The 230,686-nt window shown below is 71.1% G+C and carries 201 protein-coding genes, 2 tRNA genes and 3 pseudogenes (1 of these 206 cut by a window edge); 96 read left to right on the forward strand and 110 right to left on the reverse strand.

Features of this window, described 5'->3' with window-relative positions:
• The 3 genes and pseudogenes from PUR53_RS43545 to PUR53_RS43555 all read left to right on the forward strand — a co-directional run.
• A pseudogene (locus PUR53_RS43545) lies at positions 1-141 on the forward strand (carbohydrate ABC transporter permease); the annotation flags it as partial.
• Positions 142-167: 26 nt separating this feature from the next.
• Entirely contained in the window at positions 168-1,490 is a 1,323-nt protein-coding gene (locus PUR53_RS43550; protein WP_329912193.1) for a glycoside hydrolase family 36 protein, read from the forward strand.
• The gene (locus tag PUR53_RS43555) at positions 1,487-3,505 is read left to right on the forward strand and encodes a beta-galactosidase (protein ID WP_329912194.1); all 2,019 of its coding nucleotides are present in this window, start codon (positions 1,487-1,489) and stop codon (positions 3,503-3,505) included. The genes PUR53_RS43550 and PUR53_RS43555 overlap by 4 nt, the downstream gene beginning before the upstream one ends.
• Positions 3,506-3,583: 78 nt before the next feature.
• On the opposite strand, the gene PUR53_RS43560 is transcribed toward PUR53_RS43555, so the two are convergent.
• Positions 3,584-4,027, reverse strand: coding sequence for an NUDIX domain-containing protein (locus PUR53_RS43560; protein WP_329897340.1), 444 nt, complete (start codon positions 4,025-4,027; stop codon positions 3,584-3,586).
• A gap of 161 nt (positions 4,028-4,188) precedes the next feature.
• Between PUR53_RS43560 and PUR53_RS43565 the strand changes: the two genes are divergently transcribed.
• Positions 4,189-4,674, forward strand: coding sequence for a GNAT family N-acetyltransferase (locus tag PUR53_RS43565; RefSeq protein ID WP_329897339.1), 486 nt, complete (start codon positions 4,189-4,191; stop codon positions 4,672-4,674).
• A gap of 105 nt (positions 4,675-4,779) precedes the next feature.
• Here the strand turns inward: PUR53_RS43565 and PUR53_RS43570 are convergent, their stop codons facing one another.
• The 4 genes from PUR53_RS43570 to PUR53_RS43585 form a co-directional block, all read right to left on the reverse strand.
• Positions 4,780-6,222 (reverse strand): GH1 family beta-glucosidase, encoded by a 1,443-nt coding sequence (locus PUR53_RS43570; protein WP_329897338.1) that lies wholly within the window; start codon positions 6,220-6,222, stop codon positions 4,780-4,782.
• A gap of 129 nt (positions 6,223-6,351) precedes the next feature.
• Positions 6,352-7,272 carry a carbohydrate ABC transporter permease gene (locus PUR53_RS43575; protein WP_329897337.1) on the reverse strand — a complete coding sequence of 307 codons (921 nt, stop codon included), beginning with the start codon at positions 7,270-7,272 and terminating at the stop codon, positions 6,352-6,354.
• 12 nt (positions 7,273-7,284) lie between these two features.
• Positions 7,285-8,298 carry a carbohydrate ABC transporter permease gene (locus tag PUR53_RS43580; RefSeq protein WP_329912195.1) on the reverse strand — a complete coding sequence of 338 codons (1,014 nt, stop codon included), beginning with the start codon at positions 8,296-8,298 and terminating at the stop codon, positions 7,285-7,287.
• A gap of 5 nt (positions 8,299-8,303) precedes the next feature.
• A complete protein-coding gene (locus tag PUR53_RS43585; RefSeq protein WP_329897335.1) occupies positions 8,304-9,674 on the reverse strand; it encodes an extracellular solute-binding protein in 1,371 nt (456 codons plus the stop codon).
• Between the two features lie 520 nt (positions 9,675-10,194).
• On the opposite strand from PUR53_RS43585, the gene PUR53_RS43590 reads away from it, so the two are divergent.
• The gene (locus tag PUR53_RS43590) at positions 10,195-11,250 is read left to right on the forward strand and encodes a LacI family DNA-binding transcriptional regulator (RefSeq protein WP_329912362.1); all 1,056 of its coding nucleotides are present in this window, start codon (positions 10,195-10,197) and stop codon (positions 11,248-11,250) included.
• A 60-nt stretch (positions 11,251-11,310) separates the two neighbouring features.
• On the opposite strand, the pseudogene PUR53_RS43595 reads toward PUR53_RS43590, so the two are convergent.
• Positions 11,311-12,072: pseudogene (locus PUR53_RS43595) on the reverse strand (metallophosphoesterase family protein).
• Between the two features lie 66 nt (positions 12,073-12,138).
• A complete protein-coding gene (locus PUR53_RS43600; protein ID WP_329912196.1) occupies positions 12,139-12,411 on the reverse strand; it encodes a GntR family transcriptional regulator in 273 nt (90 codons plus the stop codon).
• Positions 12,412-12,675: 264 nt separating this feature from the next.
• On the opposite strand from PUR53_RS43600, the gene PUR53_RS43605 reads away from it, so the two are divergent.
• The 5 genes from PUR53_RS43605 to PUR53_RS43625 all read left to right on the forward strand — a co-directional run bounded on the left by PUR53_RS43605 (position 12,676) and on the right by PUR53_RS43625 (position 14,904).
• Entirely contained in the window at positions 12,676-12,909 is a 234-nt protein-coding gene (locus tag PUR53_RS43605; RefSeq protein WP_329912197.1) for a hypothetical protein, read from the forward strand.
• The gene (locus PUR53_RS43610; protein ID WP_329912198.1) at positions 12,909-13,160 is read left to right on the forward strand and encodes a hypothetical protein; all 252 of its coding nucleotides are present in this window, start codon (positions 12,909-12,911) and stop codon (positions 13,158-13,160) included. The genes PUR53_RS43605 and PUR53_RS43610 overlap by 1 nt, the downstream gene beginning before the upstream one ends.
• A gap of 77 nt (positions 13,161-13,237) precedes the next feature.
• On the forward strand, positions 13,238-13,363 hold the full coding sequence (locus tag PUR53_RS43615; protein WP_329912199.1) for a hypothetical protein: 126 nt from the start codon (positions 13,238-13,240) through the stop codon (positions 13,361-13,363).
• Positions 13,364-13,393: 30 nt separating this feature from the next.
• Positions 13,394-14,080 carry a serine/threonine protein kinase gene (locus tag PUR53_RS43620; protein WP_329912200.1) on the forward strand — a complete coding sequence of 229 codons (687 nt, stop codon included), beginning with the start codon at positions 13,394-13,396 and terminating at the stop codon, positions 14,078-14,080.
• A 341-nt stretch (positions 14,081-14,421) separates the two neighbouring features.
• Positions 14,422-14,904, forward strand: a complete 483-nt coding sequence (locus PUR53_RS43625) for a hypothetical protein (protein ID WP_329912201.1) — start codon at positions 14,422-14,424, stop codon at positions 14,902-14,904.
• 72 nt (positions 14,905-14,976) lie between these two features.
• Here PUR53_RS43625 and PUR53_RS43630 read toward each other — a convergent pair.
• From PUR53_RS43630 to PUR53_RS43645, 4 genes are all read right to left on the reverse strand, one after another.
• A tRNA-His gene (locus PUR53_RS43630) sits at positions 14,977-15,049 on the reverse strand.
• A gap of 126 nt (positions 15,050-15,175) precedes the next feature.
• Positions 15,176-15,778 carry an oligoribonuclease gene (gene orn, locus PUR53_RS43635; RefSeq protein WP_329897329.1) on the reverse strand — a complete coding sequence of 201 codons (603 nt, stop codon included), beginning with the start codon at positions 15,776-15,778 and terminating at the stop codon, positions 15,176-15,178.
• Between the two features lie 103 nt (positions 15,779-15,881).
• Entirely contained in the window at positions 15,882-17,108 is a 1,227-nt protein-coding gene (locus PUR53_RS43640) for a helix-turn-helix domain-containing protein (RefSeq protein WP_329897328.1), read from the reverse strand.
• 378 nt (positions 17,109-17,486) lie between these two features.
• A complete protein-coding gene (locus tag PUR53_RS43645) occupies positions 17,487-17,792 on the reverse strand; it encodes a hypothetical protein (protein WP_329912363.1) in 306 nt (101 codons plus the stop codon).
• 530 nt (positions 17,793-18,322) lie between these two features.
• Between PUR53_RS43645 and PUR53_RS43650 the strand changes: the two genes are divergently transcribed.
• Positions 18,323-18,853, forward strand: coding sequence for a universal stress protein (locus tag PUR53_RS43650; RefSeq protein ID WP_239754616.1), 531 nt, complete (start codon positions 18,323-18,325; stop codon positions 18,851-18,853).
• A gap of 240 nt (positions 18,854-19,093) precedes the next feature.
• Here the strand turns inward: PUR53_RS43650 and glmS are convergent, their stop codons facing one another.
• Both glmS and PUR53_RS43660 read right to left on the reverse strand, forming a co-directional pair.
• A complete protein-coding gene (gene glmS, locus PUR53_RS43655; RefSeq protein ID WP_329897327.1) occupies positions 19,094-20,911 on the reverse strand; it encodes a glutamine--fructose-6-phosphate transaminase (isomerizing) in 1,818 nt (605 codons plus the stop codon).
• Positions 20,912-20,952: 41 nt separating this feature from the next.
• Positions 20,953-21,210 carry a hypothetical protein gene (locus PUR53_RS43660; protein WP_215455650.1) on the reverse strand — a complete coding sequence of 86 codons (258 nt, stop codon included), beginning with the start codon at positions 21,208-21,210 and terminating at the stop codon, positions 20,953-20,955.
• A 186-nt stretch (positions 21,211-21,396) separates the two neighbouring features.
• Between PUR53_RS43660 and PUR53_RS43665 the strand changes: the two genes are divergently transcribed.
• Positions 21,397-22,986: a purple acid phosphatase family protein gene (locus PUR53_RS43665; protein WP_329912364.1), complete on the forward strand. Its 1,590-nt coding sequence runs from the start codon at positions 21,397-21,399 to the stop codon at positions 22,984-22,986.
• A 22-nt stretch (positions 22,987-23,008) separates the two neighbouring features.
• On the opposite strand, the gene PUR53_RS43670 is transcribed toward PUR53_RS43665, so the two are convergent.
• Positions 23,009-23,893, reverse strand: a complete 885-nt coding sequence (locus tag PUR53_RS43670) for a DUF4429 domain-containing protein (RefSeq protein ID WP_329897325.1) — start codon at positions 23,891-23,893, stop codon at positions 23,009-23,011.
• Between the two features lie 105 nt (positions 23,894-23,998).
• On the opposite strand from PUR53_RS43670, the gene PUR53_RS43675 reads away from it, so the two are divergent.
• Both PUR53_RS43675 and PUR53_RS43680 read left to right on the forward strand, forming a co-directional pair.
• A complete protein-coding gene (locus tag PUR53_RS43675; RefSeq protein WP_329897324.1) occupies positions 23,999-25,618 on the forward strand; it encodes a beta-N-acetylhexosaminidase in 1,620 nt (539 codons plus the stop codon).
• 206 nt (positions 25,619-25,824) lie between these two features.
• Complete coding sequence (locus PUR53_RS43680) at positions 25,825-27,579, forward strand: hypothetical protein (RefSeq protein WP_329897323.1); 1,755 nt, start codon at positions 25,825-25,827, stop codon at positions 27,577-27,579.
• A gap of 102 nt (positions 27,580-27,681) precedes the next feature.
• On the opposite strand, the gene PUR53_RS43685 is transcribed toward PUR53_RS43680, so the two are convergent.
• The 10 genes from PUR53_RS43685 to PUR53_RS43730 all read right to left on the reverse strand — a co-directional run bounded on the left by PUR53_RS43685 (position 27,682) and on the right by PUR53_RS43730 (position 41,231).
• A complete protein-coding gene (locus PUR53_RS43685) occupies positions 27,682-29,454 on the reverse strand; it encodes an IucA/IucC family protein (protein WP_329897322.1) in 1,773 nt (590 codons plus the stop codon).
• The gene (locus PUR53_RS43690) at positions 29,451-30,023 is read right to left on the reverse strand and encodes a GNAT family N-acetyltransferase (protein ID WP_329897321.1); all 573 of its coding nucleotides are present in this window, start codon (positions 30,021-30,023) and stop codon (positions 29,451-29,453) included. Before PUR53_RS43690 ends, PUR53_RS43685 begins: the two co-directional genes overlap by 4 nt.
• Entirely contained in the window at positions 30,020-31,345 is a 1,326-nt protein-coding gene (locus tag PUR53_RS43695; RefSeq protein WP_329912202.1) for a lysine N(6)-hydroxylase/L-ornithine N(5)-oxygenase family protein, read from the reverse strand. Before PUR53_RS43695 ends, PUR53_RS43690 begins: the two co-directional genes overlap by 4 nt.
• A complete protein-coding gene (gene desA / locus PUR53_RS43700; protein ID WP_329912203.1) occupies positions 31,299-32,744 on the reverse strand; it encodes a lysine decarboxylase DesA in 1,446 nt (481 codons plus the stop codon). The genes PUR53_RS43695 and desA overlap by 47 nt, the downstream gene beginning before the upstream one ends.
• Before the next feature lie 170 nt (positions 32,745-32,914).
• Complete coding sequence (locus tag PUR53_RS43705) at positions 32,915-33,772, reverse strand: siderophore-interacting protein (RefSeq protein ID WP_329912204.1); 858 nt, start codon at positions 33,770-33,772, stop codon at positions 32,915-32,917.
• A 216-nt stretch (positions 33,773-33,988) separates the two neighbouring features.
• A complete protein-coding gene (locus PUR53_RS43710) occupies positions 33,989-35,041 on the reverse strand; it encodes an ABC transporter substrate-binding protein (RefSeq protein WP_329912205.1) in 1,053 nt (350 codons plus the stop codon).
• Between the two features lie 356 nt (positions 35,042-35,397).
• The gene (locus PUR53_RS43715; protein WP_329897316.1) at positions 35,398-36,558 is read right to left on the reverse strand and encodes an acyl-CoA dehydrogenase family protein; all 1,161 of its coding nucleotides are present in this window, start codon (positions 36,556-36,558) and stop codon (positions 35,398-35,400) included.
• Positions 36,559-36,563: 5 nt separating this feature from the next.
• On the reverse strand, positions 36,564-37,526 hold the full coding sequence (locus PUR53_RS43720; protein ID WP_329912206.1) for a hydroxymethylglutaryl-CoA lyase: 963 nt from the start codon (positions 37,524-37,526) through the stop codon (positions 36,564-36,566).
• Complete coding sequence (locus tag PUR53_RS43725) at positions 37,523-39,595, reverse strand: acetyl/propionyl/methylcrotonyl-CoA carboxylase subunit alpha (RefSeq protein ID WP_329912365.1); 2,073 nt, start codon at positions 39,593-39,595, stop codon at positions 37,523-37,525. The genes PUR53_RS43720 and PUR53_RS43725 overlap by 4 nt, the downstream gene beginning before the upstream one ends.
• 19 nt (positions 39,596-39,614) lie before the next feature.
• Positions 39,615-41,231: a carboxyl transferase domain-containing protein gene (locus tag PUR53_RS43730; protein ID WP_239754594.1), complete on the reverse strand. Its 1,617-nt coding sequence runs from the start codon at positions 41,229-41,231 to the stop codon at positions 39,615-39,617.
• An 86-nt stretch (positions 41,232-41,317) separates the two neighbouring features.
• On the opposite strand from PUR53_RS43730, the gene PUR53_RS43735 reads away from it, so the two are divergent.
• The 3 genes from PUR53_RS43735 (at position 41,318) to PUR53_RS43745 (ending at position 44,180) form a co-directional block, all read left to right on the forward strand.
• On the forward strand, positions 41,318-41,917 hold the full coding sequence (locus tag PUR53_RS43735; RefSeq protein WP_329912207.1) for an SACE_7040 family transcriptional regulator: 600 nt from the start codon (positions 41,318-41,320) through the stop codon (positions 41,915-41,917).
• Between the two features lie 136 nt (positions 41,918-42,053).
• Positions 42,054-43,211, forward strand: a complete 1,158-nt coding sequence (locus PUR53_RS43740; RefSeq protein WP_329897311.1) for an acyl-CoA dehydrogenase family protein — start codon at positions 42,054-42,056, stop codon at positions 43,209-43,211.
• A 51-nt stretch (positions 43,212-43,262) separates the two neighbouring features.
• Positions 43,263-44,180: an acyl-CoA thioesterase gene (locus PUR53_RS43745; protein ID WP_329897310.1), complete on the forward strand. Its 918-nt coding sequence runs from the start codon at positions 43,263-43,265 to the stop codon at positions 44,178-44,180.
• On the opposite strand, the gene PUR53_RS43750 is transcribed toward PUR53_RS43745, so the two are convergent.
• Together PUR53_RS43750 and PUR53_RS43755 are read right to left on the reverse strand one after the other, a co-directional pair.
• A complete protein-coding gene (locus PUR53_RS43750) occupies positions 44,167-44,961 on the reverse strand; it encodes a phosphatase (protein WP_329912208.1) in 795 nt (264 codons plus the stop codon). The two genes, PUR53_RS43745 and PUR53_RS43750, sit on opposite strands and share 14 nt — an antisense overlap.
• A gap of 97 nt (positions 44,962-45,058) precedes the next feature.
• Positions 45,059-46,660, reverse strand: coding sequence for a PucR family transcriptional regulator (locus PUR53_RS43755; RefSeq protein ID WP_329912209.1), 1,602 nt, complete (start codon positions 46,658-46,660; stop codon positions 45,059-45,061).
• A 144-nt stretch (positions 46,661-46,804) separates the two neighbouring features.
• Here PUR53_RS43755 and speB point away from each other — a divergent pair, with 144 nt between their 5' ends.
• Together speB and PUR53_RS43765 are read left to right on the forward strand one after the other, a co-directional pair.
• Positions 46,805-47,806, forward strand: a complete 1,002-nt coding sequence (speB, locus tag PUR53_RS43760; protein ID WP_329912210.1) for an agmatinase — start codon at positions 46,805-46,807, stop codon at positions 47,804-47,806.
• Positions 47,803-49,488 (forward strand): thiamine pyrophosphate-binding protein, encoded by a 1,686-nt coding sequence (locus tag PUR53_RS43765; RefSeq protein ID WP_329912211.1) that lies wholly within the window; start codon positions 47,803-47,805, stop codon positions 49,486-49,488. The genes speB and PUR53_RS43765 overlap by 4 nt, the downstream gene beginning before the upstream one ends.
• A 65-nt stretch (positions 49,489-49,553) precedes the next feature.
• Here PUR53_RS43765 and PUR53_RS43770 read toward each other — a convergent pair whose 3' ends face one another.
• Positions 49,554-50,168: a TetR/AcrR family transcriptional regulator gene (locus tag PUR53_RS43770; protein ID WP_329912212.1), complete on the reverse strand. Its 615-nt coding sequence runs from the start codon at positions 50,166-50,168 to the stop codon at positions 49,554-49,556.
• Positions 50,169-50,272: 104 nt separating this feature from the next.
• Here PUR53_RS43770 and PUR53_RS43775 point away from each other — a divergent pair, with 104 nt between their 5' ends.
• The gene (locus PUR53_RS43775; RefSeq protein ID WP_329912213.1) at positions 50,273-51,184 is read left to right on the forward strand and encodes an alpha/beta fold hydrolase; all 912 of its coding nucleotides are present in this window, start codon (positions 50,273-50,275) and stop codon (positions 51,182-51,184) included.
• A 90-nt stretch (positions 51,185-51,274) separates the two neighbouring features.
• Here PUR53_RS43775 and PUR53_RS43780 read toward each other — a convergent pair whose 3' ends face one another.
• The 3 genes from PUR53_RS43780 to PUR53_RS43790 form a co-directional block, all read right to left on the reverse strand.
• Positions 51,275-52,771, reverse strand: a complete 1,497-nt coding sequence (locus tag PUR53_RS43780) for an FG-GAP-like repeat-containing protein (protein ID WP_329912214.1) — start codon at positions 52,769-52,771, stop codon at positions 51,275-51,277.
• 177 nt (positions 52,772-52,948) lie between these two features.
• Positions 52,949-55,117, reverse strand: a complete 2,169-nt coding sequence (locus PUR53_RS43785; RefSeq protein WP_329912215.1) for an ArnT family glycosyltransferase — start codon at positions 55,115-55,117, stop codon at positions 52,949-52,951.
• A gap of 200 nt (positions 55,118-55,317) precedes the next feature.
• Entirely contained in the window at positions 55,318-56,121 is an 804-nt protein-coding gene (locus tag PUR53_RS43790; protein WP_329897302.1) for an endonuclease I family protein, read from the reverse strand.
• A 535-nt stretch (positions 56,122-56,656) separates the two neighbouring features.
• Between PUR53_RS43790 and PUR53_RS43795 the strand changes: the two genes are divergently transcribed.
• Positions 56,657-58,015, forward strand: a complete 1,359-nt coding sequence (locus PUR53_RS43795) for a phosphatase PAP2 family protein (RefSeq protein WP_329912366.1) — start codon at positions 56,657-56,659, stop codon at positions 58,013-58,015.
• Here the strand turns inward: PUR53_RS43795 and PUR53_RS43800 are convergent.
• Positions 57,920-58,285 (reverse strand): DUF4180 domain-containing protein, encoded by a 366-nt coding sequence (locus tag PUR53_RS43800; RefSeq protein WP_329912216.1) that lies wholly within the window; start codon positions 58,283-58,285, stop codon positions 57,920-57,922. The two genes, PUR53_RS43795 and PUR53_RS43800, sit on opposite strands and share 96 nt — an antisense overlap.
• A 128-nt stretch (positions 58,286-58,413) precedes the next feature.
• Between PUR53_RS43800 and PUR53_RS43805 the strand changes: the two genes are divergently transcribed.
• Together PUR53_RS43805 and PUR53_RS43810 are read left to right on the forward strand one after the other, a co-directional pair.
• Positions 58,414-59,397 (forward strand): serine hydrolase, encoded by a 984-nt coding sequence (locus PUR53_RS43805; protein ID WP_443080435.1) that lies wholly within the window; start codon positions 58,414-58,416, stop codon positions 59,395-59,397.
• A 297-nt stretch (positions 59,398-59,694) separates the two neighbouring features.
• Positions 59,695-60,738: an esterase-like activity of phytase family protein gene (locus PUR53_RS43810; RefSeq protein ID WP_329912217.1), complete on the forward strand. Its 1,044-nt coding sequence runs from the start codon at positions 59,695-59,697 to the stop codon at positions 60,736-60,738.
• 39 nt (positions 60,739-60,777) lie between these two features.
• Here the strand turns inward: PUR53_RS43810 and PUR53_RS43815 are convergent, their stop codons facing one another.
• Entirely contained in the window at positions 60,778-61,797 is a 1,020-nt protein-coding gene (locus PUR53_RS43815; protein ID WP_329912218.1) for a LuxR C-terminal-related transcriptional regulator, read from the reverse strand.
• Positions 61,798-61,937: 140 nt separating this feature from the next.
• On the opposite strand from PUR53_RS43815, the gene PUR53_RS43820 reads away from it, so the two are divergent.
• The 15 genes from PUR53_RS43820 to PUR53_RS43890 all read left to right on the forward strand — a co-directional run bounded on the left by PUR53_RS43820 (position 61,938) and on the right by PUR53_RS43890 (position 80,671).
• Entirely contained in the window at positions 61,938-62,084 is a 147-nt protein-coding gene (locus tag PUR53_RS43820; RefSeq protein ID WP_329912219.1) for a hypothetical protein, read from the forward strand.
• A 314-nt stretch (positions 62,085-62,398) separates the two neighbouring features.
• Entirely contained in the window at positions 62,399-62,587 is a 189-nt protein-coding gene (locus PUR53_RS43825; RefSeq protein WP_239754568.1) for a lysine biosynthesis protein LysW, read from the forward strand.
• A complete protein-coding gene (locus PUR53_RS43830) occupies positions 62,584-63,471 on the forward strand; it encodes a RimK family alpha-L-glutamate ligase (RefSeq protein ID WP_329897296.1) in 888 nt (295 codons plus the stop codon). The genes PUR53_RS43825 and PUR53_RS43830 overlap by 4 nt, the downstream gene beginning before the upstream one ends.
• Before the next feature lie 306 nt (positions 63,472-63,777).
• Entirely contained in the window at positions 63,778-64,449 is a 672-nt protein-coding gene (locus PUR53_RS43835; protein WP_329897295.1) for a DegT/DnrJ/EryC1/StrS family aminotransferase, read from the forward strand.
• Positions 64,446-65,765, forward strand: coding sequence for a DegT/DnrJ/EryC1/StrS family aminotransferase (locus PUR53_RS43840; protein WP_329912220.1), 1,320 nt, complete (start codon positions 64,446-64,448; stop codon positions 65,763-65,765). Before PUR53_RS43835 ends, PUR53_RS43840 begins: the two co-directional genes overlap by 4 nt.
• Positions 65,758-66,831, forward strand: a complete 1,074-nt coding sequence (gene argC / locus PUR53_RS43845) for an N-acetyl-gamma-glutamyl-phosphate reductase (RefSeq protein WP_329912221.1) — start codon at positions 65,758-65,760, stop codon at positions 66,829-66,831. Before PUR53_RS43840 ends, argC begins: the two co-directional genes overlap by 8 nt.
• Positions 66,828-68,819, forward strand: a complete 1,992-nt coding sequence (locus tag PUR53_RS43850) for a M20/M25/M40 family metallo-hydrolase (protein WP_329912222.1) — start codon at positions 66,828-66,830, stop codon at positions 68,817-68,819. The genes argC and PUR53_RS43850 overlap by 4 nt, the downstream gene beginning before the upstream one ends.
• Complete coding sequence (locus PUR53_RS43855; protein ID WP_329912223.1) at positions 68,816-69,658, forward strand: 1-deoxy-D-xylulose-5-phosphate synthase N-terminal domain-containing protein; 843 nt, start codon at positions 68,816-68,818, stop codon at positions 69,656-69,658. Before PUR53_RS43850 ends, PUR53_RS43855 begins: the two co-directional genes overlap by 4 nt.
• Positions 69,655-70,629, forward strand: coding sequence for a transketolase (locus PUR53_RS43860; RefSeq protein WP_329912224.1), 975 nt, complete (start codon positions 69,655-69,657; stop codon positions 70,627-70,629). Before PUR53_RS43855 ends, PUR53_RS43860 begins: the two co-directional genes overlap by 4 nt.
• A gap of 81 nt (positions 70,630-70,710) precedes the next feature.
• On the forward strand, positions 70,711-71,964 hold the full coding sequence (locus PUR53_RS43865) for an ATP-grasp domain-containing protein (protein ID WP_329897289.1): 1,254 nt from the start codon (positions 70,711-70,713) through the stop codon (positions 71,962-71,964).
• On the forward strand, positions 71,961-73,304 hold the full coding sequence (locus PUR53_RS43870) for a hydrolase (protein WP_329912225.1): 1,344 nt from the start codon (positions 71,961-71,963) through the stop codon (positions 73,302-73,304). The genes PUR53_RS43865 and PUR53_RS43870 overlap by 4 nt, the downstream gene beginning before the upstream one ends.
• Complete coding sequence (locus tag PUR53_RS43875) at positions 73,301-74,530, forward strand: MFS transporter (RefSeq protein WP_329912226.1); 1,230 nt, start codon at positions 73,301-73,303, stop codon at positions 74,528-74,530. Before PUR53_RS43870 ends, PUR53_RS43875 begins: the two co-directional genes overlap by 4 nt.
• Positions 74,531-74,845: 315 nt before the next feature.
• Positions 74,846-78,631 (forward strand): ABC transporter ATP-binding protein, encoded by a 3,786-nt coding sequence (locus PUR53_RS43880; RefSeq protein ID WP_329912227.1) that lies wholly within the window; start codon positions 74,846-74,848, stop codon positions 78,629-78,631.
• An 85-nt stretch (positions 78,632-78,716) separates the two neighbouring features.
• Positions 78,717-79,097: a hypothetical protein gene (locus PUR53_RS43885; protein ID WP_329897285.1), complete on the forward strand. Its 381-nt coding sequence runs from the start codon at positions 78,717-78,719 to the stop codon at positions 79,095-79,097.
• 140 nt (positions 79,098-79,237) lie between these two features.
• Positions 79,238-80,671, forward strand: coding sequence for a S28 family serine protease (locus tag PUR53_RS43890; RefSeq protein WP_329897284.1), 1,434 nt, complete (start codon positions 79,238-79,240; stop codon positions 80,669-80,671).
• An 84-nt stretch (positions 80,672-80,755) separates the two neighbouring features.
• Here PUR53_RS43890 and PUR53_RS43895 read toward each other — a convergent pair whose 3' ends face one another.
• Complete coding sequence (locus PUR53_RS43895; RefSeq protein ID WP_443080436.1) at positions 80,756-81,421, reverse strand: hypothetical protein; 666 nt, start codon at positions 81,419-81,421, stop codon at positions 80,756-80,758.
• A 187-nt stretch (positions 81,422-81,608) separates the two neighbouring features.
• Positions 81,609-83,414: a glycoside hydrolase family 3 protein gene (locus PUR53_RS43900; protein WP_329912228.1), complete on the reverse strand. Its 1,806-nt coding sequence runs from the start codon at positions 83,412-83,414 to the stop codon at positions 81,609-81,611.
• Between the two features lie 726 nt (positions 83,415-84,140).
• Here PUR53_RS43900 and aroA point away from each other — a divergent pair.
• From aroA to PUR53_RS43915, 3 genes are read left to right on the forward strand one after another with little or no spacing between them, the layout of a single operon-like run.
• The gene (aroA, locus tag PUR53_RS43905; protein ID WP_329912229.1) at positions 84,141-85,376 is read left to right on the forward strand and encodes a 3-phosphoshikimate 1-carboxyvinyltransferase; all 1,236 of its coding nucleotides are present in this window, start codon (positions 84,141-84,143) and stop codon (positions 85,374-85,376) included.
• Positions 85,373-86,113 (forward strand): peptidase E, encoded by a 741-nt coding sequence (locus PUR53_RS43910; protein ID WP_329897281.1) that lies wholly within the window; start codon positions 85,373-85,375, stop codon positions 86,111-86,113. The genes aroA and PUR53_RS43910 overlap by 4 nt, the downstream gene beginning before the upstream one ends.
• Positions 86,114-86,142: 29 nt before the next feature.
• Positions 86,143-86,736, forward strand: coding sequence for a sugar O-acetyltransferase (locus tag PUR53_RS43915; RefSeq protein WP_329897280.1), 594 nt, complete (start codon positions 86,143-86,145; stop codon positions 86,734-86,736).
• A gap of 9 nt (positions 86,737-86,745) precedes the next feature.
• On the opposite strand, the gene PUR53_RS43920 is transcribed toward PUR53_RS43915, so the two are convergent.
• From PUR53_RS43920 to PUR53_RS43945, 6 genes are all read right to left on the reverse strand, one after another.
• Complete coding sequence (locus PUR53_RS43920) at positions 86,746-87,684, reverse strand: MHYT domain-containing protein (protein WP_329897279.1); 939 nt, start codon at positions 87,682-87,684, stop codon at positions 86,746-86,748.
• Between the two features lie 239 nt (positions 87,685-87,923).
• Positions 87,924-88,730, reverse strand: a complete 807-nt coding sequence (locus PUR53_RS43925; RefSeq protein ID WP_329897278.1) for a sugar phosphate isomerase/epimerase family protein — start codon at positions 88,728-88,730, stop codon at positions 87,924-87,926.
• A 94-nt stretch (positions 88,731-88,824) separates the two neighbouring features.
• Positions 88,825-90,351 (reverse strand): FAD-dependent oxidoreductase, encoded by a 1,527-nt coding sequence (locus tag PUR53_RS43930; protein WP_329912230.1) that lies wholly within the window; start codon positions 90,349-90,351, stop codon positions 88,825-88,827.
• A gap of 15 nt (positions 90,352-90,366) precedes the next feature.
• Positions 90,367-90,645: a CDGSH iron-sulfur domain-containing protein gene (locus PUR53_RS43935; RefSeq protein WP_329897276.1), complete on the reverse strand. Its 279-nt coding sequence runs from the start codon at positions 90,643-90,645 to the stop codon at positions 90,367-90,369.
• A 91-nt stretch (positions 90,646-90,736) separates the two neighbouring features.
• Positions 90,737-91,741 carry an iron-containing redox enzyme family protein gene (locus PUR53_RS43940; RefSeq protein ID WP_329912231.1) on the reverse strand — a complete coding sequence of 335 codons (1,005 nt, stop codon included), beginning with the start codon at positions 91,739-91,741 and terminating at the stop codon, positions 90,737-90,739.
• A gap of 155 nt (positions 91,742-91,896) precedes the next feature.
• Complete coding sequence (locus PUR53_RS43945) at positions 91,897-92,106, reverse strand: CsbD family protein (protein WP_329912232.1); 210 nt, start codon at positions 92,104-92,106, stop codon at positions 91,897-91,899.
• Between the two features lie 194 nt (positions 92,107-92,300).
• Between PUR53_RS43945 and PUR53_RS43950 the strand changes: the two genes are divergently transcribed.
• Positions 92,301-92,456: a hypothetical protein gene (locus tag PUR53_RS43950; protein ID WP_329897273.1), complete on the forward strand. Its 156-nt coding sequence runs from the start codon at positions 92,301-92,303 to the stop codon at positions 92,454-92,456.
• A 10-nt stretch (positions 92,457-92,466) separates the two neighbouring features.
• On the opposite strand, the gene PUR53_RS43955 is transcribed toward PUR53_RS43950, so the two are convergent.
• Positions 92,467-93,240 carry an SAM-dependent methyltransferase gene (locus PUR53_RS43955; RefSeq protein WP_329897346.1) on the reverse strand — a complete coding sequence of 258 codons (774 nt, stop codon included), beginning with the start codon at positions 93,238-93,240 and terminating at the stop codon, positions 92,467-92,469.
• A gap of 245 nt (positions 93,241-93,485) precedes the next feature.
• A complete protein-coding gene (locus PUR53_RS43960; protein WP_239754528.1) occupies positions 93,486-94,529 on the reverse strand; it encodes a LacI family DNA-binding transcriptional regulator in 1,044 nt (347 codons plus the stop codon).
• A gap of 237 nt (positions 94,530-94,766) precedes the next feature.
• On the opposite strand from PUR53_RS43960, the gene PUR53_RS43965 reads away from it, so the two are divergent.
• The 3 genes from PUR53_RS43965 to PUR53_RS43975 are packed head-to-tail and all read left to right on the forward strand — an operon-like array spanning position 94,767 to position 97,911.
• Entirely contained in the window at positions 94,767-95,924 is a 1,158-nt protein-coding gene (locus PUR53_RS43965; protein ID WP_033531296.1) for a Gfo/Idh/MocA family protein, read from the forward strand.
• The gene (locus tag PUR53_RS43970) at positions 95,921-97,075 is read left to right on the forward strand and encodes a dihydrodipicolinate synthase family protein (protein WP_329897272.1); all 1,155 of its coding nucleotides are present in this window, start codon (positions 95,921-95,923) and stop codon (positions 97,073-97,075) included. The genes PUR53_RS43965 and PUR53_RS43970 overlap by 4 nt, the downstream gene beginning before the upstream one ends.
• A 38-nt stretch (positions 97,076-97,113) precedes the next feature.
• On the forward strand, positions 97,114-97,911 hold the full coding sequence (locus tag PUR53_RS43975) for a sugar phosphate isomerase/epimerase family protein (protein WP_443080440.1): 798 nt from the start codon (positions 97,114-97,116) through the stop codon (positions 97,909-97,911).
• Between the two features lie 316 nt (positions 97,912-98,227).
• On the opposite strand, the gene PUR53_RS43980 is transcribed toward PUR53_RS43975, so the two are convergent.
• Both PUR53_RS43980 and PUR53_RS43985 read right to left on the reverse strand, forming a co-directional pair.
• Positions 98,228-99,226 (reverse strand): RNA polymerase subunit sigma-70, encoded by a 999-nt coding sequence (locus PUR53_RS43980; protein WP_329897270.1) that lies wholly within the window; start codon positions 99,224-99,226, stop codon positions 98,228-98,230.
• A gap of 222 nt (positions 99,227-99,448) precedes the next feature.
• Complete coding sequence (locus PUR53_RS43985; RefSeq protein WP_329912234.1) at positions 99,449-100,039, reverse strand: TetR family transcriptional regulator; 591 nt, start codon at positions 100,037-100,039, stop codon at positions 99,449-99,451.
• Positions 100,040-100,188: 149 nt separating this feature from the next.
• Between PUR53_RS43985 and PUR53_RS43990 the strand changes: the two genes are divergently transcribed.
• The gene (locus PUR53_RS43990) at positions 100,189-100,566 is read left to right on the forward strand and encodes a limonene-1,2-epoxide hydrolase family protein (protein WP_329912235.1); all 378 of its coding nucleotides are present in this window, start codon (positions 100,189-100,191) and stop codon (positions 100,564-100,566) included.
• On the opposite strand, the gene PUR53_RS43995 is transcribed toward PUR53_RS43990, so the two are convergent.
• Positions 100,508-100,900 (reverse strand): DUF4158 domain-containing protein, encoded by a 393-nt coding sequence (locus PUR53_RS43995; protein ID WP_329912236.1) that lies wholly within the window; start codon positions 100,898-100,900, stop codon positions 100,508-100,510. The genes PUR53_RS43990 and PUR53_RS43995 overlap by 59 nt on opposite strands.
• A 72-nt stretch (positions 100,901-100,972) precedes the next feature.
• Here PUR53_RS43995 and PUR53_RS44000 point away from each other — a divergent pair, with 72 nt between their 5' ends.
• Complete coding sequence (locus PUR53_RS44000) at positions 100,973-101,254, forward strand: Arc family DNA-binding protein (RefSeq protein ID WP_086799644.1); 282 nt, start codon at positions 100,973-100,975, stop codon at positions 101,252-101,254.
• A complete protein-coding gene (locus PUR53_RS44005) occupies positions 101,251-101,643 on the forward strand; it encodes a hypothetical protein (RefSeq protein WP_329897266.1) in 393 nt (130 codons plus the stop codon). The genes PUR53_RS44000 and PUR53_RS44005 overlap by 4 nt, the downstream gene beginning before the upstream one ends.
• A gap of 37 nt (positions 101,644-101,680) precedes the next feature.
• Here PUR53_RS44005 and PUR53_RS44010 read toward each other — a convergent pair whose 3' ends face one another.
• The 5 genes from PUR53_RS44010 to PUR53_RS44030 all read right to left on the reverse strand — a co-directional run bounded on the left by PUR53_RS44010 (position 101,681) and on the right by PUR53_RS44030 (position 104,155).
• Positions 101,681-101,842 (reverse strand): hypothetical protein, encoded by a 162-nt coding sequence (locus PUR53_RS44010; protein ID WP_329897265.1) that lies wholly within the window; start codon positions 101,840-101,842, stop codon positions 101,681-101,683.
• A gap of 116 nt (positions 101,843-101,958) precedes the next feature.
• Positions 101,959-102,234 carry a hypothetical protein gene (locus PUR53_RS44015; protein WP_329897264.1) on the reverse strand — a complete coding sequence of 92 codons (276 nt, stop codon included), beginning with the start codon at positions 102,232-102,234 and terminating at the stop codon, positions 101,959-101,961.
• A gap of 63 nt (positions 102,235-102,297) precedes the next feature.
• Complete coding sequence (locus PUR53_RS44020) at positions 102,298-102,672, reverse strand: hypothetical protein (protein WP_329897263.1); 375 nt, start codon at positions 102,670-102,672, stop codon at positions 102,298-102,300.
• A gap of 12 nt (positions 102,673-102,684) precedes the next feature.
• Positions 102,685-103,065 (reverse strand): hypothetical protein, encoded by a 381-nt coding sequence (locus PUR53_RS44025; protein WP_329912237.1) that lies wholly within the window; start codon positions 103,063-103,065, stop codon positions 102,685-102,687.
• A 94-nt stretch (positions 103,066-103,159) separates the two neighbouring features.
• On the reverse strand, positions 103,160-104,155 hold the full coding sequence (locus PUR53_RS44030; protein WP_329897261.1) for a helix-turn-helix domain-containing protein: 996 nt from the start codon (positions 104,153-104,155) through the stop codon (positions 103,160-103,162).
• 118 nt (positions 104,156-104,273) lie between these two features.
• On the opposite strand from PUR53_RS44030, the gene PUR53_RS44035 reads away from it, so the two are divergent.
• A complete protein-coding gene (locus tag PUR53_RS44035; protein WP_329897260.1) occupies positions 104,274-104,996 on the forward strand; it encodes a DUF6333 family protein in 723 nt (240 codons plus the stop codon).
• A gap of 290 nt (positions 104,997-105,286) precedes the next feature.
• The gene (locus tag PUR53_RS44040; RefSeq protein ID WP_329912238.1) at positions 105,287-107,773 is read left to right on the forward strand and encodes a hypothetical protein; all 2,487 of its coding nucleotides are present in this window, start codon (positions 105,287-105,289) and stop codon (positions 107,771-107,773) included.
• Here PUR53_RS44040 and PUR53_RS44045 read toward each other — a convergent pair.
• Positions 107,748-107,933, reverse strand: coding sequence for a DUF397 domain-containing protein (locus PUR53_RS44045; protein ID WP_329897258.1), 186 nt, complete (start codon positions 107,931-107,933; stop codon positions 107,748-107,750). The genes PUR53_RS44040 and PUR53_RS44045 overlap by 26 nt on opposite strands.
• Entirely contained in the window at positions 107,930-108,781 is an 852-nt protein-coding gene (locus PUR53_RS44050; RefSeq protein ID WP_329912239.1) for a helix-turn-helix domain-containing protein, read from the reverse strand. The genes PUR53_RS44045 and PUR53_RS44050 overlap by 4 nt, the downstream gene beginning before the upstream one ends.
• Positions 108,782-108,938: 157 nt before the next feature.
• On the opposite strand from PUR53_RS44050, the gene PUR53_RS44055 reads away from it, so the two are divergent.
• Entirely contained in the window at positions 108,939-109,505 is a 567-nt protein-coding gene (locus tag PUR53_RS44055; RefSeq protein WP_329912240.1) for an ATP-binding protein, read from the forward strand.
• Here PUR53_RS44055 and PUR53_RS44060 read toward each other — a convergent pair.
• The gene (locus PUR53_RS44060; protein WP_329912241.1) at positions 109,404-109,994 is read right to left on the reverse strand and encodes a PT domain-containing protein; all 591 of its coding nucleotides are present in this window, start codon (positions 109,992-109,994) and stop codon (positions 109,404-109,406) included. The two genes, PUR53_RS44055 and PUR53_RS44060, sit on opposite strands and share 102 nt — an antisense overlap.
• 37 nt (positions 109,995-110,031) lie before the next feature.
• The gene (locus PUR53_RS44065) at positions 110,032-110,727 is read right to left on the reverse strand and encodes a hypothetical protein (RefSeq protein ID WP_329897254.1); all 696 of its coding nucleotides are present in this window, start codon (positions 110,725-110,727) and stop codon (positions 110,032-110,034) included.
• A 217-nt stretch (positions 110,728-110,944) separates the two neighbouring features.
• Here PUR53_RS44065 and PUR53_RS44070 point away from each other — a divergent pair, with 217 nt between their 5' ends.
• Positions 110,945-112,870: a sensor histidine kinase gene (locus PUR53_RS44070; protein ID WP_329912242.1), complete on the forward strand. Its 1,926-nt coding sequence runs from the start codon at positions 110,945-110,947 to the stop codon at positions 112,868-112,870.
• On the forward strand, positions 112,867-113,559 hold the full coding sequence (locus tag PUR53_RS44075; RefSeq protein ID WP_329912243.1) for a response regulator transcription factor: 693 nt from the start codon (positions 112,867-112,869) through the stop codon (positions 113,557-113,559). Before PUR53_RS44070 ends, PUR53_RS44075 begins: the two co-directional genes overlap by 4 nt.
• Before the next feature lie 21 nt (positions 113,560-113,580).
• Here the strand turns inward: PUR53_RS44075 and PUR53_RS44080 are convergent, their stop codons facing one another.
• From PUR53_RS44080 to eccD, 7 genes are all read right to left on the reverse strand, one after another.
• Positions 113,581-114,708, reverse strand: a complete 1,128-nt coding sequence (locus PUR53_RS44080; RefSeq protein ID WP_239754448.1) for an ABC transporter ATP-binding protein — start codon at positions 114,706-114,708, stop codon at positions 113,581-113,583.
• Complete coding sequence (locus PUR53_RS44085) at positions 114,701-116,473, reverse strand: ABC transporter permease (RefSeq protein ID WP_329912244.1); 1,773 nt, start codon at positions 116,471-116,473, stop codon at positions 114,701-114,703. The genes PUR53_RS44080 and PUR53_RS44085 overlap by 8 nt, the downstream gene beginning before the upstream one ends.
• A gap of 49 nt (positions 116,474-116,522) precedes the next feature.
• The gene (locus tag PUR53_RS44090) at positions 116,523-117,677 is read right to left on the reverse strand and encodes an ABC transporter substrate-binding protein (protein ID WP_329897249.1); all 1,155 of its coding nucleotides are present in this window, start codon (positions 117,675-117,677) and stop codon (positions 116,523-116,525) included.
• Between the two features lie 128 nt (positions 117,678-117,805).
• Positions 117,806-119,275, reverse strand: a complete 1,470-nt coding sequence (locus PUR53_RS44095; protein ID WP_329912245.1) for a DUF6177 family protein — start codon at positions 119,273-119,275, stop codon at positions 117,806-117,808.
• Entirely contained in the window at positions 119,272-123,357 is a 4,086-nt protein-coding gene (gene eccCa / locus PUR53_RS44100) for a type VII secretion protein EccCa (RefSeq protein ID WP_329912246.1), read from the reverse strand. Before eccCa ends, PUR53_RS44095 begins: the two co-directional genes overlap by 4 nt.
• 100 nt (positions 123,358-123,457) lie before the next feature.
• Positions 123,458-124,459 carry a type VII secretion protein gene (locus PUR53_RS44105; RefSeq protein WP_329912247.1) on the reverse strand — a complete coding sequence of 334 codons (1,002 nt, stop codon included), beginning with the start codon at positions 124,457-124,459 and terminating at the stop codon, positions 123,458-123,460.
• 964 nt (positions 124,460-125,423) lie between these two features.
• Complete coding sequence (gene eccD / locus PUR53_RS44110; protein WP_329912248.1) at positions 125,424-126,812, reverse strand: type VII secretion integral membrane protein EccD; 1,389 nt, start codon at positions 126,810-126,812, stop codon at positions 125,424-125,426.
• A gap of 44 nt (positions 126,813-126,856) precedes the next feature.
• On the opposite strand from eccD, the gene PUR53_RS44115 reads away from it, so the two are divergent.
• Positions 126,857-127,156, forward strand: a complete 300-nt coding sequence (locus tag PUR53_RS44115) for a hypothetical protein (RefSeq protein ID WP_329912249.1) — start codon at positions 126,857-126,859, stop codon at positions 127,154-127,156.
• Positions 127,157-127,210: 54 nt separating this feature from the next.
• Here PUR53_RS44115 and PUR53_RS44120 read toward each other — a convergent pair whose 3' ends face one another.
• From PUR53_RS44120 to PUR53_RS44150, 7 genes are all read right to left on the reverse strand, one after another.
• On the reverse strand, positions 127,211-127,522 hold the full coding sequence (locus PUR53_RS44120; protein WP_005486398.1) for a pore-forming ESAT-6 family protein: 312 nt from the start codon (positions 127,520-127,522) through the stop codon (positions 127,211-127,213).
• A 33-nt stretch (positions 127,523-127,555) separates the two neighbouring features.
• Positions 127,556-127,888 (reverse strand): hypothetical protein, encoded by a 333-nt coding sequence (locus PUR53_RS44125; protein WP_184893891.1) that lies wholly within the window; start codon positions 127,886-127,888, stop codon positions 127,556-127,558.
• 326 nt (positions 127,889-128,214) lie between these two features.
• Entirely contained in the window at positions 128,215-128,604 is a 390-nt protein-coding gene (rbsD, locus tag PUR53_RS44130; protein ID WP_329912250.1) for a D-ribose pyranase, read from the reverse strand.
• On the reverse strand, positions 128,601-129,506 hold the full coding sequence (locus PUR53_RS44135) for a ribokinase (protein WP_329897243.1): 906 nt from the start codon (positions 129,504-129,506) through the stop codon (positions 128,601-128,603). The genes rbsD and PUR53_RS44135 overlap by 4 nt, the downstream gene beginning before the upstream one ends.
• Positions 129,507-129,541: 35 nt before the next feature.
• Positions 129,542-131,503 (reverse strand): ABC transporter permease/substrate-binding protein, encoded by a 1,962-nt coding sequence (locus PUR53_RS44140; protein WP_329897242.1) that lies wholly within the window; start codon positions 131,501-131,503, stop codon positions 129,542-129,544.
• The gene (locus PUR53_RS44145) at positions 131,493-133,028 is read right to left on the reverse strand and encodes a sugar ABC transporter ATP-binding protein (RefSeq protein ID WP_329912251.1); all 1,536 of its coding nucleotides are present in this window, start codon (positions 133,026-133,028) and stop codon (positions 131,493-131,495) included. Before PUR53_RS44145 ends, PUR53_RS44140 begins: the two co-directional genes overlap by 11 nt.
• Positions 133,025-134,041: a LacI family DNA-binding transcriptional regulator gene (locus tag PUR53_RS44150; RefSeq protein ID WP_329897240.1), complete on the reverse strand. Its 1,017-nt coding sequence runs from the start codon at positions 134,039-134,041 to the stop codon at positions 133,025-133,027. The genes PUR53_RS44145 and PUR53_RS44150 overlap by 4 nt, the downstream gene beginning before the upstream one ends.
• 220 nt (positions 134,042-134,261) lie before the next feature.
• On the opposite strand from PUR53_RS44150, the gene PUR53_RS44155 reads away from it, so the two are divergent.
• Together PUR53_RS44155 and PUR53_RS44160 are read left to right on the forward strand one after the other, a co-directional pair.
• On the forward strand, positions 134,262-134,540 hold the full coding sequence (locus tag PUR53_RS44155; protein WP_329897239.1) for a hypothetical protein: 279 nt from the start codon (positions 134,262-134,264) through the stop codon (positions 134,538-134,540).
• Complete coding sequence (locus PUR53_RS44160; protein WP_329912252.1) at positions 134,537-134,929, forward strand: type II toxin-antitoxin system VapC family toxin; 393 nt, start codon at positions 134,537-134,539, stop codon at positions 134,927-134,929. Before PUR53_RS44155 ends, PUR53_RS44160 begins: the two co-directional genes overlap by 4 nt.
• A 65-nt stretch (positions 134,930-134,994) precedes the next feature.
• Here PUR53_RS44160 and PUR53_RS44165 read toward each other — a convergent pair whose 3' ends face one another.
• Both PUR53_RS44165 and PUR53_RS44170 read right to left on the reverse strand, forming a co-directional pair.
• Positions 134,995-135,441: a glutaredoxin domain-containing protein gene (locus PUR53_RS44165; protein ID WP_329912253.1), complete on the reverse strand. Its 447-nt coding sequence runs from the start codon at positions 135,439-135,441 to the stop codon at positions 134,995-134,997.
• Between the two features lie 52 nt (positions 135,442-135,493).
• Complete coding sequence (locus PUR53_RS44170) at positions 135,494-135,898, reverse strand: ATP-binding protein (protein ID WP_329897236.1); 405 nt, start codon at positions 135,896-135,898, stop codon at positions 135,494-135,496.
• 180 nt (positions 135,899-136,078) lie between these two features.
• On the opposite strand from PUR53_RS44170, the gene PUR53_RS44175 reads away from it, so the two are divergent.
• From PUR53_RS44175 to PUR53_RS44185, 3 genes are read left to right on the forward strand one after another with little or no spacing between them, the layout of a single operon-like run.
• Positions 136,079-136,915: a helix-turn-helix domain-containing protein gene (locus PUR53_RS44175; RefSeq protein WP_329912254.1), complete on the forward strand. Its 837-nt coding sequence runs from the start codon at positions 136,079-136,081 to the stop codon at positions 136,913-136,915.
• 8 nt (positions 136,916-136,923) lie between these two features.
• Positions 136,924-137,115 (forward strand): DUF397 domain-containing protein, encoded by a 192-nt coding sequence (locus PUR53_RS44180; protein WP_329897234.1) that lies wholly within the window; start codon positions 136,924-136,926, stop codon positions 137,113-137,115.
• 28 nt (positions 137,116-137,143) lie between these two features.
• On the forward strand, positions 137,144-137,569 hold the full coding sequence (locus PUR53_RS44185) for a VOC family protein (protein ID WP_329897233.1): 426 nt from the start codon (positions 137,144-137,146) through the stop codon (positions 137,567-137,569).
• A gap of 37 nt (positions 137,570-137,606) precedes the next feature.
• On the opposite strand, the gene PUR53_RS44190 is transcribed toward PUR53_RS44185, so the two are convergent.
• The 3 genes from PUR53_RS44190 to PUR53_RS44200 form a co-directional block, all read right to left on the reverse strand.
• Complete coding sequence (locus PUR53_RS44190) at positions 137,607-137,753, reverse strand: hypothetical protein (protein ID WP_329912255.1); 147 nt, start codon at positions 137,751-137,753, stop codon at positions 137,607-137,609.
• A gap of 152 nt (positions 137,754-137,905) precedes the next feature.
• Positions 137,906-144,175 carry a DNRLRE domain-containing protein gene (locus PUR53_RS44195; protein ID WP_329912256.1) on the reverse strand — a complete coding sequence of 2,090 codons (6,270 nt, stop codon included), beginning with the start codon at positions 144,173-144,175 and terminating at the stop codon, positions 137,906-137,908.
• 150 nt (positions 144,176-144,325) lie between these two features.
• Positions 144,326-144,886: a hypothetical protein gene (locus PUR53_RS44200; protein ID WP_329912257.1), complete on the reverse strand. Its 561-nt coding sequence runs from the start codon at positions 144,884-144,886 to the stop codon at positions 144,326-144,328.
• Between the two features lie 191 nt (positions 144,887-145,077).
• On the opposite strand from PUR53_RS44200, the gene recD2 reads away from it, so the two are divergent.
• Together recD2 and PUR53_RS44210 are read left to right on the forward strand one after the other, a co-directional pair.
• Positions 145,078-147,339, forward strand: a complete 2,262-nt coding sequence (gene recD2, locus PUR53_RS44205; RefSeq protein ID WP_329912258.1) for an SF1B family DNA helicase RecD2 — start codon at positions 145,078-145,080, stop codon at positions 147,337-147,339.
• 239 nt (positions 147,340-147,578) lie between these two features.
• On the forward strand, positions 147,579-148,868 hold the full coding sequence (locus tag PUR53_RS44210; RefSeq protein ID WP_329897229.1) for a citrate synthase: 1,290 nt from the start codon (positions 147,579-147,581) through the stop codon (positions 148,866-148,868).
• Between the two features lie 774 nt (positions 148,869-149,642).
• On the opposite strand, the gene PUR53_RS44215 is transcribed toward PUR53_RS44210, so the two are convergent.
• From PUR53_RS44215 to PUR53_RS44225, 3 genes are all read right to left on the reverse strand, one after another.
• Positions 149,643-151,946 (reverse strand): heavy metal translocating P-type ATPase, encoded by a 2,304-nt coding sequence (locus PUR53_RS44215; protein ID WP_329912259.1) that lies wholly within the window; start codon positions 151,944-151,946, stop codon positions 149,643-149,645.
• Between the two features lie 25 nt (positions 151,947-151,971).
• Positions 151,972-152,211: a heavy-metal-associated domain-containing protein gene (locus PUR53_RS44220; protein ID WP_239754426.1), complete on the reverse strand. Its 240-nt coding sequence runs from the start codon at positions 152,209-152,211 to the stop codon at positions 151,972-151,974.
• Positions 152,212-152,285: 74 nt separating this feature from the next.
• A complete protein-coding gene (locus PUR53_RS44225) occupies positions 152,286-153,014 on the reverse strand; it encodes a TetR/AcrR family transcriptional regulator (RefSeq protein WP_329912260.1) in 729 nt (242 codons plus the stop codon).
• Positions 153,015-153,185: 171 nt separating this feature from the next.
• Here PUR53_RS44225 and PUR53_RS44230 point away from each other — a divergent pair, with 171 nt between their 5' ends.
• The gene (locus PUR53_RS44230) at positions 153,186-155,414 is read left to right on the forward strand and encodes an MMPL family transporter (protein ID WP_329912261.1); all 2,229 of its coding nucleotides are present in this window, start codon (positions 153,186-153,188) and stop codon (positions 155,412-155,414) included.
• A 208-nt stretch (positions 155,415-155,622) separates the two neighbouring features.
• The gene (locus PUR53_RS44235; protein WP_329912262.1) at positions 155,623-156,666 is read left to right on the forward strand and encodes a zinc-dependent alcohol dehydrogenase family protein; all 1,044 of its coding nucleotides are present in this window, start codon (positions 155,623-155,625) and stop codon (positions 156,664-156,666) included.
• Here PUR53_RS44235 and PUR53_RS44240 read toward each other — a convergent pair.
• From PUR53_RS44240 to PUR53_RS44250, 3 genes are all read right to left on the reverse strand, one after another.
• Positions 156,647-157,237, reverse strand: a complete 591-nt coding sequence (locus PUR53_RS44240) for a GNAT family N-acetyltransferase (RefSeq protein WP_329912263.1) — start codon at positions 157,235-157,237, stop codon at positions 156,647-156,649. The two genes, PUR53_RS44235 and PUR53_RS44240, sit on opposite strands and share 20 nt — an antisense overlap.
• Positions 157,238-157,299: 62 nt before the next feature.
• Positions 157,300-157,503, reverse strand: coding sequence for a helix-turn-helix transcriptional regulator (locus tag PUR53_RS44245; protein ID WP_060884633.1), 204 nt, complete (start codon positions 157,501-157,503; stop codon positions 157,300-157,302).
• A gap of 326 nt (positions 157,504-157,829) precedes the next feature.
• Positions 157,830-158,747 carry a sugar phosphate isomerase/epimerase family protein gene (locus PUR53_RS44250; RefSeq protein ID WP_152168976.1) on the reverse strand — a complete coding sequence of 306 codons (918 nt, stop codon included), beginning with the start codon at positions 158,745-158,747 and terminating at the stop codon, positions 157,830-157,832.
• A 125-nt stretch (positions 158,748-158,872) separates the two neighbouring features.
• Between PUR53_RS44250 and iolC the strand changes: the two genes are divergently transcribed.
• The 6 genes from iolC to PUR53_RS44280 all read left to right on the forward strand — a co-directional run bounded on the left by iolC (position 158,873) and on the right by PUR53_RS44280 (position 166,484).
• On the forward strand, positions 158,873-159,823 hold the full coding sequence (gene iolC / locus PUR53_RS44255) for a 5-dehydro-2-deoxygluconokinase (RefSeq protein WP_329912264.1): 951 nt from the start codon (positions 158,873-158,875) through the stop codon (positions 159,821-159,823).
• 14 nt (positions 159,824-159,837) lie between these two features.
• Complete coding sequence (locus PUR53_RS44260; protein ID WP_329912369.1) at positions 159,838-160,734, forward strand: Cgl0159 family (beta/alpha)8-fold protein; 897 nt, start codon at positions 159,838-159,840, stop codon at positions 160,732-160,734.
• Positions 160,735-160,741: 7 nt separating this feature from the next.
• Positions 160,742-161,590, forward strand: a complete 849-nt coding sequence (gene iolB, locus PUR53_RS44265) for a 5-deoxy-glucuronate isomerase (RefSeq protein WP_329912265.1) — start codon at positions 160,742-160,744, stop codon at positions 161,588-161,590.
• Positions 161,587-163,488: a 3D-(3,5/4)-trihydroxycyclohexane-1,2-dione acylhydrolase (decyclizing) gene (gene iolD, locus PUR53_RS44270; RefSeq protein WP_329912266.1), complete on the forward strand. Its 1,902-nt coding sequence runs from the start codon at positions 161,587-161,589 to the stop codon at positions 163,486-163,488. Before iolB ends, iolD begins: the two co-directional genes overlap by 4 nt.
• Before the next feature lie 16 nt (positions 163,489-163,504).
• Complete coding sequence (mmsA, locus tag PUR53_RS44275) at positions 163,505-165,007, forward strand: CoA-acylating methylmalonate-semialdehyde dehydrogenase (RefSeq protein ID WP_329912267.1); 1,503 nt, start codon at positions 163,505-163,507, stop codon at positions 165,005-165,007.
• A gap of 661 nt (positions 165,008-165,668) precedes the next feature.
• Positions 165,669-166,484: a hypothetical protein gene (locus PUR53_RS44280; protein WP_329912268.1), complete on the forward strand. Its 816-nt coding sequence runs from the start codon at positions 165,669-165,671 to the stop codon at positions 166,482-166,484.
• A 44-nt stretch (positions 166,485-166,528) separates the two neighbouring features.
• Here the strand turns inward: PUR53_RS44280 and PUR53_RS44285 are convergent, their stop codons facing one another.
• Entirely contained in the window at positions 166,529-166,756 is a 228-nt protein-coding gene (locus tag PUR53_RS44285; RefSeq protein ID WP_329912269.1) for a hypothetical protein, read from the reverse strand.
• Between the two features lie 1,120 nt (positions 166,757-167,876).
• Between PUR53_RS44285 and PUR53_RS44290 the strand changes: the two are divergent.
• Positions 167,877-169,111, forward strand: a pseudogene (locus PUR53_RS44290) (IS701 family transposase).
• Between the two features lie 78 nt (positions 169,112-169,189).
• On the opposite strand, the gene PUR53_RS44295 reads toward PUR53_RS44290, so the two are convergent.
• The 3 genes from PUR53_RS44295 to PUR53_RS44305 all read right to left on the reverse strand — a co-directional run bounded on the left by PUR53_RS44295 (position 169,190) and on the right by PUR53_RS44305 (position 170,439).
• Positions 169,190-169,675: a VOC family protein gene (locus tag PUR53_RS44295; protein ID WP_329912270.1), complete on the reverse strand. Its 486-nt coding sequence runs from the start codon at positions 169,673-169,675 to the stop codon at positions 169,190-169,192.
• A 219-nt stretch (positions 169,676-169,894) separates the two neighbouring features.
• The gene (locus tag PUR53_RS44300) at positions 169,895-170,113 is read right to left on the reverse strand and encodes a hypothetical protein (RefSeq protein ID WP_329912271.1); all 219 of its coding nucleotides are present in this window, start codon (positions 170,111-170,113) and stop codon (positions 169,895-169,897) included.
• Positions 170,110-170,439: a hypothetical protein gene (locus tag PUR53_RS44305; RefSeq protein ID WP_329912272.1), complete on the reverse strand. Its 330-nt coding sequence runs from the start codon at positions 170,437-170,439 to the stop codon at positions 170,110-170,112. The genes PUR53_RS44300 and PUR53_RS44305 overlap by 4 nt, the downstream gene beginning before the upstream one ends.
• Before the next feature lie 387 nt (positions 170,440-170,826).
• Between PUR53_RS44305 and PUR53_RS44310 the strand changes: the two genes are divergently transcribed.
• The 4 genes from PUR53_RS44310 (at position 170,827) to PUR53_RS44325 (ending at position 178,224) form a co-directional block, all read left to right on the forward strand.
• Positions 170,827-173,484: an alpha/beta fold hydrolase gene (locus PUR53_RS44310; RefSeq protein WP_329912273.1), complete on the forward strand. Its 2,658-nt coding sequence runs from the start codon at positions 170,827-170,829 to the stop codon at positions 173,482-173,484.
• Entirely contained in the window at positions 173,481-174,377 is an 897-nt protein-coding gene (locus tag PUR53_RS44315) for an ABC transporter permease (RefSeq protein WP_329897211.1), read from the forward strand. The genes PUR53_RS44310 and PUR53_RS44315 overlap by 4 nt, the downstream gene beginning before the upstream one ends.
• A 159-nt stretch (positions 174,378-174,536) precedes the next feature.
• The gene (locus tag PUR53_RS44320) at positions 174,537-176,165 is read left to right on the forward strand and encodes a vWA domain-containing protein (protein WP_329897210.1); all 1,629 of its coding nucleotides are present in this window, start codon (positions 174,537-174,539) and stop codon (positions 176,163-176,165) included.
• Between the two features lie 133 nt (positions 176,166-176,298).
• Positions 176,299-178,224, forward strand: a complete 1,926-nt coding sequence (locus PUR53_RS44325; RefSeq protein ID WP_329897342.1) for an AMP-dependent synthetase/ligase — start codon at positions 176,299-176,301, stop codon at positions 178,222-178,224.
• Positions 178,225-178,313: 89 nt separating this feature from the next.
• Here the strand turns inward: PUR53_RS44325 and PUR53_RS44330 are convergent, their stop codons facing one another.
• Complete coding sequence (locus PUR53_RS44330; protein ID WP_329912274.1) at positions 178,314-178,727, reverse strand: rodlin; 414 nt, start codon at positions 178,725-178,727, stop codon at positions 178,314-178,316.
• Between the two features lie 113 nt (positions 178,728-178,840).
• Positions 178,841-179,251, reverse strand: coding sequence for a rodlin (locus PUR53_RS44335; RefSeq protein WP_329894949.1), 411 nt, complete (start codon positions 179,249-179,251; stop codon positions 178,841-178,843).
• Positions 179,252-179,508: 257 nt separating this feature from the next.
• Between PUR53_RS44335 and PUR53_RS44340 the strand changes: the two genes are divergently transcribed.
• From PUR53_RS44340 to PUR53_RS44350, 3 genes are all read left to right on the forward strand, one after another.
• Entirely contained in the window at positions 179,509-179,919 is a 411-nt protein-coding gene (locus PUR53_RS44340; RefSeq protein ID WP_329899442.1) for a rodlin, read from the forward strand.
• Positions 179,920-180,168: 249 nt separating this feature from the next.
• Positions 180,169-180,426, forward strand: coding sequence for a chaplin (locus PUR53_RS44345; protein ID WP_329899443.1), 258 nt, complete (start codon positions 180,169-180,171; stop codon positions 180,424-180,426).
• A 110-nt stretch (positions 180,427-180,536) separates the two neighbouring features.
• On the forward strand, positions 180,537-181,574 hold the full coding sequence (locus PUR53_RS44350) for a chaplin (RefSeq protein WP_329912275.1): 1,038 nt from the start codon (positions 180,537-180,539) through the stop codon (positions 181,572-181,574).
• Positions 181,575-181,629: 55 nt separating this feature from the next.
• Here the strand turns inward: PUR53_RS44350 and PUR53_RS44355 are convergent, their stop codons facing one another.
• The gene (locus PUR53_RS44355; protein ID WP_329912370.1) at positions 181,630-182,889 is read right to left on the reverse strand and encodes an NAD(P)-binding domain-containing protein; all 1,260 of its coding nucleotides are present in this window, start codon (positions 182,887-182,889) and stop codon (positions 181,630-181,632) included.
• Positions 182,889-184,208, reverse strand: a complete 1,320-nt coding sequence (locus PUR53_RS44360; RefSeq protein WP_443080441.1) for a carboxylate--amine ligase — start codon at positions 184,206-184,208, stop codon at positions 182,889-182,891. Before PUR53_RS44360 ends, PUR53_RS44355 begins: the two co-directional genes overlap by 1 nt.
• 179 nt (positions 184,209-184,387) lie before the next feature.
• Between PUR53_RS44360 and PUR53_RS44365 the strand changes: the two genes are divergently transcribed.
• On the forward strand, positions 184,388-185,812 hold the full coding sequence (locus tag PUR53_RS44365; RefSeq protein WP_329912277.1) for a glycoside hydrolase family 26 protein: 1,425 nt from the start codon (positions 184,388-184,390) through the stop codon (positions 185,810-185,812).
• 22 nt (positions 185,813-185,834) lie between these two features.
• On the opposite strand, the gene PUR53_RS44370 is transcribed toward PUR53_RS44365, so the two are convergent.
• The 9 genes from PUR53_RS44370 to PUR53_RS44410 form a co-directional block, all read right to left on the reverse strand.
• On the reverse strand, positions 185,835-187,001 hold the full coding sequence (locus PUR53_RS44370) for a GNAT family N-acetyltransferase (RefSeq protein WP_329899448.1): 1,167 nt from the start codon (positions 186,999-187,001) through the stop codon (positions 185,835-185,837).
• Positions 186,998-187,666, reverse strand: coding sequence for a lipopolysaccharide biosynthesis protein (locus PUR53_RS44375; RefSeq protein WP_329912278.1), 669 nt, complete (start codon positions 187,664-187,666; stop codon positions 186,998-187,000). Before PUR53_RS44375 ends, PUR53_RS44370 begins: the two co-directional genes overlap by 4 nt.
• Complete coding sequence (locus tag PUR53_RS44380) at positions 187,663-188,811, reverse strand: glycosyltransferase (RefSeq protein ID WP_329899450.1); 1,149 nt, start codon at positions 188,809-188,811, stop codon at positions 187,663-187,665. Before PUR53_RS44380 ends, PUR53_RS44375 begins: the two co-directional genes overlap by 4 nt.
• 7 nt (positions 188,812-188,818) lie before the next feature.
• A complete protein-coding gene (locus tag PUR53_RS44385) occupies positions 188,819-189,511 on the reverse strand; it encodes a polysaccharide deacetylase family protein (RefSeq protein ID WP_329912371.1) in 693 nt (230 codons plus the stop codon).
• Between the two features lie 127 nt (positions 189,512-189,638).
• Entirely contained in the window at positions 189,639-191,729 is a 2,091-nt protein-coding gene (locus tag PUR53_RS44390; RefSeq protein ID WP_329912279.1) for a lipid II flippase MurJ, read from the reverse strand.
• On the reverse strand, positions 191,726-193,186 hold the full coding sequence (locus PUR53_RS44395) for an O-antigen ligase family protein (RefSeq protein ID WP_329912372.1): 1,461 nt from the start codon (positions 193,184-193,186) through the stop codon (positions 191,726-191,728). The genes PUR53_RS44390 and PUR53_RS44395 overlap by 4 nt, the downstream gene beginning before the upstream one ends.
• 11 nt (positions 193,187-193,197) lie before the next feature.
• Positions 193,198-194,652 carry an exopolysaccharide biosynthesis polyprenyl glycosylphosphotransferase gene (locus tag PUR53_RS44400; RefSeq protein ID WP_329912280.1) on the reverse strand — a complete coding sequence of 485 codons (1,455 nt, stop codon included), beginning with the start codon at positions 194,650-194,652 and terminating at the stop codon, positions 193,198-193,200.
• A complete protein-coding gene (locus PUR53_RS44405; protein WP_329912281.1) occupies positions 194,649-195,821 on the reverse strand; it encodes a glycosyltransferase in 1,173 nt (390 codons plus the stop codon). Before PUR53_RS44405 ends, PUR53_RS44400 begins: the two co-directional genes overlap by 4 nt.
• Before the next feature lie 39 nt (positions 195,822-195,860).
• Positions 195,861-197,024: a DUF3344 domain-containing protein gene (locus tag PUR53_RS44410; RefSeq protein WP_329912282.1), complete on the reverse strand. Its 1,164-nt coding sequence runs from the start codon at positions 197,022-197,024 to the stop codon at positions 195,861-195,863.
• A gap of 288 nt (positions 197,025-197,312) precedes the next feature.
• Between PUR53_RS44410 and PUR53_RS44415 the strand changes: the two genes are divergently transcribed.
• From PUR53_RS44415 to PUR53_RS44450, 8 genes are all read left to right on the forward strand, one after another.
• Positions 197,313-197,552, forward strand: a complete 240-nt coding sequence (locus tag PUR53_RS44415; protein WP_239754387.1) for a chaplin — start codon at positions 197,313-197,315, stop codon at positions 197,550-197,552.
• A gap of 240 nt (positions 197,553-197,792) precedes the next feature.
• Positions 197,793-198,614, forward strand: a complete 822-nt coding sequence (locus PUR53_RS44420) for a hypothetical protein (protein ID WP_329899455.1) — start codon at positions 197,793-197,795, stop codon at positions 198,612-198,614.
• A 171-nt stretch (positions 198,615-198,785) separates the two neighbouring features.
• Positions 198,786-199,076, forward strand: coding sequence for a hypothetical protein (locus PUR53_RS44425; RefSeq protein WP_329899456.1), 291 nt, complete (start codon positions 198,786-198,788; stop codon positions 199,074-199,076).
• A 215-nt stretch (positions 199,077-199,291) separates the two neighbouring features.
• Complete coding sequence (locus tag PUR53_RS44430; RefSeq protein ID WP_239754383.1) at positions 199,292-199,789, forward strand: DUF5949 family protein; 498 nt, start codon at positions 199,292-199,294, stop codon at positions 199,787-199,789.
• Positions 199,789-200,403 carry a vitamin K epoxide reductase family protein gene (locus tag PUR53_RS44435; RefSeq protein WP_329899457.1) on the forward strand — a complete coding sequence of 205 codons (615 nt, stop codon included), beginning with the start codon at positions 199,789-199,791 and terminating at the stop codon, positions 200,401-200,403. The genes PUR53_RS44430 and PUR53_RS44435 overlap by 1 nt, the downstream gene beginning before the upstream one ends.
• A 184-nt stretch (positions 200,404-200,587) precedes the next feature.
• Positions 200,588-201,094, forward strand: coding sequence for a hypothetical protein (locus tag PUR53_RS44440; protein WP_329899458.1), 507 nt, complete (start codon positions 200,588-200,590; stop codon positions 201,092-201,094).
• 132 nt (positions 201,095-201,226) lie between these two features.
• Complete coding sequence (locus tag PUR53_RS44445) at positions 201,227-201,667, forward strand: tyrosinase family oxidase copper chaperone (RefSeq protein ID WP_329912283.1); 441 nt, start codon at positions 201,227-201,229, stop codon at positions 201,665-201,667.
• Positions 201,651-202,517, forward strand: a complete 867-nt coding sequence (locus PUR53_RS44450; RefSeq protein ID WP_329912284.1) for a tyrosinase family protein — start codon at positions 201,651-201,653, stop codon at positions 202,515-202,517. The genes PUR53_RS44445 and PUR53_RS44450 overlap by 17 nt, the downstream gene beginning before the upstream one ends.
• Before the next feature lie 136 nt (positions 202,518-202,653).
• Here the strand turns inward: PUR53_RS44450 and PUR53_RS44455 are convergent, their stop codons facing one another.
• Positions 202,654-202,956, reverse strand: a complete 303-nt coding sequence (locus PUR53_RS44455) for a chaplin (protein ID WP_329912285.1) — start codon at positions 202,954-202,956, stop codon at positions 202,654-202,656.
• 250 nt (positions 202,957-203,206) lie between these two features.
• On the opposite strand from PUR53_RS44455, the gene PUR53_RS44460 reads away from it, so the two are divergent.
• Positions 203,207-203,551, forward strand: a complete 345-nt coding sequence (locus PUR53_RS44460; protein WP_443078215.1) for a DUF2087 domain-containing protein — start codon at positions 203,207-203,209, stop codon at positions 203,549-203,551.
• 299 nt (positions 203,552-203,850) lie between these two features.
• Here the strand turns inward: PUR53_RS44460 and PUR53_RS44465 are convergent.
• A tRNA-Arg gene (locus PUR53_RS44465) sits at positions 203,851-203,923 on the reverse strand.
• A gap of 271 nt (positions 203,924-204,194) precedes the next feature.
• On the opposite strand from PUR53_RS44465, the gene PUR53_RS44470 reads away from it, so the two are divergent.
• The 7 genes from PUR53_RS44470 (at position 204,195) to PUR53_RS44500 (ending at position 213,371) form a co-directional block, all read left to right on the forward strand.
• Positions 204,195-205,868, forward strand: coding sequence for a dynamin family protein (locus PUR53_RS44470; protein WP_329899462.1), 1,674 nt, complete (start codon positions 204,195-204,197; stop codon positions 205,866-205,868).
• Between the two features lie 5 nt (positions 205,869-205,873).
• The gene (locus PUR53_RS44475) at positions 205,874-207,991 is read left to right on the forward strand and encodes a GTPase (protein ID WP_443080437.1); all 2,118 of its coding nucleotides are present in this window, start codon (positions 205,874-205,876) and stop codon (positions 207,989-207,991) included.
• A 235-nt stretch (positions 207,992-208,226) separates the two neighbouring features.
• A complete protein-coding gene (locus PUR53_RS44480; RefSeq protein ID WP_329912287.1) occupies positions 208,227-208,706 on the forward strand; it encodes a single-stranded DNA-binding protein in 480 nt (159 codons plus the stop codon).
• 251 nt (positions 208,707-208,957) lie between these two features.
• Positions 208,958-210,391, forward strand: a complete 1,434-nt coding sequence (locus PUR53_RS44485; RefSeq protein WP_329899465.1) for a Cys-Gln thioester bond-forming surface protein — start codon at positions 208,958-208,960, stop codon at positions 210,389-210,391.
• Between the two features lie 212 nt (positions 210,392-210,603).
• On the forward strand, positions 210,604-212,268 hold the full coding sequence (ettA, locus tag PUR53_RS44490) for an energy-dependent translational throttle protein EttA (protein ID WP_078937042.1): 1,665 nt from the start codon (positions 210,604-210,606) through the stop codon (positions 212,266-212,268).
• A gap of 6 nt (positions 212,269-212,274) precedes the next feature.
• Positions 212,275-212,685, forward strand: coding sequence for an acyl-CoA thioesterase (locus PUR53_RS44495; RefSeq protein WP_239754361.1), 411 nt, complete (start codon positions 212,275-212,277; stop codon positions 212,683-212,685).
• Positions 212,682-213,371, forward strand: a complete 690-nt coding sequence (locus PUR53_RS44500) for a hypothetical protein (protein WP_329912288.1) — start codon at positions 212,682-212,684, stop codon at positions 213,369-213,371. The genes PUR53_RS44495 and PUR53_RS44500 overlap by 4 nt, the downstream gene beginning before the upstream one ends.
• 24 nt (positions 213,372-213,395) lie before the next feature.
• Here PUR53_RS44500 and PUR53_RS44505 read toward each other — a convergent pair whose 3' ends face one another.
• The gene (locus PUR53_RS44505; protein ID WP_329912289.1) at positions 213,396-213,809 is read right to left on the reverse strand and encodes a globin; all 414 of its coding nucleotides are present in this window, start codon (positions 213,807-213,809) and stop codon (positions 213,396-213,398) included.
• Between the two features lie 124 nt (positions 213,810-213,933).
• On the opposite strand from PUR53_RS44505, the gene PUR53_RS44510 reads away from it, so the two are divergent.
• Entirely contained in the window at positions 213,934-214,914 is a 981-nt protein-coding gene (locus tag PUR53_RS44510) for a methyltransferase domain-containing protein (RefSeq protein ID WP_329912290.1), read from the forward strand.
• Positions 214,915-215,004: 90 nt separating this feature from the next.
• On the opposite strand, the gene PUR53_RS44515 is transcribed toward PUR53_RS44510, so the two are convergent.
• The 4 genes from PUR53_RS44515 to PUR53_RS44530 form a co-directional block, all read right to left on the reverse strand.
• A complete protein-coding gene (locus tag PUR53_RS44515; RefSeq protein ID WP_329912291.1) occupies positions 215,005-216,783 on the reverse strand; it encodes an FHA domain-containing protein in 1,779 nt (592 codons plus the stop codon).
• A gap of 145 nt (positions 216,784-216,928) precedes the next feature.
• Positions 216,929-218,275, reverse strand: a complete 1,347-nt coding sequence (locus PUR53_RS44520; protein ID WP_329899470.1) for a vWA domain-containing protein — start codon at positions 218,273-218,275, stop codon at positions 216,929-216,931.
• A 181-nt stretch (positions 218,276-218,456) separates the two neighbouring features.
• Positions 218,457-219,773 carry a PP2C family serine/threonine-protein phosphatase gene (locus PUR53_RS44525; protein ID WP_329899471.1) on the reverse strand — a complete coding sequence of 439 codons (1,317 nt, stop codon included), beginning with the start codon at positions 219,771-219,773 and terminating at the stop codon, positions 218,457-218,459.
• 3 nt (positions 219,774-219,776) lie between these two features.
• Positions 219,777-222,044, reverse strand: coding sequence for a tetratricopeptide repeat protein (locus tag PUR53_RS44530; protein WP_443080438.1), 2,268 nt, complete (start codon positions 222,042-222,044; stop codon positions 219,777-219,779).
• On the opposite strand from PUR53_RS44530, the gene PUR53_RS48450 reads away from it, so the two are divergent.
• Positions 222,028-222,315 carry a hypothetical protein gene (locus PUR53_RS48450; protein WP_443078218.1) on the forward strand — a complete coding sequence of 96 codons (288 nt, stop codon included), beginning with the start codon at positions 222,028-222,030 and terminating at the stop codon, positions 222,313-222,315. The two genes, PUR53_RS44530 and PUR53_RS48450, sit on opposite strands and share 17 nt — an antisense overlap.
• Before the next feature lie 49 nt (positions 222,316-222,364).
• On the opposite strand, the gene PUR53_RS44535 is transcribed toward PUR53_RS48450, so the two are convergent.
• The 7 genes from PUR53_RS44535 to PUR53_RS44565 form a co-directional block, all read right to left on the reverse strand.
• Entirely contained in the window at positions 222,365-223,690 is a 1,326-nt protein-coding gene (locus tag PUR53_RS44535) for a hypothetical protein (protein WP_329899473.1), read from the reverse strand.
• Between the two features lie 81 nt (positions 223,691-223,771).
• Positions 223,772-224,803, reverse strand: coding sequence for a glutamate ABC transporter substrate-binding protein (locus PUR53_RS44540; RefSeq protein ID WP_329899474.1), 1,032 nt, complete (start codon positions 224,801-224,803; stop codon positions 223,772-223,774).
• 35 nt (positions 224,804-224,838) lie between these two features.
• Entirely contained in the window at positions 224,839-226,308 is a 1,470-nt protein-coding gene (locus PUR53_RS44545; RefSeq protein ID WP_329899475.1) for a hypothetical protein, read from the reverse strand.
• 276 nt (positions 226,309-226,584) lie between these two features.
• Entirely contained in the window at positions 226,585-227,541 is a 957-nt protein-coding gene (locus tag PUR53_RS44550) for an N-acetylglucosamine kinase (protein ID WP_329912373.1), read from the reverse strand.
• Between the two features lie 110 nt (positions 227,542-227,651).
• On the reverse strand, positions 227,652-228,917 hold the full coding sequence (locus PUR53_RS44555) for a 6-phospho-beta-glucosidase (protein ID WP_329912293.1): 1,266 nt from the start codon (positions 228,915-228,917) through the stop codon (positions 227,652-227,654).
• A 7-nt stretch (positions 228,918-228,924) separates the two neighbouring features.
• Positions 228,925-229,815, reverse strand: coding sequence for a carbohydrate ABC transporter permease (locus tag PUR53_RS44560; protein WP_329899477.1), 891 nt, complete (start codon positions 229,813-229,815; stop codon positions 228,925-228,927).
• Positions 229,815-230,686, reverse strand: the 3' portion of a protein-coding gene (locus tag PUR53_RS44565; protein WP_329912294.1) for a carbohydrate ABC transporter permease. Its footprint extends 70 nt past the window's final position; the window shows 872 of its 942 coding nt (coding positions 71-942); its start codon lies off the right edge, out of view; it ends in the stop codon at positions 229,815-229,817. Before PUR53_RS44565 ends, PUR53_RS44560 begins: the two co-directional genes overlap by 1 nt.

The following is a 230,686-nucleotide window of genomic DNA, read 5'->3' on the forward strand; positions in this document are numbered from 1 at the left end:
AACCTCTCCGGCCAGTACTTCACCGACCCCAACCTCGTCGCCGCCGGAGCCCTGCTCACCGCGATCCCCACGCTGATCGTGTACTTCGCACTCCAGCGCCAGTTCGTCAGCGGCCTCACCCTCGGCGCCAACAAGGGCTGACCGGCCACTTCTGAGAGAGAACCTTCGTGCACCACCCCTTCACCCACGTGGTCTCCGTGCCCGTGGACACCAGTACGGCACGGGTCCACGAGGAGGGCTGGCAGTCCTGGAGCCCCAGCGGCTCCTACGCCCTCGACGCGACCCCGTACCGCCCGACCAACGACAACTGGGCCACGGTCTGCTACCGCCCAGGGGTCACCGTGCCCGCCGGCACCTTCCAGGGCGAGGGCCTGCTGGCCCTCGACCCGGGCGACGGGACGCCGGTCCGCCTGTGGGCCGCCCCCGACCCCGTGCGCGAGGTCCCCTCCGTCCGCCTGGTGGTGCGGGACGGGGTCGCCGAGGTCAGCGCCGACGGCCCGGTGAAGGAGTGGACCGGCACGGACATCCGGGCGGTGCTGGGCGAGTGGGCGGCGGGCCTCGGCCTCGCGGCCCCCCGCCCGGCCCCCACTGTCTGGTGCTCCTGGTACGAGTACTTCACCTCCGTCACCGAGGACGACATCCACGAGAACCTCCGTGCGATGGACACCCTCGACCTCCCCATCGACGTCGTCCAGATCGACGACGGCTACCAGAGCGCCCTGGGCGACTGGCTCACACTCTCCGGCCGCTTCCGCTCCCGCGCGGGCATCGCGGAGGTGATCAGGGCGAGGGGGCGCCGCGCCGGCATCTGGACGGCCCCCTTCCTCGTCGACCCGTCCAGCGTCCTGGCCGCCGAGCACCCCGAGTGGCTGGTGCGCGACGAGACCGGCGGCTTCACCCACGCCGGCCACAACTGGGGCCACGACCTGTATGTCCTCGACACCACCCACCCCGAGGCGGCGGCGTACCTCACCGAGGTCTTCACCACCCTGCGCGCCGAGGGCTACGACTACTTCAAGGTCGACTTCCTGTACGCGGGCGCCCTGGACGGCGTACGCCACGCCTCCGTGGACGCCCTCACGGCGTACCGCCAGGGCATCGAGCTGATCCGCGCCGCCATCGGCCCCGACGCCTACCTGCTGGGCTGCGGCGCGCCGATCCTCCCCTCCATCGGCCTGTTCGACGCGATGCGGGTCAGCCCCGACACGGCCCCGCACCGCCGCCCCGAGGCCGACGACTACAGCCAGCCCGGCCAGGACCCCGCCGAGTTCACCGGCGTGGGCCGCCAGTGGCAGCACGGCCGCCTCTGGGTGAACGACCCCGACTGCCTGATGGCCCGCCCCGCCGTCGAGACCCGCGAGCGCTGGGCGGCCCACGTCGAGGCCACCGGAGGCCTGATGGCCTCCAGCGACCGGCTGCTCTCGCTGGACACCTGGGGCGTGGAGACGACCCGCCGACTGCTGACGAAGGGCCCGGAGGCCTCCGAATGAAGCGCGAACTGAACGTCCCCGGCATCGCCTACGGCGGTGACTACAACCCCGAGCAGTGGCCCGAGGAGGTCTGGGCCGAGGACGTACGCCTCATGCGCGAGGCGGGTGTGAACATGGTCAGCGTCAACATCTTCTCCTGGGCGCTGCTTGAGCCGCGTGAGGGCGAGTACGACTTCTCCCGCCTGGACAAGATCCTCGCGCTGCTGCACGAGAACGGGATCGCCGCCGACCTGGCGACCCCGACGGCGGCCCCGCCGGCCTGGTTCTTCGTCAAGTACCCCGAGGCGCTGCCGGTCGACCGGGACGGCCGCACCCTCTCCTACGGCAGCCGTCAGACGTTCTGCCCGTCGAGCCCGGCCTACCGCGAGGCGGCGCTGCGGATCGCCCGCGTCCTGGGCGAGCGGTACGCCGACCACCCGGCCGTCGTCATGTGGCACGTCCACAACGAGTACGGCTGCCACAACGGCGAGTGCCACTGCGACACCAGCGCGGCCGCCTTCCGCCTCTGGCTCCGCGAGAAGTACGACGACGACCTGGCGGCGCTCAACCACGCCTGGGGCACGACGTTCTGGAGCCAGTGGTACTACGACTGGGACGAGATCATCCCGCCCCGCGCGACGGGCGCGGTCCCGAACCCGACCCACCAGCTGGACTGGCGCCGCTTCTGCAGCGACGCGCTGCTGTCGCTGTGCAAGGCGGAGCGGGAGGTGCTGCTGGAGGCGGCCCCCTCCACGCCCGCCACCACCAACTTCATGGTGATGTACAACTTCGACAAGCTGGACTACTGGCGCTGGGCGCCGGAGCTGGACATCGTCTCCAACGACCACTACCTCCAGTCGACGGACCCCGAGTCGCAGATCGACATCGCGCTCAGCGGCGACCTGGTGCGCTCCCTGGCCGGCGGCAGTCCGTGGCTGCTGATGGAACACTCCACCGGCGCGGTCAACTGGCAGCCCGTCAACCGGGCCAAGACGGCGGGCGAGATGCGCCGCAACGCCCTCGCCCACGTGGCCCGGGGCGCCGACGGCATCGCCTACTTCCAGTGGCGGGCCGCCAAGGCCGGTGCCGAGCAGTGGCACTCGGCGATGCTGCCGCACGCCGGCACCGACAGCCAGATCTGGCGCGACGTGGTGCAACTGGGCGCGGACCTGCGGTCGTTGGCGGAGGTACGGGGCAGCAGGGGCGTCGCCGAGGTCGCCATCGTCTGGGACTGGAACGCCTGGTGGGCGGTGGAACTCCCCTCCCAGCCCAGCGAGAAGCTCCGCTTCCAGGACCTGAGCCGCGCCTGGTACGAGCCGTTGTGGCGGTCCGGTGTGGCGGTGGACTTCGTCCGCCCGGACGCGGACCTGTCCGCGTACAAGCTGGTGCTGGCCCCGAGCCTGTACCTGGTCGACGACCAGGGCGCGGCGAACCTGACGGGCTTCGCGCAGGCAGGCGGCACGCTGGCCGTCGGCTTCCACAGCGGCGCGGTGGACGAGAACTGCCACGTCCGGCTGGGCGGTTACCCGGGCGCCTTCCGCGAGACCCTCGGCGTCCGCACCGACGAACTCTTCCCCCTCCTTCCGGGGGAGACGGTGGGCCTGAGCGACGGCGGTACGGCGTCCCTGTGGTCGGAGCGGGTCGCCCTGGCGGGCGCGGAGGCGGTGACGTCGTACACCTCCGGCCCCCTGACCGGAGTCCCCGCCGTCACCCGCCACACCCACGGCTCCGGCACGGCCTGGTACGTCGCCACCCGCCCGGAGCCGACGACCCTCGCCTCCCTACTGGACCGCATCCGCGAGGAGGCGGGCGTGACATCGGTGCGCCCGACCCCGGAGGGCGTGGAAGCGGCCCTGCGCCGGGGCGCGGACGCGGACTTCCTCTTCCTGATCAACCACGGCGACGCCGACGCCGAGATCGAGGTCGCCGCCGGCTCCGTCGACCTGCTGACGGGCAAGCCCGTCACCACGACCGACGCCCCGGCGACCGTGCTGGTACCGGCCGGGGAGGTGGCGGTCGTCCGCGAACCCCGCTGACACCGATCACGACGGCACAGGGCCGCGGCCCCTTCGGGGGCGCGGCCCTGTGCCGTTCAGAAGGCGCCGTGCACCACGTCACGCCCAGCCGTACTGGGACATCCGGGGACCGTCGGCGAGGTAACCGCGCAACGCGTCGGCGTTGCCCTCCACGAAGTCCTCGGGGAGGGAGTCGGTGGCGAACCAGCGGAGCTGGGAGTGCTTGTGCGGTTCCCGGTTCTCGGGCTCGCCCGTCCACTCGTGGGCGACGAAGACGACGGTGAGGAAGCCGTCCGGCGCCCCGACGCCCCGGGCCGCGTGGACGACGTGCGCGACCTCCAGCGCCTCCGGCTTCACGGTCAGCCCGGTCTCCTCGTACAGCTCGCGCACGGCGGTCCCGGTGACGGGTTCTCCGGGCTCTCTCTTCCCGGCGGGCAGATCCCACCTGCCCCGGGCGAACCTGGCGTGCTCGCCCCGCTGGAGGAGGAGGACCCGGCCCGCGGCCCGGTCGTGGACGATGACGGCGGCGACCAATGGCGTCACGGGCACGTCTCCTTTCCTGGTCGGACAGGCCCTAGCATGGCGTGTATGGAGTGCTTCGCGTCCTGGCGTACCCGCCACTGAGGTCGGCCCACCGACACGTCTCTGTGATCGGCGGGCCAGAGGTGTCCTTTTCCTCCCTCAGGTTCCGAGAGGTCCACTCCATGCTCATTCGCGCATACGCCCGGGACGACCTGGCACGACTGACCGAACTCACCATCGACACGTTCCGGCCGTTCTTCGAGGACTCCGTCGGACCGGTGCTCGACGGGCTCGTCCTCACCACGCTGCACGCCGACTGGCGCGGTGACTACCGCGAACTCGTGCCCACCCTGCACGACCCGGCCGAGCACAGGTACGTCGCGGTGGCCGAGTCCGCCGACGGCGTGCTCGCCGGGTACGTCGCCTGGCAGGCCGACCTGACCCGGCACCACGGCGAGATCATCCTGCTCGCCGTGGCCGAGCGGCACCGCGGCGACGGCACGGGCACCGCCCTGTGCGAGCACGCCTTCGCCGACCTGCGCGGACGCGGCACGAGGCTCGTCGAGATCGGCACCGGCGGCGACGCCTTCCATGCCCCCGCCCGCGCCCTCTACGAGAGCCTCGGCTGCGTCCCGTTCCCCACGGCGCACTACTACCGGCGGCTCTGACCACCGACGTCCGGGGCGCGACGCTCCCCTATGTGCGCCGCGCCCCGGACCCCCGCTCCCCCGTTTCCCCCAGGGGGCTCCCCAGCCCCCGGCCCTGTGGTTCCGTTACGCCGGAGTCGTCGCCAGCGGCGGCAGCGCGCCCGTCTTCGCCGCCTGGCCGTACCAGTACGCGCTCGACTTCGGCGTACGGGTGAGGGTCGCGTAGTCGACGTACACGGCACCGAACCGCTTCCCGTAGCCGTACGCCCACTCGAAGTTGTCCATCAGCGACCAGAGGTAGTAGCCGCGGACGTCCGCCCCCTCGGCGATCGCGCGGCGCACCGCGCGCAGGTGGCCGTGGAGGTAGGCGATGCGCTCGGGGTCGTGGACGCGGCCGTCGGAGTCCATCTTGTCGTCGTACGCGGCCCCGTTCTCCGTCACGTACATCGGCAGCCCCGGAGCCTCCCGCGCGTACCGCATGATCAGCTCGTGCAGGCCCGTCGGGTCGATGGTCCAGCCCATCTCCGTACGGTCGCCCGGCGTCTGGTGGAACAGGACGTCGTCCGCGCCCGGCCACGGCGAGTGCTCGCTCGCCCCGTGCCCGTCGGCCCGGGGGCCCTTCAGGTCGACGTCCGCCGCGCCCACCAGCGTCGGCGTGTAGTAGTTCAACCCCAGTGCGTCCAGCGGCTGGTTGGCCGTCTCCACGTCGCCGTCCTGCACGAACGACCAGTCCGTCAGCGACGACGTCGCGGCGAACAGGGTCTCCGGGTACGCGCCGTGCAGCATCGGACCGTGGAAGACACCGTTGGCCAGGTCGTCGATCTTCCGCGCCGCCGCCACGTCCTCGGGGGAGCTGGTGATCGGCCGGACCACCGACGAGTTCAGGCTCACCGCGATCGCGTTGCGGGCGGGCATCGCCGAGCGGAGCGCCGCGACGCCCAGCCCGTGCGCCACGTTCAGATGGTGGGCCGCCCGCAGCGACGCCACCGGGTCCGTACGGCCCGGCGCGTGCACCCCGGAGCCGTAGCCCAGGAACGCGGTGCACCACGGCTCGTTGAGCGTGATCCACTGCTCGACCCGGTCGCCCAGCGCCTCGCCCACGATCCGCGCGTACTCGGCGAAGCGGTGCACGATGTCCCGCTCGGGCCAGCCGCCCGCGTCCTCCAACTCCTGCGGGAGGTCCCAGTGGTAGAGGGTCACGGCCGGCTTGATGCCCTTGTCCAGCAGCTCGTCGACCAGCCGGCGGTAGAAGTCCAGGCCCTTCTGCACGGCCGGGCCCCGGCCCGTCGGCTGCACCCGCGACCAGGAGATCGAGAAGCGGTACGAGTTGAGGCCCAGGTCGGCCATCATCGCCACGTCGTCGCGGTAGCGGTGGTAGTGGTCGACAGCGATGTCACCGGTCTCACCACCGGCGGTCTTGCCCGGGGTGTGGCTGAAGGTGTCCCAGATGGAGGGCGTACGGCCGTCCTCCCGCACCGCCCCCTCGATCTGGTAGGCGGAGGTGGCCGCGCCCCAGAGGAAGGCGGGAGGAAAGGTCACCGGGGCGACCGGGTTCACGGGTTCAGGCATGGAAGCGCTCCCATAGGTGGTCGTTGCAGACCGACGGAGGTGGGTGGGGGGAAGGAGAACAGCGGGAGGAAAGGGGCCGAGGCGGCGGTGACCCGGCCCCTTTGGAGAACGTACGCACGGCGCGGGCCGTCAGCCCTTGACCGCGCCTTGCATGATGCCGCCCACGATCTGCTTGCCGAAGATCGCGAAGACCAGCAGCAGCGGCAGGGTGCCCAGCAGCGCGCCGGCCATGATCAGGGACTGGTCGGGGGTGTACCCGCGGCCCAGCGCCGCGACCGCGACCTGCACGGTCGGATTGCCGGTCTGGGTCAGGACCAGGAAGGGCCACAGGAAGTCGTTCCAGGTCTGCACGAACACCAGCATGCCGAGCACGGCCATCGCGGGCCGGGCGGCCGGGAACACCACGTGCCACACCACCCGCCAGCTGCTCGCCCCGTCGACCCGGGCGGCCTCGATGATCTCGTCCGGCAGGGCCTGGATCAGGTATTGCCGCATGAAGAACACGCCGAACGCGCTCACCAGCGACGGGAAGATGACCGCCTGCAACTGGTCGGTCCAGTCGAGCTTGGCGACCATCATGTACAGCGGGATCACGCTCAGCTGCGGTGGCACCATCATGGTGCCGATCACGATCAGCATCAGCGCGCCACGGCCCCTGAACCGCAGTTTGGCGAAGGCGAATCCGGCGATGGTCGACAGGAAGACGACGGTCGCCGCCGAAACCCCCGCGACCACCGTGGTGTTGAAGAACGCCTCACCCAGATTCGCGTCCGTCCAGGCCAGTTCGATCTTGTCGAAGAGGCCGCTGCCGAACCAGAACGGTGGTGGCGTCTGTGCCAGCCGGTTGTTGTCGCGGGAGGCGGCGATCGCCGACCACACGAGGGGGAAGATCGAGATGATCGTGAACACGATGAGGATCGCGTAGGCGATCGGGCCGCCGTGCAGCTGCCCACCGGCCCGCGCCGCCTTGGGCAGGCGCGGCCGCCTGGTCCTGTCCGCGGGCTTGGCGTCGTCGGGTTTCGCGTCAGTGGGCGTCACCGTAGTAGTCACGGCCGGAACTCCTTAACTACTGGCGCGCAGCCGGCGCGAGATGACGTAGTTGATGACACCGATGACGATCAGTATCAGGAACATCGCCCAGGCGATCGCCGAGGCACGGCCCAGGTGCTGGGCGACCCAGCCCTGCTCGTACAGATACAGGCCGAGCGTCTGGAACTGGTGCTCCGCACCGCCGGAGGTGCCCTTGTTGGCGTCGAACAGCAGCGGCTCCCCGAAGACCTGGCTCGCCCCGATCGTCGACACCACGCACGTGAACAGGATCGTCGGACGCAGCGCGGGCACGGTCACATGGATGAACTGCTGCCAGCGACTGGCCCCGTCCAGGGCCGCCGACTCGTACAGGTCGTGCGGGATCGCCTGCATCGCGGCGAGATAGATCAGCGCGTTGTAACCGGTCCAGCGCCAGATGATGATCGACGACACGGCGATCTGTGAGGCCCACTTGTCGTTCTGCCAGTCGACCGGGTTGATGCCGACGGCGTCGAGCGCCCAGTTGATCATGCCGTAGTCGCGGCCGAACAGCATGACGAACACCAGCGAGGCGGCGGCGATCGAGGTCGCGTACGGCGCGAGCATCGCGACCCTGAAGAAGGTCGAGGCCCGCAGCTTGTAGTTGAGGATGTGGGCGATGCCCATCGCCATCAACAACTGCGGAACGGTGGAGATGATGCCGATGGTCAGGGTGTTCCGAGCCGCGTTCCAGAAGAACTCGTCGTCGAAGATCCGGGTGTAGTTGCGCAGCCCCACCCAGTTCATGTCGGTCGGCGCGGTCAGCTCCACCTGATGCAGCGAGGCCCAGCCGGTGTAGACCAGCGGGAACAGGCCGAACGCGACGAACAGCAGGAAGAACGGGGAGACGAAGGCGTACGGGCTCCAGCGGATGTCCCGCTGCCAGCGCCGGGACAGCCGCTCCCGTTTCCGCTGCGCCGCGGCGGAGGTGTCGTCACCCGGCGGGCGGCCCGGGGCCGCGCCCCCCTCCTTCAAGGGGGACGCGGCGATGTCGTGACGGGTGGTCATCCGGGTCACTGGTCCAGCTTGTTGTCGATGGACTTGACCGCGGAGTCCCAGGCTTCCTTCGCCGACTTGCCCTTCGTCACCAGGATGACGCCGTTGTCGGACAGGCCCTGCTGGATGATCTGGTCCTTCGGGCCGATCACCTGGACCGGGGCGGACTTGGCGGCTGCGGCGAAGACCGTGCCGATGGGCTGGTCGCCGGTCATCTCGTTCACCGCGCCGGTGACTTCGGGCGAGGTGTACGCGGCCGGGGCGCTCGGGAAGCTGCCCTGCACCTTGAACAGCTTCGCCTGCTGCTCCGGCGCGGTCAGCCAGGCCACGAACTTCTGGGCCTCTTCCACGTTCTTGCCGCTCTTGGGCACGGTCAGGAAGGAGCCGCCCCAGTTACCGCTCTTGGGCGCGGTGGCGACGGCCCACTTGCCCTTCGCCTCCGGCTTCGAGTTGTCCTTCAGCGTGCCGAGCATCCACGGCGGGCAGGAGATCGCGGCGAACTTGTTGTTGGCGATCGTCGAGTTCCAGGAGGGCTGGAACTGCGTCTGCGACTGGACCAGTCCCTTCTCGGCGGCCTCGGCGGTCAGGTCGAAGGCGGCCTTGACGGCAGGGTTCGTCTTGTAGATGACCTCGCCGGAGGAGTCGTAGAACTTCTCCTTCTCGCTGCCGATGATCCCGTTGAGCAGACCGCCGGGGGAGTCCATGAAGAAGGTGCCCTTGGGCGCCTTCTTCTTGTACTGCTCGCCGACGCTGATCAGCTTGGCCCAGTCACCGGCCCACAGCGCGCCCACCTCCGCGGGGTCCGTGGGCAGGCCGGCCTCCTTGAAGAGGTCGGTGCGGTAGCAGATCGCCATCGGGCCCACGTCGGTACCGAGGCCGATCGTCTGGCCGTCCTTGGTCGTGGCCTGCTCCCACTTCCAGTCGAGCCACTTGCTCTTGTCCACTCCCGGGACCTTGGAGAAGTCCGAGAGCTTGTCGGCCTGGGTGTTGACGATCTCGGCGATGTTGGCGACCTCGACGGCCTGGACGTCCAGCAGACCGCTGTTGGTCGTGAGGTGGTTCAGCAGCGGCGGGTAGTAGTTCTCGTTGCGCTGGATGACGTTGTCGGCGATCTTGATCTTGGGGTTGAGCTTCTCGTACTCGGCGTAGAGGCCGGCTTCCTTGAAGCCCATGGTGCCGAAGAGACCCAGAGTGATCGTGGTCTTGCCACCGCTGTCGCCCGAAGAGGACTTGTCGCCGCCGTCATCGCCGTCGTCGGCACAGCCGGCCAGCAGCCCGGCGCCCAGCGCGGCGACGGCCGCGATGGCCACCGTCCTGCGCGTCCTGCGGGCGATACGGGTGCCCCCGCCCGACCGGAGCCGAGAGTGGGGGAGGGTACGTGCTCGCATTGCGTCCTCCTGATGCCCTGACGTGCCGACCCCCCGGCCAACTGCGTTGTTGGGCCCTTTGGTTCATGCTGCGGCTCGGGCGGGGAACGTGCGGGATGTGTAAGTGCCAGGTATCGTGGGAGCGCTCCCACAAGTGATGTGTTGAAGAGTCGTCGGTTCCTGCGGGGGTGTCAAGGGAGCGAGCGCGGAGAGATGTCTTCGGTTATCGGGCTGTTAACTAACCCGGGGGCCGGGTGGTCGGCCATGCCCGGCGGCGACCGGGCGGGGCACGGACGAGGCCCGGGCCGCCCGGGTGCGGACGGGGTGGGCGTGGGGCTTCGCGGGCCGGCGGAACGGGGCCACCGCCGGGCGGGGACCCGGGGCGCGCACCCTGTGGGACCGTGGAAGGACCGTTGGACTCGTGTAACCAACAGGTCTGAGACGGTCGTGCCGAAACCCGGAAGACCACTTCCCGGACGTCGTACGAGGATCAGGACTGTTAGATTCCACGCCAGCGCGGTGTGAACGGGAGGCGACCATGGTGGCAGGCCACGGAGCACGGGGCCGGAGCGGTGGGCGGCCGACGTTGGAAGAGGTCGCCGCACGGGCCGGTGTGGGCCGGGGGACGGTGTCCCGGGTGATCAACGGTTCGCCCCGGGTCAGTGACGCGACCCGCGCGGCGGTCGAGGCGGCCGTCGCGGAGCTCGGCTATGTCCCGAACACGGCGGCCCGTGCCCTGGCGGCGAACCGCACCGATGCGATCGCGATGGTGGTCCCCGAGCCGGAGACCCGCTTCTTCGCCGAGCCGTACTTCTCCGACATCCTCAAGGGCGTGGGCGCCCAGCTGTCCGACACGGAGATGCAGCTCCTGCTGATCTTCGCGGGCAGCGACCGGGAGCGGCGCCGACTGGCCCAGTACCTGGCCGCGCACCGTGTCGACGGGGTCCTCCTGGTCTCGGTCCACGCCGACGACCCGCTCCCGGATTTGCTGTCACAACTGGAGATCCCGGCGGTGATCAGCGGCCCCCGCTCGGAGCGCGAGACGCTCCCCTCCGTCGACTCCGACAACTACGGCGGCGGCCGTTCAGCGGTCGAGCACCTGATCGAACGGGGCCGCGCCCGCATCGCCACGATCACCGGGCGCCTGGACGTCTACGGTGCCCAGCGCCGGGTCGTCGGCTACCGCGAGGCCCTCGTCGACGCCGGCCGCGAGGTCGACGAGCGCCTGATCGTCCCCGGTGACTTCACGGAGGAGGGCGGCCGCCGGGCGATGAAGGAACTGCTGGCCCGCTGCCCCGACCTCGACGCGGTCTTCGTCGAGTCCGACGTCATGGCGTCGGGCGCCCGCCAGGTGCTGCGCGAGGCGGGCCGCCGTATACCGGACGACGTCGCCCTCGTCGGCTACGACGACTCGGCGATCGCCCGCCACATGGACCCGCCCCTCACCAGCGTCCGCCAGCCCATAGTGGAAATGGGCCGGGCCATGATCGACCTCCTCCTGGACGAGATCGCGGACCGCCGCCCGGCGGTGTCGAGGGGGTTGGAACGACGCCAGGTGGTGCTGCCTACGGAGTTGGTGGCGCGGGATTCTTCCTGAGGGTGCTGCTGCCTCTGCCCGGGTCTGCACGTACGTGCGCTGCCGAGAAGGGGCGGCGGGTCATGGCCTGGGGGCGCGTCCGTCGCGGGGGGCGAAGGCTGCGAGGGCCTCGGCGTCGGTCGCGCGAGCGTGCAGGAAGTAGTCGGCCCATTCGGTGATGTCGCGGTAGGACGATTCCTGGCTTAGCTGGGCGGCCGCGGCTTGGACGTCGAAGTGCGTGGTGCGGAGTTCGACGCCTGGGCCCAGGAGGGCCCAGTGTGCTCCGGCTCGTCCGTAGGGCATGCCGATGCTGCCGGGGTTGATCACGAGTCGGCCGTGGGCGATGCGGACGAATGGCATGTGGGTGTGTCCGCAGACCACGGTGCGAATGCCGGTATCGAGTCCGTCGAAGACTTCCTTCCAGCGGTCGAGGCGGGAGTCGACCAGGACAACCTCCTCGTCGTCGCGAGGGGTGGCATGGCAGAACAGCACCTTTCCCAGGCCATTCACGGACAGAGTGTGTGATCGCGGTAGCGAGCCGAGAAGGTCGAGATGGTCCTCACGGAGCTGTGCGGCTGCCCACGGGGCGATCGGATCGGGGATCGTGTCGCGTTGACCCCGGCGCTATTCAAGGAGTTCGCGGTCGGCGTTGCCGCTGATCCAGATGACGCGGTCGCCGAGGCTGGTCAACAGGTCGAGAACCTGGGTCGGTTGCGGACCGGCGGCGATGTCGCCGGTCAGCACTATGCGTTCGGCAGCGCTGACGTCTGGTTCGGCGAGCACTGCCTCCAGGGCTGGCAGGACTCCGTGAATATCGGACAGGACGGCTACTCGGTTCGGCATGGTCACCACAGTGGCGTGAAGGCAGCCGAGTGGTGTGATCTTTCGCCCGGCGCGTAGTGCCGAGTCTCAGTCGGCGGAGTCGCTGTCTTCGGTTGCACCCGGGTTCGTGTGTTCCATGACGAACGACCCTTTCCCGCGCACAGTGACGATGAGGCCGCGCTGACTCAGGAGCTGGAGAGCGGATCGTGCGGTCGGGCGCGAGACGCTGAACTCGTCGCAGATGGCCGCTTCGGACGGGACCCGGCGGCGGGGAGGATATGTGCCGTCCTCGATGCGCGCGCTGAGTATGACGGCGATCTGTTCGTACAGCGGCTCAGGTCCTTCAAGGTCGACAGTCATATATCGACCCTATTTGACCTGCGACGATGCCTATCGATACATGAAGCCATATGACATCACCTGACAACACCTTACAAGTGGCGTAATCTCTCGACATGGAAAGACCCCGGCGAGGTTGTGCGACCTCCCGGGGCATGGCCACCAGCTTCGAAGGAGCTGACGACAGTGAGCATTATCCACGCGTTCCTGCGATGGGCCCTGGGCGTTGTCGCCCCCGGCACCGGCAGGCGACGGGCCGTTTCCCGGCCTGCCGGAGCCCTTGCAGTGCCTCGACCGCATACGTCCCCCACGGCCCCGCGACGCCTCCTGGCCCAGCGGTCCCCGTACGGGCTCCACGGCCCTCTCGACGGCAACGCCACCGCCATGGTCCGGCCGTACGTCGTCGAGTCCGAACGGGAGCAGGATCGGCAGTCCCGGCGGAGGCTCGCCCTGGTGCTCGCGGCGGACTTCGGTATCGATCTCGATGAGCATGTGATCGGCGCGAAGGCGGTGGCGTGATGAGCACCTGCGAACCTCCCCGCCGTCCCGAGCCGCTGCCGGTGAGCCTCGGCGACACCGTTCGGGATGCCGGAACCGGGCGGATCGGCAAGGTGATGGCTTTCGTCGGCCCGTACGTGCAACTGCGGCCGGTCGGTGGCGGGCGGGAGTGGGACGCCCGGCCGGAACGGCTCATGCCGGTGACGCGGTCCGACGCGCTGAGTGAAGGTGTCGCAAGAAGCAACGCGCGGTCGAGAGGGGAGAGGTTGTAGCGGCGGGCCTGACGTCCGGGCACCTGTTGCAGCACGCCCCACCGCCGCTGGGGTGTGCTGCTGGCAGCCTGGCCTCCATGGAGAGCCTTGGTGCGGGACAAAGCGCGGGCAGCCACCCGCTGTTGGGTCTGGAGCGGATCGACGACCAGCCGGCGGCGTATCTGGCTCGGATCGGTGACGTCTTCCGGGTGTTCGAGAAGTAGGACTCGGGGTGTGTCGCGTACGGCGTGCGGTTGCCGGACCGCGGTGAGCGGTGGTTCGTGAAGACGGCGGTCACCGGGGCGGGGCTGCGGTCGCTGGAGCGGGCGTGGCGCTTCCACCGGGCCGTGCGGCATCCGGTGATCGTCCCGCAGGTGCGCCGGATCGTGGTGGGGGACGGGCAGGCCGTGGTCATGCCCTGGCGGGACGGCGAGGTGCTGTACGACCCGGCGGAGCGCTGGCGAGCAGACCGTACGCGCCCCGGCAGCCCCATGGCCCGCTTCCGGGCCCTGCCCGTCCATCGGATCGAGGACGCCTTCGCCCGTGTCCTCGACGCCCACCTCGCCGTCGAGGCCGCCGGGTACGTCGCCGTGGACCTCTACGACGGGGCCCTGCTGTACGACTTCGCGGCGGCGAAGATGCGTCTGATCGACCTCGACGAGTACCGTCCCGGCCCCTTCGTGCTGGACGCCGAGCGGTTGCCGGGCTCCACGCGCTTCATGGCGCCGGAGGAGTTCGAACGCGGTGCGACCATCGACTCCCGCACCACGGTCCACGCGCTGGGCCGCACCGCACGGCTGCTGCTCGACGCGGGCGACGAGGAGAGCGCCTGGCGGGGTACGGCGGCCCAACTGGCTGTCCTGGAGCGGGCCACGCACCCCGACCCGGCCCAACGCTTCGCCGGCGTGCGGGAGTTCAGGGAAGCGTGGCTGCGTAGCTGAGGCCTTCGCTGTGAGCGAGTCGGGGGTCAGGCGCAGCCACATCGTGCCTCGTTCGGCCGGGGCGTCGTGCAGGTAGTGCACGAAGCGCGCGTCCCAGGTGGTTTCGTCGGCCCCCAGTTGGTCGCGAGGCGAGCGGTGAGGGGCTGGCGTAGGAAGTCGTCCACGTCGAAGGCATGAGGGGCCACGGCTCCCATCCTCCGGCACCGTGTGGTTCCCGCCCACCGACCTTGGACCCAGGACCTGGTGCCCGGGGCCCGGGGCCCGGGGCCCAGGCACCGGCGTGCGGTGAACGGTGGCGTGCCAGGATGCCTGTTCGACACACACGTTCTCAGGGGGGAAACATGCGCACCCGTGCCACCGTCTTACTCTTCGCCGCCCTCTTCGCGCTCACCGCGTGCACATCCGACGACGAGCCCGGCGACAACACCGACCGCACACCGTCCGCCGCGGCGAGGCAGCCGAGCGCCACGCCCAGCCGGTCCGCGACCTCGGACGCCGACACCGCCGGCCTCGAAGCGGCGGTCCGTGCCTACAACGCCGCGTACTTCGCGAACGACCCCGACACCACCCACGGCATGCTGTCCGCCCGCTGCCAGAAGCTGATCACACGCGCCGGCATGGCCGTGCTGACCGAACGGGCCGAGCAGACCGAGCGGGCCGTCGGCGACTCCGAGCCGAAGGACGTGAAGCGGTTCGAGGTCGACGAGATATCCACATCCGGCGACGAGGCGCGCGTCTCGTACGGCGTCGGCCTGCCCAAGTTCGACCAGAAGCAGGAGCCGTGGGTCCGCGAGGCCGGGGACTGGCGCTACGACGACTGCTGAGCCCGGCGGCGGGTGACCGACCGCACACGAACAAGCCCCGATCTGTTCCCAGATCGGGGCTTGTTCCTCAAGGGTGAGTGACGGGACTCGAACCCGCGACATCCTGGACCACAACCAGGTGCTCTACCAGCTGAGCTACACCCACCATGACCGGCGGTTCATCCGAAGGTTTCACCGACCGGCCGAGAAAAAGTGTACAGGGTCTGAAGGGGTGCCCGTGCACGCGTTTCGGTGGGGGCGGTTCCGGGGCCGGCGGGCCCCGGGGGCGGGGCTACTGGCCGGGCAGGACGTGCTTCGCGGCGATCGTGCGGGCCGTGTCCGAGTCGGGGCCGGGCTGGGGCACGAAGATCGCCTCGCGGTAGTAGCGGAGTTCGGCGATGGATTCGCGGATGTCGGCGAGGGCCCGGTGGTTGCCGTTCTTCTCCGGGCTGTTGAAGTACGCCCTCGGGTACCAGCGGCGCGCCAGCTCCTTGATCGAGGAGACGTCCACGATGCGGTAGTGCAGGTACTCCTCCAGCGTCGGCATGTCCCGCAGGAGGAAGCCCCGGTCCGTGCCCACCGAGTTGCCGCACAGCGGAGCCTTGCGTGGTTCCTTCACGTGTTCCCGTACGTACGTCAGGACCTGCTCCTCGGCGTCGGCGAGCGTCGTGCCGCCGGCCAGGGCGTCCAGCAGGCCGGACGCGGTGTGCATCTCGCGCACCACCTCCGGCATCGTCTCCAGCGCCGAGTCCGGCGGGCGGACGACGATGTCGACTCCTTCGCCGAGCACGTTCAGCTCGGAGTCGGTGACGAGGGCGGCCACCTCGATGAGCGCGTCGTCCGACAGCGAGAGGCCGGTCATCTCGCAGTCGATCCACACCATGCGATCGTTCATATGTCTCACCTTACGGCCCGTGACAGCCGTACGGCCCGGTCCTGCACCAGGGTGATCACGGGGTGATCAGGTGCGGGACCGGGCCGTCACCCAGTCGTGCGGGCTATGGCGCGCTGCGCTGGCCCGGCAGGCGGCCCGTCGCGTACAGCTCCGGCTTGGCGCCCTCCGTGGACATGGACGCCGACGACGCCAGAGCGCTCGCCGCGGCCGTGCGCCGGGCCTGCAGCGGCACCGGCGCGTGCTCCGGTGCCACCGGGGGCGGCCCCGGGACGCCGTGCGGGCCGTCGTGGTGGTCGCCGGGCTTGTCGCCCTGCGGCCGCCGGGCCCGGTACGCCGCTCGGTACGCCGCCGGCGACGAACCCAGCTGCCGCCGGAAGTGCCCGCGCAACGCCACCGGCGAACGGAAGCCGCAGCGCCCCGCGACCTCGTCCACCGAGTAGTCCGACGTCTCCAGGAGACGCTGCGCCTGCAGGACGCGCTGAGTGATCAGCCACTGCAGGGGAGCGCTCCCGGTGAGCGAGCGGAACCGGCGGTCGAACGTACGACGGCTCATGTACGCCCGTGCCGCGAGCGTCTCCACGTCGAACTGCTCGTGGAGGTGCTCCAGCGCCCAGGCGACGACCTCGGCGAGCGGGTCGGCGCCGATCTCCTCGGGTAAAGACCGATCGAGGTAGCGCTCCTGGCCGCCCGATCGACGTGGTGGGACCACCAGACGACGGGCCAGCGCGCCCGCCGCCTCGTTCCCGTGATCCGTCCGCACGATGTGCAGACAGAGATCGATTCCGGCCGCGGTGCCGGCCGAGGTGAGTACGTCCCCGTCGTCCACGAAGAGTTCTCGTGGGTCGACGTGGACGGACGGATAGCGCTTGGCCAGCGTCGGCGCGTACATCCAGTGCGTCGTCGCGGGCCTGCCGTCCAGCAGGCCGGCGGCGGCCAGCACGAATGCGCCGGTGCACAGCCCGACGATGCGGGCGCCCTCTTCGTGCGCTCGGCGCAGTGCGTCGAGCGCCTCCTCCGGCGGCGGTGAGGTGATCGAACGCCATGCGGGCACGACCACCGTGCCCGCCCGCGAGATCGCCTCCAGGCCGTTCGGTGCGGTGAGTTCCAGGCCCCCTGTGGTCCGCAGCGGGCCTTCCTCGCCCGCGCACACCAGCAGGCGGTAGCGCGGTACGCCGGCGTCCTGGCGGTCGATCCCGAACACCGACAGTGGTATGGAACTCTCGAAGATGGGGCCGCCGCTGAACAGCAGCACCGCGACGATCTCCTTGCGGCGTCGCCCGGACAGTTTCCGGGCCGCGGCTTCCGGCGCGGCGGTGGAGTCGTGGCTCATACTGCTAAGCCCCCCTCGGTGGTCGCGGCTCCTCGGTTGTGTCGCTCCTGCACGTTTCCCCTTGGTCCTGCACGAGTCCCCCGCCATAAGACAGTCATGATCGAATCTACTGTGTCCCGTGGTGCCGGCGTGACCAGATCGCCAACCGGCACATTGTCGACATGGCAACTTGGCGTAAAGCATTCGATCACGAAGCGTTGCACTCGCGGGCCGCGCAGGGAAGTGCGCCTTGTCCCAGTGGCCGGTCCACGTAGGGTGCGCGCGGGCCCTGGACCCCTTTCAGTGCAGGTCGAACGGGGGGTGGAGGGGTGTTCGACCAAGGGATGCGCAGGTGGCCGAAGTTGGCTGAAAAGATACGGGGGTGTGCGCGGAAACCGGTCAGTCGACCGGCGTACTCGTACCGGAGTTCCGTCCGCCCCCGTGCGCCCCGGAGGCAGGGCGTCCGCGTCGGCCGCGTGCGGAGGCGCGATCTTCGGCCATCGAACGGGCGGCGGTGGTGCGGACCGTGCGGGCTCCGCTAGCCGCGCGGGCCACTCCGCGTTCGGACTGGCGGAGGAGGACGCGGCAGACGCCGGTGACCGCGGCGAGGCCGAGGGCCGCGCCGGTGGCGCCGGCGAGTGAGGTGCCGTACCAGACGAGGACGACCGGGACGAGGACGCAGCTGAACGCCGCCCAGCGGACCACGTCCGTGGCCGTGTCGGCGGGAGGCGGGGGTGGGGTCGGCGTCGGGGTGCTGTCGTCGGCTGTGGCCGCGGCTGCGGCCGGGGCTTCGGCTTCCGGGGCGGGGGCGGGGGCGGGGGCGGACCGGGGAGCGGTGCGGGGTGTCGTGCGGGGTGCGGTTCGGTGTGCTGTGCGGTGGGCGGGCACTGCGGGCTCCCTCCTGGCTCCCTCGGGATCGGCTTACGGGGGTTCAACGCGTGTTCGACCCGTCGGTCACTGGTGCCGCTTGATCGGGTGGCCGCGGGGCGCGGGGGCGGCGTTCACCTACCCGCGTAAACCGGCTGTACGTGGCAGCAACCATTGCGTTACGGGGGCGTGCTCGTGCATGCTCCCTGGAACCCCGCGCAGCCGGTGCGGGATCTGGGCGGGGGAGGCGTGCGGTCGTACCCTTGGGGGTATGGGGTTGGGAAGATGTTTCCCGGACACGGCTCCGCCGCGCACCGACGTCCCATCCACGTCGTCCCATCCACGAGGATCCGAACGCCGAGACACCCATGGCCGGTCACGAATTCTTCGACTCCGCGGACCGCAAGCGGCGGCCCGTCGCCGATCACGCGGCGGCAGAGCCTCTCGCGGCGGAAGAGGCACGCCCCTCCTGCGACCCCGCCTTCCAGCACGGCGTCGTCGTCGGCTTCGACGGTTCGACGTCCAGTGAGCGTGCCCTCGCGTACGCCATCGGCATGGCCCGCCGCTCCGGTTCGGGCCTGATCATCGTGCACGTAGCCAACCGGCTGCCCACGACCGTGTGGGCCGGCTGCGAGCCGCCCGTCTTCGTCGACGTCCCCGATCACCGCACCGAGGTCCTCGGGCTGGAGCTCGCCTGCGCGGACTACCTCGTCGAGGTGCCCTGGATCCTCGTCGAGCGCGGTGGCGACATCTGCCACGAACTCGAAGAGGTGGGGCGGGAGTACGAGGCCGACGCGATCGTCGTCGGGTCGACGCACGGCATCGTGGGGCGGATCTTCGGGTCCGTCGCCGGGCGGCTCGCCAAGCGGGCGCAACGTCCCGTCATCGTCATTCCCTGACCCCGACCCTGCCGCGGCCCTGGGGCCCCGCTTTCGAGAACGCGCAAGTCTACTGGCGCGTAGGGGTGTTTGTGTCCTTGTGAAGGGCATAACCCGCGTGATGCCGGACCGAGTGGTGTGACGGCCACGGTAGTTGGCAGCGGCGCTGGGATGTTGGGCGACCCCGGTGTCATGGAACGGACCCCCTTGTGATGGGTGGCATCACGTGGGGGTCCGTCTTCGTTGCGGGGCCTCGAGCCCTTACTCCACCGTCACCGACTTGGCCAGGTTGCGGGGCTTGTCGATGTCCCGGCCGAGGGCCAACGCCGTGTGGTAGGCGAGGAGTTGGAGGGGGATGCCCATCAGGATCGGGTCGAGCTCGTCCTCGTTCTTGGGGACGACGATCGTCTGGTCGGCCTTCTCCTGCTCCTGGTGGGCGACGGCGAGGATCTTGCCGCTGCGGGCCTTGATCTCCTCCAGGGCGGCGCGGTTCTTCTCCAGCAGGTCGTCGTTCGGGACGATCGCGACCGTGGGCAGGGCGGGCTCGATGAGGGCCAGCGGGCCGTGCTTGAGCTCGGAGGCGGGGTAGGCCTCCGCGTGGATGTAGGAGACCTCCTTGAGCTTCAGGGAGGCCTCGCGGGCCACCGGGTAGCCCCGGACGCGGCCGATGAAGAGCATCGAGCGGGCCTCGGCGTAATCCTGGGCCAGCTTCTTGATCTCCTCCTCCTGCTCCAGCATCTCGGAGATCTGGGCGGGGAGCCTGCGCAGGCCCTCGATGATCCGCTTGCCGTCGCGGACGGAGAGGTCACGGGTGCGGCCCAGGTGCAGCGCCAACAGGGCGAAGGCGACGGTGGTGTTGGTGAAGCACTTGGTGGAGACGACGCAGACCTCGGGGCCCGCGTGCACGTAGATGCCGCCGTCCGCCTCGCGGGCGATCGCCGAGCCGACGACGTTCACCACGCCGAGGACGCGGGCGCCCTTGCGCTTCAGCTCCTGGACGGCCGCCAGCACGTCGTAGGTCTCGCCGGACTGGGAGACGGCGATGTAGAGGGTGTCGGGGTCGACGACCGCGTTGCGGTAGCGGAACTCCGAGGCCGGCTCGGCGTCCGCGGGGATGCGGGCCAGCTCCTCGATCATCTGGGCGCCGATCATGCCCGCGTGGTACGAGGTGCCGCAGCCGAGGATCTTGACGCGGCGGATCTGGCGCGCCTCGCGGGCGTCCAGGTTGAGGCCGCCGAGGTGCACGGTGGAGAAGCGGTCGTCGATGCGGCCGCGCAGCACGCGGTCCACGGCGTCGGCCTGCTCGTGGATCTCCTTGTGCATGTACGTGTCGTGGCCGCCCATGTCGTACGAGGCGACCTCCCACTCCACGGTGGTGGGCTCGGCCGTGGTGCGGGTGCCCTCCGTGGTGTAGGTGCGGAAGTCGTCGGCCTTGAGGGTCGCCATCTCGCCGTCGTCGAGGGTGACGATCTGGCGGGTGTGGGCGACCAGAGCGGCTATGTCCGAGGCGACGAACATCTCCTTCTCGCCGATGCCGAGCACGACGGGGGAGCCGTTGCGGGCGACCACGATGCGGTCGTTGAAGTCGGCGTGCATGACGGCGATGCCGTACGTGCCCTCGATGATGCGGACCGCCTGGCGGACCTTCTCCTCCAGGGTGGTGGCCTGGGAGCGGGCGATGAGGTGGGTGAGGACCTCGGTGTCGGTCTCGGAGAGGAACTCGACGCCGTCCGCTTCGAGCTTCTTCCGCAGGTCGGAGGCGTTGTCGATGATGCCGTTGTGGACGACGGCGACCTTGTTGTCGGCCGACATGTGCGGGTGGGCGTTCACGTCGGACGGGGCGCCGTGGGTGGCCCAGCGGGTGTGGGCGATGCCGGTGGTGCCCTTGAAACGCGCGGGGACCTTGGCCTCCAGGTCACGGACGCGGCCCTTGGCCTTGACCATCTTCAGGCCGGCCGTCTTGGGCGACGTGACCACTATGCCCGCCGAGTCGTAGCCCCGGTACTCGAGGCGCTGCAGGCCCTCCAGGAGCAGCGGCGCCACGTCGCGCTTGCCGATGTAACCGACAATCCCGCACATATAAACGTATCCCCTAGCCGTAGGTGTTCAGCCGTAGCTGTTCAGCCGTAGACGATGCGGCGCAGCTGCCTGAGCGTGAGCTCCGGTGGTGCGACCGCCCGGTACTTCAGGTCCGCCTCGATCTGTTCGAAGATCGTCGCGTTGACCAGGCCCTGGGCCTGGAGCTCGCGGTGGCGGCGACGGACGTATTCCTCGGTCGTCTCGTCGAAATAGGCGAGCACGTCCTGGATCACACGCAGCGCCTCGCCCCGGTTGAGGGGCGAGGATCGCGTCAGATGATCGACAAGTTCGTCGTGCACTCGGTAGATCCTGGGGGACGGGAGAGGGTTTCGCAAGAAATCTGCCCGATATCGGGCAGGGTGCAGTTACTGGCCCTTGGGGGAACGTTGAATGTGTTATGAGAGCCTGTTCGTGAGCTGTCCATCCGGCCGCCCGTATCCCGTCGCCTGAGGCGACGAGTTTCGGACGCCATGGACATTCCTCGTATGGGCGTACCCGAGCAGCTGGCCGAGCGCATGAGCATGGCCGAGCAGCACGAGTACCTGCGCTCCACGTTCTCCCGCCGCTCGATGATCAGAGGCGGCGCGGTCACGCTCGGCGCCGTCACGGGCGGCGTGTTCGTCCCGGCCACGGCCGCCCGGGCCGCCACTCCGGCCACGCTCCGCTCCTCCTCCGTCCCGACCCAGGCCCGTACGAGCGCCGAGCGTGTCGACGGCTCCCTCGTCGCTCCCTTCGGCCGCCATCTCGCCTTCGGCAACGACCCGCGCACCGAGGTCACCGTCTCGTGGCAGGTCCCGGTTGCCGTGAAGAAACCGTTCATCCGGATCGGCGCCCACCCGCAGGACCTCTCCCGGCGCCTCGACGCCGAGGTCCGCACCCTCCACACCCCGGCCGGGGTCGGCGCGAGCGGCGACCACACGCAGTACTACGTCCACGCCGAGCTCACCCATCTCAAGCCCGGCCGCACCTACTACTACGGCGTCGGCCACGCCGGCTTCGATCCGGCCGAGCCGCACCTGCTGGGCACCCTCGGCACCTTCACCACCGCCCCCGCCTACAAGGCGCCCTTCACCTTCACCGCCTTCGGCGACGAGGGCGTCGGCTACCACGGCCTCGCCAACAACAGCCTGCTGCTCGGCCAGAACCCGGCCTTCCATCTGCACGCCGGTGACATCGCCTACGCCGACCAGGCCGGCCAGGGCAAGACCGCCGACACCGGCTTCGACTCCCGGGTGTGGGACCAGTTCCTGGCCCAGACCGAGTCCGTCGCCAAGTCCGTGCCGTGGATGCCCGCCTATGGCAACCACGACATGGAGGCCTGGTACTCGCCCAACGGCTACGGCGGCGAGGAGGCCCGCTGGAACCTCCCCGACAACGGCCCCGACAAGAAGAACCTGCCGGGCGTCTACTCCTTCGTCTACGGCAACACGGCCGTCATCTCGCTCGACGCCAACGACATCTCCTTCGAGATCCCGGCCAACCTCGGCATCTCCGGCGGCACCCAGACCACGTGGCTGGAGGCGCAGCTCAAGAGGTTCCGCGCCTCGCGCGACGTCGACTTCGTCGTGATCTTCTTCCACCACTGCGCGTACTGCACCTCCACGGCGCACGCCTCGGAAGGCGGCGTGCGACAGGAGTGGGTGCCGCTGTTCGAGAAGTACTCGGTGGACCTGGTCATCAACGGCCACAACCACCAGTACGAGCGCACCGACGTCATCAAGGGCGGCGCGGTCGTCAAGAAGCTGCCGATCGGTGGCACGGCGTACCCGGAGACCGAGGGCGTGGTGTACGTCACGGCGGGCGCGGCCGGCCGCAGCCTCTACGCCTTCAGCGCTCCGCTGTCGTACGAGGGTCACGAGAACGAGGTCGAGTCGGTCTCCTCCTACATCAACGTGAAGGACGGCAAGCAGAACGAGACCGTCGCCTGGTCGCGGGTGCGGTACCTCGACTACTCCTTCCTACGGGTGGACGTGAAGCCCGCGCCGAAGGGGCACTACGCCACGCTGACCGTGAGCGGCATCGCCGAGACCGGCGCGCGGGTCGACCACTTCACGGTGGCGCGCCGGGCGAAGTAGGCCCAACCGGGGCCCAGTTGGCTCACATCCGTTTCAGAACCGCCTGTTTGGCCCGGGTGAACTCCTCGTCCGTGAGGACACCCGACCGGTGGAGCTCCCCCAGTTCGCGCAGCCGTCGCAGCAGGGCGTCGTGATCGTCCTCGCCCCGGGCGGACGCGAGCTGGGGGACCGGCTCGAACCCGGGCGGCCGGGCGTCCGTGACGGCCGCCGCGGGATGCGGCAGCCGCGCCTGTACGGCCGCCGCGACCAGGGCCATCAGCGGGTCCTTCTTGAAGCCCCACAGCTCCACGGAGTTGGGGTCGTACTTGGGCGGGGCCTTGGTCGGCGCGTTCCGCACGGTGAAGCGGAGGTAGCCGTTCTCCAGGCCGACCGAGGGATGCCACTCGACGCCCGCTATGTCCGTCAGCGACAGCGTCCGCGCCCCGGCCGCGGCCTTCGCGTCCTCCGTCTTCCAGTTCCACTCCAGGCGTACGTGGTCGCCGTCGAAGCTTGCGGTGCCGTCCCCGGCGGAGACGGAGAGCGGGACGGCCGGACCGGCGAGGAGATAGGCGTCGACCGCGTCGGTCGGCACCTCGTCCAGGAGCAGCGCGTTGCGGATCTCGTCCACGAAGTACTCGGCGACGCCGTACCGGTCGGCGTCGACGCTCAGCTGGTACGGGTCGTTGGTGTCGGCGAGCCGGCCGCCGGTCGCCTGGAGGAGCGGGTCGGAGCCGTCGCGCAGCCGTAGCCGCAGCCGTCCCGACTTCCTGCCCTGCTCGAAGGAGATGCCCGCCAACGCGCCCAGCGGGACGGAGAGTTCACCCAGGGTCTTGCGGAGCAGGCTCACGCTCTTGTCGCGGCCGGGGGTCAGCCGCAGTGTGTCGCCGTCGAAGGTCCACGTGCCGTCCCGTTGGAGAATTTCCGCCATGCAGAGGATTGTTCCACCGGCTGCGGGGAGAGATGGTCTAGACCTGGAGGGGGTCGAGGGGCGATGGTGGGGAGCGCACCGTTCGATACGTGGAGGGAGCTCGCCGTGAGATCGCACCACAGATCGACCCGCCTTCTCGGCTCGCTGCTGCTGGTGGTGGCGGCCGGGATCTTCGCCGTGGGAGCCGCACCCGTGTCCGACAACGCCCCTTCCGACACCCCCGCCGACGCCGCCACCGTCCCCCTCGGGCAGGTGATCCCGGCACCCGCCTCCGTCCGGGCCCACGGCTCGCCGTACCGGCTCACGAGCGGTACGCGCATCGTCGTGGACAGCGGGTCCGAGGCTCGCCGCGCGGGGGAGTACCTCGCCGGGATCCTGCGGCCCTCGACCGGTTTCCGGCTGCCGCTGACGGAACGTCAGGAGGCCGGAATCCGCCTTCGGTTGGCCCCTGGAGAGACGGGTCTCGGCCAGGAGGGCTACCGGCTGGAGAGCGGCCGCTCGGGCGTCACCCTCACCGCCCGCGCGCCCGCCGGGCTCTTCCACGCCGTCCAGACCCTGCGTCAACTGCTGCCCGCCGCCGTCGAGAAGGACTCCGTGCAGCCGGGCCCCTGGCTGGTCGCGGGCGGCACGATCAAGGACACCCCGCGCTACGGCTGGCGCGGCGCGATGCTCGACGTCTCCCGCCACTTCTTCACCGTCGGCCAGGTCAAGCGCTACATCGACCAACTGGCGCTCTACAAGTTCAACAAGCTGCATCTGCACCTCTCCGACGACCAGGGCTGGCGCATCGCGATCGACTCCTGGCCGCGTCTCGCCTCGTACGGCGGCTCCACCCAGGTCGGCGGCGGACCCGGCGGCCACTACAGCAAGGCCGACTACCAGGAGATCGTCCGGTACGCGGCCTCGCGCCACCTGGAGGTCGTCCCCGAGATCGACATGCCGGGCCACACCAACGCGGCGCTCGCCTCCTACGCCGAGCTGAACTGCGACGGCGTCGCGCCCCCGCTCTACACCGGCACCGAGGTCGGGTTCAGCTCCCTGTGCGTCGACAAGGACGTGACGTACGACTTCGTGGACGACGTCGTACGGGAGCTGGCCGCGCTCACGCCCGGGCGGTATCTGCACATCGGCGGCGACGAGGCGCACTCCACCAGCCACGAGGACTACGTGAAGTTCATGGACCGGGTGCAGCCGGTCGTCGAGCGGTACGGGAAGACCGTGGTCGGCTGGCACCAGCTGACCGGGGCGACGCCGGCGCGGGGCGCTCTCGCACAGTACTGGGGGCTGGACAGCACGAGTGCGGAGGAGCAGGAGCGGGTCGTCGCGGCGGCGCGCAACGGGACGGGGGTCGTCCTCTCGCCCGCCGACCGGATCTACCTCGACATGAAGTACGACAAGGACACGCCGCTGGGGCTCGACTGGGCGGGATACGTGGATGTGCGGCGGGCGTACGACTGGGATCCGGGGGCGTATCTGGCGGGGGTGCCTGATGCCGCGATCCGGGGGGTCGAGGCGCCGTTGTGGACCGAGACGATCGGTTCCTCGGCGGATGTTGAGTACATGGCGTTCCCGAGGTTGCCGGGGGTTGCCGAGTTGGGGTGGTCGTCCGTGTCCGCGCTCGACTGGGAGGCGTACCGGGTGCGGCTCGGCGCGCAGGGGCCGAGGTGGGAGGCGCTGGGGATCGGGTACTTCCGTGCGCCGGGGGTGCCGTGGCCCGCGCGGTAGGGCTCGGGGCGCTCCTCGGGCGGTGCGGCTGAGGAGGTGAGATGCGACGTCATGGCCCCGGCGATAACATGAACGAAACGGCCGCGCGAGCCCAGTGACCGGTGGCCGAATTCCCGTGCTTCTTCCTCGTTTTCCCCGTGTTCTTTCGCGCGCCTTCGTGTTCTCCGTTCCCTGGGCCCGCACACCGGGAAAAGGAGATGGACAGGATGGGTCAGACGGACACCCTCATCGCCATCGAGAAGACCGAAGTGGGATATCGCGAGGGTTTCTCGAACGGGCACTACAACAACCATCAGAAGTTCTCCCCTGCGGTTCCCGGACTGGAGTGGTCGCAGAACCAGGCATGGTGCCAGACCTTCCAGTCCTGGGCCTTCCAGCAGGCCGGTGTGAAGAGCCTGGCTCCGGTGACCGCCTCCTGCATCGCGGCGGTCAACTGGTACAAGAGCCGCGGCAGGTTCTCGTACTATCCCGCGATCGGGGCGATGGTGTTCTTCGGTCCTTCGGGAGGACGGCACGTCGGACTCGTCCACAAGTACGACGAGGACTACACGTACACCATCGAGGGGAACACCAACGCCCATGGTTCGGCCGAGGGCAACGGTGTCTACCTGAAAAAGCGCGCCCGTCGGGACGCCAATCTCTACGGATACGGGCTGCCGCAATTCGAGGAGGGAGTCGTCACCGCTGATCCGGGGCTGAAGAACAAACCCGGATTCACGTACATGGCCACCGCCGTCTCCCGTGAGTCCGACGGTCTGTTCGTGGCGGAGGCCGACGAGGCGCTGCCCTGGGTGTCCGCGAACCAGATCACCTGGGCGGCCACGCACCCCACCGCCGAGGACCAGATCGAGGGCAACGGCCACGGCGCGACGGCGGACGATGTCGCTCTCGTCCAGGATGCGCTGGAGAAGGTCATGGGCGTCGCCCCGGACGACCCGCACTCCGTGTTCGAGGCGGAGACACAGGAACTCTTCGAGCGGTTCCGCGCGGAGAAACTGGGGCACGCCGGGGCGGACGGCCACGGGGTGCCCCGCACCCGGGAGTTGGTCGAACTGGGCAGGCGGTCGGACCTGTTCAACGTCAGGGCGGGCTCCTCCCCGGCCGCGGAGCAGCCCTGGGTCAGCCTGAACCAGGTGGTCTGGGCCTCGACGCACAGCGCCGAGGACGAGCGGGCCCAACCGGGCGGGGACGCCAGCCCGAAGGCCGATGTGGGGCTGGTGCAGGACGGGCTGGAGAAGGTCATGCACACGGACGCGGCCGACGAACACGGGATCTTCGAGAACGGCACGCAGGCCCTCTACGACGAGTTCCGCCGGACGGTGCTGCACTACTCCGGCAGCGACGCCACCGGGACCCCCGGCATGCAGTCCCTGACGGAACTCGGGGAGCGAGCGGGGCTGTTCCGGGTCCGTGCCGGGTTCCCGGCGGGCGGGCCGCCGAGCGGGGGCGGCATCGAGGAGCTGGGGCAGATCGACCCGAAGCAGGTGACGTTCCACCGGTTCACGGGCGAGGGCACGCTGGAGGACTGGATCGACCAGGCGGCCACGGCGGCCGGAGTCCAGCCGAGCCGCTATTGGGTGCGGGGCTTCATGACGGCGATCCCGCGTGAATCGTCGGGCAACCCCAACGCCTGCAATCTCTGGGACTCCAACGCCAGGACACCGGCCGGTTTCAGCAGGGTCAAGGACTTCGGGGACGGCTACCGCAGCGGTGGGGGGATCGTGCGGCTGAACGGCGCGCTCACGCACTTCCAGTGCTCCCGGGGCATCGTGCAGTGCATCCCGCAGACCTTCGCCCAGCGTCACGCCCCCGGTACCTCGGTGAACATCTACGACCCGGTGGCCTGCATCGCCGCCGCGATGCGCTACGTCCGCAACCGGTACGGCGTCACCATCGACGGGTCCAATCTCGCCAGGAGGGTCCAGCAGTTCGACCCGAACCGTCCTCCCCGCGGGTACTGACGGCTAGGCCTGTCCCGTACGAGGAGCAAGGGAGTACGACGGGCACCTCGGAGGACCGTACTCCGAGGTGCCCGTCTGTTCATGGGGGGCCGTGCCGTTCGGCTACAGGTCCGCGATGGGGTTCTTCAGGGTGCCGATCAGTTGGAGCGCGCCCGCGGGGTCCGCCAGGTCCACCATCTGCTTGTTGTTGCGGAGTTGGAGACGGTTGAGGCAGGACAGCGCGAACTCGGGGGCGAACATGTCGTACTGGGCGAACTTGTCGGCCAGTTCGGGCATCGCGTGCTGGTAGTCGCGGACGGTCTCGGCGACCGTGCGCCAGAAGTCCTCCTCGTCCAGGACGCCTTCCTCGGCGAGGTTCGCGGCCAGGAAGCGGAAGAAGCAGTCGAAGACGTCCGTGAAGATCGAGAGGAGTTTCTTGTCCTCGGGGACGTCCACCCGGAGGCGTTCGACCGTCGGGGGGAGCACCGCGTCCGGGTCCATGACCGCGATCTCCTCGGCGATGTCCTTGTAGATCGCCCGTTCGACCACGCCGTCCTTCAGGACCAGGATCACGTTCTCGCCGTGCGGCATGAAGACCAGGTCGTAGGCGTAGAAGCTGTGGAGGAGGGGGGTGAAGTAGGCCCGCAGGTAGCGGCGCAGCCATTCCGTCGGGGTCAGGCCCGAGCGTTCGATCAGGGCGGCCGCGAAGCCGTTGCCCTCGTGGTCGACGTGGACCAGGGAGGCCATCGTCGCCAGGGACTCGCCCTCCTGGAGGGAGGCCACCGGGCTCTCGCGCCAGAGCGCGGCCAGCATCTTGCGGTACGCGGAGAACTTGTCGGTGGCGGCCTCGTACTCCAGGTGCCGGTAGCCGACGGCCGCGCGCTCGCGGATGATCGACAGGCCGGTCGACTTCAGCACCGGGTCGTTGTCGATGAGCCCGGCCAGCCAGTCGTTGATCGCCGGGGTCGCCTCCATGTACGCCGCCGACAGACCGCGCATGAAGCCCATGTTGAGGACCGAGAGGGCCGTCTTGACGTAGTGCTTCTCGGGGGCGGAGCTGTTGAAGAACGTCCGGATCGACTGCTGGGCCAGGTACTCGTCGTCGCCCTCGCCGAGGCAGACAAGGTGCTGCTGGGCGACCTCGGCGGCGAAGGTGACGGACAGCTTGTTCCACCACTGCCAGGGGTGGACCGGGATGAAGAGGTAGTCGGCCGGGTCCAACTCCTGTTCGGTCAGTACGGAGTTGAAGCGGGCGACCGTCTCCTCGCCCAGCTCGTCCCGCAGGAACGTCTCGTACTCGATGCCCACGCCCGCCGTGAACGCCGCCCGTGAGCGGTGCGCGGCCAGCCAGACCAGGCGGACCGGGCTCGCCGTCTCGGGGGCGTAGGAGAGGTACTCGTGGACGCCGAAGCCGAGCCGGCCGTTGTTGGCGACGAAGCAGGGGTGGCCCTCGGTCATCCCGGTCTCGATGGCCTGGAAGCCGGCGTCCACCAGGTCGGCGACGGGTGTCTGCGGCTTGGTGAGCTTGTAGCAGGTGCCGGAGAGGGTGGAGGAGATCTCCTCGAGGTAGACCGGGAGGATCTCGTCGCTCAGGCCGAGGGACCCCTTCAGCTCGATGAAGAAGTCCAGGGCGGCCAGAGGGAGGTCGACGCCGTCTCGTTGACGGGTGATCGAGTCGGCGTCGACCTGCCAGTGGTCGAGGGCGCGCCGGACGGCGGTGAACCCGTAGTGGGTCGCACCGTCGTCGCTGCGGACCTCGAAGCGGCCGTCGGCGGTCGCCTGCGGCGTGATGAGCCGCTCGTGGGCGAACTCGGCGAGTGCCTTGCGGATGAGCAGGCGGTTGGCCCGTGCCCAGCGGTGGGGGGACAGATGCGCTACGGCGTCGGACAGGGTCATACGGCTACTCCTCGGGCAGCCAGGCTCTGGCTGCGAAAGAACTGCTCTCGCGTGCAGAAGCTCAGCAGGGCACGCTTCTCGGGCTTGTCGATCTCGCGGTCGGGGACGAAACCGACGACTTCGTTGAGGGCGTGGACGGCCTTGTTGGAGACGTCCGGCTCGACGACGACCCGGTGGGTGGCCGGGTCCTCGAAGAGGTGTGCCATCACGGCGGTGATCACGGACCGGGTGAAGCCGTGCACCGGGGTGTCCGTCGGCGGCACCAGGAAGTGCATGCCGACGTCGCCGGGCTCGGGCTCGTACAGGCCGACGAGTTCACGGTGGGCCGGGTCGTACTTCTCCATGAGGAACACGGGTTCGCCGTCGCGCAGCCCCAGCAGGGCGTGGTGGTGCGGGTCGGCCGCGATCTCCATGTACGCCCGCTCGACGTCCTCCAGCCGGGCGTCCTGCATCATCCAGTACGCGGCCTTGGGGTGCGTGACCCAGCCGTGCAGCAGCTCGGCGTCGGTCAGCGGGTCCAGGGGGCGGAAGGTGAAGGGCGTACCGCCGATGTCGCTGACGGGGCTCATACGGCGAACTCCTGGAAGGCGATCGTCTTCTCGACCGGGTAGTACTCGGTGCCGAGCAGTTCGCGGATGATGTACGCGTTGCGGTACGCGCCCATGCCCAGGTCGGGCGAGGTGATGCTGTGGGTGTGGACGCCCGCGTTCTGCAGGAAGACACCGCGGCCGGTGGTGTCGATGGAGTAGTTGCGGGCCACGTCGAAGCGGCCGTGGCCGTCGAAGACGAGCCGGTCGTTGATCGAGGAGAGGAAGGCCGGCGGCCGGTAGTGGTAGCCGGTGGCCAGGACCAGGCCCTCGGTCTCGATCTCGAAGTCCTTGCCCTGCTCGTCCTGGCGCAGGCCGAGCGTGTAGCGCCCGTCCTCGTAGGTGGCGGTGTTCAGGGACGAGTTGGTGAGCAGCCGCGTCGGGACGGGGCGGCCGTGGGCGGTGACGTTCTTCTGGTAGAGCAGGTCGAAGATCGAGTCGATCAGATCCCCGTTGATGCCCTTGAACAGGCCCTTCTGCTGCTTCTCCAGCCGGTAGCGGGTCTCCTCGGGCAGCGCGCGGAAGTAGTCGATGTAGTCCGGGGACGTCATCTCCAGCGTCAGCTTGGTGTATTCGAGGGGGAAGAACCGCGGGGAGCGGGTGACCCAGTTGAGCTGGTAGCCGTGGACGTCGATCTCGGAGAGGAGCTCGTAGTAGATCTCCGCGGCGCTCTGGCCGCTGCCGACGATCGTGATCGACTTCTTCGACCGCAGCTCCGCCTTGCGGTGCATGTACTGCGCGTTGTGGAAGAAGTCGCCGCCCAGGTCCTGGCAGGCCTCGGGGATGTACGGGACGGTGCCGGTGCCGAGGACGAGGCGCCGGGCGCGCAGGACGTCCCCGCCGGTCGTGCGTACGACGTAGACGTCGTCCTCGTACGTCACCTCGCTGACCGTCGTGTTGAAGCGGACGTTGCTCAGCCGGCTCGCGGCCCAGCGGCAGTAGTCGTCGTACTCGACCCGCAGCGGGTAGAAGTTCTCCCGGATGTAGAACGAGTACAGACGGCCCGAGTCCTTCAGGTAGTTCAGGAAGGAGTACGGGGAGGTCGGGTCGGCGAGGGTGACCAGGTCCGACATGAACGGGGTCTGGAGGTGGGCGCCGTCGAGGAACATCCCCGAGTGCCACTCGAAGTGCGGCTTCGAGTCCAGGAAGATCCCGTCGAGTTCGGCGATGGGCTCGGTGAGGCAGGCGAGGCCGAGGTTGAAGGGTCCCAGTCCGATGCCGATGAAGTCGTGGGTTTTCACGGCGTTCTCAGCGGATTCAGGAAGCGACGCGGTCAAGGGATTCTCCCAGGTACTGCTCGGCATGGCCGGCGATCAGATCGAGCACGGTGGCGATGTCCTCGATCGTGGTCTCGGGGTTGAGCAGGGTGAACTTCAGGTAGTGGCGACCGCCGACCTTGGTGCCCGCGACCACGGCGTCGCCCGAGGCGAACAGGGCCTTGCGGGCGTACAGGTTGGCGCGGTCGATCTCCGCCGGGTCGGTGACGGCCTCGGGGATGTAGCGATAGACCAGCGTGGACAGCTGGGGCTCCACGACCACGTCGTAGCGCGGGTCGGCGGCGAGCAGTTTCCAGCCCTCCTGAGCCAGGTCGCAGACCTCGTCGAAGAGCTGGCCGATGCCGTCGGCGCCCATCGTGCGCAGGGTCATCCACAGCTTGAGCGCGTCGAAACGGCGGGTGGTCTGCAGGGACTTGTCGACCTGGTTGGGGATGCGCTCGGTGACCATACGGCGCGGGTTCAAGTACTCCGCGTGGTAGGTGGCGTGGCGCAGGGTGTCACCGTCGCGGACCAGGACGGCGGACGAACTCACCGGCTGGAAGAAGGACTTGTGGTAGTCCACGGTGACGGAGTCGGCGCGCTCGATGCCGTTCAGCAGGTCGCGGCGCTTGCGGGAGACCAGGAGGCCGCAGCCGTAGGCGGCGTCGACGTGCATCCAGGTGTCGTACTGGGCGCAGAGCTCGGCTATCTCGGGCAGCGGGTCTATGGAACCGAAGTCGGTGGTGCCGGAGGTGGCGACGACGGCCATGGGGACGAGACCGTCGTTCTTGCAGCGCTCCAGCTCCCGGGCGAGCGCCATGGTCTGCATGCGCTTGTTGCCGTCGACCGGGATGGAGACGACCGCGTCCTGGTCCAGGCCCAGCAGTTTCGCCGACTTCTTCACGCTGAAGTGGCTGACCTCGGAGGCGAAGATCCGCAGTTTGGCGGTGCTGTCGGTCTTGGCCTCCTCACGGGCGAGGAGCAGCGCCTGGAGGTTGGACTGCGAGCCGCCGGAGGTGAACACCCCGTCGGCGGAGGGGCCGAACCCGATGCGCTCGTTGGTCCAGTCGATCAGTTTGCGCTCGATCAGGGTGCCGCCGGCCGACTGGTCCCAGGTGTCCAGGGAGGAGTTGACGGCGGAGAGCACGGCCTCGCCGAGCACGGCCGGGATGACGACCGGGCAGTTGAGGTGGGCGAGGTAACGCGGGTGGTGGAAGTAGATCGCGTCCCGCAGATAGACGTCCTCCAGCTCGTCGAGGACGGCGGCCGTGTCGTGCAGCGGCTCGTCGAGGTCGATCTTCTCGATGCGGGGGGCGAGGGCGTCGACGGTGATACCGGTGAACGGTCGTTCGGTGGTGGCGAGTTTGGCCGCCACCCGCTCCACGCCTTCGGTCACGGTGCGGCGGTACCGCTCCGCGGTCGTGTCATTGAGCAGGTGCGAGCGCATGGGGAGGTCCTCCGAGCGGGGCGGTCCGGGTGGGACGGAGAGGTGAGTGGGGGGTGACATCACGTCGTCCAACTTAGGTAAGCCTAACCTAATTAACTTGCGGGAAATCCAGCCCCTTCCGTGACTGTGGTCACTTCGGCGACTCCGGTTCCGGTCTCTCGACGAGCCGACTACTCGCCGCGCTCCCGCAACTGCTCCTCCGTCAGACCCTCACGCCAGTACCCGACGAAGGTGACGCGCCGCTTGTCGAGCCCGCGCTCGCGCACGAGATGGCGGCGCAACTCCTTCACGCGGCCGGACTCGCCGGCGATCCAGGCGTACGGCAGCTCGGCGGACGGGAGTTGGGCGGCGCGGATGGTGTCGAGGGCGGGCGGCGCCCCCTCGCCCCGCACCAGCCAGGTGATCTCGGCGTCGGCCGCGGTCGTCAGGTCCTGGATGTCCCCGGCGTGGTGGACCTCCAGCCAGACCCGGGCCGGGGTGCCGGCCGGCAGCGACTCCAGGATCGCCGAGGCGGCCGGCAACGCCGTGTCGTCACCCCAGATCAGCACCAGGTCGGCGTCCGCCGGCGGCCGGAACCGGATCGCGCGGTTGTCGGCGATCGCGGGCCCGAGCAGGACGACCCGGTCCCCGGGAGCGGCCTGGGACGCCCACCGCGAGGCGGGCCCGGCGGGCACGGCGGCCCCCGGCTCCACGCCGTGCAGCACGAAGTCGATGTCGATCTCTACGGTGTCGCCGCGCGGGTCGCGCCGCAGCCCCCGCAGGGTGTACGAACGCATCACCGCCCGCACGTCGTCCGGCAGCTCCCGCCATGCCTGCCACCAGCCGTCGCCCAACTCATAGGGAATGGCCGGGACTTCCTGTCCGGGATGCGGCAGGAACAACGACAGTGACTGGTCCCGGCCGTCGGAGTGGAAGAACCGCAGATCGTCCCCCGCGAACGAGACACGCACGAGAGACGGCCCGAGCCGCTCCGTCCGCACGACCTGAAGAGAGAAGAAACGGAAGGGAGCGGCTACGGCCGTCGTCATGGGGGCTCCTGGATAGGGGGCGGGAGCGTGTGGGGTTGCGGGTTCGTCGGTGGGTGCGGGTCCGGTGGGGGCTGGTCGCGCAGTTCCCCGCGCCCCTGAAAAAGCAGGGGCTGCGCCCCGTGCTTTTTCGGCCCGAAAGGGCCGTAGGCCCTTAAGGGGCGCGGGGAACTGCGCGAGCAACCACGACGCTCCCGCAGCTCACCCACGGCCTCGGCCTCAGCTGACCTTCTTCGCCTTCTCGATCGCCTCGGCCAGCTCCTCGAGAAGCGGCGCGCACTTGTCGTAGGACAGGATCGGCTCGGGGTTGCGCCCGATGACCTGACCGGCCTTCACCGCGGGAAGCTTCTTCCACGTCGCCTCCTCGATCGCGTCCGGCTGGATCGCGGAGGTGCGGTTGTCCATGATGACGACGTCCGCGTCGTACTTGTCGACGTTCTCCCAGCTGAGGTTCTCGAACCAGCCGCCGCTGGCCTTCAGCGCGGCGGCGCTCGGCTCGACGAAGTTCACGCCGAGGGCCTTGAAGTACTCCAGGTCGATGGAGAGGTTCGAGCCGGACACGTAGAAGATGTCCTGGCTGGCGGAGCCGGCGAGCACCTTGATGTCGGGCTTGGCCTTGGTGGCCGCGCGCAGCCGGGCGGCCGCGTCCTCGAACCGCTTCTTGGCGGCGGTGACCTTCTCGGACTCCGTGTCCGCGCCGAGGGACTTGGCCAGCTCCAGCACGCGCTGCAGCGGCTCGGTCAGCTGGCGGTCGTACGCGGAGATGCCGACGCTCGGCGCGAGCTTGGCGATCTTGTCCTTGGAGGCCTCGGGGACGTACCAGAGGGTGCCGGCGTCGTCGAACATCGTGGTGATGAGGACGTCGGGGGCGAGGGCGGCGTACTTCTCGACGTTGAACTCGTCCCAGACGTTGCCGAGGACGGTGACCTTGCTGATGTCGAGGTCGCCGGCCTGGACGTCGGCCTTGCCGTCGGTCGTCTTGGTGGGACCGAAGACGCCCTTGACGCCGACGCCGTAGTCGTGGAGCGCGGCGGCGACACCGACGAAGGCGACGATGTTCGAGGGGACCTTGTCGGTCTTGGCGGTCTCGCCGCGGTCGTCCTTGAACGACCAGGGGCCGGACTTGGCGGCAGCCGTCTCCTTGTCGGAGCCAGTGCTGCCGCTCGTCGAGTTCTCGTCGCCGCAGGCGGCGAGCACGGCACCGAGGCCGAGTGCGCCACCGGCGGCGAGGATGCCACGGCGGGTGAGGTGGGCGGCTCTGGCGTTGGACATGTGTATGGCTACTTTCGAACGGGGCGGAGTGCCGCCCGAGGGTCAGTTCGAAGGTAGGTTAGCCTAACCTCAGTCCTTGTCCAGTGGGTGGTCCCAGGGAGTGGAATGCCCAGGTCCACTCCTGCCCTAATCTTTGAATCCCCTGTGAATCGAAGGCTCGTTGGGTTTGCGGGGCTCAGTTGAAGCGTAAGCCTGTGGGATGTGACCCTGATGCGCAGGGAGTGTGACCGGACCGCACGTCCCCCGCGAAAGGGACGAAAAGACACCCGGCCCGCCTGTGGCGAGCCGGGTGGGTGGGTGCCGGAGCCGTGCCGTCACGGCTGCTTCCGGCCATGGTTTCGAACGTACCCTGTCGGTCAGCCCACCAGCCCCAACTCCCGTGCGATCAGCATGCGTTGCACCTCGCTCGTGCCCTCGCCGATCTCCAGGATCTTGGAGTCGCGCCACATGCGGGCGACCGGGTACTCGTTCATGAAGCCGTAGCCGCCGTGGATCTGGGTGGCGTCGCGGGCGTTGTCGACGGCGATGGTGGAGGAGTGGAGCTTGGCCAGTGCCGCCTCCTTCTTGAAGGGTTCACCGGCAACGAGGCGGTAGGCGGCGTCGCGCCAGGCGAGGCGGGCGGTGTGGGCCTTCATCTCCATGTCGGCGATCTTGAACTGGATCGCCTGGTTGGCGCCGATCGGCCGGCCGAAGGCGTGCCGCTCCTTGGCGTACTTCACCGACTCGTCCACACAGCCCTGCGCCAGCCCCGTGGCCAGCGCCGAGATGGCGATCCGGCCCTCGTCGAGGATGCGCAGGAACTGGGCGTAGCCACGGCCCTGTTCGCCGAGGAGGTTCTCCGCCGGGACCCGGACGTCCGCGAAGGACAGCTCACGGGTGTCGGAGGCGTTCCAGCCGACCTTGGAGTACGGGGCGGCCACCGTGAAGCCCGGCGTGCCGGACGGGACGATGATCGAGGAGATCAGCGGCTTGCCCTCCGGGGTGCGGCCGGTGACCGCCGTGACCGTGACCAGGCCCGTGATGTCCGTGCCCGAGTTGGTGATGAAGCACTTGCTGCCGTTGATGACCCATTCGTTCGTCGACTCGTCCAGCCGGGCCGTCGTCCGGGTGGCTCCCGCGTCCGAGCCGCCGTCGGGCTCGGTGAGGCCGAACGCGCCCAGCATCTCGCCGGAGCACAGCCGCGGCAGCCACTCCTCCTTCTGCGCCGGGGTACCGAACAGATGGATCGGCATCGCGCCCAGGGAGACCCCGGCCTCCAGGGTGATCGCCACGGACGAGTCCACCCGGGCCAGCTCCTCCAGCGCGATGCCCAGCGCCAGATAGTCGCCGCCCATGCCGCCGTACTCCTCGGGGAACGGCAGGCCGAACAGCCCCATGCGGCCCATCTCGCGCACGATCTCGTACGGGAACTCGTGCCGCTCGTAGAAGTCGCCGATCTTGGGCGCGACGACCTCGTGCGCGAACTCCTCCACCGTACGGCGGAGTTCTTCCAGCTCGGGGGAGAGACGGTGGTTCATGGACGTCACTGCTCCTTGGTGTCCTCGTGGCCCTCGGCGTCCTCGTGGGACAGGGCTCGTACGGTGCGGGACGGGCTGGGTCGGCCCAGGTGTTCGGCCATCCACACGCTGGTGGCGACGAGGCGGCCGAGGTCGACCCCGGTGTCGATGCCGAGTCCGCGCAGCATCCACACGAGGTCTTCGGTGGCGAGGTTTCCGGTGGCGGACTTCGCGTACGGGCAGCCGCCGAGGCCGCCCGCGGAGGCGTCCACGGTCGTGACGCCGTGCTGGAGCGCCGCGTAGGTGTTGGCGAGGGCCTGGCCGTAGGTGTCGTGGAAGTGCACGCCCAGCTTCTCGACGGGGACGTCTTCGACGAGTGGGGTCAGCAGTGCCCGGACATGACCCGGTGTCGCCACCCCGATCGTGTCGCCGAGGCTGAGTTCGTCGCAGCCCATGTCGAGCAGGGCGCGGCAGACCCGGGTGACCTGGGGGATCGGGACCGCGCCCTCCCAGGGGTCGCCGAAGCACATGGAGAGGTATCCGCGGACATGCGCGCCCTCGGCCTTCGCCCGGTCGACGACCGGTGCGAACATCGCCAGCGCCTCGTCGACCGTGCGGTTGAGGTTGGCCTTGGCGAAGGACTCGGTGGCGCTGGCGAAGACGGCGATCCGGCGGGCGCCGAGCGCGAGGGCGCGGTCGAGGCCCCGCTCGTTGGGGACGAGCACGGGGAGGGCCACCGCCAGGTCCCTCACCAGCGGGAACAGGGCCTCCGCGTCCGCCAGTTGGGGCACCCACGTGGGGTGGACGAAGCTCGTGGCCTCGATCGTCGTGAGCCCCGCGGCGGCCAGGCGGCGGACGAACTCCGCCTTGACCTCGGTGGGCACGGTCGACTTCTCGTTCTGCAGGCCGTCCCGGGCGCCGACCTCGTGGATACGGACACGGGGCGGCAGGCCGGGTTCGGGGACCGCCAAGGGCAGGGACGCGGTCATGGCGCCACCTCCTCGTGCGCCGCGGGCTCTCCGTTCGCCGCGGGGTCCCCGGGCTCCCCCGGCTCCTCGTGGGGGGCGACGACCGCCAGCACCTGGTCCATCGCGACCGTCGCGCCCGGTGCGACGTCCAGCTCGGTGACCGTCCCGGCGTGCGGCGCGGAGACGACGTGCTCCATCTTCATCGCCTCCACCACCAGCAGGCTCTGCCCGGCGGTCACCTCGTCCCCGACGGCCACCTTCACCACGGTGACGGTGCCGGGCATGGGGGCGGTGAGCGAGTCGGCGCCGGCGTGCGCGGACCGGTTCAGCGACGCCGCGACGGGGTCGTGGTCGCGCACGTGCCAGGCGTCACCGTCACGGCCTAGCCAGTCGGCGGCGTGGTGGAACGTGTGCGTGACGCCGTCGAGGTGGAACGTGAGCCGGCCCTCGCCCCCGGGACGCGGGGGCACGCCCCCGGACCCCCGGAGCGGGGTGTCGGCCCCGTCCGGCAGCACCTCCGTCCCGCCGTCCGCCGTGCGGCGCACCCGCACGGTCACCGGCTCGTGGCCCGGCAGCCGCAGATGGTGTGCCGTCCAGGCCCGCTCGCCGCCCAGCCGCCAGCCGACCGCCGTGTCGAAGGGATCGGTCCAGCCCGTGCCGCCGGCGTCGGCCGGGACAAGCGCGGCCTGGCGCAGCAACGCCGCCGCCGCGTGGACCTCCACCGGTACCTCGTCCGGCACGAGCCCCTCCACCTCCCGCTCCACCAACCCCGTGTCCAACTCGCCCGCCACCACCGCCGGATGGGCCAGCAGGCGCCGCAGGAACCCCGCGTTCGTCTGGACGCCGAGGGTGACCGTCTCCGCGAGGGCCGCGCGGAGCCGGCGCAGGGCGGTGGCGCGGTCGGGGCCGTACGCGATGACCTTGGAGAGCATCGGGTCGTACAGCGAGCCGACCTCCGTGCCCTCGCTGAGGCCGGAGTCCGTGCGGACGCCGTCGCCCTGGGGCTCGCGCAGCCGCAGGATCGTGCCGCCGGAGGGGAGGAAGCCGCGCGCGGGGTCCTCGGCGCAGAGGCGGGCCTCGACCGCGTGCCCCGTCAGCGTCACGTCCTCCTGCGCGAAGGCGAGGCGCTCGCCCGCCGCGACCCGGAGCTGCCACTCCACCAGGTCGACGCCGGTGACCAGCTCGGTCACCGGGTGCTCGACCTGGAGGCGGGTGTTCATCTCCATGAAGTAGTACGAGGACGGGTCGCCGCCGGGGACGATGAACTCGACCGTGCCCGCGCCGGAGTAGCCGCAGGAGCGGGCCGCCTGGACGGCCGCCTCGCCCATCGCCGCCCGCGTCGCCTCGTCGAGCAGGACGCTGGGTGCCTCCTCGATGATCTTCTGGTGGCGGCGCTGGAGGGAGCACTCGCGCTCGCCGAGGTGGACGACGCCGCCGTGGCCGTCGGCGAGGACCTGGATCTCGATGTGCCGGGGGCGGTCGATCCACCGCTCCACGAGGAGGGTGTCGTCACCGAAGGAGGCGCGGGCCTCGCGCCGGGCGGCGGCGATCTCGTCGCCCAGCGCGGCCGCGTCCCGGACCAGCCGCATGCCCTTGCCGCCGCCGCCCGCGCTGGGCTTCAGCAGCACCGGCATGCCGATCTCCCGTGCCGCGTCGGCGAGTTGGCCGTCGGTCAGGCCGCTGCCGCTGGAGCCCGGCACCACCGGCACCCCGGCCGCCCGTACCGTCTCCTTGGCGCGGATCTTGTCGCCCATGAGGGAGATGGCGTCGGCGGGGGGACCGATGAAGACGAGGCCCGCGTCGGCGCACGCCCGCGCGAACGCGGCGTTCTCCGCGAGGAAGCCGTACCCGGGGTGGACGGCCTGGGCGCCGGTGCGGGCGGCGGCCTCCAGCAGCCGCTCCACCGACAGATAGCTCTCCGCCGCCGACGCCGGGCCGATCCGTACCGCCGTGTCGGCCTCCCGGACGTGCCGGGCGTCGGCGTCCGCGTCGGAGTACACGGCGACGGAGCGGACGCCGAGCGACCGCAGCGTACGGATGACGCGGACGGCGATCTCGCCCCGGTTGGCCACGAGGACCGTGTCGAACATGCTCATGGTCAGCTCCCCCTCACATCCGGAAGACGCCGAACTGGGGGTCGCCCAGTGGCGCGTTGGCACAGGCGGTCAGGGCGAGGCCCAGGACCTGCCGGGTGTCGAGGGGGTCGATGACCCCGTCGTCCCAGAGCCGGGCGGTGGCGTAGTAGGCGTTGCCCTGGCGCTCGTACTGGGCGCGGATCGGGGCCTTGAAGGCCTCCTCGTCCTCGGCGGGCCAGGAGTCCCCCCGCGCCTCCAACTGGTCCCGCTTGACCGTGGCGAGGACGGACGCGGCCTGCTCGCCGCCCATCACGGAGATCTTGGCGTTGGGCCACATCCACAGGAAGCGCGGCGAGTACGCCCGGCCGCACATCGAGTAGTTGCCCGCGCCGTACGACCCGCCGACGACGACCGTCAGCTTCGGGACCCTCGTACAGGCCACGGCCGTCACCATCTTGGCGCCGTGCTTGGCGATGCCCCCGGCCTCGTAGTCCCGGCCGACCATGAAACCGGAGATGTTCTGCAGGAAGACCAGCGGGATGCCGCGCTGGTCGCACAGCTCGATGAAGTGGGCGCCCTTCTGGGCGGACTCGGAGAACAGGATGCCGTTGTTGGCGACGATCCCGACCGGGTGCCCGTGGATCCGGGCGAAGCCGGTCACGAGGGTCTGCCCGAACTCCGCCTTGAACTCGGCGAACCGCGAGCCGTCGACCACGCGGGCGATGACCTCGCGGACGTCGTACGGGGTGCGGGAGTCGACCGGCACCGCGCCGTACAGCGTGTACGGGTCGACCTTGGGCTCGACGGCCGGCTCGACCGACCAGGGCAGCGGGCCTCGGGCGGGCAGGGTGGAGACGATGGTCCGCACGATCCGCAGGGCGTGGGCGTCGTTCTCCGCGAGGTGGTCGGTGACGCCGGAGATCCGGGAGTGGACCTCGCCGCCGCCCAGTTCCTCGGCGGTGACGACCTCGCCGGTGGCGGCCTTCACCAGCGGCGGGCCGCCCAGGAAGATCGTGCCCTGCCCCCGGACGATCACGGCCTCGTCGCTCATGGCGGGGACGTACGCGCCGCCCGCCGTGCACGAGCCCAGCACGGCGGCGATCTGCGGGATGCCCGCGCCTGACATCCGCGCCTGGTTGTAGAAGATCCGGCCGAAGTGCTCACGGTCGGGGAAGACCTCGTCCTGCATCGGCAGGAAGGCACCGCCGGAGTCGACGAGGTAGAGGCAGGGCAGCCGGTTCTCCAGGGCCACCTCCTGCGCGCGCAGGTGCTTCTTCACCGTCATCGGGTAGTAGGTGCCGCCCTTGACGGTGGCGTCGTTGGCGACGACGACGCACTCGCGCCCGCCGACCCGGCCGATCCCGGCGATCACGCCCGCCGCCGGTGCCTGCCCCTCGTACATCCCGTCGGCGGCCAGCGGCGCCAGCTCCAGGAAGGGGGAGCCGGGGTCGAGGAGGGTGTCGACCCGGTCGCGCGGCAGCAGCTTGCCGCGCGCGGTGTGCCGGGCGCGCGCCTTCTCACCCCCGCCGAGCCGGGCGGCGGCGAGCTTGCCGCGCAGCTCGTCCACCAGCGCCCGGTGGGCCTCCTCGTTGGCCCGCCAGGCTTCCGACGCGGGATCGGCCGCGCTGTGAAGCTCCGGTGCCTCGTGCATCCTGCGAACCCCTCACCTTGTTAATGAGCGTTAACGCATTTCCTCCAGGTTAACGACCGCTAACCTCCCTGTCTAGAATTGCTTCCATGGCCACCAGAACCGACGCCCCCACCCGTCGCGAGCAGATCCTCAAGGAGGCCGCGCGGCTCTTCGCCGAGCGCGGCTTCCACGGCGTCGGTGTCGACGAGATAGGCGCCGCCGTGGGTATCAGCGGTCCCGGTCTCTACCGGCACTTCGCCGGCAAGGACGCGATGCTCGCCGAGCTGCTGGTGGGCATCAGTGAACAGCTCCTCACGGGCGCCAAGCGGCGGCTGGCGGAGGCCGACGGGGGGCCGGCCGAGGCGGTCCTCGACTCCCTCATCGAGGGGCACATCGACTTCGCCCTGGACGACCGCCCCCTGATCACCCTGCACGACCGTGAGCTGGACCGCCTCCGCGACAGCGACCGCAAGCTGGTCCGCCAGCTCCAGCGCCAGTACGTCGAGCTGTGGGTGCAGGTGCTGCGCGAGGTCCACGGCGGCCTCACGGAGCCCGCCGCCCGCTCCGCCGTGCACTCGGTCTTCGGCCTGCTGAACTCCACCCCGCACCTCGGCCGCCCCGGCTCCCTCCCGGGCCGGACGGCCACCGCGGCCCTCCTGCACCGGATGGCCCGGGGGGCCTTCGGGGCGGCTGCTGCGCAGGAGTGACGAGCGTTACGGGGGGAGGGGTCTGGACGGGCTTCCCTACCCGCCGGTACGGTTGTCTGAGCAAGCGCTTAGCCGACTCGGATGCGTCCGGTGGGGCGCTGGGCACATCCGAAAGCACTCAGGTGGAGGTGACGGCGTGCGCCGTACGGTGTTCAACGAGGATCACGAGGCGTTCCGGGAGACCCTCCGTGCCTTCATCGAGGCCGAGGTCGTGCCCGTCTACGACGAGTGGCTCGCCGCGGGCCAGGCGCCGCGCGAGTTCTACTACAAGCTCGCCGAGCTCGGCGTCTTCGGCATCCGCGTCGACGAGGAGTACGGCGGCGCCGGCATCGACTCCTACAAGTTCGAGGCCGTCCTGTACGAGGAGACCGCCCGCGCGGGCATCACCTTCGGCGGCTCCGGCGTGCACGTGCTGCTCGGCCTGCCCTACATCAAGCTGCTCGCCACCGACGAGCAGAAGAAGCGCTTCCTGCCGAAGTTCTGCTCCGGCGAGGAGATGTGGGCCATCGCGATGACCGAGCCGGGCACCGGCTCCGACCTCGCGGGCATGCGCACCACCGCCAAGCTCTCCGAGGACGGCACGCACTACGTCCTCAACGGCGCCAAGACCTTCATCACCGGCGGCGTCCACGCCGACCGCATGATCGTCTGCGCCCGCACCGCCGCCCCGACCAAGGAGGACCGCCGCCACGGCATCTCCCTCTTCGTCGTGGACACCAAGGCCGAGGGCTACTCGGTCGGCCGCAAGCTCGACAAGCTCGGCCTGAAGACCTCCGACACCGCCGAGCTGGCCTTCGTCGACGTCAAGGTGCCCGTCGAGGACCTCCTCGGCGAGGAGAACAAGGGCTTCTACTACCTCGGCCACAACCTCGCCTCCGAGCGCTGGGGCATCGCCTACGGCGCCTACGCGCAGGCCAAGGCGGCCATCCGGTTCGCCAAGCAGTACGTGCAGGAGCGCGTCGTCTTCGGCCAGCCCGTCGCCGCCTTCCAGAACACCAAGTTCGAGCTGGCCGCCTGCCAGGCCGAGGTCGACGCCGCCGAGGCCGTCGTGGACCGCGCCACCGAGGCGCTGGACGCGGGCGAGCTGACCGCCGCCGAGGCCGCCTCCGCCAAGCTGTTCACCACCGAGGTCGCCCACCGCGTCATCGACCGCTGCCTCCAGCTGCACGGCGGCTACGGCTTCATGAACGAGTACCCCATCGCCCGCCTGTACGCGGACAACCGCGTCAACCGCATCTACGGCGGCACCAGCGAGATCATGAAGACGATCATCGCCAAGGACATGGGTCTGTAAGGGCACGGGTCCGTAAGACACCGGAAACCCCTGCACAGTACAACTGACCCCATGAGTCAGCCCGCATTTCAGTCTCTCCTCGATCTGCTCGACCTGGAGCAGATCGAGGAGAACATCTTCCGCGGCCAGTCCCGGCCCGCCATCGTCCCCCGGGTCTTCGGCGGGCAGGTCGCGGCCCAGGCGCTCGTCGCCGCCGGGCGCACGGTCCCCGCCGACCGGCTCCCGCACTCCCTCCACGCGTACTTCCTGCGCATCGGCGACGCCGGCGCGCCCATCGTCTACACCGTGGAGCGCATGAACGACGGCCGCTCCTTCACCGCGCGCCGCGTCGTCGCCGTCCAGCACGGCCAGCCGATCTTCGCCCTCTCCGCGTCCTTCCAGCGGTACGAGGACGGTCTCGACCACCAGGCCCCGATGCCCGCCGCGCCCGACCCGGAGACGCTCCCCACCGCCGAGGAACGCCTCCCGGCGTACGGCCTCGACCCGGCCGTGGTGGAGAAGATGCTCGAAGCACGCGCTGCCGTCGACCTGCGCTACGTCGACGACCCGCCCTACGGCCGCTACGGCGCGCCCCGCGAACCGCGCTCCCAGGTCTGGTTCCGCGCCAACGGCAAGCTCGACGACGACCCCCTCCTGCACGTCGTCCTCGCCACCTACGTCTCCGACATGACGCTCCTGGACTCCGTCCTGCTCGCGCACGGGCGCGGCGGCTGGGCCGTCGGCGACGTCGTCGGGGCCTCGCTCGACCACGCCATGTGGTTCCACCGGCCCTTCCGCGCCGACGAATGGCTCCTGTACGACCAGGAGTCACCGTCGGCGGCGGCCGGCCGAGGACTCGGCCAGGGCCGGATCTACACCCAGGACGGCCGCCTCGCGATCTCCGTGATCCAGGAGGGCGTGGTCCGCGTCCCGAGGGAGCGGCCGAAGGAGCCGGCGGAGCCGGGGGAGCCCGGGGCTACTCCCCGCTGAGCCCCGCCTGCTCCAGCAGGTACGCCGACATCGGGTCGTAGTGGCGCGGGCTGACCACATGGTCGTCCAGGGGCACCACGACCTGGAGGGTGCCCTCGGACTCGCCGAGGAAGAGGGCCGGGTCGTTGGAGTCCGCGTACCCGACGGAGTCGATGCCGAGCTGGCCCGCGCAGCCCGCCCAGCCGTGGTCGGCGACGACCAGGTCGGGCAGCGGGCGGCCCGCGCCCTCCAGTCCCCGCAGGATGGCGCGCATCGGCTCGGGGGAGTGGGTGTGCCACAGGGTGGCGCCGTGTTCGAGGACGGCCACGTCCGCGAACTGCATGACGTACCCCTCCTCCGTCTGCAGGCCCTCCGGGATGACGACGATCTCGCAGCCGGCCGCGCGCAGCGCCCGCGCGGTCTCGTGGTGCACCTGGAGCAGCCCGCCGGGGTGCCCGGTGGCGAACAGGACGCGCTGCCCGCCCTCCGCCGCCTTGCGCAGCCGGGCCGCCATGCGCTCCAGCGCGTCGACCGTCAGATCCGGGTCGATGGTGTCCTGGCCGTAGCGGTGTCCCGGGTCGTCGTTCACCCCGACGCGCTCCGCCATCACGGCCAGCACGTCCTGCTCGTCGGTCCAGCGGTCCCCGAGCTCCAGGCCGAGCCAGTAGTGGCGGTTGCCGTTGGCCAGTTCGCGGTAGTGGGAGAGGTTGTTCTCGCGCGGCGTGGCGACGTCGCCCGCGATACGCGTCCTGACGAGGTGCTCGACGAGCTCGGCGCGGCTGGGGGTCCCGGGTATCGGCATGGGTCCATTGTGAGGCAGACAACTGCCGGAGTCGCGGGCGTCCCGCCCGCTGCGACCTGCGTCACTCCGCGTCGACCGGTCGTACGCGCCCACCGGCTCACTCCCGGCGCAGCGCGAACCACAACTCCATGCGGACGTCCGGGTCGTCCAGGTCCGCCTCCAGCAACGCGGCGCAGCGGGCGATGCGTTGGCGGACCGTGTTGCGGTGGACGGTCAGGGCGACGGCCGTGCGGTCCCAACTGCCGTGCAGGGAGAGCCAGGTGCGCAGGGTCTCGGTGAGCGCGGCGGCACCGGGGGCGGAGGCGACCGGGGCCAGCAGGGCCTCGGCGTGGGCGGTCGCGTCCTCCGCCGGCACGAGGTGCGCCAGCGTCGTACGGGCCCCGTGCCGGACCAGCGCCGACCGGGTGGCCCTGGCGCGGGCCAGCGCCCGGGCGGCCTGCACGTCGGCGGTGGGCCACGCATGCGGCTCGGCGGGGGCGCTCACCCCGCACATCCAGCCGGGCTGCTCGGGGATCTCACGGTCGGCGGGGACGAGGACGCGGACGACGCCGTCGTGGACGTCGACCAGCGCGGAGCCCAGGGCCGCGCCGAGGGCGGCCGCGGCGAGGGCCTCCGGCCGGGGGACGCCCTCGGCCGGGCCGGCGTGGACGACGTGCCAGTGGGTGCCCGTGCCCAGCAGGGGAGCGACCTCCCGCACCTCGGCGCCGAGCAGGAGCCGTACCAGCGCCGAGGTGCGGGCCGTGCCGGTGCCGCTCTGGCGTTCGCCGGTGAGGAGGGAGAGGAGGACGGCGGCGACGGAGGCGATGGTGTGGTCGCCGGGGGTGCGGTGGGGGGTGGCTACGCCGAGGGTGAAGGCGTGTCCTTGGGAGGTGAGGGCGTAGGCGGTGAGGTAGGTGCCGTCGACTGTGTCGGTGGCGGAGGTGGGGGGTGAGGTGCGCGGGGAGGGGGCGGGGGGTCGGGGTGCGTCGGCGGGTGCGGGTTCGTGGGGGCTGGTCGCGCCGTTCCCCGCGCCCCTGGTGGGGTGGGGGCGGACCACGGTGGTGAGTGCTGCCAGGGCTTGGGTGACCGGGTCGCCGTACTCGTGCCCCGTCGATGCCAGTTCCGTGCCGTCCGGGCCGTACAGGACCGCTCGGCCCTTCACTCGCCGGGCGAGCTGCCGCAGGACCGCACGGACGGGGTCCGGGCGGGAGGCGGCTGCCGCGAGGGCCTGTTGGGCCTCGGTCACGCGGCGGAGCTCCGTGTGTCTGGCCCGGGCCATCAGCTCCCAGACCGCGCGGGCGACCCCGGAGAAGGTCGTGCGGGGCGGGACCTCGATCAGCGGCAGGCCGTGGGTGTCGCAGGCGGAGACCAGGGCCCCCGGGACGCGGTCGTGGACGGGGGCCACGCCGAAGCCGAGGGCCGCGCCGCCCGCCGCGACGATGCGCGAGACGTAGCCGTCGAAGTAGTCGTCGGACCCGGTGCCCGAGCCGGCCGCCTCCGGGATGTGGACGCCGGCCGTCAGCAGCAGCTCGCCGCCGAGCAGATACGGGTACGGGTCCGACATCTCCGAGGTGTGCGCCCAGTGGATCGCCGTCCCCGCGTCGACCGGGCCGGCGATCTGCCGCAGCCCCAGGTCGCCATGGGCCAGCAGCGCCGAGAGGGGCACGGGTGGGGTGGGCGGGACGGCGGGGGCGGGGGGTACCGTCGGTTCCGAGACCATGTGCGTTTCCTCCGTTCCATCCCGCTCGAATGGATGAAACGTACACTTCGCAGTCGCTCGGCGGCGGCCTAGGGTCGATGCCCGTCACCGTCTCCGGCCGGTCTCCGGCCACCCGGCACCCCCGCAGGAAGAAGGCACAGCATCATGAGCGGCAACGAGACGCCCCGCGGCCCCCTCGACTCGCCCCGCGGCCCCGTCGACTCCTCCCGGGTCCCGCGCTACGCCGGGCCCGCGACCTACGCCCGGCTGCCGCGCCTCGACGAGGTGGGGCGGGCGGACGTCGCGGTCGTGGGGGTGCCGTTCGACTCGGGTGTCTCGTACCGGCCGGGCGCCCGCTTCGGCGGCAACGCGATCCGCGAGGCGTCCCGGCTGCTGCGCCCCTACAACCCGGCCCAGGACGCCTCCCCGTTCGCCCTCGCCCAGGTCGCGGACGCCGGTGACATCGCCGCCAACCCGTTCAACATCAACGAGGCGGTGGAGACGGTCGAGGCGGCGGCGGACGAGCTGCTCGGCACCGGGGCCCGGCTGATGACCCTCGGCGGCGACCACACCATCGCGCTCCCGCTGCTGCGGTCGGTCGCCAAGAAGCACGGCCCGGTGGCGCTGCTCCACTTCGACGCGCACCTCGACACCTGGGACACGTACTTCGGCGCCGAGTACACGCACGGCACCCCGTTCCGGCGGGCGGTCGAGGAGGGGATCCTGGACACCTCCGCGCTCTCCCACGTGGGCACGCGCGGGCCGCTGTACGGCAAGCAGGACCTCACCGACGACGAGAAGATGGGCTTCGGGATCGTCACGTCGGCGGACGTGATGCGGCGCGGAGTGGACGAGATCGCCGACCAGCTGCGCCAGCGGATCGGCGACCGGCCCCTCTACATCTCCATCGACATCGACTGCCTCGACCCCGCGCACGCGCCCGGCACCGGGACGCCCGAGGCCGGCGGCATGACCTCCCGCGAACTGCTGGAGATCCTGCGCGGCCTCGCCGCCTGCCACCTGGTCTCCGCCGACGTGGTCGAGGTGGCGCCCGCGTACGATCACGCCGAGATCACCGCGGTGGCCGCCTCGCACACGGCGTACGAGCTCACCACGATCATGTCCCGGCAGATCGCCGCAACCCGTGAGGAGAGCAAGGCCAAGTGACCCACGACCACGACCTGGTACTCCGCCCGACGGCCGCCCAGACGGAGGCCGCGCTGAACCCTCCACCCGGCCGCAACGGCGGAGACCTGGTCGTGGAGACGCTGGCCGGGCTCGGCGCGACGACGGTCTTCGGGCTGCCCGGCCAGCACGCGCTCGGCATGTTCGACGCACTGCGGCGGTCGGATCTGCGCTACATCGGCCTGCGGGTGGAGAACAACGCCGGGTTCGCGGCGGACGCGTACGGGCGGATCACGGGGGAGGCGGCGCCACTGCTGCTGTCGACCGGCCCCGGCGCGCTGACGTCGCTGGCCGCACTCCAGGAGGCCGCCTCCGCCTCCGCCCCCGTCCTCGCCATCAGCAGCCAGATCCCGACGGCGGGCCTGGGCGGCGGCCGGCACGGCTACCTCCATGAACTGCCGGACCAGGCGGCCTCGTTCCGGGGTGTGGTGAAGTCCGTCCACACCGTGCGGAGCCAGTCCCAGATCCCGTCCGCGATCGAGGCGGCCTGGAAGTCGGCGCTGTCCGCCCCGCACGGCCCGGTGTGGGTGGAGATCCCGCAGGACGTGCTGCTCGCCGAGACGTCGATCCCGGTGGTGACGGGCGGCGACGCCTTTCCTGAGGAGTTGCCGCCGCGTCCCGAACTGACCGCCGTGGCCGCCCACTTGCTGTCGTCCGCCGCCCGCCCGGCGATCATCGCGGGTGGCGGGGTCGTGCGGGCGGACGCCTCCGGCAAGCTGCGGACGCTGGCGGAGCGATTGTCGGCGCCGGTCGTGACGACGTACGGGGGGAAGGGGGCCTTCCCGTGGACGCATCCGCTGTCCCTCCAGTCCTGGCTGGAGGACCGGCACACGACGGACTTCCTGGAGGACGCGGACGTGTTGTTGGTGGTCGGTTCGGGACTGGGTGAACTCTCCTCGAACTACCACACGTTCAGGCCCCGGGGCCGGGTGATCCAGATCGAGGCGGACCTCGGGAAGCTGGAGTCCAACCACCCGGCGCTGGGCATCCACGCGGACGCGCGCCTGGCGCTCCAGGCCCTGCTGGAGACGATCGAGGGCACACGGGAGGACGCATCCGCCCCCGACCGGGTCCGTGAGGTGCTCGACCGTGTCCGCACGCGCATCGACTCCCAGGAACTCACCCTGGAACAGGACCTGTTGACGTCCATCCGGCGGGCCCTGCCGGCCCGCGCCCCCTCCTTCTGGGACATGACGATCCTGTCCTACTGGGCCTGGTCGGCGTTCGACCCCAAGGGCCCCAACACCATGCACTCCGCGCAGGGCTCCGGCGGCCTCGGCTACGCGTTCCCGGCCGCCCTCGGCGCGGCGGCGGCCGACCCGACCCAGCCGGTGCTGGCCGTCTCCGGCGACGGCGGCGCGCTCTACTCGATCGCGGAGCTGGCCACGGCCCGGCAGTACGACCTGAACGTCACCTGGCTGATCGTCGACGACGGCGGGTACGGCATCCTGCGCGAGTACATGACGGACGCGTTCGGCGAGACGACCGGCACGGAACTGACTCGGCCGGACTACGTGGCCCTGGCCGAGTCCTTCGGCGTCCCGGCCACCCGCACGACCCCCGAAACCCTCACGGCCGACCTCACCAAGTCCCTCGCCACCCCGGGCCCTTCGGTGGTCGTCCTCCCGACGGTGTTGCGGATGTTCGCACCGACGCACGTCTGACGGCCGTCGCGCGAGCGGCGGTTCTCCGGGGGATCGGGGGCTCCGGGCGATCGGGGGGGACCGGGTCAGGGGCGCAGGCGTGCCGTCAACCCCTCGAAATAGCCGCGGTGTACGGCCGGTAGGTCCACCTGGTCGGGGTCCAGGAGCCAGAGGAGGTGGGCGCCCTCCAGGAAGGCGGCCACCTCTGTGGCCAGTGTCGTCGGGTTCACGTCCGGGCGGGCCGAGCCGTCCGATGCCGCGCGGGTGAAGAGGGCCGTCAGGTGGGCGCGGAGGGCTCGGCCCCGGTCGCGGAACCAGGTGTGCAGGGCGGTGCCGGGGGTCAGGTTCTCCGCCGTCAAGGTGGTGTGCAGGGCGGTCAGTTCGCGTTCGGCGGCTGCCGTGTGCTCCGCGTCCCGTACGAACCAGTCGAAGGCTTCGGCGAGGGTCGGCTCCGAGGTCGGGGTGGCCGACAGGCGGGCCAGGGCGCGGCGGTCGGCCTCCTCCAGGACCGCCCGGACCAGGCCGTCCTTGCTGCCGAAGTGGTGGATGAGGGCGGACGGGGTGACGCCTGCCTGTTCGGCGATCGCGGCGACGCCCGTGCCCCGTACGCCCTGTCGGGAGAAGAGCGTGATCGCGGCGTCCACCATCGCGCGGCGGCGCTCCACGCCCCGCTTCTGCACCTGCCCCTTGACTCCGGCCATGTGATCAGGGTGCCGGGCGCGGCGGTGAGGCGTCCACTTCGAAAAACCCGTGCGTGATCCGCACCGAGTCATTATCTTGAACGACCATGCAGGAAAATACAGAGATGGACGACGACGTCCTGGCCGGTCGCGAGCGGATCGTCCCCGTGGACGGCATCGAGCTGTGGGCCGAGGAGTTCGGCGAGCCGGAGCATCCGGTCGTGCTGCTGGTGATGGGTGCGCAGGCGCAGGGCGTGCAGTGGAACGACGGGATCGTGCGGCGGCTGGTGGACGGTGGGCGGCGGGTGATCCGGTACGACCACCGTGACACCGGGCGGTCCTCCGTCGTCGACTTCGCCGTGCGGCCGTACACCGTCGCCGACCTGGCCTCGGACGCGCTCGCCGTGCTGGACGCGTTCGGGGTGCGGCGGGCGCATCTGGTGGGGGCCTCTCTGGGCGGGATCATCGCGCAGCGGATCGCCGTCACCGATCCGGAGCGGGTGCTGACCCTGACGAGCCTGTCGTCCCAGCCGCTCGGTACGGACACGGCGGCGGTGGTGACCCGGGCCATGGCGGGGGAGCCCCCGGCGCCGGGTGAACTACCGCCGCCCAGCGCCGAGTTGCTGGCGGCGCTCGCCGCCTCCCTCCCCGATCCGGAGGCGGGCCTCGACGCGCACCTCGCCCTGCGGCTGCCGCTGTGGCGGGTGCTGCACGGCCCGGTGCTGCCGTTCGACGAGGAGGAGTACCGGGCCATGGAGCGGCGGGTGTTCGCGCGGGCGCGTGATCTGGCGGCCGGGTTCAACCACACGCTCGCCGGGGCGGCCGGCGGGGACGACACAGCGGCCCTGGCCTCCGTCACCGCGCCGACGCTCGTGCTGCACGGTACCGAGGACCCGCTGTTCCCGCCGGCGCACGCGGAGGCGACCGCCGCCGCCGTACCGGGTGCCAGGCTGGTCATGATCGAGGGGCTCGGGCACACCCTGCCGTCCGCCCTGGACGCCCGCCTGGCCGAGGAGATCCTGCGCCACACGGCCTGACCGGCGGCTCGCCGACGTGATGCGGCACTCGTACGGGCGCGGCGCGCGTACCCGGTGCCGCCGGGTGCGCGCGCCGCGATAGTTGCTCACTCAGCGCAGGGCCGCGCCGAACATCGCGTCCGTGGCCGGGCCCGCCACGTCGCCGGGGCCGAAGGCCAGGGCCGATGTGGTGGTCGGGCCGGTGGTGGTGCCGGGCAGGACCCAGACGGCGCCGTTGTCGCTGTTCTCGGCGGGGGCGCCCACGGCGAGGTCGGGGTGACCGTTGCCGTTGAGGTCCAGCAGGGCCGTGGTGGTACCGAACTTGTCGTCCGCCTCGGCGACCCCGGGGATCCCGGCGGTGTTCTGGTGGAAGACCTTCGTGCCGGCGCCCGTGACACCGGAGGCGGTGCCGGGGACGAGGGCGACGGAGCCGGTGTTCACGATGTCGTCGACATCCTCGTACGCGATGCCGAGCGCGATGTCGGCGTAACCGTCGCCGGTGACGTCGGCGACCGAGACCGCCGAGCCGACGAGGTCGCCCTCCTCCTGCGCGCCGGGGAAGCCGGGCAGGCTCTGGTCGAAGGTCTGGACGTTCGCCTGAGACGGGCCGGTGGGCGAGCCGTAGGCCACACGGACCTGGTCGGACCAGCCCTCCGCGCCCACGACCACGTCGTCGTAACCGTCACCGTTCACATCGCCGATGCCCGTGCCCGCCGGGTCACGGCTCGTGTCGTCCCCGGGCACCCAGCCGCGGGTGAAGCCCGAAGCGCCGCCCAGGAGCAGGCGGTTGCCCCAGGTGCCGTCGCCCGTGTAGTGCCACTGGACGATGTCGTCCCGGCCGTCGCCGTTGACGTCGCCCACCTGGCCGGAGACCACCGGGCCGGTGATGGAGGCCGGGCCGTTCTCGCAGCCGCCGCCGGTCGCGCAGGACGCGTCGTCCTCGTCCCAGCCCCACCACAGGGACTTGTCGAGGAGGTTCAGTACGGCGGCGGGCTCGCCCGCGCGGGAGACCGGGCCCTTCCACAGGGCCGCCGGGGCGCCCTCGGGGTCGTCGCCGCCGACGGACTGCGCGGAGAACAGCGCGAGGTCCGTCTTGCCGTCGCCGTCGAAGTCGCCCGCCTGCGGGGCCGCCCCGTACTGGGCAATGCTCGTGCCGCCGGTCAGCCCGGACGCCGAGCCCCAGACGATCACCGAGCCCGCCGTACCGCCCGCGATCACCAGGTCGCCGTAGCCGTCACGGTCCAGGTCGCCCTTGGTGAACGTCGAGCCGAAGCGCTGGTTCGCGGTGGCGGAGCCGGGGACACCGGTCGTCGAGCGGCTGATCAGCTTCTTGTTCGTGGGGGAGACGCCGCTCTTCGAGCCGTACAGGACGGCCACGTAGCCCGCCTTGGCCTTCCCCGAGATCGTGGCGTTCGGGGCGCCGACGACCAGGTCGGCGTACCCGTCGCCGTTGAAGTCGTCCGCCGCGCCCACCGTCGCGGGGGCCGCCGAGGCCGGGCCGAGCGACAGGGCGGTCAGCCCTCCGGCCAGCAGGACCACCGCTGCCAAGGGGGCGCTCACGCGTGCCGTGCGGGTGCTGCGTCGTGCTGCTGCTCGTGCTCGTGACATGCACGTGCCTTTCGGGTCGGTGGGGTCCGGCGTGGCGGAATCGCCGCGTCCATGTAGTCCGACTCGATAAAGGGTTCGCCGGTTGTACGTCCGAATGTCATGGGTGCGTAACTGCCGGGCCCCCTGGACGCGGCGACGTCCAGGGGGCTCCGGGTCGGGTACGGCCTCGGTGCTTGCCTACGTCACGTCCGACGGGTCCAGGCGGTACACACTCGCCGACGTCTCGCTGCCGCCGTACTCGCTCGCCGTCACCGCCGTGCCGTTCTCCTGTACCCAGGCGGTGACCTCGGAGCTGAGGGAGGAGTTGCCGTCGGGGCCGCCGCCCTCCCCCACGCTCGAATTCGCTCGCGCGGGGGGACCCCCATCGCCGCCGAGCTGGATGTAGTGCAGTTCGCCGGCCTCGACGAGTTCCTTGAGCTTGGCGAGGGTCATGGCCTGGTCGCTGCCTGACCAACCCCACATCGAGATGACGGGCTCGCCGCTGCTCAGGATGAGCTGGGCCGCGCTCTGCGAACTCGACACCGCGAGCAGCCACTTGGCGCCGTCCTGGTTCTTCTCCAGGTAGGAGATCAGCTCGCTGCTCGCACCGCCGCCCATGCCGCCGCCGCCCATGCCCCCACCGGGGCCGCCGCTCGTGCCGCCCTGCGGGGCCTGCCCGCCGCCCTGTTGCTGACCGCCACCCTGCGGGGCCTGAGTGCCGCCCTGTTGCTGGCCGCCGGGCGCTCCGCTCGGGGGCGTACCCAACCGGCCGCCGCTCCCCGCGCGGTTGCCGCCGCCCCCGCCGAAGCCGCCCATGCCGCTTCCCGTCGTGGGCCCGGCGGTCGGGTTCGTGCCGCCCATGCCCCCGCCGGTGGCGGAGAGTTCGGTGGCGGCGTACGCGGCCGGGCCCGCGACCGAGGCGACGATCGCGGCGGCGAGGGAGGCCGCCAGCAGGCGCAGCCGGGTGCCGGACGAGCCGGAGCGGAACACGACCAGGCCCGCGACCGCGACCACCATCACCACCGCGATCGCCGGCCACAGCCAGGTGTTCCAGTCGGTGGCCCGGCGCAGCAGGAGCACCGCCCACACCCCGGTGACCGCGAACGCGGCCGGCAGCACCCACAGCCACCGCCTGTCCGTGCGGAAGGCGCGCAGCAGCATCAGCCCGCCGCCCCCGCAGAGCGCCGCGATACCGGGGGCGAGCGCGGTCGTGTAGTACGGGTGCATCGTGCCCTCGGCCAGGCTGAAGGTCAGGTAGTGCAGGGCGGTCCAGCCGCCCCACATCACCAGCGCGGCCCGCGTGAGATCCGTACGCGGGGCGCGCCCGCACCGCACCAGCCCGCCGATGAGCGCGACACCGGCGAACGGGAGCAGCCAGGAGATCTGGCCGCCGAGGATGTCGTTGAACATCCGGCCGAGCCCCGCCGTGCCGGAGAAGCCGCCGCCCCCGCCTCCGCCGCCGTTGCCCTCGCCGCCGAGGATCCGGCCCAGACCGTTGTAGCCCATGATCAGGTTCCAGGCGGTGCCGTCCGTGGAGCCGCCGATGTACGGCCGGTCGGCGGCGGGTACGAGGGAGACGGCCGCCGCCCACCAGAAGCTGGAGACGGCCAGCGCCACGCCCGCGAGCGCCAGGTTGACGATCCGCTTCATCAGACCGGTGTCGGCCGCGTAGAGGTAGACGGCGAAGACGGCGGGCAGGGCGATGTAGCCCTGGAGCATCTTGGTGTTGAAGGCGAGGCCGAAGCAGGCGGCCGAGCCGAGCAGCGGCAGCAGCCTGCCGTTGTGCACGGCGCGCAGGGCGAGGGCCGCGCCGGCGACCATCAGGAACACGAGAAGGGTGTCGGGGTTGTTGTCACGGTTGATGGCGACCGTGATGGGGGTGAGGGCGAGCACCAGCGCGGCGACGGCCGCCGCGCCGTGGCCCCAGACCCGCTTCACGGACGAGTGCAGGATCCAGATCGTGCCGAGCGCGGAGGCGATCAGCGGCGCCATCATCTGCCAGGTGCCGAAGCCGAACACCCGGCACGACAGCCCCATCACCATCAGCACGAACGGCGGCTTGTCGACGGTGAGGAAGTTGCCCGCGTCCAGCGAGCCGAAGAACCACGCCTTCCAGCTCTGCGTGCCGCTCAGCACGGCCGCGCTGTAGAAGCTGTTCAGGCCGGAGGAGGACAGGTTCCAGGAGTACAGCACCCCGGCCAGGACCATGATCCCGATGAGCGCGGGCAGCGACCAGCGCGGCGCGGTCTCCGGCGGCCGTACGGGACCGACGGGCGCGGTCGGCGATGGCGGCTCGGTGCCGGCGGTGCCGCCCGGGCCGGCGGTGGTGTCAGGGGCGTGGGGACGTGGATCGGTGGCAGATGTCACCACTGCACCGTGCGGCGACGGCATGGGCGCGCACTGTGGCGTACCTGGCAGCGGCCTGTGAATTCGCGCAGGGCTGGGTAAAACAGGGCGGGTAAAACAGGGCGGGTAAAACAGGGCCGGGTAAGAGGGGCCGCTCTGCGACGCGGTGGACCCCCGGCCCGTACGGGGGCCGGGGGTCCACCGGGCTCGGCGGGCGGCGTCTACCAGATCGCCTCGACCCACTCGGGGTGGTCGATGAACGGGTTCCGGTTGCGCTGGTAGTTGGTGTAGATCAGCTCGTTGCGGCGCTCCTCGAAGGCGTCCGGCGGGTCCTCGTCGTTCCAGGCCTTCAGTACGGACAGGCGGCCGTGGAAGCGGGTGCCGCCGTTGGTGACGAGGTCGTTGGGCTCCAGGTTGGGCCAGCCGTCGTCGCCCTCGTACCGGACGGCCATGTAGAGGATCATGCGGGCCACGTCGCCCTTGACGGCGTCCCGGGGCTCGAAGGAGTTCGAGTCGTAGAGGCTGCCGCCGCTGTTGGTGAAGCTGCTGCCGCCGTTGTCGAAGTCGAGGTTGCCGCGGATGGCGTTGACCGTGACGTCCTCGGGGCGGAGGTGGTGCAGGTCGGTGCCGGGGCCGGCGGAGGTGCCGAAGTCGCCGTGCGACTGGGCCCACACGTGCTCGCGGTTCCAGTTGCCGGAGTTGCCGCCGTTGAGGGTCTTGCTGCGGGAGATGCCGCTGTAGAGCAGCTTCACGTTGTTGGTGTTGTTGGGGTCCTGGTCGGTGACCTTCAGGGCCTCCCAGACAGCCGAGTACGACAGCTTCGTCTGAGGGCTGATGATCGTGTGCAGGGAGGACTTCAGGGCCGTGCCGGTCTTGCCGATCGCGTTCGCGTAGTACGTGGCGTCGTAGGCGGTCGTCGTGGCCGAGGCGGGGGTGGCGGTGGCCGCCGGGAGGACGATACCGACGAGCACGGCCGACGTCGCGAGAGCGACCGACTTCCAACTGCGTATCCGCGCAGCGGGCATGAGGGGTGTCCCTTCCCAAAGGGCCGCGCAGGACGAGGAGTTGCTTCGGGGAGCCTCGTTCTACGCGGGTTGACTGTGTGGGTAACCGAGAGATTGGCATGGACGGGTCAGTCCATGTGTTACGAAGGGGAGGCGATTTGGTGACGTTATGGAGAACGAGGCAACCCTCGCGCCCCAACTCCCCTGCCTGTGCCCCGAGTCGAGGGGAGACCCTCATTGACGTGGGGATTCAGCCGTGCTGGGCGGTACCCCGGTGCACGGAGTTGGCCGGTATCGGGCAACCTTGACAGGCGATTGACAGTCTTCAATAGAGCGATCACGTCAGTCGTGGTCCGGTTCACCCACCCGTCACACACCCGTGCTCCACCCGCTCGCCCTTGCCCCGCCCACCCACCGGGAAGTCATGCTGCCCACCACGAAGAGACCTGGCCGACCGAACAAGGCAGCGGTCGGATAGGTGATATCCATAGCCTCGCGGGCCCTCCCGCGCATACGTAGTGCCTTCGCGTCCACCGCATGGCGTCGGCCGAGGGCGATTCTGTGGGCCGCGGTGACCCTCGTGGGCCTCGGATTCATTCTCGCGCTGGAGATCGTCACCCGGGGATACGGTCAGCCGGGACCGATCACCAATCAGGCGCGAGAAGTGGTGTTCGCCCCGAAATCGGGGCCGTTGCTGTACGCCGGCATGGCGCTGACGATGGTGGTGCTCACCTGGCGGCAGCGGTTCATCGCGCTCGGGGTCGCCCTCGGCATCGACCTCGTCTTCTTCCTGGTGCGATGGGCCCTCGACGCCGAGATGATGTTCGGCAACGGCGCGCTGTGGGTACTGCTCGGCTGCGCGGTCATCGCCGTCACCCGCCGTACCGGCCGTGAACGGACGCTGCTGCTCAAGGGCGTGGGTCTCGGCCTGCTGCTGGTGGCCGGCCGCAAGACCGGTGACGCCTGGCTGCTGATCACCTCCAAGACCCGCCCGACCGTGCTCGACCCGTACCTGGCCACCGCCGACCACGCGCTCGGCAACCCGTCGTGGGTGGTGGGCCGGATGCTCAGGGCCACCGGACCGGTCGGCTCCACCCTCCTCGACTGGGTCTACGTCCAGCTCGCGGTGGCCGCGGTCGTCGTTGCGCTCTATCAGCTGCGGCACGTGGGGATCGAACGCCGCTTCCCGCGCCACCACCTGGTGCGCACGTTCCTGGTGATCGGCCTCCTCGGGCCGGGCATCTACATGATCTTCCCGGTGGTCGGGCCCGTCTTCGCCTACGGCACGGGCGCGTTCGGCACCGGCGGCGAGCCCTGGGCACTGGCCGACCTGTGGCCCGGCACGGCCCCGCCGATCAGCCCCCCGCACTCGATGCCGTACGACGACATCACCCCGCGCAACTGCATGCCCAGTCTGCACACGGCATGGGCCACCGCGATCTTCATCCACTCCCGCCGGGGCCCGCGCGCACTGCGCCACGCGGGCACGTTCTGGCTCGTCGCCACGCTCACCGCGACGCTGGGATTCGGCTACCACTACGGCGTGGACCTCATCGCCGGTGTCGTCTTCACGGTCACGATCGAGGCGGCGCTGCGCACGATCGACCGCGGCTGGGACCGCTCGGGACTGCGGCTGGTCGCCCACGGCGCGGCGGTGTTCGTCGCGCTGCTGCTGGGCTATCGCTTTCTGCCGATGGAAATGGCCCGACACCCGTGGTTGTACGGGCCACTCCTCCTCCTGCTGATGGCCTCGGTGGTGTACGGCTTCTTCCGGCTCGACCAGCGATGGGCGGCGGCGGCGGGGCCGGGGCTGGGTGCCTCAGCCCTTGAGGCGCTCCCGCAGCTCGCCGACATCCGCCAGGAACCAAGTCTGCCGGTTGCGGTTGCACTCACGGACGAAGTCCGCCAGCGCTGAACTGGCCGCCGTGTACCGGGAGATGTCACCGACGACGGCGAGGCCGACCCGGTACTGCACGAACTTCTGGATGATGTCGCCCGCGACGCGGGTGCTCAGCCGGAAGAACCGCTCGTCGAACCGCTCGACGGGGACGACGACCCATGCGGCGCCCTGGTACCCGGCATCACCGATGAGGTCCAGGGCGTCGCTCTCACCCCCGATCGACACGCCCTCGGCGGCGCACATCAGGACGGGCACGTCGTGGATCGTCTGCAGGGTGGTGGTCATGGGGGCCGAGGCTACCGGCCCACCAGAAGAAGGGAACTGAGGTACAACTATCGATCGTCCTTACGAGTCGACTGTGGTGAACCCGTCAGAGGCGGGTTCCAGTCGCTCAAGGGGATGGGACAGGTTTGATGACTCACCGGATATCGGGGGTATCCCGGGTGTCGCCGGCGTCCAGACGGGCGCGTGTGGTCGCTGCGGGCATCGGGGCCGGGATGGTCCTCACGTCGGCGGCGGCGGCGTTCGCGCCGGCCGCGGTCGCCGCGCCGCAGGTCAGTTGTACGTCGAAGCAGGCCGGACTGGCCGACAAGCTGAAGAAGGACATCACGGCGGCGCTGGCGAAGCGGAAGGGGACGGTGGCGGTCGGCCTGTACGACCGCGCGACCAACACCACCTGCACGCTGCGCGGGGACAGCGCCTTCGACTCGGCCAGCGTCGTGAAGGTGACGGTGCTCGCCGCGCTGCTGTTCGACGCCAAGAAGACGAACCGGTACCTCACCGACCGTGAGACCAAGCTCGCCACCGCCATGATCACCAAGTCGGACAACGCCTCCACCAGCACCCTGTGGAAGCAGCTCGGCGTGAAGAAGATCCAGGCGTTCCTCACCGCCGCCAAGATGACGCAGACCAAGCCGGGCGCGAACAACTACTGGGGCCTCACCCAGATCACCGTCCGGGACGAGCAGCGGCTGCTCGCACTGCTCACCGCGAAGAACACCGTCCTGAGCGACAACGCGCGCGCGTACGTCCTCAAGCTGATGAACAAGGTCGTCACCGGGCAGCGCTGGGGCACCCCGGCCGGGGCGCCCTCCAGCGTGAAGGTGCACGTCAAGAACGGGTGGCTGTCCCGCGCCACGCACGGCTGGCGGGTGCACAGCGTCGGCACGTTCGTGGGCGGCGGACGGGACTACACGATCACCGTCCTCACCCACGGCAACCCCGACATGCAGTACGGCGTGAACACGATCCAGGGCGTCGCCAAGGCCATCCACAAGGATCTCGTGCCCGCGCCGAAGACGGCCTCGGGGGCGACGGTGAGTGTGGAGCGGTACGTGCCCACGGACCGGCCGCAGGAGGCGACGGTTCCGGTTCCGGAGGCGGGGGGCGCGCAGTAGCTCGGGGGTGAGGGTTCACCGGCGACTGCGGGTCCGGTGGGGCTTCTCGCGCAGTTCCCCGCGCCCCTTGAGGGCCGCAGGCCCTCAAGGGGCTGCGGCCCTTTCGGTCCGAAAAAGCACGGGGCGCAGCCCCTGCTTTTTCAGGGGCGCGGGGAACTGCGCGACCAGCCCCCACCGGACCCGCACCCGCCGGTGAACCCACCTCCCCGAGCCATGAGGCGCCCCCACTCCGGATGACATCCGGACGTTCACGGTGACGCCATCTCCGTATCACCGGCGGCGCCCTACCGTGGCGCCATGCCTCTGAGAACCCTGCTCGCCACGCTCACCGCAGGCCTGGCGGCGGCCACGACCACCCTCGCCGCCGCCGGACCCGTCCACGCCGACTCGCCCTCGCGGCACGCCTGTTCGTCGTCCGTGTCGATCGAGGGCTACTCCGACGCCCTCGACAAGACGACGTACGCGGGCACCTTCGTCGGGAACTTCTCCGGCCTCGCCGTCGACCGGGACGGCTCGCTCCTCGCCGTCTCCGACCGGTCCGCCCTCTTCACCCTCGACCGCCGCACCCTCGCGCCGAAGGACGTCCTCCCGCTCGCCACGGAGACCGGTGCCGCGCTCGACTCCGAGGCGCTCGCCGTCGACCGGGACGGCACCCGGCTCATCACCTCCGAGACCGAGCCGACCGTACGGCGCTACGACCGGCGGGGCCGGATCGTGGGCAGCCTGCCCGTGCCCGACGCGCTGAAGGTCGCCCCGGTCGGCCGGGCGGTCGCCAACCAGACCTTCGAGGGGCTCACCCTCCTGCCCGGCGGCCGCACCCTGCTCGCCTCGATGGAGGGCACGCTCGCCGGGGACACCGCCGGGGTGGTCCGCCTCCAGACCTGGCAACGGCACGGCGGCGCGGGGGACTTCAGGCTCGCCGCCCAGTACGGCTACCGCGTGGACACCGGCCTCGGCGTCGTCGAGGTGGCCGGCCTCCCGGGCGGACGGCTGCTCGTCCTGGAGCGCGGATTCACCGCCGGCGTCGGCAACACGGTCCGCCTCTACGCCGCCGACACGCGCCGCGCGACCGACACCGGCGACGTCGCCGTCCTCACCGGCCAGGACGACGGCGTCCGGCTCGTCCGCAAGACGCTCCTCGCCGACCTCGTGAACTGCCCCTCCCTCGGTGCCACGGCCAAGCAGCCCCAGCCGAACCCACTGCTCGACAACATCGAGGGCATGACCGTCACCGGGGCGGCGCGGTCCGGGGGCCGGCTGGAGGTGCTGCTGGTCAGCGACGACAACCAGAACGCCGTCCAGACGACCCGCTTCTACTCCCTCAGGGTCCGGGCCGCCTGAGCCACGCCCGGACGCCCGCAGGAGCCCACACCCGGACCGTCAACCCCGCCTTTCGCAGCCGCAGTCGGCCGCCGCCACCCCGTCCTCCAGCAACCCGCTCCTGGCCGTGAGGTAGGCGAGCTGGGCGCGGCTGTTGCTGCCGAGCAGGTCGCCGACCTTCTTGAGGTGACTGGCGACCGTACGGGGGCTGATGCCCAGCCGGCTGGCGATGGCCGCGTCGGTGTAGCCGTCGACCATCAGGCGCAGCACATGCAGCCGGGTCTCGTCGGTGAGGAGCGCGGGGCGTTGCTGGTCGTGCTCGTAGACGACCGGCCTCGCCCGCTCCCAGGCGTACTCGAAGGCGGAGACCAGGAAGTGCACGACGCCCGGGTCGGTGACCTTGAGGGCGTGGGTGCCGTGGTCCTTGCCCATGTCGGGGATGAACGCGACGGACCGGTCGCAGATGATCATCCGGTCGAACACCTCGTCGACCGTGCGTACTTCGACGCCCAGGTCGGTGACCTGCTTGATGTAGTCGAGGGTCGGTCCGTGGGCGCGGATGGTGTGCTGGTAGAGCGTGCGCTGCTTGACGCCCTTGCGGTGTGCCTCCAGGGTGCGCGGCAGGGCTTTGACCAGGACCTCCTCGGGGCGCCTGCCGCCCGGGTGCGCGGTGAGCAGTTCGATCCGCGTGCCCCGGATCGCCTCGTCCAGCGCGGCGGTGATCGCCGGCGCGGGCGTGAGCCGCTGGGACGACTCGCTCTCCTTGCGGCGGGCGGTGCGGTAGACGCTCTCCGCCTGCGACATCGACGCCCGTACGGCGGCCAGGGCCTGCTGCTGTTCCAGGATCACCCGCTCCCTCGGGTGCGCCAGCGCCGCCGTCGCCACCGAGGGCGGGATCGGTACCAGCGTCTCCGGGTCGTCCACCGCCGGGGCCACGAGCCCGAACGCGCTCACACAGCCGGGCGCGTCCGTGCGCGGGGCTCTTCCCGCCAGCAGTGCGCTGCGATAGAACTCGATGCCCGCGCCGCATAGCTCCGCAGGGTCGTCGCCGCCCCCGGGTATGTCCGACTCACCGCACATGCCATCCCCCTTCAGAATCCTGCAGTGCACGATCATGACCCCTGCAATCACTTCCGGCAACTGGCCGACCACGGCATGCTCTTCGTGTGGGCAGCGGCGAAGATCCGCGAGTCCGAGAATTCTTCTGGGGGGTACGAGAAATGAAGTACATGTGCAGAATGGCCGGGGCGCTCGCGTTTGTCGCCGCCGCGGTACTGACCCTTTCTGTCGCCGCGGAGACGGCCGAACGCACCACGGTCGCGAGCGCCCAGGCGTCCAACGCGCCGGGCGACCCCGGCTGGCCCTGAGTTGACGTCACCGGCCCGGTCAACGCGCGTAAAGCACATGCGAACCGCGCGTAGAGCGTGCGTGGCGATCGCACAGTGCTCACCCGTCGCGCACGGAGCGTTCGCATGACACCGGGGCCCTGTCCGGTCGTTGACGAACCGTCAAATGACGTGCCTACCGTGTGGTTTGGCAAAGAAAGCGGTTGACGGCAGAGCCGTCCGGCCGGGTCGAGGCCCCATGCGCGGTCCATTCGATGTCCGGTGAATTCCGGCTGCCGGTTCACGGGTTCCGGCAATTCGGTTTCACATTGAACGAACGAGGGAGTCCAAGGAAAATGACCACCGCCATTGCCGCACCGAAGTGCCTGGTGTGCGACACCGAATTCGAGGTCCAGGAGGACTGGGAAAAGGGGGAGATCACCGAGTGCACGGCCTGCGGCCAGGAGCACGAGGTGGTCGAGAAGGCCGCCGCCGGCGTGCGGCTGGACCTCGCCCCCGAGGTGGAAGAGGACTGGGGCGAGTGACGACCGCCGATCAGGTCCTGCTCTCGGTGACGATGCTGCGGCCCGAGGAGAAACTGCTCCTCGCGGCGCTGCGGGCCGAGGGGCTGACGGCTCGGCCGTTGCTGACGGAGGATCTGGCGGAGGTCGTGGCGGGCCGCACCGGCGGCCCGCCCGCTCTCGCCGTGATCCGCAACCTGTCCCACCGGGACGCCATCGGCGTCTCCCGGCGGCTGGAGTACGCCGGGGTGACCACCCTCAACCGGTCCTCCGTCATCGAGGCCTGCAACGACAAGGGGCTGCAGTCGCTGCTGTTCGCCCGCCACGGCATTCCGCATCCGGTCACCCGGCACGCCTTCAGCTACGACCAAGTGCGGGCCGCCGTCGACGAGTTGGGGATACCGGCCGTTGTGAAGCCGGTGAGCGGCTCGTGGGGGCGGGGTGTCACCCGGATGGCCAACGCCGAGTGCGTCGAGGCGTGGGCCGGCGGGCGGGAGTCCGCGGACGCGGGCGGGAAGCTGTTTCCCGTCGTCGTCCAGGAGTACGTCGACAAGCCGGGCCACGATCTTCGGGTCGTGGTGGTGGGGCGGACGCCCGTGGTGGCGATCCAGCGGGTGTCGGAGGACTGGCGGACGAACACGCATCTGGGGGCGCGGGTTCAGCGGGTCGAGGTGAGCGCCGAGATCGGGGAGCTGTGCCGGCGGGTGGTGGACGTGCTGGGGCCCGGGTTCTACGGGGTGGATCTGGTGGAGGACCGGAGGGCTGGGGAGCTGCTGGTTCTCGAGGTCAACGCGAATCCGGAGTTCGCCAAGTCGTCCGCGGAGCATGGGGTGGATGTGGCGGGGTTGTACGCGGCGTATGTGGCTGAGCGGGTGGCTGCGCCCGCCGGTGCCGCCGCCGTCGTCTAGGGCGCCTTTTCTCGCCCCCGCCGCCCCTACCCGTCCCATCCCCAAGGGCTGCGCCCCTTCGACCCCCCGCGGTCGGTGGTCGGCCGCGGGTTCGGTGGGGGTTGCTCGCGCAGTTCCCCGCGCCCCTGAAAAGCAGGGGCTCCGCCCCGTGCTTTTCAGGCCCGCAGGGCCTGGCGCTTTTAGGGGCGCGGGGAACTGCGCGAGAAGCCCCACGCACCCGCACCCGCCAACGGACCCGCACCCACCGAACCCTCAGGCGCCCCCATCCCCTCCTCACGCCATCACATCAGAGAGGCCCTACGCCCTATGGAACTGTTCGACACCGCCACCGTGCTCACCCGGGTTCTGACCTCGGGCGTGGTGATGAGCATCGAGAAGAGTGACCGGGAGCTGCCCGGTCTGGAACGGCTGTTGACGAAGAAGACGCGGCGGAGCAAAGCCGTGCTGCTCAACAGCCGGACCGGGGCGATACACGCCGCGTTGGCCGGTCAGGGGATCGGCCACGGGGACAGCGTCGCCCTCGCGGAGCCCGACGCGGAGACCGCCGCGTTCCTGGCCTGGCTGGGCGTACGCGTGACGTCGTACGACGAGCCCGCCGCGTACGACCACCTCGCGCTGGACCCGGCCAACGCCCACCGGCTCGGCGAGCTGGCCGCGGGGTCCACCGCGCCGGCGCTGGTCGTCGACCTGACCGGCCTCGGCTTCGGCCCGGCCGCCGCCGTGCTCACCGACGACCCGAAGCTCTGGGCCCGCGCCGAGCGGCTGAAGATCTTCGGCGCCTACGACCTGCGCACGATGTGGACGCAGGAGGAGGCGGACGCCGACCTCGTCCCCGGCGTGCAGTTCAACTACCGGCTCAGTCCGCTGGTCGCCGCCTGCGTACGGATGGCCCTCACCCAGGCGGCCCAGACCCAGGCGGCCCAGACCCACAGCGCCCAGACCCGCCCCGTCGCGACCTCCGGAGCGAACCAGTCATGATCACCGACTTTCCCGACGCGCCGCTGCCGCTGCCGAATCCGGCCGACCTCGACGACGAACTCGCCGCCCTCGGCGGCGCCGAGATCATCCCCAAGACACAACGCCGCACGCTCTTCCCCGTCATCACCAAGGAAGACGTGTTCAACCTGATGCTCGCGCAGCGGCAGGCGCCCGAGAAGGTGGTCGGCGACTTCGCCGAGGCCTACCGGGCGTATGTGGGCGCCGGGTTCGCGCTGCCCACCGCCAGCGGCACCTCCAGCCTGCACATGGCGCTCGTCGGCGCCGGGGTGCGGCCCGGTGACGAGGTCATCGTGCCGGCGTTCACCTTCATCGCCACCGCGCAGGCGGTCGTCGCGGCCCACGCCGTCCCCGTCTTCGTCGACGTCGACCCGGTCACGTACTGCATGGACCCGGCCGCCGCCGCTGCCGCGATCACCGAGCGGACCCGGGCCCTCATGCCCGTGCACGTCCACGGGCTGCCCGCCGACGTGCCCGCGCTGCGCGCCCTCGCCGACCGGCACGGCATCGCCCTCGTCGAGGACGCCTCCCACGCCCACTCCGCGAAGATCGGCGACCGGGTCGCGGGATCGTTCGGGGACGCGGCGGGGCAGAGCCTGATGGCCGACAAGAACTTCCCGCTGGGCGGGGAGGGAGGTATCGCCTTCTTCGCGACCGAGGAGGCGTACGAGCGGGCCGTCTCCTATCTCGCCGAGCACGGCATCGACTACGGCATGTCCTGGGTCGCCGCCGCCTTCGGTAGCAGCCAGCTCAAGCGGCTGCCGTACTACGACCGGATCCGCGCCCGCAACGCGGCGCTGCTCGGTGACGCCCTGCGCGGGACGGGGCTGTTCACACCGCCGCACGTCCCGGACGGGCACGTCCACGCCTACAACATGTACCGGATCACCCTGCACCCCGAGGCGGTCGGCCTCGACGACCTGCCCGTGCACGCCGTCAAGGAGGCCGTGCACGAACTGCTGGTCGCCGAGGGCGTGCCGGCCCGGGAGTGGCAGAACACGCCGATCCCGTGCCACCTGCCCTTCCGGCACCGGGACGGGTTCGGCAACGGCTACCCGTTCAGCCTCAACCCCGGCGCCGTGCGCGACCACCGGCCGGAGGACTTCCCCGTCACCCTCGGCATGCTCGACTCCACCCTCGTCCTCTGCCGCGAGCTGCGCTCCCCGGTCGAGTACGAGCGGATCCTGCGCTACGCCGACGCCTTCCGCAAGGTCGCCCGCCGCCCCGACGCCATCCGCAAGCTCGTCCAGGAGCGCGACTACGTGCGGCCGTACGAGAAGGCGGCCCGCCTTGGCTGACATCCAGAACCCCGACCGGAGGATCCGCGTCGCCGTCATCGGCGCCAGCGGCTACACCGGGGGAGAGGTCATCCGACTGCTCCTCGAACACCCGCACGTCGAGCTGGCCTTCCTGTCCGCCGAACGGGCCGCCGGTGCCGCCATCGGCAGCGTGCACCCGTGGCTGCGCAACCACCCGAAGGCGGGCGGGCTGAGGTTCCGGCCGCTGGCCGAGCTGGCGGACACCGAACCCGTCGACATCGCCTTCGGCTGCCTGCCCACCGGGGCACTGCCCGAGCGGCTGCCGCTGATCGCGGCGCACGCCAAGCGGGTGCTGAACCTCGGCGGCGACTTCCGGCTGCGGACCGAGGACGAGGTGCGGGCGCACTACCCGAAGACGGCCGAGCACCCGCCGCTGGAGGACTTCGCCTACTACGTACCGGAGTTGAGCGGCGACGTGCCGGAGGGACGGTTCGTGAACCTGCCCGGCTGCATGGCCGTCACCACGATCTACGCCCTGTACCCCCTCTTCGCCGGAGCCGAGCCGCTCGCCACCGACCGGGTCGTCGTCGACGCCAAGACCGGCTCGACCGGCGGCGGCCGGGGCGGCAGCGAGCCGCCCGCCGAGCGCAGCGGGAACTTCCGGGTGCACAAGCTGTACGGGCACCGGCACGCGCCCGAGGTCCGGCAGGCCATCGCCGACTTCACCGGCGCGGCCGTGGACCTCCGGTTCTCCACGCACAGCCTGGACGTGGCCCGGGGCATCCTCGTCACCGCGTACGCCGAACTCCGCGACGGCGTCACCTCGTTGGACGTCAAGCGGGCCTACGCCAAGGCGTACGTCGGCAAGCCGTTCGTCCGGGTCCGCCCGGCGCCGAAGGCCCCGCAGGACTTCCCGATGCTGAAGGCGGTCGTCGGCTCCAACGTCGCCGAGGTCGCCATCGCCGTCCAGGGCGGTCAGGTCGTCGCCGTCGCCGCCCTGGACAACCTGATCAAGGGCGCGGCGGGCCAGGCCGTCCAGGCGATGAACCTGATCCACGGCTTCGACGAGACCTCCGGCCTGCCGACCACGGCGGTGTCCCCATGACGACCCAGCTGGAACGCCCGGTGACCACCGCACGAACCGCCCCGGCCCCGGCCGCCGCCCCCGAGGCGCGTGCCGGATCCGCTTCCGCCCCCGCCCGTCCCGCCCACCGGTCCACCCGGCCCCTCTACGTCGTCAAGGCCGGCAGCGCCACGCTTGATCGCGGCACCCTCCACAAGGAGCTCGCCGATCTGGTGGCCCGGGGCGCCCGGGTGCTGCTCGTGGCCGGTGGGGCCACCGGGATCGAACGGCACTACGCGGCGATCGACCGGCCGATGCCGCACCTGCGGCTGACCAACGGGGACCTGGTGCGGTACTGCCCGCCGGAGGAGATGACGCACCTGGTCGACGCCTACGAGCGGGTGACGCTGCCCGCCGTGGAGCGGGAGCTGCGCGCGCTCGGGATCACGGTGTTCACCTCCGTCGCCGCGCGCGGCGGGCTCGTGAGCGGCAGGGCCAACCGGCCGCTGAAGGCGGTGTCCGGCGAGGGCCGGACCCTGGTCGTGCGCGACCACCGGGCCGGCGTGCCGACGGACGTCGACGTCGACGGCCTGACCGCGCTGCTGGAGGCGTACGACGTCGTCTGTCTGTCGCCGCCGGTCGCCGACCCGGCGGGCGGCGCCCCGCTGAACGTGGACGCCGACGTGCTCGCCGCCGTGCTGACCGGCGCGCTCGGCGCCGACCATCTGCGGCTGGTCACCGGCACCGCCGGACTGCTGACCGACCCGGACGTCCCCGACTCCACGCTGTTCGACGCCTATCCGGGCGAGGGCGCGAAGTACGCGGGCGGCAGGATGCGGCAGAAGGTGCGGGCCGCCGAGATCGCCATGCGCGACAGCGGCGCCGACATCGCCATCACAGGTCCGCACACGATGGGCGCACCGTCCGGCTGGACCCGCTTCTGGCGTACGAAGGAACCGGCGGCCGACCTCGGGCTCCTCACCCGGATCGCCTGCGTGCCGTCGGTGTCGCGGGACGAGGCCGAACTCGCCGCCTACCTGGCCGAGTGGTGCCGGGAGCGCGGTATCGACGCCCATGTCGACGAGGTCGGCAACCTCGTCGCCACCCGCGGCGACGGCCCCCGGCGGCTGCTCCTCCTCGGCCACCTCGACACGGTCCCGCACCACTGGCCGGCCGAGTGGCGGGACGGCGAACTGTGGGCGCGCGGCAGCGTCGACGCCAAGGGCAGCCTGGCGAACTTCCTGGAGGTGCTCGCCCACGCGGACATCCCCGAGGACGCGCAGCTGCGGGTGGTCGGCGCGGTCGAGGAGGAGGTCTCCTCCTCCAAGGGCGCCTTCCACGTCCGCGACCGCTACCCGGCCGACGCCGTCGTCATCGGCGAGCCCAGCGGCTCGGGGACCCTGACCCTCGGATACTTCGGGCTGTTCAAGCTCCGGATCACGGCGTCAGTGGCCAGCGGCCACTCCGCCGGGATGGACGCCGTGTCCGCGCCGGACCACCTCATCGACGTCCTCGGCCGGATCCGGGCGTCGGTGCTCGCCGAGGCGCCGGACGCGCTCAGCGCGGTCATCGACGTCCACGTGGAGAACGGGCGCGAGCGCTCCACGGCCGTGGGGATCCTCAACTTCCGGGTGCCGCCGAAGGTGGACGTGGAGGCGCTCACGGCCGCCGCGCTGGGCCACGCCGCCGACGACGTGCGTGTCGAGGTGCTGCGGGCCACGCCGGGGCACGCCGGAGGCCGCGCCGGCGCGCTGGTGAAGGTCTTCACCCGGGCCTTCGCGCAGGCCGGGATCAGGCCCCGCTTCGTGGTGAAGAAGGGCACGTCCGACATGAACACGCTGGCCACCACCTGGCACGACGTCCCGATGGTGGCGTACGGCCCCGGCGACTCCTCCCTGGACCACACCGACGAGGAACGCATCGACCCCATGGAGTACCGCACCGCCCGCACTCTCCTCGCCGACGCGATCCACCGCTGGTTCGCCCTGCCGGCCCAGCCCGCCCTGCCCGACGAGGGGAGCCGACGATGACCACGGCCGTACTCGACGCGCTCCGGGCCGCGGACGACGACCCGGCCGCCCCGGCCGACCTCGTGGCCACCCTCGCCGGACGGGCCGTGCAGGCCCGGCGGTTGGTGGTCGACATGGCGGCGAGTTCGCGTGGGTGTCACCTCGGGGGCAGCCTCTCCGTGCTCGACATCCTGATCGCCGCCCTGCACCGGGCCTCCGCCGGCGACGGCACCGAGGTCGTGCTCAGCAAGGGCCACGCGGCCGCCGGGCTCTACGCGGCCCTGCACGTCAGCGGGGCCCTGCCGGAGAACCCGGCCCCGCTGTACGGCCTCGCCGGTCACCCCTACACCGGCCACCCCGGCCCCAAGGTGCCCGGCGTCCGCTTCCCCACCGGCAGCCTCGGCCACGGCGTCCCGTACGCCGCCGGCTGGGCGCTCTCGCAGCGGCTGCGGGGGCGGCACGGGCTCGGCATCGCCGTCGCCGGGGACGGCGAACTGCAGGAGGGCCTGGTCTGGGAGACCTGCCAGGTCGCCGCCGCACAGCAGCTCGGCAACTTCGTCCTCGTCGTCGACCGCAACGGCGGCCAGAACGACGGCATGGTCGCCGACATCTCCCCGCTGCCCCGGCTCGCCGAGCGGTTCGCCGCGTTCGGGTTCGACGTCACCGAGGTGGACGGCCACGACCTGGGCGCCCTCACCGCCCTGCTGGCCGAGGACCGCACGAGCGCCCGCCGCCCCCTCGCCGTCGTCGCCGACACCGTCAAGGGCAAGGGCGTACGCGCCGTCGAGGGCAAGGCCGCCTGCCACTACGTGACCATCGACCAGGCGCGCGCCGCCAAGTGGAAGCGAGCGATCCGATGAGCCCGACGGCAACCGCCGCGCCCGAGCGGCCGACGCCCGACACCGACGAGCGACCGGTGACCCTCTCCGGCCGCGACGCCTACCGGGACGAGCTGACCCGGCTCGCCGCCTCCGACGACACGATCGTCTGCCTGGAGGCGGACCTGGGCGGCAAGGGACACCCCTTCCAGGCCGCCCACCCGGAGCGCTTCTTCAACCTCGGGATCGCCGAGGGCGCGATGGTCGACATGGCGGCGGGGCTCGCGGCCGGCGGCCACAAGCCGTTCGTCAGCACCTTCGCCCCGTTCGCCGCCCTGCGCGCGGCGGAGAGCCTGAAGCTGACCCTCGGCTACCTCGCCGCCGGGGTCACGGTCGTGGCGCCGTACGCCGGTGTCTCGGGCGCCTGGTTCGGGACCACCCACCACTGCCTGGAGGACCTGGCCATCCTGCGCAGCGTGCCGGGCGTGACCATCGCGGCGCCGTACGGGGACGCGGAGATGCGCGCGGTGGTCCGGGAGGCCGTCCGCTCCGGACGTCCGCACTACATCCGTACGGGACGCAACGCGAGGTACGAGTCCCTGCCGGTGAACGGCGCCGAACTCCCGCTCGTGAACTGGGAGTTCACCGCCGACGACCCCGGCGCGGTCTGCCTCGTCTCGGTGGGCGAGGAGGGCACCCGCCTCGCCCTCGCCGCCCGCCGGGCCGCGCCCGGCACCGCGCACGCGCACCTCACCTATCTGGACCACGAGAACCTGACGCCGGCCGCCGCCGAACTCGCCCGCCACCACTCCCGGTTCGTGGTGGTGGAGGAGCACCGGGGCCAGGGCGGAGTCGCCGAGGCCCTCGCCCTGCTGCTGCCGGCCTGCCGGGTCACGTCCGTGAGCGCGGACCGGAGCTGGCCCTCCGAGGGCGGCGACCACGAGGAGGTCATGGCCGCGCTCGGCCTGGACCTGCCCGCCGTACTGGACGCACTGGACCGCGCCGCCCGCTGACCGCGCTGCCCGCGCCCCTCGAACTGATCGCCCCCACCCTCGGACTGATCGCCCCCACACGCCTCTTCAAGGAGTTCTGACATGCACGTCCTCATGATCGAATGCAACCCGAACGGCATGGCCGGTATCGCCAACGCCCTGGATCTCGGCCACGACGTCACCCTCGTCTCGGTCGACCCCGACTTCTACCTCGCCGTCTCCCCGCTCACCGAGGCCGCCTACGCGCACCCCAACTGCCGGGTCGTCAAGAGCGAGAAGGCCTTCTCCATCGAGGAGCTGACGGCCCTGGCCCGCGAGGTCCACGCCGAGCGCCCGGTGCACGGCGTGACCACGTACAGCGAGTACCACACCGTCCACACCGCAGCCGTCGCCGAGGCGCTGGGCCTGCCCGGGATGAGCGTCGACGGCGCCCGCAACGCCCGCCACAAGCACCTGACCCGCCTCACCCTCGACGGCGCGGGCATCCGGCAGCCGCGCTTCGCGCACGTCTCGGACCCGACGAAGGTCGAGGCGGCCGTCCGCGAGATCGGCTTCCCCTGCGTGGTGAAGCCGTCCGACGGCACCGCCAGCCTGCACGTCCTGCACCTGAAGGACGAGGACGACCTGACCGCCTACCTGGCCGAGCTGGCGGAGGTCGTCGACTACGGGCGCGGCGTCGTCCGCATCCCGGACATCCTGATCGAGGAGTTCGTCACCGGCGAGCTGATCTCGGTGGAGTCGTGCGTGCTCGGCAAGGGCGAGGTCGTCAACCTCGGGCTGACCGACCGCCCGCTGAGCGGCTTCCCGCACTTCATCGAGATGGGCGCCACCTACTTCACCGGACACCCGCTCCAGGACGAGCTGTTCGCGATGACCACCAAGGTCCTGGACGAGCTGGGCGTCGACTTCGGCTTCATCCACACCGAGTTCCTGCTCGGCCCCGACGGCCCGGTGCTGTGCGAGGTCAACGGCCGGCTCATCGGCGGCATCGTGCCGAGTCTGATGCAGATCAGCTCCGGTGTGGACGCCTATCTGGAGGTCATCCGCCAGGCCCTCGGCGAGCGCCCCGAACTGCCCTTCCCCGGCGAGACGATCGCGGGCGGCCACTGGTTCGGCTCCCCGCTCGCCGGCACGGTCGAGTCGATCGGCTTCGACGGCCTGACGGACCTGCCCGGCTTCCACAGCGCCCTCGCCTACAAGAAGCCCGGCGTCGAGGTCAGCCGCCTGTCCAAGAGCAACTTCGACTGGATCGGCCACGTCATCTTCACCGGCGCCGACCGCGACGAGGTCAACAAGCGCAACGAGGAGGCCCTGGACGCCATCGAGCTGCGCCTCAAGGTCGAGGTGGCCCGATGAGCGAGGCCGCGGACGGCCGCACGGGGACGGCCACCCTGCACGGGGTGGCCGTACCGGCCCTCGACCCCGAGGCCCGCTACGACGTCACGACGCAGGACGGCCTCTTCACCGCCTTCACCCCCACCGGCCCCCGGCAGGGCGGCGAAACCGAGCTCTGGCCCGGCTACACCGAGGCCCACGCCCATGTCTCGCTCCCCGCGAACTGGGACGACACGGTCGAGGACCCCCGGATCGTGGCCCTCCAGTACCTGTACCACGGGGTCACCCACGTCGTGGACATGTTCGGGTTCCCGCTGGTCGCCGACGCCTGGGCGGGTGGCCGCGAGGCCTCCCCGTGGCCGTACCCGGAGATCGTCCACTGCGGCTACGCGGTGACGGCGACGACCGACGCGGCGGGCCGCACCGGCCACGGCGTCGAGTTCCCCGCGCCTGTCCACATGCTGGCCGTCGAGTCCGACCTCGACCACGCCCTGCGCGCCAACGCCGAACGCGGCGGCACCTTCCTGAAGGTGATGTTCACCGACGGCACCGAACAGCCCGGCAGCCCGGTCCGCTTCTCCCGTCTGTCGGAGAAGGTCCTGCGCTTCACCGCCCGCATGGCGCGGGAACGCGGTGTCACGGCCGTCATCGACTGCAACACCCTCCAGGAGACCCGCTGGGCGTACGCGTGCGGCTTCCGCCTCTTCGCCCACACCGTGCGCGACCGCACCCTCGACGCCATCGACTGGAAGGAGTTCGAGGGGGCGCGCTTCGTGTCCACCCTGGCCGGCCTCCGCCCGATGATCATGACGGGGGAGGAGTTCCTGACCGAATACTCCCGCGAGGGCTTCGTCGAGACCCAGGACGTCCGCAACCTCGACTTCGTCAAGGGCATCGAGAAGCCGTACGGCATCGAGTACGGCGTCCAGGAGACCCGGACCGCCGCCCTCGCCGACATGCGCCGCAACGCCCTCGCGGCGCTCGGCCGGGGCGACCTGCTTGTCGGCACCGACTCCGGCAACACCGGCGCCTACCACGGCTACTCCCTGCTCAGCGAGCTGGACCTGCTGCGCGGCGACGACACCTCCCTGGACGGGATGCTGCGCCACCAGGCCACGGTCGGCGGCCGCCGGTACTTCGCGGAACTCAGCGGCGACACGACCGGCACGCACCCTCTCCGGCCCGGCGCGCCCGCCACCTACAACCTCCTCCACCCCTCCGCCCCCGACCGCCCGCTGTCGGCCCTGCCCGTCCGCACCGTCGTCCGGGGCACGGAGATCGACCGTCCGGCGCTGGCCCGCGCGATAGCGGACCTGCGCACCCCCCGTACTCCGTCCGACCCGAAGGGAACGGCCGCGTGACCATCGAACGCAGGCGGGCTCTGATCGGCGTGAACGCCGGCATCTTCCTCGCCCACATCGGGAACTTCATCTGGTTCCCCGTACTCGTCGCCTCCCTCGGCGGCACCGACAGCGGCTTCTGGGCCGGGGTCGTGATGTGCATGACCTACGTGGGCCGCCTCGCCGCGACCTTCTTCTACGAGGGGGTCGCCGCCCGGATCGGCATCCGGGGCGCGGTGTTCGCGGGCACCGCGACGGAGGCGGTGGCCCTGTTCCTGATGGGCTTCGGCGACGGCGTCCTCGTCTACTCCGTCCTGGCCTTCCTCATCGGCCTCGGCTCCGGCACGGCCTTCCCCGGCCTGAAGAACATCCTGGTCTCGTACCCCGACGACGAGCGCCCGAAGGCCTTCTCGACCTTCCAGATGTCGGCGCAGGTGGGGCTCTTCGGCGGCGCGCTGGTCGGCGGTCTGCTCGCGGACGTCGATCTGCGCACCCTGTTCTCCGTCGTCTTCGCCATCTTCATCGGCTTCTGCCTGGCGTCGTCGGCGTTCATCCCGAGGGACGGCTTCGGGAGCGTGGACAAGCCGGTGGACCGAGTCCCCCTGCTGAGCACGGCGGTCTTCAAGGGCATCGAGGTCCGCGGCGCCACCCGCTACTTCCTGCTCTCCGCCGTCTTCTGGTTCCTGTCCATCGGCTTCATGGTCGGCATCCCGCTGCACATGGAGGAGTACGCGTCCGGATGGGCCCCGTCGGCCCCCTTCTGGATCACGGGCCTGACGGTGCTGGTGCTGCAGTACCCGCTGTTCAAGTTCCTGATCAAGCACCTGCGGCCGGGGGCGGTGATGGCGCTGGGTCTGGCAGGGATGACGGTCGCCTTCACGGCGTTCGGTGCGGGCCGCACCGCCCCGTGGGTGGTGGTGGGCTGCCTCACCGTGGTGCTGGGCGAGATCCTCTTCGTCCCCTCCTTCGACATCTGGGTCGCCCGCAAGGTCCCGGCGGACCGCCTCGCCAAGGCGATGGGCGCGATGCACTTCTTCCGCAGCGCCGGCAACATGGTCGGCTCCCTGCTGGCGGGCCTCCTCTTCGACCTCGCCCTGACCTGGGACGTCCCCGGCGCGAACTGGTACATCGCCGCGCTGATCGCTGCCGGGTGCGCCGCGGTCTGCTTGTTCAGCCGGGACGAAGGGGCGGCGGAGGCCGCCGCCCCGGAGCCGGCGGAGGAGGAACGAGCGGAGGCACCGGCGTAGGGGGCGCCTCATGGCTCGGGGGGTGCCTGTTTCGTCGGCGGGTGCGGGTGAGTGGGGCTTCTCGCGCAGTTCCCCGCGCCCCTAAAAGCCCAGGCCCCTGCGGGCCTGGAAGACCACGGGGCCGCGGGCCTGAAAAGCGACGGGGCCGGGGGCTTGAAAAGCACGGGGCGCAGCCCCTGCTTTTCAGGGGCGCGGGGAACTGCGCGAGAACCCCCACCGGAGCCGCACCCGCCGACGAAACAGGCACCCCCCGAGCCAAAACGCGCCCCCAAATATTGCGGCGGGATGAAATCCCTCTCCCGCCGTGTTGGTCTCATGCGGAGACCAGGACGAACGGAGGGCACCGGCGTGGTAGCGCAGCAGGGGGGCGACCGAGGTTGGGCGCGCAGACTGGCCGGATACGCCTGGCGGTACCCCAAGGACGTGATCCTCGCCCTCGGCTCGTCACTGGCCGGCATGGCCGTGATGGCCCTGGTGCCCCTGATCACCAAGGTGATCATCGATGACGTGATCGGGGACAAGACCCGGGACATGGCCCCCTGGGCGGCGGCCCTGATCGGCGCCGCCCTCCTCGTCTACGTGTTCACCTACATCCGCCGCTACTACGGCGGCCGCCTCGCCCTCGACGTCCAGCACGACCTGCGGACGGAGATGTACGGCACCATCACCGGCCTCGACGGCCGCCGCCAGGACGAGCTGTCCACCGGCCAGGTCGTCGGCCGCGCCACCAGCGACCTCCAGCTGATCCAGGGCCTGCTCTTCATGCTGCCGATGACCATCGGCAACATCCTGCTGTTCCTGATCTCCCTCGTGATCATGGCGTGGCTGTCCCTCCCGCTCACCCTGGTCGCGGTCGCCGTCGCGCCCGCCCTGTGGTGGATCGCCCAGCGCAGCCGCACCAAGCTGCACCCCGCCACCTGGTACGCCCAGGCCCAGGCCGCCGCCGTCGCGGGCGTGGTCGACGGCGCCGTCAGCGGCGTACGCGTGGTGAAGGGGTTCGGGCAGGAGGAGCAGGAGACCGGCAAGCTCCGGGAGGTCGGGCGGCGGCTCTTCGCGGGCCGGCTGCGGACCATCCGGTTCAACTCCCGCTACACCCCCGCCCTCCAGGCGGTCCCCGCCCTCGGCCAGGTCGCCATGCTGGCGCTCGGCGGCTGGCTGGCCGTCCGGGGCCACATCACGCTCGGCACGTTCGTCGCGTTCTCCACCTACCTCGCCCAGCTGGTCGGCCCGGTCCGCATGCTCGCGATGGTCCTCACCGTCGGCCAGCAGGCCCGCGCCGGCACGGAACGCGTCCTGGAACTGATCGACACCGAGCCGACGCTCGCCGACGGCACGAAGACCCTCCCCGCCGACGCGCCCGCGACCGTCGAGTTCGACGACGTGTCCTTCGGGTACGAGGGGCCCGACGGCAGGACCACCCCCGTCCTCGACGGCCTCAGCTTCGAGATCCGGCCCGGCGAGACCCTCGCCGTCGTCGGCTCCTCCGGCTCCGGAAAGTCGACCGTCTCGCTCCTCCTGCCCCGCTTCTACGACGTGACGCGCGGCGCCGTCCTCATCGGCGGCCACGACGTCCGCGAGCTGACGCAGGACTCGCTGCGGGCCGCGATCGGACTCGTCCCCGAGGACTCCTTCCTCTTCTCCGACACCGTGCGCGCCAACATCGCGTACGGCCGCCCCGACGCGACCGACGAGCAGATCGAGACCGCCGCCCGCGCCGCCCAGGCGGACCGTTTCATCGCCGAGCTGCCGGAGGGCTACGCCACCAAGGTCGGCGAGCACGGCCTCACCCTCTCCGGCGGCCAGCGCCAGCGGATCGCCCTCGCCCGCGCCCTCCTCACCGACCCGCGCCTGCTCGTCCTCGACGACGCGACCTCGGCGGTGGACGCCCGCGTGGAGCACGAGATCCACGAGGCGCTGGCCCACGTCATGGAGGGCCGCACCACCCTCCTCATCGCCCACCGCCGCTCCACCCTCGGCCTCGCCGACCGCATCGCCGTCCTCGACGACGGCCGCCTCGCCGACATCGGCACCCACGAGGAGCTGGAGCGCCGCTCGGCCCTCTACCGCCGGCTGCTCACCGACCCGGACGAGCTGGGCGGCGTCTCGCCCGGCCACCTCCCGCCGACCTCGCTCGCCAAGGCCGAGGACACGTCCGCCCGCGACTCGATACGGGACGAGCTGGACGCCGAGTTCGACGCCGAGCGCGGCATCACGCCCCGGCTGTGGACGGGCGACCGGGAGCCCCGGGACACCGCCTTCGCCGGCACCCCCGCCACCCCCGAACTCCTCGCCCAGGTGGAGGCGCTGCCCCCGGCGACCGACACCCCCGGCATCGACGAGGCCCGCGCGGTCGCGCCGGAGGAGTCGTACGGCCTGAAGCGGCTGCTGCGCGGCTTCGGCCTGCCCCTCCTCCTCAGCCTGGCCCTGGTCGCCGTCGACGCGGGCATGGGCCTGCTGCTGCCGGTGCTGATCCGGCACGGCATCGACGACGGCGTCTCCCAGGCGGCCCTCGGCGCGGTGTGGGCCGCGTCCCTGCTGGGGCTGGTCGCGGTCGTCGCCCAGTGGGCGGCGCAGATCGGTGAGATGCGGATGACCGGCCGCACCGGCGAACGCGTCCTCTACTCCCTGCGCCTGAAGATCTTCGCCCAGCTCCAGCGCCTCGGACTCGACTACTACGAGCGGGAGTTGACCGGCCGGATCATGACGCGGATGACGACCGACGTCGACGCGCTCTCGACCTTCCTGCAGACCGGACTGGTCACCGCGTTCGTCTCCGTCGTCACCTTCTTCGGGATCATGGTCGCCCTGGTCGTGATCGACGTCCAGCTCGCCCTCGTCGTCTTCGCCACGCTCCCGCCGCTGATCGTCTGTACGGTCTTCTTCCGCCGGGCGAGCGTGAAGGCGTACGAGCTGGCCCGCGAGCGGGTGTCCGTGGTCAACGCGGACCTCCAGGAGTCGGTGGCCGGGCTGCGGATCGTGCAGGCGTTCCGGGGCGAGCGCACGGGCGGCGAGCGCTTCGCGGCCGGCAGCGACAGCTACCGCCGGGCCCGCGTGCACGGCCAGTGGCTGATCTCGCTCTACTTCCCGTTCGTGCAGTTCCTGTCCTCGGCCGCGGCGGCGGCCGTCCTGATCGTCGGCGCCCACCGCGTCGACGCGGGCACCCTCACCACCGGCGCCCTGGTCGCCTACCTCCTCTACATCGACCTCTTCTTCGCCCCCGTCCAGCAGCTCTCCCAGGTCTTCGACGGCTATCAGCAGGCCACCGTCTCCCTGGGCCGCATCCAGGAACTCCTCCAGGAGCCGACGTCGACGAAGGCGGCCCCCGAACCGCTGGAGGTGCTGTCCCTGCGCGGCGAGATCGCCTTCGAGGACGTGGACTTCGCGTACGGCGCCGCCGACGAGGCCGAGGAGGCCCTCAGCGGTGTGAGGCTGTCCATCCCCGCCGGGCAGACCGTCGCCTTCGTGGGGGAGACCGGCGCCGGCAAGTCGACGCTGGTCAAGCTGGTCGCCCGCTTCTACGACCCCACCGGCGGGCGGGTCACGGTCGACGGCACCGATCTGCGCGACCTCGACCTCACCTCCTACCGGCACCGGCTCGGTGTCGTGCCGCAGGAGGCGTACCTGTTCCAGGGCACGATCCGGGACGCCATCGCCTACGGCCGCCCCGAGGCCACCGACGCCGAGGTGGAGGCGGCCGCCCGTGCCGTCGGCGCCCACGACATGATCGCCACGCTCGACGGCGGCTACCTCCACGAGGTCGCCGAACGCGGCCGCAACCTCTCCGCCGGCCAGCGCCAGCTCATCGCGCTGGCCCGCGCGGAGCTGGTCGACCCCGACATCCTGCTCCTCGACGAGGCGACGGCGGCCCTGGACCTGGCTACCGAGGCCCAGGTCAACCACGCCACCGACCGTCTTGCCGGCCGCCGTACGACCCTGGTCGTGGCCCACCGCCTCACCACGGCCGCCCGTGCCGACCGCGTCGTCGTGATGGACCACGGCCGGGTCGCCGAGGACGGCACCCACGACGAACTGCTGGCCCGCGACGGCCGGTACGCCGCCCTCTGGCGCACCTTCGTGGGCGAGCCGGCGCTGCGGGCCTAGGGGGTGTTGCGCCCAGCGCGCGCAACCGTTCGAGGGGGGCGTGCGTCCGTACATCAGTACGGTCGTGTGACGGGAGGGGCAGCGGGTGATCAGGCGGGGAACGCGTCGGCCGACGGCGCTCGTGCTGGCCGTGCTGGCGATCGCCGGTCTGCTGACCCTGGCGGGACCGGTGACGAGCGCGGAGGCCGCCGCCTCGTCCTGCCCCGGCCGCAAGGTGCGGACGCTGACCTTCGACACCGGGACCGTACGGGTCTACCGCAAGGGCACCCGCTACGTCTGTGCCGTCCTCGTGCCCCGGAAGCAGGCCCGCAAGGGCGTCATCCGCATCCGGGCCTGGGGCGGCCGGTGGGTCCGCAACGAGAAACGCCCCGCGGGCCCCGTGACCGTCCACGCCGGCCGACGCGCCGTGTGGATCAAGGCCCGCGTCGACGGCAGGACCTACGACTCGGGCTGGATCCTTCGCTGAACCTCCCCCCGCCGCACAGGGTTTTCCCTATCGCTCCCATCTGCGGCCGGAAGCAGTCCAGTTGGCCCCTTTCCTCCCTGGTGCCCCGGCGGTCGCTCCGATAGCTTCCGGCGCACAGCCGCTGCATAGGGGAGAAACGCATGCGCAAAGCACTCAGGTGGGTGCTGTCGCTCGTGGTGCTCATCGGCACATTGAGCACGGCGGGGGCGGCCAACGCCGCCGGGTCGTCGGGCACCGCCGACATCAAGGACCGACTGCTCGCGATACCGGGCGTGAGCCTCATAGAGGAGAAGCCGTACCCCGGTTACCGCTTCTTCGTCCTGGGCTTCACCCAGCCCGTGGACCACCGTCACCCGTCCAAGGGCACGTTCAAGCAGCGGATCACGGTGCTGCACAAGGACACGGCCCGCCCGACGGTCTTCTACACCGGCGGCTACAACGTCTCCACCAACCCCGGCCGCCGTGAGCCCACGCAGATCGTGGACGGCAACCAGGTCTCCATGGAGTACCGCTTCTTCAGCCCGTCCCGGCCCGACCCGGCCGACTGGTCCAAGCTCGACATCTGGCAGGCGGCCAGCGACCAGCACCGGATCTTCAAGGCGCTGAAGAAGGTCTACGGCAAGAAGTGGATCTCCACCGGCGGCTCCAAGGGCGGCATGACGGCCACCTACTACGAGCGCTTCTACCCGAAGGACATGGACGGCGTCGTCGCGTACGTCGCCCCCAACGACGTCGTCAACAAGGAGGACTCGGCGTACGACCGGTTCTTCGCCAAGGTCGGCACCAAGGAGTGCCGCGACCGGCTGAACGCCGTGCAGCGCGAGGCGCTCGTCCGTCGTGAGCCGCTGGAGAAGAAGTACGCGGAGGTCGCCGCCGCCGAAGGCTTCACCTTCAAGACGGTCGGCAGCCTCGACAAGGCGTACGAGGCGGTCGTCCTCGACTACGTCTGGGGCTTCTGGCAGTACAGCACGCTCGCCGACTGCGACAGCGACGTCATCCCGAAGGACGCCAAGAAGGCCACGGACGACGAGATCTGGACCTCCGTCGACACGATCTCCGGCTTCTCCTTCTACACCGACCAGGGCCTGGAGCCGTACACGCCGTACTTCTACCAGGCCGGTACGCAGCTGGGCGCGCCCACGATCCACTTCCCGCACATCGAGAAGAAGTACATCCGCTACGGCTACCAGCCGCCCCGGAACTTCGTCCCGCGCGACATCAAGATGAAGTTCCAGCCGTACGCGATGCGGGACGTCGACACCTGGGTCCGGAACAACGCCAAGCAGATGCTCTTCGTCTACGGGCAGAACGACCCGTGGGGCGCCGAGCCGTTCCACCTGGGCAAGAAGGCCCGTGACTCGTACGTGTTCACGGCTCCCGGCGCCAACCACGGTGCCAATGTCGCCGGTCTCGTCGAGGCGCAGAAGGACCTGGCCACCGCCCGGATCCTGAAGTGGGCGGACGTCGCCCCGGCCGCCGTCCAGCAGGACCCGAGCAAGGCGAAGCCGCTGGCGAAGTTCGACTCCAAGCTCGACAAGCGTGATGTCGAGCGGGAGCCGGCGCTGAGGCCGTAGGACGCCTGAGCGTCACCGCAGCCGTCACGCAGCACAGAAGCCGAGCCCCGGGCCGCCGACCAGCGGCCCGGGGCTCGGCTCCTGTCACACAGGCACCGCGCACCCCACCGGCCGGCTGCCGCCCAGCCGCACGTACAGATCGGTCCTGGCCGGACACTGCGCTTCGCTGTCGACGGCCGTCGTCACCTCGTACTCGGGAGCGTGCCTGCCGCCGCCGTCGCAGGCGGTCTCGCGGACCTCGCCCCGGCCGGCACCGTAGACGCAGTCGCCGACGATGGTGCGGGGGCCGCCACCGCCGCCGGGATCACCCGGGTGCGGCGGCTGGAGCCCCCGCATGCACGCGTAGCCCTGCGGTACGGAACCGTCGCCGTCCTCGTCGTAGCCGTCCTGTTCGTCGGTGGACTCGCTGATGTGCAGGACGAAGTCGGTCGTCGGCGGGCACAACGGCCCCTGCCCGACCCTGCCGTCGTGCCGGGCCACGACCCGGGCGGCCGCCCGCTCGCTCGCACAGGGCACCTCGGTGAAGCTGGTCGTCCCGAACGAACTGCACTCGTCGACCCCGAGGAACACCGTCCCGTACCCGGTCGGCCGGGTCGGGGTGCCGGTCGTGGTCGCGGCCGCCCGCTCCCCGGGCCCCTCGCCGACCCCGCCCGACCAGGCCTGACATCCGGAGAGCGCCGCCACGGCGAGTACGACGGCAGTCAGGAGCACCCCTGTGCACACCTGTCGAACGAGACACACCCCGCGCATGGCCACCCCCCGATGAACCTCCGTCCAGCGTGACCCCACGTCGAGGGCCACGCCAGACATACCGTGTGCTTTGCGCCTGTTGGGGGTGGTGCGCGAGGAGTGCGGCGTAGGCCCTGTACGCCAGCGGCCTTACACGAGGGTCCGCAGGTCAGGGCCGTACACCAGTGCTGTACACCGGCGGCGTGCGTCAGGGTCCGTACGTCAGGCCGTGGCCGATCGGGTACAGCACCTTCGTCGGTTCGTCGGCCCGCTGCACCGGCACCGGCAGCTTCCCGCGCGGTGCCACCCGCCCGGCCAGGACCCGGGCCGCCGCCCGCACCTCGACGTCCGTCCAGGAGTACGCCGCCAAGTAGCCCTTCACCTCCGGGAGTTGGGCCACGTCGTACGGGTTGCGGATCGCGACGGCCACCACCGGCACCCCGGTGGCCAGCAACCGCGCGACCAGGGTCCGCTGGGTGCTGCCCGCCGTCACGTTGTACGTCCCCACGACCACCGCGTCCTTGTCCCGGGCCGCCGCCACGGCCTGGTCGATGAGGGCCTGCGTGGGTGCCGTACCGGTCGACAGGCTGGTGGCCGTGAAGCCCAGGGAGGCGAGTTCGGCGGCGAGGACGGTCGTCGGCGGTCCTGTGGTGCCCGACGGGGAGGCCGGGTCGGCGCCCACCACCAGCACGTTCCGGTGCGTACGCCGGGACAGCGGCAGCAGCGAACCCTCGTTGACCAGGAGGGTGGTGGTCCGTTCGGCGATCCGGTCGGCGGTCTCCAGGTGCCGCCGGATCCCCACGACCCGGTCGACACCGGCGTCACTGACGTACGGCCGCTCGAACAGCCCGAGCTTCGCCTTGAGCCGCAGGATCCGCAGGATCGACTCGTCGAGCCGCGCCTCGGTCAGTTCGCTGGAGCGTACGGCGGCGAGGACCGCGTTCCACGCCACGTCGATCGACGGCGGATTGAGGAGCTGGTCCACGCCCGCCTTCAGCGCCAGCACCGGCACCTGGTCGTCCCCGTACTTCTCGCGCACACCCTGCATACCGAGCGAGTCGGTGACCACGACCCCGTCGTAGCCGAGCTGCTCGCGCAGGATGCCGGTGAGGATCGGGCGGGAGAGGGTGGCCGGGGCGCCGGAGGGGTCCAGCGCGGGGACCATGATGTGCGCGGTCATGATCGAGTCGATGCCGGCGCGGATCGCGGCGCGGAACGGCGGGGCGTCCAGGGCGGTCCACTGCTCCCGGGTGTGCTCGATGACCGGGAAGCCGTAGTGACTGTCGACGGCTGTGTCCCCGTGCCCCGGGAAGTGCTTGGCGGTCGCCGCGACCCCGGCCCCCTGGTACCCCTTCACCTGCGCGGCGACCAGCCCGGCGACGGCGTCCGGGGCGGCGCCGAAGGAGCGTACGCCGATGACGGGGTTGGCCGGGTTGACGTTCACGTCGGCGACGGGGGCGTAGTCCTGGCGGACGCCGATCGCCCGCAGTTCGGCTCCGCCGACGCGGGCGGCCTCGCGGGCGTCCGCGCGGGAGCCGCCCGCGCCGAGGGCCATCGCACCCGGCAGCAGGGTGGCGGGCTTGCCGACCCGGGCCACGATGCCGTGTTCCTGGTCGGTGGAGACGAGGACGGGCAGGCCCCGGGGGAGGCCGAGGGAGGCGCGCTGGATGCCGTTGGAGAGGGCGGCGATCTGGTGCGGGTCGCGGGTGTTGTGCGCCCAGGAGAAGTAGATGATCCCGCCGACCCGGTACCTCTCCAGCAGCTCGGCGGCCGTGCGGACGCCCAGCTCCTGGAGGTTGGCGTCGATGTCGGCCTGGTCCGGGGCGGTCGCCGAGTGCCCGTAGACCCGCATCACGAAGAGCTGGCCGACCTTCTCCTCGAGGCTCATGCGCGCGACGAGGGCGCGGAGCCTCTTGTCGTCGTGGGGGTGGGGGCCGGCCTGGGCGTCGGTGCCGAGGGCCAGGGCCGAGGTGACGCCTGCGGTGGCGGCGAGAACGGTACGTCTGGTGGGCACGTGCGTCGCTCCTTCCGGAGGACTGAAGGAAACTTCCAAGGTGTCACGATTATCCGGGAAGTTTCTTCCGGTCAAGGGAACGCGGCGCGTGCGGAGGGGTGCTGAGGGGCCGTCACCGGCGCTGTGGAGGGGGGCGCGCCGGTGACGGCGTGCGGCCGGCCGCAGGCGGCGGAGAGGGTAGGTCAGCGATCGCAGCCAGCAGCGAGGCCGACACCGCACTGCGGAGACTCATCCGGCGGCATGCGGGTTGGACGGGGCGGGGTGGGTTCGGGTTCCCGGGGAGGGGCGGGTTTCTGGAATTCGGTACGGGTGGGGTGGGTGTGGCGCCTGGGAGCTCGGGGGGTTCGGTGCGTCGGCGGGCGCGGCTCCGGTGGGGCTTCCCGCGCAGTTCCCCGCGCCCCTGAAAAGCAGGGGCTACGCCCCGTGCTTTTCAGGCCCGCAGCCCCGTGACCTTTCACCCCCCCCAGCCCCGTGACCTTTCACCCCCCCAGCCCCGCGATCTTTCACCCCTGCAGCCCCGTGATCTTTCAGGCCCGCAGGGCCTGGTCTTTTAGGCCCGCAGGGCCTGGTTTTTAGGGGCGCGGGGAACTGCGCGAGAAGCCCCACCGGAGCCGCGCCCGCCGACGCACCGAACCCCCCGAGCTCCAAGGCGCCCCGGCCCCCACCCCCGTCCCACGACCCGGACACATCCGCACCAACCCCACCCCACGGTTCACCATGACCCGCATGCCGACCGTCGCCATCCCCGGTTCCAAGTCCCTCACCGCCCGCGCCCTCTTCCTCGCGGCCGCGGCCGACGGCGTCACCACCCTCGTACGCCCCCTCAGGTCCGACGACACGGAGGGCTTCGCGGAGGGCCTCGCCCGCCTCGGTTACCGTGTCGGCCGTACCCCCGACACCTGGCAGGTCGACGGCCGCCCCCAGGGCCCCGCCGTCCCGGAGGCCGACGTCTACTGCAGGGACGGCGCCACCACCGCCCGCTTCCTGCCGACCCTCGCCGCCGCCGGCCACGGCACCTACCGCTTCGACGCCTCCCCCCAGATGCGCCGCCGCCCCCTCCTGCCGCTCACCCGCGCCCTGCGCGACCTCGGCGTCGACCTGCGCCACGAGGAGGCGGAGGGCCACCACCCCCTGACGGTCACCGCGAACGGCGTCCACGGCGGCGAGGTCGTGCTGGACGCCGGCCAGTCCTCCCAGTACCTGACCGCGCTGCTCCTGCTCGGCCCGCTCACCCGCACCGGCCTCCGTGTCACCGTCACCGACCTGGTCTCCGTGCCGTACGTCGAGATCACGATCGCGATGATGCGGGCGTTCGGCGTGGAGGTCGGCCGGGAGGGCGACACGTACGTCGTCCCGCCGGGCGGCTACCGGGCGACCACGTACCCGATCGAACCCGACGCCTCCACCGCCAGTTACTTCTTCGCGGCCGCCGCCCTCACCGGCGGCGAGGTGACCGTGCCGGGTCTCGGCGCGGGCGCGCTCCAGGGCGACCTGGGCTTCGTGGAGGTGCTGCGGCGGATGGGCGCGCGGGTGGAGGTGGGCGACGACCGCACGACGGTGACCGGCACCGGCGAACTGCGCGGTGTCACCGTCAACATGCGGGACATCTCCGACACCATGCCGACCCTCGCCGCGATCGCCCCCTTCGCCTCGGGGCCGGTGCGGATCGAGGACGTGGCCAACACCCGGGTGAAGGAGTGCGACCGCCTGGAGGCCTGCGCGGAGAACCTCCGCCGCCTGGGCGTGGACGTGACGACCGGCGCCGACTGGATCGAGATCCACCCCGGCACCCCCCGAGGCGCGGAGATCAGGACCCACGGCGACCACCGCATCGTCATGTCCTTCGCCGTGACCGCCCTCCGCACCCCCGGCATCACCTTCGACGACCCGGGGTGCGTCCGCAAGACGTTCCCGGCCTTCCACGAGGCGTTCGAAGCGCTCCCGCTACCCTCCGGAGCATGACCGCCCCCGAACCCACCATCGTCGCGACCTCGGGCGGCCACCGCATCGGTGACCGCACCCGGGTGACCTTCCATTCGCTCGTGCACCACGCCGTGGAGCTGTCGGGGGTGAACGGGCGGCGGCCGAGGGTCATGTACGTCGGTACGGCGGTCGGCGACTCCGAGCACATGACCGCGCGCATGAGCGAGGCGGCACGGGTCGCGGGCTTCGACCTGACCCCGCTCGCGCTCTTCCCGATGCCCAACATCGAGGACATCGAGGCGGCCGTCCTCGCCCAGGACGTCGTCTGGGTCATGGGCGGCTCGGTCGCCAACCTGCTGGCCGTCTGGCGCGTCCACGGCCTCGACGGCATACTCCGCCGCGCCTGGCGGTCCGGCGTCGTCCTGAGCGGCGTCAGCGCGGGCTCCATCTGCTGGTTCCGGGGCGGGACCACGGACTCCTTCGGCCCCCGACTCCGCCCGGTGACGGACGCGTTGGCGTACCTCCCGTACGGCAACGGCGTCCACTACGACAGCGACGCGGGCCGCCGTCCCCTCGTCCACAGCCTCGTCGCCGACGGCACGCTCCCGGAGACCCACTGCACGGACGACGGGGTCGGGCTCGTCTACCGGGGCACGCGCCTGGTGGAGGCGGTCGCCGAACTCCCGGGCAAGGGGGCGTACATAGTGCGGCGCGACGGCGACGCGGCGGTGGAGGAACGAGTGACCCCGCGGCTCCTGCCCGAGCCGCGTCAGTAACAACGCTACGAGGAAGGGAGACTCCCGCGGTGTCGGGTTCTCGTGAGGAAGAAGTACTGGCCCGGATCGCCGAGGGCCGCGTCTACACCGAGTCCGAGGCGGCCTTCCAGGCGCCTCGACGGCGTACGGACCAGATCTTCGAGTACAACCGGACCCCGCCGGGCGAGGCGGAGAGGCGTCGCGCGCTGCTCGTCGAGATCTTCGGGGCGGTCGGTGAACGCACGGTGCTGCTGCCGCCGTTCCACGCGGGCTTCGGCAGCAACGTCCACATCGGCGACGACTTCTTCGGCAACGTGAACCTGACGTTCGTCGACGACGTGGACATCCACATAGGCAACGATGTCATGATCGCTCCCAGCGTGACGCTGACCACGACGGGGCACCCGGTGCACCCCTCGCGCCGCGCCGACTTCGGCCGGTTCTCCGAACCGATCGTGATCGAGGACAAGGTGTGGATCGGCAGCAACGCGGTGGTCCTGCCCGGCGTCCGCATCGGCTACGGGTCGGTCATCGGCGCCGGCAGCGTCGTCAGCCGTGACATCCCGCCGATGACCGTCGCGCTCGGCACACCGTGCCGGGTGGTCCGCGCCATCACGGACGAGGACCTCACCACCCGGTCGTGAACCGCCGCCTCACCACTCCCGGACGCGGCGCCCCGCGCCCTGCGGCTCCTGGCGCGGGCGCCGGGGCTGTGGATCGAAGAAGGACGTGGGGGAGGAGTCGTCGGGGTGCTGGAGCGGGACGTCGGGGCGGTCGGTTGGCCGGAGCTGCCAGGGCTGCCGGGGCTGCGGCCGCTGCCGCTCCGGCTGCCGGCCGGCCGTGCGGTCCCAGTCGCCCTCGCCCAGGACGAGCATCGGGTCGAACATCACGACGACCCCCGCGAGGAGCAGGAAGATCACCGGCCCGATGAGCATCGGCAGCAGGATCGTCGTGGGTGACTCACCGGTGAACGTGCCGCCGGTCGTGCCGTGCAGACGCACCCCCACCGCCGCCATCCCGGTGTAGTGCATGCCGGACACGGCCACCCCCATCACCAGGCTGGCCCCCAGGCTCGTCACGAAGCCCCGGATCGACACCGCCGCCCAGAGCGCGGCGGTCGCGGCGACGATGGCGATGCCGACCGAGAGGGCGACGACGGCCAGATCGTAGTGGATGTAGCCGTGCAACTGGATGGCGGCCATGCCCAGATAGTGCATCGCGGCCACCCCGAGGCCCGTCACGCATCCCGCCGCGCAGAGGGTGGACCTGCTGACGCCGCGGTAGCCCACGGCGAAGACCCCGATGCCGACGACGGTGACGGCGACGGCGAGGCTGAGCACCGTCAGCCCGACGTCGTAGTGGATGGGGCTCTCCTTCACCCGGAAGCCGACCATCGCGATGAAGTGCATCGTCCAGATGCCGCAGCCGATGCTCGCCGCCCCGAGGGCCAGCCAACCGGGCTTCCAGGACCGCTCGTTGTAGACCGACCTGACCACGCAGCGCAGTCCTAACGCGGCGCCCAGGCACGCCATGACATAGGCGGCCACCGGGGTGACCGCACCGTAGCTGAACCCGTCGACCGTGCCTTGCATATGCCAAATCCCCCCGATACGTAGCCAGTTGCGCATGGCTGTTCGCGGGTGGCAAGTCTGCTGCAAGCGCGTACCGGAGCGCTCCGTTTTCCAAGAGTTACTGTCGGTATCTGCTCGGCGGGTGATCGGCTTTGGGTGACTCGATACTGATTCGTGGTCAAAATCCGTGACACACAACGCCTGAGCTTGATTTTTCAAGCTCAGGCCAGTGTTTTACGGGCAGTTGGGATGTGCGCGCGTCACGCCGCGTCGTTGAGGAGCCGGCCGAGGTGTTCCCGTCCCGCCGCCAGCAGTTCCGGCAGCGGCGCGGCCGCCTCGTACCACCGCTTCTCGTACTCCCAGCACAGCCAGCCGTCCCAGTCCTTGCGGGAGAGCAGTTCGACGCACTCGCCGAGCGGGAGGACCCCCGCGCCGAGCGCGACCGGGGTGGTGTCGTCGGCGGAGGCGATGTCCTTGACCTGGACGTAGCCGAGGAAGGGGGAGAGGGCGGCGTAGGACTCGGCGGGCTGTTCGCCGCCGAGCCAGGTGTGCATCACGTCCCAGAGCGAGCCGACGCTGCCGTGTCCGACCGGGCCGAGCACCCGGATCGCGTCGGCGCCGGTGCGGTGGGAGTCATGGGTCTCCAGCAGGACGCGTACGCCCCGGTCGGCCGCGTCCTCCGCCGCCGTGCCCAGCCGCCGGGCCGCGATCGCGTCGGCCTCGTCCGCGCTCTGGCCGCCGGCCAGGTCGGCGCCGGGGAAGACACGGACGAAGGGGGCGCCCAGGTCCCGGGCCAGGTCGAGGAGGGCGCGGATCTCGTCCAGTACGGGACCGTCGTCGCCCGGCGCGGCGACCCGCGCGTAGCCGGCGAGCCCCAGGATCTCCACGCCCGCCGCCTTGAACTCGGCCGCCACCTCGGCCCGTTGGTCGGCCCCGATGCCCGGATGCACCGGCTCCTCGGGGTGGGCACGCAGTTCGACGCCGTGGTAGCCGTGCGTCGCGGCGAGTCGTACGACGTCGGCGATGGGGAGACCGGGGACACCGAGGGTGGAGAACGCGAGTTTCATGCCTTCGGACCGTACACGTTGCCCGGGCCACGGCGGCACCCCGCCGGGGGTGGGCCGGGGGGTGGAAGGGAACGGGGGGACGAGGTGGCCCATCTCAGATGTCCCGTCGTTCCAGTGGCTTCGTCGCCGGGCCCTGGAGGATGTGGCCCTCGGGGTCGAAGCGGGAGCCGTGGCAGGGGCATTCCCACGCGCGTTCGGCGCGGTTGAAGCCGACCAGGCAGCCCATGTGCGTGCAGCGGGCGGAGACGGCGTGGAGCGAGCCCGCCTCGTCGCGGTGGACCGCGCACTGATGCCCGCCGACCCGGACGACTGCGCCGTCCCCGGGGGCGATGGCCTCCACGGAGCCGCCCCCGGCCGCGCCGATCCGGTCGCCGACGAAGTGCCGGGCCACCTGAGCCTGGTGCTTGAGGAAACTCGGCGCCTCCCGCACCGCGCTGAGCACCCGGCGCGGGTCGTACAGGTCGCTCCACGGCGACTTGTGCCCGGTGATCTGCTCGGCCAGCAGCCGCCCGGCCATGATGCCGCCGCTCATGCCCCAGCCGCCGAACCCGGTCGCCACCCAGCTGTGCCGGCTGCCCGCGTGGAAGGGCCCGACGAGGGGGACGGAGTCGGTGGAGTCGTTGTCCTGCGTGGCCCAGCGGTGGGTGAAATCGAGAGGGCCGAAGCGTTCGGTGGCCCAGTCCGCCAGCAGCCCGAACCGTTCGTCGACCTCGGCGGTGCCCGGGGTGAAGTGCTCCCCGGTGACGATCAGCAGCCGCCGCCCCTCGTCGTACGGGGTGGTCCGCACCGAACGCGTCCGCTGCTCCTGCGTGATGTACATGCCGTGCGGGTCGGCCTCGGCCGGGACCGGCGCGGCGAGGACGAGTTCGCGGCGCGCGGAGAGGCGGGTGAAGAGCAGCGCCCGGTCGAACACGGGGTAGTGCGTGGCGACCACGACGTCCTCGGCGGTCACCGTGGCCCCCGCGTCGGTCGTCAGCCGGCACGGCGACCCCTCCTTGAGCCGCACCACCCGCGTCCCCTCGTGCACCGCCGCGCCCAGCCGCACCAGATCGTCGACCAGGGCGAGCAGGTACCTACGGGGGTGGAACTGTGCCTGGTCCGCCACCCGTACCGCCCCCGCGACCGGGAACGGCAGCCCCGTCTCCGTCACGAACTCGGCGGGCAGCCCGGCCTCGCGCGCCGCCTCCGCCTCGGCGCGCAGCTCCGCGACTCCGCCCTCGTCCTCGACGTATGTGAAGGACGCCGCGTCCTCCCAGTCGCAGGTGATCCCCAGCTCGTCCACCACCTCGGCGGCGTGCCGGATCGCCTCGGTCTGGGACCGCGCGTACAGCGCGGCGGCCTCGGCGCCACGGGTCCGCCGCAGCCGGTCGTAGATCAGCGTGTGCAGCGCGGTCACCTTGGCGGTCGTGTGCCCGGTGACGCCGGCGGCGACGCGGTCCGCCTCCAGCAGGGCCACCCGCCGCCCCCGCCGGGCCAGCTCCCACGCCGTACTGATCCCCGCGATCCCGGCCCCCACCACCGCCACGTCGACGACCAACTCCCCGTCCAGCGCCGGGTACGCGCCCTCCTGCGGCGCGCTCTCGATCCAGTACGACTTCTGCGCGGGCTGCTTCTGCTGCATGACTCGGGGGTCCCTTCAGTCGGGCGGCGGCTGGGTGCGGCGGCGGTCGTCGGGGGTCGCTGTGGAGGCTGAACCGGTGGTGGGCCTGCGCTCACCGGCGGGGGCCCGGCGCCGGTGGCTGGTGTCGCACCACGGGTAGACGCGGCTGCGGTGGCAGGTGCACAGGGCCACGCAGAAGCGGTCCGACGACACCGTCGTACCGTCCTCCAACACGACCTCGACCGGCCCCTCGACCAGCAACGGCCCGGGCCGTTGCAGGGCGACGCGACGGCGGTCAGCGGAACCGTTCGGCACGGATGCTCACCAGCTCTCCCCTCTCGTCGACGCCGCCTCGGAGCGGCGACGTCCTGCGGTGACGGCCTTCCCCGTCCCCCTCCTCGCCTCCTCAGACGGGCGTGCGGAGTGACGATCGGCCCGTGCGCCACGCGGTGAGGAGGCGGGCGGCGAGGGCGTCCTCCAGGTGGTTGGTGGCGTCGACGCCGAAGGCGACGTCGGCGTCCAGTTGTGGTTCCTCCTCCAGCAGCCCGGCGACGACGTCCCGTCGTACGACCTGCTCGTGCACGGCGTCGGCCTCGACGTGCTCGTCGTAGAAGTGCTCGGCGGCGGCGCCGGCCCCGGTCCGCCGCATGGCGCGGGCGAGCCGGCGGGAGCCGGGGGAGGAGGTGATCTCGACCGTCGCGAAGTGTCCGACGAGGGCACCGCGCAGCGCCCGGTGCAGGCCGAAGAGGGACATCAGGTTCACCAGGGCGAGCGCCTCGGCGCCGGCGGCGTCGACATACCGGCCGTACGTCGGGTCGAGCCCCAGGTCGGTCATGAGGTCGGCGAAGAGACGCGCGTGCACCCGCTCGGCCCGGCCCCCGCCGAACTCGTCGAACTCGACGGCGGCCATGCCCGCCTTGGCCCGCCCCCACAGGCGGGGCAGCACCCAGGCGTGCGGGTCGGCCTCCTTCAGGTGGTAGAGGGAGCGCTGCGCGGCGTACTCGCGCACCTGCCACAGTTCGCCCTCGTCCTGGAGGTAGTCGCCGACCCCGCCGCCACCGTCGCCGTCGCCGCCCGCCGGTTCCACGAGCAGGTCGTCCAGGGCGTCCTGGGCACTCACGTGCCGGGTCGCCCGGTCGCGCAGGCTTTCGAGGAACGGCCACTCCAGGGCCGCCCGGCAGCGCAGCAGCTCCGGATCCCATTCGAGGTCGGCGTCGACGTCGGCGAAGCCCCGGTAGTGCAGTTCGTAGCAGAGGTAGAGCGCGAGCTGGAGATCGTCGCCGAACGGGTCGGCCCCGGCGATCAGCCGGCTCTCGGGCGGCGGCCCCGCGCCCCGCAGAAACCGCGTGACGGCAGCCGAGACGGCGCCCCTGCTCTCCGGCAACGCCGGCCCTGCCACCTGGGTCTCCATGCGCGCCGAGTACCCGCGAACCCCGAGCTACGCACCAGCGACAAGCGAAGGGGGCTCCCCACTCAGGGGGAGCCCCCTTCCACTGCCATCAGCCGCGCTCGCGCGTCGGCGTCACACGCCCGCGCGTCGGCGGCGTGGCGCGCTCGGCGGCGGCGTCAGATGCCGGTGCGTCGCGCCGGGCGCTCCGCCTCCCGCGTACGCTCCTGCACGCGCTCCTGCGTCTTGCCCTTCGCCTTCTTCGCCTCGCCGCGCGCCTGCTGCATCTTGCCCTCGGCCTGCTGCGCGCGATCGCCGGTGACCTTCCCGGTCATCTCCTTGGCCTTGCCCTTGATCTTGTCCATGCTGCCCTTGTCCTTGGCGGCCATGGTTACTCCTTGGTGGGGTGGTGTACTGCCTTGCCCGCCCAACGTACGGCGGCCCGGTGACCCTCGCGCGTCGAACGGTCACGCTCGGTGAGGGAGTATGGCGTCCTTCCACCTCTTCGCCCTTGTCCTCGCCCCGTTCCTGGCGACGTTGGCCGTCGCGGCCACGACGGTGACACGCGCCGGACGAGGAGGGCATGGGAACCGAGCTGGTACCCGGCTGGGTGAACCCGCTCGTCCTCGGCGGCACAGCACTCTGCACCGTCGCCCTGACGACCGCGGCCACCCAGGCGTTCAACACCACGCGCACCCCCAGGCCGCCCGCGGGACTCCCGTCCCGTCCGAGCCCGTGAGCGGCGCGGCTCAGGGCTTGCGTCCGACCCCGCAGTACGCGTCGACAGCCGAGGCGGCGTCGGCCGGGTCCCTGTGGTCGGGGCGCCACTCGGGCACCCGGACGACGCCCGGGTCCACCAGGTCGAGGCCGTCGAAGAAGGCGGCGATCTCGGCGACGCTGCGGACGTGGTACGGCACCGCGCCGCTCGCGTTGTACGCCTCCGACGCGGCGATCATGCCCTCGCTGGTGGCGGTGCTGTCGCTGATCACCAGGTGGCTCCCCGACGGCAGGCCCGCCATCAGGCGGCTCACCAGGTCGCGTGCCTGGTCGTGGTCGGCGACATGGCCGAGCGTGTTGAGGATCATCAGGGCGACCGGCCGGGAGAGATCGAGGGTGTCGGCCGCCGCCTCCAGGATGGTCTCGGGGGCGTAGAGGTCGGCGTTCAGATAGACCGTGCGGCCCTCGGGGGTGCCGGCGAGCAGGGCATCCGCGTGGGCCAGCACGATCGGGTCGTTGTCGACGTACACGATCCGGGCGTCGGGGGCGGCGCGCTGGGCGACCTCGTGGGTGTTGTCGGCGGTCGGCAGCCCGGTGCCGACGTCCAGGAACTGACGTACGCCCTGCTCGTCGGCCAGGTGGCGGACGGCGCGGCCCAGGAAGTGCCGGCTGGTGACGGCCACGTCGACGAGACCCGGGAAGATCTCCTTGATGTGGTCCCCGATCTCCCGGTCGACCTCGTAGTAGTCCTTGCCGCCGACGAAGTAGTTCCAGAAGCGGGCCGAGTGCGGCTTGCTGGTGTCGATACGGGGGCGGGGCCGGGCACCCCTACCGGTTCCGGTTCCGGTTCCGGTTTCGGTCGAGGGGTCGTCGTTCACCACGGCAGGCCTCCGGTGTTCCGATGTCTCGGTGCTGATGATCAGGCACCAACGTAGGTCAACTCGCCTTCTTCACGCCGAAGTTGAGAAGATCCACGCTCGCACACCGTAGGGTTTTGGCCATGTGGGTGCCTGGCTCGACCTGTCCGGCCCCGGCCCGGCCGGCCCGCCCCTCACCCCTCCCGAGGTACCCCGCTCGACCCCCGCACCATCAACTCCCCCCGCACGGTGGCGATCCCGCCCGGCGGCGGCTCCTCGCGCCCCATGGCGATCCGTCCGGCCCGGGCCCCCGCGTCCGACAGCGGCAGCCGTACCGTCGTCAGGGCCGGCACCGCGTCGATGCTGAAGGGCAGGTCGTCGAACCCGGCCACCGACACGTCGTCGGGGATGCGCAGCCCGGAGTCCCGGAGTGCCGCGCAAGCGCCCAGCGCCACCGTGTCGTTGGCGGCGACCACGGCCGTCAGGGAGGGATCCCGGCGCAACAGCTCCAGCGTCGCCTCGTACCCGGAGAGCCGGTCGTAGCGGCCGTACACGGTCCATCTGGGGTCGTCCTCGATGCCGGCCGCCGCCAGCGCCGCACGATGCCCCTCAAGCCGGTGCCGGGTCGTCGTCCGCTCCTCCGGCCCGGCGATGTACCCGAGGCGCCGGTGGCCCAGCCCGATCAGGTGCTCGGTCAGCACCTGGCCGCCGCCCCGGTTGTCGAAGGTGATCGCGATGGCCTCCGGCGTGGGCGGTCGCCCGCACAGCACCACACGCGTCCCGGCCTCCGCCAGCTTCCGCAGCTTGTTGCCGACGGCGGCCAGGTGCGCCGGGTCCTCGATGGCCCCACCGGTCAGCACCACGGCGGCGGCCCGCTGCCGCTGCAACAGCGTGAGGTACGTCAGCTCGCGCTCCGGGGAGCCGCCCGTGTTGCACACCACACCCAGCCGCTCCCCGCCCGCGCGCCCGCCGGGCCCCCCGATCTCGGACTGGATGGCCGCGGCCATGATCCCGAAGAAGGGGTCGGCGATGTCGTTCACCAGGATGCCGACCAGGTCGGAGGTGGCGGCGGCGAGCGCGCTCGCGGGGCCGTTGAGGACGTAGTCCAGCTCGTCGACGGCCTTCAGTACCCGTTCGCGCGTGGACGCGGCCACCGGATAGTTCCCGTTGAGCACCCGGGAGACGGTCGCCGGCGACACCTGCGCACGGGCCGCCACGTCCGCCAGGGTCACAGTCATCGTTTTCTCGTCCTCCGGGTGCGCGTCTCGTTCGGGCTGTCGGGGAACCATACGACCGCGATCGCCGTTCGCCCCCTCGAACAACTCGACCCCCTCGCGGTCTTGTCCAGACCGCTGCTCAGAGGCTAGCTTCTCATTGGATAGAAAGCGCTTGCTGTGACGCTCACCCTTTCGTCGGGCGTACGCGGCGCCCGACGCGTACGCACAAACGAACGCACACCAACGAAAGGACCGGCCGTGACACGCAGAACCGTACGGATCGCCATGAACGGCGTGACGGGACGCATGGGCTACCGCCAGCACCTCGTCCGCTCGATCCTCGCCATCCGCGAGCAGGGCGGTCTCGACCTGGGCGACGGCACCGTGCTCTGGCCGGAGCCGATCCTCGTCGGCCGCCGCGAGCACGCGCTGAAGGCGCTCGCCGAGCAGCACGGCCTCGACCCGGCGAACGTCTCCACCGACGTCGACGCGGTCCTCGCCGACCCGACCGTCGAGATCTACTTCGACGCCCAGGTCACCTCGGCCCGTGAGGAGGCGATCAAGAAGGCGATCGCCGCCGGCAAGCACATCTACACCGAGAAGCCGACCGCCACCGGCCTCGACGGCGCCCTGGAGCTGGCCCGGCTCGCGAACGCCGCCGGCATCAAGCACGGCGTCGTCCAGGACAAGCTGTTCCTGCCGGGCCTGCTGAAGCTCAAGCGCCTCATCGACGGCGGCTTCTTCGGCCGCATCCTCTCCATCCGGGGCGAGTTCGGCTACTGGGTCTTCGAGGGCGACTGGCAGGAGGCCCAGCGCCCCTCCTGGAACTACCGCGCGGAGGACGGCGGCGGCATCGTCGTCGACATGTTCCCGCACTGGGAGTACGTCCTGCACGAGCTGTTCGGCCGCGTGAAGTCCGTCCAGGCGCTCACCGCCACGCACATCCCGCAGCGCTGGGACGAGCAGGACAAGCCCTACGACGCCACCGCCGACGACGCCGCGTACGGCATCTTCGAGCTGGACGGCGGCGCGATCGCCCAGATCAACTCCTCCTGGGCCGTGCGCGTCAACCGCGACGAGCTGGTGGAGTTCCAGGTCGACGGCACGGAGGGTTCGGCGGTCGCCGGCCTGCGCAACTGTCGGGTCCAGCACCGCTCCGCCACCCCCAAGCCGGTGTGGAACCCCGACATCCCCGCCACCTACTCCTTCCGCGACCAGTGGCAGGAGGTGCCCGACAACGCCGAGTTCGACAACGGCTTCAAGGCGCAGTGGGAGCTGTTCTTCAAGCACGTCTACGCCGACGCGCCCTACCACTGGGACCTGCTGGCCGGCGCCCGCGGCGTCCAGCTCGCCGAACTGGGCCTGAAGTCCTCCGCCGAGGGCGTCCGTCTCGACGTACCGGAGATCCAGCTGTGACGATCCAACTCCCGGACGGGAACGGCCGGTTCAAGACCTACACCCCCCGTACCGAACCCCTGGCGGTGTCCCCGGGCACCCCCCTCACCTCCCGTACGGTCTTCTCGGCGGCGCACGTCGTCGCGGACCCGTTCGCGGACGTGTCCCCGGACTCGCCCGCCGCCGTCGACTGGGACGCCACCCTCGCCTTCCGCCGCCACCTGTGGTCGCACGGCCTGGGCGTCGCCGAGGCGATGGACACCGCGCAGCGCGGCATGGGCCTCGACTGGGCGGGCGCGGCGGAGCTGATCCGCCGCAGCGCCGCCGAGGCGAAGTCGGTCGGTGGCCGGATCGCCTGCGGCGTGGGCACCGACCAGCTCACGGGCCCCGCCTCCCTGCCGGACATCCGCAAGGCGTACGAGGAGCAGCTGGCGCTCGTCGAGGAGTCGGGCGCCCAGGCGATCCTGATGGCCTCGCGCGCGCTGGCGGCGGCGGCCTCGGGTCCCGAGGACTACCTGGAGGTCTACGGCCACCTGCTCCGCCAGGCCGCCGAGCCGGTCGTCCTGCACTGGCTCGGCCCCATGTTCGACCCGGCGCTGGAGGGCTACTGGGGCTCGTCGGACCTGGACACGGCCACGGAGACCTTCCTCGCCGTGATCGCCGCCCACCCCGACAAGGTCGACGGCATCAAGGTCTCCCTGCTGGACGCCCAGCGCGAGATCGACATCCGCCGCCGGCTCCCGCAGGGCGTCCGCTGCTACACCGGCGACGACTTCAACTACCCCGAGCTGATCGCGGGCGACGAGAAGGGCTTCAGCCACGCGCTGCTCGGCATCTTCGACCCGCTGGGCCCGCTGGCGGCCCAGGCGGTGCGCGTCCTGGACACGGGTGACGTGAAGGGCTTCCGGGAGCTCCTGGACCCGACCGTCGAGCTGTCCCGCCACCTCTTCCAGACCCCGACCCGCTTCTACAAGACGGGCGTGGTCTTCCTGGCGTGGCTGGCGGGCCACCAGGAGCACTTCACGATGGTCGGCGGCCTGCAGTCGGCCCGCTCCCTCCCGCACTTCGCCCGTGCCTACGAACTCGCCGACGGCCTGGGCCTGTTCCCGGACCCGGCGCTGGCGGAGACCCGGATGAAGAACCTGCTCTCCCTGTACGGAGTGGCCCAGTGAGCACCGGCGGCGGACTTGAGCGCTTCAGCATCAACCAGATGACGGTGAAGCAGCTGTCGATGCCCGAACTGGTCGACGGCTGCGTGGAGTTGGGCATCACGGGCGTGGGCCTGTGGCGCGAGCCGGTGGCCGAGTACGGCCTGGACGCGACGGCCAAGCTGGTCCGCGAGGCGGGCCTCGCGGTCACCACCCTCTGCCGGGGCGGCTTCTTCACGGCGATCGACCCGGCCGAGCGGGCGGCGGCCCTGGCCGACAACCGCAAGGCGATCGACGAGGCGGCGACGCTCGGCACGGACACGCTGGTGCTGGTCTCGGGGGGTCTCCCGGCGGGTTCGAAGGACCTGCACGGGGCGCGGGAGCGCATCGCGGACGCGCTGGCGGAGCTGGGCCCGTACGCGGCGTCGAACGGCGTCCGTCTCGCGATCGAGCCCCTGCACCCGATGTTCGCCTCCGACCGCTGCGTGGTGTCGACGCTGTCGCAGGCACTGGACATCGCGGAACGCTTCCCGGCGGAGCAGGTGGGCGTGACCGTGGACACGTACCACATCTGGTGGGACGACACGGCTCCGGCGGCGATCGCCCGCGCGGGTGCCTCCGGCCGCATCCACACCTTCCAACTCGCCGACTGGATCACCCCGTTGCCCCAGGGCGTGCTGACGGGCCGGGGCCAGATCGGCGACGGCGCGATCGACATGCGCGAGTGGAAGTCCTACGTCGAGGCGGCGGGCTACACGGGCCCCATCGAGGTCGAACTCTTCAACGACGACCTGTGGGCGGGCGACGGCCACGAACTGCTCACGCAGACGGCCCGACGCTTCGTGGAGCACGCGGCGTAGTGCTCCGGCGGTGAGCCGGGCGAGAGGCCGACGCCCGGCTCACCGCCGACCGCCGACCGCCGCCGACGAGGGCCATGGCTCCTGGGCGGAGTGATGACGCGTACCCTCGCCGTGCGGCGGCCCGGGTTCCGCAGGGCGCGGACGCCGGTGCCGCGGAGCCAGAACCCGGCATCGCGTTCGAGGACCGGACCCGGCTCGCCCTCGCGCAGCTCCAGCTGCACCCGGCCACGGGTGACGAGGCAGAACACGTCGTGCCACTCCGCCGCGATCACGGCGACACGCGCGCCGCCGCGCAGCGCGAGCGTGCGCACCGGGACTACTCCGTGCCGTCGGCCGGCAGGTGCTCCGGCAGTCCGAGCTGCGGGAACCGGTCGTCGTGGAACGTGACGATCTCGGTGATCGCCCCGCCGGTGATGCGCAGGACGTCGATCGTCAGCGGCAGGTACGCGCCCTCCTGCTGCTGCCAGAGGTAGAAGGCGAGGGCGGGCTGCCGGTTCACGGTGGTCTGGACGGCGCGCAGGCCCTTCATGCCTTCGAAGCCGCTGTCGACCATGTAGTTCACCACCGTGTCGCGGCCGACATACAGCCCCGGCGTGGGCGGCATCGAGAAACGGACGTCGTCGCGCAGCATCGAGGCGAGCGCCTTGACGTCCGTGGCCACGCTGGCCTCGGTGTAGCGGCGCACCAGCTCACGCGTCCCGGCATCCTCCTCGCCGCCGGTCCAGTCCTGCCGCTCGGCGGGCAGGTGCTCCCGCATGCCGGCACGGGCCCGCTGCAGGGCGCTGTTCACGGAGTTGACGGAGTCCCCCAGGATCTCCGCAACGTCCTTCGCCGGCCAGCCGAGCACATCCCGCAGGATCAACACGGCCCGCGGGCGCGGCGCGAGGTGCTGGACCGCGACCAGGTAGGCCAGCTCGATCGTCTCCCGCGCGACGGCGACGGCCTCCGGCTCGTCCGCGTCGCCCGCGGGCACCTCGTCGAGCAGCCGGTCCGGGTAGGGCTGCAGCCACAGCACCTCACCGCCGGTTGCAGGCTCCGGGCGGCGCTTGGCGAGCAGATCCAGGCAGACGTTGGTGGCGATCCGGTACAACCAGGCCCGGAACGTCGACCGTCCCTCGAAGGTCTCCCGCCGCCGCCAGGCACGCATGAACGTCTCCTGCACGGTGTCCTCGGCGTCCTCGAACGACCCGAGCATCCGGTAGCAGTGCACGTGCAGCTCCCGCCGGTGCCGCTCCGCGAGTTCCGAGAAGGCCGGCTCGTCGACCTCACCCAGACCGCTCACGCCCATCTCCTCCAGCCGCGTGTCCGCACCCATCACGTCATCCTTCCGTCTCATCGTGTCCCGACGCAGATATGACGGGGGCGGGCGCGAAAACTCATCACCAGGGTCGATCGCCATGCCCGAGTACGGCCTCGGTACTGGGGGGCTCCCCTGATCAGCTGTCGCTGGTTCCCCGGGGTACTTCGGCGCCACACCGGAGGGCCTGCCGGGCGGCGGCGCGGGTCGCCCAGGGGCTGACCTGTCCTTGCCGGAGGGTCAGGAGCCGGATGTCGGCTCTGGCGGTCCCATGGGGGCCGCCGCGTGCAGGCAGTACTTCAACCGTCGTAGGTAGTCCTCGAAGGGCTCGTCCGCACCCCACGTCTCGTAAGCGGTGCTCTGCGCGGCGAATGCCAGGTTGAGCTTGAGAGTCGCCGTCATGGTGTCGCCTTCGGAGGCGCGCGACGCCGTCCATTCGCGCACGTCGGCGAGGAACTGCTCACCCACAACGTCCCAACTCGACTGCGCGAGGGCGGGGGAGCGGTCCTTCAGTCGCCGTTGCAGTGGGACGCGGTCGCTGAGGAGTTCGTTGAATCCGACCAGGATCGCCGTCAGTGAGTCCCACAAGGGCTCTTCGTCCGGCCGGGCGGCCATGATCGCGCGCCACTGCTCCCGCTGCTCGGGGTCCTGGTCGAAGACGACGGCTTCCTTGCTGGCGAAGTAATTGAAGAAGGTGCTGCGGGAGACGTCCGCGGCGGCGGCGATCTCCTCCACGCTGACGGCCTCGAACCCGCGCTCCTCGAAAAGCCGCAGTGCGGCGCTCTGGATGGCGCGCCAGGCTGCCAGCTTCTTCCGTTCACGCAGGCTCATGGCTCATCCTCCCGGATCGATCATACAGACCTGGACGCCGTGCATATTTGCACGCAGTTCAACTTTCTGTATCGTGGAGCTCGCACCGAACGCGCTGCGGAGACCCGGCCGGAGACCCGATCACCCTTACCGTGAAAGCGAGCCCCGCGATGATGAGTCCTGACGAAGTCGTACGTTCCCTCGCCGACAGCTGGAACGACCCCAGCCGCGATCCTGACGCCGTCAGCAGACACTTCGCCGAAGACGCCTGCTACCACAACATCCCCGTGGAGCCCATCCTCGGCCGCGCTGGCATCCGCGACGCCTGCGTGGACGGCTTCAAGCAGTTCGACCGCATCCACTGGGACGTCAAGCACCAGGTCGCCTCCGGCAACGTGGTCATGAACGAGCGCGTCGACACCCTGCAATCAGGGGAACGCGTGATCGTGATCAGGGTCATGGGCGTCTTCGAGGTCAACGACGGCCTCATCACTGAATGGCGCGACTATTTCGACATGGCAGAGGCCGGCCCCGCCTTTGGCCAGTAGCGAAGGGCGGGCGACGGAACGTGGGGGCGTACCTCATGGCCCAGGCCATGCGGTACGCCCGCGGTTCTCCGATGATGCCCGTGACCTTCAGGTCATGCCCGGTGATCTCCTCGCCGGACCGGCGTCGTCCCCCCCCCGGGCGGCAGCACGGGTCCGGCATGAACCGGCCCAGGTGCCGCACACTTGTCAACTGGGCCGCGAACGCGAGCCGGTTGTGCGAACGCCGCTTTGCCTGCACCTTCTGCACATCCGAGTCATCCAGGAAGCGGTACCGCTCCAATTCAGTACGAGACGGCGCCCCGGAGGTCGACCCGTACCGGGCTGCTTGGCGCACGCTCTGACACGGATTCCTCAACCCCCGAGCCGCTGTCGGCCGCCGGGCGTATACGTCACGTATACTCGCCGCATGTCCGACGTCATGATCCGCGTGCCCGCCGAAGTCCGTGACCAGCTCGCCGCCGTGGCCGAGGCCCGGGGGACGAGCCTTCGTGCTCTCATGCAGGACATAGCCGCGTCGACACTGACTCCCGAGCAGATCAAGGAACGTGCCGATCGCACGCGGGCCGTGCTCGCCGAACGCTTCGGACACGACGTGTCCGACGAGGAGTCCGCCGAGATGCGCCGCAAGATGCGGGAGGCCACGGCTGCCCACAGGGCCGCCCTCGCGCAGGTGGAGTCGTCTCGTTGAGCCAGACCGAGCATTACGTTCTTGACGCGCCCACCCTCGTGGCACTGGGGGGCGACAAGCAGGTCTCCGGCCTCGTCCACGCCGCGGCGGCGAGTGATGACGTTCGCCTGTGGGTGCCCGTCCTGTGCCTCCTGGAAGCCGAGCGCCGTCGCGCGGGCATGGTCGACCACGTGGGTGTCCTGGTGGACGTGTTGTCCATGATCGACGACGACTACGCCATGGCCGTGACGGTTGCCGAGCTGGGGCGAGCGGGGATCGCCCAGGACACCTCGGCCGCCGTCCACGCCGCGAGGCCCAACCAGACACTTCCGACAGGGGCGTTGGTCGCCACGGTGGAACCGGGTGTGTACGACGGCCTCGGAGTGGGGGTCATGGACCTGAGACGCTGACCGGCCCCCGGGAGCGGGGGGAGGCCCGATGCCCGGGTCAGACCTGCCGGACCTCGACCTGCTTGCCGCAGAGCGGCTTGAGATCGTCGAGGTCGTCGGAGGTCAGGACGGGCACGGCGGGCTGTGCCGCGCGGGCGGTGGCGGCGACGATCGCGTCCAGGGCGTACTTGTGCCCGCCAGTCCTGCCGCTGTCCTTCATCCGCGTGACGGCCTCTCTGGCGTCCCGCTCACGGGCGGCGGCGAGCCCGTGCGGTCCTCGTCCGGTCGGCCCACAGATACAGGGACAAGCCTCACTGCCGAGAACCCAGGTGCCGTTCACACCACCGTCCGGTCGCCCCGGCCTTCGCCAGACATCTCGCGCTCGGCCGCGTCGATCTCCTCCTGGGTGAGGGGGCCGTGCATCTCCTCGTTCGCGGCGATGAGTTCGTCGAGCTGGTCCCGCTCGATCTGCCGCTGGACCGCGGCCTCCACGTAGGCGGACATGCCGCGCTCGCCGACGCGGGAGCGGAGAGCTTCGATGGTGCCCTCGTGCAAGGAGATCGAGGCGGACTTGGTCGGGCCCTCGCCGGGCCCGTAGGTGTGATCACTCACAGACCCAGTCTCGCAAGACTTCTACGAGAACGAGTTGCCGTTCAAAGGGGAGGTCACGAGGGCCTACCAGAGGGGGATCATGACGGCGATGGTCACCACGACGCCGAGGACCATGACCGTGTAGTGCCTGGCCTTCAGCTTCTCGACGGGGCGACCCAGTCGGACCAGTTCCTCCTGGCGTCTGAACCATCCGATGAAGCTGACGCGCATGAGGGCGAAGTAGATTGCTGCGCCGATGAAGACCAGCAGGGCGGTGCGGGGGTCCCCGTTCTCGTTCTCGGGCCCCTCGGGCAGGGCCCGCAGGGCCGCGAATGCCGCGGCGGCCAGTACGAGCAGGACCGCCTCCCACTTGCCCCTCCGCGTATTGGGGAACAGGGACGCGAACGCCACCGCCAGGGCGACGCCGGCCACGGCGGCGGCGATCCAGAGAGTCACCACGATCCACGCCTCCTACAGAAAGCCGGCCATGAGTGCCACGACCGTGGTGAAGGCGAGGAAGAAGACCACGGCCTGCCTGGTGGTCAGTCTCTCCCACGTCCCGCCCGAACGGGCCAGCTCCTGTTGGCGTCCGATGTAACCGGCGAAGACGACCCGCATGAGCGCGAGCCCGAGCGCGAGGGCGGTGAACAGCATCAGGGCTGTGGGATCCCCGTCGGCTTCCTCAAAAGGAGTGCTCAGCCCCACGAAGACGGCTGCCCCCAGGACGGGCAGGGCCGCCTTCCATCTGTCCTTCCACGCGGGGATCAACGACGCCAGCGCCACGGCCATGGCGACGCCGGCCACAGCGGCGGCGATCCACCACTCGGTACGGGAGAAATGAGACGTGAGCATGGGCTCCTCGCCGATGACGGTCAAAGTCCGACTGGATCACGGCCGCTCCGTCGGCGTCATTACCCGTGCGTCCACGAGTGCGTTGCCGACCGGTCTACCCCGTCTCCCGCGCGGCCGCCGCCCGCGCCCGGTACTCCGTCGGAGACACCCCGTACGCCCCCCGGAACGCCCGCGTGAAGTCGGAGGCGCGGGGCAGGCCCCAGCGGGTGGCGATGGTGTGGACGGGGGTGGTGGTGAGCGCGGAGTTCGCCAGGTCGCGGCGGGCGCCTTCGAGGCGTTGGGCGCGGATCCAGGCCGCAACGGTCTCGCCGGGGGTGTCCTCCTGGAACAGCCGGTGCAGATAGCTCAGCGAGATGTGGTGCGCGGCGGCTACCACTCGCGGCGTCAGCTCCGGGTCGTGCAGGTTCTGCCGGATGAACGCCCGTATCCGCGTCGTCAGCGCCCGCTCCCGCGTCTCCGCAGGCAACGCGTCCTCCACCTCCAGCACATGGGCGAACCAGGCCGACAGCAGGTCGATCAGGACGGTACCCAGCCGAGGCGCGTCGGACGGCTGGAGCGCGTCCGCCTGCTGCTCCAGGCCCGTGAGGAAACCCGTCAGCAGAGCCCCCACCCCGTCCCGCGCCGACAGACGCCGCCCCAGCAGCTGACGGACCCGGGCGGGAGGCAGCGGCAGCAGCGCCTTGGGGAAGTCCACGCCGACGCCCCAGATCACCTGACGGCCCAGACCGGCCGGCACGTGCACTTCGTACGGGCGTGACGTGTCGCTCACCCACAGGTCGCTCGGGCCGTACGCCTCGGCCCGCCCCACATGCTCGAACCCCAGCCCGCCGCCGAGCACCAACGACAGGTGGTACATCTCCGGGTCGGACTGCCGCACCAGCTTCTCCGTACGCCGGAACCCGGTCACCAGATGCGCCGTCGGCCACGCCAGCACCGGCCCCAGCTCCAACAGCCGCTGCCGCGCCCAGAAGTCGTCGGCGAACTCGCAGCTCATATGACTGGGTGCGATCGCCCGGTGCATCAACTCCGCCCAGTAGTCGAACCGGTGCTCCGTGGGCACGTCATCGCTCCGGAACACGGTTCCGATCATGCCGGGTCACCCCTGGGTCAGCTCGTCGGTCCACTCGGTGAGCTTGTCGGTGCTCATTCACCGCATCCTGGCACATCGCCCCCGAAGCAGCCCCGTTGCACCCTCTACGGTGGCCCGCATGACCGACGACAGCTTCTGGACCCTCCCGCCCGACCGCGTGGTGCGCGGATCCATGGGTCACTGCAACCTCACCGTCCTCCTCCCGCCGTTCGACGTCGACGCGGGCGCGCTCCCCGCCAACGACCCGGCCCGCGCTGCCGAGTTCGCCGCGTCCCTGGGCACCGTCGACGAGATCCTGGAGGACCTCGGCCCCCGGTCCGTCCTCGACGTGCCGCCCTATACGGACACACGGTCCGACCTGGACATCGTGCACGCCGCCGCATGGGGCCCTGTCCTCGGCTTCAGCGGCCCGGCGCTGGCCGACAACGGCAACGACACCCCCGTCCTGAGCGAGGCCCGCGTCCTGCGTGAGCGCTATCCCGACGCCCGTATCGTCGGCCGCGTCCATTTCCACGGCGGTGCGGACCACACCGAGGACCTCGTCTGGCTGCCGGACGGGGCCATGTTCCACGCCACCGGCTGGCCCGGGGACGACCCGTTCGAGGTGACGGGCGACCCGGCTGTGATCGCCGCCGCCCTCGGTGTCCCCGCCGAGACGCTGGAGGATCTCGGCCTGGACGAGGAGGACCCGGCCGACATCGAATGGTCCGGCTTCGCCGCTCTGGCCCTGGGCAAGGCCGACCCCTGGGGCAAGAAGCACCTGGAAACCACGGCCTTTCGCGTACGGCACAGCGAGTTCGCCACGTCCCGGATGGAAGAGCTGTACTTCGTCGGCGGCTAGCGGCGGGGTCCCGCAGGGGTCCGGTCCTGTAAGAGTTCTGTGTGGTGTCTGTGGTGCCCGGTGTAGCCGCTCGGCGCACCGGGCGGACGCCTCTGACGAGGTACCCCTTGCCGGACGGCACCGTCCGCGGCAGTCAACTGCCCACTCTTCGCTCACAATTGATGCTCCGCTGACAACATCACCAACGCCGTCAACGCCAACAATCCCCTGATTACGACGACTTCGGGTCCTATGGTGAGCCCCGGCGCGTACACGTCACGGGGGCCTCACGCGCCACCCACACCCCCTCAGTGCCCCCCACAACGAGGGAAGACGTCATCTTCAATCGAGCGCTCCACATACCCACGCGGTGGCGGCTCACAGCACGCCTCACGGCCGCCGCGGGCCTGGCGGCCGCCGTCACCCTGACCGGCCTGCCCGGCATGCCCGTCGACACCGCCTCCGCCGGTCCGGCGGTGTCGGCCAGACTCAAGCCCGGCTTCGACAAGCGCGACCGCCGCTGCGACGTCCGCAACGGTCTGCCGGCCGCCACCAGGACGCCGGCGAACTCCGGGTTCCCCAACAGCCCGCTCGGCAACTTCCACAAGGCCGACGACCTTCCGAAGAACTACGAGTTCGACCTGCCCGGTCTGGCGTACGACGGGCTTCAGGCCCCCACGGCGGCCGAGGAGAAGAAGGCCCTCTCCCAGGTCCCGGGGGACACGGAGAAGAACGTCAATGCCTGGCGGAAGATCGCCGACGCCTCCGGCAAGCCCGCCGACCGGGCCATGGAGATCTACGCCCGCTGGCTGAACACCGGTAAGAAGAGACCCTTCAAAACGTGGTTCGACAAGGTCTACATCCGCAACCAGACCAACGTGAACAAGGGTGCCGGGTTCGAGCGTCAGCTCGTACGGGACTACAAGCTCGTCGGCCCCGACTGGCTGTGTGAGGTCTACGTCGAACTCTTCGACGCCGAGGGCAACAAGGTCGGCGAACGCCGCTACGACTCCTACAACAAGCGCACCAAGGAATTCAACGAGTTCAAGTCGAACTCCAAGCCGAGGGCCGACCAGCTCGCCAAGGACCGGGTCGTCGCCCGCTCCCTGACGGACCACACCTTCCGCTTCACCGGCGCGAAGAAGTTCACCACCGGCCAGCAGAAGCTGATCGACGACTTCAACCGCGAACTCGAACGAGAGCGCGGCAAGGCCAACCAGGTACGCGGCAACCAGCGCATCTACAACCCGGTCGGCAGGACCACCCCCATCAAGGGCTACTCGGACCACCAGCGCTGGTTCGCCCCCGGCTGCCAGACCGGCGGAGCGCAGCCCCTGGCCGCCGCCAACAGTTGCGGTACCCGGGGCCCGGCCAACCAGCGGGCCCTGGACTCCGGTCGCACACCCGCGGAGGCCAAGCAGATCCAGGCCGAGGCCCGCCGCCTCGACACCCGCGGCACCCTGCCCAGGGGCGGCCCCGGCGGCATCGACTTCACCAGCCTCGAACTGCGCTACGTCGGCGGCCTCGGCAAGGGCAAGGGCATGCAGTACAGCATGCGCGCCGATCAGATGCCCGACCCGGACACCAACCCCGGCTGGGGCGGCGAGGCGAAGATGCAGCTCGCCTCCGACGCGATGTTCACCTGGCTCGCGCTGACGCCGGACAAGTTCTGGGTCAACCTCAACCCGGACGAGCCCGACCGCGTCATGGACTCCAAGTTCGCCTCCACCGACGCCGGGCGCATCCTGCTCGAAGCCGACCTCCAGATGAAGCACGACTTCTACAAGGCGATGGACCCCAAGACCGACCTCGGCAGGCGGTACTGGGCGGCCCTGCCCAAGCAGAACGGCAACCCGTGCATGCCGGGCCTGCGGAACTGGATCGAGCCCAAGCCCGCGCAGGTGCGCGAGCAGGACGGCGGCATCTACATCCTCGACGCCCCGCTGGCCCTGAAGTCGACCGCGCAGGAGACCGTCACCGAGGGTCCGGGCGAGCCGATCTGCGACCCGAACGACGCCGAGATCGCGGCCGCCCAGGCGGTCATCGACTCGATGATCGTCCCCGAGGTCGAGAAGCAGATCAACACGGCCCCGCAGTACGCCGACCTGCGCCGCGTCTACACCTCGCGGGTCGCCGCCGAGTACATCCGCCAGCAGGACGCGAAGAACCCGACCGACTTCCGGTCGATCATCAACAGCGACGACGTCAAGGCGTGGCCGCTGCGCGCGCCGAACCAGAACTGGGACAAGGACGAGCTGTTCCGCAAGTACCGGAAGATCTACACCGAGGGCGAGTTCACGTACGACGTGGACACCGCGCAGGGCGTACGGGTCTACATCGTCGGCGGTGTGGACTTCTCCAAGCAGCCCAAGCGGAACATCACCCGCACGCAGTTCAACGTCGAGAACCGGGACCTCGACAACACGACCGTCAACTCCCGCAAGTCCGACGACACGTCGTACCGCGACACCGACACGCTCTACTTCGGCGGCGGCAAGGTGACCGACTCCGGCGGCGGTGACACGCCGAAGCCGCCGCCGACGCAGGACCCCGACCCGACACCGACCGACGATCCCACCGACGACCCGGGCAAGCCGGACCCGACGCCGTCCCAGGACCCGACCCCGGGCGCCCCCGGCGACCAGCCGAAGCCGCCGGGCGGTGACCTCGCGGACACCGGCTCGAACACCCCGGTGGGCCTCTTCACCGCGCTCGCGGCAGCGCTGGCCGCTGTGGGAGGCGGGCTGGTGTGGTGGATGCGCCGCCGGGGGATCAGCCTCGGGAGGCGTACGGGATGAAGTCGGCCCAGGCGTCGGAGGAGAGGATGAGCTGAGGCCCGTCCGCGTTCTTCGAATCGCGGACGTGGATGGCAGTGGGGGCGGCGGCTACTTCGACACAGTCGCCGTCCCCGCTGCTGCTGTAGCTGGACTTGAACCAAGCCAGGTCGTCGGCGCTCATAGATCCCCTCGCATCCGCTGCAACAGGCTCACAGAGTCCGGGATGGTGAAAGCCTGTGAACGCATCCTGGCATATCGGCTCTGGAGGACGCTGATCTCTTTCGCGTCGGAAACGAGCAGGCCACCGCGCTGTCCCTCGCAGTAGGCGAACCAGCGGTTTTCCGGGGTTTCGAGCAGCTGGATGGGCCCCGCCAGCCCGGCATGCGACTCCTGCACCAGAGGCATGATCTGGATTTCGACGTTGCGCAACTGGACGATCTCCAGCAAGTGATCGAGGAGTTCACGCGTGACTCCCGCGCCGCCCGTGTGCCGAAGGAACAGCTGCTCCTCCAGGATGAAGCTGAACGCCGTGTTGGGCCGCTCCCGCAACAGGCGTTGGCGCTCGGCCCGAGCGGCCCAGTGCTCCTCGATCTGGGCGTCGTCCAGCAGCGGCAGCCGATCGCTGAACAGCGCCCTCGCGTACGCCTCCGTCTGCAACAGGCCCGGCACCAGCCGGCACTCATACGTGTACAGGGTGATCGCCGTGGCCTCCAGCCCCGCCCACTTCCTGAACCAAGCCGCCAACCCCGGCTGACGCCCCAGATGCTGAGCCGCCCGGATCAGCGCACCTGTGTTGCCCAGCGCCCGATCCACCCCCTCCACGAACGCCGCGTCCGGCATCCGCCGCCCCAGCTCCACCGACGCCACCATGTGCTTGGAGTAGCCGATGGCCTCGGCCAACTCCTCCCGGCTCAGCCCCGCGTGCTCGCGCAACGCCTGGACCATCGCGCCGAACGTCCGCAGACTGTCGGACGACTCCGGCTCGCCGCCCCCGCCGATCCCCACCACGCCGCCGCTGTCGGCCACCACCGGCCACCTCCCGCGCACCCGCCCACCGAACCACACCGTTCAACGCCCATGGTTACGCCACGTCACCAGTACCGTCCAGTGCGTCACCGCGTACGCTCACGCAGCGTACGCGGCGCGGTGCTGGCGAACGGGCCTTTCCGCAGGCCACATTGGCGACATGACCGCACCGCCCGCCGCGCGACACACGCTCACGGCCCCGACGTTCACGCGACGCTTCAGCTCGACCCCGCTGGGGGCCCGCCTGGCGAGACACCAGGCTCTGAAACAGCTGCACGCCTGGGGCATCCGCTACGGCTCGGAGGAGTCGGAGCGGGCGGCGGTGGTCGTGGCGGAGCTGGCCGCCAACGCGGTGACGCACGGCCGCGTCCCGGGCCGGGACTTCGAACTGCGCCTCTCGCTGCCCACCGGCTCCCTCCGCATCGAGATCACCGACACCCGAGCCGAACGCCTACCGCCCGGCCCAGGCGCCGTACGACAGGCCCGCCCCCTGGACGAGGACGGGCGCGGCATGGTCCTCGTCGACGCGCTGGCCGACCGCTGGGAGGTCCAGGACCGCAGACCGCCCGGCAAGACGATCCTGGCCGAGATCGACCTGCCCCGCTGGCTGTCGCTGGTCAGGCGGCTAGGAGTTACAGCTCCCGGGCAGGTAGCTGTAGCCGTCGAGGAAGAGGAGAGGTCCCAGGACGGGGTCCTGAACCACTTCCCAGGACGATACGAAAGGTGACTCCCCCGGCACGTGGAAGGTCATGGTCTGGGCGTCGCTGACGACAACACCCGAGAACCCCGCGCTGCCCCTGCTCGCCATGAACTCACCGGTACTGGCGAACTCATACGTCCAGTGCCCTTCGGCGTTGCTGCCGCCGCACCAGACACCGACGACGCTCTCGGGCACCGACGCCTCGACCGGCTCGATGAGCTCCGTGGGTTCCTCAGTGGGATCCTCAGTGGGCTCTTCGGTCGGCTCTTCGGTCGGTTCCTCCGTAGGTTCATCGGTCGGTTCCTCCGTCGGTTCCTCCGTGAACCCCTCTGTCGGATCCTCTGTCGGTTCCTCCGTGGGCTCGTCCGTCGGTTCCTCCGTGTAGTCGTAGGTCGAAGTGTCTCCGGAGTCGTTCGGCGAGGAGTCCGGCCCGCAGGCGCTCGTGGTCAGCAGCGCGGCTATGAGAAGCGCCGCACACACGGCGCCGCGGCGGGCGGCAAGGGAGAGGGGCAGCATGAAGGTCTCCTGAAGTACGAGGTCGTACGGGGTCGTGTCAGCGGACGATCGCGCTGCGCCCCCATGCCAGTCCGAGGAAGGTGACCAGCATCCATACGGGGCCGACGACGCCCTGGAAGCCGGGAAGGCCGGTGATGCCCGCGAACAGGACGACCGCCAGTACGGGCACGACGCTGAACCAGCCGATCCACCGTGAGATCGTGCGTTCGCGCAACGCCATCCAGGCCACCGCACCGGCCGCGACCACGACACCGAGCCAGCCGATGTACCCGCCGAAGTCGTTGAGCATGAAGTAGACGAACAGCCCGTCGTCGCCGAAGGACCGCTCGTTCAGACCGTCCGGCAGATAGATCGCCAGGGCGCCCTTCCAGCCGTAGCCGTAGGTCAGTCCCGCGGCCGAGGCCGTCAGGGCGCCGCTGACCACGTACGCGGCGGTGCTGGAAGGCACCCGCGGCTCGACCTGACGCCGCCAGGCCGCCGCCAGTACGAGGAGCAGGGAGACCGTCAGGAACCCGGCGACGAGCCCGAGATGCGCCACGGAGCGGCTCACGTCGTCCAGGACCGAGGCCTCGACGGGGGTCCGTTCGACCGTGCCGGCCCGGACGTCCGCCAGGACCGTGGCGACTCCTCCGAGCAGGCCCGCTCCGACCCCGTACAGGGGCCACTTGGCCCTCCCGTTGCCGTCCTCTCGCGCCATGCGCCCCGGGCGGGCATCCGGATCGATGGTGGTCATACGCGTCAACTCCCTGTGTGGGCCGGTCCGTTACCGATCCGACTGTCGCGGGGGACGGGTCCCGCCGCCCAGGGACCCGGGTCCCGTACGACCGGGACGGTTTGCCGGATCACGCCCGGTAAAGGCCCTCATTACGGGAACATGTGGGTGTGAGTCGAAGGGACCGGGTACTGCGTCACACCGCGTACGGCATCGCGGGCTGGGCACGGCGGGCTGCGTGGCGACAGTGCCTGTGCACGGCTGGCTGGCTGAACGGATCGCCGTCACACCCCTGTACTGGTCCGACCTCGTGCTCGGCACGGTCTGGCCGCTGGTGGGCGCCGTCGTCGCCAGGGGCCGGCCGCGAAATCCCGTCTGCTGGCTGATGCTGCTGCCCGCGATGATCGGGCCGTACCACCTGCTGGCCTACTACGCCGGTTACAGCCGTCTGGTCGCCGCCGATCCCCTTCCCGGCTGGGAGGTGGGGGCCTGGGTCGGCTGCTGGGGCTTCGTCGGCTACTGGTTCGCCACACCCCTGGTGCCCTTGCTCTTCCCGTACGGCCGCCTGGAAACGGCGCCGCGACGGGCGTGCGCCTGGGCCGTCGTCACGGTCGCCGGGATCGGGACGCTGGCCACGATGCTCCGGCCCAGTGGCACCGACCCCGTCCCCGGTGTCCCCAATCCTCTCGGGATCGCGGGCTGGGAGTGGCTCCACGTCGTGATGTTCACCTGCGCCGCGGCCACCATGCTCGGCGGTACCCTCGCGGCCGCCGTTCTCCTCGTCCTGCGTACCCGAGCGGCGACCGGCGCCGAACGGGCCCAACTGCAGTGGCTGATGCTGGGCGGGCTGCTGATGGTGTTCTCCTTCTTCTCCCTCCTCCTGGACGATGTCGAGCAACCGGCTCTGGTCGGAGACCTCGTCATGCTGGTCGGGCTGCTCGGCCCGCCCGCGAGCGTGGCGGTCGCCATGCTGCGGCACGGACTGTTCGACGTGGAGCTCGTCCTCGGCCGCGCCATCGTCTTCACCCTCCTCAGCGCGCTCGTCCTGGGGGTGTACGCCGGGGTCGTCGCCGGTGCGCGACTGATCGCGCCCGGGTCCCTGACGGGGACCTGCCTGATCGCCTTCACCGCGCTGATCGCGGCCAACGGTCGCGGCACCGTCCAGGCGGCCGTGGACCGGACGCTGTTCGGGCACCGCCACGATCCGTACGCCGTCGTCGCCCACGTCGGCCGCCGAGTCGCTCCGGCCGGCGAGCCCGTGGAAGCCATGCAGCATCTCGTCGACGCCCTGCGGTCCGCGCTGCGGCTGCCCTACACGGCCTTCGACAGCCCCGCCGTGGCGACGGCCTCCGGCAGCCCGGTGGCCGGCGCGGGCTGGCGGTCCTTTCCCTGCCGGGCCCTGGGCCGCGAACTCGGTGTACTGCGCGTAGGGCGGCGCAGCGCCAACGACCCCTGGACGGCGAAGGAGCAGGCCGCGGTCGAAGAGGTCGCGGACCGCGCCGGAACACTCGCCTATGCCGCCGGTCTCGTCGAGGACATCGCCCGCAGCCGGTCACGCATCCTGTCGGTGCGCGAGGAGGAGAGGCGGCGGCTGCGCGCGGACCTCCACGACGGCATCGGCCCCTCCCTGGCGGGCACCGCCCTCCAGCTCGACGCCCTCGCCCGGCGCATCGACGACCCCCATCTCGCGGAATGCGTCAGGACGCTTCGGGACAGGCTTCGCTCCACCGTCACCGATCTGCGCACCGTGGTCCAAGGGCTCCGGCCCGCGGTCCTCGACCAGCTCGGGTTGCCCGGCGCCCTGCGGGAACTGCTGGCCGGATACGACACACCGGCCTGCCACAGCAGCATCGACGGCGCCTGCCACAGTCTGCCGGCCGCCGTCGAGGTCGCCGCCTACGCCATCGCCGCCGAGGCGGTCGCCAACGCCGTCAGGCACAGCGCCGCCGGCCGCCTCGAACTGACCGCCCGTATGGAGGACACCGTCTTGATCCTGTCGATCCGCGACAACGGGCGCGGTATTCCGCCCAAGCACAGGGCGGGTGTCGGACTCCACAGCATGAGGGAGCGCGCGGCCGAGGTCGGAGGCCGCCTCGACGTGACGACCGCGCCCGGCGAAGGCACCCTCGTACGGGCCGGCCTCCCGGTGGGGGAGCAGAGGTGAGCCACTCCGCCCCCGCCCCCGCCCCCGTCCCCGTCCCCGTCACGGTCCTCGTCGTCGACGACCATCCCGTCTTCCGGGCCGGAATGGCCACCGTCCTCGCCGATCTCCCGGATGTGACGGTCGTCGGTGAGGCGTCCGACGGCGCGGAAGCCGTCACCGCCGCCGACCGGCTGCGGCCGAGGATCGTGCTCATGGACCTGCGTATGCCGAACGTCAACGGGCTGGAGGCCACGGCCCGGATCACCACGGCCCATCCGGGGATCGCCGTGCTCATCCTGACCATGGACGAGGACGAGGACTCGGTCTTCGCCGCCCTGCGCGTCGGCGCACGGGGCTACCTGCTCAAGGAGTCGGACGGCGCCGACGTCCACCGCGCCCTGCTCGGTGTCGCCCGCGGCGAAGCGGTCTTCGGCCCGCGGATCGCCCAGCGCGTCCTGACCCACTTCGCCACCCCACCGGCCGCCCGGTCCGCCCTCCCCTTTCCTCACCTCACCGACCGCGAGCGCGAGACCCTCGACCTGATCTCCCGCGGCCTGGACAACGCGTCCATCGCCCGCCGCCTCTCCCTGTCCGAGAAGACCATCCGCAACCGGGTCAGCGACGTCCTGGCGAAACTGCACGCCCGGTCCCGCACGGAGGCGGCGGCTCTCGCGCGGGACGCGGGCCTGGGACACCCTCACCACTCGTAGGCTCCCCCCCCGGAGGGTCGGCTACGACGTCACCGTCAGCAAGTCCCGCTGGTCCTCCGGCAGTTCGACCTTGTCCGCGTAGAGCAGCGCGTGCCCCGGGTCGAAGACCAGGGCCACCTCGCCCGCCAGGCCGCCGTTGGCGCTCAGGACCTGGACCACCTGGTCGCCGAGGCGGACGTCGTACTCGTAGCGGGAGCCGACGTAGGAGCTGGTGATGACCTGGGTGTCGAGGCGGTTGACGCCCGCCGGCGTGTCCGTCGACGCCACGACCTCCAGGCGCTCGGGGCGGACCGCGACCGTGACGGAGTCGCCCGTCGGGACGCGCCGGTCGCTGTCGACCCGGACGACCTCACCGCTGGCGTCGAGGAGCACGGTGTGCCGGGTGCCGTCGACGCTCACGACCTTGCCGGTGAGGAAGTTGCAGCGGCCGACGAACGCGGCGACGGCGGGCGCGGCCGGCTTCTCGTAGATCTCGTGCGGCGTGCCGATCTGGATCATGTTGCCGCCCTCCATGACGGCGATCCGGTCGCTGAGCGCGAGTGCCTCGTCCTGGTCGTGGGTGACGTAGACGGTGGTGATGCCCAGCTCCTCCTGGAGCCGCTTCAGCCAGGCGCGGGCCTGCTCGCGGAGCTTGGCGTCCAGGTTGGACAGGGGCTCGTCGAGGAGCAGGACCGTCGGGGAGTAGACCAACGCCCGAGCCAGCGCGACGCGTTGCTGCTGGCCGCCGGAGAGCTGGTGGGGGTAGCGGCCGCTGAGCGCGGCGAGGCCCACCTTGTCCAGGGCGTCGTGGATCAACGTCCTCTGCTTGTCCTTGGGGACCTTGCGGATGTTGAGGGGGAGGGCCAGGTTCTTCGCGATGGTCATGTGCGGCCACAGCGCGTACGACTGGAAGACCATGCCGAGATTGCGCTCCTCGGGAGGGAGGAAGACCCCCGCTCCGGCGTCCACGAACGTCCGTCCGCCGACCGCGATCGAGCCCTCCGTCGGCTGCTCCAGCCCCGCTATGCAGTTCAGCGTCGTCGACTTGCCGCAGCCGCTCGCGCCGAGCAGCGTGAAGAACTCGCCGTCCTTGATGGTGAAGGTGACGTCCCGCAGGACGGAGTTGTCGCCGAAGGTCTTGGCGAGGTTCTTGACGGTCACCTCAGGCATGGTGCTTTCCCTTCATGAGCAGTCCAGCGAGTGCGACGAAGACCGCGGTGATGCCGATCTGGAGGGTGGCCAGCGCGGCGACGGATCCGGCCCTGCCCTGCGTCCAGAGACTGAGCATGGTGGTGCCGAGGATGTTGTTGTCGGCCGAGGAGAGGAAGACGGCCGGGGAGTACTCCTTGAGCATGATCACGAAGGTGAGGACGAGGGCTCCCGCGAACGCCGGTGTGATCAGAGCCCGCAGGACGCGGAAGAACGTCATCAGCCAGTCGGCGCCGGAGACCCGGGCCGCGTTGTCCAGCTCGCCGCCGAGCTGCATGATCGCCGGGGCGACCGAGCCGAACGCGCTGGGCAGGGCCCGCATGCCGAAGGCGATGATGACGGCGTAGATCGTGCCCTGGAGGACGGATCCCATCCCGAACGGGGCGAGCGCGAAGGCCCAGAAGAAGCCGATACCGATGATGATGCCGGGCAGGGACTGCGGGATGAGGGCCAGATACTCGACCGCCCGGCCGAAGCGGAACGTGGACCGCCGGGCCACCATCACCGCGAACACGGCGAGCGCGGACACGACCACCGAGCCGACCCCGGCCACGATCATGCTGTTGTAGAGCGACTGCACGTAGTTGTCGGAGTCGAAGACGATCTCGTAGTTCTTCGTCGTGACCGTCCTGAACGGCGACTGCAGCGGCGTGAAGACGAGCGTGAAGGACCGCATCACCAGGCCGGCGATCGGGATCAGGGCGCCGACGATCACGTAGAACCAGATGCACGCGATGCTGACCCACTTCAGCCAGCCCAGGTCCAGCTTGCGCGGCCGGGCGACCTTGCCGCGCACGGACACGAACCGCGCCGCGTCCTTCAGCAGCTTCGCCTGCACGGCGACCAGGCTCAGCGTGACCACGAGGATGACCGTGGAGGCCGCGCCCAGCATCGTGTAGTCGGGGTCCACCGACTGAAGTCCGTTGTGGTAGAGGAACGTTGAGAAGACGTCGATGCTGACCGGCTGGCCGTACAGCAGCGGCACGCTCAGCGTCTCGATGGAGACGGAGAAGACGAGGATCGCCGAGTACACGATCGGGGGCCGCAGCAGCGGCACGATCACCTGGGCGAGGATCCGGAAGGGACCCGCGCCGCAGACCTGGGCGGCGGATTCGAGCGAGGCGTCGGACTGCCTGAGCGCGTTGGCGCAGAAGACGTAGGCGATCGGGGCGAGCGCCACGGCCTCGGTGAGCGCCATGCCGGGGATCGAGTACAGGTTCCACGGCACCGAGCCGAAGAGCTGCTGCACCTTGACGCTGACGAACCCGGCCGGGCCGTACATGATGATCCAGCCGAAGCCCAGGATCAGCGACGAGATGAAGAACGGCCACTGCATGGCGAGGGCGATCAGCCGCCCGCCGGGTAGCTTCGTCCGTACGACCACGATGGCCATCGGGATGGCGATCGCCAGGCTCAGGACCGTCGTCAGCGAGGCGAACAGCAGGGTGTTCAGGGCGACTTCACCGAAGCCCGCCTTGGTGAAGAGGTCGGTGTAGCCGCTGAGGGTGAACGCCCCGCCCGCCTCGTAGAGCGGGCGGTTGCGGATGCTCTGGTAGAGCGTCGGGACGATCGGGGCCAGCACCAGCACGGCGAGGAACGCCAGGACCGCGTACTGGACGAGCGTGTCCCGTCCGATGCCGAAGGGGCGGCGGTAGCGCGGGGGTCGGAACGTCTCCGCGGGTGTCTCGTCCGCCGGTGTGCGGGGTGGCTGGGTGAGGGTTGACATCTGAGCTGACTCCGATCGTCCTTGAAAGCTGCCTGCCTACGGAGTCCGTCTACTTACGGAGTCCGTCGAAGCGCTCCAGCCAGGCCTCGGAGTCGTCCTTGGAGACCGCCTCGTACTTGACGTGGATGATGTTCTCCTCGCCGACCGCGTCCACGACCTCCTGGTAGGTGTGCAGGCCCTCGCCCTTCACACCGTCGCGGTACGAGGCGAGGCCGCCCTCGGCGACCGCGCGCTGACCCTCCTCGGAGAGGGCGAAGTCCATGAAGAGCTTCGAGGTCGCCGGGTGCGGCGCCTCGGCGGCGATGCCCATGCCGCGCGGCAGGACGACCGTGCCGTCCTTCGGGAAGACGATCTTCACCAGGCCGGCGCTGTCCTCGACGACCGGGTAGGCGGGGGAGGCGCTGATCAGGAAGCCGGCCGTGTACTCACCGGCGACGATCTTCTCCAGCTGGGTGCCGGAGGAGGTCTCCGGACGGGTCAGCGGAAGGATCTTCTCCAGGTCCTTCCACGCCTCCGGGTTGCCCTCGGTGAGCGCCCGCGTGACGGTGAAGCCGAACGAGCCCTCCGGGTCGCGGACCGTCACCTTGTTCTTGTACTTGCCCTCGTCGCCCGTCACGATCTCGGCGAAGTCCGTCAGGGTGGTCGGCGGGGTCTCCATCAGCGACGTGTTGTACGCGATCGTCATCGGGTCCTGCGACAGCGAGTACACGCTCGGCAGCAGCTCGGCGCTCGCGCCCAGCTCCTCCAGCTCCGGCGACTTGTACTCCAGGACCGTGCCCTTGCGGGCCGAGAAGTCCGACCAGGCGGTCGCCGCGCTGGAGATCAGCACGTCCGCCGGGGAGGAGCCGGCCGCGTTCTCGGAGAGGGTCTTCTGGAACAGCTCGTCGCTGTCCAGCTCGTTGACGGAGACCGTCTTGATGAAGTCGTACTTCTTCTTGAAGTCCCGGACGATCGGCGCCATGTTCTCGTCGCCGAGGTTGGAGTAGACGGTGAGTTTGCCGCCCTCCTTCTCGGCCGCCGCGATCAGGTCGGCGTAGTCCGCCGGGTAGTAGTCCGGCACCTTGCCCGCCGAGATCTTGTTCTCCGCCACCTTCGGCGCGTCGGTGTCGGCACCGCCGCAGGCGGCCAGGGTGCCGAGCGCGAGCGTCGCGGCGCACGCGGTGACGACGATGCGTCGGGTGCTGGTCTGGCTGGATCTGGCCATGGTTCTCCTCCTGGCGCGTGCCTGCTGGCAGCTGTTTCCGGGAGGTTAGGGACCCTGGTCAGGCCGGTAAATCCCTCACCCGTCAGAGCTCGTACTGCTCTTATTGGTCGTTGAGTTAGTGACGCGAGTCACCCTTGCTGGGCTGGGGTGACTGGCCGGGAATGATCGCTCCTGAGATGGGCCGTGAGCTGCTGGAGCCGTGCCCAGGAGGCGGGGTCCGTGCCGTCGCCGAGGGCGTAGTGCAGGGCCGGGCGGGACGTCGGGCCGAGGTGCCGCGCACGGACCTCCACCGGGGGGCGGCGGGCGTGGTCCAGGCCGATGGTGTGGACGTCGTCCGGGCCGAGCGTGAAGGCGTACGGGATCGGCGGGCCCTCCAGCCGGGGCGCGGTCGTCAGGTCGGCGCGGGCCACGCGCACCGAGGTCAGCATGGTCCGCAGACCGTGCTCCCGGACCAGGGTGTCGGCCAGCGCCTCGATCCGGTCCAGCGGCGGGTCCTCACCGGCCGCGTAGCCGATCGCGAGGACCGCGTCCTCCTCCACGCCCTTCGTCGTCCGCGTCACCCGGACCGTCGCCGTCGCCGGCCGGTCCGGTGTGCCGACCACGATCAGATGCGAGGGTTCGGGCGCCCGCTCCCGGGCGAGGTCGGTCAACTGCCGTGGCGACCAAGGGAGGTTGACCGGCTCCGCCGTGCCCCAGCCCGCCGGCGCCGTGCCCGTCAGCGCCTTCCAGGCCGCCTCCAGGGCACCGCCCAGCAACAGGTGCTCGTCGGCCCTGTGCACCGTACGGAGAGCGACGACCAACTGCCGGCCGGGCGGCTCCTCGGCGGCGTTCCGCGACGCGGTGTCGGCCGGGTTTTCCGCGGAGCCCTCCGCCGCGCGTGTGAACGCGGCCGCCACCGCCGCCGTCCCGTCCTCCGCGAGCGAGGGTGAGAACGCGCCGTCCCGCCAGCGCAGCACCGCCCCCGACAACCCGTCGTAGTACCCGCACTCCGGGTCCTGGACGACCCAGCGGTTGGGGACGCGCGCCAGCGTCGTCCGGGCGGCGGGGCTCAGGCGTACGCCACGCGGCGTGACGATCTGCAGGGACCGCCGGGACACCGCCGCCGTCCGCATGATCTCCGCGAGCCAACTGGTCAGCGCCACCACCGGCCGGTCGATGAGGACCACGGCCGCGTTGTCCGTCACCACGTCCACGGCGGGCTGCCCCGACCCCGCCGACGGCACGGCGGACACGTCGACCACCTGCGTGCTCGCCGCCCCGGCAGGCCAGGTCGCGCCGCCCAGCAGGGCGTTGAGCCGCCCGCACACCACCCCCGCGAGCCGCTCCGCCTCCGGGACGGCCGTGGACGCCCGCGCCTCCGTCCACCAGAACGGGACCTCCATGGCCTGCCCGAGCAGCCGCTCCGCCTCACCGGGCACCTGGACCAGCACCGGCGACTCCACGGACACCAGCGGGCGGCCACCGGGCCCGTGCAACTGGACGACCGCGCCCTCGGCCGCCGCCGACAGGTCCAGGTCGGAGCCACCGGCGTACAGACTCGTCATGAGGGCCCACACATCCGGCATCTTCGGGGTGAGGGCGATGACGTCCTTGGTCACGGGCGGTCGCCCTCCTCGCTGTCGAGTGCGGTGTCGTGTGCGGTGCTGTCGCGTGCGGTGTCGCGTGGGCTGTCGTGTGCGGTGCTGTCGAGTGCGGTCTGGATCAGCTGGTGGGGCCGGCCCCGGCGGACCAGCGTGCCCCGCCCGGCCGGCTGCGCCGAGGCGTACAGGCCGGGGAAGAGCTGGCCCTCGCTGCGCTCGCCGGTCATCAGCAGCGCGGCCGTACCGGTCTCGCGGAGGGTCTGCAGCAGCGGCTCGTACATCGCCCGGGAGGCGCCCGCCACCCGCCGTGTGATCACGAAGTGCAGCCCGATGTCCTGCGCCGACGACACATACGGCAGGAACGGCGCCAGCGGCTGCTGCCCGGCGGTGGTGAGGATGTCGTAGTCGTCGACCAGGATCACGATCCGCGGGCCCTTGAACGCGGGCTCGTCCGTCAGCGCGTCCGGATCGGCGCTCTCGGGCATCCGCTTCTCCAGCTCGTTCGCGATCCCGCTCGACAGCCCCGCCGCGAGCTTCGCGTTGTGCGCGTAACCGCCCCGGTACGGCTCCGGGATCACACCCCGCAGGCCGCGCCTCGGGTCGAACACGCCGAAGACCAGCTCCTCGTCCGAGTACCGTTCCACGAGCCGCGCCGCGACCAGCTTCAGCAGGTTCGTCTTGCCGCACTCGTTGTCGCCGAGGATCAGCAGATGCTGGTCCGAGCCGAACAGGTCCAGCAGCGCGGGCGCCAGGGCGTCCTGGTCGACCCCGATCGGCACCCGGTGCGGCTCGGCGACCACCGACGGCAGCCGGTCCGACGCCAGCCGGGTCGGCAACACCCTTACGGGCGCGGCCAGTTCGCCGTGCCAGGTGGAGCGGATCGTGCGGGCCGCGTCCTCCAGCGTCGGGGCGAGATCACCCGTCGACGGCCGCCCGTCGAGGCGGGGGAGGGCCGCCTGCGCGAACAGCTTGCCGTCGGTCAGGACACGTCCCGGGGTGTCCGGCGACAGCGTCTCGGAGAGCTTGCGGTCCACGCTCGAATCGCTCGGGTCGTTGAGCCGCAGCTCCACCCGCGTCCCGAACATCGACTGCGTCGCGATCCGTACGTCGTTCCAGCGGAGCATGCCCCCGACGACATGGATGCCGTAGCCGCCACCGCGTTTGAGCAGCTCCACGACCGTGTCGTCCAGCTCGGCGAACTCGTCGCGCAGCGCGCCGAACCCGTCGATGAGCAGGACGATGTCGGTGGAGCCCAGCTCCCGCAGCCTGCCCTGGGCGCGCAGCCGCCGCAGCTGGTCCACCGAATCGATCCCGTGCTCGCGGAACAGTTCCTCCCGCTCGACCAGCATGGTCCGCACCTCGGCGACCGTCCGCGCGGCCCGCTCCCGGTCGGCCCGCCCCGCGATCCCGCCGACGTGCGGCAGCCCGGAGAGCGCGGAGAGTCCGCCGCCGACCAGGTCCAGTCCGTAGATGCCGACCTCGGCGGGCGTGTGCGTGGTGGCCAGCGACAGCGCGAGGGTCCGCAGCAGCGTCGTCTTGCCGGACTGCGGGCCGCCGATCACCGCCGCGTGCCCGCCCGCGACCGTCAGATCGAGCACCCAGTTCCCCTGCCACTGCTTCGCCGGGTCGTCCAGCACCCCGAGCGGCACCCGCAAGGGGCCTTCCCCGGTGGCCAGGCGCAGCCCGCGCTCGTCCACCCGTACGGGTCCGGCCGCCGCGTCCAGCGTGATCGCGTCCGGCAGCGGCGGCAGCCAGATCCGCCGCACCGGCCGCGCGGCGGCGGCCAGTTGGTCCACCATCACCGACATCACGGTCGGCCCGGTCTCCCGCTTCGTCGCCTTCGGCTCCTCGGCGGCCTCACCGGCGGCGGGCGCACCGCCGAGCGTGTTGTACGTCGGATACGGCCAGGCCAGCGGCGTGTCGTCCTCCTGCGCCACCAGCGCCGGACCCCGGTACGCGCCCGACACATAGCCCGCCTTGAACCGCTCGTACGTCGACGTGTCCACCTTCAGATAGCCGAAGCCCGGCAGCGGCGGAAGATGGAAGGCGTCGGTGGTGTCGAGGACGGTCCGCGACTCGTCGGCGGAGAAGGTGCGCAGCCCCAGCCGGTACGACAGATAGGTGTCCAGCCCCTTCAGCTTGCCGCCCTCGATGCGCTGGCTGGACAGCAGCAGATGCACGCCGATGGACCGGCCGATGCGCCCGATGGACAGGAACAGGTCGATGAAGTCCGGCTTGGCGGTGAGGAGTTCACCGAACTCGTCGATCACCACGAAGAGGTGCGGGAGCGGGTCCAGGTCGGGGCGCCGGGTGGCGCGCAGGGCGGCGTAGTGCCCGATGTCGGCCACGTTCCCCGCGTCCTTCAGCACCTGCTGGCGCCGCTTGACCTCGCCGGCGAGGCTGGAGTGCACGCGCTCGACGAGGCCGGCCTGGTTCTCCAGGTTGGTGATCACCCCGGCCACGTGCGGGAGTTCGGTGAACGGGGCGAAGGTCGCGCCGCCCTTGTAGTCGACCAGGACGAGCGCCAGGTCCTCGGGGGAGTGGGTGGCGGCCAGCGCCAGCACGAGGGTGCGCAGCAGCTCGCTCTTGCCGGAGCCGGTCGCGCCGACGCACAGCCCGTGCGGGCCCATGCCCAGCTCCGAGGACTCCTTGAGGTCGAGCAGCACCGGCTCATGACGGTCCGTCACCCCGATGGGTACCCGCAGGAACTCGCGGTCACCGCGCGGCGCCCAGAGGTCGTGCAGGTTCAGCAGGGCCGGGTCGTCGATGCCGAGCAGGCCCGGGAAGTCGACGGGGCCGGTGACCGGGGTGCCCTCGGCGGCCGACTCCGCGGACAGCCGGAGCGGCGCGAGCAGCCGGGCGAGGCCCTCGGCACCGGCGGCGGTGACCTGGTCGCAGGTGCCGTGCGCGGGCGGGACGGCGGTGGGGGCCCCGATCGCCGAGGGGTCCGGAGCGCGCAGGTCCTCCACCACGACCTGCTCGCCCCGCACGGTGATCCGCACCGACACCTGATCGGGCTCGTGCACCTGCTCCGCCAGCAGGTGCAGCACGGTGACGCCCATGTCCGCGAGTCCCACCGCCGTGTCGGGGCGCGGCAGTTCGGCGGCCGTCTCCCCGTACTCGTCGCTGACGACGAGCATGCGGGACGCCAGCCCGAGCGCCTTGCGGTCGGCGAGCCCTCGCCGGACCTCCGCCGCGTACGACGCGCGCCGGCCCAGCTCGTGGCGGAAGTGCCGGGCCAGCTGCGGCAGGCTCGCCGCGATCCGGCGGGCCGCCACCGGACCGTCGTGCTCCTGCGCGTCCAGCACGTGCGGCAGCCACTTGGCCCACTCCCAGTCCGCCAGCCGCTCGCCCGGCACGCCGAGCGCCACGGCCACGTCGTCGGGCGCGTGTGAGACGGCGACCTGGACGAGGAGCGCGCGGGCCACCCGCAGCACGCCCTCCCGGTCGCCGACCACGCTGACGTTGCCCGCGCGGTCCAACGGCACTGTGATCGGGCAGTCGTTGGCCACCGAGTAGCGGGCCAGCAGCGCCCGCGCCTCGTTCAGCATGAACGGGTCCGGCGGGGTCATCACCCCGCCCTGGTTCTGCCCGATGGCCAGGTTCGCCACCGGCACGTCACCTGTGCCGACGCGCACCCGCAGGAAGTCCACATCCTGCCGCCGTCGCTCCCACAGCCGGGCGGGGGCGCGCACCAGGTCGTACAGTGCCTCCGGCGGCGGATTCAGCACCCGCGCGAGCGCCCGCCGCTCCCGCTCCTCCGCCCCGAACTCCTCGCGCAGCTCCTCCAGATACTCCAGGTACCGCTCACGCTGCGTACGCCGGGTGCGCTGGGCCTTGCCGCGCTGGGAGAGAAAGAGGGCGACCGCTCCGAGCAGCGCGATGACCAGCACCATCGCGCCGATGGCCGCGAACTGGCTGTTGCGGATCACGGTCATCATCACGACCGAGCCCATGACTCCGGCCATCGGCAGCAGCGCCGTGGCCGCCGTCCCCGCCTTGCCCTCCGGGAGGTTCGGCGGCGGCTCGATCGTCCGGGCCCCGGCGGCACCGAGCGGCCGAGTGCTCCGAGCGGGCCGGTGAATCAACTCCTGGGTCACGAACGGACCCCTTCTTCTCCATACGGGCGGGCGGTGCGTCGGCGATGGCTGGGGCTGGAGCCGTGGCTGCGGTGGTGACGGCCGTGGTGGCTGTCGTGGCTCATCGCATCCTCACCGCGCGGGTCATCGCCTCCGCCGCCAGCGTGATCGCCGCCGCGCGGGTCTCCCGGCCCAGCAGGGCGGTGCGGATCGGGCCGCCCTGGGCGAGGTGGCGGTCGTAGGGGACGGTGACGACATGGACGCCGGACTCCTTGAGGTGGGCGACGGCCGTGGCGCGGTCCAGCGTGACGTCGGGGGAGTTGGCGGTCAACGCGACGACGGTCGAGGAGAGCGCGGAGTGCGGCAACTGGCCGAGCCAGTCCAGGACCTGGCGGGTGCCGTTGACGCCCTCGGCGGTCATCGGCGCGACGACCACACGCGCGTGGGCGGTGTCCATCGCGGTACGGGCCACCTCGCCCGGCAGGGTCTCGCAGTCCACGACGGTCACCGCGAAGTAGCGGCGCAGCGCGAGGGTCACGGTGCGGTACGTACGGATGTCGAGCGGGGCCCCGACGCGGCCCTGGCTGGCGGGCAGCAGCCAGCCGCCGTCGGCCACCGGCACCAGGTACCCGGTGACATCGGTGAGCTGCATGGCCGGGTTGAGGATCCGCGCGAGGTCGGCCGCCGCCCAGCGCACCGAGTCGGCGCCCATCCGCACCGGCAGGGTGCCGAGCGCGGCGTCGGCCTCCAGGGTCAGCACCGGGTCGTGGCGGTAGTGGTTGAACGTCCGTCCCAGCAGTGCGGCCATGGTCGACTTCCCCACCCCGCCGCGGATCGACGTCACCGCGATGACGCGCCCGGTGGTCACCGGCTGCTGCAACTCCCGCGCGATCCGCGTCTCCTCGGCGACGTCCTGCGCGGCCGACCCCGCCAGCTTCCGAATGGACCGCCCCGTCCGCCGAGCCACGGACTCCCCGTGCTGCGGCCGCCCGAGCGCATGCGCGAGCCGCGGATCGATGGTGGGCACGGAATCGGGGGCGTGCAGGGGGGTCTGCGGCGAGTGGCCGTGCCGCGGGGCGGGCGCCGAGGGGGTGTCGGAGGGCGCGGGCGCCGGGGGGTTCACGGGCGATCCGGGCCGAGGGGTGCTTGCGGGGGGCCCGGGCTGAGCCGCATCACCGGCCCACCCCGGCTCACCGGGCGACGTCTCAACCGGCGGCTGTGCGAAGCGAGTTGCCTGCCCGGGCGGCTGGGCGGAGGGAGCTGCGTGCCCCGGGAGCTGCGCGGCCGGTGTCTCCTGAGCCGACGGCTGCCCGCCAGGCATCGGCTCAGCCGGCGGTTGCGCGAACGGTGCTGCCTGTCCCGGCAGTTGCATGGCCGGCACCCCCTGCCCCGGCGGCTGCCCGCCAGGCATCGGCTCGACCGGCGGTTGCGCGAACGGTGCTGCCTGCCCCGGCAGTTGTACGGCCCGCACCTCCTGCACCGGTGGCTGCGCACCAGGCATCGGCTCGACCGGCGGTTGCGCGAACGGTGCTGCCTGTCCCGGCAGTTGCATGGCCGGCACCCCCTGCCCCGGCGGCTGCCCGCCAGGCATCGGCTCAGCCGGCGGTTGCGCGAACGGTGCTGCCTGCCCCGGCAGCTGTACGGCCCGCACCTCCTGCACCGGTGGCTGCGCACCAGGCATCGGCTCAACCGGCGGTTGCGCGAACGGCGCTGCTTGCCCCGGCAGTTGTACGGCCGGCACCCCCTGCACCGGCGGCTGCGCACCAGGCGTCGGCTGCTCGGCAGGTGTCACCCGGGCCGGTGTCGATCGGGCGAACGGGCCGTCCCCAGCCCTCCTCGCGTCCCCCGGCAGTTCGCCCCCCGCGGGCCCGCCCACCGGCTCGGCCCCCTCCGGTGGGCCCTCCGGTTCCGGCCGCTCCGGCGGAGCCGAGCGCACCAGCCTCAGCGTCGGTTCGGCACGGCGGGCCGGTGGCTGTGGGGGCTCGGGGGCCGCGTGGTCGCCCCCGCCGACCGCTTCCTCTCGGCCCAGCTCGCGCAGCACATCCCGCTGCCAGTCCCCTGCCTGCGCCATGTGCGGCCCCCAGCTCCTAAGCGAACGTGTCGAGCAGTCGTCCGTACACGCCGAACACCCCGATGAGCAGCGGGAACAGGGCGATGACGCCGATCGATTCGAGGGTGTCGCCGAAGCGCCGGAGCCGTACGCGCACATGCTCGGCGGGCTGCACGGCGAGCACCAGCAGCGGCAGGGCGGCGAGCACGACGAGGACGGCGAGCGGACCGGCCGCCCCGCCGGAGTGGTCCAGCCACGCCGACACCAGCCGCACCGCGAGCACGGCCGCCGCGCCGAGCAGCACCACGACCTCGGCGACCAGCGGGAACGCCCGCGCGCGCAGCGCGAGGACGACCATGGTGACGACGGCGAGCGGCACGGTCCACCGGGTGGGCGCCCGCAGCGCGAACACCCCGGCCGCCGTCGCCGACACCGCCATCGTGACCGTCGCCAGCGCCAGCCCCCGGTGCGTCGCGGTCAACGCCGCCGACACCTGCAGCCGGCTCACGGACGCACCCCCGGAGCGCCGGTCGTCGAGCCCGGAGAGCCCCGAAGCCATCAGCGCCAGCCTGGGCAGCAGCCCGAGCACGACCACGGAGACCACGGCCAGCACGGCGCCCACCTCGGCCTGCTGGGCCACCGACAACGACAGCTCACCCGACACCGCCGCCGCGACTCCCAGCCAGCACACCGAGACCCCGGCCAGCGCCCCCGCCCCCACCAGCCCACCCCGCCCGAGCGGAGTGAACAGCCCGAGCAGGGCGAGCGTGCCGACCCCGGCCGCCGCCATGGCCGCGGCCTGCGGCATCCCGGACCACCGCTGTGCCTCCGCCCACGTCGACGCGCCCAGCAGCCCCAGCGCACCGGCCGTCGCGATCAACGTCGTGGCCAGGCCCCGCTTCTCGGCCCGCCCCAGCAGCGCACCCGTGAGCGCCGCCACCAGCGCGACCCCGAGCAGCGCGCCGGCGACGACCCGGGGCTCGTACGCGCCCCGTGCGAACACCCCGGCGGCCACGGCCCAGCCGACCGTGGCGAGCCCGGCGGTGACCCGGCGCGCGGCCGGCCCCCAGCGCAGGCCCCGGCCGTCGAGATCCTCGGCAGCCTCGTCCGTGACGTCGTGCACCACGGGTGCCGACGGCGCGTCCTCGGCCCGGACGAGCCGCAGCACGGCGCCGTCCGGTGTCCCGGCCGTCTCCAGGGTGCTGTCGTGCGCCAGCGCGGAACCGTCCGCCGTGACGAGGTGCCGCAACTCGGGCCGCTCGCCCACCTGGTCGTCGAGCAGCCGCATGATCTCCGGCAGCAGCAGCCCGACCGGTTCCCGCGACGGCAGCACGAGGTCCACCCGCCGCCGCTCACCCACCAGCGTGACCCGGCTGAGCGCCGTCCGCGCACCACCCGTGGTCTCACCCAACGTCCCCGTAGACATCACGTTTTCGAACCTATCACCGGGAAGAAGGGCTGGTCGGGGCTGTGGAAACCGACGGGGAGCCCGATGGCGACGGCGTCACCGACGGCGTCACCGACGACGTAACCGACGGCGTCCCCGACGGCTGCACCGAACTCCCGTACGGGCTCTTCCCGATGATGCGGTTCGACACGAACGACCACCCCACACACCCCGCGCACAACACCGCCGCGATGACGATCCCGGCGAAGACCTTCCCGACCCGCTCGTCCACCGAGCGCCGCTGCCGCTGCGCCCCGAACAACAGGGCGTCCCGCAGCCGTCGACGCCGCACCGACACCGACTCCAGCAACTGGCTGTCGTAATCCTGCGCTGCCACGGCTACGGAACCCGTTCACTTCTCTCTCAGCGCCGCCCGGTCAGCCGATCTGGTCGACCGCCGCGCGGGCCTTGGCCAGCGTGGACTGGGCGGTGCCGTCGTTCTGTTCGAGCGTGGTGCGCACCAGGCGGATGATCTCGCGGACCTCGCCCGCCGCCTTCTTCCAGCGCTCTTCCTTGCCGTGGTAGTCGTCCGAGACACCGTCCGCCTGGAACTCGGTCATCGCGGCCTTGACAGCGGCGTCTCGGTCGCCGAGCACCCGCTCCAACTGCCCCACGATCGTGCCGAGCGCGGTCTGCACCTCGCCGGAGGCCCCGGTGTCGTACGAACGGCGGTCCTGGTTCTGAGCCATGAGTACTTCCCCCTCGTTCCTGCTCGTCGCTGCTCAGCGGGCGCCGAAGCGGGCCGCGTCGAAGTTGGCCAGGCCCATGTTCTGGTTGGCGTTGTCCTGGGACTCCACGTCACCGGTGCCGAACGCGTTGTCCATGCCCGACTGACCGCCCAGGATCGCGGCGAGCGAGCCGTTGAGATCGGCGGTGATCTCGTCCGCGCGGTTCTTGAACGAGTCGAACGCCACCTTGCCCGCGCCGTTGAACTTGCCCTCCAGCGGCTCCGCCGCGCTGATCAGCAGCTGGATCAGGGTCCCGAGGTCGTCGCTCGAACCGAGCGTGCTCTTCCCGAGCTCCGCCAGGGTCGTCGCCCCCATGTCGAACTTCACGTCGTGTCCACCCCCGTGTGTCTGGGTCACCTACGTCTCCGCCATGCTCTCCCACAACGCGTTGCACCCGCAACGCGCTTGCCGACCCGGTGACACCATCGGAACAAAATTCGAACACCCTCGTGGTGCCTCTCGAGGTGCCTCGGAAAATTCTTGAGCCGCCGTGCAACCCTCCCCCCACCTCGCGGGTCGTACTTGGCATCGGGACTTCTCGGAGGGGGATCTGGGGGGATCGCGGGGGTCTTGATACGGAGGGGAAAGCCGAGGGGCCCGGTCCAGTGGACCGGGCCCCTCGAAACATGAGCGCGCTGGTCGGAGCCGCGGGATCAGAAGAACACCCCGCACCGCAGCAGCACATTCGCGTACGGCCGCGCCTCTCCCGTCCGTACGACCAGCCGCGCGCCCTGCGACAACTCCTTCAGCTTCTCGTGGGAGACCAGCTCCAGCTCGGGGAAGCGGTCCTCCAGCAGCGCCGTCGCCTCCAGGTTCGCCTCACGCACCTCGTACGCGGCTGTCGCGCCCTCGACCACGAGCTCGTCGAGCAGCCCGTCCAGCACCTCCGCGAACGACGGCACCCCCGCCCGGAACGCCAGGTCGACCACGCGCGGCCCCTGGGGCACCGGCATCCCCGCGTCGCACACCAGCACCTCGTGCCCGTGCCCCAACTCGGCGATGGCGCCCGCCAGATGACGGTTGAGTATCCCGGCCCGCTTCACAGCGCAGCGACCTCCTCGGCGGTCGGGAAGGACACCTGCGCCCCGGCCCTGGTGACGGCGGCGGCCCCCACCCGGGCCGCGTACGCGGCGGCCTCGGCGAGTTCCGCGCCCGCGCCCAGCCGCCACGCCAGCGCCGCCGTGAACGCGTCCCCGGCCCCCGTGGTGTCCACGGCGTCCACCTGCACGGCCGACACCCGCGCACTCCCCTCGGCGGTCGCGACCAACGCCCCCTCCGCGCCCAGCGTCACGACCACCGACCGCGGTCCGAGCGCCAGCAGCGCCCGCGCCCGGTCCTCCGGCGAAGGGGACCCCGCCGACTCGGCCCCGACGATGATCCGCGCCTCGTGCTCGTTGACGATCAGCGGATCACAGGCGGCCAGCACCTCGGCGGGCAACTCCCGTGGCGGCGACGGGTTCAGCACGAAACGCGTGCCCTCCGGCAGCCGCCGTACGACCTCCACCACCGTCTCCAACGGGATCTCCAACTGCGCCGAGACCACCCGGGACGCCCCGAGCAGGCCCTCCGCCGCCCGCACGTCCTCGGGGGTCAGCTTCCCGTTGGCGCCCGGCGACACCACGATGCTGTTGTCGCCCGACGGGTCCACCGTGATCAGCGCGACCCCGGTGGGCGCCCCGCCGACCAGCACCCCGGCCGTGTCGACCCCGGCCGCCCGCTGCGAGTCCAGCAGCAGCCGCCCGTTGCCGTCGTCGCCGACCCGCGCCAGCAGCGCCGTACGCGCCCCGAGCCGGGCCGCCGCCACCGCCTGGTTGGCACCCTTGCCGCCCGGGTGCACGGCCAGGTCGGACCCGAGCACGGTCTCCCCGGCCCCCGGCCGCCGCTCCACACCGATCACCAGGTCGGCGTTGGCCGATCCCACGACCAGAAGGTCGTAGTCGTACATGAGTGGTCCCCTTCGTCCTTGAGCGGTCGCGTCCGTCAGCCGCTGAACTCGGCCACGTTCTCGGACGTGACCACCTTCACCGGCACCATCACCGACTTCTCGACCTTCTCGCCCTTGGCGGCCTCGACCGCGTTGCGCACAGCGATCCTGCCGAGTTCGGCGGGCTGTTGCGCGACCGACGCGTACAGCGTGCCCGCCTCGACGGCCTTGAGCCCGTCCGCCGTGCCGTCGAAGCCGATGACCTGGACGGACTTTCCGGCCTTGGCGCCGAGCGCCTTGATCGCGCCGAGTGCCATCTCGTCGTTCTCCGCGAAGACACCGTCGACGTCCGGGTTGGCCTGCAGCAGGTTCGTCATCACGTCGAGACCCTTGGTGCGGTCCCAGTCGGCGGGCTGCTTGGCGAGGACCTTGATGCCCGGGTAGGCCTTCAGCCCCTCGGCGAAGCCGGCGCCGCGCTCCCGGCTGGCGGAGGTGCCCGCCTGGCCCTGGAGGATGACGATCTCGCCCTTGCCGCCCAGCTTCTCGGCGAGCGACTTGGCGGCCAGCTCACCGCCGCTGACGTTGTCGGAGGCGACGAGCGCGGCCGTGTCCGCGCCGTTGACCGCGCGGTCGACGGCCACCAGCGGGATGTCCGCCTTGTTGACGGCCTTCGCCGCCGGGGTCACCGCGTCGGAGTCCACCGGGTTGACGATGATCGTGCCGAGCCCCTCGCTGGTGAAGTTCTGCAACTGGTTGGCCTGCTGCGAGGCGTCGTTCTGCGCGTCGGTGACCGACAGGTCCACGCCCAGCTTCTTCGCCTCGTCCTGGGCGCCCGCCCGGATCTGCACGAAGAAGGGGTTGTTGAGCGTCGACAGCGACAGCCCGATCTTCTCGCTCTTCGCCGCCGACGACCCGCCGTGCAGGAACGAGGTCGCGCCCACGACCGCCGCCGCGACCACCGCGGCCAGCACATACGTCAGCGCCTGCTTCCTCCGCTCCCCGGAGCCACCGGCACCGGCCGCCACCGGGGTCGCCCCCGCCTTCCGCCGCACGGTGTCCAGCAGCACGGCCAGCGCGATGACGACACCGATGACGACCTGCTGCCAGAAGGCGGACACGGACAGGAGGTTGAGGCCGTTCCTGAGCACCGCCAGGATCAGCGCGCCGATCAGCGTCCCCGACGCCTTGCCCGTACCGCCGGCCAGCGAGGCGCCGCCGATGACGACCGCCGCGATCGCGTCCAGCTCGTAGCCCTGCGCGGCCTGCGGCTGCGCGGAGGAGAGCCGGGAGGCGAGCACGATGCCCGCGGCGGCGGCGAACAGTCCGGAGAGCGCGTAGATCACGAGCTTCTGCCGCTTCACCCGCAGGCCGGAGAGGCGAGCCGCCTCCTCGTTGCCGCCGATCGCGTACATGGCACGCCCGATGTACGTCCGCCCGAGGATCACGGCCGTCACGCCGCCGAGGACCAGCATCACCAGGACCGGCACCGGCAGCCAGCCGCCCAGGTTGTCACCGAGGTGCGAGACCGACTCGGGGAACGCGATGGGGCTGCCCTGCGAGATCACCAGCGACAGACCGCGCCCCACCGACAGCATGGCGAGCGTCGCGATGAACGGCGGCAGCTTCCCGTACGAGATCAGGAAGCCGTTGACGAGACCGCACGCGACACCGGTGACGATCGCGAGGATCACGGCTATCCAGACCGGCACGCCCTCCGAAGTGGCGCTCCAGGCAAGGACGGTGGCCGACAGCGCCGCCACCGAACCGACCGACAGGTCGATGCCCGCCGAGACGATCACGAAGGTCACACCGAACGCGAGGATCGCGGTGACGGCGGCCTGGACACCGATGTTGAGCAGGTTGTCGGCCGTCAGGAAGTCGCCGGACAGCACCGACATCGCGACGACGAGGACGATGAGCGCGGTCAGCGCCCCGTTGTCGAGCAGCAGACGGCGAAGCCCCGAGGCTCCCGAGGCGCCCCTCGCGCCCGTCGAACTCTTGAGCGTGTCAGCGGCCATCGGAGGCCTCCGTTCCAGTCGCAGGGGTGGTGGGGTGGGACACGGCGAGCGCCATTACCGCGTCCTGGGTGGCCTCGGCGGCGGCCAGTTCGCCCGCGATCCGCCCCTGGGCCATGACGAGCACCCGGTCGCTCATCCCGAGCACCTCGGGCAGATCGCTGGAGATCATGAGGACGGCGGCCCCGGCAGCGGTCAGCTCGTTGATGAGCTCGTAGATCTCGACCTTGGCGCCGACGTCGATCCCGCGCGTCGGCTCGTCGAGGATCAGCACCTTGGTGTCCGCCAGCAGCCACTTGCCGATGACGACCTTCTGCTGGTTGCCGCCGGAGAGGGTGCGCACGTGCTGGTGCAGCCCGGCCATCCGCACCCCGAGCCGCTCGGCGACCCGGGCCGCGTTCGCCCGCTGCCCCTTGAGGTCGACGAAACCGCCCCTGGTCGCGCCGCGCAGGGTCACCAGGCCGAGGTTCTCCTCGACGGACGCGTCCAGCACCAGCCCCTGGCCCTTGCGGTCCTCGGGCACGAGCCCCATCCCGGCGGCCATGGCGGCGCCCACGTCATCCTTGGGCACCGCCGAACCGCCGACCCGCACGGCACCCTCGTCGTACGGGTCGGCGCCGAACACGGCCCGCACGACCTCCGTACGCCCGGCCCCCACGAGCCCCGCGACCCCGACGACCTCACCGGCCCGCACCTCGAAGCTCACGTCGTGGAAGACGCCGTCCCGAGTGAGGCCCTCGACGACGAGCAACGCCTCCCCGACGCCCGCGTCCCCCTGCTCCCTCGGGTACTGCTGCTCGATCGACCGCCCCACCATGAGGCGTACGAGCTCGTCCTGCGGGGTGGTGGCGGGCACCTGCCCGACGCTCTTCCCGTCGCGGATGACCGTCACGCGGTCCCCCAGGGCGGCGATCTCCTCCAGGTGATGGGTGATGAAGACGATCCCGACGCCGTCCTCGCGCAGCCGCCGCACGATCGAGAAGAGCTTCTCGACCTCCTCGGTCGTCAGCACGGCCGTCGGCTCGTCCATGATCAGCACGCGGGCGTCCAGACTCAGCGCCTTGGCGATCTCGACCATCTGGAGCCGCGCGATACCGAGTTCACGCACACGCGCGCGGGGAGACACCCGCACGCCCACCCGCTCCAGCAGCTCGGCGGCCTCGGCCTCCATCCGCTTCCGGTCGATCAGCCCGAAACGACGCGGCTGCCGCCCGAGGAAGATGTTCTCGGCGACGGTCAGGTCGGGAACGAGATTGAACTCCTGGTAGATGGTGGCGATCCCGAGCCGCTCGGAGTCCTGCGCACCATGGATGCGCACCTCCTCGCCACCGGCCAGGATCCGCCCCGCGTCGGGCGTGTAGGCGCCGGAGAGCATCTTGATCAGTGTGCTCTTGCCGGCGCCGTTCTCACCGAGCAGGACGTGCACCTCGCCCCGGCGCAGCTCGAAGTCGACGCCGTCCAGCGCGACCACACCGGGGAAGGTCTTGCGTATGCCTTCGATGCGCAGCAACTCGTCAGGGTCGCTCACGACGTGCTCCTGTTCTGTGCGTGCTCCTCGCCGCACGAGAGGCGTACGACGAGACGGGCGGGGAGGGTGACGGACCGCGGGGGCCGCCCTTCGATACGGTCGATCAGGGCGCGCACGGCGGCCCGCCCCAGCTCGCCCGTCGGCTGCGCCACCGCCGTGATCGGTGGATCGGTGTGCACGAACCAGGGGATGTCGTCGAACGCGGCCAGCCCGACGTCCCGCGGCACCCGCATCCCGCGCGCGCGGACGGCGTCCAGCGCGCCGAGCGCCATCAGGTTGTCCGCCGCGAACACGACCTCGGGCGGCTCCGGCAGGTCGAGGAACCCCTCGGTGACCCGCCGCCCGCTCTCGGCCTGGAAGTCGCCCTGCCCTATGTAGGCGTCCGGCAGCGCCAACCCGTGCTCGGCGAGCGCCTCCCGGAAGGCCTCGACCCGCTCCCGCCCGGTCGTGGTGGCCGCGGGCCCCGCGATGATCGCGAGCCGCCGGTGCCCGAGCCCGTGGAGATGGGCGACGAGGTCCCGTACGGCGCCGCGCCCGTCGGCACGCACCACCGGCACGTCCACGCCGGGGATCCACCGGTCCACGAACACCATCGGGGTGCCCGCCCGGATCGCGTCCAGCATCAGGGGCGAACCCCCGTCGGTCGGCGACACGAGCAGCCCGTCGATCCGCCGGTCCAGCAGATTCCGTACGTGATGGTCCTGCAGCTCGGGCCGCTCGTCCGCGTTCCCGATGATCACGCTGTACCCGAGCGCCCGCGCCTCTTCCTCGACGGACCGGGCCAGCTCGGTGAAGTACGGATTCATCACGTCACTGATGACGAGCCCGAGGGTGTGGGTCTGATCGGTACGCAACGACCGCGCGACGGCGTTCGGCCGGTACCCCAGCGCCTCGACGGCGGCCAGCACCCGCGCCCGCGCCTCCGCGCTGACCGACGGATGGTCGTTGAGCACCCGCGACACCGTGGCGACGGACACCCCCGCCTCGGCCGCGACGTCCTTGATGCTCGCCATCGCCGCCCACCTCCTCGTGGAATCGATTACATCGACGTACAGGGAGGATTGGAATCGATTACATGGCCATGAGGCAAGGGTGCGACCGTGGCCGAAATTCAATCGTGACCGAGGGGTCGAGGGGGTGTGACCGGAGTGCGGGCGGCGCGACCAACCGCGCCCGGCGGCAGAAGGGCCATCGGGCGCCCTCTAATAACAAGACTTTTGTTAATGTGGCCCCATGGCTGCCACTCCCGACCCCGCCCCCGGAGAGGGCCCGGTCCGTCCGGTCTCCGTCTCCCTCCATGAAGGCACGATCGCCGCTCTCAAGGCCCGCACCGGCAAGCGAGGCATGTCCGCCTACGTCGAAGCCCTCATCCAACGCCAACTCGAACGGGAGCGACTGCGCGAACTCATCGAAGACGCGGAGGCCGAGCACGGGCCGGTGGACCAGGCGGCGGTCGAGGCCAAGAGGGCGCTCCTGCGCGGTGACGCGGCCGGCTCGGCGGACGCCGCGTGAGCGGCACGCTCGTGCTGGACTGCGAAGGTCTGTCCAAACTCGTCCGCCGCACACCCGAGCTCACCGAATGGCTCGCTGCCGCAGAGGCCGAGGACGTCCGGGTCATCACCAGCTCCGTCACCCTCGTCGAAGCCCGCGACCCCAGAACCAACCAGGCCCGCTTCGACCACGCGGCCTCCCGCGTGAACATCGTCCCGCCCACCGAAGCGATCGCCCGCCACGCGAGCAAGCTGCTCGCCGCCGCCGGACTCCATGGCCACAAGTACGCTCTGGATGCCATCGTCGCCGCCACCGCACTCGCCTCACCCGCCCCGGTCACCGTCCTGACCTCGGACCCCGAGGACCTCCGCATGCTGTGTGGCCCCGGCGTCCGCGTGATCAAGGTGTGACACCGCGAAGCGGGCCAGGGCGACCAGGGAGGGACCGGTGGCCGCTCGTCGACACCCCAGGGCGATCAAGCGGACGGGGAGAGCGGGGAGAGCTGTTCGCGCACCCATCCGGGATCGGGGTTGGTGTGCGGCCGGCCCGCCACGACGACGGTCGGCACGGTCTCGTCGCCGTCATTGGCCGCCCTCACCACGGCGGCTCCTGCCGGGTCGTGCCAGATGTTGACCCAGTGCGCTTGGCGGGCGCTGCGGCCCAGCCGGAGGCGCAGTCGCATGCAGTACGTGCAGCCCGGCCGCCAGAAGACGACGGGTCGGCCGTCGACCGCGCTGCGGCGTTGTGCCTCTTGCGCGGCGATGGACTTCGGGAAGATCAGGGGCGAGTTCACGCCTGCGAGCGCCAGGAACGCCGGCAGGAGTGCTGCGGCTGTGCCGGGGTTCCCCTTGACGATCTGAGCAGTCGCGACGGCTGAGCCGCAGAGCACGAGCAGCATCGGCAGGATCCAGGCGCGCATCATGGTGCCGCAGCCTATCGATGAGTCGACCTGCTTCCCGTGGCCCAAGGGCGCCCTACGCCGCCGCCAGCTCGCACCACACGTACTTGCCCCGTTCGCCGAACCTGGCCGACGGCATCCAGCCCCAGTACTTCGTGCAGGCCACGACAAGCCCCAGCCCGCGTCCGTCCTCCTGCTCACCCACCCGCTCCAGCGGCTGCGGCGGTTGCGGCGGTTCGGGATCGGCGTCCCACGCCCCGATCCACACCACGCCCTCCGCCGACCGCCGCACCCGGAGAGCGGCGGGCCCCTTCGTGTGCCGTACGGCGTTGGAGACGAGCTCGGTCGCGAGCAACTCCGCCGTGTCCACCAGCCCGATGAGACCGTGCATGGTGAGGATCAGCCGCAGGGTGCGACGGCAGATGGTGACGGCTCTGAGGTCGTTCGGGATCTGGAGGGTGTAGTCCCAGGTTTCGGGCATGGGTGGTCAACTCCGTTGGCTGTAGGGAGATTTGAGGCACGGTGGCATTGCCGGCGCCGTCGTGGCATGACGGCACGGTGCGCTTCCGTAGAGTGTTCGTCGCGTCACTGACGGTATGGGTAACCTGTAACCCGAATCAAGCCGGTCACGGGATCCGGCCCCGAAAGAGGAGAGCGGCGCATGGTCCAGAGGCGCGAACCGACAGCCCGCCAGGTACGCCTGGGCGTCGAACTGCGCAGGCTCCGCGAGGCCGCCGGCCTGACGGCCGTCCAGTCGGCGGCCCTCCTGGGGGCGAACCGGGTGCAGATCAGCCACATCGAGCTGGGGCTCATCGGGGTGAGCGAGGAGCGACTGCGCCGACTCGCGTCCCATTACGCCTGTACGGACGCGGAGTTCGTTGACGCGTTGGTCGCGATGGCAACGGACCGGACACGGGGTTGGTGGGAGGAGTACCGGGGGCTGCTGCCCACGCCGTTCCTGGATCTCGCCGAGTTGGAACACCATGCCGAGTTCCTGCGGGAGGTGGCGATCCTGTACGTCCCGGGCATGCTCCAGACGGAGAGCTACGCCCGTGCGGTGTTCTCCGCCAGGGTGCCCGAACTCACGCACGAGGAGCTTGAGTTGCGCGTCCGCCACCGCATGGCGCGTCAGCGGATCGTGATCCCGTACGAGTTGGTGATCCACGAGGCGGCCTTGCGCATCAGGGTCGGCGATCGCGCCGCCTCCCGCGCTCAGCTCGCCAAGCTTCTCGAGCACTCCGAAGCGGACCACATCGCTGTGCGCGTCATCCCCTTCGACCTGGATGGCTTCGCCCGTGCCGCCAGCACCATGACGTACGCGGGTGGCGCTGTGCCCAAACTCGGCACGGTGGTGCGAGATGTGCCCACCGGTTCGGCGTTCATCGACTCCGAAGCACAGCTCAACGCCTTTCGAACGCGCTTCCGTAAAGTGGAAGCCGTATCGCTCGACCCCCGACGGTCGCGCGACTTCATCAACCGGCTGGCCAAGGAGCTGTGAGGCGCCTCATGTACCACTGGCGGAAGTCGTCCTACTCGGGCCCGGACGACGGCAACGCCTGCGTGGAAATAGCCCCCACCCCCACCCACATAGCCGTCCGCGATTCAAAATCCCCCACCACCCGCACCCTCACCTTCCCTGTGCCGGCCTTCACCGCGTTCATCGATGCCCTCAAGAGGTCGAAAAGGGGTACGCGGTGACCGTCGTCTCCACTACAGTCGACCGGCCATGCCTGATCTCCTCGGAATCAACCATGTGACCCTCTCCACGACCGACCTCGACCGGCTCGTGACGTATTACACGGAGTTGCTCGGAGCGACGCTCGCGTTCGAGCGCGCCGCGACCCCTGCTGATCCTCGGGTCGCAGTCGTCGATGTCGGCGGAGACGACCACCTGATGATCGTCGAAACCGCTGACGCCCCCACCACCGATCTCGACCCCTTGGGGCGGGCGGGATGGGGACTGCGCGTGGCGACCCACCAACAACTGTGTGAGGTCCGCGAACAGATCCTGGACGCCGGATGGCCGGTCGGGCAGATCGAGACACTGCCCACCCAGTGGACGATGACGGCGCGCGACCCCGACGGACGCCCTGTGGACGTTCGGGCCCATCGCCCCCGCACTGCGGCATCGCCGCCCCCGACCGCTGGTTGACGGCAACTCCGAGGCCCCGGCCGACCCTGTCTGCGGATCAAGTGCCTCCGTCCCGTACGCCAACGAGGACAACGACTACACGGTCGCGCGCGTGGACACCGGCCGGGGTGGCGGCGACCTCCTCCCGCGACACGGTGGCGACGGACACCCCCGCCTCGGCCGCGGCATCCTTGATGCTCGCCATCGCCGCCCGGGCAAGGAGGCGGCAGTGGCCGAAATCCCATCGTGACCGGGGGCCGGCCCGAGACGCGCCGAGCGGGGTGGCGTGCGATCTCCGCACCACCCCGCTCGACCCCGGTCCGCCCGGGTACGGGTTCAAGAGCCGTCAGAAACGGCCTAGACCCACGTCTTGCCCGCCGCGTTGGACTTCAGCTTGTGCTTCTTGACCTTGTCCTTGCAGAAGCGGCAGGCGGTTTCCTTCGCCTTCTTGTACGTCCAGGCCGTGATCTTCCCGCCCAGACTTCTTCCGATCTTGTTGTTGTACTGGTCGGCCTTGGAGTCACGCTTCGCCGCCGCGGAGCTGCCCGCGTTCTTCTCGTGGGCGTTCCCGAGGGCCTTGGCCAGGCTGGAGCCGACCGCCCAGGTCAGCATCGCCTGCCAGATGCAGTGCCGGTAGGCGTTCTGCTTCGCCCCGTTCGAGTACCGCTTCTTCGCCTCTCCCAGGGCCCAGTAGGTGATGTAGGCCATGTCCGCGCACCACAGCAGGAACAGGGCGCATATCGCGGCTTCCGGGATGAGGCCGTTGATGCTGTAGTTCCCGCTGATGTCGTAGCAGTTGATCGGGTCGGCGAAGCAGTAGTCGTACGAACTGGCGTTGCCTCCCACGATCCGGTCGACGGAGAGGAACCGACCCGTGTCCGAGTCGTAGAGGCGGACCCCCATGAGCGTGACGCTGCTCGGCGTCTCGGACGAGCGCTGCTCTCCACCGAGCCAGCCGTAGCGGGACGCGTCCGTTCCGGGAAGGAGCTTGCCGTACTCGTCGTAGGTGTTGACCACGGGAGTGGTGGCGTCCGCCAAGGGAATCTGGGTGGCTATGTCACCGTGGAGATTGGTGAGTTGGAGCACCACGTCACCGGCGGCGCCGGTGGTGGCGATCAGGCTCCCCGTCAGGTCCGACAGGTTGCGGGTGATCTTGCTGTCGCCCTCGCCGGTCCACGTGGGGTTGTCCCCGTCGGCCCCGTAGTGGTTGCGGACGGTCGCCGTGGTGGACCAGGCCCCGCCCTCGTCCTGACTCTCGGTCGTGGACGAGGCGAGCCTCCCGGCCGCGTCGAGGCTCCAGGTGGTGCGCTCGCCGCGCGCCGTGATCTGGCGCACCAGATCGTTGGCGTAGTAGGAGTACTGGGCACCGCTCGACTGGGTGGTCGTGCGCCCGAAGGCGTCGTAGGCGGTGCCGGTCCTGATCAGCCGGTCGGCGCTGTCGTAGGTGGAGTCGACCGTCCTGGTGGTGGGGGCGCCCCCATCCACGTCGTCGACCGTGGTCACCAGGGACGTGCGGTTGGTGTTGTCGTCGAACCCGTACCCGCGGTGGGTCGTGACACCCGTCTGGGTGTCGTCGGCCTTGGTCAGGCGACCGGCCGCGTCGTAGGAGTACTCCTGGTAGGCCCCGCCGCCTGTGTACGTGGTGCGGGAGACGACCTGACCGTGGATGTTCTCGCTGACCGACTCGCCCTGGACCGTCCAGCCGGACTCCCAGTGCCAGTAGCGCGAGGTCTCACTGCCCGTCGGGTCCAGGTTGAACTCGACGTCCATGTTCCAGGGCAGCTTCTGCTTGTAGAGGCGCCCGTCGGAGTCGTAGGAACCGGTGACGTCGCCGATGCCGCCCATGACGGAGTCGTGCATCCGGGTCGGCAGGCCGGTCAGGCTGTCGTAGTCGTACGTGGTCTCCGAGGGAGCCGAGTCGGACCGCCTGGTGACGCGGTCGCGGGCGTCGTACTCGGTGCGCGTGACGTTGCCCGCGCCGTCGTCGTACGAGATCTCGCGGCCGAGCTTGTCGGCGACATGGCGCACCGTGGTGGCGCCGTCGGACATGGTGGCCACTTGGCCGTTGGCGGTATCGAAGGTGATGGTCTGCGTCGGTACGGCCGTGCCGACGCCGCCACTGATCTGGATCTGCTTGCCCCGGCCGGCCGCGTCGTACGTGGTGACGGTCGTGCGCGTCACCCCGTTGGCGGTCTCGGTGACCTTGGTGGCGTTGCCCCAGCGGTCGTACTCGAGGGTCTTGGTGGGCAGCTCATCGGGGTTCGAACCGCCCCCGGTGATCTTTCCCGCCGGGCCACTGGAACACAGCAGGTCCGCCCATTCGGGGCGTCCCGCACACGCTCCGGTGCCACTGGCGGACCAGTACTGCGACACCACCGTTCCGGCGTCGGCCCCGTTGGACTTGGGCTGGCTGTTCTTGGTGATGCGTCCCTGGGCGTCGTAGACGGAGGCCCGGGTCAGCTTGAGCCCCGTCGGGTCCGTCACGCTGCTGACCGGCAGGCCCTTCGCCCAGTCGTAAGCGGTCGTGCTGGTGCGCACGTCGGCATCAGCCGGGTAGTCCTCGACGAAGGCACCCGTCGACGTCGTGGTCGGCTGGTCCATGACCAGGGCGGACCCGTCGGTCGGACGGCCTTCGTCGTACCGCGTGACGATGTGTTCCCGCGCGGGCACCTGGGTGCGGGCCGGGATGTCGGGGCTGTCGGCGTCACCCTGGAGCTGCTTGGTCAGGGTGACCAGGTGCAGCGGTCCGAACTGGTCCACCATCCGCCGGCCGTCGCTGGAGTACTTCGCGACGGTGGCCAGCTTCTGGGCGCGCTCGGCCGTCGAATCGGAGAGGATGCCGAGTTCGCTCTGGGTGTTGACCTGGTATTCCTCGCTGCCGAGCGCGAGTTCGCGGTTGGTGGCCCCCAGTTCGAAGACGATGTTGCCGAACGCGTCGTACTGCGTGGTGGTCAGGTGCCGACCGGGCAGACCGGTGTTGACCTGGAGCCCCGAGGCGTTGGTGTAGGTGGTCGTCGCTTTGTCGTAGTCCCCCGCACCGAGATCGTTCCCGCTGTGCGATGTGGGTACCTGATCCGCGGGGAAGATGGCGGTGGCGTCCGTGGGGGCGTCCGTCTGCGCCCACGTCCTGGTGTCCACCGGGGCCACCTGGTTGGGGGCCTTGGTGCCGGACAGCGGGACGTCGTAGACGAGGGAGAGCGCCGCCCTGCCGCCGTCGGGCTCGTCCTTGCTGCCCGGCTTCAGCGTGGGCCGTGACACGGACAGCACCATGCCGTCGCCGGCCACGGAACTGGAGCCCGCCTTGCCGTACTCGAACGTCCACGGCAGCTCGCCCGGCGGGGTCTGGGTGACCACCCGGCCCGCACTGTCGTAGGTGTAGGTCGTCTTCAGCGCCGGGGAGATCCGGGGATCCCACTGCTCACGCAGGCGGCCCGAGGCGTCGTACGCGTAGCTGGACACCACGGTGGCGGTGGCGTTCGCCGCGCCCGGGTTGGTGGACCACTGGCGGATGCGGTAGACCTGCCCGGCGTAGTCGCCCAGCGTGCTGCCGGTCGCCGTCGTCGTGGTGGCGTACTGGTACTCCAGGATCCGACAGCCCTTGGTGGACGGGGCGTTCGCGCAGGTCTCGTTGGTCACGGCGGACGAGGGGGCGATCGCGTACTTCGGCCGGGCCAGCACGGCGCCGCCCACGGTGACCTTCTCCGAGATCAGCGAGGTGGTGGAGTTCTCCGTCGACAGCGAGCTCTTGGAGAGCTGCCAGGTCGTCGCGGCCGTGTCGATCTTGGTGAACTGGGACGTGGTCCCCTCGGTGTCCTTCAGGGTGAAGGAGCCCGTCAGACTGCCGGTCAGGGTCAGGGACTCGGCCCCTTCCTCGGGCTTCCACCCGCCGCCGCTCGTCGCGGTGAAACCGGTTTCCTCCCCTTCGACGTCCACCAGCGCGACCGAGGTGCTCGACGTCCTGCGTATGTACAGCAGTTGGGAGTCGGTGAGTTCCGCGGCCGTTCCCGCGGTCCACTGCGGACCGAAGATGGCGACCTGTCCCTCCTGCTGCCCACCGGCCGTGGGACGGCGTGAGGACGCGGTGCGGCTCGCGGTCAGGCCGAACGACGAACTGTCCGTCGCGGACACCGTGTAGTCACCGGTGAGCATGTTCACGTCGCCCGGGCCGGCGGCCTGGGTCGGCGCGGCCCCCGCGTCGCGGTCGACGGTGATGGAGGTCGCCGGGGAGGCGTCGGTGCTGGAGCCGTCGGTGAAGACCGCGCGGATGTCCACCGGACCGTCCTCGGCGAGGGAGTCGGTGATGTTCCAGACGAGTTCGTCCGGCACGCCACCGGTCACCTTCACCGGCCAGGCGGCGACGGCGGTGTTGTCCGACTTGCGTCGCACATCGGCGACGGGAACGTCCTTCCAGGTGTCGGTCTCACCGCGCCGGTACTGGTAACGGACCCCCGTGTCGGCGGTCTTGCCCTGGCCGGACAGGACGGTCCGCCGCGCGGGGCGGTCCCCCTGGGCGGGGGCGAGCACCGCGGCGCCCGAACCCGCGTAGAAGGTGAAGGTGGTCTGGGCGGAGGCGTTGCCCGCGGCGTCCTTCGTGCGGGCGGTCAGGATGTGCTTGCCCGCGCGGAACACCGGCTTGGCCGTCACCGCCGCGCCGGCGGTGGCGATCGTCTGCCAGGCTCCGCCGTCCAGTTGCCACTGGACTTCCTTGACGTCCGCCGACGGCGGGGTGAGGGTGAAGCCGCCGGTGAAGTCGCCGCTGCCGTTCGGAGCGCCGGACCACTGCCCGGCGGGGAAGTCGCCGGAGGCGACCGAGGTCGCGGCGGGGGACGCGGTGTCCACCGTCAGCGTGCGGAAAGCCGACCAGGCACTGGTGGCGGAGCCGTCTCCCGCGCGGACCCGCCACTTGTAGGAGCCCGCCGCGAGGGCGGCCGGGGTCCAGTTGGCCTGGGCTCCGGAGGCGACCGCGGCACTGGAACCGGTGCGCAGGGCGGAGGTTCCGGTGGACGTCCACACCTCGTAGTCGAGGGTGACCTGCGACCCGTCACCGTCCAGGGCCTTCGCCGACAGCGTCGGCGTGGTGTCGTTGGTGGCCGCCGCGCTCAGCGGGGCCACCAGGGTCGGCTGCTCGGGAATCGAGTTGTAGGTGACCGACAGATAGGGGGTGTTGGAGGCCGCGTTGCCGGAGTTGAACCGCTTCCAGCCGTACGGGTCGGTCTCGTCCGTGGCCCGCAGCCCCAGGTGGTTGGTGCCGTTGCCGCCGCTCGCCCACGCCTTCGCCAGGGCGGTCACATCGGCGGACACCCAGCCGTCGTTGCAGGCGCTGGAGAAGCCCTTGGTCTGGGTGCTGGTGGCGTACTTGGTCTCCCAGGCCGGCTGCGAGGTCCAGCGCGAGGCGGTGCTCGCGGCTCCGGTGGACCACACCTCCCAGCTCTTCGGGGTGCAGGACCACGAGTGGTAGGCGAACAGATTGAGCTTCGCCGCGGTGATCTGCTTGCCCGTGATGTTCTTCATCGGGAACGACAGGAACGACCGCGCCACCTCGGAGGAGCCGTTGTTGCCGAGCTTGAGGTCGGTGGAGGCGGACTCGTCGGTGGTGTGACCCTCCTGCACGAAGGCGTCGAAGCTGGCCCCCACGTTGATCGCCGGGTCGATCGTCACCGGGAACCGCGTCGAGTCGTCGGCCAGGAACTTCGCGTCCGGGGTCAGGGTCAGGGTGACGGTGTCGCCGTCCTGGGCCACCTTCACCGCGACGGGCGCGGTGCGCTTGTGCTCACCGGACCTGGCGTCCACCTGCGCGTCCCACATCACCGGCGCGGGCAGGACCCCCACGGCCTTGCCCTTGGCGTCGGAGAAGGAGACCGAGCCGTCCGCCTTCTCCTTCGCGGTCAGCCCCTTGGCGGTCAGGCTGTAGGTGATCGCCCCGCTCGCGTCGACGGCGGAACGATCCTTCAGTTCCAGGTACTGCTCGTAGCCGGTACGCGTCGACTCGATCAGGAGGTCCGTCGAGGGCAGAGCGCTCCGGTAGCGGGCGATGTTCTTCTCCGCGCCCTCGATCTCCGGCGCGGGCAGGGTCCCGTACCAGCCCAGCCGCATCCGCTGCCCGGTCCGGCCCTCCAGGGTCACGAGGGGGACGCCGGCCGAACCGGTGCTCTCCCCGACGTCCTTCAGCCCCTTGGGGGCCTTGCTCTTTCCGGCCAGGCGCAGTCCGTGCGGATGCCGCCGGGCGCCGACCGAGCCGTCCGACAGCTTCTGGAGGGAGACGTCGACGTCCTGCCACCGGTCCTGGTCGTCCTGGAACCGGATCGGTCCCGCATACGCGGTCTGGGTGACCGAACCGTCCGGGTTGACGTAGGTCGTGGATGTCTCCGTGCGGGCGTCCAGTGCCTCGATCCGACGGTTCTGGATCTTCGCCTTCAGTCGGGCGGCGGCCACTGATCCGGCGGTCGCGGACCCGAGGTCCTTCGCCGGCTTGTTCCGGTCGGCAGCCGGGGCTTCGCGGCCCGCGGCGACTGCCACGTTGGTGGTTCCCACGATCACGGCGGTCTCGAACGCCATCGCCAGGACGACGGTCGCCGCCACCGAGCGCAGGCGTCTTCGCCGGGCCGGGGGGAGGAAAGGGGCTGTCAAGCCTACTCCTTGCAACGGTGCGGGTTCTTCCCGCAAGAACCTGAAGATCTTCATAAGGCCCTTACAGAAGTCAATCCGTTGCATGCCGAGCGCCCGCTTCCAGCCAAAGTTGGCTGGAAGCGATGAGTGACCTACCGGCCGGCAGCTACCTCAGTCCGAGCAACTGTTCGGCGAGCCATCGGCCGTAGCGCCGACGGACACCCGGTAGCCGAATCCGGACGCGAACTCGGGCCCGGTCTTGGTCTCTTCCGCGTCAAGGATCTCCTTGGTCAGGAAATAGACGTCCAGCGTCGTCGCGTCGTCCGTCCCGCCGCGCGTGAAGCACAGGCTCGCCAACGGGTCCTTCTCCAGGGCCTGTCGCGTGCTCCGGGACAACTTCCACCCCTCGCGCTCCGCCGCGGCCCGGTAGTGCTGGGTCACTTCGGCCTTGTCGCCGGGGAAGACGTAGGTCCGGTCGGCGTACAACCAGGCTTCGCCGCTGTCCTCCCAGCAGCCGGCCTCCAGGTTTTTGAAGCCCTGGGGCACGATCGTCCCCGGGGGCCGGGAGTCGAGGACGTCGTACGCCTTCAGCTCGTCGACGCGGCTCCCGGTGCCCTCGCACGTGGCGGAAGCGGCCTCCGCGAGGGGCTGGCACCCGGTGAGCGCTCCGGTCACCAACGCGGCCGTCACCAGGAGGGTGGCGCACCGGCCGGTTCGCTTACGAGGCGTCAAGTCGGCTCCTGTGATCGACGTGCCTGGCAGCCGACTTCACTGCCTGAGACCGAATACATGCGATCAGTGACATTAGCATCTCTTCGGACGACGATGGCCTTGCGTGAACATCTCCCAGCCACCGCCTCAGACGCTCACCCGTGACCTCACGTTCCACCGTCCGTGTCACACCTCCCCGGTACCGTCGGATCATGGCTCAACAGGCGGGAAATCCCCCGGGCGAACGACGTCTCGCCGTACTCGAAGGCGTCCTGGAACGCATCACGTACGCCAACGAGGACAACGGCTACACGGTCGCGCGCGTGGACACCGGCCGGGGCGGCGGCGATCTCCTGACCGTCGTCGGCGCGCTGCTCGGCGCCCAGGTCGGCGAATCCCTGCGCATGGAGGGCCGTTGGGGCTCCCACCCGCAGTACGGGAAGCAGTTCACCGTCGAGAACTACACGACCGTCCTCCCGGCCACCGTCCAGGGCATCCGCCGCTACCTCGGCTCCGGCCTGGTCAAGGGCATCGGCCCGATCTTCGCCGACCGCATCACCCAGCACTTCGGCCTGGACACCCTCCAGATCATCGAGGAGGAGCCGAAGCGCCTCATCGAGGTCCCCGGCCTCGGCCCCAAACGCACCAAGAAGATCGCCGACGCCTGGGAGGAACAGAAGGCGATCAAGGAGGTCATGCTCTTTCTCCAGACCGTCGAGGTGTCCACGTCCATCGCGGTCCGCATCTACAAGAAGTACGGCGACGCCTCGATCGGGGTCGTGAAGAACCAGCCGTACCGCCTCGCCTCCGACGTCTGGGGCATCGGCTTCCTCACCGCCGACAAGATCGCCCAGTCCGTCGGCATCCCCCACGACAGCCCGGAGCGCGTCAAGGCGGGCCTGCAGTACGCCCTTTCGCAGGCCACCGACCAGGGCAACTGCTACCTCCCGGAGGAGCGCCTGATCGCCGACGCGGTCAAGCTCCTCCAGGTCGACACGGGCCTGGTCATCGAGTGCCTGGCCGAACTCGCCCTGCCGGACGAGGACTCGGGCGAGCCCGGCGTCGTACGGGAGAGGGTCCCCGGCCCCGACCCCGGCTCGGACCCGGTCACCGCCATCTACCTCGTCCCCTTCCACCGCGCCGAACTCTCCCTCTCCGCCCAGCTGTCGCGCCTCCTGCGCACCGACGCCGACCGCATGCCCCACTTCCACGACGTCGCCTGGGACAAGGCGCTGGCCTGGCTGAAGGGGCGTACGGGCGCGGAGTTGGCCCCCGAGCAGGAGGCGGCCGTACGCCTCGCGCTGACCGAGAAGGTGGCCGTGCTGACCGGCGGCCCGGGATGCGGCAAGTCCTTCACGGTCCGCTCGATCGTGGAGCTGGCCCGCGCCAAGAAGGCGAAGGTCGTGCTGGCCGCGCCCACCGGCCGGGCCGCCAAGCGCCTCGCCGAGCTGACCGGCGCCGAGGCCTCCACCGTCCACCGCCTGCTGGAGCTGAAGCCCGGCGGCGACGCGGCCTATGACAAGGACCGCCCGCTGGACGCCGATCTGGTGGTCGTCGACGAGGCATCCATGCTGGACCTCCTCCTTGCCAACAAGCTGGTGAAGGCGGTGCCCCCCGGGGCCCACCTCCTCTTCGTCGGCGACGTCGACCAGCTCCCCAGCGTCGGCGCCGGCGAGGTCCTCCGTGACCTGCTGGCCGACGGCAGCCCCGTCCCCGCCGTCCGCCTCACCAAGGTGTTCCGCCAGGCCCAGCAGTCCGGTGTGGTGACCAACGCGCACCGGATCAACTCCGGACAGCACCCGGTCACCGACGGCATGACGGACTTCTTCCTCTTCGTCGAGGACGACACGGAGGAGGCGGGACGGCTCACCGTGGACGTGGCGGCCCGTCGTATCCCGGCCAGGTTCGGGCTGGACCCGCGCCGGGACGTCCAGGTGCTGGCGCCCATGCACCGGGGCCCGGCGGGCGCGGGCAACCTCAACGGCCTGCTGCAGCAGGCCATCACCCCCGCCCGCCCCGATCTGCCCGAGAAGCGGTTCGGCGGCCGGGTCTTCCGGGTCGGCGACAAGGTCACCCAGATTCGCAACAATTACGAGAAGGGCGAGAACGGCGTCTTCAACGGCACCGTCGGCGTGGTCACCGCGCTCGACCCAGTCGACCAGCGGCTGACCGTCCTCACCGACGAGGACGAGGAGGTGGGCTACGAGTTCGACGAACTGGACGAGCTGGCGCACGCCTACGCGGTGACGATCCACCGGTCCCAGGGCAGCGAGTACCCGGCCGTGGTGATCCCGGTCACCACCGGCGCCTGGATGATGCTCCAGCGCAACCTTTTGTATACGGCGGTGACCAGGGCGAAGAAGCTCGTCGTCCTGGTCGGCTCCCGCAAGGCGATCGGCCAGGCGGTGCGCACGGTCTCGGCGGGACGCAGGTGCACGGCCCTCGACTTCCGGCTCGCGCCACGGCCACTGTGAGGACCTCTCGTGAAGGCGCGTCGCCCCGTGAGTGAAATTTGATCGATCAAACGAGTCGTAAAGGTCACACAGCCCTTCCAGATGTCGGACGGAGGGGGCAGGATGAGCAAGTTGGCGGCACTGAGTGCCGCCGATGGGCCCGATGGTCGACCCCGAGTGCACTCTCCAGAGCCAATTGGGGGATGGTAGAGACAGTCAGGGCACCTCGAAGAAGAGGCACTACGTCGGTGAGGGATGACGTGAGCGACAACTCTGTAGTACTGCGGTACGGCGACGGCGAGTACACCTACCCGGTGATCGACAGCACCGTCGGCGACAAGGGCTTCGACATCGGGAAGCTCCGGGCCCAGACCGGTCTGGTCACCCTGGACAGCGGCTACGGGAACACCGCTGCCTATAAATCCGCCATCACCTATCTCGACGGTGAGCAGGGCATCCTTCGGTACCGCGGCTACCCGATCGAGCAGCTGGCCGAGCGCTCCACCTTCCTGGAGGTGGCGTACCTGCTGATCAACGGTGAGCTTCCGACCGTGGACGAGCTCTCCACGTTCCAGAACGAGATCACGCAGCACACCCTGCTGCACGAGGACGTCAAGAACTTCTACCGGGGCTTCCCCCGGGACGCCCACCCGATGGCGATGCTCTCCTCCGTGGTCAGCGCCCTGTCGACGTTCTACCAGGACAGCCACAACCCGTTCGACGAGCGGCAGCGCAACCTCTCCACGATCCGCCTGCTGGCCAAGCTGCCGACCATCGCGGCGTACGCGTACAAGAAGTCGATCGGTCACCCGTTCGTCTACCCGCGCAACGACCTCGGTTACGTCGAGAACTTCCTGCGCATGACCTTCTCGGTCCCGGCCCAGGAGTACGACCTCGACCCGGTCGTCGTCTCGGCGCTCGACAAGCTCCTCATCCTGCACGCCGACCACGAGCAGAACTGTTCGACCTCCACGGTCCGCCTGGTCGGCTCCTCGCAGGCGAACATGTTCGCGTCGATCTCGGCCGGTATCTCCGCGCTCTGGGGCCCGCTGCACGGCGGCGCCAACCAGTCCGTGCTGGAGATGCTGGAGGGCATCAAGGCCAACGGCGGCGATGTCGACTCCTTCATCCGCAAGGTGAAGAACAAGGAGGACGGCGTCCGCCTGATGGGCTTCGGCCACCGGGTCTACAAGTCCTTCGACCCGCGCGCCAAGATCATCAAGGCTGCCGCGCACGACGTCCTCTCGGCCCTCGGCAAGTCCGACGAGCTGCTGGACATCGCGCTGAAGCTGGAGGAGCACGCGCTCTCCGACGACTACTTCGTCTCGCGCAACCTCTACCCGAACGTGGACTTCTACACCGGCCTGATCTACCGCGCCATGGGCTTCCCGACCGAGATGTTCACGGTCCTCTTCGCCCTCGGCCGCCTGCCGGGCTGGATCGCCCAGTGGCACGAGATGATCAAGGAGCCGGGCTCCCGCATCGGCCGCCCCCGCCAGATCTACACGGGCGTCGTCGAGCGCGACTTCGTCCCGGTCGAGGCCCGCTGAGCCGAGTACTTGTAGCAGAGGGGCCCGTGCGGAGAACTGTTCCGCACGGGCCCACTGCTTGCCCGCTGAGGCAGAGGGCGCCCTACGGCGAGTGAGCCGAAGGGGCGCGCCTGTGTCGAGACGGCATGGGGGCACCTCCCGCTCGAGCGAAGCCGAGAGTGGGGGAGCGCGCAGCGCCCGACGAAGGAGGGCCGAGCACGATCGCCGTCTCGACACAGGCTTCTGCGCCCCGGAGGCGAACCGAGCCTTAAAAAAATAGCGAGAAGGCGCCCTGCAACGCTGGTCCCCCCACGGGCCGGCGAGCAGGGCGCCTTCCCATGTCCCGGTGCGGATTCCCCCCACGGGATCCGGCCGGGCGTCTGGTGGGCACAGCGCCTGAATTCGCTGAGCTCGACGAGCAGAGCTCGTCGTCCTACCTCTATGTGTCTGTCGTGCCGCGGTGTGCGGTCTGCCGGGACGCGTACGTACGGGAGGGCCGCTCAAAGCTCCCCGGTGCACGTGCCCCGGCAACGCAATTCCGGGAACGTCCCCCAAGACATCCCCAGATGCCAGTCACGCCCCCCAAGACGCTTCTGACATCGCCAACTTAGACTCACGAACCCCTTCGGTGGTTACGTTCACTCCACTGTGATCTGCGTCTCTTGCGAAATGTCCTGAAGATGCGCAAGAGACCCGATTTGGCGATCGAGGTCCCAGCGTAAGGATGATGCGCGAGCCTTGTGAAGAGCTTATGTGGTGCTGCTTCCGGACTCTAGAGGGACTTTTGCCCGGCGGTCACGAAAATGTCCTGAGTCGCAAGCTGTTCGTTACCACGAAAACGGACGAAAAGGCCATAGCCGCCCCCGCGATCATCGGGTTGAGCAATCCGGCGGCGGCCAGCGGCAACGCGGCCACGTTGTATCCGAAGGCCCAGGCCAGATTGCCCTTGATCGTGGACAGGGTCCGCCGCGACAGCCGGATGGCGTCGGCGGCCACCCGCAGGTCCCCGCGCACCAGCGTCAGATCGCCCGCCTCGATCGCCGCGTCCGTCCCCGTGCCCAGCGCGAGCCCGAGGTCGGCCACAGCCAGTGCGGCGGCGTCGTTGACCCCGTCGCCGACCATCGCGACCGTACGGCCCTCGCGCTGGAGCCGGCGGACGACGTCGACCTTGTCCTCGGGCAGCACCTCGGCGATCACGTGCTCGAGGGAGACGCCGACCGCCGCGGCCACGGTCCGGGCCACCCGCTCGTTGTCCCCGGTCAGCAGCATCGGGGTGAGGCCGAGCGCCCGCAGCCGCCGTACCGCCTCGGCGCTGGTCTCCTTGATCGCGTCGGCGACGGTGACGACACCGAGTGCCACGCCGTCGCGGAGGACGACGACCGCCGTGTGCCCCTCGCTCTCGGCGGCCTCCTTCGCGCCCTTCAGGGCCTCGGGGAGCGGCTCGTCGGGGAATCGGCCCACCCGGACGTCGTGGCCCGCCACGAGGCCGCGTACGCCCCTTCCGGGCAGGTTCTCGAAGCGCTCGACGGGCGGCAGTGCGCCCACGCGCTCCTCGGCGCCCGCGGCGATCGCCCGGCCCACCGGATGTTCGGAGGCGTGTTCGACGGAGCCGGCGAGACGCAGGACGTCCTCCTCGGTCACCCCCTCCGCCGGGGCTACGGCCTCGTCGTCGGGGTCGCCCCCGACGACGTACACCCCCTTCAGCGTCATCCGGCCGGTGGTGACGGTGCCGGTCTTGTCCAGGACGACGGTGTCGACGCGGCGGGTGGACTCCAGGACCTCGGGGCCCTTGATGAGGATGCCGAGCTGGGCGCCGCGCCCGGTGCCGACCAGCAGGGCGGTCGGGGTGGCAAGGCCGAGCGCGCACGGGCAGGCGATGATCAGCACCGCCACGGCCGCCGTGAACGCGGCGGTGGTGTCGCCGGTGGCGCCGAGCCAGGCGCCGAAGGTGGCGACCGCGATCAGGATGACGACCGGGACGAACACGGCCGAGATCCGGTCGGCGAGCCGCTGCACCTCCGCCTTGCCGTTCTGCGCGTCCTCCACCAGCCGTGCCATCCGCGCCAGCTGGGTGTCCGCGCCGATCCGGATCGCCTCGACGACCAGCAGGCCGCCGGCGTTCACGGTCGCGCCCGTGACGGCGTCCCCGACGGTCACGTCCACCGGCACCGACTCACCGGTCAGCATCGACGCGTCGACGGCGGAGGCGCCCTCCACGACGGTGCCGTCGGTGGCGAACTTCTCACCGGGGCGTACGACGAAACGGTCGCCCACCGCCAGCCGCCCGACCGGGATCCGTACCTCCCGCCCCTCCCGCAGCACCGAGACGTCCTTGGCGCCCAGCTTCAGCAGTGCCTTGAGCGCGGCGCCGGCGCGGCGCTTGGAGCGGGCCTCCAGATAGCGGCCGAGCAGGATGAACGCGACCACCCCGGCGGCCACTTCGAGATAGATCGTCGACGAGCCCGCCGTACGGGAGACGGTGAACTCGAAGCCGTGCCGCATGCCCGGCATGCCCGCGTGCCCGAGGAAGAGGGCCCACAGGGACCAGCCGAAGGCGGCGAGCGTGCCGACGGAGACGAGGGTGTCCATCGTGGCCGCGCCGTGCCGGAGGTTGGTGAACGCGGCCCGGTGGAAGGGCAGTCCGCCCCAGACGACGACGGGCGCGGCCAGCGTCAGCGAGAGCCACTGCCAGTTGTCGAACTGGAGGGCGGGGACCATGGACATGAGGACGACGGGCGCCGCGAGCAGTGCCGAGACGGTGAGCCGCTGCCGCAGCGAGGCGAGTTCGGGGTCCGCCTCCGCCTCCGCCGTCGGGAGGGACTCTTCCTCCTCGGTTCGCGGAGGGGCGGGGGGCGGTGGCTCCTCGGCCGTGTACCCCGTCTTTACCACGGTGGCGATGAGGTCGGCGACCTCCAGCCCCGGGGGGTAGGTGACCTTCGCCTTCTCCGTCGCGTAGTTGACGGAGGCGGTGACCCCGTCCAGGCGGTTGAGCTTCTTCTCGACGCGGGCCGCGCAGGAGGCGCAGGTCATTCCGCCGATGGTCAGCTCGACCTCGTGGACGGGGTCTCCTATGGCGGCGGCCGCGGTGGTGCTCGTCATGTCCGTGCCCGGGTGATCCGGTGCCTCAGGCCTTGCCGACCAGCTCGAAGCCGGCCTCGTCGACGGCGGCGCGCACGGCCTCCTCGTCGAGCGGGGCGGCCGAGACCACGGTGACCTCGCCGGTGGAGGCGACGGCCTTCACGGAGGACACGCCGTCGAGCTGGGTGATCTCGCCCGAAACGGCGCCCTCGCAGTGCCCGCAGCTCATGCCGCTCACCTTGTAGACGGCGGTGACGGAGCCCTGGGTATCGGTCTCGGTGGCCATGTCGTTACTCCTCGTCGGGGCGGGTGGGGGCGATGTCGGGTCGGGTAACCCTTCAGGTGCCCATCTTATACCCCCTAGGGGTATGAATCCAAGGCGCGTGGGGCGGGAGTGCCGCTCGCGGGGCCGGCAGCGAGCTTGTCGCCCACGAGGGGCTCCAGGTACCGGAGCACGACGTTCTTCAGTTCCTGTACGTAGGCGTCGCGTTCGGCGCCCTCGTGGGCGAGCACCAGCTCCAGACCGGCCATGTAGACGCCGATGCAGACACGCGCGACGCGACTGACGGCGGCGGCCGGTTCGTCGGGCAGGAGGGGGGTGAGCAGGGCCTCGACGCGTGCGACCAGGGTCGTGTGCAGGGCGTCGTGCTGCTCGGCGATCCGTCCGGGGACGTCCGGGCCGTGCATCAGGGCGAAGAACACCGGGTGCCGGCAGTTGAAGTCGATGAAACGGTCGACGGCCGCCGCGACGGCCTCCTCCAGCGGGGTCGCCGGGTCGACCGGGGCGAGCGCCTCGCCGTACGCCGCCTGCATCTCCCGCATGAGCCGCTCGCCCAGCTCGATCGCGATCGCTTCCTTGTTCGGGAAGAACTGGTACAGCGTGCCCGGTGAGACCCCCGCCTCGCGGGCGATCGCGTTGGTGCTGGCGGCGGTGTACCCGGTCGAGCTGAACACGGAGGCCGCGGCGTCGAGGAGCTGGGCGATACGGCGTTCGCCGCGGGCCTGGCGGCGGCGCGGCTGCTCCTTGTCCCGGAGTCGCTCAGCCTTCTGGGGCTGCTCGGGCTGTTCCTTCTCCTGGTGGGTGGGCACGCGGTTATCCCCAGCTTTCCGGACGTGATTGACAAACACGAGTGGTCGCTCGCATTCTGATGAAACGCGAGCGACTGCTCGTGTTTGCCAGTGTATGGCTCGGTGCTCCCGTGCCACCTGGCTGCGCTCGGCGCGGACGCAGAGCGATCAGAGTGAAGGGGACACCGCACCATGACCGAAGTCAACCGGCCACCCCGACCCGGAGGCTGGACCCGGTTCGTGACCGCCCGCCCCCGGCTCTCCCTGCTGGTCGCCCTGGTGCTCACCGCCCTCGCGGTCGTCGCGGGCAGCGATGTCGCCGACCGGCTCGGCAGCGGCGGCTGGGAGGACCCGGCCGCCCAGTCCACCTACGCGACCAAGGCTCTGGAGCGCGAGTTCCCCGACTCCCAGCCGAACTTCCTGCTGTTGGTCGACGCGGGCGAGACCTCGGTCGACGCCCCGGCCGCCGCCGCCGAGGCGAAGCAGCTGACCGAGCGGCTGACCGCCGAGAAGGGCGTCACGGGCGTCGGCTCCTACTGGCTGACCGGCGCCCCGACGCTGCGCTCGGAGGACGGGACCGAGGCACTGATAGCGGCCCGCCTCACCGGCGACGACACCGCCGTGAACAAGACCCTGGACCGCATCGCCCCCGAGCTGCGCGGTACGCACGGCCCGGTCGAGGTCAAGGTCGGCGGCATCCTCGCGGTCCGCCACGAGATGCAGACGACCATCCAGGAGGACCTGCTGCGGGCCGAGATGATCGCCCTGCCGGTGACCCTCGTCCTGCTGGTCATGGTCTTCGGCAGCGCGGTCGCCGCCCTGCTGCCGCTCGGCGTCGGCATCGTCGCGATCCTCGGCACCAACGCCATCCTGCGCGGCCTCACCGAGGTCACCGACGTGTCGGTCTTCGCCCTGAACCTCACCACGGCCATGGGCCTGGGCCTGGCGATCGACTACGCCCTGTTCATCGTGCGTCGTTTCCGCGAAGAGCTGTCCACCGGCGCCGACTCCCTGACGGCCGTCGCCACCACCCTGCGCACGGCCGGCCGCACGGTCCTCTTCTCCGCCCTCACGGTCGCCGTCTCCCTCGCCGCGATGATGGTCTTCCCGCAGTACTTCCTGAAGTCCTTCGCCTACGCGGGCATCGCGGTGGTCCTGCTGGCGGCGGCAGCGGCCTTGATCCTCCTCCCGGCCGCGCTCGTCCTCCTGGGCGACCGCGTCAACGCCCTGGACCTGCGCAAACTGTTCAAGCGCCGCCGCAAGGCGGAGACCGGCAGCGGGGACTCCCCGGCCGCGGAGGAGGGCGCGGCCTGGGGCCGCACGGCAGCCCTCGTCATGCGCCGCGCCCCGTACTTCGCCGTCGCCACGACCGCCGGTCTGCTCCTCCTCGGCCTCCCCTTCCTGGGGGTGAGGTTCGGCACGGCCGACGACCGCCAACTCCCCTCCACCGCCGAGTCGCACGTCGTCCAGCAGCATCTGCGCGAGGGCTTCCCGGGCACTCCCGGCGGCGGCCTGGCGGTGCTCGCGGAGGGCAAGGCGACGAAGGCGGAGTACGCCGCCTACAAGGAGCGGCTGGCGGACCTCCCCGAGGTGCTCAGGGTGGAGGGGCCCCTGGTCGAGGGCGACTGGGCCTACTTCACCGTGCAGCCGGAGGGCGAGGCGGTCGACGAGGGCGCGCAACACCTGGTCGAGGAGATCCGGGCGACGGACGCCCCCTTCGACACCTCGGTGACGGGCACGGCGGCGGTGCTGGTCGACACCAAGGCGGCGATAGGGGACGGCCTCCCCTGGGCCCTCTCCTTCATCGTGATCGTCACGCTGATCCTGGTCTTCCTGCTCACCGGCAGTGTGCTGATCCCCCTCCAGGCAGTCCTTCTCAACGCCCTCAGCCTGACGGCGATGTTCGGCGCGCTGGTGTGGGTCTTCCAGGACGGCCACCTCTCCGGCCTGCTCGCCTTCACCAGCCCCGGCTCCATAGAGACGACCCTCCCGGTCCTGATGTTCTGCGTGGCCTTCGGACTCTCCATGGACTACGGCGTGTTCCTGCTCTCCCGCATCAAGGAGGAGTACGACCACACCGGCGACCACACGGCCTCGGTGCGCTTCGGCCTCCAGCGCACCGGCGGTCTGATCACCGCCGCGGCCGTCATCCTCGCCGTCGTCATGATCGCCATAGGCACCTCCCGGGTCACCAACACGAAGATGCTCGGCCTCGGCATAGCCCTGGCCGTCCTCATGGACGCCATGGTCATCCGCAGCCTCCTGGTCCCCGCGGTCATGCGCCTCACAGGCCGCGCGACATGGTGGGCCCCACCCCCACTACGCCGCTTCCACAACAGGTTCGGTCTGACCGAAGCGGCCCCACCGACCCCCACCCCCGAACCACAACCGGAGCCGGTCGCCATGCATTCGGCCCCCTGAAAAGCACGGGGCGCAGCCCCTGCTTTTCAGGGGCGCGGGGAACTGCGCGACCAGCCCCCACCGGACGGACGCTGGGGGTCAAAGGGGCGCAGCCCCTTGAGGATGGGACGGGTAGGGGCGGCGGGGGCGAGAAAACCCCACGCACCGACGATGCGATGCTGACCGGGGCCGCCAGCGATCACCGGCCCCGAACGGAAGGGTGGGCCACATGCGCGCAGTAGTGTTCGAGCAGTTCGGAAAGACGCCCAAGACAAAAGACGTCCCGACCCCCACCCCCACCCCCCACGGCGTAGTCGTCCGCGTCGAGGCGACCGGCCTCTGCCGCAGCGACTGGCACGGCTGGCAGGGCCACGACCCGGACATCACACTCCCGCACGTCCCCGGCCATGAACTGGCCGGGGTCGTGGAGGAGACCGGCGCGGCGGTCACGGGTTGGCGCCCCGGCGACCGGATCACCGTTCCGTTCGTGTGCGCCTGCGGCACCTGCCCCGCCTGTGCGGCCGGCGACCAGCAGGTGTGCGAGCGGCAGACACAGCCGGGCTTCACCCACTGGGGCTCGTTCGCCCAGTACGTCGCCCTGGACCACGCCGACGTGAACCTGGTGGCGCTGCCCGACGAGCTGTCGTACGGCACGGCGGCCTCGCTCGGCTGCCGCTTCGCCACGGCGTTCCGCGCGGTGGTGGCGCAGGGCCGCGTCGCGGCGGGGGAGTGGGTCGCCGTCCACGGCTGCGGCGGTGTGGGCCTGTCGGCGGTGATGGTGGCGGCGGCGTCCGGAGCCCGGGTGATCGCCGTCGACGTGTCGCCCCGGGCCCTGGAGCTGGCCAGGAAGTTCGGTGCGGCGGAGTGCGTGGACGCGTCGGCGGTCAAGGACACGGCCGAGGCGGTCCGCGACCTTACGGGCGGCGGCGCCCACCTCTCCCTGGACGCGCTCGGCTCCCCGGCCACCTGCGCGGCCTCCGTCAACGGCCTCCGCCGCCGGGGCCGCCACGTCCAGGTGGGGCTGCTGCCCTCGGAGACGGGCACCACCCCGGTGCCGATGGCCCGCGCGATCGCCCTGGAGCTGGAACTCCTCGGCAGCCACGGCATGGCGGCCCACGCCTACCCCACGATGCTGAAGCTGGTCGAAGAGGGCGTCCTGCGCCCCGACCTCCTGGTGACCGCGACGATCGGCCTGGACGCGGCCCCGGCAGCACTCGCCGCGATGGGCACGGCACCGGGCAGCGGGGTGACGGTCATCGAACCGTGGAGCTGACCCCGTCCCCCTCGGGTCGCCCCCGATGGGCGGCCCACTCCGGGGCGAGGATCGACATCCGCACGGCGTCGATCCACTCCCCGCCCTGCCACAGCGTCTGCCGTTCGATCCCCTCGGCGACGAAGCCGACCTTCTCGTAGGCGCGCCGGGCCCTGGGGTTGTGGGTGAAGACGTACAGCGAGACGCGGTGCAGACCGATGTGCTCGAAGGCATGGCCGACCGTGAGCCGAACGGCCTCCGTGCCCACCCCCCGGTCCTGCCCGCCGGGACCGATCAGGATCCGGAAGCAACAGCTGCGGTTGGCTTCGTCGACCTCGTTGAGTACGGCTTCACCCACCAGGTCACCGCTCGCCCGGTCCACGATGCCGAGGTCGAGGCGGTCGGTCTGGTCGTTGCGGCTGCCGTACCAGGACCGCAGCCGGTCCAGCTCGAATCGCTCGGTCGGGCTGCCGGTGAGCCGGACGACCTCCGGGTCCGCCAGGATCCGCGCCATCACGGGCGCGTCGTCCTCCCTGAACGGCCGCAGCACGGCCTTCTCACCGGTGAGGACGGGGTTCTCGAAAAGGCTCATCCCCGGATCCTGGACAAGGCGCGGACCCGGGGACAAGCGAATAGGTGCGACGAGGGACCGTCTCACTCGACCTTCCGCCCCCGGTTGCCCGGTCTGGAGGCGACCCAGGCGCGGATCGTGTCGGCGTACCAGTAGGGCTTGCCGCTCTCCACGTGGTCCGGCGGCGGCAGCAGCCCGTGTTTGCGGTAGGAGCGGACGGTGTCGGGCTGCACACGGATGTGCGCCGCGATGTCCTTGTACGACCAGAGAAGTCGGTCGGTCGTCATCAGTGGCACCTCCCTGCGCGCACCACGGCGGCGGCCGGGAAGGCCGTAGGGGGAGCCGGGCGCTGCGCTGGCGATTCACAAACCTGCGACCGGTCAACGACCCTCAGTGATTGAAGCGAGCCCTCGTGTGTCACGTGTGACGGAAGACCCGCGTACACGTGACACACGTGACAGAAGGGGAACTTTTGTGACACAAGTGCCGAGCAGTGCATGACAGGGCCCGACAGCCGCGCCCCTCAGGGGCGCGGGGAACTGCGCGACCAGCCACGACGAACCCGCGGCCTCGAACGCCCCGCAGCCCCAGCCCCTCCCGAGCACGCCAACCGCTACGCTCCGCAAGACCTCAAGAACGCCCGAGTCCGCTGAGCGATCGGCAGCGGAGCGTCCGGCTCGCACGGATACATGTCCTGCTCGACGATCGCGAACAGATCCACGTCCAGCTTCGCGGCAGCGGCCAGCACCGGCCCCAACTCGGGCACACCCTTGGGCGGTTCACACATCACACCCCTGGCCACAGCCGGCCCGAACGGGATCTCGTTCGCCCGCACGTCGGCCAGGATCTCGGGGTCGACCTGCTTGAGGTGCAGATACCCGATGCGCTCGCCGTACGTCTCGATCAGCTTGACGCTGTCGCCGCCGCAGTAGGCGTAGTGCCCGGTGTCGAGGCAGAGCGACACCACCGAGGAGTCGGTGCCGTCCAGGAAGCGGACGACGTTCTCCTCGCTGTCGATGTGGGTGTCGGCGTGCGGGTGGACGACGATCTGGAGGCCGTACTTCTCCCGCACCTCCCGCCCGAGCCGCTCGGTGAGCTGGGTGAGGTGCCGCCACTGCTCGACGGTCAGTTCGCTGGGCTCCAGCACCTTGCCGGTCTTGTCGTCCCGCCAGAACGACGGGATGACGACGAGGTGCTTGGCACCCATGGCCTGCGCGAGGACCGCGTTGTCGGCCACATGCGCCCAGGTCTTCTCCCAGACGTCCGGACCGTGGTGCAACCCGGTGAAGACCGTGCCGGCCGACACTTTCAGGCCGCGTTTGGCCGTCTCCTCGGCGAGGACCGCCGGATCGGTCGGCAGATAGCCGTACGGGCCCAGCTCGATCCACTCGTAGCCGGAAGCGGCGACCTCGTCGAGGAAGCGCTGCCAGGGGACCTGCTGGGGGTCGTCGGGGAACCAGACGCCCCAGGAGTCGGGCGCCGAGCCGACTCGGATGCGCGAGAGTGAGGACTGAGGTGACAACGACGTCATGGGAGTCAGCTTCAGCCTCGGAGCTGAGGGTGTCAATAGGTAGTCCGAATGTCTGGACAAAGTATTGACAGGGCCGCTCCCACGCGACTAGACCTTGACGGGAACCGGCGCGTGAAGGGAACTCGATGGCGTACGACCTGATCACCATGGGGCGGATCGGTGTGGACCTCTATCCGTTGCAGACGGGCGTCCCGCTGCCGCAGGTGACGTCCTTCGGGAAGTTCCTCGGCGGATCGGCGACGAACGTCGCGGTGGCCGCGTCCCGACTCGGCCGCACCACCGCCGTCATCACCCGCACCGGCGCGGACCCCTTCGGCGACTACCTCCACCAGGCGCTGCGCGACTTCGGCGTGGACGACCGCTGGGTCACCCCGGTGCCGGGCCTCGCGACCCCGATCACCTTCTGCGAGGTCTTCCCGCCGGACGACTTCCCGCTCTACTTCTACCGCAGGCCCAAGGCCCCGGACCTGGAGATCGACGCCCACGAGCTGGACCTCGACGCGATCGCCGGGACCCGGATCTTCTGGGTGACCGGCACGGGCCTGAGCGAGGAGCCCAGCCGTACGGCGACGCTCGCCGCGCTCGCCCACCGGGCCAAGGCCGGCACGACGGTCTTCGACCTCGACTGGCGCCCCATGTTCTGGACCGACCCCGCCGAGGCCCGCCCCTTCTACGAGGAGGCCCTGCGGCACACCACCGTCGCCGTCGGCAACCTGGACGAGGTCGAGGTCGCGACCGGGGTCCGCGAGCCGCAGGCCGCCGCCCGCGCGCTGCTCGACGCCGGGGTCGAACTCGCGGTCGTCAAGCAGGGCCCGAAGGGTGTCCTCGCGGTCAACAGCAAGGGTGAGTCCGCCGAGGTCCCGCCGCTGCCCGTGAACGTCCTCAACGGCCTCGGCGCCGGTGACGCCTTCGGCGGCTCCCTCTGCCACGGCCTGCTCGAAGGCTGGGACCTGGAGAAGATCATGCGGTACGCCAACGCGGCGGGCGCGATCGTCGCCTCCCGCCTGGAGTGCTCCTCCGCGATGCCGACCGTGGAAGAGATCGAGACAGCGGTCGCGGCGGGAGCGGTCCTGTGACCTCCACCCGCCCAGTGGGCCCCCTCGGCCCCGTCGACGTCTCCGCCCTCGTCCGCACCCGGGTCCACCACCCCGAGGCGATCGCCGAGGCCGCCGCCCGCCGCACCCGGCGCCCCCTGATCGGCGACTCCGGCCGGCTGATGATCGTCGCCGCCGACCACCCGGCCCGTGGCGCCCTCTCCGTCGGTGACCGCAAGCTCGCCATGGCGAACCGCGCCGACCTCCTCGAACGACTGTGCCTGGCCCTGTCCCGCCCCGGCGTGGACGGCGTCCTCGCGACCGCCGACATCCTCGACGACCTGCTCCTCCTCGGCGCCCTCGACGGCAAGGTCGTCATGGGCTCGATGAACCGGGGCGGTCTCGCCGGCGCCAGCTTCGAACTGGACGACCGCTTCACCGGCCACCGCCCCGAGGACATGGAGCGCCTCGGCTTCGACGCCGGCAAGCTCCTGCTGCGCGTCGACTACGACGACCCGGGCTCGCTCACCACCCTGGAGTCCACCGCCCGCGCCGTGGACGCCATGGCCGAGCGCCGACTCCCCGTGTTTGTCGAGCCGTTCATCAGCCACCGCGACCCGGCCACCGGCAAGGTCAAGAACGACCTGAGCGCCGAGGCCGTCACCAAGTCGATCGCCATAGCGGCGGGCCTCGGCGGCAGTTCGGCGTACACCTGGCTGAAGGTGCCCGTCACCGAGAACCCCGACGACATGGCCCGTGTCATGGAAACCTCGACGCTGCCCGCCGTCCTGCTCGGCGGCGACGTCGGCGAGGACCAGGAGGGCGCGTACGAGAAGTGGCGCGGCGCGCTGCAACTGCCCACCGTGCAGGGCCTGGTGGTCGGCCGCTCGTTGCTCTACCCGGCGGACGACGACGTGACCGCCGCCGTGGACACCGCCGTCGGACTGTTGTGAGGGCCGCATGACACAGAAGACCGAGCTGTACGTACCCAAGGGCGCCACCGCGAACGCCCAGTACACCGTCGACATCGATCCGAAGCGGGCCGGCTGGACCCACAGCAGCCTCAGGATCGTGGAGTTGGGACCGGACGGGACGCACACCTTCACGACCGGGGACAGTGAGTGGATCGTGCTGTCCCTGGGCGGCGGTTGTACGGTTCAGGTGTCGGAGGAACCGGGCAATTCAGACGGTGACGGGGTCGCGGAGTTTCAGATCCTGGGCAGGGAGAGCGTGTTCGCCGGAGTCTCCGACTTCGTGTACGCGCCCCGCGACGCCCGGGTACAGATCGCCTCCGGCGCGGGAGGCCGCTTCGCTTTGGCAGGAGCGAAGTGCGAGCGACGACTCCCCGCCCGCTACGGCCCCGCGCCGGAGGTCCCCGTGGAAGACCGAGGCAGCGGCAACAGCGCCCGTCAGGTGCGCAACTTCGCCTCCGCCGACGCCTTCGAGTGCGACAAGCTGATCACCGTCGAGGTCATCACCCCCGGCGGCAACTGGTCCTCGTACCCGCCGCACAAGCACGACGAGAACCGGCCGGGGGAGGAGACCGAACTCGAGGAGATCTACTACTTCGAGATCGACGGCCCGAACGGCTTCGGCTACCAGCGTGTGTCGCCCTCCCGTGAGGGCGGCGCCGAGGTGCTCGCCGAGGTCCGTTCCGGTGACGCGGTGCTCGTTCCCGACGGCTGGCACGGCCCGTCCATCGCGCAGCCCGGCCACAGCATGTACTACCTGAACGTGATGGCGGGCCCCGGCCCCGAGCGGAAGTGGCAGATCTGCTTCCACCCCGACCACACGGAGGGGTACCGATGAGCCCGACCACCACCACGACCACCACGCGGCTCACCGTCGCCCAGGCCCTCGTCCGCTTCCTCGCCGCCCAGTACACCGAGCGCGACGGCGAGCGGCGGCGGCTGATCGGCGCCACCTGGGGCATCTTCGGCCACGGCAACGTCGCGGGCCTCGGCCAGGCGCTGGTCGAGTACGCCGACGACATGCCCTACCTCCAGGGCCGCAACGAGCAGTCGATGGTGCACGCGGCCGTCGGCTACGCCCGCCAGTCGAACCGGCTGTCGACGCACGCCGTGACGACGTCCATCGGCCCCGGCGCCACCAACCTCGTCACCGGCGCGGCCCTCGCCACCATCAACCACCTCCCGGTGCTGCTCCTCCCCGGCGACATCTTCGCCACCCGCCCGGCGGACCCGGTCCTCCAGCAGCTCGAAGTGCCGTACGCGGGCGACATCAGCGTCAACGACACCCTGCGCCCGGTGTCGAGGTACTTCGACCGGATCACCCGCCCCGAGGCGCTGATCCCGGCCGCGCTCCAGGCGATGCGCGTGCTCACCGACCCGGTCGAGACGGGCGCGGTGACCCTCGCCCTGCCGCAGGACGTGCAGGCGGAGGCGTACGACTGGCCGGAGGAGTTCTTCGCCGAGCGGACCTGGGCCGTGCGCCGCCCGGCGGCCGACGTCGCCGAACTGGCCGGCGCGATCGACGCGATCCGAGGCGCCCGCCGCCCGCTGATCGTCGCCGGTGGCGGCGTCCATCACGCCCGCGCGGAGGAGGCGCTCGCCGAACTCGCCGACGCCACCGGCATCCCCGTCGCCTCCACCCAGGCCGGCAAGGGCTCCCTCCGCTTCGACCACCCGCAGGACGTGGGCGGCATCGGCCACACCGGCACGGCGACCGCCAACGAACTCGCCCGCACCGCCGACCTGGTGATCGGCGTCGGCACCCGCTGGACGGACTTCACCACGGCCTCGAACACCCTCTTCGCCGCCGACGGCGTCCGCTTCCTCAACCTCAACATCGCGCCCTACGACGGCCACAAGCTCTCCGGTCTGCCGCTGGTCGCGGACGCGCGGGCGGGTCTCGAGGCCCTCTCCGAGGCGCTGGAGGTGCACGGCCACCGGGTCGCGGACGCGTACGTCGCCGAGTACGGGGAGGACAAGCAGCGCTTGGAGCACCGCGTCGACGCCTGCTACGAGGCCGACGAACCGGACACCCGGCCCACCCAGGCCCAGGTCCTCGGCCTCCTCGACGAGCTCGTCGACGAGTCCGACATCCTCATCAACGCGGCCGGTTCCCTCCCCGGTGACCTGCACAAACTGTGGCGGGCCCGGTCGCGGGACCAGTACCACCTGGAGTACGGCTACTCCTGCATGGGGTACGAGATCCCGGCCGCCATCGGCGTCCGGCTGGCCGCTCCCGGGCGCCCCGTGTGGGCACTGGTCGGCGACGGCACGTACCTGATGATGCCGACCGAGATCGTGACCGCCGTACAGGAGAACGTCCCGATCAAGGTGCTGCTCGTGCAGAACCATGGGTACGCCTCCATCGGCGGCCTCTCGGAGTCGGTCGGCGGCGAGCGGTTCGGCACCGCGTACCGCCACCGGAATCCGGACGACGGCCTGTTCACGGGCGCCCCCCTGCCCGTGGACCTCGCCGCCAACGCGGCCAGTCTCGGCATGCGCGTCCTGCGCGCCAAGACGGTCCGTGACCTGCGCGCCGCCCTCGCCGAGGCGCGGGCGGCCGACACTCCCACTTGTGTCTACGTGGAGACCGAAACGGCAGACACAGTGTCGGGCCCGCCTCCCGCGCAGGCCTGGTGGGATGTACCTGTGGCCGAGACCGCGACCCGCGCGTCGGCGGTCAAGGCACGCGAGGAGTACGACCGGCACGTCTCAACCCGACGCCGCCATCTGTAAGCAAGGAGTTTCTGGAATGACGAAGATCGTCAACCACTGGATCGGCGGCAAGACCGTCGAAGGCGCGTCGGGTACGTTCGGGCCGGTCACGGACCCGGCGACCGGCGCGGTCACCACCAAGGTCGCCTTCGCGACCGTGGACGAGGTCGGCGCGGCGGTCCGCACCGCCAAGGAGGCCTTCGCGACCTGGGGCCAGTCCTCGCTGGCCCAGCGCACCTCGATCCTGTTCAAGTTCCGCGCGCTGCTCGACGCCAACCGGGACGCGATCGCGGAGCTGATCACCGCCGAGCACGGCAAGGTGCACTCGGACGCGCTCGGCGAGGTCGCGCGCGGCCTGGAGATCGTCGACCTGGCCTGCGGCATCAACGTGCAGCTGAAGGGCGAGCTGTCGACGCAGGTCGCGAGCCGCGTGGACGTCTCCTCGATCCGCCAGCCGCTGGGTGTCGTCGCCGGCATCACGCCGTTCAACTTCCCGGCGATGGTCCCGATGTGGATGTTCCCGATCGCCATCGCGACCGGCAACACGTTCGTGCTGAAGCCGTCCGAGAAGGACCCGTCGGCGTCGATCAAGATCGCGGAGTTGCTGGCGGAAGCCGGTCTTCCGGACGGTGTCTTCAACGTCGTCCACGGCGACAAGGTGGCCGTCGACGCCCTCCTGGAGCACCCGGACGTCAAGGCGGTCTCCTTCGTCGGCTCGACCCCGATCGCCCGCTACATCCACACCACGGCCTCGGCGAACGGCAAGCGCGTCCAGGCCCTCGGCGGCGCGAAGAACCACATGCTGGTCCTCCCGGACGCGGACCTCGACGCGGCGGCCGACGCGGCGGTCTCGGCGGCGTACGGTTCGGCGGGCGAGCGCTGCATGGCGATCTCGGCCGTGGTCGCGGTGGGCGCGATCGGCGACGAACTCGTCTCGAAGATCCGCGAACGCGCCGAGAAGATCAAGATCGGCCCCGGCAACGACCCGACCTCCGAGATGGGCCCGCTGATCACGGCCGTCCACCGCGACAAGGTGGCGTCGTACGTCACCGGCGCGGCGGCCGAGGGCTGCGAGGTCGTCCTCGACGGCACCGGCTTCACGGTCGACGGCTTCGAGGACGGTCACTGGATCGGCATCTCGCTCCTCGACAAGGTGCCCACGTCCGCGAAGGCGTACCAGGACGAGATCTTCGGCCCGGTCCTGACCGTCCTGCGCGTCGACACCTACGACGAGGGCATCGCCCTCATCAACGCCTCCCCCTTCGGCAACGGCACCGCGATCTTCACCCGCGACGGCGGCGCCGCCCGCCGCTTCCAGCTGGAGGTCGAGGCCGGCATGGTCGGCGTCAACGTCCCGATCCCGGTCCCCGTCGGCTACCACAGCTTCGGCGGCTGGAAGGACTCCCTCTTCGGCGACCACCACATCTACGGCAACGACGGCACCCACTTCTACACCCGAGGCAAGGTAGTAACCACCCGCTGGCCCGACCCGGCCGACGGCCCGTCGGCAGTGGACCTGGGCTTCCCGCGCAACCACTGAGCACCCGCCCTATATGCCCGCTGACCTGAACGTTCTTGGTCAGCGGGCTCGTCGGTTGGCACAGGGTCTGCAGGATCTTGAGCGGGGCACGCAACGGGCCATCAATCGTGCGCCTGGCCTTGTCCTGAGTTGCGTTGCAACGCTGGCCCCGCCTTTGGCGTCCTGAAACAGGAAGCCATCCGGCTCGGCGCAGAACGCCTTCAGGTGCGCCACCAGGGCGTGCACGACAACGCCCCTGCAGGGGGACGACCTGCTCGGACTCGCTTGACGAAGTCGATGTGCCTGACCTGGAGAACCAGGGGGTAGCCCCGTTCCAGCGCCGAGGACCACCAGAACGTAGTACCTGTCAGGCATGGCCTCGGCCAGCGCGTGGACCCGGGCTACGGCCCGATGATTTGTGCCCGGTCCTCACCACGGCGGCCGGGCACAGTCATGTCAGGTCGCCGGTGGTGTGGCTGGGGTTCCTTCCGGCCTGGCATGTCGGAGAGGTGGACCCGGACCGACGAAACGCCCGTACCTCTGGAGGGCATCGGCGAGCTTGGTCAGGTTCTCCAGCTCAAAGGTCTCGCGCCGCTCGGTGAGGGTCCTGTCCCTTTCGGCTTGGCGGGCGTCGGCTTCGCGGGCTATTTGGCGTTTCTCGGTGAGGAAGCTGAGGAAGTAGGTGGATGCCAGGCCCAGGATGAACGTGGCGACGGGCTTCGCAATGTGTGCCCACTCGTTCAGGTCACGGAACCGACACATACCCCACACGCCTCTGCAACCCCCCCATACGCTGCCCCCTCACCACAACCCGCACAACAGGGGGACAAAAATGGCCAACTGGAAAGTCATCGGCGGACTCATCGGGGGCGTCCTCGTGCTCGGCGCCATCGGCAACGCCATTGACGGCGACGACTCTTCGGGCGCGCCGACGGCGGCCGCGAGCAGCCAGTCAGAGAGCCCGGCCGCCGACAGCAAGCAGAGCGCAGCCGACGACGACAAGAAGACGCCCGCCGAGAAGGCCACCGTCCCTGACTTCACCGGCATGGGCCTCCAATCCGCCCAAGACACCGCCCAAGACGCCGGGTTCTACAGCCTGAAGTCTCACGACTCTCTCGGCCGCGACCGCATGCAAGCCTTCGACCGGAACTGGAAGGTCTGCACCCAGAACATCAAGGCCGGCAAGACCGTCACGACGGACACCGAACTGGACTTCGGCACGGTCAAGCTGGAAGAGGACTGCCCGAGCAAGGATCAGACGGCGCCGTCGGCGGTCGGCGGGAAGATGCCGGACTTCGGAGGGAAGTCGGTGAAGGCAGCCCGGTCGGTGCTGGATTCCAGTACGCCGATCACGGTGAAGGACGCGTCGGGTGACGACAGGTTCGTTCTGCTGGAGTCGAACTGGCAGGTGTGCACCCAGACTCCGAAGGCAGGTACCGAGTTGAAGGGGCAGCCAGTGGAGTTCACGGCCGTCAAGTTCGAGGAGAACTGCCCCTGAACGCGCCTGGGCCCCGCCACGCAGCGGGGCCTCTCGTGTGCGCCCTACTGGTCCTCGTCGCCGAGACTTTCCATCATCTTGAGCTTGTCGAACTGGTTGTCTGTGTTCGTCCACCCCAGACCATCGACCGCCGTGGCTGTCAGCAGCGTGGTGTAGTCGTCCCCCGACAGCGGCTCGCACGCCTCCGGCCGGTCCTCCCCGCCCTCCTTGGTCTTTTTCTCCATCGTGTCGAACGCCTCCTTGGCCACGCCCTCGTACCCGGACCGGACCATGTCTGCGAGGATCTTGTCGAGCGGCGGCCCCGGCGAGCAGCAGGACGGTGGCGAGCAGGATGGTGGTGTGGCGCATGGTCCCCCCCCCGGGCGTGTGACGTGGAGTCGCATCATCGTGGGATGGCTGGGCACTGATGGCCGCGGATCGGCCATGCCCCGGGGCGGTTGCCGCCGTCGCCGGGTTTCTGGCAGGTCAAGTCGGCTCGCCAGGACGCCTATTCAGTCGCCGTACTGGAATAGTAATGGGGTGGAAGCCGCCGGGGGCGAGACTGCCGGTGTTGGCTCCTCGTGGGGTAGGCGTGGTCTGAGCGAAGGGCATAGTGTAATGTCCAGTAATTCACCTCTTTCAAGGGGAGAGGAAGTTGCTCTACTGACTTCCCTTTATCAAGCTGAACGTGCCGATAACGCATCGGTGTTCACTAACGCTCTCGCGATACTCGGCTTTTCCTTGACTTACATGGCGGTCGTCTCTGGATATATGAGCACCTCCCGTACTCTTAATGGTGGCGTTCTCGCATTCGCTCCCGCTCCCGCATGCGCACTTGTCGCTTACCATCAAGTTATGGTCGGAATGAATGGAGCAAGGTCGCATGCGGCATTCCTGATCGAGCAAAGGCTGACGCAACTTGTAGCCATTGGCTCCGCCCTGCTCCAAAGTGACGATGTGCAGAAGAGCCACATGTACCCGAGGCGATCTTCGGGGACCTTCCGGTTCGGCGTAACTGTCGGTGAAGAGTTCCTCGACCCTGGCGTCTCTTCGTGGGGACGCTCTGTGGCTAATGTACTGAGCTACGGCTCCATGCTGGCTATTACTATAGCTTTCTCGGCGTATACTTTGTGGCTCTCCTTTCGTAACGATGGTGGTATTTTCAGCTATGTGGGATGCCTGCTGTGTGCGGTACTCGTTGCGTCAATAGCGTGGAACATGTGGCTGAACTTGAAACGCCCGGAAGTGCGTTGTTAGTACTCCAGCTGTAGATCGTGATCTCGCTGGTGGAGGCGGTCCGAGAACGGGTGCGGCCACCGTTGATCATCGTGAGTTGTGTGGACTTACGAAGAGACGGTGGCCGCAGGTCACAGCATGGATCCCGGCTGTTGGCGGGAGGCGTTCGAGGTGGCCATGGGCCGCATCGCGGGCCGGTTCGCCCGGGTCGAACCCCGGTTGCGGGCAGGGAGGTTGGTGCTGGGGCTACTGTCGGACCTGCCCCGCAAGAACTGCTGGACGATCGCGGAGTGGGCCGGGGAAAAGACCCCGCACGGCATGCAGCACCTGCTGTGCCGTGCGTCCTGGGACGCCGATGCCGTGCGCGATGACGTCCGCGAGTACGTTGTCGAGCATCTCCATGACGAGGCGGCGGTGCTGGTCGTGGACGAGACCGGCGACGTGAAGAAGGGCAGCCGCACCGCCGGGGTCCAGCGCCAGTACACCGGCACCGCCGGACGGATCGAGACTCCCAGGTCGCCGTCTATCTCGTCTATGCGGGCGCCCGCGGGCACGCGGCGGTGGACCGGGAGTTGTACGTCCCCCGCTCCTGGACTGCCGACCCCCAGCGATGCCAGGCGGCCGGGCTGGGCGAGGACACCGTCTTCGCGACCAAGCCGGAGCTGGCCCGCTTGATGATTGAACGGTTCCTGGACGCCGGACACCGCATCGACTGGGTAACCGGCGACGAGGTGTACGGCGGCAACCCGAAGCTGAGGACAGCTCTGGAGGAGCGCGGGATGGGCTATGCGCTCGCCGTGGCCTGCTCAGCCGAAGTGGCCACCAAAGCAGGGAAGTTCCGCGCCGACGCGCTGGCGGCGAAGCTGCCCAAGCGGGCCTGGCAGAAACTGTCGGCCGGACGCGGCGCGAAGGGCCACCGCTTCTACAACTGGGCCGTCATCGACCTCGCCGACCCGGCGCCGGGCTACCGTCAGCTGCTGATCCGGCGCAACCGCACCACTGGTGAACTCGCCTACTACCGCTGCCGTTCCACCTTGCCGGTCCCGCTGAGCACGCTGGTCAAGACGGCTGGTTCCAGGTGGCGGGTGGAGGAAACCTTCCAGGCCGAGAAGGGCCTGGCGGGGCTCGATGAGCACCAGGTCCGCCGCTACCCCTCCTGGAGCCGCTGGGTCACCCTCGCCATGCTCGCCCACGCCTTCCTCGCCGTCGTTCGCGCCGACGAACACGTCCACCACCCCGGGCCAGGTGAGCTGATCCCACTCACCTGCAACGAGATCCAGCGCCTGTTCATCACACTCGTTGTCCAGCCCGTCCACGACGCGGATCACCGGCTCAGCTGGTCCCACTGGCGACGTCGTCGCCAGGCCCGATCGCGGGCCGGGCATTATCGGTGGCAAGCAGCCCAGACATGACCGAGCGGTTCAGTAGGCGAGTTCCGTCAGGTACGGGGCTCGGCATTCGGTCCGGATCACCGCGCGCACGGGGTCCAGTCACCCGGCGGTGGCCAGGCGGCGCCGAAGCTCCTCCTGCGAGACGTCTTCCACATGGGTCAGAAATACCCACATGTGACCTGAAGGGTCCTTGAGGATGACGGTACGGTCACCGTGGAACATGTCCTTCGGCGGCTGGAGGATCTCAGCGCCGGCGGCTTCTGCGCGCTCCGCCAGGCTGTCGACGTCCGGCACGAAGACATGCAGCGTGACGGACGTACCTCCGCCGAGCGAGGTCGGCGCGGCGAAGGAGGCGGCCTCCGCCTCGTCCACGCTGGCGTCGCCCAGCATCAGCGTCGACCGTCCGATGGTGATCTCGGCGTGCAGAATCCCGCCGCCCGGAGCGTCGATCCTGAAGTCCTCATGGGCGTCGAACGCCCGCTGGTAGAAATCGATCGCCGCGGCGGCGTCGTCGACCATGATGTGCGGGATCACGGCATAGCGGTAGCGGTCGGGGATCTCGATGTGGTCTGTGCGCTCGGTCACGGCGAACCTCCTTGAAAAGGCACCGCTGGTCGGTTCCTGCGGCTCTGGAAGGAACCTAAAAGCTCAAGTTTGATTGAGGTCAAGCGTCGATGTGGCCCTGCAGTCCTGCCTGCAGCGCACCTGCAGGCCCTGCCCTGTCAATCGGAAGGCACAGCTCGCCAACTCGAGTGCTCATCCGTCAGCAGAAGCGTTGAGCACATCAGGCACGGAGATCACGATCTACGGCTGGAGTATTAGCTCGGTGGCGCGGGCCTCGTCCAGCGCGGCCGGCGCGACGGCCGAGCGGACGGCGTCGGCGACGAGGCCGAGCAACACTGAGGCCGTACGGTGCCCAGGCCCTTCCTCTGCGGGAAGGGGCGGGGCACTGCCGTGTCCGGCCCCGGGGTCAGCCCTGCTGCTCCAGGTGCCGAACTTCTCGAAGTGCATGGTGATGATCATGGCGCCCATCTCCTGCCGCAGCCGGAGTGGTGGCTGGCGGTCCGCCTGTCCACGCGCTCCTCGCCGAGGTCCTCGACGCCCTTCGCGTATTTCAGGCTCCGCAAGGACTCCGCGGGGCTGGCTCCGCTGTCGCCGCTGAAGGCCTGGGCGCCCTTCTCGCCGAACACCGCCGACCCGTCGACCTTCAGCCATTCCTTGCCCGTGTAGGGACCGGAGGCCATCGGGTCGACGTTGTAGTAGTAGGCGCCGTCCACGAACAGGGCGTGGAGGGTCGGAACGTCCGTCAGCTCCCGCGTCCCGGCGGCCCCGGCGTCCGTGCCCTCCACGGTGACCGGGCGTCGGACCTGTCGACCGTATCGGCGGCCGCTTGACGGTCTCCGCGCCGCGCGCCGCCGTCGCCAGAAGCGCTGTAGCCGTGATCCTCACCCAGGTTGCGCTCTGCCGCACCTTCAGTGCCCACCCCGAAGATCCATGCCTGCACCGGACATGTGTGCCAATTGTGTGTGGCGCATCTATCCGGCTTCCACCGACACTCTCGCCACCGCGGTTACCGGCGGTGAGGCCCCACTTATCAGGTTGCTGTCAGGCCCGTCGCGCACCCCGGCATACCGCACCCGCTGTATGCCGAATTCCCCCCGTACGACCGTGGGATGTCCCACTCTTCCCCCCTCAGGGGGCCATGGGGCACCGGGACGGCCCCGTACCGTTGACGCATGGATCTTCGACTGACCGGGCCGCGACTGCGCGGAGCGCTGCGGCGGAGGCCGCGGCGGGCCGTTGCCGCCGTGGCCGCCGTCGTCGTGCTCGCCGGGGCCGGTACCTGGACGGCCACCGCCTCGGACGAAGCGGCGCCGGTGAAACGCGCCGACCAGTCCATGGAGACGGCCGACGGCGTGCGCATCGACACCTCGTACTTCACCTCCGGCGGCGACGGCCGCCGCCCGGCCGTCCTGCTCGGCCACGGCTTCGGCGGCAGCAAGAACGACGTCCGCGAGCAGGCCGAGGACCTCGCCCGCGACGGCTACGCGGTGCTGACCTGGTCCGCCCGCAGCTTCGGCAAGTCGACCGGCAGGATCGGGCTCAACGACCCCCAGGGCGAGGTCGCCGACGTCTCGAAGCTGATCGACTGGCTGGCGAAACGACCCGAGGTGCAGCTCGACAAGAAGGGCGACCCGCGCCTCGGCATGGCCGGCGCCTCCTACGGCGGAGCGATCGCGCTGCTGACCGCCGGGTACGACGACCGCGTCGACGCCATCGCGCCCGCGATCACGTACTGGAACCTGGCGGACGCCCTCTTCCCGAACGGCGTCTTCAAGAAGCTGTGGGCCGGGCTCTTCGTCAACACCGGCGGCGGCTGCGAGAAGTTCGAACCCCAGCTGTGCGAGATGTACCAGCGCGTCGCCGAGTCCGGGCAGCCCGACGCGGAGGCCGTGAAGCTGCTCGACGCGCGCAGCCCCGAGGCCGTCGGCGACCGCATCAAGGTGCCCACCCTGCTGATGCAGGGCCAGACCGACTCCCTCTTCCCGCTCGGCCAGGCCGACGCCGCCGCCGAGGCGATCAAGGCCAACGGCGCGCCTGTGGACGTCGACTGGATCTCCGGCGGCCACGACGGCGGCGACATGGAGACCAGCCGGGTCCAGGCCCGCACGGACGCCTGGTTCGACCGCTACCTCAAGGACGACAAGGGCGCCGACACCGGCTCCGCGTTCCGCGTCACCCGCACCCTCGGCACCGGCTCCGGCGACGGCGAACCCCGCCTCGCCGGCACCACCGACGACACCTACCCGGGCCTGGAGAGCGACCCCACGAAGATCGCCCTCGCCGGCCGTGAGCAGAGGTTCGAGAACCCGGCCGGCGCCAACCCGCCCGGCATCTCCGCGCTCCCCGGCCTCGGCGCCGCCGGCGGCCTCGCCCAGCTCTCCACGCTCGGCGTCGGCATCTCCCTGGACTTCCCCGGCCAGTTCGCCGCGTTCCAGTCGAAGCCCGTCGCCGACGACCTGCAGATCACCGGCTCGCCCACGGCGACGGTCCACGTCAAGTCCACCAGCGAGGACGCCGTCCTCTTCGCCAAGGTGTACGACGTCGGCCCGGACGGCAGGTCCCAGGTCCTCCCGTCCCAGCTCGTCGAGCCCCTGCGCGTCGAGGGCGCCAAGGCCGGCAAGGACGTGACGCTCACCCTCCCCGCCATCGACCACGAACTCGACGACGGCCACAGCCTCCGCCTGGTCCTCGCCTCCACCGACCTCGGCTACGCCTCCCCGACGACCCCGGCGACGTACACCGTCTCCCTCAAGGGCGACCTGGAGGTGCCCACGCCGCTCGGCCGGGCCGACCGGACGGACGTGCTGCCCGCCTGGGTCTGGTACCTGCCGATCGCGGGTGCCGTGATCGCCGCGGTGCTGCTGGTCACCGGGCGCCGCCGGATCGTCACCCCGGCCCCGGACCCGGCGCTCGCCGAGGTCCCGCTCCAGATCACGGACCTGAGCAAGAAGTACAGGAACGGCGACCGGTACAGCGTCCGCGACCTCTCCTTCCGCGTCGAGAAGGGCCAGGTGCTCGGGCTGCTCGGGCCGAACGGCGCGGGCAAGACGACGACCCTGCGCATGCTGATGGGCCTGATCCAGCCCGACGGCGGCCAGATCCGGGTCTTCGGCCACGCGATCGTGCCGGGCGCCCCGGTGCTCTCCCGGGTCGGCGCCTTCGTCGAGGGCGCGGGCTTCCTCCCGCACCTCTCCGGCCGCGAGAACCTGGAGCTGTACTGGGCCGCCACCGGCCGCCCGGCCGAGGACGCGCACCTCGACGAGGCCCTGGAGATCGCCGGCCTCGGCGACGCCCTGGCCCGCGCGGTCCGCACCTACTCCCAGGGCATGCGCCAGCGCCTGGCCATCGCCCAGGCCATGCTGGGCCTGCCCGACCTGCTGATCCTCGACGAACCGACCAACGGACTCGACCCGCCGCAGATCCGCGAGATGCGCGAGGTCATGATCCGGTACGCGGCCGCCGGTCGCACGGTCATCGTCTCCAGCCACCTGCTGGCGGAGGTCGAGCAGACCTGTACGCATCTGGTCGTCATGGACCACGGGCAGCTCGTCCAGGCGGGCCCCGTGAGCGAGATCGTCGGCTCCGGCGACACGCTGCTGGTCGGCACGTCCGAGCCCGTGGACGAGCCGGTCGTCGAGAAGATCGCCACCCTGCCGGGCGTCGACTCGGCCGTCCGCGCCGACGAGGGCCTGGTGGTCCGCCTCGGCGCCGACGGCAGCGCCCAGCGCCTGGTCGCCGACCTCGTGCGGCTGGAGGTCCCCGTGGCGTCGGTCGGCCCCCACCGCCGCCTCGAAGACGCCTTCCTCACCCTGATCGGAGAGTCCGCATGAGCACGCTGACCGAGCGTGCCGAGCACGCACCACCGGAATCCACACGGCCCGTCGAGGTCGCCGACGGCTACCGCGCCGGCCGCACCCTCCCCCTGAGGGTCGAGCTGGTCCGCCAGCTGAAGCGCCGCCGCACGATGGTCATGTTCGGCATCCTGTTCGCCCTGCCTCTGGTGCTGCTGATCGCCTTCCAGGTCGGCGGCTCGCCCGGCGAGGGCAACAACCGGGTCAACCTGATGGACACGGCGACGGCGTCCGGCGCGAACTTCGCCGCGGTGAACCTGTTCGCCGCGGCGGGCTTCCTCCTCGTCATCCCCGTCGCGCTGTTCTGCGGCGACACGGTCGCCTCGGAGGCCAGCTGGTCCTCCCTGCGCTACCTCCTCGCCGCGCCCGTGCCCCGCGCCCGGCTGCTGTGGTCCAAGCTCGTCGTCGGGCTCACCCTCAGCCTCGCCGCGCTGGTGCTGCTGCCGGTCGTCGCCCTCGCCGTCGGCACCGCCGCGTACGGCTGGGGCCCGCTGGAGCTGCCGACGGGCGGCGAACTCGCCGCCGGTGCCGCCGCGCAGGCCCTGGTGATCACCGTGGCGTACATCTTCGTGTCCCAACTGGTCACCGCCGCCATGGCGTTCTGGCTGTCCACGAGGACCGACGCGCCACTCGGCGCGGTCGGCGGCGCCGTCGGCCTCACCATCGTCGGCAGCGTCCTCGACGAGGTGACCGCCCTCGGCGACTGGCGCCACTTCCTGCCCACGCACTGGCAGTACGCCTGGCTGGACGTGGTCCGCCCGCAGCCCGAGTACACCGACATGATCCAGGGCGTCTCGATTTCCATAACGTACGCCCTGGTCCTGTTCGCCCTGGCCTTCCGGGGTTTCGGCCGCAAGGACGTCGTCTCCTAGGTCAACGGAAGATCACCTACCGGTCTCGACGGGCCCCCGCCGTGGCCGCTTCGAGACGGATCCGCAACTCCCCGTAGCGCACATCCGGGCCCCCTGCGCCGTCACAGTCACAACAGTCGCCCACAGAAAGGCGACAGATGACGTGGCTAGGGGGCCCGGATGCACACGTATCGCAGGACCAGTCCGACGGCGAGGCCGCGGCCGACGACACCACGACACCGGCGACGGCTCGGCACCGCGCTCCTCGCCCTGGGCACGGCCGGCGCCCTCCTCCTCACCGGGTGCAGCGGCAGCGCCGACGGGCAGGGCGACTCCTCCTCGTACGACCGGGGAAGGGGTGAGAGCCGCCCCGACGACGGCTTCCCGGCCCCCGCCCCCGAGGGCACCGGGCCCCGCGAGCAGCGGGAGGGGGAGACGGACGGGGAGCCCCAGGACATCGCCCCGACCCCCGACGACTTCCTGTCCACCTTCGCCCTCGACGTCGACACCGCCTCCTACGGTTACGCCCGCCGCACCCTCGACGACGGCGGCCTGCCCGACCCGTCGACCGTGCGCCCGGAGGAGTTCGTCAACAGCTTCCGCCAGGACTACGAACGCCCCGACGGCGACGGCTTCTCGGTGACCGTCGACGGCGCCCGGACGGACGACGACGACCGTGACGGGACCTGGTCCCTGGTCCGCGTCGGCCTCGCCACCCGAGCCGCCGGCGGCGACAGCGAGCGCCCGCCCGCCGCCCTCACCTTCGTCATCGACGTCTCCGGCTCCATGGCCGAACCGGGTCGCCTCGACCTCGCCCAGGACGCCCTGCGCACGATGACGAACCGGCTGCGCGACGACGACTCGGTCGCCATCGTCACCTTCAGCGACCAGGCCGAGACCGTCCTGCCGATGACCCGCCTCGACGACGACCGGGACGAGGTCCTGGACGCGGTCGACAGTCTGGAACCCACCGCCTCCACCAACCTCGCGGCAGGCGTCGAGACCGGCTACGAGACCGCCGTCGACGGCCTGCGCAAGGGCGCCACCAACCGGGTCGTCCTCCTGTCCGACGCCCTCGCCAACACCGGCGCCACCGACGCCGACACCATCCTCGAACGCATCGCGAGCGAACGCCGCGAACACGGCATCACCCTCTTCGGCGTCGGAGTCGGCAGCGACTACGGCGACGAGCTCATGGAACAGCTCGCCGACCGGGGCGACGGCCACACCACCTACGTCTCCACCGAGGAGGAGGCCGAGGAGGTCTTCTGCGAGGAACTCCCGCGCCACGTCGACCTCACCGCCCGCGACGCCAAGGTCCAGGTCTCCTTCGACCCGGCGACGGTCGAGGAGTTCCGCCTGATCGGCTACGACAACCGGCAGGTCGCCGATGAGGACTTCCGCGACGACCGTGTCGACGGCGGCGAGGTCGGCCCCGGCCACACCGTCACCGCCCTCTACGCCGTCCGCACCGAGGAGGGCACCGAGGACGGTCACCTCGCCACCGCCACCGTCCGCTGGCTCGACCCCGACTCCCGCACCCCGCACGAGGAATCCGCCGGTCTGGAGGCCTCGGCGCTCCACGGCGACCTGTGGGCCTCTGCACCGTACGGCCTCCGCGTCGCCGCCGTGGCCGCGTACTTCGCCGACTCCCTCCGCCGCCAGGACACCCGCTGGACCGACCTCCCCGCCCGTCCCACCCTCCGCCAACTGGGCCGCCACGCGGACGACTTGGCCCGGGACCGCGAGGACAGGGACCTGTACGACCTGGCCGAGGCGATCAGGACGGCGGACACCCTGCTCGGCTAGCGCGCCGGACCCGGGCCGCCCGCCCCGGCCGCCCGGAGTCGTCCGGAGTCGTCCGAAACCATTGAAAATTCCTTACGCACCGGTAAGTTGACTCGTCGGTAATGAACCGGTCATGGGGCCTCGGGGAGTGGTGATGGGCGTACGCAAGGACTTGAACAAGGCGAAACAGCGCGGCGGCCTCACCGACCGCGTCAGGGTCGAGGTCGTCCGGGACGAGCGGGGTGTCGTCCGTGAGGCACGCACCCCCGCCCTCGCGCCCCGCCTGAGCGGCGGCAGCATCGCCGACCTTCCGTACGTCAACGCGACCGAGGCCCCCGACGCGGTGGTGCTGCGCCGCGCCGACCACCACGGCGCCTACCACCCGGTCACCGCCACCGACTTCGTCCGCGAAGTCACCGCCACCGCGAAGGGGTTGATCGCCGCCGGGCTCGAACCCGGCGGCCGGGTCGCGGTGATGTCCCGCACCCGCTACGAGTGGACGGTCCTCGACTTCGCCGTCTGGGCCGCCGGCGGTCAGTCCGTCCCCGTCTACGCCACGTCCTCGCCCGACCAGATCGAGTGGATCGTCCGCGACTCCGGCTGCCGTTTCGTGGTGGTGGAGACTCCCGAGAACGCGGAGGCCGTCGCCACCGCCACCGCCCGCCACTCCCAGCCCCCGCACGTCTGGCAGATCGACCGGCAGGCCCTCGCTCACCTCGCCGACCTGGGCCGGGGCGTCCCCGACGACGAGGTCACCAAGCGCCGCGCCGCCCTCACCCCCGACACGGCCGCGACCATCTGCTACACCTCCGGCACCACCGGCCGCCCCAAGGGCTGCGTCCTCACCCACGCCAACCTCCACGCGGAGGCCGCCAACACGGTCGAACTGCTCCACCCGATCTTCAAGGAGATCTCCGGCCAGGTCGCCTCCACCCTCCTGTTCCTCCCCCTCGCCCACATCCTCGGCCGCACGATCCAGATCGCCTGCCTCATGGCCCGCATCGAGATCGGCCACTGCCCGAGCATCAAGCCCGACGAACTGCGGCCCGCGCTCAAGAGGTTCCGCCCCACCTTCCTGGTCGGCGTCCCCTACCTCTTCGAGCGGATCCACGCCACCGGCCGCGCCACCGCCGAACGCCTCGGCCGCGGCGCCTCCTTCGACCGCGCCCACCGCCTCGGCGTCCGCTTCGCCCGCGCCTACCTCGACAAGTTCCTGGACCGGGGCCCCGGCCCGACCCCCGGCCTGTACGCCGCCTGGGCCCTGTACGACCTGCTGGTCTACCGCCGCGTCCGCAAGGAACTCGGCGGCCGCATGCGCTACGCCATCAGCGGCGGCTCCCCCCTCGACCGCGACCTCAACCTCTTCTTCTACGCCGCCGGGATCATCGTCTACGAGGGCTACGGCCTCACCGAGACCACCGCAGCCGCCACCATCGTCCCGCCGCTGAAGCCCCGCCCCGGTACCGTCGGCCAGCCCGTGCCCGGCACCGCGGTCCGCATCGCCGACGACGGCGAGGTCCTCATCAAGGGCGGCATCGTCTTCGGCACCTACTGGAACAACCCGGTCGCCACCGCCGCCGCCCTCACCGACGACTGGTTCGCCACCGGCGACCTCGGCGCGCTCGACGACGACGGCTATCTCACCATCACCGGCCGCAAGAAGGACATCCTCGTCACCTCCGGCGGCAAGAACGTCTCCCCGGCCGTCCTGGAGGACCGGCTGCGCAGCCGTCCCCCGGTCGGGCAGTGCATCGTCGTCGGCGACAACCGCCCCTTCGTCGCCGCCCTCATCACCCTCGACCCCGAGGACGTCACCCACTGGCTGCACGTCCGCGGCATGTCCCCGGACACCCCGCTCTCCGAGATCGTCACCGACCCCCGGATGCGCGCCGACGTCCAGCAGGCCGTCGACTACGCCAACCAGGCCGTCTCCCGCGCCGAGTCCATCCGCGAGTTCAAGCTGGTGGACGGCGAGTTCACCGAGGAGAACGGCCTGCTCACCCCGTCCATGAAGGTCAAACGCCACACGGTCACGGCGGCGTACGCGGCGGCGATCGAGTCGCTGTACGCCAGGAAGTGAGCCGGGAGTGACCGTGCTCGGACACACGAAGAGCGGGCCGCCGATGTAGTCGGCGACCCGCTCGTGTCCGTCCGGTGGTGGCGTCGGTGTTACTTGCCGCCGTCCTTGCCGCCGCCGTTGCCGTTGTCCGAGAGGATCGGGATGTCGGACAGGATGTGCGACAGGGGCTCGTCGCCCTTGGCCTGGGTGGAGTTCTCGGTGCACTGCTGGTTCTGCGGGGCGGAAAGGATCGGGATGTCCTGGAGCGCGACTCCGAGAGCACCGATGCCGCCGAGGTTCAGCTTGGCCGGCAGACCGATGCAGGGCTTGTTCAGCGAGCCCTGGACCAGCGAGAGCTGAGGGCTCATGTCGCCCTTGGTGACGGAATTGCCGAACGCCTGGTGGGCGCCGTTCCCGCTGAAGGACGTGGTGCCACCGTCGTCGGCAAGCGCCTGGGGCGCGGCAGCGGCCGCGAGGCCCGTGATGGAAGCGGCAACAGCCGCGGTAGCCCACAGCTTCTTCATGTTTCGAACCCTTTCGGAAAGCGGACTCCGTTGCGGAGTTGCACCCTGATCAACAGGGCATCCAGCCAACGGTTGCGTTGATTGCGCCTTTTGGAGCAATAGGCGGCTTATCGTCAGTGCTTGCTGCCGCCGTTGCCGTTGTCCGAGAGGATCGGGATGTCCGACAGGATGTGCGACAGGGGCTCGTCACCCTTGGCCTGGGTGGAGTTCTCGGTGCACTGCTGGTTCTGCGGGGCCGACAGGATCGGGATGTCCTGGAGGGCGATGCCGCCGATGAGCCCGGCGCCGCCGAGGTTGGCCTTGAGGGGCAGGCCGATGCACGGCTTGTTGAGCGAGCCCTGGATCAGCGCCATCTGCGGGCTCATGTTGCCGTACGTGGCCGAGTTTCCGTACACCTGGTGGGCGTCGTTCCCGCTGAAGGACGTGGTGCCACCGTCGTCGGCGAGCGCCTGGGGTGCGACGGCCGCCGAGGCTCCGACGGCGGAGGCGGCGATAGTCGTCACGGCCATAATCTTCTTGATCACTTGTGATTCCCCTTCTGGACGGACCCCGTTTCCACCGGAGCGTCATGGACAACTCGTCCCCGGACTTTCCGGTTGCTCCGATTCACTCCGTCGGCCCACGTGAAGGGGTGGGCGCGGGGCGTGCGCAGAGAGGCCGATGCGCGGGAATTCGCCGACGCGAGCGGGCCGAATGGGCGACCTTCCGAAACCCGTGTGGGCGCGTCGCCGTTGCTGCCAGCGTCTAGGGACCCGCGGGTCCGCCAGGAAAGGAACGCGAAATGCTCAAGAAGGCAATGGCCGCGGTCACGGTCGCCGCTTCCATCACCGGCCTCGCGGCCGCCGCCGCACCCCAGGCGCTCGCCGATGACGGTGGCACCACGTCCTTCAGCGGCAACCACGCCACCCAGGCGTTCGGCAACTCCGCGACGAAGGGCGACATGAGCCCTCAGCTCTCGCTGGTCCAGGGCTCGCTGAACAAGCCGTGCATCGGCCTGCCCCTCAAGGCCAACATCGGCGGTCTCGGACTGCTCGCCGGGCTCGCGGCCCAGGACATCCCGATCCTCTCCGCCCCGCAGAACCAGCAGTGCACCGAGAACTCCACCCAGGCCAAGGGTGACGAGCCCCTGTCGCACATCCTGTCCGACATCCCGATCCTCTCGGACAACGGCAACGGCGACGGCAAGCACTGATCGGACAATCGTCGAACGACTCGGGTCGCGCGCGGTGGCGTTCGGCCCGAGTCGTTCGTCTGCCCCCGGACGCGCCATTCGGGTGGCATCGATATGTCTTTCCGACAATCTCGCGGGGCGATTGGGTGAATTACCCTACCCTCCGCGTTCGGAAGTTTCTTCCGATGTCTATGCCTCGTTTCACAGGCTGCAGGTCATGATGCGAGCCGTCCATGCTGTGCTCGCTCGGTTTCGGCCGTCAATTCGGGCATGACCGCAGAGAAAGGAAATGACGTGAAGCTCAAGAAGAGCGCTGCCGTCGTCGCCGGCGCGATCATGGCCCTGAGCATCGCCACCCCGGCTTTCGCCGATGCCGAGGCCAAGGGTGCCGCCATCGGGTCCCCGGGTGTCCTCTCGGGCAACGTGGTTCAGGTTCCGATCCACATCCCGGTCAACGTGTGCGGCAACTCCATCAACATCATCGGGCTGCTCAACCCGGCAGCCGGCAACGTGTGCGTCAACCACTGACGTCGTAACGCCTCGCACCAGCCGCTCGGCTGTGCCTCAGCCGGTCTTGGAGTGTCCTCAACGGCTCCAAGGCCGGCTTTTCCCACTTCTGCGAGCAGGAAGAACACGAGATGCGACAGACCCTGCGCAAGAGAATGGTCGTGGCCGCCGCGACGACAGGCCTGCTGTCCCTCTACGGCACGCCGGTCCTCGCGGACACGGGCGCGCACGGGGCCGCCGCGAACTCGCCCGGCGTGGCTTCGGGCAACGCGGTCGAGGTGCCGGTCACCGTTCCGGTCAACGTCTGCGGCAACACCGTCGACGCGGCCGCCCTCGGCAATCCGTCCGTCGGCAACGCGTGCGGCAACACCGGCGACCACACCTCGGAGAAAGCCGAGCAGGCCGAGGAGACCGAGAAGACCGAGAGCGCCAAGAGCAGCAAGAGCGTCCCGGAGCGTCATACCGCCCCGGTCGCGGAGCCCGTGTACACCCCGGCCCCCGCGTCCGGGCCCGAGGAGTCGGTCTCCTCGGCGCCGGAACCCGAGGACTCCTGGGCGCCGTCGTCGTACGAGGAGTACACGGAGCCCGACGCGTACCAGGGGCCCGACCAGCACGGGACGTACGACGAGGGCACGGCGTACGAGGAGTTCACGCAGGACTGGGACGACGGCGGCTACGGACACCACGACGACTCGTCGAGCGGTTACGGCGACCAGCCGCACGACGAGGAGACCGAGGGCGGTTACGGCGACCATCCGCCGACCAACCCGCCCACCGAGACCCCGCGCCCCACCAAGCCGCCGACGAAGCCTCCGCACACCACGAAGCCGCCGACGACTCCGCCGACGAAGCCCCCGCACTCGACGCACCCGCCCACGAAGCCGCCGACGACTCCGCCGACGAAGCCTCCCTACACGACGAAGCCGTCGACGAACCCGCCGACGAAGCCTCCGCACTCGACGCACCCGCCCACGAAACCGTCGACGCACCCCCCGACGCAGTCGCCGTATCCCACGAAGCCGCCGACCATGCCGCCCACCAAGCCGCCCACGCTCCCCGAGACCGGCAGCGACCGTGAGGCGCTGATCGCCGCCGGGGCCGCCAGCTTCGCGCTGATCGCGGGCGGGGCCATCGTCTACCGGCGGGGCCGGGCCGCAGCCGGCCGATGACCGCACGGTGAGTCGCTCCGGGTGCCGGGGGCGCGCCGCCCGGCACCCGAGCCCGTCACGACCCGGCGGTGGACGCCAGGTCGGCCCGTGCCCCCGGCACCGGGATCCGGTCGCCGGGCACCCCTGAGCGCAGCCGCCGCCGTACCCCTCGTACGAGGGTGGGCGCCGTGAACGACGCGCCGTGCACGAAGCGCATCGCGGGGCCGAAGCCGGCGGCCGTGGTCAGGCCCGCGAAGAACAGACCGGGGACCGTGGACTCGAAGTCCCGCCCGACCGCGGGCGAGCCGTCGGGCAGGGGCACGAGGTCCGCGCGCACCTCCGGCGCCAGCAGGTCAAGCCGGTCGCAGCCGGCCCTGAACCCCGTGGCCGCGATGACGTGTTCGGTGTCCAGCGAGGTGAGCTCGCCGCTCCGATCGACCGTCTCCAGGCGTACGGCGTCGCCCGTCTCGTACGCCACCGCCACCTCCTGGCCGAGCCGTACCTCGACGGTGCGCTCGACGCGGTCGCGCAGCCACCAGGCACCCGCGGGTCCCAGCGCCTCGGCGGCCACCCGTACCCGCCGCGACTCCGGCAGACGGCGGAACCAGCCGGGCCGCTCGGCGTAGAACCAGTTGCGCCAGCCGCAACCGAGCCCGCTGTGCGGGGAGCGGACCGAGTGCCGCGCGGGGCGTACCAGCGGGGGTGGCACGTCGTTCCAACGCAGGTGGTGGGAGCGGACCAACACCCGTGCCCGGGTGCCCTGTTCGGCGAGGAGCGCGGCCGTCTCCAGGGCGGCCTGCCCGCCGCCGATCACCGTGACGTCCCTGCCCCGGAACCGGCCGAGGTCGTGGTGGTGGCTGCTGTGGGAGACCCGGTCGGCGGACAACTCGCGCAACACGGGCGGGACTTCGACGAAGGGGATCACACCGACGGCGAGGACCACCGTACGGGCGCGGACCACGTCGCCGTCGGTCAGGACCGCCTCGAAGCCACCGCAGCGGCGCCGGACGCATGCCACCGTCCGTTCGTCGACGGGGGGAACGGCGTTTCGGGCGAACCACAGGCCGTACGAGGCGAAGGTGCCGACCGGGATCGGCAGCCCGTGGCGGGCCTTGACGCCGCGCTGCGCGCAGTACACGTCCAGGCGCCAACGACTATCGGGATCGGAGAGGTTGGAGGCCCACGGCTCGGACTTGAGGAACATGCCGGGTGGCATGTGGTCCCGCCAGGACGCCATGGGCCGGCCGAGGACGCGCAGGCTCAGCCCGGCGGCCGCGGCGTGGGACGCGATGGACAGGCCGTACGGGCCGGCGCCCACCACCAGCAGGTCGTACATCAGGCGCTGCTCGCTTTCTCGTTCTCGGCGCACTTCTCGGCACGGTTTCCGGCGCGGTTCTCCGCCCGGTGGCCGTCGGGGGCGCGGTGGTGGTCGGGGGCGCGCTCGTGCCGGACGGGAGGGGGCGTGCGGGCCGCCAGCAGTCGGCCGAGTGCGTGGCGCGGCCACAGCGACCACAGCGCGAGGCCGGGGGCGCGGTCGTCCCGCGCGTACCAGGCCAGCTCACGCGCACCCGGCCGGGACGGCGGGCACGGGAGCGGATGGGGGCGCAGCGCGGTCAGCGGCGCGTAGTTCTCCACGACGAAGGTCCGGCCCGGCACCGGCGCCCCGTCCGGCACCCGACGGCCGGTCAGGTCCAGATGCAGGGCGCGTACGACGTCGACGCCGGCGGTGTCCGTGAAGAGCCGGAACTGGGCGCCGGGACGGGGGTTGAAGTCGAGCAGGTGGTAGACGTCGGTCCGGCCCTCGCGGCGGAAGTCGAGGTCGAACACGCCCCGGTAGCCGAGCGCGCCGGTCAACCGCTCGGCCAGGGCCTGGACCCGGGGGTTCGGCGTCCAGCGGCCGACGGTGGTCAGGCCCGCGCCGGGCGGCCAGGCGCCCAGCTTCCGGCCGGGCCCGCCGCAGCGCACGACTCCGGCGCGGTCCACGTAGCCGTGGAAGAACCAGTCGCGGTCCAGCCCCGGCGGCAGGAAGGCCTGGAGCAGCAGTCGGCTGCCCGCCCGCTCCGAGCGCCGGTACAGGTCCGCCGCCTCTCCGGCCGAGCGCAGCACCACCGTGCTGCGCAGTCCCGAGCCGGCGGGCAGCAGCCACGGTCGGCTCCACTTGGCCACCACCGGCAGGCCCAGCTCGCGGGCGGCGGCCTCCGCCTCCGCCGCGCTGTCGGGGACGGCGGTCGCCGGGTGCGGGAGGCCCAGCCGCCCGCACAGCACGGCGAGCTCGGCCTTGTCGGCCACCTGCTCGGCGAGGTCGGGCGGCCCGGCAGGGAGCAGGAAACGGTCCGTCAGCTCCGCACGCAGCCGGGCGACGGCCACCGCGCTCGCGTCGTCCAGGGCGACCAGCACGGCCGGGCGGCCGACCCGGTCCGCCACCCGGCGCAGGACGCGCGCGAACTCGTCGAGACAGGCCCCCGGGCGGGGTGGGGTGTGGGTCGCGCGGATGAACCGTGAGCTGCGCACGGGGCTCGCCGCGCAGTCGGCGACCAGATGCACCTCCACCCCGGCCCGCCCCAAGGACCGTACGGCTCCCAGGGTTCCGTGGTGGAAGGGATTGCGGTCCGTCCGCAGCAGTACGGCCGGAACGCGGGTGTCGAGCGGCGACACATTCATTTCGTCGGGGTCCTCGCACATTTCTTTGACGTCGGGTCACCCGTGCGGGCGATTCGGGCACCCGAAGGCCGGAGCCCCAGTTGGCGGAATTCGTATTCGTATGACTGATTGTCAGTAGGTGGAAATCGGCGGCGGAAAGCAGTGAAGTGAAGAAAGCGGAGAGGGGAGCGGACATGGCTCCACAACAGCGGCGGCATCGGCACAGGCGGTCGCGCGGCAGACGGCTGGCGCTCGTCGCGGCCGGCGTGGTCGCGTCGTTCGCCCTCGCGTCGGTCCCGGTGTACGCCGGGGGCACGCGGATGGTGGTCCGGGTGACCGACCCACCGGTTCCGGCGGCTCCGGCCACCCCCACGACCCCGGCCACCCCCACGACCCCGGCCACCCCCATGACCCCGGCCACCCCCACGGTGTCGCCGGCCCCCACGGTTCCGGCCGCTCCGACGGCGCCCCTCGTCCCGAGTGCGTCCGTCGCGCCGCAGGGCACCTCGCCCCTGCCGGCCACTCCCTCCGAGACCCCGAAGCCTCCCGAGCAGCTGCCGGCCATGGGCGCCTATCTGCACTACGGGCCCCGTGGCGTCGCCCGGATCGCCGAGCTGAGCGACTGGCTGGGCGGCTCCGACCTGCGGGTGGCGCACACCTATCTGCCGGGCGACCGCTGGTCCAACATCGAGGGCCTGCCCGGCTTCCTGGACTCCTGGGCGGAGTGGCGGCGCGACGAGGACGACCGGATGTTCGTCCTCAACGTGCCCATGATGGAGCGCAACGAGGAGGGCGTCTCCGACTGGGAGGTCCGCGCGCTGCTGCGCCGCGCCGCCGCCGGCCAGTACGACCACCACTACCGCCGACTCGCGGAGCGGCTGGTCGAGTTGAAGATCCCGGACACGGTGATCGTGCTCGGCTGGGAGATGAACGGCATCACGTACACCCATCGCTGCGGGCCCGACCCGGAGAGCTGGAAGAAGTACTGGAACAGGATCGTCACCACGATGCGCGCGGTGCCGGGTCAGAAGTTCAAGTTCGACTGGACCCCGAACCGCGGCCGGGACGCCATTCCCTGGACGCAGTGCTATCCGGGGGACGACACGGTCGACATCATCGGCATGGACTCCTACGACCAGCCGCGCGGAATCACCTTCGACGAGCAGGTGAAGGAACCGTACGGTCTGCAGGCACACGTCGATTTCGCGAAGGCGCACAAGAAGCCCATCTCATATGCGGAATGGGGACTTTTCCGCAACGGCGACAACCCGGAGTACATGCGGCGCATGCTCGCCTGGATGGACGAGCACAAGCCGCTCTACAACACGCTCACGGACTACTGCCCGCACGGTGTCTGGCAGTGCGCGGCCAACCCGAAGGCGGCCCAGGTGTACCGGTCGATGCTCTTCGGCCGCGACACGGACACGACCGCCACTCCGAAGCCGACACCCACACCCACACCCACACCCACCCCGACACCGACCCCCACGCCGAAGCCGGCTCCCACCACACCCGTACGCCCGCCGAACTGCTCGCCGCTGGAGCTGGGCGACTGGGTGGAGTACTGGATCGGCGGGAAGCTCTGCATCCGCACGGACTGGTGGGCGCGCTACCGGTGACCCGCGGACGGCGGCGGGCAGCTCACCGCCCGCCGCCACCGCGATCCTTCTTCGCGCCCTCCGGATTCTTCGCGTCCTTGCGTGCGCGCCAGCGTCGGACCAGTTCCTTGCCCTGGCCGCGGGCCGCCGCGTCGCAGGCCGCCGCCGACAGCAGCGGTGCGGTGCGGCGGCGGGCCAGCAGCAGCCGCTGGTTGACCACGGTGTCCGGACGCCAGCGCAGCTTGTACGGCTCCGCGCCCCGCAGCAGGCTCAGCACCTGCTGGGCGCCGGAGCCGACGTGCCCGGCGCAGGCGTCGAGCAGCATGGTGGCGACGTCCGCCTTGCGTTCGCGCAGCCGTGGGTGGGCGCCGTAGAGGTAGCCGCCCGCCAGCCGGCGCGACAGCAGGGTGACGTCGACGGCCAGGACGTCGCCGCCCAGCCGGAACTCGGTCACCACGGCGTCCCCCGAGCGCACCATCGGCCCGACCGAGCGGACCAGGTGTTCGGAGAAGCGGGGCCGCATGTGCTCGGTCGTCACCTTGCGGTCCTGCCACTGGAGCCGGTGCAGGTCCAGCATGGTCCGCAGCGCCGCGTCCACCTCGTCGGGGCGCACCGCACGCGGCTCGATACCGAGGTCGCCGAGCTTGCGGAGCTTGGCGCGCACCCGCTGGGCCCGGGAGTTGGGCAGCCGCTTGAGCAGCTCGTCCATGGGCTGGGCGGGCAGCTCCAGACAGACCGAGTCGGCCACCTTGCGGCGCGGACCCCGCCAACGGTCGTAGATCCGTTCGACGGCGGCGCCCGGCCGTACCTCGCGGAAGTCGATCAACGCCGTCCGGGCGACCGCCGACAACCCCTCGGCGAGCGCGGCCGACGCCTGCTCGGCGTGCTCGTCGTCGAGGAGGACGTCCGCGAAGTCGGAGATGGGACAGCCGAGCGGGACGAGGGTGGGCAGCGGACGCCGTACCAGCATCAACGGGGCGACCGCGCGCAGCTCGGCCCCGTCGCGGACCAGGACCAGACGGAGTCTGCCGGGGGTGCCGTACGACAGCCACCAGGAGTGCAGCCAGGCGTGGTTCTGGAACGGGGTGGCCGCGCCGCAGCGCCGGTACAGCCGGTCCCAGGCCTCGGTCAGCTCGCCGAACTCGGCCTCGTCGGTGCAGAGTTCGGCGCGCAGGGTGGTGCTCGCCGCCGTGTGCAGGGTGCTGGTCACAGCTGTCCGTGCGTGTCTGCGGCGAGAGCGGGGCCCGGTACGGAGGCGGCGGGTGGTGTCTGTGGGGTGCGCCGGGGCCGGACGAGCAGGGCGAGCCCGCCGAGCAGCCCGCCGGCGGCGGTGCCCACCAGGCCGGTCACCGTCGACGACGGCGAGGACGCCTCGGTCGGCCTGGTCGCGCGGGCGAACTCCCGGAGTTCGACGCGCGTCGACCGCTCGGAGTCGTTCGCGTGCCGGGTCAGCGCGCGTGAGACGGCGTTGGCCATGTCGGCGGCGAGGTCCGGCCGTGCGGAGGTGGCCGACACGGCGACCATCGGCGCGTCCGGTGACGTCGCCGTTCGCACGTTCTTCCGCAGTGTCCCGATCGGCACCCCCGCCCACACCTGGGCGTCCCCGAGCACCGCGACCTGGGTCGCGACCCGCCCGTACGCCTGGGCGAAACCGAGCGCCGTCTGGGGGTCAGACCCCTCGGCGGGCACGGCGACGACATAGCTCGTGGCGGTGTAAACGGGCGCCTTCACCACGCCGTACGCGCCCCCGGCCAGCCCCCCGAGCAGCGCGCCGGCGGCGAGCAGGGACCAGGGGGGCAGGGACCTGACGCGGGAAGGGGGAGCCGACCCACGGGTCGGGCTGTCGGTCGGGTGTTCGGACGTACGGTCGGTCATACGGAACTCACTCCCAGGGGCGGGGTCGGCGAGGGCGTGCTGGAGACGGCGGCCGCGTACACGTCCATGAGCTGGGCGGCGCTGCGGGTGATGCAGTAGTGCTGGGCGGCGGCGGGGACCGCGCGGGAGCGCGCGCCCTGCGCGCGGACGTCCAGCAGGGCGCGTACGAACGACTCCGCGCCCCCCTGAACGCGTCGGGCGCCCACGGTCGAGTCCGGGGGCAGGTCCTCGATCGCCGGACAGGAGACATAGAGCACGGGCAGCCCGGACGCCATCGCCTCCACCACCGCGAGCCCGAAGGCCTCCTCGGCGCTGGGCGAGGCGAGCACGTCCATGGCGTTCATCAGGGAAGGCAGATCGGCGCCGGGGGCTCCCGCGGCCGGGCGCTCCCCGGTGAGCAGGACCCGGTCGGCGACCCCGGCGCGCTGGGCGGCCCGCCGCAGCACGCTCTCCTCGGCTCCGCCGCCGATCACCAACAGCCAGCAGTCATCCGGCAGTTGGGCCAGGGCGCGGATCAGTACGTCGAACCGCTTGCTCGCCGCGAGCCGGCCGACGCCCCCGACGACGTATGCGTCCTCCGGCAGCCCGAGCCGCCGCCGCGTCAGCTCCCGCAGATCCGCGTCGAAGCGGAAGCCCGCGAGGTCGATGCCGTTGGGCACGACCTCGATCCGGGGGGCCGGCACCCCCCAGCGCTTCAGCCGGTCGGCGACGGTCGGCGACACGGCGACCGTGGACCGGCCGAGCCGCTCGCTGGCGAGGTAGAGGGCGCGCACGCCGGCGGAGAGCCGTCTGCCCTCCATCTGCGAGTCGCCCAGGGAGTGCTCGGTGGCGACCACCGCGCGGACCCCCGCCAGCCGGGCGGCGAGCCGGCCGTAGACACAGGCCCGGTAGAGATGGGTGTGGACGAGGTCGTAGCCGCCCCCGCGGATCAACCGCACCAGCCGGGGGAGCGCGGCGAGATCGCGGTTGCCGGCCATGCCGAGGTGGGTCACGCGGACGCCGTCGGCGGTGAGACCGTCGGCGACCGGGCCCGGGTTGGTCAGCGTCACCACGTCGCAGTCGACCGGCAGATGGCGCAGCAGCAGCCGCAGTTGCTGTTCCGCGCCGCCGACGCCCAGGCCGGTGATGATGTGCAGCGCCTTCACGTCGGCCTCAGACCCCCTCGACGGGACGCCGGCGCAGCCGGTGCAGCTTCCGCTTCAGCAGCAGCCGCAGGGCCGTGTCCTCCTCGCCGATGTGCACCCGGGGCAGCGCGTACGGGCCGTTCAGCGGGCCGGGGTCGATGGCGCAGGCGTAGGCGTACCCGGCGTCCCGCACGGCGTCGGCGGCGCGCTGGTCGAGGGTGCCGTACGGATAGCAGAAGCCCTGGACCGGAGCGCCGATCAGCTCGGTGAGCAGGGCCCTGCTGTCGGCGGTCTCGGCGCGCAGGGTCTCGTCGTCCGCCTCGGTCAGGTCGACATGGGTCAGGCCGTGCGAGCCGATCTCGATGCCCTCGGTCCCGGCTGCCACCCGGATGCCCTGTTTGTCGAGGAGCGGTTTGCGCGGGCCCAGCGGATCCCAGGCGTTCTCGCCGCCGAGCCGTCCCGGCAGCACGAAGAGCGTGGCCCCGCAGCCGTGCGCCCGCAGGCGCGGCAGCGCGTTGTCGACGAAGTCGGCGTACCCGTCGTCGAAGGTGAGCCCCACCAGGTCCTGGCCCTCGCCCCGGGCGCGGGCGGCGAGCAGCTCGGCCATGCCGACCCCGCGCAGCCCCCGCCGCCGCAGCCAGCCGAGCTGCGCGTCGAGCCGGTCGGGCGAGACCGTGACGCGGTACGGGTCGTCGGAGCAGTCGCCCACCGAGTGGTACATGGCCACCCAGAGGTGCGCGGCGGCGGTGCCCGCCGGTCTGCGGCCGGAGGGGACGGACGGGCGACCGGCGGACGCGGACGGGCCGTTCCCGGACGCGGACGGGCGACCGGCGGGGACGGGCGGGCGATCAGCGGATACGGACATCGGCGAGCCTTCGTGTGACGGAACGGAGTGCGGGCGTGATACCGGAGGCGTCCATGGCCCAGGCCAGCAGGACGAAGACGAAGGCGACGACCGCGCCGCCGACGGCGAGACCGAGGACGGGCGCGTCGATCCGGTCGGCGCAGTACATCCCCGCCACGCCCGCGGCCACGGCCGCCCGCACGGGCCGGCTCATCTCGGTCACCACCTGCCGGGTGCGGATCGGCACCGCCCGGCCGCCCATGCCGTACAGCAGGAGCAGGGCGGTCAGGGTGATGCCGATCGCGTTGGCGGCGGCGATGCCGAGGACGCCCCACGAACCGACGGTGGCCGCGCCGATCCACGAGGTCGCGACGATCCCGGTGACCATGGCGACCAGCGGGTACCAGGTCGGCCGGCCCGCCGAGAAGTAGGAGCGCACCAGCGCGCTCACCAGGGCGTGGCCGAGCAGCCCGAGGGCGTACACCCGCATCACGGCGGCGGTGGCAGCCGTGTCCCGCGCGGTGAACGCACCGCGCTGGAAGAGCAGTTCGATGATCTGCGGGCCGCACGCGAAGATCGCCGCCGCGCCGAGCAGCACGATGCACGACACCAGCGCGAGGTCCTTCTCCACGCGGCTGCGGGCCCGCTCGGTGTCGCCCTCCGCCATCGCCTGCGCCACCACCGGGAGGGTGACGGTGCACAGCATCAGCGAGAACGTCATCGGGATCTGGGCCACCTTCTGCGCGTAGTTGAGGTGCGAGATGGCCCCGGCGGGCAGCGTCGAGCCGAGGAAACGCTCGATGAGGACCTGGGACTGACGGCAGAGCGCGAAGAGCAGGACGGTGCTGATGAGGGCGAACTCGACGGGACGGGCGGCGGAGGCGACGGATTCGGGGGTCTGGGCCGACCCGGGCGCGTGGGGTGCCTCGTACGGTACGGATGCCTCGTACGGTTCGGACGCGGGGCCCTTGCGGCGCAACTGGCGCAGCAGCGACGGCAGCTGGGTGAGGATCATCAGCACGCCGCCCACCGCGACGCCCACGGCCGCCGCCCGCACCCCCCAGCGTCCGCCGAGCACGAACATCGCCGTGATGATGCCGACGTTGTAGGCCACGTAGATCGCCGCGGGGGCCACGAACCGGCGGTGGGCGCGCAGGGCCGCGCTGCAGTAGCCGGCGAGACCGAAGGAGAGGGCGCAGGTGCCGGTCAACCGGGTGCAGTCGACGGCCAGTCGGGGGTTGGGGAGACCGGGGGCGAGCGCCTCGACGAGATAGGGCGCGCCGACGATCAGCAGCAGGGCAGCGGCGACGAAGGCCAGCGTCAACCGGGGGAGCGTCGAGGCGACCAGGGAGCGGACCGGGTCGCCCACGCCGCCCCGGGCGCGGCGGGCCACGGCCACGCTGAAGGCCGGGACCAGCACGAACGCCATGCCGTCCTCGATCAGCAGCGTCGCCGCGAACTCCGGCACCGTCCAGGCCACCAGGAAGGCGTCCGTCTCGCTGCCGGCCCCGAACAGATACGACAGCGCCTGGTCGCGGCCCAGCCCCAGCAAGGCCGCCGCCGCCGTGAGCGCCGCCGTGACGAGCGTGGCCTTGGCGAGGAACCGCCCGGTGGGAGGCGCGACCTCCGAGAGATCAGCCTCCCGGGCACCGGGCACCAAGGCCTCGGCGACGGGGGAGGCCGACGGCACCGGGGCGGCGGGGCCGGGGAACGCGGACGCGGGATCGGCGGCGCGTCCGGAGGCGGCGGGGGTGTGGACCGCGGACTTGGGTTCGGAGGGGCCGGAGACCCTGGGGAAGCGGCCCGTGGGGCCGGAGACAGCGGGTGCGGGATCGGAAGCGGGGGTGTGGACCGCGGACTTGGGATCCGCGGCGCCGGAAGCCCCGGAGACGAGGCCCGTGGAGCCGGAGGCAGCGGGTGCGGGGTCGGCGGGGGTGTGGACCGCGTGCGCGGGATCGGCGGCGCCGGAAGCCGTGGAGCCCCGGTCGGCGGGGTCCGCAGCCGTCGACACGGAGTCGGCGGTGTCGGCAGCAGCACGCGCCCGGTGCGGCGGCCGCGGCGGTGTTCCGTGCGGAGTGCGAGGAGGCGTCGTCATCGTGTGCCGGCCTCCTCCGGGACGCGGGCCGTGGCGGCCCCGACCGGAGCGGCGCCCGTGGCCGTCCGGTCCGCCAGGGCCCACCACGCCACCAGCCCGAAGCACACGGCGGTCAGCACGGTCGTCGGCCCCCCGATGTCCGCGTACATGAAGTCGACCAGCACCCACGCGACCAGCCCGCAGGCGACGAGCCCGCAGTCGACACCACCGGCGCGGCGGTCGACACCACCTGACCGGCGGTCGATCCCACCCGTCCCGGGCGCGATCCCACCGGCGCCGCCTGCGGATCCGTCGGCACCACGTTCGTGCCCGGCACGCGCGCCGTGCCCCCCGTCCCCGCCGTGCCCGGCTTCGCGTCGCGCCCGTACCAGCCCCCGCGCCCCGCACACCGCCAGGGCCAGCCAGCTTCCCCCGAGGGCGAGCAGGCCGATCAGGCCCTGCTCGCTCAGGACCAGGAGGTACATGTTGTGCGGGGAGAGCAGCGGCTGCTTCTGGTAGGCCGTGCCCGCGCCGGCGATGTCGCTGCCGGAGGAGAGCGCCAGCGAGGCGTTGCTGTCGCGGTGCTCGGGGAAGCCCTTCAACCCGACGCCGGTCAGCGGTTGTTCGCGCCACATGCCGGCGGCCGCGGCCCACATGGTGTACCGGTCGGTGACGGACTGGTCCGGCGCGTCGGTGACCCGGGTGATGCTGCTGATCCGGTCCTGGAGCATCGTGGACCCGATGCCGAGCCCGCCGACGAGGACCACACCCACGGCGGCCACAGCCGCGAAGACGGCCACCGCCCGCCGCAGCCCGGCCAGCACCACCTGGAGCCCGCACGCCGCCGCCGCCGCGATCCACGCGCCCCGGCTGAACGACACCGCGAGCGGCAGCACCAGCAGCGCCGAGCAGACCAGCGCCCAGGCCCGCTGCTTCGCCGTCGCGGGCGCCAGCGCGAGACCCACCGCGCACACCAGCCCGAACGACACCACGGTCGCCATCCCCATCACGTCGCCGGCTCCGAAGGTCCCCACGGCCCGGATGTCCTCACCGGCGTAACTGGCCCCGGTTCCGGTGGCGTACTGGTGCACCCCGACCGCGCCCTGCCACAGCGCGAGCCCCACGAACGACCAGGCCACCACCCGGAAGTCGGACCGGCTCCGGACGCAGAGCAGGACCGCCACCGGCACCAGCACGAACACCTGGAGGTACCGGCCGAGCCCGGCGATCCCGGCCCCCGGGTCGCCCGCCCCGGCCGCGGCCAGCGCGAGCCCGACGACCGGCAGCCCGAGGACCACCGCCGCCGTACGGGTCAGGGGGCGCCGCCGATCCCGCAGCAGCCCCGCGGCGCACCACAGCACGAGGAGGCCGGAGACGGCGTCGGCCGGGGTCGCCCCGCCCTCGGCGTCCGACGTGATCGGCAGCGCGAGCGCGGCGACCACGGCGACCACGGGCAGGACGGGCGCCGCAGCGCGCACAGACGTCACGGTCAGCTCCCCGTCGGACGGACGAGCGCGGCGGCCGTGCGGACCAGGATGCAGAAGTCCTGCCACAGCGACCAGTTGTCGATGTACGCGTTGTCGAAGCGGGCCCGGTCCTCGATGGAGGTGTCCCCGCGCAGCCCGGTGACCTGGGCCAGTCCGGTGATGCCGGTCCGCATCCGGTGCCGGGCCGCGTAGCCCGGATAGGTCTGTCCGAACTTGGCCACGAAGTAGGGCCGTTCGGGGCGCGGGCCGACCAGGCTCATGTCGCCGCGCAACACGTTCCACAGCTGGAGCAGCTCGTCGAGCGAGGTGCGCCGCAGGAAACGGCAGAACCAGCTCATCTCCTGCTCGTTCGCCACGCTCCACCGGGTCGCCGCCTCGTGCGCGTCGGCCGGCCGGTGGGTGCGGAACTTCAGCAGTGTGAACGGCAGCCCGTCCCGCCCGATCCGCTCCTGCCGGAACACCACGCCGGGCCCGTCGCTCAACCGCAGCACCACCGCGCACACCAGCAGCAGCGGGCTCACCATCAACAGCAGCGCCCCGCACACCACGATGTCCACCAGCCGCTTTCCGACGGTCTCATGACTGCGCGTCAGTTCCAGCCGGCGGCAGGCGAACCCGGCGAGCAGTTCGGTCGAGCCGTCCGGGTCGTACGAGGGGGACTCGGCGTCCACCTCCCACAGCGTGCAGCCGGCGTCCTCCAACGTCCGCAGCAGCGGGGCGCGTTCGATGCGCGAGCCGACGACGAGCACGGCCCGCACACCGTTCTGGAGGGCGGCTCGCCGTACCTCCTCGGCGGTGGTCAGCACGGGCAGGCCGTCGGCCCCGCCGCCCTGGTCGGCGACGACACCGACGGGCCGGATGCCGCACCCCGGGTGGCGCAGGAAGGCGGCGGCCACGCGCTGCGCGGTCGCCGCCGGGCCCACCACCAGGGCCGCGCCGGGGCGCCGGACCAGGGCCCGGCGCCGCTGCCAGTGGACCGTGCCCCGGCCGACACAGGCCGCCGCGGACTGCAGGGCGCAGCCGAGGGCCAGTTCGTGGGCGGCGAGCGCGTGATCGGGGGAGTGCGCGGCCACACCGGCGCCGAGCACACACCAGCCGAGCACGATCCGCCCGCACACGGCGGGCAGTTCGTCGAGCACGGCGGGCACGGCGGGCGGCCGGTAGAGGCGCGCCCTGGTGTTCAACCACGCCACGGCCAGCGCCAGGGCGGCCGCCATCAGGGGGCGCCCGGGGGTCGTGTCACCGGTGAGCAGCAGCACCGCCAGCAGGGCCGCGCCGCCGTCCACGGCGAGCAGCGGCAGCCCTGAGGGAGGCCGGGCGACGGGGCGCCGGCCGGCCGGGAAGGTCAGGCCGCCGACGGTCTCACGCGGCGGGGCCACCGAGACGGACGCGCCGCCGAACTCGCGTTGCTGTCCACCGGAGGAGGGGACGGTACTTTCCGTACGTTCCGCAGTCACGTGTGGATGGACTCCCTGCACTCGGTGGCTTTCCCGCGCCGGCCGTCCGCACCGCCGAGCAGTTCGCGGTACACGCCCGCGACGGCCTCGTTCGTGTGCCGTACGTCGTGCGTGGTCAGTACGTGTTGGCGACCCTGGTGGCCGAGCGACTCCCGCAGCAGCGGGTCGAGCAGCAGACGGGCGACGGCCCCGGCGAGCGCCGAGGCGTCCTCGACGGGCACCGGCTCCTGTCCGGGCGGCAGACTCTCGCGGGCCCCGTCCACCTCGGTGAGCACGACCGGCCGCCCGCACGCCATGGCCTCCAGCGGCGCCAGCGCCATGCCCTCCCACCGCGACGGCAGGACGACCAGATCGGCCGCCTGGTACCAGGGCACCGCGTTCGCGACGGCTCCGGCGAAGAGCACGCCCTCGGGCGCCAGGGCCCGCAGCCGCTCGCCCTCCGGCCCGTCCCCGACCAGCACCAGCCGCGCCCCCGGCACCCGCCGCAGCACCGCCTCCCACGCCGCGAGGAGCACGTCCTGCCCCTTCTGCCGGCACAGCCGGCCCACGCACACCACCAGCGGCGCTGTCGGGTCGACCCCGGACAGCAGCGGGATCTGGGCGCGCACGGCGTCGACGGCGGCGGGGTGGAAGCGCCCGGCGTCGACCCCGTTCGGGATCACCGTCCAGCGCGCCCGCACCCCGGCCCGCTCCCCGGTGACGCGCTCCGCCTCACTGACGCACACCACGCGCGAGGCCCAACGCGCCCCCGTTCGCTCCCATCCGAGCGCCAGCGCCGCCATCGCGCCGTCCACGGCCTCGAACGACCAGGCGTGCGGCTGGAACACGGTCGGCACGCGCCCCCGTACGGCGAGCCGGCCCGCGAGCCCGGCCTTCGCGCTGTGCGCGTGCACCAGGTCGGGCCGTACGTCGTCGAGGACCCGCCGTACCCCGCGTACCTCGGACAGGAGTGTGGGCCCCGGCGACCGGGTGGCCGCCCAGTGCCGTACATCGGCGCCGAGCGCGTGCAGTTCCGGGGCGAGCGGACCGTCGGGGCAGGCCACCGCGACGCGCAGGCCGTCGGCGAGCTGGGCCCGCACCAGGTCCGTCACGACGCGGGCCACGCCGCCGTCGACCGGCTGGGTGACATGCAGGATCCGCGACGGAGGGTCGGATGGTGACAGTTGCATGCGGGTTCCTCGCTCAAGGGCGGCGCCGGGCGGCGCGCGTCACGGCTTGGCGTCGACGGCGACGAAGAGCGCCCCGACCCAAGCCGCGTCCCGCTGCGAAACGAGACGGAAGGCCAACTGGTCACCACCGCGCCGGATTTCGTCGTCCAGTTCGAGAACGTCCGAGTCGTATCCGAGGGTGTTCGCGTACGCGGGTGTACGCCCCGTGACGAGCGCCCCTTGCTGGCTGATCGTCGAATTCAGGACGTCGTCGACGGGGTTGGCCGCGTCCCCGAGCGTGACGGCGGGACCCCGCCCGGTCGAAACGGTGAGCGAGTCGCCCGCGCTCCCGCGATCCCCGTCGTAGGCGACCAGCCCCACGGTCCCGCGCGCCCGCTCCGGCAGCGCCGCTCCACTGAGCCGGACCCGCTGCCCACCGTCCGTCAGGAGCGCGTCGGAGCCCGTCGAGAGCGTGTCGAACCCGTCCCACATCGCCAGGTGCCGCAACGGCTCCGCCGGGTTCTCGTAGGCCACCGTCAGAGTCCAGCCGCCCCACGCCCCGGCCGCCGAACGGCCCATCGCCACATTGACCTGCGCCACCGTGTAGAGCCCCGAACCGCTCGACCGCACCAGGTCCGTGACGTCCGCCGAGGCCTGGAACGCGTCCGCGTCCCGCATCACCCGGTGCCCCACCACCGAGTCCGCGAGCACCTCCTTGTACGCGCCGCCGGGCTCCGCGATCAGCACCCGTCCGTTGTCCTTCGGCGGCTTCTGCTCACCGACCCGCAGGTTCCCGCCCCAGTACAGCCGCGCGTACGACACCCGCGCGCCCGGCGGCAGCCGGACCTCGCCCCGGCTGGAGTTGTAGGTGTTCGGGTCCCGGTCGACGTCGACGTAGAACATGTCGAAGTCGTCGTTCACGGCGGTACGCCCCCCGCGCGCGTCGGCGCACGACGGCGGGGTCGGCGGGGACGTCGAGGGTTGGGCGGACGTCGAGGGCTGGGGCGCCGCCACCTGGGTGCGGCAGGTGATGGAGGAGTTGGCCGCGCGGACGATCCCGCCGTGCTGCAGCGCCCGGTAGCGCTGGGTGAAGGCCAGGCGCTCGGCCTCGGGAGAGGGACCGGGTGGGGCGGCCGTCGCGGGAGCGCCTGGCCCCCAGAGGACGGCGAGGGCGCAGCAGCCCACCCATGCGCGGCGCAGCAGAGGACCCGGGTGAATTCGCATGACCGGCGGTGCCCTTTCGGGTGCTTGTCGGGGCGATTCCGCAGACCGTCGAGGCGTCGAATATCTGCGGATCTGATAAAGGCCGCGGCGGCCTGGGGAGGTGCGCAACTCTAGCCCGCTATGTGTATGTATTCGCGGAACATGCCAACTGTGTCGGAACGGTGAAGCAAGCGATTCGGGAGATCACCCCTTTGGAGGCACAACCCCCGGCGCATGCCGCGCGTTGACTCCAGCGCCGGGCATCCCCGCCCGAGTGTTTTTTGCATCAACTCCAAGGAGCACCTCTCCATGTCGCGTATCGCGAAGGGCCTGGCCCTGACCTCCGTTGCTGCCGCGGCCGTGGCGGGCACCGCCGGCGTCGCCACCGCCGACAGCGAGGCGAAGGGCTTCGCCGCCCACTCCCCGGGCGTGCTGTCGGGCAACGTCGTGCAGGTTCCGGTTCACGTGCCGATCAACGTGTGCGGGAACACCGTCAACATCATCGGTCTGCTGAACCCGTCGTTCGGCAACAAGTGCTTCAACGACTGACGTTCGAAAACTGACGTCCCCGGACTGACGTTCGCACGTTGACACACGAACCGGCCGTCCTCCCCGCAGGGAGGGCGGCCGGTTCGTGTTGCCCCGAATGGGGCCCCTCGGTTGCAGACGGAGAACGCCGATTTCACGGTGAAAAGACAAGGCCGAAAGCCAGAGCTGAAAGCCAAGGCCGAAGGTCAAGGTCAAAGACGAGGCGAAAAGCCGATCGTCGCACCGTTGAAAGGAACATTCATGCGTGCTCTGTCCGCACGGCGTCTCGCGGTCCCCGCCCTCTGCGCCACGCTCCTGCTCGGCGTCACCGCCCCCGCCGCCCTGGCGGCCGACGCCGGGACGACGCGTGACCGCGCCCGGTCGGCGGCCGCCCCCGTCCCCGGCGCGGACGCGCTCCTCGTACAGCTCAAGGGTCTGGGCGACCTCGGTGGCGTACTGAAGCCGGTGACCGATCTGCTCGACGCCGTGCTCAAGGCGGACAACGGTCAGCTCTCCGCCGAACAGGTGACCGAGCTGGGCAAGGCCGTGCGGGATGCCATCGACAAGGCCAAGGCCAAGGCGACGGCACCGGAGACGCCGCCGGCCTCCCTGCCGGCCGACCCGGCCGCGCCCGCCGTCCCGGTCACTCCGGCCGTCCCCGCCCCGCCGCCCGCGCCCGCCGTGCCCCCGGCGCCGCCCGCCGTGAGCACGCCCGCGGTCCCGGCGGCGCCGTCGGTGCCGGCCGCGCCGCAACTGCCCGTCACGCTGCCCGCGTACGACCGGGGCCCCGCGCAGCCGGTCGGCAGACTCGCGGCGAACCCGGTGACCGACGCGCTGGCCGCTCTGCAGTCCGCCGTCGACGCCCTGCTCAAGGCGGTCACCTCCGGCGACCTCGCCCAGGTCGTGCCCGCCGTCACCGGAGTGGTGACCGCCCTGCTCAAGGTCATCGCCGCCATCCTGGTCGGCAGCGGCCTCCCCGTCCCGGCCGACCTGCCGCCGGTACAGCCGCCGGCGGAACTGCCCGTGGCGCCGCCCGCGGAGCTGCCGGTGGCGCCGCCCGCGGCCGTGCCGCCGATTCGGTAGGCACCGCGGAGAGAGCCGTCGGGCCGGTCGCCCTCCCGGTCGGTTCGACGGCTCTTTCGTATGACCTGTTGTTCGGCGTCAGATATGACCTGTCCGGTACGGGGTTTCCGTCGGCGCCAGGGCTCGTTGGACACGGCGCAGTGCTTCCAGTATTCCGAGGAGAGGAACACGATGAAGTCCCTGAAGGCCGCCGCTGTCGTTGCCGGGTCCATGGCCATCGCTGGCGCCGCCGCGCCGGCCTTTGCCTACGACGCCACGGACGTCACGCCCACCAGCCTCAACGGCGCGGTGAACACGCTCTTCAAGGAGCCCATCTCACCCGCCCCCCTGCAGCAGCAGTCGAACGCGCTCGACACCGAGAACAAGGACTCCGTGCTCCACACGGTGAGCGGCGCGACCAAGACCCTCAACTCCTCCGGCGGCCCCGGCCAGCTCCTCGGCGGTCTGCCTCTTCAGGGCTGACCGTTCCCCTCGCGGTCCCACGGGGCCGGTTCCGCGCGTTCGCGGAACCGGCCCCGGTCGTTCTCCCGCCCCCCGGTCCGTGACCGCGCCCCTCCGGAGAGGGAATTCCACGGTGTTCGAGGCGGGTCCCTCGTTCGTGTGGTCGGTCGTCGGCTGTCGCCCGGTCGGGTGAAAAGGCGGCCAGGTCGTTTGGCGGGCGTGGATAGGGTTCCGCGGTGACTTCAACTTCCGCTGAAACCCGCCCTTTCCGCCCCGCAGACCTCGGCACGCTCGTCGTCATGGCGTGGAGCGGTGAAGCCCCCGACGGGGACATGCCCTACTTGCTCGCCTACACCCTGGGCGACGGGCAGAGCGGTCCCGAGGGTTCCACGGCCGCCGTCGCCGATCTGCTGACGAGCCTCGGTCTGTCCATCGGCGAGAAGGTCGTCGACGGCGCCGCCCACCCCAGCCTGCCCGTCACCCTGCTCGTCGAGGCGGGCCAGGCCGTCGTCACGATGCCGCAGCTCAACGCCCAGTGCCCCGCTCCGCCGGAGTGGCTCGCCGCCGTCGGCCGACGCGGCTTCGCCTATCTGCTCTTCGCGACCCGCCCCTGGCCCGAGGCCCGGCCCGGCACGCCCGTCGAGCCCGAGGCCCTCGCCGCCTTCGCCGGCGACACCGAGACGCTGACCAGCGCGGCACACGTCCTCCTGCCGGCCCGCACCCTGCGCGGCTGATGACCGCCCCGGCAGGGCGATCGGCGGGTCGGGCAGGTACGGCGGGCGCCAGTCGTGCCTTCGCGATCCTGCTGCTGATCAGCGGTGCGGCCGGGCTGCTCGCCTCGTGGGTCATCACGCTCGACAAGTTCAAGCTGCTGGAGGACCCGAGCTTCACCCCCGGGTGCAGCCTCAACCCGGTCGTCTCCTGCGGCAACATCATGACGAGCGACCAGGCCTCCGCCTTCGGGTTCCCCAATCCGATGATCGGTCTGGTGGCCTACGGCATCGTCATCTGCGTCGGCACGAGTCTGCTCGCCGGTGCGGCGTTCCCACGCTGGTACTGGCTGACCTTCGACGCGGGCACGCTGTTCGGGGTCGGCTTCGTGACCTGGCTCCAGTTCGAGTCGCTGTACCGGATCAACTCGCTCTGTCTGTGGTGCTGCCTGGCCTGGATCGCCACGATCGTCCTCTTCTGGTACGTGACCTCGTTCGTCGTCCGCAACGGTTTCCTGCCCGCGCCGACCGGACTGCGCAGCTTCCTGGGCGAGTTCACCTGGGTGTTCCCGGTGGTGCACCTCGGAGTGATCGGGATGCTCATCCTGACCCGCTGGTGGGATTTCTGGACCAGCTGACCACATGCCCACCCGACCAGCCGATGACCTGACCAGTTTGATCAGCCGACCAGTGGGTCGATAGGCCTCTCGGACTATTGCGGCACTCGGGCGATTCTTCGGCTGAGGGAGATCCGCGGATCGTTCACCGAGTACGGACGCCGAGCCCCGGATTCCGCCCAATCCTGAAAGGGACCGTACCGAGATGAAGCCGACCACCCGAGGAACCCTTGCCGCCGTCGTCACCGGTGTGGTGGCCGCGGTGGGCGCCTCCGCAGCCCCCGCCGTCGCGGCCGAGACGGTCCCCGTCCCCGTACCGCTCGAAGGGGTGGAGCACTCGCTGAACGTGAAGATGCCCAGGCTGGGCGGGGAAATGCCGCTGCTGACCCCGGGTGCCCCCGAGGGACCGCAGTACGTCGAGGGCCGGCTGCTGCCCGCCAGCGCCCTGCCGCAGGTGCCGCTCGGCGCCGCGCTGCCGGGGCTGCGGGCCGAGACCCCGCTGCCCCGCCTCGTCGGGGAGGGCTTCGAGCGGGTCGGCCTCGACGCCCCTGCCGCCGACCTGCGGACCCTCACCCCCGGGCTGAACGTGGACACCCCGCTGACCGCGCCCAACCCCGACGCGCTGGGTCTGCCCAGCCTCAAGGACCCCCAGGCAGCCGTCCTCACCCCGGTGCTGCGGACGGCGCCGACCGCGAACCTCGGGCTCGTCTGAGCCCGCGGCGACACGGAGGACGAGGCCCGGACCGGACGCGCCCGGGCCGGCCGCCCGGGGGTCACCGCTACCGAACACGACGAGGAGAGAGTGTTGTTCGTCGGCAGAAGGACGAGCAGAGCGACGAGCAGAGTGACGGTGGACCCCGCCGCCGGCCGGAGCAGAACGCGCCGCAACGCGCTGCGCGCCCTGGGCGTGTCGGCCCTCGCCCTGGCCGTGGCCCCCGTCGTCGCCGCCGCGTGGCCACGCCGGTCGGCGCGCCCGGAGGAGGCCGAGTTCGACGAGACGTACCGGGGCCGCCGTATCCGCGGCTCCAGGACCGACACGGGCCAGGCCGCCTATCTGGGCGCACGGGCGCCCGGCGTCGACACCTGGGGCGTCACCGTCGACGGCCGCCCGCTGCACCTGATGCGGCGGGCCGACGGCACGTATCTGAGCATGATCGACCACTACCGCTCGTACCCGACGGCCCTGGAGGCGACCCGCGCCGCCGTCGACGAACTGGGTATGGCCCAGCGTCTGCGCGTGGCGGCCATGGTGGAGGGGGCGGTCGGTCATGGCCTACACGCGTAAGGACGTCAGCACCCTCACCCGTGGCGAGCGGCGGCGGTTCGTCGGAGCCCTGCTGCAGCTCAAAAAGCGCGGTGAGTACGACGAGTTCGTGCGGATGCACATCGACCACTACGTCTCCGACGGCGACGGCGGCCTGCGTACGGCCCACATGGCGCCCTCCTTCCTGCCCTGGCACCGCCGTTTCGTGCTGGAGCTGGAGAAGGCGCTGCGCCGGATCGACGACTCGGTGACCGTGCCCTACTGGGACTGGACCCGGGACCGGACGACCACGTCGGTGCCGTGGACGGCCGATCTGCTCGGCGGCAACGGCCGACGCTCCGACAAGCGGGTGATGACCGGCCCCTTCGCGTACGGGACGGGCGGGTGGACCATCACGGAGGGGCTCACGGACGTCGAGTACCTCACTCGGGACTTCGGTTACCCCCGCAACCCCGTCGGTCTGCCCACCGCCCGTGACCTGGACGCGGCCCTCGCCGATCCGGTCTACGACAAGGCCCCCTGGAACTCGGTCACGCGCGGGGGGTTCCGCAACCGGCTCGAAGGGTGGGGGCAGGGGACCGGCAACGGCTCGTGGCTCAACCACAACCGGGTGCATCGGTGGGTGGGCGGGCACATGGTCGGCGGCGCCTCCGTCAACGACCCCGTCTTCTGGCTGCACCACGCCTTCATCGACCTCCAGTGGACGCGCTGGCAGCGACGGCACCGGGGCGCGCGCTACCTCCCGGCCGAGCCGCCGGCCCGGGGCGACTCCCAGCGGGGGCGGATCCTCGCGCGCGACGAGCGGATGCCGCCGTGGAACGTGACGCCGGGGCAGATGGAGGAGATCGGGAGCGTGTACCGGTACGCGTGACGGATGCGCGTGACGGATGCGCGTTGACCGATACGCGTGATCGATACGCGTGATCGATACGCGAGAAGCCCTCGACGGTGGTGACACCGTCGGGGGCTTCTCGCGTATCGCCGTGTCGCTCGGGGTGTCGGCCCCGTCAGTGGCCGTAGCCGGACGGGCCGGGGCTGCCGGGGTTGCCCTTGTCCTTGTGGTTGTCGTCGCTCTTGTTGACGCAGACGTTGCCGAAGGCCGGGTTCAGCAGGCCGACGATGTCGATCGTGTTCCCGCACAAGTTGACCGGCACGTTGACGGGGACCTGGACGACGTTGCCCGACAGGACACCCGGGGAACCGACGGCCTTGGCCTCGGCGCCCGCGTCCGCAGAGGCCAGGCCGGCACCGCCGAGCACGACGGCGGACGTGCCGAGCGTGACGACGGCTGCCTTCGCGATGCGAGACATCACGTTCTCCTTCTTGATCGGTGAGCACGACCGCTTCTTCGTGGCCGCACGCCCGTTCAACGCGCCCGCGCACCGAGGGTCACGGCGTCCACCGGGGGATCACTCTTTCCGAACGCGAGTGTGGGAACGACGTCTCCGGCGGCCCCGGCGCCGACCGGAATTCGGATGCGCTGCGGAACGCCGGGCGGCTAGCCTCCGGCGCGACGGGGTGGCAGTGGCAGTCGAACAGTGGGGCAGAGGAGTGAACGGCGTGGAGAAGCAGGCGTCAGCACGGGACTTGAGCGAGGAGACGGCCGCGGAAGCCGAGATGACGGACCGAACCGACCCCGTACTGCGGACCTTCGTGCGCGACGGGCGTCTCGTCCGGCTGCCGGCCCGGTGGCAGCGGAAGCTGGTCGTCCTGCGGTACGTGGCGGAGCGGACCTTCGAGCCGGGCATCGAGTACCCCGAGCGCACCGTGAACGAGAAACTGCGCGCCTGGTGCGAGGACACCCCGGTGGACCATGTGACCCTCCGCCGCTACCTGGTGGACCTGGGCCACCTCCACCGACAGTACGGCTTCTACTGGGTCCCGGAGACAGCCCGCACACACTGACCCCGACCACCTGACGAAGCCACAGCGAATCGCGGGGCCTACTCCTTGCCCCCTTCGCCATCCAGACCCGACACGCCCACCGGGCGAGCCCACCCCCGATCAGTGACGCGAGAATCGCCCCCAGTCGATGACGTGGGGCAGCCCCGGAAAAACGCGAAGATCAAGGCTTGAATGCGTAGTACAGCTCTTCCGGGCACCCCTGTGCCGTGACACGGCGAGACACCGGGTGGTCGCGTCGCGTGACTTCGGCGTGGGTCCGAGAAAGAAAATGCCCTCCCTGAGGGAGGGCGGGGTGTGGGCGCCCCCGGCAGGACTCGAACCTGCGGCCAAGCGCTTAGAAGGCGCCTGCTCTATCCACTGAGCTACGGGGGCCGGGTGTGGTGGCCTCTGTCGTGGTGCCCGGGTGTGGGCTGATCCGTGACGTTGCCGGGGACAAGGATAGGGCTCCCGAGTCCTTGTCCCTGTTGCTTCGCCTCCGTGGCTCAATGTGGAGGTTCGGTGAAGCGGTCCTGATAATCGCAGGCAGGTACGAATCGTGCACCTCTTTTGCCGCCTCGGACCCCGGGTGTTGTGCACTCGTTATGCCTGCGCCCCTCTCGTCCCCTCCGTCCCGTGTGTCCTGTCGGCGCGCAGACGTGCTTATATGCTTCAGAAAGTCCACAAAATTGGGCATTCTTCGCATGTGGTGACCTTGGACGTACGGCCTCAGCTGCTCGACGCGCTCTCCGCCCTGCGCGACCGTGTCGCCGCCGCGCGCTTCCCGCTGCCCCTGGCAGGGGCCCCGCGCGCGCGTGCCAACCGCGACGAACTGCTCGCGCAACTCGACGACTACTTGGTGCCCCGGTTGCGACAACCCGAAGCACCATTGCTCGCGGTGGTCGGCGGATCCACCGGAGCCGGCAAGTCCACTCTCGTCAACTCCCTGGTCGGACGGAGGGTCAGCGAGGCCGGCGTACTGCGGCCGACGACCCGGACGCCCGTACTGATCTGCCATCCCGAGGACCACCACTGGTTCAGCGGCATGCGGGTCCTGCCCAACCTCACGCGCGTGTGGACGCCGCCGCAGGAGCCCGGACAGGACCCGGACGACGACTCCTTCCCGCCGGACGGCGGGAACGGCGGCAAGAACGGCGAGCGCTTCCTGCGCATCGAGACCGCCGACAGCCTCCCGCCCGGACTCGCCCTCCTTGACGCGCCCGACATCGACTCCCTGGACGCCGACAACCGCGTACTCGCCGCCGAACTCATCTGCGCCGCCGACATCTGGGTGATGGTCACCACGGCTTCCCGCTACGCCGACGCCGTGCCGTGGCATCTGCTGCGGTCCGCGAAGGAACACCGGGCGACCCTGGTCACCGTGCTCGACCGGGTGCCCCACCAGGTCGTCTCCGAGGTCTCCCGGCAGTACGGGGCGCTGCTGACCAAGGCCGGACTCGGTGACGTACCCCGGTTCACCGTGCCCGAACTCCCCGAGTCCGCCTGGGGCGGTGGGCTGCTGCCGGGCACCGCCGTCGCACCGCTGCGGACCTGGCTCATCCAGCAGGCGACCGACCCGGGAGCCCGGCACCAGGCGATGGCCCGCACCGCACACGGGGTCCTCGACTCGCTGCGCTCCCGGATGCCCGAGCTGGCGAGTGCGGCGGCCCAGCAGTACTCGGCCGCCCTCCGGCTCACCGCCGCCGTCGACTCGGCGTACGACAGCGAGCACGCGCGTGTGAAGGGGCGTCTGCAGGCGGGGGCCGTGCTCGCGGGCGACGCCCTCAAACGGTGGCGCAGTTTCCCCCTCGACTGCACCGCCGGCGAACTGCTCGACGCCCTCGTCGAGAGCCTCGGCAGCCTGCTGCTGTGCGCGGTCACCGCCGCCGACGAACGCGTCGGCGAGGCCTGGAGCCGCGAACCGGCCGCCGTGGCCGCCGGGCTGACGGAACGTGACACGACGGGGGAGAGCGTCGAACACCGGATCGGGATGACCGTACGGCGCTGGCGGCGTGTCCTGGAGGAGTACGCCGAGGAGGAGGTGCGCGACCTCGACCGGAGCGTGGCTCCGGACACCGAGGTGGTGGCCGCCCTGGGCGCCACGGCCCTGCTCGGCGGCAGGCGGGCCCGGTCCGCCGGGGAGGGGCTCGCGGAACGGATCGGCGCGCACGGCGCGCTACGGCTGCGCGACCGCGGCGGCCGGCTGCTCACCGACTACCTCGAACGAGCCCTCGACACCGAGCGCGAGCGCCGACTCGCCCCGCTCGACGCCCTCGACGTACACCCCGAACCGCAGGCCCGACTCATCGCCGCCCTGTCCGTACTGCAGAAGGAGAGGTGACCGCCGTGACCGCCGTCACTGATCACACGGATCAGACCGGGGACGACGTCCCCGAGAGGGGTGACGACAGGACAGCCCGTCAGGAGCTCGGCAACGAGTTCGGCAAGAAGGTCGCCAAGATGGTCGATGAGATGGGCGAGGGCCGAGCCAACGGCCTTGCCGCCGGGGCCGATCGTGCGGAGCGGGCCGAGGAACGGGGGGCGATCGCAGGGCGGGACATGACCACCGCCGGTCCGTCGGCCTCACCGATCCGTGAGCCGCGTCCGAGGAGCGGCGAGAACGGCGTCCACGCGCGCGTGGACGACCGTTCCGGCGCCGGTGTGTCCAGCCGTGAGTCCCGAGGCACCTCCGGGGACGCGTTCGCGCGCACGAAGGCAGAAGTGTCCGCGCGAACGGAACCGGGTGCCGCGGGGGCGGAGTCCGGTGATCCCTGGGACGACGGGCTCATCGCCCGGCGGGCCGCCGAGGCGGGGCCCGCCGAGCGGGTGTCGGTCGTGGAGACCAGGGCCCCGGCCGCGCAGTCGGTCGTCCCGCTCGCGTACGACGGGCAACTGCGGTCGCGGCTCGACGCGCTGCGGGAGCTGGTGGGGCTGTCCCGCACCCGGCTGGACAGCACGACCCTCGCGGAGGCGGGGCGCGTGCTGGACGAGGCGGCGGCGCGGCGCAGGCTCTCCGGTCAGCACACGGTCGTCGCCATCGCGGGCGCCACCGGAAGCGGCAAGTCGACACTGTTCAACGCGCTCGCGGGCGTGGCGATCTCGGAGACGGGCGTACGCCGGCCCACCACGGCGGCGCCCATCGCGTGCAGTTGGAGCGACGGGGCGGCGAGTCTCATCGACCGGCTGGGGATTCCGGGGCGGCTGCGGCGGCGGCCGTTGCAGAGCGCGGAGGCGGAGGCGCAGTTGCGCGGCCTCGTCCTGGTGGATCTGCCCGACCACGACTCGGCGGCGGTGGAGCACCGCGAACACGTGGACCGGATCCTGGCGCTGGTGGACGCGGTCATCTGGGTCGTCGACCCGGAGAAGTACGCCGACGCGGTCCTCCACGAGCGCTATCTGCGGCCCCTGGCCGGTCACGCGGAGGTCATGTTCGTCGTCCTCAACCAGGTGGACCGCCTCCCGGGGGAGGCCGCCCACCAGGTGCTCGACGATCTGCGGCGCCTGCTCGACGAGGACGGCGTCGCCCTGGGGGAACACGGCGAACCCGGCGCCATGGTGCTCGCGCTGTCCGCGCTCACCGGGGACGGCGTGGGTGAACTGCGTGACGCGCTGGAGCAGTTCGTGGCCGAGCGGGGCGCGCCCGCCCGCCGGGTCCGCGCCGATCTGGACGCGGCGGCGGCGCGGCTGTGGCCGGTGTACGCCAATCAGCGGCGCGCGGGGCTCAGTGAGCGGGCGCGCGAGGAGTTCGCCGCGCGCCTCGCGGACGCCGTCGGCGCCACCGCGGCGGGCGAGGCCGCCGAGCGTGCCTGGCTGCGCAACGCCAACCGCGCGTGCGGGACGCCCTGGCTGCGGCTGTGGCGCTGGTACCAGGACCGGAGCGAACCCCCCACGGGGCGGCTCGCCCTGAGGGCACCCGTGGACGAGGAGGCCACCGCCCGGCAGCGGGTCGAACAGGCCGTGCGTACGTTGTCGGAGCGCGCGGCGAGGGGATTGCCCCTGCCCTGGGCCCAGGCGGTGCGCGAGGCGGCCGTACGGGGGGCGCAGGGGCTGCCCGAGGCGCTGGACGAGCTGGCGGTGCGGGCCGGGGCTCCGACGGGGCGGCCGCCTCGGCCGGGCTGGTGGCCGGCGGCGGTGCTCGCGCAGGCCTCCATGACGCTGGTCCAGGTCGTGGGTGGGCTGTGGCTGTTGGGACAGATCATCGGCTTCATGGCACCGAACCTCGGGGTGCCGGTGCTGTTGATGGTGATCGGCATCGTCGGCGGTCCGGCCGTCGAGTGGGGCTGCCGACTGGCGGCGCGTGGTCCGGCACGGCGGTACGGCCACGAGGCGGAACGGCGGCTGCGGGAGGCTGCCGCCGGGTGCGGACGGGCCCGGGTGCTGGAGCCGGTGGCCGCCGAGCTGCTGCGGTACCGGGAGGTGCGGGAGCAGTACGGACGGGTGTTGGGTGCGACGCCGGTGAGGTGAGGCTGGGGTGAGCGGTGGCTCTCGCGGGGTCGGGTTCACCCCCTCGGGTGACGGAGTTTTCCACAACCGGCGAGTAGCACACAGGGCTCAGCGGGCTCGGCCCGACGGCGGCAGTCTGAACACGCGGCGATCACAGCACCGCCGCACGACGGACGCTGCAGCCGTACGGGACGGGCCCGTGCGCGTGTCCGAGACCGTCGGCGTCCGACGTCGGCGTGAAGGAGGGGTTCGCGAGATGAACGAGACGATGGTGTGCGTGGTGGGGAACGTGGCGACCCAGCCGGTCTGCCGGGAGTTGTCGACGGGTTCGTCGGCCCGGTTCCGGCTGGCGGTGACCTCGCGGTACTGGGACCGCGAGAAGAACGAGTGGACCGACGGGCACACCAACTTCTTCACGGTGTGGGCCAGGCGCGCGCTCGCCGCGAACGTGGCGTCGTCCGTCGCGCTGGGAGATCCGGTCGTGGTGCACGGGCGGTTGAAGGTGCGCGCCGAACAACGCGACGGGCAGAGCTGGGTCTCGGCGGACGTCGACGCGGTCGCCGTCGGCCACGATATGTCGCGGGGGACCTCGGCGTTCCGGCGGACGCCCAGGGGTGAGGCGTCGATCACGGCGCAGGCACCGTCCCAGCCGGAGCCGACCTGGGAGGCACCGCCGCCCGGCGGTCGGCTCGACTCTGCCGCCGAACTCAGCCCGGAACCAGCAGGGGTGACATGACCTCAGATCGTGGCCCATCGGCGCGCACACGGTGAAGACCCTGTGTACACAGCTCATCAATTTGTCGATAAGCGCTGTTCGTGGGCTGTGCAACCGATAACGATTCCGATTCGGATCGGTTGTCCGACGATACGACTGGGAAGAGCGGTGCGCCGGATCCCTAGGATGCCGGACATAGCTCACGGGGCTTCTGATTCTGCTGGTGGGACCACACCCCCCACGTCAACGGGTCCTGCTCGAAGGGAAATTCTGTGGTTTCTTGGTTCTCGGCGTCGCTCTCCGGTTGGTCCGGGCGGGCCGCGCGCAGGCGAAAGGCCGGCCGTCTCGCCGCCGTCTCGCTGGCGTCCGGCCTCGCCGTCGCGGGGGCGATCGTCACCGCGAGCCCGGCCACCGCCGACGAGGCACCGCAGAGCTCCGGCGGGGCGACCGCCACCATAGGCGGCCTCAAGACGTACGGGACGGCCGTGCTCCGCACCGACGAGGGGCAGGAACAGCAGCTCCCCGCAGGGCTGTTCGAGATGTTCGTCGACGGCGGCGGCACCCTGCAGACCTACTGCGTCGACGTCCAGAACCCGACACAGAAGGACGCCACGTACCAGGAGACCCCCTGGAGTGGCACCTCGCTGGGCGCCAACAAGGACGCGGGCAGGATCCACTGGATTCTGCAGAACTCCTACCCGCAGGTGAACGACCTCGCGGCGCTCGCCGGCAAGGCCGGGGCCAAGGGCCTTACCGAACAGGACGCGGCCACCGGTACGCAGGTGGCGATCTGGCGGTACTCCGACGGGGCCGACGTGACGGCCCTCGACCCGGAGGCGGAGAAGCTCGCGGACTACCTGGAGAAGAACGCGCGGAATCTGGCGGAGCCGGCCGCCTCCCTCACCCTCGACCCGCCGGCGCTCTCCGGCCGTGCCGGTGAGCGGCTCGGCCCGGTCACGGTGCACACCAACGCCGACGGCGTGACCGTGACCCCGCCCTCGGACGCGGCGGTGGACGGTGTGCAGGTCGTCGACGCCGACGGTGAGGCCGTGACCTCGGCCGGCGACGGCAGTGAGCTGTACTTCGAGGTTCCCGAGGACGCCGCGGACGGCACGGCCGAACTGACCGTGCAGGCCTCGACGACCGTCCCGGTCGGCCGTGCCTTCGCCTCCGAGACCCGCAGTCAGACCCAGATCCTCGCGGGCTCCAGCGAGTCCACGGTCTCCGCGACGGCGACCGCGCACTGGGCCGAGAAGGGCGCCATACCCGCACTGTCCGCCGAGAAGAACTGCGCCGAGGGCGGCCTGGACATCACGGCCGCCAACGAGGGTGACAAGCCCTTCACCTTCGAGCTGATGGGGATCACGTACACCATCGAGGCGGGCGGGACCAGGACGGTGACCATCCCGCTGCAGGAGGACCAGGCGTACGACTTCACGATCAAGGGGCCCAACGGCTACGCGAAGCAGTTCCGGGGCGTGCTCGACTGCCGTACCGAGACCGAGGCCGGTGCGAGCGGTGACTCGGTCCAGACGCTGAGCGAGCCGAGCCCGGCGACGGTCGGAGGCGGCGCGGTGACCGACACCGGGACCGACCTCGCCGAGACCGGCAGCTCCGGGGCGACCCCGGTGATCGGCGGCATCGCCATCGGACTGGTCGTGATCGGCGGCGCGGTGATGGTCGTCCTCCGCAAGCGGAACCCCTGACGGGGACGTCAGGGAACAGCTCCTTGGCAACTCAACAGTGAGTGACCGCGCGGTGACACGTGCGTCGGACGCGGCCCCGGTACGCCTTCCAGGCATCGGGGCCGCGTCGCTCGTGCGGGGGCTTCACCATCCGGTTTCCGTCGAGGGCTGGCCGTGCGGCAAGATGGGTGGCACTGCCCACTGCCAGATCTCAAATTGCCGGACGGTTTCTCTTGGCTGAGTACATCTACACGATGCGCAAGACACGCAAGGCGCACGGCGACAAGGTGATCCTTGACGACGTCACGCTGAGCTTCCTGCCCGGCGCGAAGATCGGTGTGGTCGGCCCGAACGGTGCCGGTAAGTCCACCGTCCTCAAGATCATGGCGGGCCTGGAGCAGCCGTCCAACGGTGACGCGTTCCTGTCGCCCGGCTACACCGTCGGCATGCTCCTGCAGGAGCCGCCGCTGGACGAGTCCAAGACGGTCCTGCAGAACGTGCAGGACGGCGCCGCCGAGATCATGGGCAAGCTCAAGCGCTTCAACGAGGTCGCGGAGCTCATGGCGACCGACTACTCGGACGCGCTGCTGGACGAGATGGGCAAGCTCCAGGAGGACCTGGACCACGCGAACGCATGGGACCTGGACACCCAGCTGGAGCAGGCCATGGACGCCCTGGGCTGCCCGCCCGGCGACTGGCCCGTCACCAACCTCTCCGGTGGTGAGCGCCGCCGCGTCGCCCTGTGCAAGCTGCTGCTCGAGGCCCCCGACCTGCTGCTGCTCGACGAGCCCACCAACCACCTGGACGCCGAGTCCGTGCAGTGGCTGGAGCAGCACCTCGCGAAGTACCCCGGCACCGTCGTCGCCGTCACCCACGACCGGTACTTCCTCGACAACGTCGCGGGCTGGATCCTGGAGCTCGACCGCGGCCGCGCCATCGGCTACGAGGGCAACTACTCCACGTACCTGGAGACCAAGCAGACCCGTCTCAAGGTCGAGGGCCAGAAGGACGCCAAGCGCGCCAAGCGGCTCAAGGAAGAGCTGGAGTGGGTCCGCTCCAACGCCAAGGGCCGCCAGGCCAAGTCCAAGGCGCGTCTGGCCCGCTACGAGGAGATGGCCGCCGAGGCCGACAAGATGCGGAAGCTGGACTTCGAGGAGATCCAGATCCCGCCGGGCCCCCGACTGGGCAGCGTGGTCGTCGAGGTCAACAACCTCAGCAAGGCCTTCGGCGAGAAGGTCCTCATCGACGACCTCTCCTTCACGCTGCCGCGCAACGGCATCGTGGGCATCATCGGCCCGAACGGCGCCGGCAAGACCACCCTGTTCAAGATGATCCAGGGTCTGGAGGAGCCCGACTCCGGTTCGATCAAGGTCGGCGAGACCGTCAAGATCTCCTACGTCGACCAGAGCCGCGAGAACATCGACCCCAAGAAGACGCTGTGGGCCGTCGTCTCCGACGAACTGGACTACATCAACGTCGGCCAGGTCGAGATGCCCTCCCGGGCGTATGTCTCCGCGTTCGGCTTCAAGGGACCGGACCAGCAGAAGCCGGCCGGGGTGCTCTCCGGCGGTGAGCGCAACCGCCTCAACCTGGCGCTCACCCTCAAGCTCGGCGGCAACCTGCTGCTCCTCGACGAGCCGACCAACGACCTCGACGTCGAGACCCTGTCCTCGCTGGAGAACGCGCTGCTGGAGTTCCCCGGCTGCGCCGTGGTCGTCTCCCACGACCGCTGGTTCCTGGACCGGGTGGCCACGCACATCCTCGCCTACGAGGGCGAGTCCAAGTGGTTCTGGTTCGAGGGCAACTACGAGTCGTACGAGAAGAACAAGATCGAGCGACTCGGTCCGGACGCCGCCCGTCCGCACCGCGCCACCTACAAGAAGCTGACCCGGGGCTGATCGATCTTGCGGCACATCTACCGCTGCCCACTGCGCTGGGCGGACATGGACGCGTACGGCCACGTCAACAACGTGGTCTTCCTCCGCTACCTGGAGGAAGCCCGTATCGACTTCCTGTTCCGCCCGGAGAAGGACTTCAAGCAGGGGTCCGTGGTGGCACGCCATGAGATCGACTACAAGCGGCAGCTGGTCCACCGGCACCAGCCGGTGGACATCGAGCTGTGGGTCACGGAGATAAGAGCGGCGTCGTTCACGATCACCTACGAGGTCAAGGACCCGGACCAGGTCTACGTCCGGGCCTCGACGGTGATAGTGCCGTTCGACTTCGCGACGCAGCGGCCCCGCCGGATCACCTCCGAGGAACGTGAGTTCCTGGAGGAGTACAGGGACGACGAGGCGGAGGCCGTCGCCGCATGACGGTGCTCCACCTCGCCGACGAGGGGGAGGCGGCGGATCTCGCGGCCTTCCTCTCCCGGCTGCTCCACTACGACCGTGGAGCCGCGGTGCGCCTCCAGGGGGCCGGCACCGCACTCGCCGTGTTCGGCCGGCCACCGTCCTTCGAGGTCCTGGCGATCCGGGCCGTGCGCCTCGCCAAGCCGTACGAGAACGGGCTCGACGTCACGCTCGACGAGACCGTGTCGGCCGGTGAACTCCTGGAGTCCATCGACGAGTCCGCCGGCACGGCGGTCGTGCCGGCGGCGGTGACCGGACCGCCGTGGGCCGGTGTGCTTCCCCCCCGCGGCGGCTGGCGGCCGGAGGCGGGGCTGCCCGCACCGGACGCGCTACGAGCGATGGTCTCCGCCGCGGTACGTGAATTCCGGTCCCGGACCGAGGAGTTGCCGCCGGAACACCGGACACGGGCCGAACTGGACCGGATCGGGCGGGAGATCTGGTCCCGGACGGTCGGGGACACGCCGCTGCCGGTGCGCGCCGTGCACGCGGCCCAGTCGCTGGGCTTCCTCCGCACCCCGCGCGCGTCCACACCCGAGTCGGCGACACCGGGACTGTTCTCGTCGGGCGCGTGGCTCCGGCTGCGCACACCGTACGGGTCGATCGCCGTACGCAGGGCGGGACTGGGGACCCTGGGCGTCACCGTCCGCTGAGCCCGCCGACGGGGGAGTTCCCGCCTAGCCCGGGGCGTTCACCATCGAGGCGGCCGCGTAGGTGAGGTAGTTCCACAGGGTGTGCTCGTGTTCCTCGGAGAGGCCGAGGTCGTCGACGGCGTCGCGCATGTGCTTCAGCCAGGCGTCGTGGGCGGCGCGGTCGACGGTGAAGGGGGCGTGGCGCATGCGGAGGCGGGGGTGGCCGCGGTTCTCGCTGTAGGTGGTGGGGCCGCCCCAGTACTGGATCAGGAACAGGGTGAGACGGTCCTCGGCCGGGCCCAGGTCCTCCTCGGGATACATGGGCCGCAGGATCGGGTCCTCGGCGACACCCTCGTAGAAACGGCGCACGAGACGCCGGAAGGTCTCCTCGCCACCGACCTGCTCGTAGAAGGACTGCTCCTGAAGCGTGCCGCGCCGAATCTCATTCACGTTCCCCATGGTCTCAGACGCGGCGGCGGAGGACTTGAGGCTTAGGACCACCGCGTACGGGGCGGACCGGTCGATTCCGGACGGGCGGGCCGGGGTGCTCGCCTCTGGAGGCGTCCGGCCGCACAGTGGAGGTATGGGCACGCACACTGTGGACCACGACTTGGAACGTCTCGCCGCCGAGGCCCGAGGGGCGCTGGTGCGTGAGATCGAGGCGAGCGGGGCGTGGGACGCCGACCCGGAGTGGCGGAAGGCGTTCGAGAGCGTCCCCAGGCATCTCTTCGTCCCGTACTACTACGTGGGTGTCCTGGGCGGCTTCGAGCGGCTGTGGGGCGAGGAACGGGACCTCAGGCGGCGGGCCCGCTGGGTGCGGGGCGCGTACGCGGACACGCCGCTCGCCACGCGGGTGCGGGACGGGGAGCTGATCTCCTCCAGCAGTCAGCCGTCGCTGATGGCGAAGATGCTGGCCGAGCTGGAGGTGGAGGACGGCGACCGGGTGCTGGAGATCGGCGCCGGCACCGGTTACAACGCCGCCCTGCTCGCGCACCGGCTGGGGGACGACCTGGTCACGACCGTCGATCTGGACGCCGACATCACGGAGGCGGCGCGCAGGCATCTGGACGCCGCCGGGTACCACCCGACCGTGGTCACCGGGGACGGGGCGCGCGGGGTGCCCGAGCGGGCGCCGTACGACCGGATCATCGCGACCTGCACCCTGCACTCGATCCCGCACGCCTGGCTCGCCCAGTGCACCCCCGGCGCGCGCATCCTGACGCCGCTGGCCACGGGGCTGGTGCGGCTGCGGGTCGAGGACGCCGAGCACGCTGAGGGGCGCTTCCTGCACACCTCCGCGTACTTCGTGCCCCTGCGCGGGGGCAGTGAGCCGGAAGCGATCCATCCGCATCTGGGCGGACTGCCGCACCGGGCCAGGGACCACGAGCTCTTCCGGTTCCTGCTGGCCCTCACGGCGGCCAGTCTCGACCCGCACGAGGCGCTGGCGCTGTGGCAGCGCGAGGGGATGCCGTCCCGTGAGCGCTACGGCATCACGGTCCGCGGCGACCACGCCTGGGCCTGGCTGGACGACCCGGAGGGCCCGTACGCCTGGCCGCTGCCATGACCGGGGCCCCGGGAGGGGCGCCAACGGCTCAGGGCCGACCGATGTGCTCGGTCGGCCCTGAGCCGTCGCGCTGCCGCGGGGCGGGGGCGGTCAGCCCCGGCGGATCGTGATCGTCGTCCACGCGCCCACGTGGACCCGGTCCCCGTCCTGGAGGGGGATCGGGACGAAGGGCTGGATGGGGTCCTCGGAACCGTTGACCGTGGTGCCGTTGGTGGAGTTCTGGTCGACGACCGCCCAGCTGCCGTCGGGCTGCTGCACCAGCACCGCGTGCTGGTGGGAGACGCCCGGGTCCTCCGGCGGCACCGAGAGATCGATGTCGGGGGTGTCGCCGGTGGAGTGGCGGCGCCGTCCGATGGTGATCTGGTTGCCGGTGAGGGCGCGCCGCTGTTCGGGGGAGTACGCGGGCAGGTTCAGGCCGGCGGCCTCGGGGCCCGAGCGCTGCATCATCGCCATGAAGTAGTCGCGGTCGGGGCCGATGGTCGCGCTCCAGGTCGTCGGCGCCTGTGGGTACGCGGGGCCGGGCGGGGCCTGGGTGGCGCCGGGCTGCGGGTAGCCGTAGCCACCCGGACGGGCACCCGCACCGCCGGGGCCGCCGGGGCCCGCGGGGCCACCGGGTCCGCCCGGGCCGGTGGACGGCGGGGAGATCACCCAGTCGTCGTCACCGCCGAACGCGGGGCCCCCAGGACCTCCGGGACCTCCAGGACCCCCGGGGCCGCCGGGCTGCGGTCGCCGGGTCTCCTGCGGGAAGCCGGGCGGGGCGGAAGCCCCCGCCTGCTGGAACGCCTGCGGCGCCCCACCGGGACCGCCCTGACCGCCACCGGGACCCTGACCGCCCCCGGGACCCTGACCACCGGGGCCGCCGGGCCCACCAGGCGTAGGTCCGGGCGGTGGCGGAACCGGTCGTGAGGGGTCGCCGCCGAAGCCGGAAGGACCGGGGCGTGAAGGGTCGCCGCCGAAGCCCGAGGGGCCGGGACGCGAGGGGTCACCACCGAAGGCCGAGGCCCCGGGGCGCGACGGATCCCCGCCGAACGCGGACGGACCGGGCTGGCCCGGCCCGGGCTGCCCCGGACCCGGCTGTCCCGAAGGCCCGCCGCCGAACCCGGAGGGACCCCCCGGCCCGGACGGGCCACCGGGACCGCCCGGACCCCCGGGGCCACCCGGGCGTCCGGGTCCACCGGGACCCTGACCGCCGTGGCCCCCGGGTCCACCGTGACCCTGATTGCCATGATTCCCGGGCCCACCAGGGCCCCCGGGGCTGCCCGGTCCGCCGAACCCGCCGTTTCCGCCCGGCCCTCCGGGGCCGCCCGGACCCGACGGCTCGCCGCCGAACGGCGGTCCCGGTGGGATCGGCTCGGCGGGACGGTTCACCTGCGAGGGGCGGGAGCTCTGGTAGTCGTACCCGTCACCGCCGCCGTAGGACGGCGGAGGCGGCTGCTGGAAGCGCAGCGCCGGGTTGCCGCCGGCGCCGGGACCGCCCGGGCCGGGGCCGGGGCCGCCGGGACCAGGGCCAGCCGGACCCGGTCCGGGCGCCGGCGGCCGCGGCGCGGCCGGCGTGTACGTGGTCGCCGTGTTGGTCAGGAAGTTCCACCGGCACTCCTCGCAGAAGGGCGCGCCGCCCTCGCGGGGCGTGCGGCACTGCGGGCAGAGCTCCGGCTCGGCGGCGAGGTGCGGGCGTCCACCTGGACCCCCAGGTCCCCCGGGACCGCCCGCGCCGGGAGGCGGGGGCGGGGAGCCGGGCGGCGGGTATCCGTAACCGGCGCCCGGGGGCGGCGGTGGTGGCGGCGGGGGTACGGCACCGGCCATACGGTGACCGCAGACCTCGCACCAGTCGTCGGAACCCGACTGGTGTCCGTTCGGGCAGGTCGGCATGTCGGCGCTTCCCCCTCTCCTTTCCGGCCTCACGGCCGGTTCCTGTGGCCGCGACGGGCCGGTGTGGCCGCTTCCGTCCGGATCCCCGGTGGGGGAGCCAGGCTCTGTGCAGCGGTGTTTCCGGGTGTTTCCTGTTTGCTTACAGCTACTTCTTTACACGAACAGTCTTTGTCGACCGTGTCTCGAGAGTCATCTCGTCGGCCTCCGTGACCTTCGCCTTCAGTCGCACAGTACCTGTCGCCGCGTCGACCACGTCCACCACCTTCGCAAGCAGTTTCGCAGTATCGGCGTTCCCCGAGGCGCTGGCGAGCTGAACGGCACGGCCGAGCTTGGCCGTTGCTCCGTCGAAATCTCCGGATTTGCGGGCGTCCAAACCCTGCTGGATGACTTGTGCCAGTTCGGCCTGACCTGTGTAGTGCGCGACCTGGGGGTTGATCGACGTGGACGCGACCATGTCGTCGGTCCACACGGCCTTCACCAGACCTTGGGCGCCGAGGTTCTGCGCGGTGCCGTCGGGCTGCGGGATGACGAGGGAGACCCGGGCGGCCAGCATCTCCTGGCCGAGGTTCGCGGCCGGGACCTCGACGCACACGTGGTAGTCGCGGGACTCGTCCCCCCACGAGCCGGTCGGGTAGTCCCCGGCGCGCGGTCCGGCCTCGGTGCGACGGTCGGTCAACTCCTCGACCGTGGGGGCCACTTGCTTCACGAACTTGATCTGTGTGCCGACCGGGGTCCACAGTCGCAGCGCGACGTCCGCGACCTCCTTGCCCATGGCCGTCTCCATCATCTGTGTGAAGTCGGCGGACAGGGCGGCCGGGTCGGCGACGATGTCGGCGGTGCCGAGCAGCGCGGAGGCGATGCCCGTGACCTCTTTCACCTCCCAGTCGGTGCCCACTCCACGCGCGTCACACGTGAACCGTCCGGCACAGGCGTCCAGCGCGGCCTTCAGGTCCTCCGGGGACTCGTGCTCGTTGCGGCCGTCGGTGAGCAGGATGCCGTGACGAATGGCGACGTCCGCCGAGGCGAGCAGCCGGTCGGCGAGCTTCAGCCAGGTGCCGATGGCGGTGCCGCCGCCCGCGCTGAGCCTGCGCAGCGCCTGCTTGGCCTGCTCGCGGGTGGCGGAGTCGGCGACCGCCAGCCGGCCCCCGCCGGGATAGACCTCCCGGGCCACGTGGGTGCCGTCGATCACGGCGAAGTGGACGCCGTCGCGCAGGGTGTCGATCGCGGCGGCCGTCGCGTCCCGGGCGTTGCGCATCTTGGTCGGCGGGTAGTCCATCGACCCCGAGCAGTCGACCATGAGCGCCACGGCGGCGGACGGGCCCTGCCCGGGCGAGTACAGGTGCGGTGCGGCGACCGCGCTGCCGATGGTGCCGCCGCCGGTCGCGCTGACCGTCACGATGGCGTTCACCTCACGGCCGCCCTCGGGCAGGTACTCGTTCTGGTACACCTCGACCGAGAACTGCGGCACGTTCGACTTCGAGAAATTGGCCATGCCTACTCAGATCCCCCTAGCAGCCCCACTGATGGCCCCACGGCACGTGGGGTGATGACTGTCGTGCCCGTCCCGGACCGGTCCCCTCCGGTCCGTCGGCCTTCCCGTCCGGCCGCCGAGACGCCCGCGCGCACCCGTCCCACGAGCGCCCGGCTCGTGAGCACCCGGCCCGCGAGCACCCTCAGGCCGATCCTGCCCCCTGAGGAGGGGCCGGGAACGGCAGGATCGCCACTGTTACGTTGTCGTGGCCACCTCCGTCGAGGGCGCGGCCGACCAGGACCTGCGCGCAGTGCAACCGCCGCTCGGCCGCGTCCAGGGGCACGGCCTCGGCCATGTCCTCGGCGGCCTCGGCGTAGTTCCACAGTCCGTCGGTGCACACCACCACTACACCCGGCCGGTCCGGCTTGAAGGAAGCGGTGTGCGGCTCCAGTTCGTACGCGTCCGCGCCGAGCCAGCCGGTGATCGCGTGGGCGCGCTCGTCGGCGTAGGCCTCGGCCTCGTTCATCAGTCCCGCGGACACCATCTGCGCCGCCCACGAGTCGTCCTCGGTGAGCCGGGCCGGGGGTGCGCTGCGGTCCACCGGTACCCAGTAGGCGCGGCTGTCGCCGACCCAGCCGACGACGAGGAGGCTCGGGGTGACGATCGAGCCGACGATGGTGCAGGCCGGCGCGTTCTGGTGCGGGGTGTGCTCCTGGGCCGTCTCCGGTTCCTCGGCCAGGGCGTTGACGGCGGTCGCGGCGGCGATGATCGCGTCGTGCATGGCCTGCTGCGGGTGGGTGCCGCGCGGCAGCGAGTCCAGGACCGTCTCGTTGGCGGCGCGGGCCGCGGCGAGCGAGGCGTCGTCGGGGCGGGTCGCGGAGGACACGCCGTCGCAGACGATCGCGACGACCGCGGGGGAGCCGTCGGGCAGCGCGGTCGAGGAGATCGCGAACGCGTCCTCGTTGCGGTGGTGGCGCAGGCCCCGGTCGCTGACCGCGGCGACCGCGCCCAACTCCAGTTCCATGTGGTCGCGTTCCCGGGGCTGGGCGTGCCCGCAGTTCTCGCAGTAGCCGTCCCGGTCGACATGTCCCGCGCGGCAGGCCACGCACACCTTCATCCCGGCCGGAGGGGTGGCGAGGTCGGTGGTGCGCGGGTCCGGCGGCTGGGGCGCGGCCAGCGGGTACTCGTCGGGCTCGCGGGGCCGGTCGAACCGTACGCCCCGCCCCGGTCCGGGCAGTTCGCCGCCGCCGGAGTCGGTGCCCGGGATGTCGGTGGGGCGGACCACCGGCGGGGGCGTGTCGGAGCTGGGCGGGGAGGCGAGCGGCCAGTCCACGGGCGACGCCGCGTCGGGCGCGTCGCCCGCCGTCCCGTTCATGGTGAGCGTCGGGTGATCCCCCGGCGGTACGGGGACGGCCGAGAGGTCATGGCCGCACGCACCGCAGAAGCGGTCGTCCGAGGCGAGGGGCCACTCGCAGATCGGGCACTTCGTCAGCGCGGTCGGCTGGGGCATCTGCGACATCAACTACACCCACGTCCGGGGGCGGTAACGGTTGGCACGTTCCACCAGGTCGATCCTCTCCTCGCCGCCTTGGGCGAGCCGGGCCAGTGTGCGGTACGACCGCTCCAGTCCGAAGCGGAGGCCGCGCTCGTCCAGCGTGCTGCCGAGCAGCACCCGCTCGCCGGCCGGGGGCGCGGCACCCTGGCTTCCGGAGAGTACCCAGTCCAGGGCGCAGCCGAGGACCTCTGTGGACAACTGCTCACGGCGCACCGCGTCCAGACCGTACCCGCCGAGCGCCTCGACCTGCCCGGCGGCCGCGGTCAGATCGTCCAGGAACGGCGCGTCCGGCGCGGTTTCGGCGGTCCCGGCCGAGGGCGGCGCCGCTACGGCTCCGAGCGTCGCCTCCGTACGGTGTCTGAGCCGCGCCCGTACGGCGGCGACCCGGGCGGCGGTGTAGTGGATCGACGCCTCCGGTACGGACTCCAGGGTCCGGACGGCGTTCTGCCGGTCCCCGGCGGCCAGCCGCACCCGGGCGAGCCCGAACGCGGCGCTGACGAAGCTGGGGTCGGTCGTCCACACCAGGCGGTAGTACTCGGCGGCGTTGTCCAGCTGCCCCAGCACCTCGGCGCACAGGCCGAGGGCCAGCTTGGGGGCCGGCTCGCCCGGGAAGGCGTCGTAGATCGCGTCGAAGGACAGCGCGGCGTTCTCGTGGTCGCCGGTGGCGAGCGCGGCCACGCCCCGGTACCAGACCACCCGCCAGTCGTCGGGGTGGTCCCGCTCCAGGGCGTCCAGGGTGGCCAGGGCGATGGTGAACTCGGCCATCTCCAGGCGGGCCCGCAGCTCGCGCAGCCGCAGCTCCAGCGAGCCGCTGGGGGCCGCGTGCAGCGCCGTGATCAGCTCGGTCGGCGCGGAGGTCATCAGCCCCGCCAGGAACCCGGCGTTGGGGTCCCCCGGGTCCACGCGCGGCACGGGCAGCGCGAGGGCCGCGGCGGCGGTGTCGAGCTGTCGGGTGAGCCGGGGGGCGGGGACGGCGGCGCCGGCGGTCAGCAGCGGGGGCGTACCGGAAGGCGAACCACCGTTCCTGGTGGTCGGCTTGTCGCGGCGCGTGCCCAGCCGGGACACATCCCCGTCCAGCTTCGCGAACAGCTCCGTGTCCGTGACCTTCACCTCGGGCCCGAAGATCGTCGACAGGGCGGGACGGGCCCGGCCCGTCTGCAGGGAGACGACCTCCCGCAGGACACCCGTCAACTGCTCCGACATCTCCTGCGCGGAGGCGAACCGTCGGGCCGGGTCGGGGTCGGTGGCACGTACCAGCAGCCGGTAGAAGGACTCGTACTGGCGGAAGACCTCGATGTTGTCCGGGTCGGGCAGGGAGTCCACGAACACGTTCGTGTAGCCCTGGAAGTCGAAGGTGAGCACCGCGAGCGTCCGGGCGACCGTGTAGAGGTCGGAGGCGACCGACGGGCCCACGTCGGCGACCTCGGGGGCCTGGTAGCCGACGGTGCCGTAGATGGCCGACTCGTCGTCGTCCATCCTGCGGACCGCGCCCATGTCGATCAGCTTGAGCTGGTCCTCGGTCTGGATCGCGTTGTCGACCTTGAAGTCGCAGTACAGCAGGTTGCGGCTGTGCAGGTGACCGAGCGCCTCCAGCGCCTCGATGCCGTACGCGCACGCCTGCTCCACCGGCAGCGGATCGCGGCGCCCGTCGGCCGTACGGCGGCCGTTGGCGATCTCCTTCAGCGACTTGCCGCCGACGTACTCCATGACGATGTACCCGTCCAGCGAACCGGTGCGCTGGTCGAGGTGCTCGACGAAGTTGTAGATGCGGACGATGTTGTTGTGCTCGATCTCGGCGAGGAAGCGGCGCTCGGAGATCGCGGCGGCCATCGCGTCCTGGTCGCCCGTGTCCAGCAGGCCCTTCAGCACCACCCAGCGGTCCGACACCGCCCGGTCTATGGCCAGGTAGATCCAGCCCAGGCCGCCGTGCGCCAGACAGCCCACGACCTCGTACTGGCCGCGCACGATGTCGCCCGAGTGCAGCTTCGGCACGAAGGAGTACGGGTGGCCGCACTTGGTGCAGAAGCCCTCCGTGCGCCCCGGCCGCTCTCCGCGCGCCCGCCCGACCGGTGCCCCGCAGTCGGAACGCGAGCAGAACCGCTTCCGCTCGGGCACCTCGGCGCTCTCCAGGACCATCGAGCGCGGATCCGGGCGCGGCACGTCCGGAACCTGGACGAGCCCGACACCGAGCCGCGCCCGCCCGGAGGAACTGGCGGTCTTGCCGGAGCTGCGCACCGATACCGAGCGGCCCGTCGACCGGCCCGACAGGGCACGTGAGAGCCGGCCGGAGACCGAGCGCCGGGACTGCGAGGAGCGCGCGGACGAGCGCGAGGAGCGCGAACTGCTGGAACTGGAGCCGCGCGAGCCCCGCCCGCCCCCGGTGATGCCGGTGGGCGGCGAGTTGACCATGCCGCTCGCCGAGACGACCGGCGCCAGACCGCACTCGTCGCAGTACAGCTCGCCGCCGCCCACGTCCTCGTACGAACCCGAGCAACCGGGGCGCTGACACGACTGCCGCGCGGCCTCTTCGCCTGTCGGGCTCTCCTGTGTCTGACTCACGACTGCTCCTCCCTCCGGTCCTGGGGCGCACGCCGGGCCGGCACCGACTGGCCCAGCAGCTCGGCGGCGGCCTGCTGGTAGCGCAGCACCGCCATCTCCGCGACGCGCAGATCACACGGGGCGCTCCACAGCATGCGGCGCGCCGCGTCGTACCGCTCGACCAGCAGCGAGTCCTCCGCGAAGCCGTGCCGGGCGACCTTCGCCTTGTAGGCGTCGAGCCGGCCGCGCAGCTCCGCGCGGACCGCCAGCGGCGCGGTGACTGCCGTCAACGACTCGCGGGCCCGCAGCAGTTCGTCGTCGGCCTTCTGCTCCAGGGACTCCAGGAGCGGGGAGAGCCGGTGCCACTGCGCGTGTCTGCGGTACTCCGCCGCCATCGCCAACTGCTCCTGCAGCACCGTCGGCGGGCCGCTCACCACGGGCACCTCCGTCGCGGCGATCTTCGCCAGCACCTCACCGCGCGCGCTGCGCGCCTCGGCGAGCGTGCGGTCCGCGCGGCTGAGGACGTCCCGCAGCTTCATCAGCCGGGCCTCCGCGTCCTGGCGGACCGTCAGCACGGCGTCGATCTCCCGCCGCACGTCCTCTAGGGCCCGTGCCTCACGGTCGTACGTGGAGGTGTCCGGGCGGCCGCCACCGGGCGCCGAACTGCCCGGCGTGGGCACCCAGAAGGCCAGCGGGTCCGAGACGACCTGCTCACGGAGCCGGGTCAGGGTACGGGTGATCCGCTCCAGGTCGTCGCCTGCCGGGTGCTCGCCGGGGCGTACGCCCACGGAGTGCGCGAGCTGACGGGTGCGCTGGAGTTCGGCGGCCAGGAGATCGATCCTGGCGGGCAGCGCGGACCACACCGCGTCGGCGGCCACGACCATGTCCAGCGAGGCCGCGTACAGGTCGTTCATCCGGTCCACCAGCGTGGCCAGCGAGAACTGTTCGCTGAGGCGGGTCGTGCCCTGCAGCGTCGGCGCGTTCGCCATCGCCGTCGTGGACCCGGCGACCGTGACCGCCTCGCCGCGCAGCAGTTCGGTCAGCTCCACCAGGTCCTCACGGCTGGACCAGCGGCGCCGCGAACGGATCTCCCGGGCGCTGTGCAACGCGTCCGTGTACGCGTCGAAGTACGCCCACAGCAGCGTGATCGACGCGTCCGCGGCGGTCCAGCGCTCCTTGGTGACGCCGGTCAGCTCGGCGCCTTCGAGCAGCCTGCGGCCCGCGTGGTCCTGCAGGGCGAGCAGCGAGGTCTCGATGGCCTCGTGCTCCGCGCCGAGCCGCGCGAGCGCACGGTCCACCTCGTCCCGGTCCATCACCGGCCCGGTGGATCCCGCGACGCCCATCGATCACCTCTCGCTGCTGTCGGTGTCCGTCAGTTGAATGCGGTCCTCTGAATGCGGTCCTCGTACATCGGTCCCGGTACGTCAGTCCCTGTACTGCTGGGGCGAAGGCGGCCGGGACTGCGCCGAGTCGTCGCCGAGCGTCCCGGACAGCCAGGCGTCGTACGAGTCCTGCCAGCCGTCCTTGAGGTAGTCCACCAGCACCTGATTGACCCGGCGTACCAGATCGTCCGCGTCCAGGTTCATCGCCACGCCGTAGTACTCGGTCGTGAACGGCTCGCCCTTGAGGTCGACGGTCGGGTCCTGCGCCGCCTGGCTCGCGGCGAGGGCGCCGTCGGTGACCACGGCGTCGACCTCACCGAGTTGGAGCCTCACCAGGCAGTCGAGTTGGTTGGGGACCGGGGGGTAGATGACGGCGGAGGCGACGAGGGAGCCTTTCTCCTCGTCGGCCGTCAGCCGCTTCCACGCGGTGGAAGTGGCCGCCGTGCAGATCGTCTTGTTCGCCAGCGTCTTGTCGTAGCCCTTGATCGTCGAGGACTTGGGCGCCAGCAACTGCTGGCCGGTCCTGAAGTACGGCTGGGAGAAGGCGACGTCCGCCATCCGGTCACAGTTGATGGTCATGGTGCGGACCACCATGTCGACCTGCTTCTCCTGGATCGCGTGGACGCGCTGGTTCGTCGGCACCGCTCGGAAACGGACCTTCGTCCGGTCGCCCAGGATCTCCTCGGCGATCCGGTGCGCGAGATCGATGTCGAAGCCCTCCAGCTCGGCGTCCGCCTTCGTGTTGTTCGGGTCGCGGTAGCCCCAGCGGAAGCTGTTCTGATCGATGCCGATCCGGAGATAACCACGCTTTTCGATCTCGGCGATCGTCGGTCCGGATTCGTTCCTGGAGGGGCGCAGACTCTGGTCCTGGGACGTGGCGTCCGTGCACTCGTCCGCCCGCGCCTGCGTGCCCCGGGCGACCCCCTGGGCGCCGGTGCCCGCCGCCCCGTCGCCGCGGGTGCCCTTCACCGGAAGCACCAGGGCGAAGACCAGGGTCAGGGCGCAGAGAACCGCCATCGCGCCCACGCCGCCCCAGCCCCTGAGACCGGCCCGCAGGCGCCGTACCGCATTCATCGCTCCTCCTTCCACCGAGTCTCCTCCCGCCGTCGTCACCGGTACTCCGAAAGCCTGCGCCCGATGCCCAGCACCGCGCCCGCCGCGCCCAGCACCGCCAGGACGGCGGCGCCCACGGGGAGTCCGAGCATCGCGTCACGGCCGCTCGCGGCCGCCAGCTCGAACTCGCTCTTCTCGTGCTTGCTCGCGGCGTCGAGATTGTCGTCGACCTCGTCGAAGCACTCGCCCGTCGGCTTGTCGCCCTGCGGGCACTCGGTCGTCGCGGCGCCGCCGATCACCTGGCTGAGGGCGCACTGGTAGTCGCCCTGCTCGTCGGCCTCGCGGGCGCTCCCGTGCCGAGTCAGCCACTCCGCCATGCCGGCGCCTGCGGCTTTCAGGGGCTTCTCGCCGCTGGCGTCGTCGGCGAGGCTCTCGGCGTCGGCCAGCTGTTTCCTGAGCGTGGCCATGCTCATGTCGAAGCGGAGGTCGAACTTGTCCACGACCTCGCCCTTGGCGTTCTTGTCGGTCTCCGCCCCCCGGCTGATGAGCGTCAGGTTCTCGTTGCCCCGGGCGGTGAGGGAGGCGATGCGGGCGTCGTTGAGGACGGTCAGCGACCGCACCCCGTGGTCGTAGGAGTCGTTCAGCCCGGCTCGGGCGACGGTGTGACCGCCGGCCAGCCACAGCAGGACGACGGTGGAGGCGGCGGTCGCCGCGACCAGGCCGTGGTTCAACACCCGGTTGGTGCGCCGGTAGTTGCGGCGCTGGGCCCAGACGAGGCCGCCGATGGCGAGGACCCCGAGACCGAGCGCGGCCCAGGGATAGGCCGTGGCTTCCGCGTAGTCGTCGCGGAGCCGCTCGTTCTCGTTGTCGTAGATGCTCTGCGCCTCTTCGAGCATGCCCTGCATCTTGTCGTTCGCGTAGCGCAGATAGGCGCCGCCCAGGGGGTAGCCCAGCCGGTTGTTGGCGCGGGCCCGCTCGACCAGGCCCTTGTACTCGGGCAGCAGGGCGTTCAGCTTGGCGATGCGTTCCTCGGAGTCGGAGCCGGACTCCGACGCGGTCGCGGCGAGAGCCAGCTGCTTAGCGGCCTCCCCCATCTCCCGCTCGTAGTCCTCCCGCGACTCCTCGGTCTCCTGGCCGCCCGCGAGGAATCCGCTGGAGGCGGCCGTGTTGGCAGCGGCCAGCGAACTGTAGATCTCGGCGGCGGCCGAGCTGAGCGGCTGGCTGCCGTGGAGCACGTCGTCGGCGGCGGCCGCGCGGTCGTTCATCTGCCAGGCGGTGACCGAGCCGAACGCGACGACCAGGAGGGCGAGGACGGCGCCGATGATGCGCAGCCGGCCGGGCTCGGTGGTCGCCGCGGCGCGCAGCCGGTCGACGCCCTCGGCGAAAGCGGTCCGGCGGGGCGGCCCGCCGTCCGGGGCCGGGGGCGGCGGCACGGGGGTCCTCGACGCGGGTGCGGCCTGAGGCGGCACGGCGGGGCCCGTGGGTGGTGCCGTCGGTGCCGCGCTGCCCTCCGGCGTGAATGTCACCTGACCTCCCCCTGGTCATCCGTCCATCGCTTCCGCCCGCTCGCACGGACAGAGGTGCACGGCCGCAAGTATCGCCGTCGGGACTGACAACGCACAGACCCTGACTCGATCTTGTTCCCCGATCGTGTCCGTAGGCGCTGTGCTTGTCGAATTCCGGCGCAGCACAAGGCTTCCCGCACCACCCCCTGCCCATGAATACGCGCTTCGATCGGGTTCGGTTCCCTGGGGGTTCGAACGTGTTCGCGGGGGAGATCCGGAGGTGGCGCGGGAGCGGGGTCAGCCCTTCTCGTAGTGCGCCCGCACGCGCGCGTGCACGTCGCGCGGCGCGCCCACGTGGTCGAGCCCGAGCAGTGCCGCGCCCAGCACCGGGGCGGCCGTGACCACCCGGGGGACCGCCTTGGGCGCGGCGGCGGCCAGTGCCTCGCGGATCCGGGCGTCGAGAAGGGGATGCCGGGCGGCGAGGACCCCGCCGCCGAGGAGGACGGGGGTCTCCTCACCGAGGAGGTCCAGGCGGGTCAGGGCCACCGTCGCCATGGCCACCACCTCCTCGGCCATGCGGTCCACCAGCGAGCGGGCCACCGGGTCGCCGTCGGCCGCCGTGGCGAAGAGGACCGGGGTCAGCTCATGACGGCGTACGGCCGGGATGTGCCCCAGGTGCAGGGCCTCGACCAGGGCGTACACGGTGTCCAGGCCGAAGTGCGCGGGCAGCGTCCCGGCGAGCGCGGTGGGACCTCCCCGGCCGTCCTCGGCGCGGGCCGCGTGCCACATCGCCTCCTCGGCCAGGCCCCAACCGCCGCCCCAGTCGCCGGAGATGCGCCCCAGCGCGGGGAAGCGGGCGGTGCGGCCGTCGGGGCGCATGCCGACGCAGTTCACGCCGGCACCGCACACCACCGCCACGCCCCGGGGCTCGGACACGCCGGCCCGCAGGATCGCGAAGGTGTCGTTGCGGACCTCGACGGTCGTGCCCCACGCGCGCGTGCGCAGCGCCGCCGCCAGCCCCTGTTCCTCCACGGGGAAGTCGGCGTTCGCGAGACACGCCGAGACATGGTCGACCGAGCCGATCCCGGCCTCGGCGAAGGCCCGCCCGACGATCTCCGCGAGGCCGTCGACCGCCGTGGTCACGCCGACCGTCGGCGGCTGGAACCCGCCGCCGCGCGCCATGCCCAGCACCTCCCCGTCGGGCGCGATCACGGCCACGTCGGTCTTGCTGTTGCCGGCATCGACGGCGAGCACACTCCCGCGCCAGCCCTCACGCCCGCGCCCGCCGCCGAGCGCGCTCCCGCGCACGCCCGCGCCCGAATTGGCGTGGGCGTCCTCGGGCGAACTCCCGCGCACGCCGTCGCTCATGCCCACGCGAGGTGCTCCCGGTTGTGTGCGAGCAGTCGGTCGGTGAGGGCCTCGGCGTACGCGTACTGGCCGATCAGGGGATGGGAGAGCAGAGCCCGGAACACTCGGTCCCGGCCGCCGCGCAGGGCCGCGTCGAGGGCCAGGTCCTCGTACGCGGTCACGTTCGCCATCAGGCCCGCGTACAGCGGATCCACGGTCGGCACCGGCAGCGGGACCGCGCCGTCCGGACCCACGGCCGCCTGCACCTCGATCACCGCGTCGGCGGGCAGGAACGGCAGCGTGCCGCCGTTGCGGGTGTTCACCACCTGGTACGGGCTGCCCCCGTCGCCCAGCAGCGACGCGGCGAGGTCCACGGCGGCCTCCGAGTAGAAGGCCCCGCCCCGCCGGGCGAGCAGCGCGGGCTTCTCGTCGAGCGCGGGCTCGGCGTACATCTCCAGCAACTCCCGCTCCATCGCGGCCACTTCGGCGGCCCGGGACGGCTTGGTCCCCAGCTCCCGTACGACCTCGTCGTGGGCGTAGTAGTAGCGCAGGTAGTAGGACGGGACCACACCGAGGCGGTCCAGCACCGGGCGGGGCAGACGCAGGTCGGCCGCGATCAGCTCGCCGTGGTCGGCCAGCAGCTTCGGCAGGACGTCCTCGCCCGCGGGGCCGCCGAGGCGGACCCCGGTCTCCCAGGTGAGGTGGTTGAGGCCCACATGGTCCAGGTGGACCTCGGCGGGGGCCACCCCGAGATGGGCGGCGAACTTCCGCTGCAGGCCGATCGCCACGTTGCACAGGCCGACCGCCTTGTGGCCGGCCCCGAGCAGGGCGCGGGTCACGATGCCCACCGGGTTGGTGAAGTCGATGATCCAGGCGTCCGGGTTGGTCCGGCGCACGCGCTCGGCGATGTCCAGGACGACCGGGACCGTGCGCAGCGCCTTCGCCAGGCCGCCGGCGCCGGTGGTCTCCTGACCGACACAGCCGCACTCCAGCGGCCAGGTCTCGTCCCGCTCACGGGCTGCCTGGCCGCCGACGCGGAGCTGCAGGAGCACGGCGTCCGCGCCCTCGACGCCCCGGTCCAGGTCACCGGTGGTGACGATGCGGCCCGGGTGCCCCTGCCGGGCGAAGATCCGGCGGGCCAGACCGCCGACCAGCTCCAGCCGGTCGGCGGCCGGATCGACGAGCACCAGCTCCTCGATCGGCAGCGTGTCCCTGAGCCGGGCGAACCCGTCGACGAGTTCGGGGGTGTAGGTCGAGCCTCCGCCGACCACGGTGAGCTTCATAGCTGTATCAACCCTTAACTCCGGTCAGGGTGACGCCTTCGACGAACGCCTTCTGCGCGAAGAAGAACACGAGGATCACGGGGGCCATGACCAGCACGGTCGCGGCCATGGTCAGGTTCCAGTCGGTGTGGTGCGCGCCCTTGAAGGACTCCAGGCCGTAACTGAGCGTCCAGGCGGCCGGGTTCTCGGAGGCGTAGATCTGCGGTCCGAAGTAGTCGTTCCAGGCGTAGAAGAACTGGAAGAGCGCGACGGCCGCGATGCCCGGCTTCGCCATCGGCAGGACGACCCGCAGCAGGGTGCGCAGTTCGCCGCAGCCGTCGACCCGGGCCGCGTCCAGGTACTCGTTCGGGATGGTCATCAGGAACTGCCGCAGCAGGAAGATGGAGAACGCGTCCCCGAACGCCATCGGGATGATCAGCGGCCACAGCGAACCGGACAGGTCCAGCTGCTTGGCCCAGAACAGGTACATCGGGATCACCACCACCTGCGGCGGCAGCATCATCATCGAGATGACCAGCATCAGCGCCAGACTACGGCCCCGGAAGCGGAACTTGGCGAGCGCGTACGCCACGGGCACGGACGACACGACGGTGAGGACCGTGCCGAGGCCCGCGTAGATCAGGGTGTTCCGCCACCAGGTCAGGAAGCCGGGGGTGTCCAGCACCTGCCGGTAGTTGCCCCACTCCCAGGTGTCCGGCAGCAGATCGCGGGTGAGCGCCTGCTGGTCGCTCATCAGCGAGGTGAGCACGACGAAGACGAAGGGCAGGGTGAAGAAGAGCGCGGCGGCCACGCCCAGGGAGTGGACGGCGATCCACTCCAGCAGGGCCCGGCGGCGGGCGGTCCGCTCGCTGGACGGCACGGCGGTCAACTCCACCGGCTTGTCGAGTACCTGGGTCATCACTCACCCGCTCCGATCAGTCCGCCCCGGCGCCGCATCAGCAGCGCGGTGAACACCATCGACAGGGCGAACAGCACGAGGGCGACCACGCAGGCGGAGCCGTAGTCGAAGCGCTGGAAGCCCAGGTTGTAGACGAGCTGGGGCAGCGTCAGGGTCGACTTGTCCGGGTAGCCCGGCTCGAACTGCTGCCCGGAGCCGCCGATGATGCCGGAGGCGACCTTCCCGGCCACCAGGGGCTGTGTGTAGTACTGCATGGTCTGGATCACGCCCGTGACCACGGCGAACATCACGATCGGCGAGATGCTCGGCAGTGTCACGAACCGGAACCGCTGCCAGGCCGACGCCCCGTCCAGCTCGGCGGCCTCGTACTGCTCCTTCGGGACGTCGAGCAGCGCGGCCATGAAGATGACCATCAGATCGCCCACGCCCCACAGTGCGAGCGCGGTGAGCGCCGGCTTGGACCAGGCGGGGTCGGTGAACCAGCCGGGCGTCGGCAGGCCCAGCCCGTCGAGGACCGAGTTGACCGGCCCGGTCCCGGGGTTGAGGAGGAAGACGAAGGCCAGCGTCGCGGCGACCGGCGGGGCGAGGTACGGCAGATAGAACAGGGTGCGGAACACACCCGTCCCGGTCTTGATCTTGGTGATCAGCAGACCGACGCCGAGCCCGAAGGCCACCCGGCAGGTGACCATGACCAGCACGAGCCAGAGCGTGTTGCGCAGGGCCGGCCAGAACATCGGATAGTCGTGGAAGACATAGGACCAGTTGCCGAGGCCGCGGAACTGGGGGGCGCCGAAGCCGTCGTACTTCATGAAGGAGAAGTAGACGGTGGACACCAGGGGGTAGGCGAAGAAGACGGCGAACCCGATGAGCC

The organism is Streptomyces sp. SP18BB07, assembly GCF_036322545.1.
Lineage (GTDB): Bacteria > Actinomycetota > Actinomycetes > Streptomycetales > Streptomycetaceae > Streptomyces > Streptomyces deccanensis.

Bases quoted from the DNA above. Each gene is read 5' to 3' on its own strand.
- PUR53_RS43555 (WP_329912194.1), top strand. From the start codon at position 1,487: ATGAAGCGCGAACTGAACGTCCCCGGCATCGCCTACGGCGGTGACTAC.
- PUR53_RS43565 (WP_329897339.1), top strand. From the start codon at position 4,189: ATGCTCATTCGCGCATACGCCCGGGACGACCTGGCACGACTGACCGAA.
- PUR53_RS43570 (WP_329897338.1), bottom strand. From the start codon at position 6,222: ATGCCTGAACCCGTGAACCCGGTCGCCCCGGTGACCTTTCCTCCCGCC.
- PUR53_RS43580 (WP_329912195.1), bottom strand. From the start codon at position 8,298: ATGACCACCCGTCACGACATCGCCGCGTCCCCCTTGAAGGAGGGGGGC.
- PUR53_RS43585 (WP_329897335.1), bottom strand. From the start codon at position 9,674: ATGCGAGCACGTACCCTCCCCCACTCTCGGCTCCGGTCGGGCGGGGGC.
- PUR53_RS43600 (WP_329912196.1), bottom strand. From the start codon at position 12,411: ATGACTGTCGACCTTGAAGGACCTGAGCCGCTGTACGAACAGATCGCC.
- PUR53_RS43610 (WP_329912198.1), top strand. From the start codon at position 12,909: ATGAGCACCTGCGAACCTCCCCGCCGTCCCGAGCCGCTGCCGGTGAGC.
- PUR53_RS43615 (WP_329912199.1), top strand. From the start codon at position 13,238: ATGGAGAGCCTTGGTGCGGGACAAAGCGCGGGCAGCCACCCGCTGTTG.
- PUR53_RS43625 (WP_329912201.1), top strand. From the start codon at position 14,422: ATGCGCACCCGTGCCACCGTCTTACTCTTCGCCGCCCTCTTCGCGCTC.
- orn (WP_329897329.1), bottom strand. From the start codon at position 15,778: ATGAACGATCGCATGGTGTGGATCGACTGCGAGATGACCGGCCTCTCG.
- PUR53_RS43640 (WP_329897328.1), bottom strand. From the start codon at position 17,108: ATGAGCCACGACTCCACCGCCGCGCCGGAAGCCGCGGCCCGGAAACTG.
- PUR53_RS43650 (WP_239754616.1), top strand. From the start codon at position 18,323: ATGGCCGGTCACGAATTCTTCGACTCCGCGGACCGCAAGCGGCGGCCC.
- glmS (WP_329897327.1), bottom strand. From the start codon at position 20,911: ATGTGCGGGATTGTCGGTTACATCGGCAAGCGCGACGTGGCGCCGCTG.
- PUR53_RS43665 (WP_329912364.1), top strand. From the start codon at position 21,397: ATGGGCGTACCCGAGCAGCTGGCCGAGCGCATGAGCATGGCCGAGCAG.
- PUR53_RS43670 (WP_329897325.1), bottom strand. From the start codon at position 23,893: ATGGCGGAAATTCTCCAACGGGACGGCACGTGGACCTTCGACGGCGAC.
- PUR53_RS43680 (WP_329897323.1), top strand. From the start codon at position 25,825: ATGGGTCAGACGGACACCCTCATCGCCATCGAGAAGACCGAAGTGGGA.
- PUR53_RS43685 (WP_329897322.1), bottom strand. From the start codon at position 29,454: ATGACCCTGTCCGACGCCGTAGCGCATCTGTCCCCCCACCGCTGGGCA.
- PUR53_RS43690 (WP_329897321.1), bottom strand. From the start codon at position 30,023: ATGAGCCCCGTCAGCGACATCGGCGGTACGCCCTTCACCTTCCGCCCC.
- PUR53_RS43695 (WP_329912202.1), bottom strand. From the start codon at position 31,345: ATGCCGAGCAGTACCTGGGAGAATCCCTTGACCGCGTCGCTTCCTGAA.
- desA (WP_329912203.1), bottom strand. From the start codon at position 32,744: ATGCGCTCGCACCTGCTCAATGACACGACCGCGGAGCGGTACCGCCGC.
- PUR53_RS43705 (WP_329912204.1), bottom strand. From the start codon at position 33,772: ATGACGACGGCCGTAGCCGCTCCCTTCCGTTTCTTCTCTCTTCAGGTC.
- PUR53_RS43710 (WP_329912205.1), bottom strand. From the start codon at position 35,041: ATGTCCAACGCCAGAGCCGCCCACCTCACCCGCCGTGGCATCCTCGCC.
- PUR53_RS43715 (WP_329897316.1), bottom strand. From the start codon at position 36,558: ATGAACCACCGTCTCTCCCCCGAGCTGGAAGAACTCCGCCGTACGGTG.
- PUR53_RS43720 (WP_329912206.1), bottom strand. From the start codon at position 37,526: ATGACCGCGTCCCTGCCCTTGGCGGTCCCCGAACCCGGCCTGCCGCCC.
- PUR53_RS43725 (WP_329912365.1), bottom strand. From the start codon at position 39,595: ATGTTCGACACGGTCCTCGTGGCCAACCGGGGCGAGATCGCCGTCCGC.
- PUR53_RS43730 (WP_239754594.1), bottom strand. From the start codon at position 41,231: ATGCACGAGGCACCGGAGCTTCACAGCGCGGCCGATCCCGCGTCGGAA.
- PUR53_RS43735 (WP_329912207.1), top strand. From the start codon at position 41,318: ATGGCCACCAGAACCGACGCCCCCACCCGTCGCGAGCAGATCCTCAAG.
- PUR53_RS43745 (WP_329897310.1), top strand. From the start codon at position 43,263: ATGAGTCAGCCCGCATTTCAGTCTCTCCTCGATCTGCTCGACCTGGAG.
- PUR53_RS43750 (WP_329912208.1), bottom strand. From the start codon at position 44,961: ATGCCGATACCCGGGACCCCCAGCCGCGCCGAGCTCGTCGAGCACCTC.
- PUR53_RS43755 (WP_329912209.1), bottom strand. From the start codon at position 46,660: ATGGTCTCGGAACCGACGGTACCCCCCGCCCCCGCCGTCCCGCCCACC.
- speB (WP_329912210.1), top strand. From the start codon at position 46,805: ATGAGCGGCAACGAGACGCCCCGCGGCCCCCTCGACTCGCCCCGCGGC.
- PUR53_RS43770 (WP_329912212.1), bottom strand. From the start codon at position 50,168: ATGGCCGGAGTCAAGGGGCAGGTGCAGAAGCGGGGCGTGGAGCGCCGC.
- PUR53_RS43775 (WP_329912213.1), top strand. From the start codon at position 50,273: ATGGACGACGACGTCCTGGCCGGTCGCGAGCGGATCGTCCCCGTGGAC.
- PUR53_RS43780 (WP_329912214.1), bottom strand. From the start codon at position 52,771: ATGTCACGAGCACGAGCAGCAGCACGACGCAGCACCCGCACGGCACGC.
- PUR53_RS43790 (WP_329897302.1), bottom strand. From the start codon at position 56,121: ATGCCCGCTGCGCGGATACGCAGTTGGAAGTCGGTCGCTCTCGCGACG.
- PUR53_RS43800 (WP_329912216.1), bottom strand. From the start codon at position 58,285: ATGACCACCACCCTGCAGACGATCCACGACGTGCCCGTCCTGATGTGC.
- PUR53_RS43805 (WP_443080435.1), top strand. From the start codon at position 58,414: ATGACTCACCGGATATCGGGGGTATCCCGGGTGTCGCCGGCGTCCAGA.
- PUR53_RS43810 (WP_329912217.1), top strand. From the start codon at position 59,695: ATGCCTCTGAGAACCCTGCTCGCCACGCTCACCGCAGGCCTGGCGGCG.
- PUR53_RS43815 (WP_329912218.1), bottom strand. From the start codon at position 61,797: ATGTGCGGTGAGTCGGACATACCCGGGGGCGGCGACGACCCTGCGGAG.
- PUR53_RS43820 (WP_329912219.1), top strand. From the start codon at position 61,938: ATGAAGTACATGTGCAGAATGGCCGGGGCGCTCGCGTTTGTCGCCGCC.
- PUR53_RS43825 (WP_239754568.1), top strand. From the start codon at position 62,399: ATGACCACCGCCATTGCCGCACCGAAGTGCCTGGTGTGCGACACCGAA.
- PUR53_RS43835 (WP_329897295.1), top strand. From the start codon at position 63,778: ATGGAACTGTTCGACACCGCCACCGTGCTCACCCGGGTTCTGACCTCG.
- PUR53_RS43840 (WP_329912220.1), top strand. From the start codon at position 64,446: ATGATCACCGACTTTCCCGACGCGCCGCTGCCGCTGCCGAATCCGGCC.
- PUR53_RS43850 (WP_329912222.1), top strand. From the start codon at position 66,828: ATGACGACCCAGCTGGAACGCCCGGTGACCACCGCACGAACCGCCCCG.
- PUR53_RS43855 (WP_329912223.1), top strand. From the start codon at position 68,816: ATGACCACGGCCGTACTCGACGCGCTCCGGGCCGCGGACGACGACCCG.
- PUR53_RS43860 (WP_329912224.1), top strand. From the start codon at position 69,655: ATGAGCCCGACGGCAACCGCCGCGCCCGAGCGGCCGACGCCCGACACC.
- PUR53_RS43865 (WP_329897289.1), top strand. From the start codon at position 70,711: ATGCACGTCCTCATGATCGAATGCAACCCGAACGGCATGGCCGGTATC.
- PUR53_RS43870 (WP_329912225.1), top strand. From the start codon at position 71,961: ATGAGCGAGGCCGCGGACGGCCGCACGGGGACGGCCACCCTGCACGGG.
- PUR53_RS43880 (WP_329912227.1), top strand. From the start codon at position 74,846: ATGCGGAGACCAGGACGAACGGAGGGCACCGGCGTGGTAGCGCAGCAG.
- PUR53_RS43890 (WP_329897284.1), top strand. From the start codon at position 79,238: ATGCGCAAAGCACTCAGGTGGGTGCTGTCGCTCGTGGTGCTCATCGGC.
- PUR53_RS43895 (WP_443080436.1), bottom strand. From the start codon at position 81,421: ATGCGCGGGGTGTGTCTCGTTCGACAGGTGTGCACAGGGGTGCTCCTG.
- aroA (WP_329912229.1), top strand. From the start codon at position 84,141: ATGCCGACCGTCGCCATCCCCGGTTCCAAGTCCCTCACCGCCCGCGCC.
- PUR53_RS43910 (WP_329897281.1), top strand. From the start codon at position 85,373: ATGACCGCCCCCGAACCCACCATCGTCGCGACCTCGGGCGGCCACCGC.
- PUR53_RS43920 (WP_329897279.1), bottom strand. From the start codon at position 87,684: ATGCAAGGCACGGTCGACGGGTTCAGCTACGGTGCGGTCACCCCGGTG.
- PUR53_RS43925 (WP_329897278.1), bottom strand. From the start codon at position 88,730: ATGAAACTCGCGTTCTCCACCCTCGGTGTCCCCGGTCTCCCCATCGCC.
- PUR53_RS43930 (WP_329912230.1), bottom strand. From the start codon at position 90,351: ATGCAGCAGAAGCAGCCCGCGCAGAAGTCGTACTGGATCGAGAGCGCG.
- PUR53_RS43940 (WP_329912231.1), bottom strand. From the start codon at position 91,741: ATGGAGACCCAGGTGGCAGGGCCGGCGTTGCCGGAGAGCAGGGGCGCC.
- PUR53_RS43945 (WP_329912232.1), bottom strand. From the start codon at position 92,106: ATGGCCGCCAAGGACAAGGGCAGCATGGACAAGATCAAGGGCAAGGCC.
- PUR53_RS43950 (WP_329897273.1), top strand. From the start codon at position 92,301: ATGGGAACCGAGCTGGTACCCGGCTGGGTGAACCCGCTCGTCCTCGGC.
- PUR53_RS43960 (WP_239754528.1), bottom strand. From the start codon at position 94,529: ATGACTGTGACCCTGGCGGACGTGGCGGCCCGTGCGCAGGTGTCGCCG.
- PUR53_RS43975 (WP_443080440.1), top strand. From the start codon at position 97,114: ATGACGGTGAAGCAGCTGTCGATGCCCGAACTGGTCGACGGCTGCGTG.
- PUR53_RS43980 (WP_329897270.1), bottom strand. From the start codon at position 99,226: ATGGGTGCGGACACGCGGCTGGAGGAGATGGGCGTGAGCGGTCTGGGT.
- PUR53_RS43985 (WP_329912234.1), bottom strand. From the start codon at position 100,039: ATGAGCCTGCGTGAACGGAAGAAGCTGGCAGCCTGGCGCGCCATCCAG.
- PUR53_RS43990 (WP_329912235.1), top strand. From the start codon at position 100,189: ATGATGAGTCCTGACGAAGTCGTACGTTCCCTCGCCGACAGCTGGAAC.
- PUR53_RS44000 (WP_086799644.1), top strand. From the start codon at position 100,973: ATGTCCGACGTCATGATCCGCGTGCCCGCCGAAGTCCGTGACCAGCTC.
- PUR53_RS44010 (WP_329897265.1), bottom strand. From the start codon at position 101,842: ATGAAGGACAGCGGCAGGACTGGCGGGCACAAGTACGCCCTGGACGCG.
- PUR53_RS44025 (WP_329912237.1), bottom strand. From the start codon at position 103,065: ATGCTCACGTCTCATTTCTCCCGTACCGAGTGGTGGATCGCCGCCGCT.
- PUR53_RS44030 (WP_329897261.1), bottom strand. From the start codon at position 104,155: ATGATCGGAACCGTGTTCCGGAGCGATGACGTGCCCACGGAGCACCGG.
- PUR53_RS44035 (WP_329897260.1), top strand. From the start codon at position 104,274: ATGACCGACGACAGCTTCTGGACCCTCCCGCCCGACCGCGTGGTGCGC.
- PUR53_RS44045 (WP_329897258.1), bottom strand. From the start codon at position 107,933: ATGAGCGCCGACGACCTGGCTTGGTTCAAGTCCAGCTACAGCAGCAGC.
- PUR53_RS44055 (WP_329912240.1), top strand. From the start codon at position 108,939: ATGACCGCACCGCCCGCCGCGCGACACACGCTCACGGCCCCGACGTTC.
- PUR53_RS44060 (WP_329912241.1), bottom strand. From the start codon at position 109,994: ATGCTGCCCCTCTCCCTTGCCGCCCGCCGCGGCGCCGTGTGTGCGGCG.
- PUR53_RS44065 (WP_329897254.1), bottom strand. From the start codon at position 110,727: ATGACCACCATCGATCCGGATGCCCGCCCGGGGCGCATGGCGCGAGAG.
- PUR53_RS44080 (WP_239754448.1), bottom strand. From the start codon at position 114,708: ATGCCTGAGGTGACCGTCAAGAACCTCGCCAAGACCTTCGGCGACAAC.
- PUR53_RS44085 (WP_329912244.1), bottom strand. From the start codon at position 116,473: ATGTCAACCCTCACCCAGCCACCCCGCACACCGGCGGACGAGACACCC.
- PUR53_RS44090 (WP_329897249.1), bottom strand. From the start codon at position 117,677: ATGGCCAGATCCAGCCAGACCAGCACCCGACGCATCGTCGTCACCGCG.
- eccD (WP_329912248.1), bottom strand. From the start codon at position 126,812: ATGTCTACGGGGACGTTGGGTGAGACCACGGGTGGTGCGCGGACGGCG.
- PUR53_RS44120 (WP_005486398.1), bottom strand. From the start codon at position 127,522: ATGGCTCAGAACCAGGACCGCCGTTCGTACGACACCGGGGCCTCCGGC.
- PUR53_RS44135 (WP_329897243.1), bottom strand. From the start codon at position 129,506: ATGTACGACTACGACCTTCTGGTCGTGGGATCGGCCAACGCCGACCTG.
- PUR53_RS44140 (WP_329897242.1), bottom strand. From the start codon at position 131,503: ATGGCCGCTGACACGCTCAAGAGTTCGACGGGCGCGAGGGGCGCCTCG.
- PUR53_RS44150 (WP_329897240.1), bottom strand. From the start codon at position 134,041: ATGGCGAGCATCAAGGACGTCGCGGCCGAGGCGGGGGTGTCCGTCGCC.
- PUR53_RS44155 (WP_329897239.1), top strand. From the start codon at position 134,262: ATGGCTGCCACTCCCGACCCCGCCCCCGGAGAGGGCCCGGTCCGTCCG.
- PUR53_RS44165 (WP_329912253.1), bottom strand. From the start codon at position 135,441: ATGATGCGCGCCTGGATCCTGCCGATGCTGCTCGTGCTCTGCGGCTCA.
- PUR53_RS44170 (WP_329897236.1), bottom strand. From the start codon at position 135,898: ATGCCCGAAACCTGGGACTACACCCTCCAGATCCCGAACGACCTCAGA.
- PUR53_RS44175 (WP_329912254.1), top strand. From the start codon at position 136,079: ATGGTCCAGAGGCGCGAACCGACAGCCCGCCAGGTACGCCTGGGCGTC.
- PUR53_RS44180 (WP_329897234.1), top strand. From the start codon at position 136,924: ATGTACCACTGGCGGAAGTCGTCCTACTCGGGCCCGGACGACGGCAAC.
- PUR53_RS44185 (WP_329897233.1), top strand. From the start codon at position 137,144: ATGCCTGATCTCCTCGGAATCAACCATGTGACCCTCTCCACGACCGAC.
- PUR53_RS44190 (WP_329912255.1), bottom strand. From the start codon at position 137,753: ATGGCGAGCATCAAGGATGCCGCGGCCGAGGCGGGGGTGTCCGTCGCC.
- recD2 (WP_329912258.1), top strand. From the start codon at position 145,078: ATGGCTCAACAGGCGGGAAATCCCCCGGGCGAACGACGTCTCGCCGTA.
- PUR53_RS44215 (WP_329912259.1), bottom strand. From the start codon at position 151,946: ATGACGAGCACCACCGCGGCCGCCGCCATAGGAGACCCCGTCCACGAG.
- PUR53_RS44220 (WP_239754426.1), bottom strand. From the start codon at position 152,211: ATGGCCACCGAGACCGATACCCAGGGCTCCGTCACCGCCGTCTACAAG.
- PUR53_RS44230 (WP_329912261.1), top strand. From the start codon at position 153,186: ATGACCGAAGTCAACCGGCCACCCCGACCCGGAGGCTGGACCCGGTTC.
- PUR53_RS44235 (WP_329912262.1), top strand. From the start codon at position 155,623: ATGCGCGCAGTAGTGTTCGAGCAGTTCGGAAAGACGCCCAAGACAAAA.
- PUR53_RS44240 (WP_329912263.1), bottom strand. From the start codon at position 157,237: ATGAGCCTTTTCGAGAACCCCGTCCTCACCGGTGAGAAGGCCGTGCTG.
- PUR53_RS44245 (WP_060884633.1), bottom strand. From the start codon at position 157,503: ATGACGACCGACCGACTTCTCTGGTCGTACAAGGACATCGCGGCGCAC.
- PUR53_RS44250 (WP_152168976.1), bottom strand. From the start codon at position 158,747: ATGACGTCGTTGTCACCTCAGTCCTCACTCTCGCGCATCCGAGTCGGC.
- iolC (WP_329912264.1), top strand. From the start codon at position 158,873: ATGGCGTACGACCTGATCACCATGGGGCGGATCGGTGTGGACCTCTAT.
- iolB (WP_329912265.1), top strand. From the start codon at position 160,742: ATGACACAGAAGACCGAGCTGTACGTACCCAAGGGCGCCACCGCGAAC.
- iolD (WP_329912266.1), top strand. From the start codon at position 161,587: ATGAGCCCGACCACCACCACGACCACCACGCGGCTCACCGTCGCCCAG.
- mmsA (WP_329912267.1), top strand. From the start codon at position 163,505: ATGACGAAGATCGTCAACCACTGGATCGGCGGCAAGACCGTCGAAGGC.
- PUR53_RS44285 (WP_329912269.1), bottom strand. From the start codon at position 166,756: ATGGTCCGGTCCGGGTACGAGGGCGTGGCCAAGGAGGCGTTCGACACG.
- PUR53_RS44300 (WP_329912271.1), bottom strand. From the start codon at position 170,113: ATGATCATCACCATGCACTTCGAGAAGTTCGGCACCTGGAGCAGCAGG.
- PUR53_RS44310 (WP_329912273.1), top strand. From the start codon at position 170,827: ATGGATCTTCGACTGACCGGGCCGCGACTGCGCGGAGCGCTGCGGCGG.
- PUR53_RS44315 (WP_329897211.1), top strand. From the start codon at position 173,481: ATGAGCACGCTGACCGAGCGTGCCGAGCACGCACCACCGGAATCCACA.
- PUR53_RS44320 (WP_329897210.1), top strand. From the start codon at position 174,537: ATGCACACGTATCGCAGGACCAGTCCGACGGCGAGGCCGCGGCCGACG.
- PUR53_RS44325 (WP_329897342.1), top strand. From the start codon at position 176,299: ATGGGCGTACGCAAGGACTTGAACAAGGCGAAACAGCGCGGCGGCCTC.
- PUR53_RS44330 (WP_329912274.1), bottom strand. From the start codon at position 178,727: ATGAAGAAGCTGTGGGCTACCGCGGCTGTTGCCGCTTCCATCACGGGC.
- PUR53_RS44340 (WP_329899442.1), top strand. From the start codon at position 179,509: ATGCTCAAGAAGGCAATGGCCGCGGTCACGGTCGCCGCTTCCATCACC.
- PUR53_RS44345 (WP_329899443.1), top strand. From the start codon at position 180,169: ATGACCGCAGAGAAAGGAAATGACGTGAAGCTCAAGAAGAGCGCTGCC.
- PUR53_RS44350 (WP_329912275.1), top strand. From the start codon at position 180,537: ATGCGACAGACCCTGCGCAAGAGAATGGTCGTGGCCGCCGCGACGACA.
- PUR53_RS44355 (WP_329912370.1), bottom strand. From the start codon at position 182,889: ATGTACGACCTGCTGGTGGTGGGCGCCGGCCCGTACGGCCTGTCCATC.
- PUR53_RS44365 (WP_329912277.1), top strand. From the start codon at position 184,388: ATGGCTCCACAACAGCGGCGGCATCGGCACAGGCGGTCGCGCGGCAGA.
- PUR53_RS44375 (WP_329912278.1), bottom strand. From the start codon at position 187,666: ATGACCGACCGTACGTCCGAACACCCGACCGACAGCCCGACCCGTGGG.
- PUR53_RS44385 (WP_329912371.1), bottom strand. From the start codon at position 189,511: ATGTACCACTCGGTGGGCGACTGCTCCGACGACCCGTACCGCGTCACG.
- PUR53_RS44390 (WP_329912279.1), bottom strand. From the start codon at position 191,729: ATGACGACGCCTCCTCGCACTCCGCACGGAACACCGCCGCGGCCGCCG.
- PUR53_RS44405 (WP_329912281.1), bottom strand. From the start codon at position 195,821: ATGCAACTGTCACCATCCGACCCTCCGTCGCGGATCCTGCATGTCACC.
- PUR53_RS44410 (WP_329912282.1), bottom strand. From the start codon at position 197,024: ATGCGAATTCACCCGGGTCCTCTGCTGCGCCGCGCATGGGTGGGCTGC.
- PUR53_RS44415 (WP_239754387.1), top strand. From the start codon at position 197,313: ATGTCGCGTATCGCGAAGGGCCTGGCCCTGACCTCCGTTGCTGCCGCG.
- PUR53_RS44420 (WP_329899455.1), top strand. From the start codon at position 197,793: ATGCGTGCTCTGTCCGCACGGCGTCTCGCGGTCCCCGCCCTCTGCGCC.
- PUR53_RS44425 (WP_329899456.1), top strand. From the start codon at position 198,786: ATGAAGTCCCTGAAGGCCGCCGCTGTCGTTGCCGGGTCCATGGCCATC.
- PUR53_RS44435 (WP_329899457.1), top strand. From the start codon at position 199,789: ATGACCGCCCCGGCAGGGCGATCGGCGGGTCGGGCAGGTACGGCGGGC.
- PUR53_RS44440 (WP_329899458.1), top strand. From the start codon at position 200,588: ATGAAGCCGACCACCCGAGGAACCCTTGCCGCCGTCGTCACCGGTGTG.
- PUR53_RS44450 (WP_329912284.1), top strand. From the start codon at position 201,651: ATGGCCTACACGCGTAAGGACGTCAGCACCCTCACCCGTGGCGAGCGG.
- PUR53_RS44455 (WP_329912285.1), bottom strand. From the start codon at position 202,956: ATGTCTCGCATCGCGAAGGCAGCCGTCGTCACGCTCGGCACGTCCGCC.
- PUR53_RS44470 (WP_329899462.1), top strand. From the start codon at position 204,195: ATGCTTCAGAAAGTCCACAAAATTGGGCATTCTTCGCATGTGGTGACC.
- PUR53_RS44480 (WP_329912287.1), top strand. From the start codon at position 208,227: ATGAACGAGACGATGGTGTGCGTGGTGGGGAACGTGGCGACCCAGCCG.
- PUR53_RS44500 (WP_329912288.1), top strand. From the start codon at position 212,682: ATGACGGTGCTCCACCTCGCCGACGAGGGGGAGGCGGCGGATCTCGCG.
- PUR53_RS44505 (WP_329912289.1), bottom strand. From the start codon at position 213,809: ATGGGGAACGTGAATGAGATTCGGCGCGGCACGCTTCAGGAGCAGTCC.
- PUR53_RS44510 (WP_329912290.1), top strand. From the start codon at position 213,934: ATGGGCACGCACACTGTGGACCACGACTTGGAACGTCTCGCCGCCGAG.
- PUR53_RS44515 (WP_329912291.1), bottom strand. From the start codon at position 216,783: ATGCCGACCTGCCCGAACGGACACCAGTCGGGTTCCGACGACTGGTGC.
- PUR53_RS44520 (WP_329899470.1), bottom strand. From the start codon at position 218,275: ATGGCCAATTTCTCGAAGTCGAACGTGCCGCAGTTCTCGGTCGAGGTG.
- PUR53_RS44525 (WP_329899471.1), bottom strand. From the start codon at position 219,773: ATGTCGCAGATGCCCCAGCCGACCGCGCTGACGAAGTGCCCGATCTGC.
- PUR53_RS44535 (WP_329899473.1), bottom strand. From the start codon at position 223,690: ATGGGCGTCGCGGGATCCACCGGGCCGGTGATGGACCGGGACGAGGTG.
- PUR53_RS44540 (WP_329899474.1), bottom strand. From the start codon at position 224,803: ATGAATGCGGTACGGCGCCTGCGGGCCGGTCTCAGGGGCTGGGGCGGC.
- PUR53_RS44555 (WP_329912293.1), bottom strand. From the start codon at position 228,917: ATGAAGCTCACCGTGGTCGGCGGAGGCTCGACCTACACCCCCGAACTC.
- PUR53_RS44560 (WP_329899477.1), bottom strand. From the start codon at position 229,815: ATGACCCAGGTACTCGACAAGCCGGTGGAGTTGACCGCCGTGCCGTCC.